139 protein-coding genes, 11 tRNA genes and 1 pseudogene (1 of these 151 cut by a window edge) are annotated in these 172,101 nt (G+C 62.8%); 105 read left to right on the forward strand and 46 right to left on the reverse strand.

Annotated features, from left to right (window positions below):
• On the reverse strand, window positions 1-367 hold the 5' portion of the coding sequence (locus tag ACNQPL_RS08855; RefSeq protein ID WP_346616225.1) for a hypothetical protein. The gene continues 164 nt to the left of window position 1, outside the view; 367 of the gene's 531 nt are visible here — the first part of the coding sequence; its start codon is at window positions 365-367; its stop codon lies off the left edge, out of view.
• A gap of 221 nt (window positions 368-588) precedes the next feature.
• On the opposite strand from ACNQPL_RS08855, the gene ACNQPL_RS08860 reads away from it, so the two are divergent.
• The 7 genes from ACNQPL_RS08860 (at window position 589) to ACNQPL_RS08890 (ending at window position 17,872) form a co-directional block, all read left to right on the forward strand.
• Window positions 589-2,394, forward strand: coding sequence for a hypothetical protein (locus ACNQPL_RS08860; RefSeq protein WP_416466471.1), 1,806 nt, complete (start codon window positions 589-591; stop codon window positions 2,392-2,394).
• Window positions 2,395-2,435: 41 nt separating this feature from the next.
• The gene (locus ACNQPL_RS08865) at window positions 2,436-4,943 is read left to right on the forward strand and encodes a hypothetical protein (RefSeq protein WP_416466472.1); all 2,508 of its coding nucleotides are present in this window, start codon (window positions 2,436-2,438) and stop codon (window positions 4,941-4,943) included.
• On the forward strand, window positions 4,940-7,807 hold the full coding sequence (locus ACNQPL_RS08870) for a hypothetical protein (RefSeq protein WP_416466473.1): 2,868 nt from the start codon (window positions 4,940-4,942) through the stop codon (window positions 7,805-7,807). The genes ACNQPL_RS08865 and ACNQPL_RS08870 overlap by 4 nt, the downstream gene beginning before the upstream one ends.
• Window positions 7,808-7,859: 52 nt before the next feature.
• On the forward strand, window positions 7,860-11,909 hold the full coding sequence (locus ACNQPL_RS08875) for an RHS repeat domain-containing protein (protein ID WP_416466474.1): 4,050 nt from the start codon (window positions 7,860-7,862) through the stop codon (window positions 11,907-11,909).
• A 174-nt stretch (window positions 11,910-12,083) separates the two neighbouring features.
• Window positions 12,084-14,036, forward strand: coding sequence for a hypothetical protein (locus tag ACNQPL_RS08880; RefSeq protein WP_416466475.1), 1,953 nt, complete (start codon window positions 12,084-12,086; stop codon window positions 14,034-14,036).
• Window positions 14,037-14,173: 137 nt separating this feature from the next.
• Window positions 14,174-16,357 (forward strand): autotransporter outer membrane beta-barrel domain-containing protein, encoded by a 2,184-nt coding sequence (locus ACNQPL_RS08885; RefSeq protein WP_416466477.1) that lies wholly within the window; start codon window positions 14,174-14,176, stop codon window positions 16,355-16,357.
• A gap of 63 nt (window positions 16,358-16,420) precedes the next feature.
• On the forward strand, window positions 16,421-17,872 hold the full coding sequence (locus ACNQPL_RS08890; RefSeq protein ID WP_416466479.1) for a hypothetical protein: 1,452 nt from the start codon (window positions 16,421-16,423) through the stop codon (window positions 17,870-17,872).
• 8 nt (window positions 17,873-17,880) lie between these two features.
• Here the strand turns inward: ACNQPL_RS08890 and ACNQPL_RS08895 are convergent, their stop codons facing one another.
• The 4 genes from ACNQPL_RS08895 to ACNQPL_RS08910 form a co-directional block, all read right to left on the reverse strand.
• Window positions 17,881-18,621 (reverse strand): molecular chaperone, encoded by a 741-nt coding sequence (locus ACNQPL_RS08895; RefSeq protein WP_346613702.1) that lies wholly within the window; start codon window positions 18,619-18,621, stop codon window positions 17,881-17,883.
• A gap of 59 nt (window positions 18,622-18,680) precedes the next feature.
• On the reverse strand, window positions 18,681-19,229 hold the full coding sequence (locus ACNQPL_RS08900) for a fimbrial protein (RefSeq protein WP_346613703.1): 549 nt from the start codon (window positions 19,227-19,229) through the stop codon (window positions 18,681-18,683).
• Window positions 19,230-19,397: 168 nt separating this feature from the next.
• The gene (locus tag ACNQPL_RS08905) at window positions 19,398-19,808 is read right to left on the reverse strand and encodes a PA2817 family protein (protein ID WP_346613704.1); all 411 of its coding nucleotides are present in this window, start codon (window positions 19,806-19,808) and stop codon (window positions 19,398-19,400) included.
• A 78-nt stretch (window positions 19,809-19,886) separates the two neighbouring features.
• Complete coding sequence (locus ACNQPL_RS08910) at window positions 19,887-22,334, reverse strand: acyl-CoA dehydrogenase (RefSeq protein WP_346613705.1); 2,448 nt, start codon at window positions 22,332-22,334, stop codon at window positions 19,887-19,889.
• 263 nt (window positions 22,335-22,597) lie between these two features.
• On the opposite strand from ACNQPL_RS08910, the gene ACNQPL_RS08915 reads away from it, so the two are divergent.
• From ACNQPL_RS08915 to ACNQPL_RS08925, 3 genes are all read left to right on the forward strand, one after another.
• The gene (locus ACNQPL_RS08915; protein WP_416466480.1) at window positions 22,598-23,221 is read left to right on the forward strand and encodes a glutathione S-transferase; all 624 of its coding nucleotides are present in this window, start codon (window positions 22,598-22,600) and stop codon (window positions 23,219-23,221) included.
• Between the two features lie 134 nt (window positions 23,222-23,355).
• Window positions 23,356-24,288, forward strand: coding sequence for an ABC transporter ATP-binding protein (locus ACNQPL_RS08920; protein ID WP_019473812.1), 933 nt, complete (start codon window positions 23,356-23,358; stop codon window positions 24,286-24,288).
• Window positions 24,285-25,064 (forward strand): ABC transporter permease, encoded by a 780-nt coding sequence (locus ACNQPL_RS08925; RefSeq protein ID WP_110744551.1) that lies wholly within the window; start codon window positions 24,285-24,287, stop codon window positions 25,062-25,064. The genes ACNQPL_RS08920 and ACNQPL_RS08925 overlap by 4 nt, the downstream gene beginning before the upstream one ends.
• Here ACNQPL_RS08925 and ACNQPL_RS08930 read toward each other — a convergent pair.
• Window positions 24,948-25,586, reverse strand: coding sequence for a DUF2062 domain-containing protein (locus ACNQPL_RS08930; RefSeq protein WP_416466481.1), 639 nt, complete (start codon window positions 25,584-25,586; stop codon window positions 24,948-24,950). The genes ACNQPL_RS08925 and ACNQPL_RS08930 overlap by 117 nt on opposite strands.
• A 142-nt stretch (window positions 25,587-25,728) precedes the next feature.
• Between ACNQPL_RS08930 and ACNQPL_RS08935 the strand changes: the two genes are divergently transcribed.
• The 8 genes from ACNQPL_RS08935 to murB all read left to right on the forward strand — a co-directional run bounded on the left by ACNQPL_RS08935 (window position 25,729) and on the right by murB (window position 32,603).
• On the forward strand, window positions 25,729-27,942 hold the full coding sequence (locus tag ACNQPL_RS08935; protein ID WP_346613708.1) for a DNA internalization-related competence protein ComEC/Rec2: 2,214 nt from the start codon (window positions 25,729-25,731) through the stop codon (window positions 27,940-27,942).
• A gap of 115 nt (window positions 27,943-28,057) precedes the next feature.
• Entirely contained in the window at window positions 28,058-28,693 is a 636-nt protein-coding gene (locus ACNQPL_RS08940; RefSeq protein WP_028614013.1) for a MotA/TolQ/ExbB proton channel family protein, read from the forward strand.
• Window positions 28,690-29,124, forward strand: coding sequence for an ExbD/TolR family protein (locus ACNQPL_RS08945; RefSeq protein ID WP_346613709.1), 435 nt, complete (start codon window positions 28,690-28,692; stop codon window positions 29,122-29,124). The genes ACNQPL_RS08940 and ACNQPL_RS08945 overlap by 4 nt, the downstream gene beginning before the upstream one ends.
• Window positions 29,124-30,134, forward strand: a complete 1,011-nt coding sequence (gene lpxK / locus ACNQPL_RS08950) for a tetraacyldisaccharide 4'-kinase (RefSeq protein ID WP_416466482.1) — start codon at window positions 29,124-29,126, stop codon at window positions 30,132-30,134. The genes ACNQPL_RS08945 and lpxK overlap by 1 nt, the downstream gene beginning before the upstream one ends.
• A gap of 42 nt (window positions 30,135-30,176) precedes the next feature.
• Window positions 30,177-30,362: a Trm112 family protein gene (locus tag ACNQPL_RS08955; protein WP_003247142.1), complete on the forward strand. Its 186-nt coding sequence runs from the start codon at window positions 30,177-30,179 to the stop codon at window positions 30,360-30,362.
• The gene (gene kdsB, locus ACNQPL_RS08960) at window positions 30,359-31,123 is read left to right on the forward strand and encodes a 3-deoxy-manno-octulosonate cytidylyltransferase (RefSeq protein ID WP_416466483.1); all 765 of its coding nucleotides are present in this window, start codon (window positions 30,359-30,361) and stop codon (window positions 31,121-31,123) included. Before ACNQPL_RS08955 ends, kdsB begins: the two co-directional genes overlap by 4 nt.
• Window positions 31,123-31,587 (forward strand): low molecular weight protein-tyrosine-phosphatase, encoded by a 465-nt coding sequence (locus ACNQPL_RS08965; protein WP_416466484.1) that lies wholly within the window; start codon window positions 31,123-31,125, stop codon window positions 31,585-31,587. Before kdsB ends, ACNQPL_RS08965 begins: the two co-directional genes overlap by 1 nt.
• Window positions 31,584-32,603: a UDP-N-acetylmuramate dehydrogenase gene (murB, locus tag ACNQPL_RS08970; protein WP_346613713.1), complete on the forward strand. Its 1,020-nt coding sequence runs from the start codon at window positions 31,584-31,586 to the stop codon at window positions 32,601-32,603. The genes ACNQPL_RS08965 and murB overlap by 4 nt, the downstream gene beginning before the upstream one ends.
• A 99-nt stretch (window positions 32,604-32,702) precedes the next feature.
• On the opposite strand, the gene rne is transcribed toward murB, so the two are convergent.
• Complete coding sequence (gene rne / locus ACNQPL_RS08975) at window positions 32,703-35,993, reverse strand: ribonuclease E (RefSeq protein WP_416466485.1); 3,291 nt, start codon at window positions 35,991-35,993, stop codon at window positions 32,703-32,705.
• An 811-nt stretch (window positions 35,994-36,804) separates the two neighbouring features.
• Between rne and rluC the strand changes: the two genes are divergently transcribed.
• Genes rluC through ACNQPL_RS08990 form a run of 3 tightly spaced genes read left to right on the forward strand, consistent with a single transcriptional unit; the run spans window position 36,805 to window position 39,437 of the window.
• Complete coding sequence (rluC, locus tag ACNQPL_RS08980) at window positions 36,805-37,761, forward strand: 23S rRNA pseudouridine(955/2504/2580) synthase RluC (protein WP_346613715.1); 957 nt, start codon at window positions 36,805-36,807, stop codon at window positions 37,759-37,761.
• Between the two features lie 3 nt (window positions 37,762-37,764).
• Window positions 37,765-38,445 carry an HAD family hydrolase gene (locus tag ACNQPL_RS08985; protein ID WP_416466486.1) on the forward strand — a complete coding sequence of 227 codons (681 nt, stop codon included), beginning with the start codon at window positions 37,765-37,767 and terminating at the stop codon, window positions 38,443-38,445.
• A 2-nt stretch (window positions 38,446-38,447) separates the two neighbouring features.
• A complete protein-coding gene (locus tag ACNQPL_RS08990) occupies window positions 38,448-39,437 on the forward strand; it encodes a S49 family peptidase (protein ID WP_346613717.1) in 990 nt (329 codons plus the stop codon).
• 38 nt (window positions 39,438-39,475) lie between these two features.
• On the opposite strand, the gene ACNQPL_RS08995 is transcribed toward ACNQPL_RS08990, so the two are convergent.
• Entirely contained in the window at window positions 39,476-40,054 is a 579-nt protein-coding gene (locus tag ACNQPL_RS08995; RefSeq protein ID WP_346613718.1) for a nucleoside triphosphate pyrophosphatase, read from the reverse strand.
• A 96-nt stretch (window positions 40,055-40,150) separates the two neighbouring features.
• Between ACNQPL_RS08995 and ACNQPL_RS09000 the strand changes: the two genes are divergently transcribed.
• The 12 genes from ACNQPL_RS09000 to ACNQPL_RS09055 all read left to right on the forward strand — a co-directional run bounded on the left by ACNQPL_RS09000 (window position 40,151) and on the right by ACNQPL_RS09055 (window position 49,987).
• Complete coding sequence (locus tag ACNQPL_RS09000) at window positions 40,151-40,678, forward strand: YceD family protein (RefSeq protein WP_346613719.1); 528 nt, start codon at window positions 40,151-40,153, stop codon at window positions 40,676-40,678.
• A 13-nt stretch (window positions 40,679-40,691) separates the two neighbouring features.
• The gene (gene rpmF / locus ACNQPL_RS09005) at window positions 40,692-40,874 is read left to right on the forward strand and encodes a 50S ribosomal protein L32 (protein ID WP_346613720.1); all 183 of its coding nucleotides are present in this window, start codon (window positions 40,692-40,694) and stop codon (window positions 40,872-40,874) included.
• A gap of 3 nt (window positions 40,875-40,877) precedes the next feature.
• Window positions 40,878-41,888 carry a phosphate acyltransferase PlsX gene (gene plsX / locus ACNQPL_RS09010; RefSeq protein ID WP_346613721.1) on the forward strand — a complete coding sequence of 337 codons (1,011 nt, stop codon included), beginning with the start codon at window positions 40,878-40,880 and terminating at the stop codon, window positions 41,886-41,888.
• 127 nt (window positions 41,889-42,015) lie between these two features.
• The gene (gene fabD, locus ACNQPL_RS09015) at window positions 42,016-42,954 is read left to right on the forward strand and encodes an ACP S-malonyltransferase (RefSeq protein ID WP_346613722.1); all 939 of its coding nucleotides are present in this window, start codon (window positions 42,016-42,018) and stop codon (window positions 42,952-42,954) included.
• Window positions 42,955-42,970: 16 nt separating this feature from the next.
• Window positions 42,971-43,711 carry a 3-oxoacyl-ACP reductase FabG gene (gene fabG, locus ACNQPL_RS09020; RefSeq protein ID WP_387527323.1) on the forward strand — a complete coding sequence of 247 codons (741 nt, stop codon included), beginning with the start codon at window positions 42,971-42,973 and terminating at the stop codon, window positions 43,709-43,711.
• Between the two features lie 203 nt (window positions 43,712-43,914).
• Window positions 43,915-44,151: an acyl carrier protein gene (acpP, locus tag ACNQPL_RS09025; RefSeq protein ID WP_346613724.1), complete on the forward strand. Its 237-nt coding sequence runs from the start codon at window positions 43,915-43,917 to the stop codon at window positions 44,149-44,151.
• Between the two features lie 173 nt (window positions 44,152-44,324).
• Window positions 44,325-45,569, forward strand: coding sequence for a beta-ketoacyl-ACP synthase II (fabF, locus tag ACNQPL_RS09030; RefSeq protein ID WP_346613725.1), 1,245 nt, complete (start codon window positions 44,325-44,327; stop codon window positions 45,567-45,569).
• A complete protein-coding gene (gene pabC / locus ACNQPL_RS09035; RefSeq protein ID WP_416466487.1) occupies window positions 45,569-46,384 on the forward strand; it encodes an aminodeoxychorismate lyase in 816 nt (271 codons plus the stop codon). The genes fabF and pabC overlap by 1 nt, the downstream gene beginning before the upstream one ends.
• Window positions 46,385-46,388: 4 nt before the next feature.
• Window positions 46,389-47,552 carry an endolytic transglycosylase MltG gene (gene mltG, locus ACNQPL_RS09040; protein WP_416466488.1) on the forward strand — a complete coding sequence of 388 codons (1,164 nt, stop codon included), beginning with the start codon at window positions 46,389-46,391 and terminating at the stop codon, window positions 47,550-47,552.
• Between the two features lie 9 nt (window positions 47,553-47,561).
• Entirely contained in the window at window positions 47,562-48,194 is a 633-nt protein-coding gene (gene tmk / locus ACNQPL_RS09045) for a dTMP kinase (protein ID WP_416466489.1), read from the forward strand.
• A complete protein-coding gene (locus tag ACNQPL_RS09050; protein ID WP_416466490.1) occupies window positions 48,187-49,173 on the forward strand; it encodes a DNA polymerase III subunit delta' in 987 nt (328 codons plus the stop codon). The genes tmk and ACNQPL_RS09050 overlap by 8 nt, the downstream gene beginning before the upstream one ends.
• A 31-nt stretch (window positions 49,174-49,204) precedes the next feature.
• Window positions 49,205-49,987 carry a TatD family hydrolase gene (locus ACNQPL_RS09055; RefSeq protein WP_387527305.1) on the forward strand — a complete coding sequence of 261 codons (783 nt, stop codon included), beginning with the start codon at window positions 49,205-49,207 and terminating at the stop codon, window positions 49,985-49,987.
• Between the two features lie 237 nt (window positions 49,988-50,224).
• On the opposite strand, the gene ACNQPL_RS09060 is transcribed toward ACNQPL_RS09055, so the two are convergent.
• Entirely contained in the window at window positions 50,225-51,358 is a 1,134-nt protein-coding gene (locus tag ACNQPL_RS09060) for an aminotransferase class V-fold PLP-dependent enzyme (RefSeq protein ID WP_416466491.1), read from the reverse strand.
• Between the two features lie 71 nt (window positions 51,359-51,429).
• On the opposite strand from ACNQPL_RS09060, the gene ACNQPL_RS09065 reads away from it, so the two are divergent.
• The 5 genes from ACNQPL_RS09065 (at window position 51,430) to ACNQPL_RS09085 (ending at window position 54,907) form a co-directional block, all read left to right on the forward strand.
• Window positions 51,430-52,065, forward strand: coding sequence for a TetR/AcrR family transcriptional regulator (locus ACNQPL_RS09065; protein WP_387527300.1), 636 nt, complete (start codon window positions 51,430-51,432; stop codon window positions 52,063-52,065).
• A 106-nt stretch (window positions 52,066-52,171) separates the two neighbouring features.
• On the forward strand, window positions 52,172-53,140 hold the full coding sequence (locus ACNQPL_RS09070) for a GTP 3',8-cyclase MoaA (protein ID WP_416466492.1): 969 nt from the start codon (window positions 52,172-52,174) through the stop codon (window positions 53,138-53,140).
• 65 nt (window positions 53,141-53,205) lie between these two features.
• Entirely contained in the window at window positions 53,206-53,811 is a 606-nt protein-coding gene (locus tag ACNQPL_RS09075) for a DUF4823 domain-containing protein (RefSeq protein ID WP_346613734.1), read from the forward strand.
• A gap of 10 nt (window positions 53,812-53,821) precedes the next feature.
• Window positions 53,822-54,382, forward strand: coding sequence for a DUF1285 domain-containing protein (locus tag ACNQPL_RS09080; protein WP_346613735.1), 561 nt, complete (start codon window positions 53,822-53,824; stop codon window positions 54,380-54,382).
• A gap of 108 nt (window positions 54,383-54,490) precedes the next feature.
• Window positions 54,491-54,907: a cupin domain-containing protein gene (locus ACNQPL_RS09085; RefSeq protein WP_346613736.1), complete on the forward strand. Its 417-nt coding sequence runs from the start codon at window positions 54,491-54,493 to the stop codon at window positions 54,905-54,907.
• Between the two features lie 57 nt (window positions 54,908-54,964).
• On the opposite strand, the gene ACNQPL_RS09090 is transcribed toward ACNQPL_RS09085, so the two are convergent.
• A tRNA-Asn gene (locus tag ACNQPL_RS09090) sits at window positions 54,965-55,040 on the reverse strand.
• Window positions 55,041-55,115: 75 nt separating this feature from the next.
• Window positions 55,116-56,312 (reverse strand): amino acid aminotransferase, encoded by a 1,197-nt coding sequence (locus tag ACNQPL_RS09095; protein ID WP_346613737.1) that lies wholly within the window; start codon window positions 56,310-56,312, stop codon window positions 55,116-55,118.
• A 287-nt stretch (window positions 56,313-56,599) separates the two neighbouring features.
• Here ACNQPL_RS09095 and uvrB point away from each other — a divergent pair, with 287 nt between their 5' ends.
• The gene (uvrB, locus tag ACNQPL_RS09100; RefSeq protein ID WP_416466493.1) at window positions 56,600-58,615 is read left to right on the forward strand and encodes an excinuclease ABC subunit UvrB; all 2,016 of its coding nucleotides are present in this window, start codon (window positions 56,600-56,602) and stop codon (window positions 58,613-58,615) included.
• Between the two features lie 125 nt (window positions 58,616-58,740).
• Here uvrB and ACNQPL_RS09105 read toward each other — a convergent pair whose 3' ends face one another.
• Together ACNQPL_RS09105 and ACNQPL_RS09110 are read right to left on the reverse strand one after the other, a co-directional pair.
• On the reverse strand, window positions 58,741-60,231 hold the full coding sequence (locus tag ACNQPL_RS09105; protein WP_346613866.1) for an MDR family MFS transporter: 1,491 nt from the start codon (window positions 60,229-60,231) through the stop codon (window positions 58,741-58,743).
• Between the two features lie 49 nt (window positions 60,232-60,280).
• Window positions 60,281-61,336: an HlyD family secretion protein gene (locus ACNQPL_RS09110; protein ID WP_416466494.1), complete on the reverse strand. Its 1,056-nt coding sequence runs from the start codon at window positions 61,334-61,336 to the stop codon at window positions 60,281-60,283.
• A 143-nt stretch (window positions 61,337-61,479) separates the two neighbouring features.
• Here ACNQPL_RS09110 and gltX point away from each other — a divergent pair, with 143 nt between their 5' ends.
• The 12 genes from gltX to ACNQPL_RS09170 all read left to right on the forward strand — a co-directional run bounded on the left by gltX (window position 61,480) and on the right by ACNQPL_RS09170 (window position 67,656).
• Window positions 61,480-62,961 (forward strand): glutamate--tRNA ligase, encoded by a 1,482-nt coding sequence (gene gltX, locus ACNQPL_RS09115; RefSeq protein ID WP_346613740.1) that lies wholly within the window; start codon window positions 61,480-61,482, stop codon window positions 62,959-62,961.
• Between the two features lie 236 nt (window positions 62,962-63,197).
• Window positions 63,198-63,273, forward strand: a tRNA-Ala gene (locus ACNQPL_RS09120).
• 72 nt (window positions 63,274-63,345) lie between these two features.
• Window positions 63,346-63,421: transfer RNA gene (locus tag ACNQPL_RS09125), tRNA-Glu, on the forward strand.
• 53 nt (window positions 63,422-63,474) lie between these two features.
• Window positions 63,475-63,550, forward strand: a tRNA-Ala gene (locus ACNQPL_RS09130).
• A 42-nt stretch (window positions 63,551-63,592) separates the two neighbouring features.
• A tRNA-Glu gene (locus tag ACNQPL_RS09135) sits at window positions 63,593-63,668 on the forward strand.
• A 65-nt stretch (window positions 63,669-63,733) separates the two neighbouring features.
• Window positions 63,734-63,809, forward strand: a tRNA-Ala gene (locus ACNQPL_RS09140).
• Window positions 63,810-63,851: 42 nt separating this feature from the next.
• Window positions 63,852-63,927 (forward strand) — tRNA-Glu (locus ACNQPL_RS09145).
• A gap of 171 nt (window positions 63,928-64,098) precedes the next feature.
• Window positions 64,099-64,638, forward strand: coding sequence for a TetR/AcrR family transcriptional regulator (locus ACNQPL_RS09150; protein WP_346613741.1), 540 nt, complete (start codon window positions 64,099-64,101; stop codon window positions 64,636-64,638).
• A 23-nt stretch (window positions 64,639-64,661) separates the two neighbouring features.
• Entirely contained in the window at window positions 64,662-65,495 is an 834-nt protein-coding gene (locus ACNQPL_RS09155) for an alpha/beta fold hydrolase (RefSeq protein WP_416466495.1), read from the forward strand.
• A gap of 43 nt (window positions 65,496-65,538) precedes the next feature.
• Window positions 65,539-65,973, forward strand: coding sequence for an acyl-CoA thioesterase (locus tag ACNQPL_RS09160; RefSeq protein ID WP_346613743.1), 435 nt, complete (start codon window positions 65,539-65,541; stop codon window positions 65,971-65,973).
• Between the two features lie 51 nt (window positions 65,974-66,024).
• Window positions 66,025-66,996 carry a tRNA dihydrouridine synthase gene (locus tag ACNQPL_RS09165; protein WP_346613744.1) on the forward strand — a complete coding sequence of 324 codons (972 nt, stop codon included), beginning with the start codon at window positions 66,025-66,027 and terminating at the stop codon, window positions 66,994-66,996.
• 216 nt (window positions 66,997-67,212) lie between these two features.
• Window positions 67,213-67,656 (forward strand): Hsp20 family protein, encoded by a 444-nt coding sequence (locus ACNQPL_RS09170; protein ID WP_346613745.1) that lies wholly within the window; start codon window positions 67,213-67,215, stop codon window positions 67,654-67,656.
• A 48-nt stretch (window positions 67,657-67,704) separates the two neighbouring features.
• Here ACNQPL_RS09170 and ACNQPL_RS09175 read toward each other — a convergent pair whose 3' ends face one another.
• Both ACNQPL_RS09175 and ACNQPL_RS09180 read right to left on the reverse strand, forming a co-directional pair.
• Entirely contained in the window at window positions 67,705-71,001 is a 3,297-nt protein-coding gene (locus ACNQPL_RS09175) for a PAS domain S-box protein (protein ID WP_416466496.1), read from the reverse strand.
• A gap of 61 nt (window positions 71,002-71,062) precedes the next feature.
• Entirely contained in the window at window positions 71,063-71,941 is an 879-nt protein-coding gene (locus ACNQPL_RS09180) for a LysR family transcriptional regulator (protein ID WP_387527268.1), read from the reverse strand.
• A 130-nt stretch (window positions 71,942-72,071) separates the two neighbouring features.
• Between ACNQPL_RS09180 and leuC the strand changes: the two genes are divergently transcribed.
• The 21 genes from leuC (at window position 72,072) to ACNQPL_RS09285 (ending at window position 92,062) form a co-directional block, all read left to right on the forward strand.
• A complete protein-coding gene (leuC, locus tag ACNQPL_RS09185) occupies window positions 72,072-73,505 on the forward strand; it encodes a 3-isopropylmalate dehydratase large subunit (RefSeq protein WP_346613748.1) in 1,434 nt (477 codons plus the stop codon).
• Complete coding sequence (leuD, locus tag ACNQPL_RS09190) at window positions 73,502-74,146, forward strand: 3-isopropylmalate dehydratase small subunit (RefSeq protein ID WP_346613749.1); 645 nt, start codon at window positions 73,502-73,504, stop codon at window positions 74,144-74,146. Before leuC ends, leuD begins: the two co-directional genes overlap by 4 nt.
• 149 nt (window positions 74,147-74,295) lie before the next feature.
• Window positions 74,296-75,060, forward strand: coding sequence for a class I SAM-dependent methyltransferase (locus ACNQPL_RS09195; RefSeq protein ID WP_346613750.1), 765 nt, complete (start codon window positions 74,296-74,298; stop codon window positions 75,058-75,060).
• 54 nt (window positions 75,061-75,114) lie between these two features.
• Entirely contained in the window at window positions 75,115-76,197 is a 1,083-nt protein-coding gene (gene leuB, locus ACNQPL_RS09200; RefSeq protein ID WP_346613751.1) for a 3-isopropylmalate dehydrogenase, read from the forward strand.
• A gap of 63 nt (window positions 76,198-76,260) precedes the next feature.
• Window positions 76,261-77,373, forward strand: coding sequence for an aspartate-semialdehyde dehydrogenase (asd, locus tag ACNQPL_RS09205; RefSeq protein WP_346613752.1), 1,113 nt, complete (start codon window positions 76,261-76,263; stop codon window positions 77,371-77,373).
• Window positions 77,374-77,514: 141 nt separating this feature from the next.
• Window positions 77,515-78,519 carry an aspartate-semialdehyde dehydrogenase gene (locus tag ACNQPL_RS09210; RefSeq protein ID WP_346613753.1) on the forward strand — a complete coding sequence of 335 codons (1,005 nt, stop codon included), beginning with the start codon at window positions 77,515-77,517 and terminating at the stop codon, window positions 78,517-78,519.
• Between the two features lie 73 nt (window positions 78,520-78,592).
• Window positions 78,593-81,286 (forward strand): FimV/HubP family polar landmark protein, encoded by a 2,694-nt coding sequence (locus ACNQPL_RS09215; protein ID WP_416466497.1) that lies wholly within the window; start codon window positions 78,593-78,595, stop codon window positions 81,284-81,286.
• A gap of 86 nt (window positions 81,287-81,372) precedes the next feature.
• A complete protein-coding gene (gene truA, locus ACNQPL_RS09220; protein WP_416466498.1) occupies window positions 81,373-82,233 on the forward strand; it encodes a tRNA pseudouridine(38-40) synthase TruA in 861 nt (286 codons plus the stop codon).
• Window positions 82,234-82,293: 60 nt separating this feature from the next.
• On the forward strand, window positions 82,294-82,914 hold the full coding sequence (locus tag ACNQPL_RS09225) for a phosphoribosylanthranilate isomerase (protein WP_346613756.1): 621 nt from the start codon (window positions 82,294-82,296) through the stop codon (window positions 82,912-82,914).
• A gap of 223 nt (window positions 82,915-83,137) precedes the next feature.
• Window positions 83,138-84,031 carry an acetyl-CoA carboxylase, carboxyltransferase subunit beta gene (gene accD / locus ACNQPL_RS09230; RefSeq protein WP_346613757.1) on the forward strand — a complete coding sequence of 298 codons (894 nt, stop codon included), beginning with the start codon at window positions 83,138-83,140 and terminating at the stop codon, window positions 84,029-84,031.
• Entirely contained in the window at window positions 84,031-85,317 is a 1,287-nt protein-coding gene (folC, locus tag ACNQPL_RS09235; protein WP_416466499.1) for a bifunctional tetrahydrofolate synthase/dihydrofolate synthase, read from the forward strand. Before accD ends, folC begins: the two co-directional genes overlap by 1 nt.
• A 4-nt stretch (window positions 85,318-85,321) precedes the next feature.
• On the forward strand, window positions 85,322-85,990 hold the full coding sequence (locus ACNQPL_RS09240) for an SPOR domain-containing protein (protein ID WP_416466500.1): 669 nt from the start codon (window positions 85,322-85,324) through the stop codon (window positions 85,988-85,990).
• 182 nt (window positions 85,991-86,172) lie between these two features.
• A complete protein-coding gene (locus ACNQPL_RS09245) occupies window positions 86,173-86,730 on the forward strand; it encodes a CvpA family protein (RefSeq protein ID WP_346613760.1) in 558 nt (185 codons plus the stop codon).
• 42 nt (window positions 86,731-86,772) lie between these two features.
• Entirely contained in the window at window positions 86,773-88,278 is a 1,506-nt protein-coding gene (gene purF, locus ACNQPL_RS09250; RefSeq protein WP_346613761.1) for an amidophosphoribosyltransferase, read from the forward strand.
• A gap of 16 nt (window positions 88,279-88,294) precedes the next feature.
• Window positions 88,295-89,506 carry an O-succinylhomoserine sulfhydrylase gene (locus ACNQPL_RS09255; protein ID WP_346613762.1) on the forward strand — a complete coding sequence of 404 codons (1,212 nt, stop codon included), beginning with the start codon at window positions 88,295-88,297 and terminating at the stop codon, window positions 89,504-89,506.
• Window positions 89,503-90,276, forward strand: coding sequence for an SDR family oxidoreductase (locus ACNQPL_RS09260; protein ID WP_346613763.1), 774 nt, complete (start codon window positions 89,503-89,505; stop codon window positions 90,274-90,276). The genes ACNQPL_RS09255 and ACNQPL_RS09260 overlap by 4 nt, the downstream gene beginning before the upstream one ends.
• Window positions 90,277-90,424: 148 nt before the next feature.
• Window positions 90,425-90,500 (forward strand) — tRNA-Val (locus tag ACNQPL_RS09265).
• Between the two features lie 80 nt (window positions 90,501-90,580).
• Window positions 90,581-90,657 (forward strand) — tRNA-Asp (locus ACNQPL_RS09270).
• 99 nt (window positions 90,658-90,756) lie between these two features.
• Window positions 90,757-90,833 (forward strand) — tRNA-Asp (locus ACNQPL_RS09275).
• 138 nt (window positions 90,834-90,971) lie between these two features.
• Window positions 90,972-91,048, forward strand: a tRNA-Asp gene (locus ACNQPL_RS09280).
• Between the two features lie 189 nt (window positions 91,049-91,237).
• Window positions 91,238-92,062 carry a DUF2242 domain-containing protein gene (locus tag ACNQPL_RS09285; protein ID WP_346613764.1) on the forward strand — a complete coding sequence of 275 codons (825 nt, stop codon included), beginning with the start codon at window positions 91,238-91,240 and terminating at the stop codon, window positions 92,060-92,062.
• A gap of 244 nt (window positions 92,063-92,306) precedes the next feature.
• On the opposite strand, the gene ACNQPL_RS09290 is transcribed toward ACNQPL_RS09285, so the two are convergent.
• Both ACNQPL_RS09290 and ACNQPL_RS09295 read right to left on the reverse strand, forming a co-directional pair.
• A complete protein-coding gene (locus tag ACNQPL_RS09290; RefSeq protein WP_416466501.1) occupies window positions 92,307-93,347 on the reverse strand; it encodes an AraC family transcriptional regulator in 1,041 nt (346 codons plus the stop codon).
• A 4-nt stretch (window positions 93,348-93,351) separates the two neighbouring features.
• The gene (locus ACNQPL_RS09295; protein ID WP_346613766.1) at window positions 93,352-94,470 is read right to left on the reverse strand and encodes a nitrilase-related carbon-nitrogen hydrolase; all 1,119 of its coding nucleotides are present in this window, start codon (window positions 94,468-94,470) and stop codon (window positions 93,352-93,354) included.
• A 185-nt stretch (window positions 94,471-94,655) separates the two neighbouring features.
• On the opposite strand from ACNQPL_RS09295, the gene ACNQPL_RS09300 reads away from it, so the two are divergent.
• Window positions 94,656-96,692 carry an FAD-dependent oxidoreductase gene (locus ACNQPL_RS09300; protein ID WP_416466502.1) on the forward strand — a complete coding sequence of 679 codons (2,037 nt, stop codon included), beginning with the start codon at window positions 94,656-94,658 and terminating at the stop codon, window positions 96,690-96,692.
• Window positions 96,693-96,767: 75 nt separating this feature from the next.
• Complete coding sequence (locus ACNQPL_RS09305) at window positions 96,768-97,667, forward strand: 1-aminocyclopropane-1-carboxylate deaminase/D-cysteine desulfhydrase (protein WP_416466504.1); 900 nt, start codon at window positions 96,768-96,770, stop codon at window positions 97,665-97,667.
• Here the strand turns inward: ACNQPL_RS09305 and cybB are convergent.
• A complete protein-coding gene (gene cybB / locus ACNQPL_RS09310) occupies window positions 97,658-98,203 on the reverse strand; it encodes a cytochrome b561 (RefSeq protein WP_346613769.1) in 546 nt (181 codons plus the stop codon). The genes ACNQPL_RS09305 and cybB overlap by 10 nt on opposite strands.
• Before the next feature lie 86 nt (window positions 98,204-98,289).
• Window positions 98,290-99,219 carry a DUF1853 family protein gene (locus ACNQPL_RS09315; RefSeq protein WP_346613770.1) on the reverse strand — a complete coding sequence of 310 codons (930 nt, stop codon included), beginning with the start codon at window positions 99,217-99,219 and terminating at the stop codon, window positions 98,290-98,292.
• A gap of 87 nt (window positions 99,220-99,306) precedes the next feature.
• Here ACNQPL_RS09315 and ACNQPL_RS09320 point away from each other — a divergent pair, with 87 nt between their 5' ends.
• The 11 genes from ACNQPL_RS09320 to ACNQPL_RS09370 all read left to right on the forward strand — a co-directional run bounded on the left by ACNQPL_RS09320 (window position 99,307) and on the right by ACNQPL_RS09370 (window position 111,360).
• Entirely contained in the window at window positions 99,307-100,197 is an 891-nt protein-coding gene (locus ACNQPL_RS09320; protein WP_023632574.1) for an NAD(+) kinase, read from the forward strand.
• Entirely contained in the window at window positions 100,197-101,168 is a 972-nt protein-coding gene (locus ACNQPL_RS09325) for a metallophosphoesterase (RefSeq protein WP_416466505.1), read from the forward strand. Before ACNQPL_RS09320 ends, ACNQPL_RS09325 begins: the two co-directional genes overlap by 1 nt.
• Window positions 101,165-102,043, forward strand: a complete 879-nt coding sequence (locus tag ACNQPL_RS09330; RefSeq protein WP_416466506.1) for a rhomboid family intramembrane serine protease — start codon at window positions 101,165-101,167, stop codon at window positions 102,041-102,043. The genes ACNQPL_RS09325 and ACNQPL_RS09330 overlap by 4 nt, the downstream gene beginning before the upstream one ends.
• A gap of 13 nt (window positions 102,044-102,056) precedes the next feature.
• Entirely contained in the window at window positions 102,057-102,317 is a 261-nt protein-coding gene (locus ACNQPL_RS09335; protein ID WP_016393000.1) for a YeaC family protein, read from the forward strand.
• Window positions 102,314-103,144, forward strand: a complete 831-nt coding sequence (locus ACNQPL_RS09340) for a DUF2797 domain-containing protein (RefSeq protein WP_416466507.1) — start codon at window positions 102,314-102,316, stop codon at window positions 103,142-103,144. The genes ACNQPL_RS09335 and ACNQPL_RS09340 overlap by 4 nt, the downstream gene beginning before the upstream one ends.
• A gap of 13 nt (window positions 103,145-103,157) precedes the next feature.
• Entirely contained in the window at window positions 103,158-105,815 is a 2,658-nt protein-coding gene (gene pepN / locus ACNQPL_RS09345) for an aminopeptidase N (RefSeq protein ID WP_416466508.1), read from the forward strand.
• Window positions 105,816-106,083: 268 nt separating this feature from the next.
• The gene (locus ACNQPL_RS09350; protein ID WP_416466509.1) at window positions 106,084-107,124 is read left to right on the forward strand and encodes a WD40/YVTN/BNR-like repeat-containing protein; all 1,041 of its coding nucleotides are present in this window, start codon (window positions 106,084-106,086) and stop codon (window positions 107,122-107,124) included.
• A gap of 20 nt (window positions 107,125-107,144) precedes the next feature.
• Entirely contained in the window at window positions 107,145-109,520 is a 2,376-nt protein-coding gene (locus ACNQPL_RS09355) for an efflux RND transporter permease subunit (RefSeq protein WP_346613867.1), read from the forward strand.
• 150 nt (window positions 109,521-109,670) lie between these two features.
• Complete coding sequence (locus tag ACNQPL_RS09360; protein WP_416466510.1) at window positions 109,671-109,961, forward strand: DUF5629 family protein; 291 nt, start codon at window positions 109,671-109,673, stop codon at window positions 109,959-109,961.
• Window positions 109,927-111,057 (forward strand): lactonase family protein, encoded by a 1,131-nt coding sequence (locus ACNQPL_RS09365; RefSeq protein ID WP_416466512.1) that lies wholly within the window; start codon window positions 109,927-109,929, stop codon window positions 111,055-111,057. Before ACNQPL_RS09360 ends, ACNQPL_RS09365 begins: the two co-directional genes overlap by 35 nt.
• Before the next feature lie 123 nt (window positions 111,058-111,180).
• Entirely contained in the window at window positions 111,181-111,360 is a 180-nt protein-coding gene (locus ACNQPL_RS09370; protein WP_346613778.1) for a hypothetical protein, read from the forward strand.
• Window positions 111,361-111,446: 86 nt separating this feature from the next.
• Here the strand turns inward: ACNQPL_RS09370 and ACNQPL_RS09375 are convergent, their stop codons facing one another.
• Genes ACNQPL_RS09375 through ACNQPL_RS09385 form a run of 3 tightly spaced genes read right to left on the reverse strand, consistent with a single transcriptional unit; the run spans window position 111,447 to window position 116,916 of the window.
• Window positions 111,447-112,040: a glutathione S-transferase gene (locus ACNQPL_RS09375; RefSeq protein ID WP_416466513.1), complete on the reverse strand. Its 594-nt coding sequence runs from the start codon at window positions 112,038-112,040 to the stop codon at window positions 111,447-111,449.
• Window positions 112,037-115,681 carry an AAA family ATPase gene (locus ACNQPL_RS09380; RefSeq protein WP_416466514.1) on the reverse strand — a complete coding sequence of 1,215 codons (3,645 nt, stop codon included), beginning with the start codon at window positions 115,679-115,681 and terminating at the stop codon, window positions 112,037-112,039. The genes ACNQPL_RS09375 and ACNQPL_RS09380 overlap by 4 nt, the downstream gene beginning before the upstream one ends.
• Complete coding sequence (locus ACNQPL_RS09385; protein WP_346613781.1) at window positions 115,678-116,916, reverse strand: exonuclease SbcCD subunit D C-terminal domain-containing protein; 1,239 nt, start codon at window positions 116,914-116,916, stop codon at window positions 115,678-115,680. The genes ACNQPL_RS09380 and ACNQPL_RS09385 overlap by 4 nt, the downstream gene beginning before the upstream one ends.
• 320 nt (window positions 116,917-117,236) lie before the next feature.
• Here ACNQPL_RS09385 and ACNQPL_RS09390 point away from each other — a divergent pair, with 320 nt between their 5' ends.
• Entirely contained in the window at window positions 117,237-117,668 is a 432-nt protein-coding gene (locus ACNQPL_RS09390; RefSeq protein ID WP_346613782.1) for a DUF2628 domain-containing protein, read from the forward strand.
• A 432-nt stretch (window positions 117,669-118,100) separates the two neighbouring features.
• On the opposite strand, the gene ACNQPL_RS09395 is transcribed toward ACNQPL_RS09390, so the two are convergent.
• The 8 genes and pseudogenes from ACNQPL_RS09395 to ACNQPL_RS09430 form a co-directional block, all read right to left on the reverse strand.
• Window positions 118,101-119,726, reverse strand: coding sequence for a BatD family protein (locus tag ACNQPL_RS09395; RefSeq protein WP_416466515.1), 1,626 nt, complete (start codon window positions 119,724-119,726; stop codon window positions 118,101-118,103).
• A complete protein-coding gene (locus ACNQPL_RS09400) occupies window positions 119,723-121,444 on the reverse strand; it encodes a tetratricopeptide repeat protein (RefSeq protein ID WP_416466517.1) in 1,722 nt (573 codons plus the stop codon). The genes ACNQPL_RS09395 and ACNQPL_RS09400 overlap by 4 nt, the downstream gene beginning before the upstream one ends.
• Window positions 121,441-122,517 (reverse strand): vWA domain-containing protein, encoded by a 1,077-nt coding sequence (locus tag ACNQPL_RS09405; protein WP_416466518.1) that lies wholly within the window; start codon window positions 122,515-122,517, stop codon window positions 121,441-121,443. The genes ACNQPL_RS09400 and ACNQPL_RS09405 overlap by 4 nt, the downstream gene beginning before the upstream one ends.
• Window positions 122,510-123,004 carry a DUF4381 domain-containing protein gene (locus ACNQPL_RS09410; RefSeq protein WP_387529939.1) on the reverse strand — a complete coding sequence of 165 codons (495 nt, stop codon included), beginning with the start codon at window positions 123,002-123,004 and terminating at the stop codon, window positions 122,510-122,512. The genes ACNQPL_RS09405 and ACNQPL_RS09410 overlap by 8 nt, the downstream gene beginning before the upstream one ends.
• Window positions 123,001-123,945: a DUF58 domain-containing protein gene (locus ACNQPL_RS09415; protein ID WP_416466519.1), complete on the reverse strand. Its 945-nt coding sequence runs from the start codon at window positions 123,943-123,945 to the stop codon at window positions 123,001-123,003. Before ACNQPL_RS09415 ends, ACNQPL_RS09410 begins: the two co-directional genes overlap by 4 nt.
• A 4-nt stretch (window positions 123,946-123,949) precedes the next feature.
• On the reverse strand, window positions 123,950-124,909 hold the full coding sequence (locus tag ACNQPL_RS09420; RefSeq protein WP_039601915.1) for an AAA family ATPase: 960 nt from the start codon (window positions 124,907-124,909) through the stop codon (window positions 123,950-123,952).
• A 146-nt stretch (window positions 124,910-125,055) separates the two neighbouring features.
• Window positions 125,056-125,685: pseudogene (locus ACNQPL_RS09425) on the reverse strand (MFS transporter); the annotation flags it as partial.
• Between the two features lie 194 nt (window positions 125,686-125,879).
• Window positions 125,880-126,233, reverse strand: a complete 354-nt coding sequence (locus ACNQPL_RS09430) for a hypothetical protein (RefSeq protein ID WP_416466520.1) — start codon at window positions 126,231-126,233, stop codon at window positions 125,880-125,882.
• 249 nt (window positions 126,234-126,482) lie between these two features.
• Here ACNQPL_RS09430 and ACNQPL_RS09435 point away from each other — a divergent pair, with 249 nt between their 5' ends.
• Window positions 126,483-131,348, forward strand: coding sequence for an NAD-glutamate dehydrogenase (locus tag ACNQPL_RS09435; protein ID WP_416466521.1), 4,866 nt, complete (start codon window positions 126,483-126,485; stop codon window positions 131,346-131,348).
• Between the two features lie 167 nt (window positions 131,349-131,515).
• On the opposite strand, the gene ACNQPL_RS09440 is transcribed toward ACNQPL_RS09435, so the two are convergent.
• Window positions 131,516-132,334, reverse strand: a complete 819-nt coding sequence (locus ACNQPL_RS09440) for a pyruvate, water dikinase regulatory protein (protein ID WP_012313507.1) — start codon at window positions 132,332-132,334, stop codon at window positions 131,516-131,518.
• 176 nt (window positions 132,335-132,510) lie between these two features.
• On the opposite strand from ACNQPL_RS09440, the gene ppsA reads away from it, so the two are divergent.
• The 8 genes from ppsA (at window position 132,511) to ACNQPL_RS09480 (ending at window position 140,654) form a co-directional block, all read left to right on the forward strand.
• A complete protein-coding gene (gene ppsA, locus ACNQPL_RS09445; RefSeq protein ID WP_346613790.1) occupies window positions 132,511-134,886 on the forward strand; it encodes a phosphoenolpyruvate synthase in 2,376 nt (791 codons plus the stop codon).
• A gap of 66 nt (window positions 134,887-134,952) precedes the next feature.
• The gene (locus ACNQPL_RS09450; protein WP_416466522.1) at window positions 134,953-135,981 is read left to right on the forward strand and encodes an alpha/beta fold hydrolase; all 1,029 of its coding nucleotides are present in this window, start codon (window positions 134,953-134,955) and stop codon (window positions 135,979-135,981) included.
• Between the two features lie 145 nt (window positions 135,982-136,126).
• On the forward strand, window positions 136,127-136,618 hold the full coding sequence (gene rraA, locus ACNQPL_RS09455) for a ribonuclease E activity regulator RraA (protein ID WP_416466523.1): 492 nt from the start codon (window positions 136,127-136,129) through the stop codon (window positions 136,616-136,618).
• 27 nt (window positions 136,619-136,645) lie between these two features.
• A complete protein-coding gene (locus ACNQPL_RS09460) occupies window positions 136,646-137,641 on the forward strand; it encodes a zinc transporter ZntB (RefSeq protein WP_387529920.1) in 996 nt (331 codons plus the stop codon).
• Between the two features lie 93 nt (window positions 137,642-137,734).
• Window positions 137,735-137,998, forward strand: a complete 264-nt coding sequence (locus ACNQPL_RS09465; RefSeq protein WP_387529917.1) for a CrfX protein — start codon at window positions 137,735-137,737, stop codon at window positions 137,996-137,998.
• A gap of 2 nt (window positions 137,999-138,000) precedes the next feature.
• Window positions 138,001-138,825 carry a mechanosensitive ion channel family protein gene (locus ACNQPL_RS09470; RefSeq protein ID WP_416466524.1) on the forward strand — a complete coding sequence of 275 codons (825 nt, stop codon included), beginning with the start codon at window positions 138,001-138,003 and terminating at the stop codon, window positions 138,823-138,825.
• Window positions 138,826-138,938: 113 nt separating this feature from the next.
• Window positions 138,939-139,505 carry an RNA polymerase sigma factor SigX gene (gene sigX, locus ACNQPL_RS09475; RefSeq protein WP_346613796.1) on the forward strand — a complete coding sequence of 189 codons (567 nt, stop codon included), beginning with the start codon at window positions 138,939-138,941 and terminating at the stop codon, window positions 139,503-139,505.
• Window positions 139,506-139,616: 111 nt separating this feature from the next.
• On the forward strand, window positions 139,617-140,654 hold the full coding sequence (locus ACNQPL_RS09480; RefSeq protein WP_346613797.1) for an OmpA family protein: 1,038 nt from the start codon (window positions 139,617-139,619) through the stop codon (window positions 140,652-140,654).
• 79 nt (window positions 140,655-140,733) lie between these two features.
• Here the strand turns inward: ACNQPL_RS09480 and cobA are convergent, their stop codons facing one another.
• The 5 genes from cobA to ACNQPL_RS09505 form a co-directional block, all read right to left on the reverse strand.
• The gene (gene cobA, locus ACNQPL_RS09485; RefSeq protein ID WP_416466525.1) at window positions 140,734-141,474 is read right to left on the reverse strand and encodes a uroporphyrinogen-III C-methyltransferase; all 741 of its coding nucleotides are present in this window, start codon (window positions 141,472-141,474) and stop codon (window positions 140,734-140,736) included.
• A gap of 26 nt (window positions 141,475-141,500) precedes the next feature.
• Window positions 141,501-143,168, reverse strand: a complete 1,668-nt coding sequence (locus ACNQPL_RS09490) for a protein kinase domain-containing protein (protein WP_416466526.1) — start codon at window positions 143,166-143,168, stop codon at window positions 141,501-141,503.
• Window positions 143,169-143,177: 9 nt separating this feature from the next.
• Complete coding sequence (locus ACNQPL_RS09495; protein WP_346613800.1) at window positions 143,178-144,389, reverse strand: nitrate/nitrite transporter; 1,212 nt, start codon at window positions 144,387-144,389, stop codon at window positions 143,178-143,180.
• 152 nt (window positions 144,390-144,541) lie between these two features.
• Window positions 144,542-145,117, reverse strand: a complete 576-nt coding sequence (locus ACNQPL_RS09500) for an ANTAR domain-containing response regulator (RefSeq protein WP_387529900.1) — start codon at window positions 145,115-145,117, stop codon at window positions 144,542-144,544.
• Between the two features lie 11 nt (window positions 145,118-145,128).
• Window positions 145,129-146,331 carry a CmpA/NrtA family ABC transporter substrate-binding protein gene (locus ACNQPL_RS09505; RefSeq protein WP_416466528.1) on the reverse strand — a complete coding sequence of 401 codons (1,203 nt, stop codon included), beginning with the start codon at window positions 146,329-146,331 and terminating at the stop codon, window positions 145,129-145,131.
• Window positions 146,332-146,460: 129 nt separating this feature from the next.
• Between ACNQPL_RS09505 and ACNQPL_RS09510 the strand changes: the two genes are divergently transcribed.
• Window positions 146,461-147,486: a quinone-dependent dihydroorotate dehydrogenase gene (locus ACNQPL_RS09510; protein ID WP_387529894.1), complete on the forward strand. Its 1,026-nt coding sequence runs from the start codon at window positions 146,461-146,463 to the stop codon at window positions 147,484-147,486.
• A gap of 97 nt (window positions 147,487-147,583) precedes the next feature.
• On the opposite strand, the gene rmf is transcribed toward ACNQPL_RS09510, so the two are convergent.
• Window positions 147,584-147,799, reverse strand: a complete 216-nt coding sequence (gene rmf, locus ACNQPL_RS09515) for a ribosome modulation factor (protein ID WP_003248687.1) — start codon at window positions 147,797-147,799, stop codon at window positions 147,584-147,586.
• A gap of 561 nt (window positions 147,800-148,360) precedes the next feature.
• On the opposite strand from rmf, the gene rlmKL reads away from it, so the two are divergent.
• Together rlmKL and ACNQPL_RS09525 are read left to right on the forward strand one after the other, a co-directional pair.
• Complete coding sequence (gene rlmKL / locus ACNQPL_RS09520) at window positions 148,361-150,553, forward strand: bifunctional 23S rRNA (guanine(2069)-N(7))-methyltransferase RlmK/23S rRNA (guanine(2445)-N(2))-methyltransferase RlmL (RefSeq protein ID WP_346613804.1); 2,193 nt, start codon at window positions 148,361-148,363, stop codon at window positions 150,551-150,553.
• A 95-nt stretch (window positions 150,554-150,648) separates the two neighbouring features.
• A complete protein-coding gene (locus tag ACNQPL_RS09525; RefSeq protein ID WP_416466529.1) occupies window positions 150,649-153,042 on the forward strand; it encodes a diguanylate cyclase in 2,394 nt (797 codons plus the stop codon).
• Between the two features lie 63 nt (window positions 153,043-153,105).
• On the opposite strand, the gene dacB is transcribed toward ACNQPL_RS09525, so the two are convergent.
• Window positions 153,106-154,569, reverse strand: coding sequence for a D-alanyl-D-alanine carboxypeptidase/D-alanyl-D-alanine-endopeptidase (gene dacB / locus ACNQPL_RS09530; protein WP_416466531.1), 1,464 nt, complete (start codon window positions 154,567-154,569; stop codon window positions 153,106-153,108).
• 187 nt (window positions 154,570-154,756) lie between these two features.
• Here dacB and ACNQPL_RS09535 point away from each other — a divergent pair, with 187 nt between their 5' ends.
• Complete coding sequence (locus tag ACNQPL_RS09535) at window positions 154,757-155,101, forward strand: YggL family protein (RefSeq protein WP_346613807.1); 345 nt, start codon at window positions 154,757-154,759, stop codon at window positions 155,099-155,101.
• Between the two features lie 39 nt (window positions 155,102-155,140).
• On the opposite strand, the gene ACNQPL_RS09540 is transcribed toward ACNQPL_RS09535, so the two are convergent.
• The 6 genes from ACNQPL_RS09540 to ACNQPL_RS09565 form a co-directional block, all read right to left on the reverse strand.
• Complete coding sequence (locus tag ACNQPL_RS09540; protein ID WP_416466533.1) at window positions 155,141-158,740, reverse strand: transporter substrate-binding domain-containing protein; 3,600 nt, start codon at window positions 158,738-158,740, stop codon at window positions 155,141-155,143.
• Between the two features lie 9 nt (window positions 158,741-158,749).
• On the reverse strand, window positions 158,750-159,370 hold the full coding sequence (locus ACNQPL_RS09545) for a response regulator (RefSeq protein WP_416466534.1): 621 nt from the start codon (window positions 159,368-159,370) through the stop codon (window positions 158,750-158,752).
• A 275-nt stretch (window positions 159,371-159,645) separates the two neighbouring features.
• Entirely contained in the window at window positions 159,646-160,977 is a 1,332-nt protein-coding gene (locus ACNQPL_RS09550; protein ID WP_346613810.1) for a deoxyguanosinetriphosphate triphosphohydrolase, read from the reverse strand.
• Window positions 160,978-161,076: 99 nt separating this feature from the next.
• Window positions 161,077-161,406, reverse strand: a complete 330-nt coding sequence (locus ACNQPL_RS09555; RefSeq protein WP_416466535.1) for a hypothetical protein — start codon at window positions 161,404-161,406, stop codon at window positions 161,077-161,079.
• Entirely contained in the window at window positions 161,403-161,777 is a 375-nt protein-coding gene (locus ACNQPL_RS09560) for a phage holin family protein (RefSeq protein WP_346613812.1), read from the reverse strand. Before ACNQPL_RS09560 ends, ACNQPL_RS09555 begins: the two co-directional genes overlap by 4 nt.
• 9 nt (window positions 161,778-161,786) lie before the next feature.
• Window positions 161,787-162,101 carry a DUF883 family protein gene (locus ACNQPL_RS09565; RefSeq protein WP_346613813.1) on the reverse strand — a complete coding sequence of 105 codons (315 nt, stop codon included), beginning with the start codon at window positions 162,099-162,101 and terminating at the stop codon, window positions 161,787-161,789.
• Between the two features lie 311 nt (window positions 162,102-162,412).
• On the opposite strand from ACNQPL_RS09565, the gene ACNQPL_RS09570 reads away from it, so the two are divergent.
• From ACNQPL_RS09570 to ACNQPL_RS09590, 5 genes are all read left to right on the forward strand, one after another.
• Window positions 162,413-163,621, forward strand: coding sequence for an ammonium transporter (locus ACNQPL_RS09570; RefSeq protein WP_416466536.1), 1,209 nt, complete (start codon window positions 162,413-162,415; stop codon window positions 163,619-163,621).
• Between the two features lie 74 nt (window positions 163,622-163,695).
• Window positions 163,696-163,935 (forward strand): glutaredoxin family protein, encoded by a 240-nt coding sequence (locus ACNQPL_RS09575; protein WP_346613815.1) that lies wholly within the window; start codon window positions 163,696-163,698, stop codon window positions 163,933-163,935.
• Between the two features lie 109 nt (window positions 163,936-164,044).
• Window positions 164,045-164,479, forward strand: a complete 435-nt coding sequence (locus tag ACNQPL_RS09580; protein WP_416466540.1) for a D-Ala-D-Ala carboxypeptidase family metallohydrolase — start codon at window positions 164,045-164,047, stop codon at window positions 164,477-164,479.
• A gap of 65 nt (window positions 164,480-164,544) precedes the next feature.
• The gene (locus ACNQPL_RS09585) at window positions 164,545-164,853 is read left to right on the forward strand and encodes a transcriptional regulator (RefSeq protein ID WP_387529824.1); all 309 of its coding nucleotides are present in this window, start codon (window positions 164,545-164,547) and stop codon (window positions 164,851-164,853) included.
• Window positions 164,854-164,904: 51 nt separating this feature from the next.
• The gene (locus ACNQPL_RS09590) at window positions 164,905-165,789 is read left to right on the forward strand and encodes a pseudouridine synthase (protein ID WP_416466537.1); all 885 of its coding nucleotides are present in this window, start codon (window positions 164,905-164,907) and stop codon (window positions 165,787-165,789) included.
• 96 nt (window positions 165,790-165,885) lie between these two features.
• Here the strand turns inward: ACNQPL_RS09590 and ACNQPL_RS09595 are convergent, their stop codons facing one another.
• Both ACNQPL_RS09595 and acnA read right to left on the reverse strand, forming a co-directional pair.
• The gene (locus ACNQPL_RS09595; protein WP_346613818.1) at window positions 165,886-167,451 is read right to left on the reverse strand and encodes a methyl-accepting chemotaxis protein; all 1,566 of its coding nucleotides are present in this window, start codon (window positions 167,449-167,451) and stop codon (window positions 165,886-165,888) included.
• Between the two features lie 257 nt (window positions 167,452-167,708).
• Entirely contained in the window at window positions 167,709-170,456 is a 2,748-nt protein-coding gene (acnA, locus tag ACNQPL_RS09600) for an aconitate hydratase AcnA (RefSeq protein WP_346613819.1), read from the reverse strand.
• A 223-nt stretch (window positions 170,457-170,679) separates the two neighbouring features.
• Between acnA and rlmM the strand changes: the two genes are divergently transcribed.
• A complete protein-coding gene (gene rlmM / locus ACNQPL_RS09605; RefSeq protein ID WP_416466538.1) occupies window positions 170,680-171,744 on the forward strand; it encodes a 23S rRNA (cytidine(2498)-2'-O)-methyltransferase RlmM in 1,065 nt (354 codons plus the stop codon).
• Window positions 171,745-172,101: the final 357 nt, after the last annotated feature.

A 172,101-nucleotide genomic window follows, 5' to 3' on the forward strand; every position in this document is an offset into this window, starting at 1 on the left:
GGACTTCCGCGCAGTACAGCCAGTAGTCCGAGTTCTCATCCCCCTTTCTACCTCGGCCAGTCATGACTTTGGGGAAAGGACATGCGCCGCCACCGTAAGGAATGATAATCTTTTCCTCATTAAACGTTTGGAGTTGACTGCCTTGGGTCACGGTTCCGCATAAATACCCTGTAGCGCCATTTTCGTCCTTATAGTGTTTGCGCCCTACCAAAACTTTGTTGCTCGGGCATCTGTAATCGTGATCTGATTCCTTTTGCGAATTGGACCACTGAGCGTCCGGTTGTACGGTTGCAAGCGCAGCATGCGCTGTGTTGGACAGCAGGAATAGAAAGGCTGCAGCGGGTAGTAAGTGCCGTTGAGTGTTCATCAAGCTTCCTCGTTGGTGCAGTAATAAGTTCACCAGCCGAGTCTAGCGAAAGGCTCAATCTGCGGCAGCTAGCAAAAATGCTAGGTACCTGGGGTGAAAACCGGAGTCGCGAAGTATCACAACCTCGCGATCGATGCCTACCTGTTATTTTTGTCAGTAGGCAGCGCCTGGGGCAAGCGATAGCGTGTGGGCATCACTCACCGAGATGCCGAGCTGCATACATGAATACGCACCCAGCCGCTAAGCGGATCAACCTGGATCCACACCCGCGCCCAATAATTGAAGGCCTCACGCCGTACGATGAGGTTGATCTCGATAAGCTGGGGTCTGACGATCTAGTTCTGTATATAACGTACGACACTATCGCCGAAGGTCAGACCGTCCGAGTGGATTGGGTTGGCGCGGATGAACACGGTAATGCAGTCAATTTTTCCGGGCCTGTGGATATTGACGGAAGCAATTTCGATCCCACGACCCGACTGGCACGTATTGCGGTGTCCAATGCATTCGTCGTGGCGGCTACCAATGGCTATGCATTTGCGGGTTTCCAGCCCACGCAACCGCCCTTGGAACAGTCAATGCGCGCCTTTTGCTTCGTGGGGGTTCGTCCGCGTCGGCTTGAACATATGCCGGTGGCCCAGGCACCGCAGTCACACAATCTGTACCTTGACCCCGATTCGCTGGGCAGTACCGGTGCGACTTTCCTGGTGCCGGCGTATCAGGCCATGCGAGAAAACGACAGGGTGACGCTGACATTCGTCGGCTTTGAAAGTGACGGCACTGAAGATGAGACCTGGTCAAGGCCGACGAACGTGACGGCGGAACAGGTAGGGCAGGTATTGCGTTGGCAAGTGCCTGCCGGTCAGTTCGACTTCATCGCGGGGGGGTACGCTGAAGTCCATTATGAGATCGCGTTTGCCGATCTGCCGGCAACATTGACGTCACCTACGCAGACCTTCCGGATCGGTCCGGTACCCGTTAACCCGCCACGGCTCCCACAGCTTGAAATAGAAGGTTATTCAAGCGGTCCGCTCGACCCGGCACTGTTTCCCAATGGCTTGGTATTGCGCGTGCCTGCCAATGCAGAACTGATGGTGAGTGACTGGTTGTTGCTGCATTTCAATGATGTGTTTGGCGAACAGCAACTGCGCATTGACTTGAGTGGCCTTGAAAGTGGCGTGATTACTTTCAGCCTGGCCGCAGAAAAACTGCAGGGCCTGGATCGCATTACGCTGGGCTATCAAGTCGCGCGGGAAGGGGTTGCGTACAGCGCGACAGTGCGGCAGGTCGACTTGGTCGTTCGTCGCGAAGATGCGCCGTTGAACGTGTTGTTCGCGGTAGCTGAAGGGGGCGACGAGGCGTTCAATGCAAAGCTACCGGCGATCTCGGCAAGTGCAGGGGCGTATATCGACCTGTCCGGCATCGAGTTGAAAGATTCGGAGACGCTGGAAGTTTACTGGGAGGGTCGCTCCGAACTGGGTAGCAAAAAATACGTGTTCGACGAAGTGCCCACAGACCCCTTGAATATACCGCCAGTGGCCGTTGCCGCCAACATGGAGATAGGCGATACCAGTGTAAAACGATTCCCGGTCTACTACAGGATATTGCCCGTGGGGCATGAATCCAAGAAGTTGCATTTGCGCATTCTTCCTCTGCCCACGGCCAACTATTCCACACTGCAGTGCAGTCCGCGCAGGGGTACCGAATTACACCTGACCGATATCGTGGGTGCGCACGCTGATCTAACGCTGGCCAACTGGCCATTCATGAGTGAAGGGCAGCACCTGGTAATTGTCATGGTGGGTAGTGTCGGCGGTAGTTCCAGACCTTATCTCATCCGCGACTCGGCTATCACCCAGGCTGAAGTGGATGCGCGTGTTGTCACGGCGGAGTTGTTGAAATCGATACTAGGCGGCTTGGATAATAACACGCAACTCGAGTTCAACGTAAGTGTTGATTTCGAGGGAGAAGGGGGTGAGGGCAATTGGACACAATTTCCACGGATGTCATTGACGTTGCGCAAATAAGTAGGCGCGCACATCGGTAACTCAATATTAAAGGTGCCATCATGAAGAAAAAGGAAACGCTGGAAGAGTTCGTGGACTATCTAAAGGAAAAACCGCGGACGCTTGGGTATGATGCCATTCTCGCCTATGATCGTTTTAGGGCCAATAGATTATTGCTCCAGGAATATATCGACCGTTTCGACAGTGGCCGCTATTTCGAGCCCCTGACGTTTAGCACCACCATCACACCGGGTGCGCAGTGGGAAAAGGTAATTGACCATTTGCTGGATAAACCTCGGCTGTCGTTCGAGAACTCCAGCATTGCGCATTCACGCGCAGACTTGACCATGCGAATCAGTGGCGGGAAACAACTGACCCTAAGCAGGGGGGCAGGCGATAAAGTCAAGAAACTTATCCGAGTTAAAGAGGCCGATGCGCTCGATGGCCCCGCCTTGCACATGCGGATTGCGTTGGACGCTAGCCCGGGAACAGTGTCCAAGGCCGGTACGGTGTCGATCGACTTGAAGAAGGCTGATTACTTCTACCTGAGCTTTGCCGATACTGACGAAGAGAACCTGATTGGAGGCGCGCGCTATAAGAGAATTTTCGATAGCTGGCCGGATGAGAAGAAGATTTTTGTCTTGAATGAGATGCCGCTTAAAGAGAGCGACTTCCTGCAGCCGGAAACATTTTCGGTTCGAACCCATCCTGCACCGCTTGGCCGTTTAAGGAGCTCAGACCAATACGGCGAAGGTGAGGTTTTGCTTTTCGTTACAATGAAAGGTAGCGACAACTCGGATGCTGGTATACCCGGCGATGATGAGAGCATGCATTATCTACTGCCCGATGCGGCAGAGCCTTACACGATGAACCTGTTGCTAGGTAACAAATTCCTGATCAAGCGACTGGTGACACGTGGTATCGAAAAGCTTGAACACCAGAAAGTTCCGTTTGCGGCCAGGTATATTGGCGATGGAAAGGAGGCTTTTGTCACCGGTATCCAGGCGACAGCGGGGCAGCTGAACATTCCTGTGACAGGGGCAACGCCGAATCTCAGTGAAGTTTCGTTCACGCAAGGGCTGGCGCTGAATTTTGTAGGGGGCGGTGGGGACGGATATACACGATTCGATGTCAGGGCCGTTGATGGAAAGCTCAAATTTGAATGGTTTGGCAAAACTGAAGTGCCCGTCGTCCTCACCCCAAAAATTGGTGAGTTCCCAAGGCGTGGGAATGCGGTCTACCGTTGGGAATACGAGGCAGACTACCAGTTCGTTGTCGAAACGAGTGGTGAAGACATGGGTGAATTGAGGCTCGAGCGGGTCGGGACGCCTAGGCTTCGTCAAAAAATGGCGCCCGATCAATGGTTGGCGATGGGACAAGGTCACCCTCTCATAATGGAAGAATTCGTCGACTTTGGTGAGGCGCAGGTAGCCCGTTACCTCAACGAAACGATCGAAACCATCGTCACTGTGGCCGCGGATATCGACGCATTCCGCCTTAACGGCTTGCTGTTCCGCAGTGGCAAGGAGGCTGCGCAACCATCGGCTGTGCGTTTCCCTGGCGATTTGACACTGCCTGGGTACCTTTCACCGGCACGCACGCAGTTCGAGGTCGTGCCGATCGAACCCGTGGTGATGGCTGGAGGTAAGCAGCAGTTCAGTACTACGTCCGGTTCGGGCGCTTCAATGACATGGACCGTGGAGAATCTGCCAGGTGAGGCAGGCGAGGATCCCGGTTCGATCAATGCGGCAACGGGTGAGTACACGGCCCCGGCATCCAGCGCCGTGGTGCGTGGCAACAAAAAGGTCATTGTCACCGCCACCAGTGGCACGAACTACAGCAAGGCGCTGGTCAGCATCACCCCTCGCAGCATCGCGGTATCACCAATGGTCATGCAAGCCGCTGCGGGTGGCAAGTTCAAACTATCGGCGGCCACATTGAATGCAGAAAGGGTGACCTTCAGCCTGTCAGCCGGTGCCAAAGGCACGTTGCAAGAAGACCCTGCTCCTGATCCGTCGGTACAGCAAAGCATGCTCTATGTCGCCCCTGTGGGAGATCGCAGGCATGGGGTTGTTCCGCGCAAGAGTGAAACGTGGCGAGGTCATCGTGCGACAGCGGCGTGGCGCAGTGAAGACGATCTGGCGCAACTACTGGCAGTCGAGACCGTTGATGTTTCCAGTGCATCGGGCAGTGGCCAGGAGCAGATTCCGATATTGCTGCCATTGCAGAATGAAACCAACTGGTTCACCCACCACGTTGAAGGGAATGGTGTGCGGCTTAAGTTCTGGGGTACCGGCAAGAGTGGTGATTATGAAGTACCTGCCGAGGACACCACCTGGTACTTGGTGCTTGGCAACGGTACGTTAACGGATGGCCTGTATACCCCGACCGCAACGGATGGCAAACCCTTGAGCCGTTATGCCGTAGTGGCGGCGATTGAAGACGATAACAGGTACTGGCTGTGGACGTACACCATTTTGCCTATCCCTTTGATCACGCCTGAGTTGTTGGTTGAAAAACTGACGGAAGCGGAACAAGACGCAGCGCCTACCCAGAGGAACGGGCAATGAAAACCAACTCCAAGACTGAATTACTGGAGCGTTTGGCTCAGGGCAATGTCATGTTCGGCTGGGGCGCCATCCTGGCGTTCGACCGCGACCAGGTCAACCGCATGTTGCGGGAACAGTACTTGGCAGCGTTCAACGACCTGAGCTTCCTATTGCCATTCAGCAATGAAGTCGCCATTGGCGAGGTCGAACGCGCAAGCTTGAGCGATATCGTGCTCGGTGCGCCGCAGGTCTCGTTCGAGCATGCCACCTTTACCAACGCCAAGGCCACGGTCAGGCTCGGTATCCTTGCGGGTACTTATTCCACGACCATTCACCAGCCAGGTAGTCCGCCCTACCTGGCGCGCAGTGAGACGCTGCGTGAAGACATGGGCCTGGTGCTCGAAATGTCTGTTGAACTGGGTGTGCGAGTGGGCAGCGTGGACGACCGGGGCAAACTGATGCTGGACCTGTCGGTGGGTGATCGATTCAGCTGCAACCTGGGGTTGAGCGACGATGCGAGGCTGGCGATCGGCGCCAAGCTGGGGGAGCAGATCAAGGCGCACCCAGCCTACAAGCAGCTCTATAGCTTCGCGATGCTGGATTTCAGCGACTATGGGCCACTGAGCCCGCGCAGCTTTCAGGTGCGAACCCAGCAGGCGCCTGAGGGTAGCCGCCCGCATTCGGCCCAATATGGCAATGGGGCGATTGTGGTGTTCAGCCAGCTGCGCATCAACAAGGAGCCCGGCATCATGCCGGGGAACCCCGATACCTATCCCTACCTGATACCTGATGACCTGACTGTGCAAGGCACTTCTGCCTATAGCGCGACGGCATTGATCGCTGCACCGTTGCGCCATTTCGTCGATGACCAGCAAGCGCCAGGCATCTTGCGTCAGCTCAGGTTGCCCAATGCACACCAGGTCAGCATGGCGGATCGTCATGACCCGCTGGACCATGTGATTTTCGGCGGCATCGAGCCCACTGCCCTGTCATTTTTCGTTGAGCCGATGCAAAGCGCCGTGTTACCGGACGGCCGCCAGCCTTTCATCCTCGATAACCAGGGGCAAGCGGTAGCAGCAAGATGGGAGGCTGTCGATCTCACTCTGCCGCTGTCGACCGGGAGCATGGTCAATGGAACCTACCAGGCATTGCCGGCTGAGAAGTTCAGGCGCGACCAGCAACTGGTACTGGTATCCGGGCGTTTCTCTTCTGCGGCCGGGGAGCAGATACGCACCGGGTTGCTGGTCGAATCTCGGCAAGCGGTGAACGTGCTCCCTCGCGTGACTACCTGGGCAGCTGGCATGGGGGACATCAAGTTGCGTGCCGGCTCGGTAAACGGCGGCGATTTGACTTGGGAACTGATCCAGGACGATGGGCATGTTCACGGTGAGCTGGTGCCTGACCCCGAGCAACCCACCTGGCGGATATTCAAACCGTTCGAACCGGATGGGTACGTGCCTGAAGTGCGCCTGCAGCGCATCCTCGTCACTGATAAGGCGACGAACACCAGCGACACGGCAACGGTGGTCATTTTTGCCTATAAGCAAACCCTTAACGTGACGCCTTATCATGTACCCGTGTTCAAGGGGCACGAGCCGATTGCATTCAAGTTGCCAGCAGATGATCACGCCGATGCGACCTGGAAGGTCTTTGGCGAGGGCGAGGTTGACGACAACGGTGTGTATTACCCGCCCAGCCAGGCCAAAGCGCCTGTCAGCGTGGTCATGGCCGATATCAATGACAGGTTCACCGGTTATGCGATTGTCCAGCACACTTATCAGCAACCACCCATCAGTTGGACCGAGCTGGAAAAATTTGAGATTAACGTGCTGGGTGAGCCCGTCTGCCTGGCCAATGGCATGCAGCAAATCAGGGTGGAAATCGTGGTAGAAACCGCGGAGGTCGAGATTGGTGGTGTCAAATATCCGATACCGCTGACACCGACCGAGCTCTCCAGCCTGAGGCTGGTCTACCGTACCGGCAATGCCGAGGTGGAGTTTATCGATGCGGACCAGGAAGGCCTGCAACCTGAAGAGGCGAAATGGGCCACCCACGTCAGACCAAACCGTTTCGATCCGTACGGTAGTGCAACATCCAGCGAGTCGCCGGACGTGCGCTCCGAAGGGTCACGCGCCGTCAGGCACCTCTGGGTTCAGAGCGGCATAGTGGGTACGGAAGAGTTCTACGCCAAGTTCCAGTCTGACAACGACCTGTCGTGGGATTCGCGTGAAAAACAAGGCTTTCTCAAGGTCACTGCCCTACAACCCCCGAGACCTGGGCCAAACGATTACACGCTTACCCGTGAGCGCGTGTTCAATGGCCGGGGCAGGATTCTCGACCCGGGAAATGGGGCACCCAAGGATGAGTTCAGCTACATGCTGGACTCCATCGATTACTGGACCCTGGCTTATCAGGACAGACTGCAAACCATCAAGTTCGCCACACTCAAGTTGGAGGGTGGCGCAGCATCCGTGCGTTGGGAAAGCGAGCAGGTGGATGAGGTGTTTTTCAGTTATCTGTCCTGTGGCTTCAAGGAGTTGCCGGTTCCGGGGCAATCGGAGAAGCCTGCCGAACTCAAGGAGGAGGCGATGCTTACTGCCATGGCCAATGCGCTCAAATACACCGGCATCAAGACGGGGTTGATCCCAGGCAAGGAACCAGGGCCGGGAGAATTGTTGATCATGCTGCATCGCCTGGACAGCATGCCTTTCTGGAATGACGCCCAGGCAGGCGAGGATGAAACGAAGAAGTTCAGAGAGGTGCTAGACAAGCCCTTGATGCTCGTACTCTACGATCAGCGAGGAACACGGCATCGGTTGCGTATCGGCTTCCCGGAACCCACCGTTGAAGACAGTCGCAACAGCCTGGTGCTGTCCGTTCAATAAATTGCACCCGCCTCGTCAAGCGGGGCGGGGCCTTCTCTTCAGAGGTCTGCTTATGACCACTAAATCATTAGTGCACTCCAACGCCTTCAACTTCCTGAGCTTCCTCAACAACAGCGTCGACCCCCGCACCGGCCAGTACACCCTGGCCATCGAGCTGCCGGAGCTGGTCGCCAACAACCTCAGCGGCCCGTCCCTGCCCCTGCGCATCGGCTTCAACCCGATGAACACCCAGGATTCGGGCTTTGGCATGGGCTGGACGCTCAACCTCAGCCAATACGACCCCGCCACCAATCTGCTGCACCTGCACACCGGTGAAAGCTTCAAGGTCACCGGCGGCGACGCCAGCGACGGCACCGGTAAGGTGTTCAAGGAGCGCAAGCTCAGAAGCTTCCACTTCCATGACCACGGCACTGGCTATCGCGTCGAGCACAAGGCCGGCCTGGTCGAACTGCTCGAACTGCAAGGCCCCAGCGACAATCGCGTGGCCTTGCCCACCCGGGTCGAGGCGCCCTCGGGCCATGGCATCACCCTCAGCTACAGCAATTTCCAGGGTGCCCCGTGCCTGGTCGGCATCAAGGACGACACCGGGCTCGCGCTGCTGGCCATCGACTATACCAGCGCTGAAATCACCCTCAAGCTGCACCCCGACTCCGGCCCCGGCGGCGCCCCGCTGGCCAGTTACACGATCAAACTCGACCAGCGCTTCACCCCTGCGGTACGCCTGCCCCATACCATCGTCCTGCCCAGCGACGACAAGGCCAGCTGGAGGCTCGGCTACGACAAGGTACGTGGTGTGGTGTGCTTGACCGACGTGCATACGCCGGTGGGCGGCGTCGAGACCATCGATTACGACGATGCCGGCCACCCCTTCCCCGGCAACGCTCGTGACCCGCTGCCCCGGGTTACCAAGCACACCATCAAGCCCGGCTTCGACCAGCCCGACATGGTCACCACCTACGCCTACACCAGCAACAATTTCCTCGGCATGGGCAGCGGCATCACCTGGCGCGACAACGGTGAAGACAACCTCTACCAGTTCACCGGCACCCAGTTCAGCTATGGCTCGACCGCCACTTACCTCGCTGGCGATACGCCGCTGCGCAGCATCACCCGCCGCTTCAACCGCTTCCACCTGCTGACCCTGCAAACGACCGAGCAGGCCCATGAGGTCTACGACGAACACGCCGCGCAGCCACGGCGCGAAACCTGCGTCGAAGAGGTCGAGACCGTCTACCACGAAACCAGCGCCAGCTTCGACCTGCAGCCGGCCGCCTTCCAGCTGCCCAAGCACCAGCTCAAGCGCTGGAAGATCAAGGAAGATGCCAGCCGGCTACGGGAAGAAGTGCTCATCACCCAGTACGACGAGCATGGCAACCTGGCCCTGGAGTCCCAGGCCGCAGCGCCGGTGTACCAGGGCGATGCGATCGACGAGGCCGCCACCCTGGCAACCACGATCCACACCCGGCACACCTACTACCCGCATACTGGCGAGGGCAGCGATTGCCCGCCCGACCCGCAGCTGTTCACCCGCAGCCGCAAGACCAGCACCGTGCACCCGGCCGCCAATGGCGAAGGCCAGGCGGCCACCCTGCAGACTCATTACCGTTACCAGTACCTGCAAGCCCTGAAAGAAGCAAGTGTGGGCAAGGGCTGGCTCGAGGCCCATGAGGAAGACGTGCTGGCGGTAGCAGGCGGGCAAGATGCTCCAGGCCAATACACGCTGCGTGAATATCAGGACTTACCTGAAGATGCGCTCCAGCACGGCCGCATGACCTTGCAGACGCAGATTCTGAATGGCCACCAAACGAAAACCGAGTACCGTTACGACAAGCGCCCCGAATTGGGTGCCGATGTGCTGAATGAAGTGCGCACCTTGACCGGTTTCGACCATGGTGAAAGCCTTGGTAATGGCGCGGTTCGCCATGCGCAGAAGGTCAATACCTTGCGCCATAGTGTGCTGATCAACCAGCCACTACTCAACTTCGACGAAAACGATGTGCAAATAGCTTACGCATACGATGCCTTGCGCCGCGTGACCAAGGAGACGGTCTCGCCAGATGACCCGGAGTTGAAAGCTGCACGCGAGTACACCTATACCTTGGTGAGCCAGGGCGGCGGGCAAGCTGCGCAAACGACCAAGGATGTCAAAGGCGTGACTACCCGCACACTGGTCGACGGGCTCAACCGCGTGGTCGAACAGTCACGTCAGGATGCCGACAGCCCTGATACGAACAAGCGTGCCGGCTGGCGGCCGACCTACGCTGCCCGCTACGACGAACTGGGCAACCTGGTAGCTGAAACCGATTTCGACTGGCTGGATTACCCAGGGCAGCAGCCCCGCGAGTTGGCGTTGCAGCGACAGATGGCGTTCGATGGCTGGGGCCAGCAATATTGCCAAATTGCAGTTGACCATGTACGTCATTATGACCGGTACGACCCGATCGGCACCTCGGCCTCGCAAGGGCCCACCCGAACTCATTGGCGCGAGTCCCCTGATGGCGAGCAGGCCACTGGCAAGACCGTCACCTGGCTTACGCTCTTCGATGAGCCGGCGCGTGTCGAAAGGTTCGACGCCGATGGCAAGTCGTACAGCATTAACCTGACGCTGTATGACGGTTTGCAACGCAAGGCGCGTGAGGTCAACGCTCGCGATGAAGTGAAGCGCTATGCCTATGATGTGTTCGACCGTCTGGTGGATGAAACCCTGGCCGATGATAGCGTGGTGCATCGCGACTATGCCCAGCATAGCCACGAGGACGTGCCTGTATTGATCAGCGTGAACGGCGTAGTGCTAGGGGAGCAGCGTTTCGATGGCCTGGACCGCATGGTCGAGTCGATCACCGGCGGGCGCGTGCGCGAATTCGGTTTCGAGCCAGGACAGATGAAGCCCAGCACGGTTCTGACCCCAAGCAAGCAGCTGATCGAATACCGCTATTTGCCTCAGCTGAGTGAAGAGCCGCAGCTGCGGCAGATTGCCGAGAAGGGTATCAAGGCCGACTACCAGTACGATACCCAGAATGCGCGCCTGCAGCGCTGCGAGGAGCAAGGGCTGGTAATCGCGCGCGAATATTTCAGCCACGGGGAGGTCAAAAGCGAAACCCGTGAGTATGAGGGTAAAACCTACACCATGCACTACCAGACCAGCTTGCTGGGGCGCCAGTTGGGCTACACCGACGTACTCGATGGCCAGCAATCGTACGAGTACGACCTTTACGGCAGGTTGAAGCAAACGGCCCTGGGCACAACGGTTGCCACGTTCGAATACGATGGCCTGGGGCGAATGTACAAGACCCTGACCCGGGAGGGGAGCCAATATCTGGAAACAGTACTGGCGTTCGATGAGTTCGACAGGGAAGTAAAACGTGAGTTCGATATTGGCGGTACGCTGCAGTCGCTGACGCAGGGCTACGATGTTGAAGATGCGATCGTCTGGAAGACATTGAGCGAAGGCGAGCAGGAGCTACGCCATGAAGTGTATCTATACGACCTGCGCGGCCGGCTGCGCCAGTATAACTGCAAGGGTGACCTGTGCCCTGAAGACCCATACGGTAAAGCCATACAGCAGCAGGTCTTCAGGTTTGACGCCCTGGATAATATAACCCGAGTCAGTACGGTATTTGCCGGAGGCAGCAACCAGGCCAGGTATTACTTCGAGGAGGAGGACCCCGCGCAACTGAGCCGCATCGAAAACAACCATCCGGATTACCCGAATTTAATCGAGCTCAAGTATGACCGTGATGGCAACCTCACGCTCGACGATGCCGGCCGCCAGTTGGCGTACGACGGGCTGGGGCGACTGATCAGTGTCGAGCCCCCCGCGCCGATTGGCGAGGCGTTCGACCAGCAGGGCAATCGTGTCTGGGATCAGGGCGGACGACGGTTCACTGCAGACGAGCAAGGCAAGGTGATCAGGGTCGATGTGCCGTCTGCAACGCGCTCGGTCAGTGACGTTGGGCCCATGCGTGGCCCTGGAGGAGAAGCATTGTCAGCCGTGCGTGAGACAGGTGGCAGGCTGTTGTGGTGCGTCACTTTGCACAACGCTGAAACTGCCAAGTATGGTTATGACCCCCTGGACAGATTGACCAGCCAGGAAACTGATTAGATCAATCGGGTTACTTGAGGCCCGCCGATAAAGGCGGGCTTTTTTTATGCCTGACGTTATTGTCAACCTGATAAAAATGCCAGTTGCTTGAGCGGGGAGGGGGTAGGAAGATGGACGAAGGATCCTGTTGGTTTTCGTACCTTAAAGCGGAATACTCCCTCCACGAGGTTACCTATGAATACGGTAGGCAAGTCAGGTTTCGATGGCGGCATGCGCAATGGCGGTTCACAGCCCAAGGCAATATTGGATGCCATGACTGTAAAAGATGAAGTGCTGGCGGACAAGGCCGATAATACGGTGCTTGTCAAATATCTCAGGGATGCCAACTTCCCACTGATTATCACCATTCAGAGTCCCTGGCAGCTGCCCACCTTTGCTGACGATGTCGATACATTGAAGGTTTATCATGCGGTAACAAGAACGGTGATCATGACTCAAGAAATCGTTATGGGGGATGAGGGCAAATTCCCATTTGATATTGAGGTGCCAAAAAGTCTTATTGATGTGTTGGGGGAGGGTCCTAATACTTTTATCTTTGAGGTTGATCACTACAATTTAGATTTCAGTTATTCACTTGACTTGACGCTTATTTTCGATCGTGTGGCACCCTACAACCAGACTCCACCAGTCAAAATGCCTGACATTACTCTCGTCACGGATGCCAATAAAAATACGGTCGAACTCGAGTTGCCCGAGTATTCGGACTTTCGACCTGGCGATCGAGTAGCCTACTGGTGGCAGGCGTCGATTCCGGAAGACCCGTGGAGTGTCCCGTACGTAGGTTTTGGGGAGATCACAGCACTACCCCAGAAGCTGATTGTTCCAGCTCCGGTTATTGACGGCGTTGGCGATGGTGGTGTCATGGCTGTCTACGTCTTGCTGGACAAGGCAGGCAACAACAGTCCCATGTCGGACATCACCCATATCGCAGTTGCCTTGGGCGCTCTGCCTGACAACCTCAAGGATCCTGTTGTGCCAATGGCTGCGGATGGGCTAATCAATCAGCAGGATGCTCATGATGGGGTCGTTGTGCAGGTCTTGGAGTTCGATAACTGGAAGCCCACTGACCAGCTGCGCGTCACTTGGGGTAATTACACCTCGCAATGGCGCCCGATCAGTGATACGGGCCGGTTTCCTCAGGAGTTCTCTATCCAGGCATCCATTCTGTTTGCTGAGTATGGTGCCGCCACTGCGGGAGATAAACCTACTCAGGTGACGTACGAGGTCCGGCGCGGCACCGCGCTGGTAGGTGACAAGAGCATCTCTGTGGTGGTTAACCTGGAGCGCATCGGCCCGGTAGATCCGGGTCCGGACCCGGAATGGCCAGACCCGGTAAACCCGCGACTGGAGAAAGTAACGATCACGGGTGATTCTGGTGAGGAAAACCACCTGAAAGACCCCGATGACGAATTCGAGGATGCAACGCTTGCGCTTGTCGTCAATAGTACCCTCAAAGAGAACGATGAGCTCACATTCTATTGGGGTGATGAGCATATTCAAGACATCGACCATACGGTCGCAGATGGGGAGCCCGGGGTCGAAATCACCAAGACGGTTAGCTGGGACGTTATCGAGGCGCGAGGCAATGACACCGTGCCCGTTCATTACCGGGTGCAACGCCCAGGTAATCCAAACCCGATTCGTTCGGTCAATACTGATGTGTTGGTAGAAGCTGTGGGTATTCATCCAGCTAAACCTGAATTCCTTGGGCTTGCTGCAAACGGTTGGTTGAACTGCTCATCGATTTATGAAGATGCCGCCGACCGGGAGCCAGCCGTGCGTGTGCAAATGGAAGACCTGACCCAGTATGGTCTGACGGCGGGAGACAGCGTGACCCTGCACTGGTCCGCAGTTCATGGGCGTACCGGTGAGGACCCCGTTGATGGAGCTGACCTGGATGAACCCATTGTGTTGGATGACACCACGAAAACGGGTTTTGTCTGGAAAGTGCCATTTGAAACCAATGTGAAGCAGATTTATGACCCGGTGAACGGCAAGCCTGATGGCCGCGGGCGAGTGAAGTATTCCTTTACTTTGAATAGCAGGACTTACGAGTCCGAAGTTCAGGAAACCGTCGTTTCCATGCACGATGGTTTGAACAGCTGCCCGTTGAGACCTAAGCCATGAGGTGGAATGGGACGAGATGCATAGGCAGCGTGAAGGATAAACCCTGTATAAATCAGAAATTTCCTACAGGTATTTCAGGGTTAGCCTTGTAGCCTGCTGACTTCGTCGTAACTGTTTATTTCTACGAAGGTAAATCAATGATTCTTGGATATTCAGGAATGCATCCGCTCGCCCAGGCTTTACTCTTGGCCTCGGCATTCACGGTGCCACAAGCCGCCCTGGCCCTGACGCAAGTCGATGGCGAACTGAGCATCGGTCAGGGTACGCCGGTTGACAGCTACCTGGTCAACCCAGGGGCGAAACTGATCGCCGAAAGTGCCACGACCGAAAGTATCGATGTGCGTGCCGGTGCGAGCCTGCAAATGACAGGCAGCACCGTAACGGGTAATGGTGCCGATGGCGTGGCGTTGGTCGCTGCCAATGCCAACATCTCGGGTAATTCGAGAATTGTCAGTGATCGCGCCGGCTTGCGTTTGCAGCGTAGCGACCTGGTGGGGTCCACGGCGACAGTGATCAACAGCCATGTGGAAGGCGCTCGAGGCGGGGCGCTGTTGTCGGGGAACTCGACCTTGAACCTGCAAGGCAGCACATTGGTAGGAGGGGGTACGTCCAGCGCCGCCTCGTTGTTCGGCAACGCCGTGCTGAACGCTCAGGGCAGTACCCTGACGGGGGCAGGCGCTGGCTTGCAGGTAACCGGTGACAGCGCATTCACTGACGCGGCCAAGATTACTTTGGTCGGCAGTACGGTGGAGGGCAAGGACGGGTCGGCAATCGTCGTTGGCGACTTTCCTGGCAGGCCGGCCAAGGCAGACATCCAGGTAGGGCCGGGTTCCAGCCTGATCGGCGCCAACGGCATCCTGCTGGAAGTGCTTGGCAACTCGGCCGCGACCATGGCCGTCGATGGCAGTGCTCTGGTGGGCGATGTGAAGGTGGAGGCCGGGTCCAGTGCGAGCATCAGCCTCGACAACCGGGCAAGCCTGACCGGGCGTCTGGAAAACGTCGAGGCCTTGTCCCTGGCCAACCAGGCGCGCTGGAACATGGTCGAAGACAGCAGCGTGGGCAGCCTGGCCATGAATGCGGGCTCGGTACGTTTTGGCGAGGCCGGAGAGTACCAGCGCCTGACGGTCGGAGAGCTGAGTGGCCAGGGCACCTTCATAATGGATGCCGATTTCAGCACCGGGCAAACCGACTTCCTTGAAGTGACGGGCTCTGCCACGGGCGAGCACAGCCTGCTGGTCGGCAGTAGCGGCGCGGACCCGGTGACGGAAAACCAGTTGCACCTGGTCCACACCGCCAGCGGCGATGCGCAGTTTTCGTTGCTCAACGGCCCGGTCGATCTCGGCGCGTTCTCCTATGAGCTGGTACAACGAGGCAATGACTGGTTCCTCGACGGTTCGAGAAAGATCATCAGCCCGGGCACGGCTTCGGTGTTGGCCTTGTTCAACACCGCCCCGACAGTCTGGTATGGCGAACTCACCACGCTGCGCAGCCGCATGGGTGAAGTGCGCCGGGACCAAGGGAAGTCGGGCGCCTGGGCCAGGGCCTATGGCAACAAGTTCAACGCCTCGCCTGCAGCCGGCAGTGACTACCAGCAGGTTCAGCAAGGTTTCTCTATCGGGGCCGATACGCCGTTGCCTGTCGGTGACGGGCAATGGCTTGCAGGGATCATGGCAGGCCATAGCAGTTCAGACCTGAACCTTGAGCGAGGCGCTTCGGCCGATGTGAAAAGCTACTACCTGGGCCTTTACGGTACGTGGCTCGATGCAGCGAGCGGTTATTACTTCGACGGCGTCGTCAAGCTCAACCGATTTGACAACTCATCCAATGTGACCCTCAGCGATGGCAAGCGCGCCAAGGGTGATTACGACAACCTCGGGCTGGGCGTATCTGCCGAATTTGGTCGCCATATCGAACTGGGCGATGGCTATTTCGTCGAGCCCTATACCCAGTGGTCCGCCGTCACCATCGAGGGTAAGGACTACCGTCTGGACAACGGCCTGCAGGCACGCGGTGACGATACCCGTTCGCTGCTGGGCAAGGTCGGCGCCACCGTGGGTCGTACGTATGACTTGGGTCAGGGGCGCTTCGCGCAGCCTTATGTACGCCTGGCTTACGCCCATGAGTTCGCCAGCGCCAACGACGTCAAGGTCAATGACAACCGTTTCGACAACGACCTGTCCGGTTCGCGCGGCGAGCTGGGTGCAGGGCTGGCAGTATCGCTGAACGATCGGTTGCAACTGCACGCCGATTTCGACTACAGCAATGGCGAACACATCGAGCAGCCCTGGGGGGCGAATGTCGGGGTGCGCTACAGCTGGTAGGACCTGAACATAGGGTAGGCATTGGGCCTACCCTTTTTTTTGCCCTTGGGCCGGGAGACGGTCATGCATGACACAAACGATTTTGGTGCAGGTATCACCGCCGAGTTACCCGCCCCCATCGCACCGGCTGCCTTGCCGGATATACCTGGCGGTGAGCCTAACCTGATGCCCATCAACGCATTGGCTAACCCTGTGCGAATCGAGTTCACCTTATGGGCTCATTCCCAGCCGACCCCGACTGAACCGGAGTCGGTAGATATCTACTGCAATGGCAACAAGGTAGGCGAAAAGGTATGGACGCAACCCCTGCCGGAAAGCGAGCGCTTTGTGGATATCCCAGCCACCCACTTCACCGAGGGCACATTGCAGTTCGACTATGTGGGGCATGTATACAACGCAAGCGAACTTCGCTCGGAGGAACTGACACTGACAGTCGACAAGACGCCTCCGACGCTAGGTGCCAGCAATGGGCGTTTGCAGTTTCCCGAGCTGGGCGAGGATGACCTGACGGAATATTTCCTGCTCACCCACGATGATCGCCTGCAGGCCCTGATACCCGACTATGTGGGCGCCGCGCCGGGGGATGTGATCATCTATTACTGGGACAGCAAGCTGTTCGAAAACAACGAGGTTGACCGATGGGTGCTCACCCGCGAGGACATTGGCAAACCCCTGCAGTTTCCCTATCTGGGCGATTTGATCCGTGAACGGGGGGATGGTGTGCGTTATGCGCAGTATGCCATCGAGGATCGCGCTGGCAATGCCAGCCAGGTCGCTGCACCGTTGGACCTGATGGTGGCTGCGCAACCGGCGCCACGTGTACTGCCGGCCTTGGAAATCCCTTCGCTGGGCACGCAACCGTCGGTCGACCTGAAGCTGCTGAACTTCAACGCAGCGCTTGATGTGATCGTTCCGCAGGCGGCAGTCATAAACCCTGGAGAAAGCTTCGAGCTAGTCTGGGGCGAGGAAGGCAGCTTCGCAAGCTGGCGCGAGCCTGGCCGGGATGGGCAGCGAGACTACGCGGTTCCGATGCGCAACGTTATAGCCATGAGCGGCAAGGTGGTGCAGTTGTACTACCGGGTTGTGTCACTAGGCACCACTCTGACCTCTGAGGTGCGTGAAGTGAGAGTACTGCCTATCCCTTTGGAGAATATGCAGACGCCACAGGTCAACGGGCGGACCGGAGGTGACCTCGAAGTAGCGAAATTGACGTCGGATGCTGTAGTCACCTTGGAAAAGTGGAGGCATATCGGTGTCGATCAGCGGGTATCGATACAGGCACTGGGCACATCTGATAACCAGCCAAGCCATCCCGTGCTGACCGATTACAAGTTGACCGATACAGATGTTGCCTCAGGTATCGGCAGCCAAGGGAATGTGACCATTCCTCTGTCATACCTGCGCCAGCTGTCGGTCAACCACACTCTGGAGGTCAGCGCCATGGTCAGCTATGACGACGGTGCAACCTGGCCACCTATCCCCAATTTCGGCAGGCTCACATTGACTATCAGATGAATGGCCCCTCAAGGTGTAGCGCTAAGCAGTGGTTGAGTGACCGCTGGCGTGACGCCGCCGTAATCATTGAGGGTGGTGAATGTTACTGTGAGGTTGGCCAACGCTGCGGTGCTCGCAAGCGCGTAAGTTTGACGCCCGAACGGACGCACCATTTCGCGGCCTTTCAACTGTTCTGTCTTACCGTTGCCGGTAACTTCGAGCAGGCCGAACGTGAAGTAAAACGGCGAGGGGTTGTCGACCACCAGCTGCTGTTTGCCCTCGATCCATTGCACTGACCACTTCAGGTCTTTGAGGTGGATTTGCGGGTTGCCCTTGAGCTGGCTTGGCCGGAAGAACAGTTTGATGCGTGTGCGCAACGCAATGTTCAGGGTGTTGCGCTCATTATCAGCGTCGGCCTGGGGAATTTCCTGCAGGTTGAAGAAGAACAGCGATTCGCGGTCTTGCGGCAGGTCGTTGGGCAGGCGGTTGATCTGCACCGATTGTTCATCGCCTGGCGCTAGGCGGAACAGGGCGGGCGCGGCGATCAAGGGTACGGCTGTGGTGGTGTCGTCCGCTTCGGTGTTGACCCAGGCCTGAGCCGCATAGGTTTTCTTGCTGGGATTGCCGACAGTGACTGAACTGCTGTTCTTGTCGCTTTCGTGGACGATGCGGTTGTTGCTCAGGGTAAGGGCTGCGTAGGCGGTGTTCAGGCAGCCGAGCAAGGCGAGTAGGCATGCGCCCGAGCGCATGCAGGTTGAAATGAAGGGCATGGTGTGGGCCTGGCAATGAACGGAGATGGCCCGGGTGCCTGGACACCCGGGATGCAACGTCAAGGAAGGTTGACGGTGAAATTCACGTTGGCCAGCGCAGATCCTTCGGCGACCGGTACTGCGATTGCCTCGTAATGCGCGGAAAACAGCATTCGAGTGGGGGCCAGTTCGTCCACCTGGTACTTCACCGAGTCGTCGCCTGGAGCAAGCCGAGTGTTGTCCTTGTCGAGAATCGAGACGGCCAGGTTCGCGGTAGAGCCCGGCAGTAGCTTGTATAGGTCGTTTGCCGGGCCAGTGGGCCCACCCAAGGATTCAAACGAGACATCCACTTCTGTGCCTGAAGGGATATCGCAAACGCCGGGGACAGGTGTAATTTGGAGGGCGAAAGTCCTGGCCGGAGTTTTGTCGCCTACGGTCTTGAATTGCGCTGCATACGGGAAGCCGAGCTCGACGCGGGTTGGGGCGCCCGTGGTCGGGTCGACTACCTCGATGGGGCATGGACCGGCAGCATTCACCGCACCATAGAAGTTGATGGTGCCGGTTTCCGGCGCGGCCAGGGCAGCAGTGCTGGCAAACGCCAGGGCCAGGGGGATGAAGGCTATCTTCATTGAATTACTTCCTACGCTGTTGGTTGGCGTGCGCCCTGCGCACGACACTGGACGTTTCCAGTGCGCCGCTCAGAGTAGGGATTGCAACTGCGTGTGGCTGTAAGCCGAGTCGCGCAAGTTGATGGGCATTTACCACAGTCCTCTGTCATTAAAAGAGGGCTGCCGAAGTCAGTGATTCTGGCTGTTGCCCGGCAGGCTCAGCAGCTGCTTCTGTTTGTGCCAGTCGAAAGGCTCGCCCTGCTCGCTGGCTTCAAAGCGTAGCTCTTCCAGTTGCTGGTACAGCTCGAGCTCTTCGTCGGGCATGTAGTGCAGGCAGTCGCCAGCGAAGAACCAAAGCAGGTCACGGGGTACCAGGTGTGCGATTTGTGGGTAGCGCTGGATGACCTGGCAGATCAGGTCCTGGCCCAGGTACTGGCTTTCCAGCGGGTCCTGCGGCAGCAGGGTCAGCAGTTCATCGAAGCGTTCGAGGAACAGAGCATGGCTTTCCTCCGGTACCTGCTCGGCATCACCCAAGGCCACCAGGATGGTGCGCAGGTGGTTCAGCAGTTGCAGGTGGTATTCCAGGTGGGGGGTGGCCATGGGATGGTCCTCGAGGTGGCTAAAACGGGGGCGGAGTATACGCCGGTGGGCAGGGGGCCGCAAAACGGCCCCCTGCCTTCAGCGCACCTTGCCTTGCTCAGGCAGTAATTGCTCCTTGTCGAATGCATCCACATCGATCACGGCCCTGCGTGCGTTTTCGGCTGCATGCAGCCGTTGCCCCTCTTCGACTTGCAGTGCACCACTCTGAACTGCCGCATCGATAGCCGATTGACCAGGTGCTGGTTGTACCTTGCCCTCCTTGATCGCCTGATGCAGCACTTTGTGCAGTGGCGCAGTCTCGTCCAGCAGGTTGCTAGCTCGTTGCAATGCCGCCACCGGGTCACCCTCGGCCTGTGGCCGGAAGCAGCCGGCGAGCAACTCCTCCAGCGCCGGGTCGCCCTCGCTGCGGCCGATCAGCGCCGCCACTTCGGCATCCAGTTCATCGCTCGGCCCGGTATGGCGGCGGCCGAAGGGGAATACCAGCACGCGTAGTGCGCAACCGACAAAGCGGTTGGGAAAGTTGTCGAGTAGCCGGTCCAGGGCTTTTTCCGCCTGACCCAGGCTTTCTTCCATGGCCCAGCGCAGCAGTGGCTGCATGTGCTCGGGTGACCCCAGGTCGTGGTAGCGCTTGAGTGCGGCGCTGGACAGGTACAGGTAGCTGAGCACATCGCCCAGGCGCGCGCTCAGGCGTTCGCGGCGCTTGAGCGCGCCGCCCAGCAGCATCATCGACAGGTCGGCCAGCAGGGCGAAGGCGGCGGCCTGGCGATTGAGGGCGCGGAAATAACCTTGGCTCAAGGCATCACCGGGTACTGGCTCGAAACGGCCTAGCCCCAGGTTGAAGACCAACGTGCTGGCGGCGTTGCCGGCGGCGAACATGATGTGCTTCATTAGCAGGTCGTCGAACTCCTTCAGCGCCTGGTCACGGTCCTCACGCCCGGCCAGGGCCATTTCCCTGAGCACGAACGGGTGGCAGCGGATGGCGCCCTGGCCGAAGATCATCAGGTTGCGCGAAAGGATGTTGGCGCCCTCGACCGTGATGAAGATCGGCGCCCCTTGCCAGTTGCGCCCCAGGTAGTTGTTCGGGCCCATGATGATGCCCTTGCCACCATGCACGTCCATGGCGTGCTGGATGCACTCGCGGCCGCGCTCGGTCAGGTGGTACTTGAGGATCGCCGATAGCACCGAAGGCTTCTCGCCCAGGTCCACGGCTTTGGCCGTCAACAGACGGGCGCTGTCCATCAGCCAGGCATTGCCGCCGATGCGCGCGAGCGACTCCTGGATACCCTCGAATGCCGCCAGCGGTACGTTGAATTGCTCGCGAATGTTCGCGTACTGGCCGGTCACCAGGCTGGTGTACTTGGCGGCGCCCGTGCCGACTGCCGGCAGGGAAATGGAGCGCCCCACCGACAGGCAGTTCATCAGCATCATCCAGCCCTTGCCAAGCATGGCCTGCCCGCCGATGAGGAAGTCCAGCGGCACGAACACGTCCTTGCCGCTGTTGGGGCCGTTCATGAAGGCGGCGCCCAACGGCAGGTGACGTTTGCCGATTTCAACACCGGGCGTGTCGGTGGGGATCAGGGCCAGGCTGATGCCGAGCTCCTCCTGTTCGCCCAACAGATGGTCGGGGTCGTAGGCTTTGAAGGCCAGGCCCAGCAGGGTGGCGACAGGGCCGAGGGTGATGTAGCGCTTCTCCCAGTTCAGGCGCAGGCCGACCACTTCCTCGCCGTTCCATTGGCCCCTGCAGACCACGCCGGTGTCGGGCATGGCACCGGCGTCGGAACCGGCCAGCGGGCCGGTGAGGGCGAAGCAGGGGATTTCCTCGCCACGGGCCAGGCGGGGCAGGTAATGCTTGCGTTGTTCGTCGGTGCCGTAGTGCAGCAGCAATTCGGCTGGGCCGAGGGAGTTGGGCACCATTACCGTGGAGGCCAAGTCACCGCTGCGGGTGGCGAGTTTCATCGCGACTTGGGAGTGGGCGTAGGCGGAGAAGCCCTTGCCGCCGTATTCCTTGGGAATGATCAGGGCGAAGAAGCCGTGTTCCTTGATGTGCTGCCAGGCTTCGGGCGGCAGGTCCAGGTCCTGGCCGATCTTCCAGTCGCTGACCATGGCGCACAGATCTTCGGTAGGGCCATCGATGAACGCCTGTTCTTCTTCAGTCAATTTAGGTGCCGGGTAAGCCAGCAAAGTGCGCCAGTCGGGGCGCCCGCTGAATAGTTCGCCGTCCCACCATACGGTGCCGGCGTCGATGGCTTCGCGCTCGGTTTGCGACATGGGCGGTAGGGTGCGCTGGAACCATTTGAACACCGGGCCCGTGAACACCTTGCGGCGCCACTCCGGCAGCGCGACCAGGGCGATTTTCAACGCCAGTACGATCCAGATCAGGGCCAGCAACCAGCCGGGCGCACTGCTGAAAATGCCCATCAGCAGCACATAGACCGCCATGGTGCCGAGAATCTGTAAGGGCGCCAGGCGCCGGTGCGTGAGGTACGCCGCGCCGATCACCAGCACTACCAACCACAACAGCAACATAATCGGTCCTCCTTGGAACCAGGGGGCTTGAGCCGTCCCAGACAGCTTAGACGCAATGCTGTGAACGGCAGCTTCAGAACAGTGACAGGGTGTGGCGGCGGGAGTTTCAGTTCATTGTTCGCCTGTACCGGCCTCTTCGCGGGTAAACCCGCTCCTACAGGTCGGTGGTGATCCCTGTAGGAGCGGGTTTACCCGCGAAGAGGCCGGTACAGGCGGCGAATGTCTGGAGTAGACTGGACCACCGCATTCATAAGGACGTTGTCATGCTGAAGATCTGGGGCCGCAAGAACTCAAGCAATGTGCGCAAGGCGCTTTGGATTGCCCAGGAGCTGGGCCTGGACTTCGAGTCCATCGACGCCGGGGGGGCCTTCGGCGTGGTCAACGAGCCGCACTACCGCGCCCGCAACCCCAACGGCCTGGTCCCCATGCTCGAAGACGGCGACTTGACCCTGTGGGAGTCCAACACCATCGTCCGCTACCTGTGCGCCGAGTACGGCGCCGAGCAGTGCTGGTACCTGGAAGACCCGCGCCAGCGCGCCCTGGCCGACAAATGGATGGACTGGACCACCTCGTCCTTCGCCGCACCGTTCCGTCCGCTGTTCTGGGGCCTGCTGCGCACGCCGGAAGACCAGCGCGACTGGGTGGCGATCAACGCCGCGCACAAGCAGTGCGCTCAGCTGCTGGCCATTGCCGATGAAACGCTGGCCAAACAGCCGTACTTGTCCGGTGACCAGATCGGCATGGGCGACATCCCACTGGGTAGCTTCATCTATGCCTGGTTCGAAATGCCCATCGAGCGCCCGGCCATGTACCATCTGGAAGCCTGGTATGAACGCCTGAAACAACGCCCGGCCTATCAGGCTGCGGTGATGACCGCGCTCACTTGAACCTGCTTCGATAGTCATTATCAATAGATGTGACTGTACTTGTGCGGCCTGGCCTTGCACCATTGGCCGCACTCACTGCGCCAGTGACTTTACCTGGCGTGTCCTGCACCTTTTTCCTCGGTAAGTGACCCGCTATGAGTTCCGCCCTGTCCATCCGACAGCTCACCAAGACCTACGGCAACGGCTTCCAGGCCCTCAAAGGCATCGACCTCGATGTTGCCGAAGGCGACTTCTTCGCCTTGCTCGGCCCCAACGGCGCCGGCAAGTCCACCACCATCGGCATCCTCTCGACCCTGGTGAACAAGACCAGCGGCACGGTGAATGTATTCGGCCACGACCTCGACCGCGAGCCTTCAGCGCTCAAGCGCTGCCTGGGCGTGGTGCCGCAGGAATTCAACTTCAACCAGTTCGAGAAAACCTTCGACATCGTCGTCACCCAGGCCGGCTACTACGGCATCCCGCCGAAGCTTGCCAAGGAGCGCGCCGAGCAGTACCTGACCCAGCTGGGCCTGTGGGACAAGCGTGATGTGCAGTCTCGTTCGTTGTCTGGCGGCATGAAGCGCCGCTTGATGATTGCCCGCGCGCTGATTCACGAGCCGCGCCTGCTGATCCTCGACGAACCCACCGCAGGTGTGGACATCGAACTGCGCCGCTCGATGTGGAGCTTTCTCACCGAGCTGAACCAGAAGGGCATCACCATCATCCTCACCACCCACTACCTGGAAGAGGCTGAGCAGCTGTGCCGCAACATCGGCATCATCGACCACGGCACCATCGTCGAGAACACCAGCATGCGCCAGTTGCTGGGCAAGCTGCATGTCGAAACCTTCGTGCTTGACATCAAGCAGGACCTGGCCAGCGCGCCGGTGCTGCAAGGCTACCCATGCCGGCTGCTGACCCCGCACACCCTTGAGGTGCAAGTGGAAAAGGACATCGGCATTACCGCGCTGTTCGGCCAGTTGGCGTTGCAGAACATCGAAGTGCAAAGCCTGCGCAACAAGACCAACCGACTCGAGGAGCTGTTTGTGTCCCTGGTGGAAAAAAACCTGTCGAAGGTGGCTGTATGAGTGTGGAACTGCGCACCAACTGGGTCGCCCTGAACACCATCGTCTACCGTGAAGTGCGGCGCTTCTTGCGCATCTGGCCGCAAACCTTGCTGCCGCCGGCGATCACCATGGTGCTGTACTTCGTGATCTTCGGTAACCTGATTGGCCGGCAGATCGGCGACATGGGTGGCTTCACCTACATGCAGTACATCGTGCCGGGGCTGATCATGATGTCAGTGATCACCAACTCCTACGGCAACGTGGTGTCGAGCTTCTTCGGCAGCAAATTCCAGCGCTCGATCGAAGAGTTGATGGTGTCACCGGTATCGCCGCACACCATTCTTGTCGGCTATGTGCTGGGTGGCGTGCTGCGCGGTCTGGCGGTCGGGGTGATCGTGACCATCCTGTCGATGTTCTTTACCGATCTGCAAGTGCACCACCTGGGCGTGACCGTGGTCGTGGTGCTGCTGACGGCCACCATCTTCTCGCTGCTGGGCTTCGTCAACGCCGTGTTTGCACGCAATTTCGACGATATCTCGATTATCCCGACCTTTGTGCTGACGCCGCTGACTTACCTGGGCGGGGTGTTCTACTCGATCAACCTGCTGCCGCCCTTCTGGCAGACTGTGTCGTTGGCCAACCCGGTGCTGCACATGGTCAACTCGTTCCGCTACGGTATTCTAGGGGTGTCGGATATCAGCATTGGTACGGCGATCACCTTTATGCTGGTCGCCACTGCCGTGCTCTACATGCTGTGCGTCCGCCTGCTGGTCAGCGGCCGCGGCATGCGTGCCTGAGCTTTTCGGCGAGCACTTGAGTTTGCGCCGGCGCCACTGCCGGCCAATCCACCAGCGCCAGTACAGCAGGGTGGTGAAGTAGGCGGCAATGCCCAGCACCACCCCGCACACCACCGAGCCCAGCAGGAAGGGCTGCCATACCGTCGACAGCTGGTCGGTGATCCATTCGAACGTGAGGTTGTCGGGCAACGTGCGCGGGGGTGTCTGCAATAGCCAGGCGCCGGTCATGTAGGTGACGAAGAATACCGGCGGCATGGTCAGCGGGTTGGTCAGCCAGACCAGGCTGACAGCGATTGGCAGGTTACCGCGTACCGGGATTGCCAGTGCTGCCGCCAACAGCATCTGCATGGGGATGGGGATCAACGCTGCGAACAGGCCCACACCCATGGCCCTGGCCACCGAGTGGCGGTTGAGGTGCCAGAGGTTCGGGTCGTGCAGCAGCTTGCCGAAAAAGCGTAAGGACTTGTGTTCCCGAATGCTGGTCGGGTCCGGCATGTAGCGTTTGAACAGACGGCGCGGCATGTAGGCTCCCGGAGCGTTGATCGGGGAAGTATGCCTTGATTCCAGCTCAGCCTCTTTCAGAGTTTGTGACAATTGTTGAGCGAGCCAGGCCCGGTTTTAGGCTATGCCTCTCTAAGCGATTGTGCTTCGGGAGCTCTACCTCATGCGCACAGGGATGTTTGCGCTCGCGCTCGGGCTGCTGTGCCTAGGCTTTCTCCCCGTATTGCCATCGGTCGGATGGTTGCTAGCGCTGGCGGCCTTCGCTGTCGTTAGCCTGTTTTCCCGCGCTTGGCCGTTGGGCTGCTTTCTGCTGGGCCTGTGTTGGGCCTGCTGGTCTGCTCAGAACGCCCTGGATGATCGCCTGGCTGCCGGCCTGGATGGCCGCACCTTGTGGCTGGAGGGGCGGGTGGTTGGCTTGCCAGCCCGAACGGCGCAAGGCGTGCGTTTCGAGCTGGAGGCAGCACACTCGCGGCGGGCCGAGCTGCCGCAAAGGTTGCAACTGAGTTGGTTCGACGGGCCGCCGCTGCGCGCGGGTGAGCATTGGCGGCTGGCCGTGACCTTGCAGCGCCCGGCCGGGCTGCTCAACCCACATGGGCCCGATCGGGAGGCGCAACTGCTGGCACGGCGGGTGGGCGCCACCGGTACGGTAAAAACCGGGCAGCTACTGGCGCCGGTGACCGGTGGTTGGCGCGATGCGCTGCGCCAGCGCTTGCTGGCGATCAAAGCCAATGGCCGGGAGGCCGCATTGGTGGCACTGGTGCTTGGTGACGGCGCCGGCCTGGCCCGCGAGGACTGGCAGACGCTGCAGGCCACCGGCACGGTGCACCTGCTGGTGATTTCTGGCCAGCACATTGGCCTGGTGGCCGGTTTGCTGTACGGCTTGGTCGCCGGACTGGCACGTTGGGGGCTGTGGCCTGCAAGGTTGCCGTGGCTGCCGTGGGCGTGTGGCCTGGCCATGGTGGCGGCGCTGGCTTACGGCTGGCTGGCCGGTGCTGGTGTGCCGGTGCAGCGTGCCTGCCTGATGTTGGCGGTCGTGTTGCTGTGGCGCCTGCGCTTTCGCCACCTCGGCGCAATGTTGCCGCTATTGCTGGCGCTGGTCGCGGTGCTGCTGGTCGAACCGCTGGCGGCGCTGCTGCCTGGGTTCTGGCTGTCGTTTGCCGCCGTGGCCACGCTCCTCTATTGCTTCAGTGGCCGCTTGGGTGGTTGGCGACCCTGGCAGGCCTGGACGCGTGCGCAGTGGGTCATTGCCATTGGTTTGCTACCGGTGCTGCTGGCTACAGGCTTGCCGGTGAGCCTGAGTGCGCCGCTGGCGAATCTTGTAGCGGTGCCATGGGTCAGCCTGGCGGTGTTGCCGTTAGCGTTGCTGGGCACGCTGTTGCTGCCGCTGGGCGGGATAGGGGAGGCGCTGCTGTGGCTGGCGGGCGGCCTTCTGGATGGGCTGTTCCGGCTGCTGGCGCTGGTGGCCCAGCAGCGCCCGGCTTGGGTGCCGCCGGCTCTGCCGTTGTGGGCCTGGCTGCTGGTGTGTCTGGGCGCTCTGTTGGTTTTGCTGCCCCGTGGTGTGCCGTTGCGCGGGTCGGGAGGGCTGATGCTGCTGGCCCTGTGGGTGCCCAGGGAGCCGGTGCCGCTCGGGCAGGTCGAGGTCTGGCAGCTGGACGTTGGCCAGGGCCTGGCGGTGTTGGTGCGTACCCGGCATCACAACCTGCTGTACGACGCCGGGCCAGCCAGAGGCGAAAGCGACCTGGGCGAGCGGGTGGTGCTGCCGACCCTGCGTAAGCTGGGGGTGGGCAGCCTGGACCTGATGGTGATCAGCCATGCGCATGCCGACCATGCGGGTGGTGCTGCGGCCATAGAGCGTGGTCTGCCGGTCAGGCGGCTGATCGGCGGGGAAGCGCTGGAGCATGTGCCATTGCAGCCTTGCGCCAGTGGCGAACAATGGGACTGGGATGGGGTGCGCTTTTCGCTGTGGCGCTGGGCGCAGGGACAAAGCAGCAATGATCGCTCCTGTGTGCTGTTGGTAGAGGCGCAGGGCGAGCGCTTGCTGCTGGCGGGGGATATGGAAGCTGCTGCCGAACGGGCCTGGCTGGCGGACACCGAAGCGCCGCGTATCGACTGGTTGCAGGCACCGCACCATGGCAGCCGCAGTTCGTCCACCGAAGCGTTCATCCGGGCTACCGCTGCGCGTGGGGTATTGATCTCGCGAGGGCGCAACAACAGCTTCGGGCACCCGCATGTTCAGGTGATGGAGCGTTATCAGCGGCATGGGCTGGCGGTGCATGACACGGCGGTGGAGGGGGCGTTGCGGGTGGTGCTGGGGCGGTATGGGGAGGTTGAAGGTATGAGGGGGCAGCGGCGGTTTTGGCGGGTTCGAGCTGAGTGAGGGGGATGCTGGCATGCACCTCCCAGCTCTGCACGCCAATTCCCTGACCTTCGGCAGATGAGGCCCCTGCGCGCGTATGGTAGAGTGGCGGCCTTTTTCCAAAGGGGCGTTTACTGTGTGGGAATTGGTCAAGTCCGGTGGTTGGATGATGCTGCCGATCATTCTGAGTTCCATCGCTGCCATGGCTATCGTCGTCGAGCGCCTGTGGACCCTGCGCGCCAGTCGCGTTACCCCGCCGCACCTGCTGGGCCAGGTATGGATGTGGATCAAGGACAAGCAACTTACCAGTGACAAGCTCAAGGCCTTGCGCGCCGATTCGCCGTTGGGTGAGATCCTTGCGGCGGGCCTGGCCAACTCGCGCCATGGCCGCGAAATCATGAAAGAGTGCATCGAGGAGGCCGCCTCGCGTGTCATCCACGAGCTCGAGCGCTACATCAGCACCCTCGGCACCATTGCCGCCATGGCTCCGCTGCTTGGCCTGCTGGGCACCGTGCTGGGCATGATCGACATCTTCAGTGCCTTCATGGGCTCGCAGATGACTGCCAACGCCTCGGTACTGGCCGGCGGTATCTCCAAGGCGCTGGTGACCACTGCAGCCGGCCTGATGGTGGGTATTCCGGCGGTGTTCTTCCACCGCTTCCTGCTGCGCCGCATCGATGAGCTGGTGGTGGGCATGGAGCAAGAGGCGATCAAGCTGGTGGAAGTCATCCAGGGCGACCGCGAAGTCGAAGTGGCCGGAGGCAAGGCGTGAAGTTTCGGCGCAATCGCCAGCGGGAGAACGTCGATATCAACCTCGCGTCGCTGATCGACGTGGTGTTCGTCCTGCTGCTGTTCTTCGTGGTCACCACCACCTTTACCCGCGAAACCCAGCTGCGCGTCGAGCTGCCCGAGGCCGCCAGTGCCGAGCAGCCGTCAGCCGACCAGGACAAGCTGGTGGAAGTCACCATCAGCGCCGACGGGGTGTATTCGGTGAACAACCACCTGCTGCCCAAGAGCGACCTGGCTACCCTGACCGAGGCGATCGAGCGTGAGTCCGGTGGCGACAACAAGCTGCCGCTGGCGATCAGTGCCGACGGCAAAACCCCGCACCAGGCCGTGATCACTGCAATGGATGCCGCCGGCAAGCTCGGTTTCAGCCACTTGCGCATGACCACCGTCGAGGCAGCCCAGGGGACACCTTGATGGCGCTTGCCGACCGTCTGCTTGCCGCCTGGTACGCCGGGCACCCGGCCCTGGCCCTGCTGCGCCCGCTCGAGGCGCTGTATCGCCGCGTGGTGCTGCGCAAACGCGCGCGTTTTCTCAGTGGTGAAAGTGCCAGCTACCGTGCCCCGGTGCCGGTCATCGTGGTGGGGAACATCACTGTCGGGGGTACCGGCAAGACACCGATGATCCTCTGGCTGATCGAGCATTGCCGCCGTCAGGGGCTGAAGGTCGGTGTGGTCAGCCGTGGTTATGGCGCCAAACCACCGCAGTTCCCCTGGCGCGTCGAGGCGCAGCAGGGTGCCGAACAGGCCGGCGATGAACCCTTGCTGATCGTCCAGCGCACGGGCGTGCCGCTGATGATCGACCCGGACCGTTCCCGCGCCGTGCAAGCCCTGCTGGCCAGTGAACCGCTGGACCTGATCCTGTGCGATGACGGCATGCAGCACTACCGCCTGGCGCGTGACCTTGAGTTGGTGCTGATCGACGCCGCCCGCGGCCTGGGCAACGGCCGTTGCCTGCCAGCCGGGCCGCTGCGCGAGCCGGCCGAGCGCCTGCAGGCGGCTGATGCGGTGCTGTTCAACGGTGCCAGCGGCGACCGCCCCGATGGGTTTGCCTTGCGCCTGCAGCCCAGTGCCTTGGTCAACCTGCGCAGCGGTGAGCGCCGCGCGCTCGACCATTTCCCCGCAGGCCAGCGCCTGCACGCGGTTGCCGGCATCGGCAACCCGCAACGTTTCTTCAATACCCTGCTGGGGCTAAACTGGCAGCCGGTGCCGCACCCGTTTGCCGACCATGCGCAGTTCAGCGCGCAAAGCCTTGCGTTCAGCCCGCCGCTGCCGCTGGTGATGACCGAGAAGGATGCGGTGAAATGCCGGGCCTTCGCCGCCGATGACTGGTGGTACCTGGCCGTTGAAGCACAGCCTGGGCCAGCCTTCAGCGCCTGGTTCGACAGCCAGCTGCAACGCTTGCTGCCAGGGCACCGAACGCCCTGAGCCCTATTCAATTTCCGGCCATCTGGCCTCAAGGAAGCTTTCATGGACACCAAACTGCTCGATATCCTCGCCTGCCCGATCACCAAGGGCCCGCTCAAGCTCAGCGCTGACAAGACCGAGCTGATCAGCAAGGGCGCAGGCCTGGCCTACCCGATCCGCGACGGCATCCCGGTGATGCTGGAAAGCGAGGCGCGTACCCTGACCGACGACGAGCGTCTGGACAAATGAGCCTGAATTTCACCGTGGTCATTCCTGCCCGGCTGCGTTCCACGCGCCTGCCAGGCAAACCGTTGCTGCTGATCGCTGGCAAGCCGATGGTCCAGCACGTCTGGGAGCAGGCGCGCAAAAGCGGCGCCAGCCGTGTGGTCATCGCCACCGACGATGCCAGTATTTTCAAGGCCTGCCAGGCCTTTGGCGGTGAAGTGCTGATGACCCGCGTCGACCATGAGTCGGGCACCGACCGCCTGGCCGAAGTGGCCGCGCAGCTCGGTTTGAGCGCCGATGAGATCGTGGTCAACGTGCAAGGTGACGAGCCGTTGATTCCGCCGGTAATCATCGACCAGGTCGCCGCCAACCTGGCCGCGCACCCGAATGCCGGTATCGCCACTCTGGCCGAGCCGATCCATGACCCGGAAACCGTGTTCAACCCCAACGCGGTCAAGGTTGTCAGCGACAAGAACGGCCTGGCCTTGACCTTCAGCCGTGCGCCACTGCCGTGGGCGCGCGATGCCTTCGCCAACAAGCGTGATCAACTGCCCGAGGGTGTGCCATATCGTCGCCACATCGGCATGTACGCTTACCGTGTCGGCTTCCTCCAGGACTTCGTCAGCTGGGGGCCGTGCGGGCTCGAGCAGACCGAGGCACTGGAGCAGTTGCGGGCGCTGTGGCACGGCGTGCGTATCCATGTAGAAGACGCCATCGAGGCCCCGGCCGTGGGTGTCGACACACAGGAAGACCTGGAGCGCGTCCGGCGCTTGCTGGAGGCCTGATGCGCGTCCTGTTCGTTTGCCTGGGCAATATCTGCCGTTCGCCCACCGCCGAGGGTGTGCTGCGCCATCAGCTGCAGGCTGCTGGCCTGGGCGATCAGGTTCACGTGGCCTCCGCCGGTACCGGTGACTGGCACGTGGGCAAGGCGCCCGACAGCCGTACCTGCAAGGCCGCGCTGGCGCGGGGTTATGACCTTTCGCAGCAGCGCGCCCAGCAGGTAAAGGCGGCGCATTTTGCCGAGTACGACCTGATTCTGGCCATGGATGAAAGCAACCTGGACCACCTGCGCGCCATGCGCCCGCACACTGCGCAGGGCGAACTCGACCTGTTCCTGCGTCGTTATGGCGCTGCCCTCGATGAGGTCCCAGACCCGTACTACGGGGGGGCTGACGGCTTCGAGCAGGTACTCGACCTGGTCGAGGCGGCCTGCCGTGAGCTGGTCGTGGAAATCAAGGGGCGGTTATGACGGCGCGCTGGCAGGAGCAGGTTTCGCTCAAGCCTTACAACACCTTCGGCATCGATGTGAAAGCCCGCTATTTCACCCAGGCACACAACGACGATGAGCTGCGTGAGGCATTGTCGCAGGCGCGCCAGCGTGGGGTTGCGGTGCTGGTGATGGGGGGTGGCAGCAACCTGCTGCTGACCCGTGATGTCGATGCACTGGTGCTGCACGTGGCCAGCCGCGGTCGCCGGGTGCTCAGCGATGATGCGGGCCGGGTGGTGGTCGAGGCTGAAGCCGGTGAGCCTTGGCACCCGTTCGTGCAGTGGTCGCTGCAGCAAGGCTTCTGCGGCCTGGAGAACCTCAGCCTGATCCCTGGAACCGTGGGTGCTGCGCCGATGCAGAACGTGGGCGCCTACGGGGTCGAGATCAAGGATGTATTTGCCGGGCTGACGGCGCTTGATCGGGAGACCGGCGAGCTGCGTGATTTCAGCCTGGAGGATTGCGCTTTCGGTTACCGCGACAGCCTGTTCAAGCGTAACCCTGGGCGCTGGTTGATTCTGCGTGTGCGGTTTGCCTTGAGCCATAGCCTGCAGGCCCATCTGGACTACGGCCCGGTGCGTCAACGCCTGGCCGAACAGGGCGTGCAGGCACCGACTGCGCAGGCCATCAGCGATGCCATTTGCAGTATTCGCCGTGAGAAGCTGCCAGACCCCGCCGAGCTGGGTAATGCCGGCAGCTTTTTCAAGAACCCGGTGGTGCCCGCTGATCAGGTGGTGCGCATTCGCGCGGCGTATCCAGGGGTGGTGGCGTATCCCCAGGGTGATGGCTGGGAGAAGCTGGCGGCAGGCTGGCTGATCGAGCAGGCGGGGTGGAAGGGCTATCGTGATGGCGATGCCGGGGTGCACCGTTTGCAGTCGTTGGTGCTGGTCAACCATGGCCAGGCGAGCGGGGCGCAGTTGCATGCCCTGGCGCAGCGCATCCAGGCGGATATCCTGGCGAAGTTCGGGGTTGAGCTGGAGATGGAGCCCAACCTGTACTGAGCCTCCTGCAGGAGCAGGCGCCGACACTGATAAAAAAGCCCGCCAAGAAAAAGCCCCGCCAGTTCGCACTGGCGGGGCTTTTTCATTCAGCCGTGGCTATCAACCGTGATGAGGCTTGTGCTCATCGGCGGTTTCCAGCGCTGGCTCGGCGGCGGCAGCTTCCTGCGCAGCCTTGGCGGCAGCTTCGGCTTCACGCTTGCGGCGACGCACTTCACGTGGGTCGTTAGGCGCGCGGCCGTTTGCCAGCATCACGGTAGCGGCTTCGACCACGGCCGGTGTTTCGACCGGGGCGGGCTCGGCAACCACAGGTGCTACCTCGGCAGCGACAGGTGCTGGTTCGACAGCGGCGTCAGGCTGAGCTTCGACGACCGGAGCAGGTTGCTCGGCAGCCGGCGCTTGTTCGACGACAACTGGAGCTTTCTCGGCTTCACCGGCCTCGACGGCTGGCGCTTCGACCGCGGCCTCGACAGGTACCTGGGTAGCGACAACTGGCTCAGCTGCTGGGGCTTCTTCGACCACAGGCTGCGGCGCTACTTCGACCACAGGCTCGGCAGTCACTTCAACCGCGGCGACTGGCTCGCTGACCGGCTGCTCAACCACGGGCGCGATGGCAACGTCTTCAGCCTGGGCAACAGGTTCAACCTGCTCGGCAACTTGCGCAACTTCGCTGTTGTCGGTGGCAGCCGTTTCGGCGCTGGCGCGTTCGGCTTGCTGGTTGGCTTCGGCTTCGGCACCGGCACTGATGTTGCTGGTGGCGACTGCGGCGGTGACGGCCAGGCCGGCGGCCAGTTCGGCACCCAGCTCGGTAGCCTGGTGCTGTTGTGGTTGCTCCTCGCTGCCTTCTTCGTCGCTGCCGTCGATCAGGTCACCATTGGCATTGCGCTGGCGCTCACGACGGTTGCTGCGACGACGCTGGCCACGGGAGCGGCGGCGTGGACGTTCGTCATCCGAACCTTCCTGCTCGTCCTGCTGCAGCTCTTCGTTTGGCAGTTGCTCTTCGGCAAGCTCGGCAGCTTTTTCTGCGGCCTGTTCGGCTTCGAGCGGCTGACGTTCTTCGCGGGCAGGGCGTGGCTGGCGTTCTTCACGTGGGGCGCGCTCTTCGCGAGGTGCGCGTTCTTCACGTGGCGCGCGCTCTTCGCGAGGTACGCGTTCTTCACGTGGCGCGCGCTCTTCGCGAGGTGCGCGTTCTTCACGTGGAGCACGCTCTTCGCGAGGTGCACGCTCTTCGCGTGGGGCACGTTCTTCACGCGGTGCACGCTCTTCGCGAGGTGCGCGTTCTTCCCGTGGCGCGCGCTCTTCGCGGGCTACCGGTGCTGCGTCCAGAGGTTCGCGCAGTTCGCGGACGCGTTCCTCGCGGTTGCCGCGGCGGTCTTCGCGTGGCTGGCGTGGTGCGCGTTCCTCGCGAGGTGCGCGCTCTTCACGGGGTGCGCGTTCTTCGCGTGGGGCACGTTCTTCACGAGGGGCGCGCTCTTCGCGTGGCGCACGTTCTTCGCGTGGCGCACGTTCTTCGCGCGGGGCGCGTTCTTCACGTGGCTTGCGCTCTTCGTCACGACGGCCGTTGCGGTTGCGGCTCTGCTGGCGGCCGTTGCGACGCTCTTCGTTGCGTTGAGTGCGCTCGGCAGCTGGCTTCTCGGCAGCGACGACAGGCGCGGCGGCAGGCTCTTCCTTGCCTGCGAACAGGCTGACCAGCGACTTCACCAGGCCTTTGAACAGGCTTGGCTCCGGCACGCTTGGTGCTGGCGCTGCAGGCGCAGCAGGCTGTTGCTCTTCTACGGCGCTCGGTACCGGCGCATTGGTGCGCGGCGGGGCAGTCTTGACGGCAGCTTCCTGGCGAACCAGGGTGCGCGTGGCCGCCTGCTGCGGCACTTCTTCGGTTTCGGTGGCGGCGATTTCGTAGCTGGACTGGTTGTTCAGCACTTCGGGGTTGTCGTCGCGCAGGCGCTGGACTTCGAAGTGCGGGGTTTCCAGGTGATCGTTCGGCAGAATGATGATGCGCGCACGGGTGCGCAGCTCGATCTTGGTGATCGAGTTGCGCTTCTCGTTGAGCAGGAACGCGGCCACCGGGATCGGCACCTGGGCACGCACCTCGGCGGTACGGTCCTTCAGGGCTTCTTCTTCGATCAGGCGCAGGATTGCCAGCGACAGCGACTCGACGTCACGGATGATGCCGGTGCCCGAGCAGCGTGGGCAGACGATACCGCTGCTTTCGCCCAGCGATGGGCGCAGGCGCTGGCGGGACATTTCCAGCAGGCCGAAGCGCGAGATGCGGCCAACCTGGACGCGGGCGCGGTCTGCCTCGAGGCACTCGCGCACACGCTCTTCGACGGCGCGCTGGTTCTTCGCCGGGGTCATGTCGATGAAGTCGATGACGATCAGGCCGCCGATGTCACGCAGGCGCAGCTGGCGGGCGATTTCTTCGGCCGCTTCCAGGTTGGTCTGCAGGGCGGTTTCCTCGATGTCGCTGCCTTTGGTGGCGCGCGCCGAGTTGATGTCGATGGATACCAGGGCTTCGGTCGGGTCGATCACGATCGAGCCGCCGGACGGCAGGTCGACGACGCGCTGGAAGGCGGTTTCGATCTGGCTTTCGATCTGGAAGCGGTTGAACAGCGGCACGCTGTCTTCGTACAGCTTGACCTTGCTGGCGTACTGCGGCATCACCTGGCGGATGAAGGTCAGGGCTTCTTCCTGGGCATCGATGCTGTCGATGAGCACTTCGCCGATGTCCTGGCGCAGGTAATCGCGGATGGCGCGGATGATGACGTTGCTTTCCTGGTAGATCAGGAACGGCGCGGCACGGTCCAGGGACGCTTCCTTGATGGCGGTCCACAGCTGCAGCAGGTAGTCGAGGTCCCACTGCATTTCTTCGCTGCTGCGGCCAAGGCCGGCAGTGCGCACGATCAGGCCCATGTCGCCCGGCACGGTCAGGCCGTTGAGGGCTTCACGCAGCTCGTTGCGCTCTTCGCCTTCGATGCGGCGGGAGATGCCGCCTGCGCGCGGGTTGTTCGGCATCAGCACCAGGTAGCGGCCAGCCAGGCTGATGAAGGTGGTCAGGGCGGCGCCTTTGTTGCCGCGCTCTTCCTTCTCGACCTGGACGATGACTTCCTGGCCTTCGCTCAGGACTTCCTTGATGTTGACGCGGCCTTCAGGGGTTTTCTTGAAGTATTCGCGGGAGATTTCCTTCAGCGGCAGGAAGCCGTGACGTTCGGAGCCGAAGTCGACGAAGGCGGCTTCGAGGCTGGGCTCGATCCGGGTGATCTTGCCTTTGTAGATGTTGGCCTTTTTCTGCTCACGCGCACCGGACTCGATGTCCAGGTCGTAGAGACGTTGGCCGTCCACCAGGGCTACACGCAACTCTTCGGGTTGAGTTGCGTTAATCAGCATTCTTTTCATGTTGTACCGTCGGTTTCCGGGCTGCCGGAAACGGCGTTCGGCACACACGACTTCTCATGGTCGGTGCCAAGGTGCGCAAAGGGTGGCCGGGCCACCCCCGTGTCGAGCAACGTTCGGCACCAGCCGGTTGCCCAGCCTGCCGTTGTCGCGACGACGCGTCCTGTTTGCTGCGGTGCCAAGAGGCCCCTGCGGTATCTGCAGAGATATCCGAATCGATATCCGAATCAACCCAGCAGGCCTCGTGCACTCAGTCAGGAGGAGGAATCAACCGTCAGCCGTGGACGCCCGAGGGGCATCTGTTCAGGACCTTATCCGCTCGCCGGCCATTCACTGGGCCGGTGGCCGGACGCGGTGCTACACGGTCCGAGGGCTGTGCATCTCCACCCTGCACGTATCCCTGATAATTCGGGTGCTGCCGCGCGCTGAATCCGCAACGGGTTGCATTTTTCGCCAGCGCTGGTTTGGCGCTGACGCCATTCATGTCCAAGGCAGGTATTTCCGAAGTATTCGCCGTGCGTTGCGTGGAAGCGACGGGCGGGCAGAGGTACAGCGAAAAGAATCGGGTAAGCAGGTGAAACACCGCACTTGTCGTTTTTTTTCGGTCTTCTCTACACAGCGCTGGTGGCGATTCCAGGCAATTCGGTAAACTGGCGAAAACCCCGTAGGACGGCCTCGCGTCCTGCAGAATTGCGTAGGTCAGGGACCGGCTAAGGGCCTGGTGCCGCTGGCCTGCCGCTTTTGGCGGCGTTCGCGACTATAGCAGCAATGATTAAGTGCTTCAATTCCATAAAAAATTGTTATCATTCCCGCCATGACGACCAATACCCCTCCGACTTCCGGCGTGCAGCTGATCGAAGTCGCGCCGGAGCTTGCCGGCCAACGCATCGACAATTTCCTTATCACGGCGCTCAAAGGCGTGCCCAAGACGCTGGTCTACCGCATCCTGCGCAAAGGCGAGGTGCGGGTCAACAAGGGCCGCGTCAAACCTGAGTACAAGATCCAGGCCGGCGACATCGTGCGCGTGCCGCCGGTGCGCTTGCCTGAGCGCGACGAGCCGGCGCCGGTGGCCCAAGGGCTGCTGCAGCGCCTGGAAGCCGCCATTGTCTACGAAGACAAGGCGCTGATCGTGATGAACAAACCTTCTGGCATTGCCGTGCATGGCGGCAGCGGCCTGAGCTTTGGTGTGATCGAGGCGCTGCGCCAGCTGCGCCCGGACGCCAAGGAGCTGGAGCTGGTGCACCGCCTGGACCGTGACACGTCGGGCCTGCTGATGATCGCCAAAAAGCGCAGCATGCTGCGCCACCTGCACGCCGCCTTGCGCGGCGATGGCGTTGACAAGCGCTACATGGCGTTGGTGCGCGGCCATTGGCCTACCGCCAAAAAGCAGGTCAATGCGCCGCTGCTCAAGAGCAACCTGCGCTCAGGCGAGCGCATGGTCGAGGTGAATGACGAAGGCAAGGAAGCGCTGACCCTGTTCCGCGTGCTGCGCCGTTTCGGTGAGTTCGCCACTATTGTCGAGGCGCGGCCGATCACTGGGCGTACCCACCAGATCCGCGTGCACGCGCTGCACGCCGGCCACATGATCGCCGGCGACAGCAAATACGGCGATGAAGACTTCAGTCGCGAGATTCGCGAGCTGGGTGGCAAGCGCTTGTTCCTGCATGCCTATGCCCTGACCGTGCCGCTGCCCGATGGGGGTGAGCTCAAGCTGGAAGCGCCGGTGGATGAGGTGTGGGCAAAAACCGTGGAACGTCTGAGTGCGACCTGATTCATGAAAAAGCCTTATGAGCTGCTGATCTTCGACTGGGACGGCACGCTGGCCGACTCGATTGGCCGTATCGTCGAAGCGATGAATGCCGCCGCCGAGCGGGCAGGCGAGGCGCCAAGCCCTGAAGCAGCGGTCAAGGGCATCATCGGCCTGGCCCTCGGTGAAGCTATCTCGACCCTGTATCCTCACCTCGATACCGTGCAGGTCGAAGCCTTCCGTCAGCACTATGCCAACATCTATATGGCGCTCGATCAGCAGCCTTCGCCGCTGTTCGAGGGTGTGGTCGAATCGCTGGATGCCTTCCGGGCCGAGGGCTATCGCCTGGCGGTGGCGACCGGCAAGGCGCGCCGCGGGCTCGACCGGGTGCTCAAGGCTAATGGGTGGGAGCAATTCTTCGACATCACTCGGGCTGCCGACGAAACCCGTGGCAAGCCGCACCCGCTGATGCTCGAGGAGATCCTCACGCACTGTGGCGTCGAACCTGGCCGAGCGGTGATGGTCGGAGATTCGGCGTTCGATCTGCAGATGGCCAGCAATGCCGGTATGCATTCGGTGGCGGTGGGTTATGGGGCCATGTCGCTTCAGGCATTGTGCGAATTCGGTCCGCAAGTGTGCATCGATCATTTTTCCCAGCTGCGCGAGTGGCTGGGTGGTTCTGCGCAAATCCAAATCCAAGGTAGGTGAGCATGGCTGAAGAGTGGAAGGCACCTGAGTCTGAACCCGAAGAGCGCGAAGAGCGCAAAAGCTGGAAGCTGCTGGAGAAGACCCTGCTGGCCGGTGTCCAGGAGCAGCGCCGGGCGCGGCGCTGGGGGATTTTCTTCAAGCTGCTGACCTTCGTCTACCTGTTCGGCATGTTGGCGCTGTTCCTGCCGTTCACGGACATGGACAAGGCCGCCTCGCGCAGTACCAACCATACGGCGCTGGTAGAGGTGCGCGGGGTTATCGCCGACCAGGAGGCCGCCAGTGCCGACAACCTGGTCAAGAGCCTGCGCGAAGCGTTCAAGGACCCCAAGACCAAAGCGGTGATCATGCGTATCAACAGTCCGGGCGGCAGCCCGGTGCAGGCGGGTTACGTGTATGACGAAATCCGCCGGCTGCGCGCCGAGTATCCGGCTATCAAGCTGTATGCGGTGATTGCCGACCTGGGTGCGTCTGGCGCTTATTACATTGCCAGTGCGGCCGACGAGATCTATGCCGACAAGGCCAGCCTGGTGGGCTCCATTGGTGTGACCGCGGCCGGTTACGGTTTTGTTGGGTCGATGGAGAAGCTGGGTGTCGAGCGGCGTACCTACACCGCGGGTGAGCACAAGGCGTTCCTGGATCCGTTCTCGCCGGAGAAGCCGGAAGAGCGTGCGTTCTGGCAGGGTGTGCTGAATACCACGCATCAGCAGTTCATTGCCATGGTCAAGCAGGGCAGGGGTGATCGCCTGAAGGATAAGGAGCATCCCGAGTTGTTCAGCGGCCTGGTGTGGTCTGGCGAGCAGGCCAAGGCGCTTGGCCTGGTGGATGGGCTGGGCAGTGCCAGCTACGTGGCGCGTGAGGTTGTGGGGGAGAAGGAGCTGGTCGATTTCACCGTTCAGGAATCGCCGTTCGATCGCTTCTCCAAGCGCATTGGTGCCAGTGTGGCGGAGCATCTGGCCCTGTACATGGGGCTTCAGGGCCCCACTCTGCGCTGATATGCGTTATGGGGCCGCCAGTCGGCCCCATCTTTATATCAAGGGATCACCACGCCCTCTGCGGTCAGCATATCCACCAGCCGAATCAGCGGCAGGCCGATCAGGCTGGTGGCATCGCACCCGTGGGTGCTCTTGAACAAGCTCACGCCGAGCCCTTCGGCCTTGAAGCTACCTGCGCAATCGAGCGGCTGTTCTGCGGTCACGTAGCGCTCCACCCGCTCCCGGTCCAGTTCCCGCATCGTCACGGTAAACGGCACGCAATCGACCTGGCATTGCCCTGTGGCGCTGTTTAGCAGCGCCAGGCCGGTCAGAAAGGTAACTTGCTGCCCGCTGGCCTCGAGCAACTGCTCGCAGGCGCGCTCAAAGCTATGGGGCTTACCGAGGATCTGTTCACCCAGTACCGCGACTTGGTCGGAGCCGATGATCAAGTGCCCTGGATGGCTGCTGGCCAGTGCTTCGGCCTTTTGCTGTGCCAGGCGCCGCACCAGTGCCGTGGCGGGCTCGTTATCCAGGCGCCGCTCGTCTAGATCGGGGCTTGCGCAGGTAAAAGGCAGGCGCAGGCGTGCGAGCAGTTCGCGCCGATAAGGTGAGCTGGAAGCCAGCAGCAAAGGCAGCATGGTAGACTCCTGTTGAAGTAACCCAAATTCTAACATGCAAGATGCCGCCTAATTTCCTTTGACAGAGGCGGGGGGCATCCCTAGAATGCTGCGCCTATGTTGAATGACCCGATTCCACCTCACGTTGACCCGCGCAAATTAGCCGATCGTGGCGTAACCCTTAATGGTTCGCTGCAACTCGCTGATTTGGAAAGACTCTGCGACCCGCTTTCCGACAATGTCGGTACGGTGCAGGCGAAGTTCGATTTTGAACGAGACGAACAGCACGTTGTGGTTATCCACAGCGAACTGGATGTCGAAGTCAAAATGGTTTGCCAGCGTTGTCTTGAGCTGGTCACCCTGCCGATTCACAGCGAATGTTCATACGCTGTGGTGAAGGAGGGTGCGAATACCCAGTCGTTGCCGAAAGGCTATGACGTGCTGGAACTGGGCGAAGATCCATTGGATCTGCAGGCCTTGATCGAGGAGGAGCTTCTGCTCGCCTTGCCCATTGTGCCTGCTCATCATCCGGAAGAATGCCAGCAGCCGGCGGGCGCAGACGAGCCCGATTCGAGCAAGGACGAGGTATCGCGGTCCAACCCGTTCAGTGTTTTGGCGCAGTTAAAGCGTGACCCAAACGTTTAGGAGTTAATCAATTATGGCTGTTCAGCAGAACAAAAAATCCCGCTCTGCCCGTGACATGCGTCGTTCGCACGACGCCCTGTCGGAAAACGCACTGTCGGTAGAAAAAACCACCGGTGAAATGCACCTGCGTCACCACGTTTCGCCAGAAGGCGTATACCGTGGTCGCAAAGTGATCGACAAGGGCGCTGACGAGTAATCCTTGTCCGCTCAGATCATCGCGATCGACGCAATGGGCGGGGACTTCGGTCCCCGCAGCATTGTCCAGGCTAGCATTGCCTGCCTTTCGGCTACCCCCTCGCTGCACCTGACCCTCGTCGGTCAACCCTCCCTTCTGGAAGATCTTGTCAGTGGCCTTGCGGCTACGGATCGCGCACGTCTGCAGATTGTTGCGGCGAGTGAGGTGATCGGTATGGACGAGCGGCCATCCCAGGCGTTGCGCGGCAAGCCGGACTCGTCGATGCGCATTGCCCTCGAGCTGGTGCGTGATGGCAAGGCTCAGGCCTGCGTCAGTGCCGGCAATACCGGTGCACTGATGGCGCTGTCGCGCTTTGTGCTCAAGACCCTGCCGGGCATCGATCGGCCGGCCATGGTGGCGGCTATCCCGACCCAGGCGGGTTACTGTCAGTTGCTCGACTTGGGTGCCAATGTCGACTGCAGCGCCGAGAATCTCTACCAGTTCGCCGTGATGGGCTCGGTGGCCGCCCAGGCCCTGGGTATTCATCGGCCGCGGGTGGCGTTGTTGAATATCGGTACCGAGGACATCAAGGGTAACCAGCAGGTCAAGCTGGCCGCCACACTGCTGCAGAATGCACGCGGCCTCAACTATGTCGGCTTCGTCGAAGGTGATGGCCTGTACCGCGGTGAAGCGGACGTGGTGGTGTGCGACGGCTTTGTCGGCAATATCCTGCTCAAATCCAGCGAAGGGCTGGCGACCATGATCGGCGCCCGCATCGAGAAGCTGTTCAAGGGTGGTGTGCTGGCGCGTGCTGCCGGGGCCATGGCCATGCCGTTGCTCAAGCGCCTGCAGGCCGACCTGGCGCCGGCGCGGCACAATGGTGCAAGTTTTCTCGGGTTGCAGGGTATCGTCATCAAGAGCCATGGCTCGGCCGGCGTGCAGGGGTTCCAGAGCGCCATTCAGCGCGCGCTGATCGAGATCCAGGAAAACCTGCCGCAGCGCCTGCATGGGCGCCTTGAAGACCTGTTGCCTTAGGCATTTCGCCGATGAAGTGCTTAAATGTGACCGCTTGGTCTGTGTTTCCATCCAAGTTTTCAGATTCTGCGTCCAGCCTCGGGCTCGGCGCACCCTATCCGACGACAAGATCATAAGGGCTTGTTCAATGTCTGCATCCCTCGCATTTGTCTTTCCCGGTCAAGGTTCCCAGTCGCTGGGCATGCTCAATGAACTCGGCGCCGAGAAGCCGGTAATCGTCGAGACCTTCAAGGAAGCGTCCGAAGCTCTGGGCTACGACCTGTGGAAGCTGGTCCAGGAAGGGCCGGAAGAGCAACTCAATCAAACCGACAAGACCCAGCCGGCGATCCTCACTGCCTCCATCGCGCTGTGGCGCCTGTGGCTGGAGGAGGGCGGCGCGAAGCCGGCCTTCGTTTCCGGCCACAGCCTGGGTGAGTACAGTGCGTTGGTCGCGGCTGGCAGCCTGTCGCTCAAAGATGCAGTGAAGCTGGTCAAGCGCCGCGGCGAACTGATGCAGGAAGCCGTGCCTGCCGGTCACGGTGCGATGGCCGCGATTCTTGGGCTGGACGACGCTGTCGTTGTCGATATCTGTGCCAAGGCTGCCGAAGACGAAGTGGTCAGCGCAGTGAATTTCAACTCGCCAGGCCAGGTCGTGATCGCCGGTAACAAGGCGGCGGTAGACCGCGCCATGGCGCTGTGCAAAGAGGCCGGTGCCAAGCGCGCGCTGCCTCTGGCGGTCAGCGTGCCGTCGCACTGCGCACTGATGAAGCCGGCTGCCGAGCGTTTTGCCGAATCGGTCAACGCCATCGAATGGAAGGCCCCACAGATTCCGGTGGTGCAGAACGTCACCGCCGCCATCGCCGCCGACCTCGATGCGCTCAAGCATGACTTGCTAGCGCAGCTGTACCAGCCGGTACGCTGGGTCGAATGCGTGCAGACGCTCGCCGCAAATGGCGCGGTCAACCTGGTCGAGTGCGGCCCGGGCAAGGTGCTGGCTGGCCTGAACAAGCGTTGCGCCGACGGCGTGACCACCTACAACCTCAATACCCCTGACGCCGTCGCCGCCACCCGCGCGGCGCTGGCCTGAATTTGGAGAAGCTTGCATGAGCCTGCAAGGTAAAGTTGCACTGGTTACCGGCGCCAGCCGTGGTATCGGCCAGGCCATCGCCCTTGAGCTGGGCCGCCAGGGCGCGACCGTGATCGGCACCGCCACCTCGGCCTCCGGTGCCGAGCGTATCGCCGCCACCCTCAAAGAGCACGGCATCACCGGTACCGGCATGGAGCTGAACGTGACCAGCGCCGAGTCCGTCGAAGCGGTGCTGGGCGCCATTGGCGAACAGTTCGGTGCGCCGACCATTCTGGTCAACAACGCCGGCATCACCCGCGACAACCTGATGCTGCGCATGAAGGACGACGAGTGGTTCGACGTGATCGACACCAACCTGAACAGCCTCTACCGTTTGTCCAAGGGCGTGCTGCGTGGCATGACCAAGGCGCGTTGGGGTCGTATCATCAGCATCGGCTCGGTCGTTGGTGCAATGGGTAACGCTGGCCAGGCCAACTACGCGGCCGCCAAGGCGGGCCTCGAAGGCTTCAGCCGCGCGCTGGCGCGTGAAGTGGGCTCGCGCGGTATCACCGTCAACTCGGTAACCCCGGGCTTCATCGACACCGACATGACCCGCGAACTGCCAGAAGCTCAGCGCGAAGCGCTGCAGACCCAGATTCCGCTGGGCCGCCTGGGCCAGGCTGACGAAATCGCCAAGGTGGTTTCCTTCCTGGCGTCCGACGGCGCAGCCTATGTCACCGGCGCTACTGTGCCGGTGAACGGCGGGATGTACATGTAATACTGCAACTCAATGTGACGGATTGCTTAAAAAAAGAGTCATACTCCGAGCCTAAAATCCGTTATAAAGCTGCAACCAGATTCCGGACAGAGGGTCGGGTGACTGAACTGAAGGTGTGTTCCGCTTGAAAAGCGAACGTCTTTCTATAAACTTGGTCACCGGCCAGCTGCCTGACATATGTCCATTAGGAGTGAAAACTAGGTATGAGCACCATCGAAGAACGCGTCAAGAAAATCGTCGCCGAGCAACTGGGCGTCAAGGAAGAGGAAGTGACCACCGAGAAGTCCTTCGTCGATGACCTGGGTGCCGATTCGCTTGACACCGTTGAGCTGGTGATGGCTCTGGAAGAGGAATTCGAGACCGAAATCCCTGACGAAGAAGCCGAGAAGATCACTACCGTTCAAGCTGCAATCGACTACGTCAACAGCCACAAGGCCTAAGACGCTGTAGTCGTCGCTTCTTGACGAGAAAAACCGCACTGCCTTTACCGGCGTGCGGTTTTTTCTTTGCGAACGCCCTGCGTCGATCTGCGGGCTTCGAGAGCCTGTTGCCATTTCATTCCATTGCCTGAATGCAATGGCAAGAGACTCTGTTATTAGAAAAGGAGAGTACTGTGTCGCGTAGACGCGTCGTGGTCACCGGTATGGGTATGCTGTCGCCACTGGGTACCGATGTACCGAGCACCTGGCAGGGCATTCTGGCTGGCCGCAGTGGCATTGGTCCGATCGAGCACACGGATCTGTCTGCCTACTCCACCCGTTTTGGCGGCTCGGTGAAGGGCTTCGAGGTTGAGCAGTACCTGTCGGCCAAGGAAGCTCGCAAGCTCGACCTGTTCATACAGTACGGCTTGGCGGCCGGCTTCCAGGCAGTGCGCAATGCTGGCCTGGAAGTCACTGACGCCAACCGTGAGCGCATCGGCGTGGCCATGGGTTCGGGCATTGGTGGCCTGACCAACATCGAAGAAACCAGCCGTACCTTGCACGAGCAGGGCCCGCGGCGTATTTCGCCGTTCTTCGTGCCGGGTTCGATCATCAATATGATTTCCGGTTTCCTGTCGATCCACCTGGGGCTGCAGGGGCCGAATTACGCCATTGCCACGGCCTGCACCACCGGTACGCACTGCATCGGTATGGCCGCGCGCAACATCGCCTACGGTGAAGCGGACGTGATGATCGCCGGTGGCGCCGAAATGGCGGCCTGCGGTCTCGGCATGGGCGGCTTCGGAGCTTCGCGCGCGTTGTCGACCCGCAACGATGAGCCAATGCGTGCCAGCCGTCCGTGGGACAAGGGCCGTGATGGCTTCGTGCTGTCTGACGGCGCCGGTGCCCTGGTGCTCGAAGAGCTGGAGCACGCCCAGGCTCGCGGTGCGACCATCTACGCCGAGCTGGTCGGCTTCGGCATGAGCGGTGATGCCTATCACATGACTTCGCCACCCGACAGCGGTGAAGGCGCTGCCCGCTGCATGGCCAACGCCCTGCGTGACGCCGGCGTTCAGCCAAATGAAGTCAGTTACATCAATGCCCACGGTACCTCGACCCCGGCTGGTGATATCGCCGAAGTCGCTGCGATCAAGCGTGTGTTCGGTGACCACGCCTACAAGCTGGCAGTCAGCTCGACCAAGTCGATGACCGGCCACCTGCTGGGCGCCGCTGGCGCGGTAGAGGCGATCTTCAGCGTGCTGGCAATCAACAGCCAGATGGCGCCACCGACCATCAACCTCGATGAGCCGGATGAAGGGTGCGACCTCGACTTCGTGCCGCATCAGGCGCGCAGCATGCCGATCGACGTGGTGCTGTCCAACTCGTTCGGCTTTGGTGGCACCAACGGCTCGCTGGTGTTCCGCCGGTTCGCCGGTTGATGCACAGCTGGATCGACGGCCAGCCTGCGACTGCAGTCAACCTGCAGAACCGCGGCCTGGCCTATGGCGATGGCCTGTTCGAGACCATCGCTGTGCGCAATGGCCAGCCCAGCTTGCTGGATGGCCACTTGGCGCGCCTGGCGCTGGGTTGTCAGCGCCTGGCAATCGACGCCGACCTGGCATTGGTGCGTGACGAAATTCTGCGCTATGCCAGCCAGCTCGGCGACGGTGTCGCCAAACTGATCCTTACCCGCGGCGACAGCCAGCGTGGCTACGCCCCGGTTGCCGGTGCCGCGCCGCGCCGTATCCTTCAGGGCAGCCCACTGCCCAGCTATCCTGCCGAACACGCAGAACACGGCGTGCGCCTGTTCCCTTGCCAGACCCGGCTTGGGGAACAACCCCTGCTGGCAGGCCTCAAACACCTCAACCGCCTGGAGCAAGTGCTGGCCCGTGCCGAATGGCAGGACAGCGAACATGCCGAGGGCCTGATGTGTGACGGGCAGGGCAGGGTGGTCGAAGGCGTGTACAGCAATCTTTTCCTCGTGCGCGACGGCGTTCTGCTGACCGCCGAGCTCAGCCGCTGCGGCGTTGCCGGTGTGATGCGCGGCGCCTTGTTGCAGCAAGCTTACGCACTGGAAATCCCGGTGCAGGTGTGTGACTTGCCATTTGCAGCACTGGAGCAGGCAGACGAAGTGTTTCTCTGCAACAGTGTCTATGGCGTTTGGCCTGTGCGGGCATTTGCTGCGCTGAACTGGTCGCCGGGCCCGCTCACCCGTAAACTGCAGGCCGTTGCCCGTACGTTACTGGATACCTGAATTCGTGAGACGCAAATTCCTGCTGCTGCTGGAAATGGGGTTGATCCTGGCCGGCCTGGCTTTGGGCTGGTCGGCCTGGAAGGTCAACTCGGTGCTGGAGCAGCCGCTGCACGTGACGCAGGAGCGCCTGCTTGACGTGCCCAACGGCACCAACCCCAACCGCATGTTCTACCGCATGCAGAACGAGGGGTTGCTCGATGACGCCTTCTGGCTGCGCTTGTACTGGCGCTTCAACATGGCTGGCACGCCGCTGAAAACCGGCGAATACCGCATCACGCCTGGCATGACCGTGGAAGACCTGCTCGATGCCTGGCGCCGCGCTGACGTGGTGCAGTACAACTTGACCCTGGTCGAGGGCTGGACTTTCCGTCAGGTCCGTTCGGCGATCGCCAAGCACGAAAAGATCAAGCATACCCTCGACGGCCTTTCCGATTCGGAGGTCATGGACAAGCTCGGCCATACCGGGGTGTTCCCGGAGGGGCGCTTCTTCCCTGATACCTACCGCTTCGTGCGGGGCATGACGGATGCCGAGCTGCTGCAGCAGGCCTACATGCGCCTGGATGAAGTGCTGGCCAAGGAATGGGCCGAGCGCACCACCGACCTGCCTTACCGTGACCCTTACCAGGCGCTGATCATGGCGTCGTTGGTGGAGAAAGAGACCGGTATCCCCCAGGAGCGCGGCCAGATTGCCGGCGTATTCGTTCGTCGCCTGCGGCTGGGCATGATGCTGCAGACTGACCCTACGGTGATCTACGGCATGGGTGAGCGCTACAACGGCAGGATCACCCGCGCCGACCTGCGTGAGCCGACCCCGTACAACACCTACACCATCAGTGGTCTTCCGCCAACGCCGATCGCCATGGTCGGGCGCGAGGCTATCCACGCTGCGCTCAACCCGTCCGATGGCACCAGCCTGTATTTCGTCGCCCGTGGCGATGGCAGCCATGTGTTCTCCGACGACCTTGACGATCACAACTCGGCGGTGCGCGAGTTTCAGCTCAAGCGGCGGGCCGACTACCGCTCCAGCCCGGCACCCCAGGTGCAAGAGGGGGCCGAGGAGGCGCCGGCTGAAGCGCCCCCCGCGCCGAGCGAACCTTCTACAGACGACCCGGCACCGGCCAGCGAACCCGCCCCGGCCGAAACGCCGGCGCCTGACGAACAACATTAAGGACTGCCTGTGAGCGGCTTGTTTATTACCCTTGAGGGCCCCGAAGGCGCGGGCAAGAGCACCAACCGCGACTACCTGGCCGCACGCTTGCGTGAGCAAGGGCTGGACGTGGTGTTGACCCGCGAGCCCGGCGGTACGCCGCTGGCCGAGAAGGTCCGTGAACTGCTGTTGGCACCGAGCGATGAAGTGATGGCGGCCGATACCGAGCTGCTGTTGGTGTTCGCCGCCCGTTCCCAGCACCTGGCGCAGGTGATTCGCCCGGCGCTGGCCCGGGGTGCCGTGGTGCTGTGCGATCGCTTTACCGATGCCACCTACGCTTATCAGGGCGGTGGCCGTGGCTTGTCGGTCGAGCGTATCGCCACCCTTGAGCAATTCGTTCAGGGCGACCTGCGCCCAGACCTGACCCTGGTGTTCGACCTGCCGGTAGAGATCGGGTTGGCCCGTGCCGCCGCACGTGGCCGCCTGGACCGTTTCGAGCAGGAAGGCCAGGCCTTCTTCGAGGCCGTGCGCCAGGCCTACCTCCAGCGCGCCCAGCGCGAGCCGCAGCGCTACCAACTGCTGGATGCCGCGCAATCGCTGGAAGCCGTACAGCGCGCCATTGATGCACTGCTGCCTGGCATCCTGGAGCGTTGCCGTGGCTGAGGCCTACCCCTGGCAGCAGGCGCTTTGGCAGCAGTTGGCGGGGCGTGCCCAGCATGCTCACGCCTATTTGCTGCACGGGCCGCAGGGTATCGGCAAGCGCGCCTTGGCCGAGCGCCTGATGGCAAGCCTGCTGTGCCAGCAGCCGCAAGGGCTGGATGCCTGCGGGCAGTGCAAGTCGTGTTTGCTGCTCAAGGCAGGCAGCCACCCGGATAACTTCGTGCTCGAGCCTGAAGAGGCAGACAAGCCGATCAAGGTCGACCAGGTGCGTGAGCTGGTGTCCTTCGTGGTGCAGACTGCTCAGCTTGGCGGGCGCAAGGTGATCCTCATCGAGCCGGTGGAGGCGATGAACGTCAACGCCTCCAACGCCTTGCTCAAAAGCCTGGAAGAGCCCTCCGGCAATACGGTGCTGCTGCTGGTGAGCCACCAGCCCAGCCGGCTGCTGCCGACCATCAAGAGCCGATGCCAGCAGGTCGTGTGCCCGCAGCCTAGCCTGGCCCAAAGCCAAGCCTGGCTGGCGACGGCGCTTGCCGACAACGACGAGGCCGAACGCGACGAGCTGCTGACGCTTGCCGCCGGCTCACCGTTGATGGCAGTGAAGCTGCAGGCTCAGGGCGTGCGCGAGCAGCGTACGCTCGTCACCGATGGGGTAAAGAAGCTGCTCAAGCAGCAGCAATCGCCCACGCAACTGGCAGAAGCCTGGAACAGCGTGCCATTGTTGTTGCTGTTCGACTGGTTCTGCGATTGGTCGCACCTGATCCTGCGGTATCAATTGACCCAGGACGAGGAGGGGCTAGGCTTGGCCGATATGCGCAAGGTGGTGCAATACCTTGCACAGAAGAGCCGGCAAGCCAAGGTGCTCGAGATTCAGGCGTGGATCCTCGAGCAGCGCCAGAAGGTGCTGGGCAAGGCCAACCTCAACCGCGTCCTGCTGCTGGAAGCCTTGCTCGCCCATTGGGTGCAGCTGCCGGGTTCCCGCTGATTTTTCCATTTCTTCACGTGTGCCGTCTCCCATGCTCGTAGATTCCCATTGCCACCTCGACCGTCTTGACCTCAGTGCCCACCAGGGCTCCCTCGATGCCGCCCTGCAGGCGGCGCGCGAGCGAGGGGTGGGGCATTTTCTGTGTATTGGCGTGAGCGCCGAAAATGCCGGTGCGGTGAAGGCGCTGAGCGAGCAGTACACGGATGTCGATTGTTCGGTGGGTATACACCCGCTCGACCTGGCGCCGGGCGAAACCCCGGCGCTGGAGTGGTTGCTGCGCGAACTGGCGCACCCGCATGTGGTGGCGATCGGTGAAACCGGGCTGGACTACCACTACGAGCCAGAGGCTGCCGAGCTGCAACAGGCGTCGTTTCGCTTGCACCTGGAAGCGTCGCGGCAGACGGGCAAGCCGGTGATCGTGCATACCCGCGCGGCCCGGGCGGACACCCTGGCGCTGCTGCGCGAGGCCAGCCTGCCCCAGGCCGGCGTGCTGCACTGCTTCACAGAAGACTGGGAGATGGCCAAGGCGGCGCTGGACCTGGGCTACTACATCTCGCTGTCCGGCATCGTCACCTTCCGCAATGCCGACGCGTTGCGCGAGGTGGCGCGGCAGGTGCCGGCAGACCGCCTGCTGGTTGAAACCGACTCGCCCTACCTGGCGCCCATTCCCTACCGTGGCAAGCCGAACCTGCCGCAGTATGTGCGGGAGGTGGCGGAGTATGTGGCGTCGCTACGTGGCGTGAGTTACGCGCAGCTGGCCGAGCAGACCACCGCCAACTTCAAGCGCCTGTTCCCCTTGGCTCGGGTTGCCTGAGCACCCGCCGGGGCATTCGACCAGGCAAAAAAAACCCGGGTTCTGGGGGAGGAATCCGGGTTAAGACCATTAGGAGTAAAACAAAGGTACGCGGTCCCTGAGCACCTTTATCGGCGCGCCACTTGGGGGGGATGCGCCGCGCCAACACTTCAAGTATTGGTCAGGTTTGGCACAGTGCCAGTGCGTGCTGGTCGTTTTTTAAACAGATTTGGAATACGCCCGGTGTTCCTTCCTTCCTCAATGCATGGCAAGCCGCCTCACTTGCTGTACAGCTTCATCGATAAGCCGCTCATTGGTATAGAAATGTGGCGAAAAACGCACACCGGGGCCCCTCAGTGCGCAAATCGTGCTTTCAGCCGTCAAGCTGCGATGGATAGCGGCGCTGTCTTGCCCTGAAATGCTGAAAGTGACAATGCCCGCCCGCCGTTGCGCAGCCCCTGGGCTATGCAGTTGCACGCCATGAATATTGGCCAAGCCTTGGTACAACTGCTCGACCCGCTGTTGCAAAAGCCGGGCAACCTCATCCATGCCGATTTCCTCCAGCAATGACAGGCTTGCCTCCAGCGCACAGGCGCCGAGCATGTTCGGGCTGCCGCACTCGAAGCGCCGTGCGCTGCGCGCCGGTTGCCACTGGCGGCGCTCGAAGTCGCCCAAATGCTCCAGCATGTGCCAGCCATAGGCATTGAGCCTCAGTTGCGGGCGCACTGCGGCGCGGCAGTAGAAAAGGCCGAGGCCCTCGGGGCCAAGCATCCACTTGTGGCCGTCGGCCATGGCGAAATCGCACTGATAGTGCTGCACGTCGAAGGGCAGGGCGCCGATCTGCTGGATGGCATCGACGCAGAACAACACCTGGCGCACCCTGCAGCCCTCGCCGAGGCGCGCAAGGTCCAGGCGCAGGCCACTACCGAACTGTACGGCGCTGACTGCCAACAGGCGTGTGCGCGGGCCGCAGGCCGCCAGCAGCGAAGCTTCGGGGGCGGCGCCGGCCAGGCTCGCCTGAACCACCTCGACACCTCGATGGGCCAGCGCCTCCCACACGACCCGGTTGGAGGGGAATTCCTCGTCACTGATCACCACTTGGTCGCCGGCTTGCCAGTCGAGGCCGAATGCGACCAGAGAGAGCGCTTCGGATGTGTTCTTGACCAGTGCGATATCGCCGCGTGAAGGTGCATTGATCAGCCGCGCCAGGCGATCGCGCAGGCGCCGCTCGGTGGCCAGCCATGCCGGATAGTCGCTGGCACCCTGTTTGACGTTGTCTCGCGCAAAGCGCGCCACCGCGTCGCTGGCCCGCCGTGGCCAAGGGGCGATGGCCGCATGGTTCAGGTAACGCAGCCCCGGCGCCTGGTCGAACTCATCATGAAACATAGACATGGTTGGATGATCCGTGCAATTTGCTGCAAGTTAGGCATAATAAACCGCTTCAATGTCATCCAGTCCTTCCCATGCAGAAAGAACCTCGTAAGGTCCGTGAGTTTCGCCGTCGCGAACAGGAAATCCTCGATACTGCGCTCAAGCTGTTTCTCGAACAGGGTGAAGATAGCGTCACCGTCGAGATGATCGCTGACGCCGTAGGTATCGGCAAAGGGACGATCTACAAGCACTTCAAGTCCAAGGCGGAGATCTACCTGCGCCTGATGCTCGACTACGAGCGTGACTTGAACGCGCTGTTGCACTCGGCCGATGTCGACCGCGACAAGGAGGCGCTCTCGCGCGCCTATTTCGAGTTCCGCATGCGCGACCCGCAGCGTTACCGCTTGTTCGATCGCCTGGAAGAAAAGGTGGTCAAGGGCAACCAGGTGCCGGAGATGGTCGAGGAGCTGCACAGCATTCGTGCCTCCAACTTCGATCGGCTGACTCAGCTGATCAAGGGCCGCATCAGCGAAGGCAAGCTCGAAGACGTACCGCCGTACTTCCATTACTGCGCTGCCTGGGCGCTGGTGCACGGTGCCGTGGCGCTGTACCACTCGCCGTTCTGGAGCAATGTGCTGGAGGATCAGGAAGGCTTCTTCCAGTTCCTCATGGACATCGGCGTGCGCATGGGCAACAAGCGCAAGCGCGACCCGGAACCCGCGACCTAAGCGTCTCGTATCGCTTGACTGAAACCGGTGTGGTGGCGGGGCTTGCAAAAACCTGAATTTTGAGTCAGGTTTTGCCAGCCCTGATTCACCCATGCCGGAGTCATTCATGATTGTCGATCGTCAAGGCAGGCGTTTTCGCAACCTGCGCGTCAGCCTGACGGCTGCCTGTAACTATGCCTGCAGCTACTGCGTGCCCAATGGCAAACGGCTGGTTGCGGCGCAGGATGAGCTGTCGGGTGAGGCGTTGGCGCGTGGCGTGGCATACCTCATCGAGGCCGCCGGCATCGAGCGCCTGCGCATCACCGGTGGCGAGCCACTGATCAGCCCCCGGCTGGACGGGTTTCTGGCCGCAGTGGCCAGGCTCGGCCTGCAAGACATCACCCTCACCACCAATGGCCAGCTGCTCTCACGCAAGTTGGCGCTACTGCAGGCGGCAGGCATTCGACGTTTGAATGTATCCCTCGATACCCTCGACCCCGAGGCCTTCCGGCGCATCGCCCGCGGAGGTGACCTGGCCAGCGTCCTGGCCGGCATGCAACAGGCCAGTGCCATGGGCATGCAGATCAAGGTGAACATGGTGCCTATGCGCGGGCAGAACCTGGATCAGGTGCTGCCATTGCTGGACTACTGCCTGGCCCGTGGTTTCGAGTTGCGTTTCATCGAGCTGATGCGCATGGGGCATCTCGCCCGTGACCCTAATGCGTTCCTGCAGCAGTTCGTCGGGCTCGATCAGCTGCTGGCCCTCATCGGCCGCGAGTACGGCTATCAGCAGGTCGATGCGCCGCTGGACGCCACCGCACTGCGCTACCAGGTTCCAGGGAAAGGCCATTTCGGCGTGATCGCCAACGAGACTGTGCCGTTCTGCCGGACGTGCTCGCGGCTTAGGCTGTCCTCCACCGGTTGGCTGCATGGCTGCCTGTCGTCGAGCAATCGTCACTTTGTCGGCGACCTGCTGGAACAGCCGCGTCATCAGGCGTTGCCTGCCTTGCAGCGGCTACTGGTCAGCGCCTTGGCAGACAAGCAGGAGGTGGCGTTTTCCGGGGATGTGATGGTGATGAAGGTGATTGGCGGCTGATCTGGCGCAAAAGCTGCATCCGCCGGCTATTCGCCGGTTTTTCGTCACCGGCCACTGGAGGAAAGATGCGTAGCCTGGTCTTGCCCCTGGCGCTGTTGGCGCTGGGCGGCTGCATGAATGTCAGCGATATGGGCGAAGGCGTCCGTTACCACATGAGCGATGCTGGCCTGCTGGACCACAGCGACACCCGCCGCACGCTGTCGATCCGCCTGCAGCCCGATTCGTTCATCTTCATTGGCCAAGGCGCATTCATGCCACCGGGCAAAGGCCCTGTGCCGAAGCAGAACGTGGTGGCCGAAGAGGCATTCAAGAGCTTCGTCGAGTATTTCCCGCTGGTGCGCCGCGCCCAAGGCCCGTTGGGGCTCGAGGAAGCGATCGCACAAGCGCGTTCGGTCGGCGCCGACTATGTGTTGTATACCCGTTTCGCCCGCACCGACGACCGTATCGGCAATGGCGATGAGTGGTATGACGAACAGGCAGTCGACCGGCTGGGTTGGGACACCGGTGTGGTGCAGATGATGCTGATCGAAACCAGTACCCGTTACTTGATCGACACCGCCAGGATCAAAAGCCGTGGCGGTTTGTTGACGTTCCACGACAACACCCCTCAGGATTTGCTCGCAGCACCGATGCGCGAGTACGCTCGTAGCCTTCTGGGCATGAGTCAGTGAGGGCAGGGTGATGACGGATTCCGGCAAGGCCAACGATATTCTGGCGCAGATCCCCAAGCACAAAGGGTTGCCGCCGGTGCATCTGTGGAACCCGGATTTTTGCGGTGATATCGACATGCGCATTGCGCGCGATGGCACCTGGTACTACCTGGGCACGCCGATCGGGCGCAAGCCCATGGTACGCCTGTTCTCAACGATCATCCGCCGCGATGGTGATGACTACTTCCTGATCACGCCGGTGGAAAAGGTCGGCATCCGTGTCGATGATGCGCCGTTCGTTGCCGTGACGCTGGACGTGCAGGGCAGTGGTGAGCAGCAGGTGTTGAGCTTTACCAGCAATGTCGAGGATCAGGTGGAGGCGGGCCCTGAAAATCCGTTAAGGGTTGAGACAGACCCCGTGACCCAGGAGCCATCGCCCTACGTGCTGATGCGCAACAATCTCGAAGCGTTGATCCATCGTAATGTGTTCTACCAGCTGGTCGAACTGGCGGTGCCGCGTGAGATCGATGGCGAAGAATGGCTTGGCGTCTGGAGCCATGGCGCGTTCTACCCAATCGGCCGTAGCAGCTGAATCACCGGGGCGCGGCGACGCGGCCCCCTGCTTTTTCCCTGAATTGGCCATTTGTCTGCGGTGCCCTAGGGCCTAACCTGCTGGCAGATGCCAATCAGGAGAAGCCCCATGAAACCCTCGATTCTTTCCCTTGCCTTGCTTGTCGGTGCCGGTCTGCTCGCAGGGCAGTCCTGCGCTTGGGCGCATGGCGATGCCGCGGACCAGGTCAAGGTCCTGCAACAGCAGCAACCCAGCAACGCGCCCGGCAAGAGCGCCGTCATGCTTACCGTCAGCTATGCGCCTGGCCAGGCATCGCCTGCTCACCAGCATCCAGGCGCGGTGATGGCCTATGTGCTTGAGGGTGCAGTGGTGTCGAAGCTCAATGATGAGCAGGAAAAGACCTACAAGGCCGGTGAGTACTGGTACGAAGCACCGGGCACGGTGCACAGCGTGTCGCGCAATGCCAGCCAGTCGAAGCCAGCCAAATTGCTGGTCTGGAGCCTTGTGGATGAAGGCAAGCCGGTGACCGAGCCGCTGCAGAAATAGCGGGTGCGGAAATAAAAAAACCTCCAGTGCTTGCGCAGCTGGAGGTTTTTCAGAATTTGGCTCCGCGACCTGGACTCGAACCAGGGACCCAATGATTAACAGTCATTTGCTCTACCGACTGAGCTATCGCGGAATCTGCGCATATCTTACTGATTGCCGAGGGCAAGTCAACCCCGCCCTTGGCAATTCAGCGAGCCAAATCAAGCAGTTACAGCACTTCGACGATGGCCTTGGTGACCACGTGGATGTTGCTCTGGTTCAGCGCGGCGACAGCGATACGGCCGGTGTCCAGCGCGTAGATGCCGAACTCGTTCTTCAGGCGCGCCACTTGCTCGACGGTCAGGCCCGAGTAGGAGAACATGCCCGCCTGGCGGCCGACGAAGCTGAAGTCGCGCTTGGCGCCGTATTCGGCCAGCAGGCTGACCATCTGCTGGCGCATGCCGTGAATGCGCTGGCGCATCTCGCCCAGCTCCGCTTCCCACATGCTGCGCAGCTCGGCGCTGTTGAGCACGGTGGCGACGATGGTCGCGCCGTGGGTCGGCGGGTTGGAGTAAGTGGTGCGGATGACGCGCTTGACCTGCGACAGTACGCGGGTGCTTTCGTCCTTGCTGCCGGTGACGATCGACAGCGCGCCTACGCGCTCGCCGTACAGCGAGAACGACTTGGAGAAGGAGCTGGAAACAAAGAAGTCCAGGCCAGACTCGGCGAACAGGCGCACAGCGAAGGCATCTTCGGCGATACCGTCACCAAAGCCCTGGTAGGCCATGTCGAGGAATGGCACGTGGCCTTTGGCCTTGACCACTTCCAGGACGTTTTTCCAGTCATCCAGGCCCAGGTCGACGCCGGTCGGGTTGTGGCAGCAGGCGTGCAGCACGACGATCGAGCCGGACGGCAGGGCGTTCAGGTCTTCGAGCATGCCGGTGCGGTTGACGTCGTTGCTCGGGGCGTCGTAATAGCGGTAGTTCTGTACCGGGAAGCCGGCGGTTTCGAACAGCGCGCGGTGGTTTTCCCAGCTCGGGTCGCTGATGGCAACGACGGCGTTCGGCGACAGGCGCTTGAGGAAGTCGGCGCCGATCTTCAGAGCGCCGGTGCCGCCAACGGCTTGCACGGTAACCACGCGGCCAGCGGCCAGCAGTGGCGACTCGGCGCCGAAAATGAGTTTTTGCACGGCCTGGTCGTAGGTGGCGATGCCGTCGATCGGCAGGTAGCCGCGCGAGGCGTGCTGTGCGGCACGCTGGGTTTCGGCTTCGATCACGGCGCGCAGCAGCGGAATGCGGCCTTCCTCATTGCAGTACACACCCACGCCCAGGTTGACCTTGTCGGTACGTGGGTCGGCGTTGAATGCTTCGTTGAGGCCCAGGATAGGGTCGCGGGGTGCCAGCTCGACAGCGGAAAACAGGCTCATTGTTACCTTGGCTCTGAATGGAGAGTGATAGGGCGTACACGCTCCAGCCGAATGCACTGAAGCGGTGCACAAACGGGGAGTCAGTATAGTGATACCGACCGGTCACTGCGACAGTGTGGCGCAGCTTTTCCGGTGTTTTGCGTAAATTTTTTTCAACCATTGGTCGATTTGCCGTGTCCATCGCAATGAGCGCTCACACCTGGGGCTTGAATCCGGCACCAGGCGGGCGCATTTGGGTATAGACTACTGGCTAAATTTACAGTTACGGCGTTACCGCGAGGTCCGACATGTCCGAGTTCCAGCTCGTCACCCGTTTTCAGCCGGCCGGCGATCAGCCCGAGGCCATCCGCCAGATGGTCGAGGGTATCGAGGCGGGCCTGTCGCACCAGACCTTGCTGGGTGTAACCGGTTCGGGCAAGACCTTCAGCATTGCCAACGTCATTCAGCAGGTGCAGCGCCCCACGCTGGTGCTGGCGCCGAACAAGACCCTGGCCGCGCAGCTGTACGGCGAATTCAAGGCATTTTTCCCGAACAACGCGGTGGAGTATTTCGTTTCCTACTACGACTACTACCAGCCCGAGGCCTACGTGCCATCGTCGGACACCTTCATCGAGAAGGACGCGTCGATCAACGACCACATCGAGCAGATGCGCCTGTCTGCGACCAAGGCGCTGCTGGAGCGGCGCGATGCGATCATCGTCACCACCGTGTCGTGCATCTATGGCCTGGGCAGCCCCGAGACCTACCTGAAAATGGTCCTGCACGTCGACCGCGGCGACAAGCTCGACCAGCGCGCACTGCTGCGCCGCCTGGCCGACTTGCAGTACACCCGCAACGAGATGGACTTCGCCCGCGCCACCTTCCGAGTGCGCGGTGACGTGATCGATGTGTTCCCCGCCGAATCCGACCTCGAAGCCATCCGCATCGAGTTGTTTGATGATGAGGTAGAGAACATTGCCGCGTTCGACCCGCTGACTGGCGAAGTCTTCCGCAAGTTGCCGCGTTTTACCTTCTATCCCAAGAGCCACTACGTCACCCCGCGGGAAACGCTGATGCAGGCCGTGGAGGGCATCAAGGAGGAACTCAAGGACCGCCTCGAATACTTGCACAAGGCCAACAAGCTGGTAGAGGCCCAGCGTCTGGAGCAGCGCACCCGCTTCGACCTGGAGATGATTCTGGAGCTTGGGTATTGCAACGGCATCGAAAACTACTCGCGCTACCTTTCCGGGCGCCCGGCCGGCGCGCCGCCACCCACCCTCTACGATTACCTGCCGGACGATGCGCTGCTGGTGATCGACGAATCCCACGTCAGCGTTCCCCAGGTCGGAGCCATGTACAAGGGCGACCGCTCGCGCAAGGAAACCCTGGTCGAGTACGGCTTCCGCATGCCGTCGGCGCTGGACAACCGGCCAATGCGTTTCGACGAATGGGAAGCGGTGAGCCCGCAAACCATTTTCGTTTCCGCCACCCCGGGGCCCTACGAAGCCGAGCATGCTGGCCGTGTGGTCGAGCAGGTAGTGCGCCCGACCGGCCTGGTCGACCCGCAGGTCGAGGTACGCCCGGCGCTGACCCAGGTCGACGACCTGCTGTCGGAGATCCGCAAGCGCGTTGAGGTGGGCGAGCGGGTGTTGGCCACCACGCTTACCAAGCGCATGGCCGAAGACCTCTCCGATTACCTGGCCGATCATGACGTGCGGGTGCGTTACCTGCACTCGGACATCGACACCGTGGAGCGGGTCGAAATCATCCGCGACCTGCGCCTGGGTACCTTTGACGTGCTGGTGGGCATCAACCTGCTGCGCGAGGGCCTGGACATGCCAGAGGTGTCGCTGGTAGCAATCCTCGATGCCGACAAGGAAGGTTTCCTGCGCTCCGAGCGCTCGCTTATCCAGACCATCGGCCGCGCTGCGCGAAACCTCAATGGCCGGGCGATCCTCTACGCCGACCAGGTGACCGGCTCCATGCAGCGTGCCATCGACGAGACCGAGCGGCGCCGCGAGAAGCAGGTCGCGTTCAACCAGGCCAACGGCATCGTGCCCAAGGGCGTGGTCAAGGACATTACCGACATCATGGAAGGCGCAAACGTGCCGGGGTCGCGCAGCAAGAAGCGCAAAGGCATGGCCAAGGCCGCGGAGGAGAGCGCCCGCTACGAGGCCGAACTGCGTACGCCGGGCGAGATCACCAAGCGCATCAAGCAGTTGGAAGAGAAGATGATGCAGTTTGCCCGCGACCTGGAGTTCGAGGCGGCGGCGCAGTTGCGCGACGAGATCACCCAGCTTCGGGAGCGGTTGATCACCAGCTGAGTGTTCTTCAGTTGTGGCCCTATCGCCGGCAAGCCGGCTCCCACAGGTACCTCACGGTTCTCAGGCCATGTGCAGCCCTGTAGGAGCTGGCTTGCCGGCGATAGGGTTGCACAGGCAGCATTGATTCAATGTGCTTCACCCGCCTTGAGCCCTTCCGGCAGCTTGCGGGTGAGCAACACCGCCACCATGCTCACCGCCAAGCCGATCCCCACAAAATGGAAGGCATCGTTATAGGCCATGATCAGCGCCTGCTGGTGGGTGATCTCGCTCAACTTGCCCAACGCCGCATTGTCGTTGCCCAGCCGCTCCGCCAGTTGCGCCAGGCGTTCGGCCACCTGTGGATTGCTCGGCACCACTGCCTCACGCAGGTAGTCGAAATACACCTTGGTCCGCGCATCCAGCAGGGTGGCGAGCAAGGCGATGCCGATGGCGCCCCCCAGGTTGCGCAGGATATTGAACAGGCTCGACGCCGACCCGGCATCCTGCTGCTGGATATACGCCGTGGCAATCAGTGAAATGGTCACCATGATCATGGGTTGGCCAAGGGCGCGGATGATCTGGATGTGGTTGAACTGCTCGCCGGCAAAGTCGGGGTTCAACACGCCGGAACCGAAACTGGCGACGCCGAACAGGCAAAAGCCCAGCGCGCAGAGTAATTTTGGTGGGATCACCTTCATCAACTGCGGCACCAGCGGGATCAGGAACAGCTGCGGCACGCCCATCCACATGATCACCTCGCCGATCTGCAGCGCGTTGTAGCCCTGGATTTGCGCAAGGTATAGCGGTAGCAGATAGATCGACCCGTACAGCCCAACGCCCATGCCCAGGCTGGCGATGCTCGACAGGCCGAAGTTGCGGTTGCCGAGAATGCGCAGGTTTATCAGCGGGTGCGCCTTGGAAAACTGCAGGATGACAAAGGTGATCAGGCTGACCAGGGCAATACTGCCCAAGGCGACGATCAGGTTCGACTCCAGCCAGTCCTTGCGGTGGCCTTCTTCAAGGAACACCTGCAGGCACCCCAGGCCGACCCCAAGGGTTACGATGCCCGCGTAATCGGTGCTTTTCAGCAATTCCCAGTGCGCTGCTTTCTTCTCCAGGCCGTACATCAGCCCAGCGATCATCACCAGGCCAGGTGGGATGTTGATGTAGAAGATATATTCCCAGCCCCAGTTCTCAGTCAGCCAGCCGCCCAGTGTGGGGCCGATGGAAGGGGCGAACGTGGCGGTCATGGCGAACATGGCCATGCCCTTGGCGCGATGATGCTCGGGCAGCTTGATCAGGGTCAGGGTGAAGGCCAGCGGGATCAGCGCGCCGCCGGTAAAGCCCTGCAGGGCGCGGAAAAGGATCATGCTCTCCAGGTTCCAGGCCATCGAGCAGAGCAGCGACGACACCAGAAAACCTGCCGATACCCACACCGCCAGGCGCCGGGCGGACAGCAGCTGCACCAGCCAGGCGGTCAGCGGAATCATGATGATCTCCGCCACCAGGTAAGACGTGGAAATCCACGAGCCTTCCTCCAGGGTTGCCGACAGCGCTCCCTGGATGTCCTTGAGCGAAGAGTTGGTGATCTGGATGTCCAGCACTGCCATGAAGGCGCCGAGCATGACGCTCATCACTGCAATCCAGTCGCGCCGGGTAGGCTCCGCAGTTGGCCGGAGCAGCTGATCACCGGCCATCCTGGCCATCATCCTCGGTGCGCAGGTCGACAGTGGCGGTCACCGACATGCCCGGGCGGATGCGGCCATGCAGCGGGTTGTCGGCAGCGAACGTCAGTTTGACGGGGATGCGCTGCACCACCTTGGTGAAGTTGCCGGTGGCGTTGTCCGGTGGCAACAGGCTGAACTGCGCTCCCGAGGCAGCGAACAGGCTGTCGACGCGGGCCTCGATCGGGGTGTCGGGGTAGCTGTCGAACAGCAGCTCGGCGCGCTGGCCGGGTTGCATGTGGCCAATCTGGGTCTCCTTGAAGTTGGCCTGCACCCAGATGTCCGCGTCGGGCACGATCGACAGCAAGTAGGCGCCAGCCTGCACCACTTGGCCATTGCGGGCATTACGCTGGCCGATCATGCCGCTGATGGGCGCGCGGATTTCGCAGCGGGTCAGGTTCAGCTCGGCCTGGGCAAGCTCGGCACGGGCGTTGGCGATTTGTGCATCCAGGCGCTTGAGGTCGGCGCTGAGGGCGTTGACCTGCTGGCGCTGGCTTTGCAGGTCTGCACGTGCCTTGTCGACCTGGGAGCCGGCAACGTGGCTCTCAGCCGACAACGTGGTGACTTGCTGTTCAGAGACGAAGCCTGGCTTGCGCAGCTTTTCTACCCGGTTGAGGTCGAGCCGCGAGCGGTCGAATGTTGCCTGGTTGGCGGCCACCTGCGCCTGGCCTGCGGCAATCAGGCTGCCTTGCTGGGTCAGGCGGCTTTCAGCCTGGGCGTGCTCGGCTTCGCGGGTGGCCAGGGCGGCGCGGGCACGCTCCACGGCCAGTGCAAAGTCGGCGACCTCAAGGCGCACCAGCAGGTCGCCTTTGCGCACATGCTGGTTGTCTTCCACGCGCACGTCGTCGATACGTGCGCCGAGCTGGCTGGAGATCCGCGTGATCTCGCCTTGCACGTAGGCATTGTCAGTGCTCTCGTAGAAGCGGCCCTTGAAATACCAGTGGGCCAGGAAGGCGAGGGCGATGAGCGCGACCAAGGTGAAGAAGATCAGCAGGCGGCGTTTGAGTTGAGCAGGCATGGGGACTATCGTTCCAGAAATGTAAGCAAATTTAACAGCGATACACCGCCCGCCCACAAGTGACGTTAGCGCCATTGCTGGAGCCCGATGCCCGCTCCCTGCTAACATCCCGCCTTTGTTTCATCTTTCGTTCGAGACTCTCCATGACCACCGTACGCACGCGTATCGCGCCATCGCCTACCGGCGACCCCCATGTCGGCACTGCCTACATCGCCCTGTTCAACTACTGCTTCGCCAAGCAGCATGGCGGTGAGTTCATCTTGCGCATCGAAGACACCGACCAGTTGCGCTCGACCCGCGAGTCGGAGCAGCAGATCTTCGACGCCCTGCGCTGGCTTGGCATCGAATGGAACGAAGGCCCGGATGTCGGCGGCCCGCATGGCCCTTACCGGCAGAGCGAGCGCGGCGAGATCTACGCCGAGTACGCCAAGCAACTGGTCGATGCCGGCCATGCGTTCTACTGCTTCTGCACCGCCGAAGAGCTGGAGCAGATGCGCGCCGAGCAGATGGCCCGTGGTGAAACCCCGCGCTACGACGGCCGTGCGCTGCTGCTGAGCGACGAGGAAGTGCAGCGCCGCCTGGCTGCTGGTGAGCCCCACGTGATCCGCATGAAGGTGCCCAGCGAAGGTATCTGCGTGGTTCCGGACATGCTCCGTGGCGACGTCGAGATCCCATGGGACCGCATGGACATGCAGGTGCTGATGAAGAACGACGGCCTGCCGACGTACTTCCTGGCCAACGTGGTTGACGACCACTTGATGGGCATCACCCACGTGCTGCGCGGCGAAGAGTGGCTGCCGTCGGCACCGAAACTGATCAAGCTGTACGAATACTTCGGTTGGGAGCAGCCCAAGCTGTGCTACATGCCGCTGCTGCGCAACCCCGACAAGAGCAAGCTGTCCAAGCGCAAGAACCCGACGTCGGTGACCTTCTACGAGCGCATGGGCTTCATGCCCGAGGCGATGCTCAATTACCTCGGCCGCATGGGCTGGTCGATGCCGGATGAGCGCGAGAAGTTCTCCCTGGCCGAAATGGTCGAGCATTTCGACCTGTCGCGTATCTCGCTGGGCGGCCCGATCTTCGACATCGAGAAGCTGTCGTGGCTCAACGGCCAGTGGCTGCGCGAACTGCCGGTGGAAGAGTTCGCCGCACGCGTGCAGAAGTGGGCGTTCAACAGCGACTACATGATGAAAATCGCCCCGCACGTGCAGGGCCGGGTCGAGACCTTCAGCCAGGTCGCTCCGCTGGGTGGTTTCTTCTTCGAAGGTGCGCTCAAGCTCGACGCCAAGTTGTTCGAAAGCAAGAAGCTGTCCGCCGACCAGGTGCGCCAGGTCATGCAGTTGATCCTGTGGAAGCTCGAGAGCCTGCGCCAGTGGGAAAAAGAGCGGATCACCGGTTGCATCCAGGCCGTTGTCGAAGCGCTGGAACTCAAACTGCGTGATGCCATGCCGCTGATGTTCGCTGCCATCACTGGCCAGGCCAGTTCGGTCTCGGTACTGGACGCCATGGAAATCCTTGGCCCGGACCTGACCCGCTACCGCCTGCGCCAGGCACTCGACCTGCTGGGCGGCGTGTCGAAGAAAGAAAACAAAGAGTGGGAAAAGCTGCTGGCGAACATCGCCTGATTCAGCTTTACACCTGACCTGCGGGGGCGGGCTAGCCCGCTCCCACAGGCACAGCTAACCCTGAAGAACCGGGGCAGGGCGGTAAGTGATTGTTATCTGTGAAAAAACTTTTGAATAATTTCAAAATTTCGTTTGACAGCTTTGCAATCCGATCTTAATATGCGCCCCGTCCACAGCGATGAACGAAAACGAAACGCCAGGCACCCAGCCGGTGATTCGGTTCAAAGCGACATAGTGGGGCTATAGCTCAGCTGGGAGAGCGCCTGCATGGCATGCAGGAGGTCAGCGGTTCGATCCCGCTTAGCTCCACCAAATTCCGCTTGGCAGCCAAGGCTGTCGAGCAAGACCGGGTCCAGCAACCGGGTCTTGAAGGTAAGAAGGTTCGTCCCCTTCGTCTAGTGGCCTAGGACACCGCCCTTTCACGGCGGTAACAGGGGTTCGAGTCCCCTAGGGGACGCCAGTTTTGCACAAGCGATGTTTCACTATGTCGCTGGGCCGAGAGGCTAGAAATCCGGGGCTATAGCTCAGCTGGGAGAGCGCCTGCATGGCATGCAGGAGGTCAGCGGTTCGATCCCGCTTAGCTCCACCAATTTAGCCAGGGTTCGCATCAGCGAATCTTCGCGAAGGTTACGTCCCCTTCGTCTAGTGGCCTAGGACACCGCCCTTTCACGGCGGTAACAGGGGTTCGAGTCCCCTAGGGGACGCCACTTTTACCCGCGCTTTGCGGGACTTAAAGAGGCTCATTCGCATATTGGATGAGCCTTTTGTTTTCGGGGCTATAGCTCAGCTGGGAGAGCGCCTGCATGGCATGCAGGAGGTCAGCGGTTCGATCCCGCTTAGCTCCACCAATTTAGCCAGGGTTCACATCAGTGAATCTTCGCGAAGGTTACGTCCCCTTCGTCTAGTGGCCTAGGACACCGCCCTTTCACGGCGGTAACAGGGGTTCGAGTCCCCTAGGGGACGCCACGTTTACCCGCGTTTTGCGGGACTTTAAAGGCTCATTCGCTTATTGAATGGGCCTTTTGTTTTTCTATCCCTCCGAAAAGTGCACGCCGATAAACGGTCTCAATTTCTGCTTGCCAAAAAATATGATGAGTATCATATTTCAATCATCATATTTTGCACGTTGAGCTGGCCATGAGTGACAAGAAAACCAGAACCCGCGAACGCATCCTCGAAGCCGCCCGTAGCGCGCTGATCCAGCACGGTCCGGCCGAGCCGAGTGTCAGCCAGGTGATGGGCGCGGCAGGCCTGACCGTTGGAGGCTTCTACGCGCACTTCGACAGCAAGGACGAGCTCATGCTCGAAGCGTTCCGCCAGTTGCTCAGCGAGCGCCGGGCCTTGTTGGCCCAGGTTGACCCAAGCCTGGACGGCGAGGGGCGCCGGGCGCTGGCAAGCGCCTTTTACCTGTCGCGCAAGCACCGTGATGCCGAAGTGCATGCCTGCCCGCTACCCAATTCGATTGGCGAGATGCAGCGCCTGCCAGAGGTGTTTCGCGAGGTGCTGGCCGAGCACATCGAGCTGATGACCGCAGCCATGGTTGATCGCCCCGAAGATGCCGACAAGGCATTGGCCGACCTGGCCCTGATGATTGGTGGTCTGGCGCTGGCCCGTGCCCTGGGCACCGGCGAGTTGTCCGACCGTATTCTGCGCGCCGCCAAGTCGGCGGTTATCTGAGCATCAGACCCTGGAGCAAGGCGATGACTACCCTGAGCTGGATTCGTGGTGTGAATGGCACCCTCGGCCGACTGGCCCCCGAACATGTCGCCGGCAAGATGCGCCGCGCCTTCATGACCCCGCGTAACCTGCCGCCCAGGCAATGGGAGCTGCCGCTGCTGGCGAACGCCGAGCGCATTACCTTGCGTTTTGGGTTGTCTGCCTTGCGTTGGGGTAAAGGCCCGACCGTGCTGCTGATGCACGGTTGGGAAGGGCGCCCCACCCAATTTGCCGCGTTGATCGAAACCCTGGTGAAGGCCGGGCACACCGTGGTCTCCCTGGAAGGCCCGGCGCACGGTCGCTCCCCCGGGCAGCAGGCGCATGTGGTGCTGTTTGCCCGGGCGCTGCTGGAGGCTGCTGCCGAACTGCCGCCATTGCGTGCGGTGATTGGTCATTCCATGGGCGGTGCCAGTGTCATGCTGGCCCTGCAGATGGGGCTGCGCGCCGAGGCGGCAGTGAGTATCGCCGCGCCCGCCCAGCTGCTCGGTGTGCTGCGTGGTTTCGCCCGGCGGCTGGGCTTGCCGGCCCGGGCCAGGGCGGCCTTCATTCGCCAGGTCGAACGAGATGTCGGCATGCAAATCAGTCACCTGGATGTCAGCGGTTATCAGCTGGAGCTGCCGGGTTTGATCGTGCATGCCGCTGACGACGCGTTGGTGCCCGCCAGCGAGGCCGAGGTCATTCACAAGGCATGGTTCGACAGCCGCCTGCTGCAGCTGGAGGACGGCGGCCACCAGCGCGTGCTGGCAGACCCGCGCCTGGGCGAGGCGGTGCTCGAATTGCTCAGCCGTGCCAGTGCCCCCGCGCGGCAAAGCGCCTGAACATCCGATACACTCTGCCCGTTCATACACATTGGGAGCGGGCATGAGCTGGGACCTGGCAACGCCATTCATCATCGACCTGCGCGTCGGCAGCGAGGACATCGACGGCCTCGGTCACGCCAACAACGCGGTCTACGTCACCTGGCTGGAGCGTTGTGCCTGGCGCCACTCCCAGCGCCTGGGCCTGGACCTTGCCGAGTACCGGCGTCTGGACCGCGCCATGGCGGTGGTACGCCACGAAATCGACTACCTGGCTGCCGGCTATGAGGATGACGAGCTGCAGCTGGCCACCTGGATCGTCGACTGGGACCAGCGCTTGCGCATGACCCGGCGTTTCCAGCTCAAGCGCCCGCGTGACGGCGTGACCTTGCTGCGCGCGCAAACCACCTTCGCCTGCATCGAGTTGTCCAGCGGCAAGCCCAAGCGCATGCCGGCGGAATTCGTCGAAGGTTACGGCCCGGCGCTGATCGGTGCCTGAGCGGGCGGCATTTTTTGTTAGACTGCCGCCTTTTCCCGCCGAGACCCCAACATGCAAATTGCCCTGGCCCCCATGGAGGGGCTGGTCGACAACATCCTGCGCGACGTCCTGACCCGAGTGGGCGGCATCGATTGGTGCGTCACCGAGTTCATCCGCGTGTGCGATCGCCTGCTGCCAGCCTCCTCGTTCGACAAGCTCGCACCAGAGCTGCGTCAGGGTGCGCGCACGGCTGCCGGCGTGCCCATGCGTGTGCAGTTGCTGGGGTCCGATCCGGTGTGCCTGGCTGAAAACGCGGCGTTGGCCTGCGAGCTGGGCGCGCCGGTGATCGACCTGAATTTCGGTTGCCCGGCCAAGACCGTGAACAAGTCGCGCGGCGGCGCGGTGCTGCTCAAGGAGCCGGAACTGCTGCATGCCATTGTGCGTGAAGTGCGCCGCGCGGTGCCGGCGCACATCCCGGTCACCTCCAAGATGCGCCTGGGCTTCGACAGCCCGGACGGGGCGCTGGACTGCGCAACGGCCCTGGCCGAAGGTGGCTCGGCGCACCTTGTGGTGCACGCCCGCACCAAGGTCGAAGGGTACAAGCCTCCGGCCCACTGGGAATGGGTGGCGCGGGTGCAGGATGTGGTCAAGGTGCCGGTGTTCGCCAATGGCGAGATCTGGACCGTGGACGATTGGCGGCGTTGCCGCGAAGTCAGTGGTGCTGAAGACATCATGCTCGGGCGCGGGCTGGTGTCGCGGCCGGACCTGGCCTTGCAGATCGCTGCTGCGCGTGATGGCCGTGACTACCAGCCGATGAGCTGGGAGGCCCTGTTGCCGCTGCTGCGTGAATTCTGGCGCCAGGCCCAGGCCAAACTGTCGCCGCGCTACGCGCCGGGGCGGATGAAGCAGTGGCTGGCGATGCTGACGCGCAGTTATCCCGAGGCGGTGGTGCTGTTTGCCGAGTTGCGCAGGGAAGATGACTGCCAGCGGATCAGCCGGTTATTGGGTGTTGAGGTGCAAGCATTCGAGGAATGTGTTGCCTGACCCGGCCCTATCGCCGGCAAGCCGGCTCCCACAAGGCCATGCGTTGCCTCGGTGGGAGCCGGCTTGCCGGCGATAGGGCCATCGACGCCACAGCAGAAATCAAATTTTTTACACCTGCCCCTTGAAAGCCATCTCCTGAACCCTATTTATTCAGTACGCGATGCCGAAGTCGGGTCGCGTAATGACTTACTTGCTGAATTTCAGGAGTTCATGACCATGACCAGCGCATTCTCTCTCGCACCTCTGTTCCGCCATTCCGTTGGCTTCGACCGTTTCAACGAACTGTTCGAATCGGCGGCACGCAATGAGGCGGGTAGCAGCTACCCTCCCTACAACGTGGAAAAACATGGCGATGACCACTATCGCATCGTGGTTGCCGCAGCCGGTTTCCAGGAGCAGGACCTCGACCTTCAAGTCGAAAAGGGCGTCCTGACCGTAACCGGTGGCAAGCGCGAAAATGGCGCCGCTGAAGTGACCTATCTGCACCAGGGCATTGCCCAGCGCGCCTTCAAGCTGTCGTTCCGCCTGGATGACCATATCGTGGTCAAATCCGCAGGCCTGGCCAACGGCCTGCTCAGCATCGACCTGCAGCGCATCGTGCCAGAAGAAGCCAAGGCCAAGCGCATCCCGATCAATGGGGAAAAACCTGCGCTGAACTAAGTTCGGCGACATGCCAAAAGGGCACCTTCGGGTGCCCTTTTTCGTTGCTCAAAAATCCGCAGGCGCCTCCAGCAACATTTGCCTGAACTCCTGCAACGGCAGCGGCCGGCTGTGCAGGTAGCCCTGATACAAATGGCAGCCCAGCCGTTCGAGAAATTCCAGCTGCTCGGTCAGTTCAACGCCCTCGGCGATCACGGCCAGGTCCAGGCTGCGTGCCATGGCGACGATGGCACGGACAATCTCGGCGTCGTTGGGGTCTACCGGGGCGTCGCGGACGAAGGTCTGGTCGATCTTCAAGGCGTCCACCGGCAAGCGCTTGAGGTAGGTCAGTGAGGAATAGCCGGTGCCGAAATCGTCCATGGCGAAACTCACCCCATAGCGCTTGAGCTCACGCATCTTGCTGATGGTGTCTTCCAGGTTCTGGATCACGATGCCCTCGGTGATCTCCAGCTTGAGCATGTGATGGGGCAGGCGGTAGTCGTTCAGGCTGCGCAGCACCCGTTCGACGAAGTCGTTCTGGCGGAATTGGCGCGGGCTGATATTCACGCACAGGCTGAAATCATCGGCATCGATCAGCCCGTCCTCGAGCATGTGCGCGCAGGCATCACAAGCTTCGTCGAGTATCCAGCTGCCAACTTCGAGGATCAGGCCGCTTTCTTCCAATACCTGGATAAACTGCGCAGGCGGCTGCTGGCCCAGTTGTGGGTGGTGCCAGCGCAGCAACACTTCGGCACCGACAATGTGGTTGTCGCGGGCATCCACCTGGGGCTGGAAGTGCAACGCCAGTTCGCCTCGCGCCAGTGCCAGGCGCAGGTCGCTTTCCATGCGCAGGCGCTCGCTGGCGGCCTTTTGCATGGTGGTGTGGAACAGTTGGGTGGTGTTGCGGCCCGAGTCCTTGGCCCGGTACAGGGCGATGTCGGCGCGCTTGAGCAGGTCGGCCGGGGTGGCGCCGTGGTCGGGGATCAGCGCTACCCCGATACTTGGCGTAACCTGCAGGCGCTGGCCGTCCAGCGACATGGGCTCGGCCAACAGTTCACGCAGGGTGTCGGCCAGTTCGCGGACCTTGGTTTCCACCGCCTCGCGGCTGCCTTCCAGGCCGCTGAGCAGGACCACGAACTCATCGCCGCCCAGGCGCGCCACGGTGTCTTCCAGGCGCACGCTGGCTTCCAATCGCGCCGTGATGATTTTCAGCACCGTGTCGCCCACCGGGTGGCCCAGCGAGTCGTTGATGTGCTTGAAGTGGTCGAGGTCGAGGAACAGCAGGGCGCCACGCAGGTTATGCCGGCGCAACAGGGCGATCTGCTGGCTCAGGCGGTCCATCAGCAGGGCACGGTTGGGCAGGTTGGTCAGCGGGTCGTGGTAGGCCAGGTGGCGGATCTGCGCCTGGGCATTCTTCAGTTGGCTGACATCGCGCGCGGTAAGCAGCAGGCAATCGACTTCGTTGAGGCTGATCGGCTCGACCGACACTTCCACGGTGAGAATGTCGCCACGCTTGTTGCGCCCGAGCATTTCACGGTGGTGCACCCGGCCGCGCTCCTTGAGCTCGGCGAGCAGGGCGTTGCGCTGTTTGTCGTCGGCCCAGATGCCCAGGTCATAGACGCTGCGGCCGATCACATCGGCATTGCTGTAGCCGGTCAGCCGGCAGAAACCATCGTTGACCTCCACGTAACGGCCGCTACGGCGTTCGGTAATGGTGATGGCGTCGGGGCTGGAGTGGAACGCCTTGGCAAACTTCTCCTCACTGGACTTCAGCGCCGCCTCGGCCCGTTGCTGCTGGGTGATGTCACGCAGCGTGGTGACGCTGCAAGGCTGGTTGTCGACGGTGATCAGCCGGCTGGCGATCACGCAGGTCAGCGGTGAACCGTTGCGGTGGTTGACCACCACGGCGACGTTGCTCAGCGCCTGCTCGCGGATGACCCGCTCGATGCGCTGCGCACGCGCGATCGATTCGGCCCACAGGCCAATCTCTTCGGCGGTGCGGCCAATCACTTGCTCGGCGCTCCAGCCAAAGGTCTGGGTGAAGGCCGGGTTGATCTCGATGAATTGGCCGGTGTCCTGGCGGGTTACGCAGATCGGGTCGGGGCTGACCTGGAACAGGCTGGCGAACTTCTCTTCCGAGGCGCTCAGGCGCTGCTCGCGTTCTACCTGTTCGGTGATGTCCAGCAACGTGCCGGCCATGCGCAAGGGGTTGCCGTGGTCGTCGCGGTACAGGCGGGCACGGCTTTCAATGTAGCGTGAGGCGCCGTTTTCGAGCTGCACGCGGTAGGTGATCTGGTAGTTGCCGGCCGGGCCTTCGCGCAGGCTGCGGTAGGCCTGGCGCATGACGTCGCGCTCTTCCTGGGGCACGCCTTCGAAGAACGCATCGAACGACTCGTGGAAGGGGATCGGGTCGAGCCCATGCAGTTGCGCGGCGCGGGCTGAGCCATAGAGCATGCCGCTGGGGATGTGCCAGTCCCAGGTGCCCAGCTGCGCCGAGTCCAGGGCCAGGTCAAGGCGCTCCTGGCTGTCCTTGAGCGCCTGTTCCGCGCGCTTGCGCTCGGAGGTGTCGACAAAGGTGCTGAGCAGGAACGTCACACCCTCCAGTTCAATGCCTTGGGCGCACAGGATGCCATCGTGAACTTTGCCGCTGCTGGCGCGAAACTGCACCTCCATGATTGCCGGGCCGCCGCTGGCGCGGATCGCTTCCAGCACCTGGTGGCGTTGCTCGGGGTTCACCCACAGGCCCAGCTCCAGGCTGGTCTTGCCGATCACCTGTTCGCCAGGCCAGCCGAACATGTCCTCAAAGTGCTGGTTCACCTCGAAAATCATGCCGTCGTTACGGCGCGTGAGCAGGATGGCGTTGGGGCTCAGGTGAAACAGCGTGGCGAAGCGTTTTTCCGAGTTGATCAGCGCGCTTTCCCGTTCGCGCTGGCGGGTGATCTCACGGATCACCCCGATCATCTGCGGCCGGCCCTGGCGGTCGTGGGTCAGGCTGCCGTTGATTTCCAGCCAGTGCAGGCTGCCATCCGGCCAGCGGATACGATGGCGCATGGCCCGCTCGGCGGGCTCGCCATTGACCACAGCCTGGAACAGCTGACGGGTGCGGGCGCGGTCCTCTTCGGGCAGCAGGTCGAGGTAATCGATGTCCTTGGGCAGGGGGCGCTGCGGATCGAAGCCGAACAGCGCCTGGGTGCCGCGTGACCAACTGACCCGGCCACTGTCGATGTCCCATAGCCAGGCGCCAAGGCGTGCACCATTGAGCGCGGCCAGCAGCTGCGGGGCGTTCTGCCAGGCCTGCTCCGACTCCTGAGGGTCGGCCGCAGGGATACGCGGCAGGCGCGGAAAGCGGTTTGCTGATTTGGGCATTGGTACCAGACCTTTGGCGTTTGACGCGTCCTTGAGTTGGAAATGCCGGGCTGACGACCGGTCAGGCGGACCCTGCGTGACTGTCGAGCAGGGCCATGAACGCCCTGGCGGCGTTCGATAGCGTTCGCTCGGTATGCAGTATGTAGCCTAGCTGGCGTGACAGCTGTATGCCGGGTAATGCGATGGGTGCAACCTGATCATCGAGCATGGTGCGCGGCAGCACGCTCCAGGCCAGGCCGATCGAGACCATCATCTTGATGGTTTCCAGGTAGTTGGTGCTCATGGCGATGTTCGGCGTCAGGCCCTGGCTTTCGAACAGCCGCTGGACAATGTGGTGGGTGAATGTGTTGCCACCGGGGAATACCGCCGGGTGGCGAGCGACGTCGGCCAGGCTGACCTGGGTGTTGCTGGCCAGCGGGTGCTCCGGGGCGGCCACGAAATCCAGCGCGTCATCCCATACCGGGAACGCTTTGATCAGGTGATGAGGCTCGGGTGCCAGGGTGATCACGGCAATTTCGGCACGGCCATGGAGTATTTCGTCGTAGGCCGCTTCTGAGTCGAGGAACTGAATATCCAACGCCACCGCCGGGTACTGACGGGTGAATGCCCGCAACAGCGGGGGCAGGCGGTGCAGGCCGATGTGGTGGCTGGTGGCGAGGGTCAGGCGACCACTCACCTCGCCGGTCAAATTGGTCAGCGCACGTCGGGTATCATCGAGCACATTGAGTATTTGGTAGGCACGCGGCAGCAGGGCCCGTCCGGCTTCAGTCAAGGTCACCTCGCGGCCCAGGCGGTCGAACAGGCGCACATCCAGTTGCTGTTCGAGCCCGGCAATACGCTTGCTGATGGCGGGTTGGGTGAGGTGCAGGCGTTCGCCGGCCCCGGAAAAGCTGCCGGTCTCGGCAATGGCAATGAAGGCGCTGAGGTTGGCCATGTCCATTGTTCGAATTCCTGATGGTTATGCAAAGCATGAAAATTATGAATTTGAGTTATTCAATCTATCGCCATAGCATCGTCCATACAAGCCAAGGGGTTTTTGGCATAGAAAGACGCTGATGAGGAACAGTCTGATGGCTGGTAAAACGCTCTACGACAAACTCTGGGAAGCCCATGAGGTCAAGCGCCGCGATGACGGCTCGTCCTTGATCTACATCGACCGCCATATCATCCATGAAGTGACGTCGCCCCAGGCCTTCGAAGGCCTGCGCCTGGCCAGCCGCAAGCCATGGCGCATCGATGCCAACATCGCCACCCCCGACCACAACGTGCCGACCACGCCAGAGCGCAAGGGCGGTATCGAAGCCATCGTCGACCAGGTGTCGCGCCTTCAGGTGCAGACCCTCGATGAGAACTGTGACGAATATGGCATCGTCGAATTCAAGATGAACGACGTGCGCCAGGGCATCGTCCACGTCATCAGCCCGGAGCAGGGTGCCACCTTGCCGGGCATGACCGTGGTCTGCGGCGACTCGCACACCTCCACCCACGGCGCATTCGGGGCCCTGGCCCATGGCATCGGCACCTCCGAGGTCGAGCACGTGCTTGCCACCCAGTGCCTGGTCGCCAAGAAGATGAAGAACATGCTGGTGCGCGTCGAAGGCACATTGCCTGCTGGCGTTACGGCCAAGGACATCGTGCTGGCGGTGATCGGCAAGATCGGTACCGCAGGTGGCAACGGCCACGCCATGGAATTCGCCGGCAGCGCCATCCGCGAGCTTTCCATGGAAGGCCGCATGACCATCTGCAACATGTCCATCGAAGCAGGCGCGCGGGTTGGCCTGGTCGCCACCGATGCCACTACGGTCGCTTATGTCGAAGGCCGCCCTTACGCGCCGAAAGGCGAGCAGTGGGAGCGTGCGGTCGAGTCCTGGAAAGACCTGGTTTCCGATGACGATGCGGTGTTCGACACCGTGGTCGAGCTCGACGCGGCCGACATCAAGCCGCAGGTCAGCTGGGGCACTTCGCCCGAGATGGTGCTGGCCGTCGATCAGCGCGTGCCGGACCCGGCTGCAGAAGCCGACCTGGTCAAGCGCGGCTCCATCGAGCGCGCCTTGAAGTACATGGGTTTGAGCGCCAACCAGGCGATCACCGATATCCACCTGGACCGCGTGTTCATCGGTTCCTGCACCAACTCGCGCATCGAAGATTTGCGCGCCGCGGCAGAAATCGCCAAGGGCCGCAAGGTGGCTGCCACCGTCAAGCAGGCGATCGTCGTGCCCGGCTCCGGCCTGGTCAAGGCGCAGGCCGAGCGTGAAGGCCTGGACAAGATCTTCCTCGAGGCGGGTTTCGAATGGCGTGAGCCGGGCTGCTCGATGTGCCTGGCGATGAACCCGGACCGCCTGGAAAGCGGCGAGCACTGCGCGTCCACCTCCAACCGCAACTTCGAAGGCCGTCAGGGCGCCGGTGGCCGTACCCACCTGGTCAGCCCGGCCATGGCCGCCGCTGCCGCGGTGACCGGCCACTTCATCGATGTCCGCGAGTTGATCCAAGGGAGCGCAGCATGAAAGCCTTTACCCAGCACACTGGCCTCGTCGCACCGTTGGACCGTGCCAACGTCGACACCGACCAGATCATCCCCAAGCAGTTTCTCAAGTCGATCAAGCGCACCGGCTTCGGCCCTAATTTGTTCGACGAGTGGCGTTACCTGGATGTGGGCCAGCCCTATCAGGACAACAGCAAGCGCCCGCTGAACCAGGAATTCGTGCTCAACCACGAACGCTACCAGGGTGCCAGCGTGTTGCTGGCGCGGGAGAACTTCGGTTGCGGCTCGAGCCGTGAGCACGCCCCGTGGGCGTTGGACGAGTACGGCTTTCGCAGCGTGATCGCGCCAAGCTTTGCCGACATCTTCTTCAACAACAGCTTCAAGAACGGCCTGCTGCCGATCATCTTGAGCGACGAGGAAGTCGATGAGTTGTTCAAGCAGGTTGAAGCCAACCCAGGCTACCAGTTGACCATCGACCTGCAGGCACAGGCGGTGACCCGGCCGGACGGCAAGGTGCTGCACTTCGAAATCGATGCCTTCCGCAAGCACTGCCTGCTCAACGGCCTCGACGACATCGGCCTGACGCTGCAGGACGCCGATGCGATCAAAGCATTCGAGGGCAAGCACCGCGCGTCGCAGCCTTGGCTGTTCCGTGATGCCTGAATGATGTAACCGGGTTTGCTGGCCTCATCGCCGGCAAGCCGGCTCCCAAAAGAACTGCACAGGTCCTGGCGCTTGTGGGGTCTCTGTAGGAGCCGGCTTGCCGGCGATAGCGGCCGTAGAGACAACCCAAAATCAAAAGGAATGCGCCCATGACCAGCACCACCCACACCGATGTGGTCCAACGCCAGTTCGGCGAACAGGCCAGCGCCTACCTCAGCAGCGCCGTGCACGCCCAGGGCAGTGAGTTTGCCCTGCTGCAGGCCGAGTTGGCGGGGCAGGGGGCCGCTCGGGTGCTGGACCTGGGGTGCGGAGCCGGCCATGTGAGTTTTCACATCGCGCCGCTGGTGGCAGAAGTGGTGGCCTACGACCTGTCGCAGTCGATGCTCGACGTGGTCGCCAGCGCCGCTGCCGAGCGTGGCATGGGCAACATCACCACCGCGCGCGGTGCCGCCGAGCGCTTGCCGTTCGCCGACGCTTCGTTCGACTTCGTCTTCAGCCGTTATTCGGCGCACCACTGGAGCGACCTGGGCGTGGCCCTGCGCGAAGTGCGTCGGGTGCTGAAGCCGGGTGGGGTGGCGGCGTTCATCGACGTGATGTCGCCGGGCAGCCCGCTGCTCGATACCTATCTGCAAACGGTAGAAGTGCTGCGCGACACCAGCCACGTGCGCGATTATTCTGCTGGCGAGTGGCAGCGCCAGGTCAGCGAAGCAGGCCTGCATACCCGCAGCCATACCCGTCAGCGCCTGCGCCTGGAGTGGCACTCGTGGGTCGAGCGCATGCGCACGCCTGAGCCGCTGCGTGTAGCCATACGCCAGTTGCAGCAAGCCATGAGTGAAGAAGTGCGGCAGTATTACCAGATTGAAGCCGATGGCTCGTTCAGCACCGATGTCATCGTGCTGTGGGCTGAGCGCTGAGTTTTTTACGGTGCGGCCGAGCTGGCCGCACCGCTTGAATGGATAGAGGAAAGCATGAGCAAGCAGATTCTGATTCTCCCAGGTGATGGCATCGGTCCGGAAATCATGGCCGAAGCGGTCAAGGTGCTGGAGCTGGCCAACGACAAGTTTCAGCTCGGCTTCAGCCTTGAGCACGACGTGATCGGCGGCGCTGCCATCGACAAGCACGGCGTGCCACTGGCCGACGAAACCCTGGAGCGCGCGCGCCAGGCCGATGCCGTGCTGCTGGGCGCCGTAGGCGGCCCGAAGTGGGACAAGATCGAGCGTGACATCCGCCCTGAGCGCGGCCTGCTTAAAATCCGTTCGCAATTGGGCCTGTTCGCCAACCTGCGCCCGGCCATCCTCTACCCGCAGCTGGCCGATGCTTCGTCGCTCAAGCCGGAAATCGTCTCGGGCCTGGATATCCTCATCGTCCGTGAGCTGACGGGGGGCATCTACTTCGGCGCGCCGCGTGGCCAGCGCGAGCTGGAAGGCGGCGAGCGCCAGGCTTACGACACCCTGCCGTACAGCGAAAGCGAAGTGCGCCGCATTGCCCGCGTCGGCTTCGACATGGCCCGCGTGCGTGGCAAGAAACTGTGCTCGGTGGACAAGGCCAACGTCTTGGCCTCCAGCCAGCTGTGGCGTGAAGTGGTCGAGGAGGTCGCCAAGGACTACCCGGACGTCGAACTGAGCCACATGTACGTCGACAACGCGGCCATGCAGCTGGTGCGCGCGCCGAAGCAGTTCGACGTGGTGGTGACCGACAACATGTTCGGTGACATCCTGTCGGATGAAGCTTCCATGCTGACCGGGTCCATCGGCATGCTGCCTTCGGCATCGCTGGATGCTGACAACAAGGGCATGTACGAGCCTTGCCACGGCTCGGCGCCGGACATCGCAGGGCAGGGCATTGCCAACCCGCTGGCAACCATCCTGTCGGTGTCGATGATGCTGCGTTACAGCTTCAGCCAGCAGGCTGCAGCCGAGGCCATCGAGCAAGCGGTCAGCCTGGTGCTGGACCAGGGCCTGCGTACCGGGGACATCTGGTCGGCCGGTTGCACCAAGGTAGGCACGCAGGAAATGGGCGACGCAGTAGTCGCAGCGCTGCGGAATCTGTAATCTCTCTGGCCCGCCACCGTTTTTGGTCGGTGGCGGCCCACTTTTAGCAAAGGTGTAGTTGCGATGAAACGTGTAGGTCTGATCGGTTGGCGCGGCATGGTCGGTTCCGTGCTCATGCAGCGGATGCTGGAGGAGCAGGATTTCGACCTTATCGAGCCGGTGTTCTTCACCACCTCGAATGTCGGTGGCCAGGGGCCGAGTGTGGGCAAGGATATTGCTCCGCTCAAGGACGCTTATTCGATTGAAGAACTCAAGACCCTCGACGTGATCCTGACCTGTCAGGGCGGCGACTACACCAACGAGGTCTTCCCCAAGCTGCGTGAAGCCGGCTGGCAGGGTTACTGGATCGATGCTGCCTCGTCGCTGCGCATGCAGGACGATGCAGTGATCGTGCTCGACCCGGTCAACCGCAAGGTGATCGACCAGCAGCTCGATGCCGGTACCAAGAACTACATCGGCGGCAACTGCACCGTCAGCCTGATGCTGATGGGCCTGGGTGGCTTGTTCGAAGCCGGCCTGGTCGAGTGGATGAGCGCCATGACCTATCAGGCAGCCTCCGGTGCCGGCGCGCAGAACATGCGCGAGCTGATCAAGCAGATGGGTGCCACCCACGCGGCCGTGGCCGATGACCTGGCCAACCCGGCCGCCGCCATCCTCGACATCGACCGCAAGGTCGCCGAGGCCATGCGCAGCGAAGCCTACCCGACCGAGAACTTCGGTGTGCCGCTGGCGGGCAGCCTGATCCCGTGGATCGACAAGGAACTGCCGAACGGGCAGAGCCGTGAAGAGTGGAAGGCCCAGGCCGAAACCAACAAGATCCTCGGCCGCTTCAAGAGCCCGATCCCGGTCGATGGCATCTGCGTGCGCATCGGCGCCATGCGCTGCCATAGCCAGGCGCTGACCATCAAGCTGAACAAGGATGTGCCGCTGGCCGACATCGAAGGCATGATCAGCCAGCACAACCCATGGGTGAAGCTGGTGCCGAACCAGCGCGAAATCAGCATGCAGGAGCTGAGCCCGACCAATGTCACCGGCACTCTGAACATTCCGGTCGGCCGCCTGCGCAAGCTGAACATGGGTTCCCAGTACCTGGGCGCGTTCACCGTCGGCGACCAGCTGCTGTGGGGCGCTGCCGAACCGCTGCGTCGCATGCTGCGGATTCTGCTGGAGCGTTGATCGTCTTGCGTTGATCCACAAACCCGCGCTGGAGACAGCGCGGGTTTTTTTATGCCAGCTCGCCAACAGGCCAGCACAGACAAACCTCTACAATCCGAGTAAAGTGCCGCCCCCCGCCGTTTCAGCAAAAGGATCCCCTCCATGACCCAACCCCTGGACATCGCCGTCGTTGGCGCCACCGGTAGCGTCGGTGAAACCCTCGTACAGATCCTCGAAGAGCTGGATTTTCCGGTTGCGACCCTGCACCTGCTGGCCAGCATGGAGTCGGCGGGCAGCAGCGTGATGTTCGCTGGCAAGAAGATCAAGGTGCGTGAAGTCGACAGTTTCGATTTCGCCCAGGTCAAACTCGCCTTCTTCGCCGCCAGCCCTGCCGTCAGCCGCAGCTTCGCCAGCAAGGCCCAGCAGGCAGGCTGCACGGTCATCGACCTGTCCGGCGGCCTCGATGACGCCATTGCCGTGGTGCCCGAAGCCAATGCCGAGCGTATCGCCAACCTGAAACTGCCTGCACGCCTTGCCAGCCCTGGCTCTGCAGCCGTCGCCCTGGCGGTTGCGCTGGCACCGCTGAAGGGGCTGCTGGACATCGAGCGGGTGCAGGTCATGGCCGCCCTGGCGGTATCTGCTCAGGGCCGCGAAGCGGTCAGCGAACTGGCCCGGCAAACTGCCGAGCTGCTCAATGCCCGTCCGTTGGAGCCGCGCTTCTTCGACCGCCAGGTGGCGTTCAACCTGCTGGCTCAGGTCGGTGCGGTGGACGAGCAGGGGCATGCCGGGCTTGAGCGGCGCCTGGTCAGCGAGCTGCGCGAGCTGCTGGGGCAGCCAGAACTGAAGATTTCCGTGACCTGCATTCAAGTCCCGGTGTTTTTCGGCGATAGCTTCAGTGTGGCGGTGCAAAGCCGTAAACCGGTAGATCTGGCGGCCGTCAATGCTGCGCTGGAGCGTGCCGGCAGCATCGAACTGGTGGCGTGCGACGATTATCCGACGCCGGTAGGTGACGCAGTAGGGCAAGACGTGGTCTATGTTGGTCGTGTACGCCATGGTGTTGATGAAGACCAGCAGCTCAACCTGTGGCTGACCACCGACAACCTGCGCAAGGGCGCCGCACTCAACGCCGTGCAGGTGGCGCAATTGTTGATTAAACACATGGCGTAAAAGATACTGCCAGGCACTTTTTGTCCTACACCGCATGCGGGTTTTCAGGACGATTCATACAAGGGAAGAGGTCATGCTTCGAATTCGCAAACTGGTTCTGGCCATGGCGGCAGCGTCGGCGCTGTCGTCTGGCATGGCGAATGCCCTGGGGTTGGGTGAGCTGACGCTCAAGTCGGCGCAGAACCAGCCACTGGACGCCGAGATCGAATTGCTCGATGTGCGCGACCTCACCGCTGCCGAAGTGGCGCCAAGCCTGGCGCCGCCGGAAGAGTTCAGCAAGGCCGGGGTGGATTATCCAACCTACCTCGAGGACCTCACCTTCACACCTGTGATCAACCCCAACGGCAAGAGCGTGCTGCGGGTTACCTCCAGCCAGCCGCTGCCTGGTTCGGTGGTCAAGTTTCTGGTCCAGGTGATGTGGCCCCAGGGCCGCCTGCTGCGCGATTACAACGTCCTGCTCGACCAGGCCAAGGCCCAGGGCGAGCAGCCTGCCGCAGCCAATGTAAACCCTGCGACCAGCAGTGCTGGCAGTTACACCACCAAACGCCGCGATACCTTGTGGCAGATTGCCGCGCGCAACACCCAGGGTGGCGGCTCGGTGCAGCAGACCATGATCGCCATCCAGGCGCTGAACCCTGATGCCTTCATCGGCAACAACATCAACCAGTTGAAGGTTGGCCAGGTGCTGCGCCTGCCCGATCAGCAGCAGGTACAGAACATTCCCCAGGGCGAGGCGAATCGCGAAGTGGCCGAGCAGTACGCGGCCTGGCGTGAAGGTCGGCGCCTGGGCCCGCGTGCCCGTCAGCTCGATGCTACCCGCCGCGGCGCCGCCGATGCGGCGCCCGAGCGTATCGCCCAGGGCGACAACCTGCGCCTGGTCAGCCCGGGCAACCAGGCCGGCGCGGATGCCAAGGCGATCAACGACAAGCTGGCCGTGGCCCAGGAAAGCCTCGACACCAGCCGTCGTGACAATGATGAACTCAAAAGCCGGATGACCGACCTGCAGAGCCAGCTGGACAAGCTGCAGAAGTTGATCCAGCTGAAGAATGACCAGCTGGCTCGCCTGCAAGCACAGGGTGCCACTGACCCCGTAGCGCCTGCCGCAACTGCCGCAACTGCCGCAACTGCCCCGGATGCCCAGCCCAGCGCAGCCGAACCCGTCGTGCAGCCAGCCCCCGCGGCCGTGGATACCGCGCCTGCTCCTGCGCCCGCCACCGAGCCTGCACCTGCCGCCGAGCAGCAGGGTGCCTTCGACGAGATGCTGGGCAACCCGGTGGTGCTTGGCCTGATCGCAGGCTCCGCATTCCTCGTGCTGTTGCTGCTGCTGTTGCTGCTGGCACGCAAGCGCAAAGCCCAGCAGGAAGCCGAAAAGCACCTGCGCATGGCGCGAGCGCTGGCCGAGGAGGAGCGCAACCCCGACCTCGACCTACCTGCGGGCAGCTTCGACGAACTGGATACGCCGGCGCCTGGCGACACGTTGTCGCCGGCCGTGGTAGCCGCTTCGGCTGCAGCAGCGGTTGCCGCCGAAAAATCGGCCACGCCAGACGCCGCGGATGCAGTGCCAGTCGTTGCCCAGGACCCGAATGCTGAGCTGCTGGCTGAAGTCGATCACTGCCTGGCCAATGGCCGGCTGAACCACGCCGCCGACCTGCTGGAAACTGCAGTCGCGGCGCAGCCTGAGCAGGACAGCCTGCGCCTTAAACTGATGGAAGTTTATGCGCGCCAGGGTGATCACAGCGCGTTCGTGGAGCAGGAGCGCAAGCTCCCCGGCAACGAAGCGAACACCGCGCAGGTCGACGGGCTCAAGGCGCGTTACCCAGCCATGCTTGGCGTCGCTGCGGCGGGCCTTGGGGCTGCTGCGCTGGCCGCCGAACTGGACGAGCAGTACGTACAGGATTTGCTGGACGATCAGCCTGAAGCGTCGGCGCAGCTCGCAGCTGAGCCCGAGCCTGAGGCTGAGCCACAGCCAGAGGAGGCCGTCACCGAGGCCGAGCCTGTCATGGCACCTGAGCCTGGCCAAGTGCCTGCCGAGGCCGTCGTGGAAACGCCGGCCCTCGACGACAGCGACCTGGACAGTGCCTTCGACCTGAGCCTTGGCGACGAGGAGCCGGTGAACGCTACCGAGCCGCCTGTGCTGGATGACGCCGATCTGATGGAGCTGCAGGCGGGTATCGAGCCGGTTGCCCCGGCAAGCGCCGTGGAGTCCGACGCCGATGCCGATTTCGAGGCCTTACTGGCGCAGGCTCAGGCCGAGCCGCAGAGCGTGGGCGACCTGGCAGACTTCGATCTGGACATCGGCGAGCCCAGCGTCACCGAGGCTGTTGACGACACGCCAGTAGATGTTGCCGCCGAATTGGCAGCATTCGATTCCATTCCGGAGTTCGATCCGATTTCCGAACTGGAAATGCCGGAAGACTTCGACCTGTCGTTGTCGCTGGATGACCAGTCGCCGGCCGCCCAGAACTTTGCTTCGGAACTGAACGACGTCAACGCCGAGCTGGACAAGCTGTCGCAGAGCCTGGAATCGCCGTCGCTGGAGCCGCACTTCACCGCCGAAGACGCAGCGCAGGAGCCAGAACCTCTGGACGACCTGGACTTCGACTTTTTCTCCGGTAGCGATGAAGTGGCCACCAAGCTCGACCTGGCGCGTGCCTACATCGACATGGGTGACCACCAGGGTGCACGCGATATCCTCGACGAAGTGGTCAAGGATGGCGACGACACCCAGCGCCAGGAAGCCGAGGACATCCTCTCGCGGCTGGTCTGAGGCTGACAGCGCAACAACCAACGGCAGCCCAACAAGGCTGCCGTTGTCGTTATAATCCCCGCCATTCCGTATTCCCCACAGGTTTCATGCTCTTGGACATCATCGACACCGCTGCCTCCGAATCGGCCGCCGCAGGCTTCACCCGCATTGCCCTGGGGGTGGAATATAAGGGCTCGCGCTACCGCGGCTGGCAACGTCAGGCCAGTGGCGTGCCGAGTGTCCAGCAGGCGCTGGAGCAGGCCCTGTCGAAAGTCGCCAACGAGCCGATCTCCGTACTCTGCGCGGGGCGTACCGATGCGGGCGTGCACGGCTGCGGGCAGGTGGTGCATTTCGATACCCGCGCCGTTCGCGACGAGCGTGCCTGGACCCTCGGTACCAATTTCAACCTGCCCCACGACATCAGTGTGGTCTGGTCGCGGCCGATGCCGGCGGACTTCCATGCCCGCTTCAAGGCCACCGCCCGGCGCTACCGCTATGTCATCTACAACGACCCGATCCGCCCGGCGCACCTGGCCGAGGAGGTGACCTGGAACCACCGCCCGCTGGATGTCGAGCGCATGGCGCAGGCTGCGCAGTACCTGCTCGGTACCCATGACTTCAGTGCCTTCCGCGCCAGCCAGTGCCAGGCCAAGTCGCCGATCAAGCATATCCATCACCTGCGCGTTACCCGCCACGGCCAGATGATCGTACTGGACGTGCGCGCCACGGCGTTCCTGCACCATATGGTGCGCAACATTGCCGGGGTGTTGATGACCATCGGTGCCGGCGAACGCCCAGCGTCCTGGGCCCGTGAGGTGCTGGAGGGGCGCAACCGCCGCGAAGGCGGTGTGACGGCGCACCCGTACGGCCTGTACCTGGTGCAGGTGGAATACCCGGAGGAGTTCCAACTGCCCCGGCGTTATATCGGGCCACACTTTCTGACCGGCTATGAGGCGTTGGCCGACTGACGGGCCAAAAGGCTTTTGCTACCATCGGGCACTTTCACGGTCTCTCAAGGTTTGCAGTCCATGAGCAACGTTCGCAGCAAGATCTGCGGGATTACCCGCATCGAAGACGCACTGGCCGCCGCCGAGGCGGGTGCCGATGCCATCGGCTTCGTTTTCTATGCCAAGAGCCCGCGTGCCGTTGACGTGCGCCAGGCGCGGGCGATCATCGCCGAGCTGCCACCGTTCGTGACCACTGTAGGCCTGTTCGTCAACGCCTCGCGTTGCGAGCTCAACGAGATCCTCGAGGTGGTGCCGCTGGACCTGCTACAGTTCCACGGCGACGAAACCCCGGCCGACTGCGAGGGCTATCACCGGCCCTGGATCAAAGCGTTGCGGGTGCGCCCGGGCGACGACCTGGAGGCCGCTTGCCAGCTTTATTCCGGTGCCCGTGGGATCCTGCTCGACACCTATGTCGCCGGCGTGCCTGGTGGTACCGGCGAGGCGTTCGACTGGTCGCTGGTGCCGGCACGGCTGAGCAAGCCGATCATTCTTGCCGGCGGGTTGTCGGCTGACAACGTCGGCCAGGCCATCGCCCAGGTGCGGCCGTACGCGGTGGATGTCAGCGGTGGTGTCGAGCAGGCAAAAGGCATCAAGAGCGCTGCGAAGATCGAAGCGTTCATGCAAGCGGTAAAACAGGCGTGATGCCAGATGTGACGGCTGGCTGCGCGCCATCGTCCATAGCTATCGCAGCCCTGCGGGGTGGCTGCCGGCATGCCGGGCAGCCGACGCACACATTGAAGGCGGCGCGGTACACAGGCAGCCCCTGTGGCCGAGCCGTCATCGTTTCATAGAAGAATTTGAGCTCAAAGGGCAGGGCATGGCCGGCCAGACCGGTCCCCGCCCGTCAATACTGGAGAAATAGAGCATGAGCAACTGGTTAGTCGACAAACTGATCCCTTCGATCATGCGTTCCGAGGTGAAGAAGAGCTCGGTGCCAGAAGGCCTGTGGCACAAGTGCCCAGCCTGCGAGGCCGTGCTGTATCGTCCGGAGCTGGAAAAGACCCTGGATGTCTGCCCCAAGTGCAACCACCACATGCGCATTGGCGCACGTGCGCGTATCGACATCTTCCTCGACGCCGAAGGCCGTGCCGAACTGGGCGCCGAGCTTGAGCCGGTCGACCGCCTGAAGTTCCGTGACGGCAAGAAGTACAAGGACCGCCTGACCGGCGCCCAGAAGCAGACCGGCGAAAAAGACGCCCTGATTTCCATGAGCGGCACCCTGATGGGCATGCCGATCGTGGTCAGCGCCTTCGAATTCTCCTTCATGGGTGGCTCGATGGGCGCCATCGTCGGTGAGCGTTTCGTTCGCGCCGCCAACTACGCCTTGGAAAACCGCTGCCCGATGATCTGCTTCTCGGCTTCCGGTGGTGCGCGTATGCAGGAAGCACTGATCTCGCTGATGCAGATGGCCAAGACTTCGGCGGTGCTGGCGCGCCTGCGTGAAGAAGGCATCCCGTTCATCTCCGTGCTGACCGACCCGGTCTACGGTGGTGTTTCTGCCAGCCTGGCCATGCTCGGCGACGTGATCGTGGGTGAACCGAAGGCGCTGATCGGCTTTGCCGGCCCGCGTGTGATCGAGCAAACCGTTCGCGAAAAACTGCCGGAAGGTTTCCAGCGCAGCGAATTCCTGCTGGAGCACGGTGCCATCGACCTGATCATCTCGCGTGGTGAACTGCGTCCGCGTCTGGCCCGCCTGCTGGCGCAGATGACTGGCCAGGAAACGCCAGAGCAGGCACGCGAGGCCGCTGCGGTCGCGTGATGAAAGAAAGAACCCTGGGCGAATGGCTCGCCTACCTCGAACAACTGCACCCGTCGGCCATCGACATGGGGCTGGAACGTTCGCAAAAGGTGCTTGCCCGGCTGGCGCTGGGCAAGCTGGCGCCGCGCGTGGTGACGGTTACTGGCACCAACGGTAAAGGTTCGACCTGCGCCTTCGTGGCGTCGATGCTGCGCGCCCAGGGCCTGAAGGTTGGCGTCTACAGCTCGCCACACCTGCTGCGCTATAACGAACGGGTGCTGATCGACGGCCAAGAGGCCAGTGATGCGCAGCTGTGCGAAGCCTTCGCCGCAGTCGAGGCGGCGCGGGGCGACATTTCCCTGACCTACTTCGAAATGGGCACCCTGGCGGCCTTCTGGCTGTTCCATCGCTCCGGGCTCGATGCCGTGGTGCTTGAAGTGGGTCTCGGTGGCCGTCTGGACACCGTGAACGTGGTCGATGCCGACCTGGCGCTGGTCACCAGCATCGGCGTCGACCATGTCGATTACCTGGGTGATACCCGTGAGTTGGTGGCTTTCGAGAAGGCCGGCATCTTCCGCCAGGGCAAACCGGCGCTGTGCGGTGACCTGGATCCGCCGCAACCGCTGCTGGACAAGGCGCTCGAGCTGGCGGCGCCGCTGTTTTTGCGGGGCCGCGATTTCGACTTGGCCAGCGCCGAAAGCGGCTGGCACTGGCGTGGAACCACGGCCGACGGTGTGCAGGTAGAGCTTCGCGATCTGCCGTTGCTCGACCTGCCGATGGAAAACGCCACCCTGGCCCTGCAGGCTTACCTGTTGATGGGCCTGCCTTGGGATGCCGGGCAGATTCGCCAGGCGTTGCTCGATACCCGCATCACCGGGCGTCTGGACCGCCGTATGGTCAACTGGCAAGGCAAACGCATAGAGCTGCTGCTGGATGTCGGGCATAACCCCCACGCCGCAGAATACCTTGCCCGTCGCCTGTCGGCGCGGCCGCTCAAAGGGCGCCGCCTGGCGGTGTTCGGCCTGCTCGCCGACAAGGACCTGAGTGGCGTTCTTGAGCCCCTGCAGGGGCTGGTCGATGTGTGGGCGGTAGCGCCTCTGCAAACGCCTCGCAGCCGTCCGGCCGCCGAGCTTGCCGGCGCCTTGACGAACCTCGGCGTTGCGGTGAAGTCTTATGCCAGTGTCGACGCAGCCCTTGAGGGGCAATGCGCGCAGGCAACGGCAGATGACCAGATCTTGCTGTTCGGTTCGTTTTTCTGTGTCGCCGAGGCCCTGGAATGGCTGGGGCGGCAGGCCCTGGAGGGGTGAGTAGATGGCAGTGCTGGATAAAGGGATGAAACAGCGCATGGTGGGTGCGTTGGTGCTGGTGGCGCTGGCGGTGATCTTCCTGCCCATGCTGTTCACCCGCGAGGACGAGATGCGCCAGGTGCGCGTCGAAGCCCCGCAGGCGCCGGCAATGCCGACGCTGCCTGAGGTCAAGGTGGACCCGGTTGCCGTGCCCGACCCGCAAACCCTGCCGCAAGAGCCGCAGCAGCCCGAACAGCCGCCCGTGGTAGTCAACGAGTCCACCGCGCCGGTCACCACGCCAAGCCAGCCAATCGCGCCTTCCCCGCAGACCCAGGCGCAGGTTCAGCCCAAGCCGCAAACGCCTGTGCCAACCCCGGCGCCGAAGGTCGAAACCCCGCCGGCTGCGAAGCCCGCGGCTACAGCAGGTACGCCGTCGAAGATCGACGCCAACGGCTTGCCGGTCAGCTGGTCGATCCAGCTGGCCAGCCTGTCCAACCGTGCCGGTGCCGAAAGTCTGCAGAATACGCTGCGTAGCCAGGGCTACAACGCTTACATCCGTTCGGCCGGTGGCATGAATCGGGTCTACGTCGGGCCGTTGATCGAGCGCGCCGAGGCTGAGCGCGTGCGCGATGCGATCAACCGCAAGCAGAACCTCAAGGGGTTCGTGGTGCGCTTTCAGCCGGAGCGCGGCTGAGGCTTGAGGCGGGTCGCCGCCGCGTTGCTGTCACGGGTTTTCCTGACTTCAGAGTCCATGAAAAGCCCGTGGGAGTGGGCTTGCGGCGCAAACAAGGCACTGCCAAACGACCTGACATTCTGCTTACCCACAGCCTTGCGCTCTGGTAAAATGCGCCGCCTCAAACGTCTGCAGGCAGCACCGTGGCATTTACCTGGGTTGATTGGGCGATCATCGCGATCATCGCCGTTTCCACACTGATCAGTCTCAAGCGCGGCTTCGTCAAGGAAGCCTTGTCTCTGCTCATCTGGATCATTGCCGGCGCAGTCGCCTGGATGTTCGGCGGGTCGCTCTCGGTGTACCTTGAAAGCTATATCCAGACCCCGTCGATGCGCATCATCGCCGGCTGCACCATTCTTTTCGTCGCCACCCTGCTGGTGGGGGCAATGGTCAACTTCCTCGTCGGCGAGCTGATCCGTGTGACCGGGCTGTCTGGTACCGACCGTTTTCTCGGCATGGCCTTCGGCGCTGCGCGCGGGGCCATGCTGGTAGTGGTGGCCATCGGCCTGCTCAGCCTGGGGCCGGTGCAACAGGATACCTGGTGGCAGGAATCTCGCCTGATACCACAATTTCTATTGGTCGCTGACTGGTCCAAAAACCTGATTCTGGGTTTCTCCAGCCAGTGGATGTCCAGTGGGATGATCAGCACTCCGGCTGATCTTCCGTTCAAGGAACAGTTGCTCGGGCCTGCAAAGCCTTGAGCGCTATTCACTCAAGTTTCATCAAAGTAGGGGTTGCGTCGCATGTGTGGCATCGTCGGTATCGTCGGTAAGTCGAACGTCAATCAGGCGCTGTATGACGCGCTTACGGTCCTCCAGCACCGCGGCCAGGACGCTGCCGGTATCGTGACCAGCCACGACGGCCGGTTGTTCCTGCGCAAGGATAATGGCCTGGTGCGCGATGTCTTCCAGCAGCGCCACATGCAGCGCCTGGTAGGCCACATGGGTATCGGCCACGTCCGCTACCCGACTGCAGGCAGCTCGACCTCGGCCGAAGCCCAGCCGTTCTACGTCAACTCGCCGTATGGCATCACCCTGGCGCACAACGGCAACCTGACCAACGTCGAGCAGCTGGCCAAGGAGATCTACGAATCCGACCTGCGTCACGTCAACACCAATTCCGACTCGGAAGTGCTGCTGAACGTGTTCGCCCATGAACTGGCAGTGCGCGGCAAACTGCAGCCGACCGAAGAAGACGTGTTCGCCGCGGTTTCCCACGTGCACAGCCGCTGCGTCGGCGGCTACGCGGTGGTCGCGATGGTCACCGGCTACGGCATCGTCGGTTTCCGCGACCCCAACGGCATTCGCCCGGTGGTGTTCGGCCAGCGTCACACCGACGAAGGCGTCGAGTACATGATCGCCTCGGAAAGCGTTGCCCTGGACGTGCTCGGTTTCACCCTGATTCGCGACCTGGCGCCGGGCGAAGCGGTGTACATCACCGAAGAAGGCCAGCTGTACACCAAGCAGTGCGCGCAGAGCCCGAAACTGCAGCCGTGCATCTTCGAGCATGTCTACCTGGCCCGCCCGGACTCGATCATCGACGGTATCTCGGTGTACAAGGCACGTCTGCGCATGGGTGAGAAGCTCGCCGACAAGATCATGCGCGAGCGCCCGGAGCACGACATCGACGTGGTCATCCCGATCCCGGACACCAGCCGTACCGCTGCGCTGGAGCTGGCCAACCGCCTGGGCGTCAAGTTCCGCGAAGGTTTCGTCAAGAACCGCTACATCGGCCGTACCTTCATCATGCCGGGCCAGGCTGCACGCAAGAAATCGGTCCGCCAGAAGCTCAACGCCATCGAGCTGGAATTCCGCGGCAAGAACGTGATGCTGGTGGACGACTCGATCGTGCGCGGCACCACCTGCAAACAGATCATCCAGATGGCCCGCGAAGCCGGCGCGAAAAACGTCTACTTCTGCTCCGCGGCCCCTGCGGTGCGTTACCCCAACGTCTACGGCATCGACATGCCGAGCGCTCACGAACTGATCGCCCACAACCGTACCACCGAACAGGTGGCCGAGTTGATCGGTGCCGACTGGCTGATCTATCAGGACCTGCCGGACCTGATCGACTCGGTCGGTGGCGGCAAGATCAAGATCGAGCACTTCGATTGCGCGGTGTTCAATGGTGAGTATGTCACCGGTGACATCGACGAAGCCTACCTCGACCGTATCGAGCAGGCCCGTAATGACCTGGCCAAGGTGAAGACCCAGGCGGTCAGCGCGATCATCGACCTTTACAACAACTGATTCAGGGAGTGACGGCATGACGGATCAATGGGATGCCGGGCGACTGGACAGTGACCTCGAGGGTGTCGGTTTCGACACCCTGGCGGTGCGCGCCGGTCAGAACCGTACACCGGAAGCAGAGCACAGCGAAGCGCTGTTTCTGACCTCCAGCTATGTCTTCCGCACGGCCGCCGATGCGGCCGCGCGTTTTGCTGGCGAAACCCCGGGCAACGTCTACTCGCGTTACACCAACCCGACCGTGCGCGCCTTCGAAGAGCGCCTGGCGGCCATGGAAGGTGCCGAGCAGGCTGTGGCCACCTCCACCGGCATGGCGGCGATTCTCGCCGTGGTCATGTCGCTGTGCAGCGCCGGTGACCATGTGCTGGTATCGCAGAGCGTGTTCGGTTCGACCATCAGCCTGTTCGAGAAGTATTTCAAGCGCTTTGGTGTCGAGGTGGATTACGTGCCGCTGGTCGACCTGGCGGGTTGGGAGAAGGCCATCAAGGCCAATACCAAGCTGCTGATCGTCGAGTCGCCATCCAACCCGCTGGCCGAACTGGTCGACATCACCGCCCTCAGCGAAGTGGCCCACGCCCGTGGCGCCATGCTGGTGGTGGACAACTGCTTCAGCACCCCGGCGCTGCAGCAGCCGCTCAAGCTGGGTGCCGACATCGTGTTCCATTCGGCAACCAAGTTCATCGACGGCCAGGGCCGTTGCATGGGCGGCGTGGTGGCCGGGCGCAGTGAGCAGATGAAAGAAGTGGTGGGTTTCCTGCGTACCGCTGGCCCCACCCTCAGCCCGTTCAATGCGTGGATCTTCACCAAGGGCCTGGAGACGCTCAAGCTGCGCATGCGTGCGCATTGCGAAAGCGCGCAGCAGCTGGCTGCGTGGCTGGAACAGCAGGACGGCATCGAGAAGGTGCATTACGCCGGCTTGCCAAGCCACCCGCAGCACGAGCTGGCCAAGCGCCAGATGAGTGGTTTCGGGGCGGTGGTCAGCTTCGAGGTCAAGGGTGGCAAGGAGGGCGCCTGGCGCTTTATCGATGCCACGCGCGTGATCTCGATCACCACCAACCTGGGTGACAGCAAGACCACCATCGCGCACCCGGCGACCACCTCCCACGGCCGTCTGTCGCCGCAGGAGCGTGAAGCTGCGGGTATTCGCGACAGCCTGGTCCGCGTTGCCGTTGGCCTGGAAGACGTGGCCGACCTGCAGGCTGACCTTGCGCGTGGGCTGGCTGCATTGTGATCGACTGGAAAGGTGGCGGGCCGGGCCATAACGGCCGGGTAGCCCTGGTAACCGGTGCCGCGCGCGGCATTGGCCTGGGTATCGCTGCCTGGTTGATCTGCGAAGGCTGGCAGGTGGTGCTCAGCGACCTCGACCGCCCGCGCGGCGCCAAGGTCGCCAAGGCACTGGGCGACAACGCCTGGTTCATCACCATGGACGTCGCTGACGAAGCCCAGGTCAGCGCCGGGGTTTCCGAAGTGCTTGGGCAGTTCGGGCGGTTGGATGCGCTGGTGTGCAATGCGGCCATCGCCAACCCGCACAACCAGACCCTCGAGAGCCTGAGCCTGGCGCAATGGAACCGGGTGCTGGCAGTCAATCTCAACGGCCCGATGTTATTGGCCAAGCACTGTGCGCCATACCTACGGGCGCACAATGGCGCGATCGTCAACCTGACCTCGACCCGTGCCCGCCAGTCCGAGCCAGACACCGAAGCCTACGCGGCCAGCAAGGGTGGCCTGGTGGCGTTGACCCATGCCCTGGCCATGAGCCTGGGCCCGGAGATCCGCGTCAATGCGGTAAGCCCAGGCTGGATCGATGCGCGTGACCCTTCCCAGCGCCGTGCCGAACCGTTGACCGAAGCCGACCATGCCCAGCATCCGACGGGCAGGGTAGGGACCGTGGAAGACGTTGCGGCCATGGTGTCATGGTTGCTGTCGCGCCAGGCAGCGTTCGTCACCGGCCAGGAGTTTGTGGTCGATGGCGGCATGACCCGCAAGATGATCTACACCTGAGCATGATGCTGGAAGGGAAAGGGGCCGAAAGGTCCCTTTTCTGTTTTTGCTTTTTTTGAAAAAAATTCAATGGGGCTATTGACTTAGCATCGGTACCTGCGTAAATTTCGCGGCCTCAGCGAAGCAAACGCAACAAGCAACATCGCGGGGGTGATTAGCTCAGCCGGGAGAGCATCTGCCTTACAAGCAGAGGGTCGGCGGTTCGATCCCGTCATCACCCACCACTTCCTGAGCGTTCCTGGTGCAGCAAGCTTCGCAAGAAGCTGACAGCCAGAGAGGAACAAGGCCTGATAAGCCACACTGCGCAGCGGTAGTTCAGTCGGTTAGAATACCGGCCTGTCACGCCGGGGGTCGCGGGTTCGAGTCCCGTCCGCTGCGCCATTTTTCAGTAACAGAGGGGTGCTTTGCACCAATCTGCAGCCAAAGGCAAACATGCCTGAGGCGATCCCAGTTTCAATCGGGCGCAAGCCTGAACGATACGCAGCGGTAGTTCAGTCGGTTAGAATACCGGCCTGTCACGCCGGGGGTCGCGGGTTCGAGTCCCGTCCGCTGCGCCATCTTCGTTTCGAGGCCCCTTGAACGCCTCGAAGCAACAAAAACAGCGATCATCGTGTCGCTTTTTTTGTGCCTGCCCTGAGGCTCCCATGCCGGAAGGGAAGGTCCCAGTTTCAACCGGGCGCAAGCCCGAGCGATACGCAGCGGTAGTTCAGTCGGTTAGAATACCGGCCTGTCACGCCGGGGGTCGCGGGTTCGAGTCCCGTCCGCTGCGCCATCTTCGCCTCGAGGCCCCATGAACGCCTCGAAGCAAAACGAGAAAGCGACCTTCGGGTCGCTTTTTTCGTTTCTGCGCCTGCGCATCCAGGCTTTACACGATGCTGACAGACTCTTCACTGATGAACGGTTCCAGTGCAAGGGCGCTGTGATGCACAATAGACGCCTCTCGACTTACCCGGAATTCGCAATGACCAGATCATCCGTCTTTGGTGCGCTCGGGCTGGCCCTGGTGCTGGCGGGCGTGTCCGGTTGCTCCTCGAAAAAAGCCGCCATCTATGAGCATGAGAATTTCGACGATTCGGGCACTTATTCGCGCAGCTTCCCGGTCAGCGAGGCAGGTTCGTGTGAGGCCGCCCGGCGCGCGCTGCTGAGCCAGGGTTACATCATTACCAGCAGCGGCTCTAGCCAGGTCGCGGGTAACAAAAGCTTCCAGCAGAACAGCGATAACCACCTGCAGATCAGCTTCAGCGTGACCTGCGCACCCGACAGCGGCGACGAGCAGCGCTCGACCATGTTCGCCAACGCGCTGCAGGACCGCTACGCACTCAAGAAGTCCAACACGTCCGCCAGCCTTGGCGTCGGCATATTGGGGTCGGTGTCGATGCCGATCGGCTCCAGCGACGATTCGATGGTCAAAGTTGCCAGCGAAACGGTCACCGCGCCGCAGTTCTATGAACGCTATTTTGCCTTGGTCGAAAGCTACCTGCCCAAGCCGAAGAAGGTCAGCAAGGCCAAGGTCGAGGCACCTGCACCCAAGGCGGAAAAACCGGCGCCTGACCTTGGGCTGCCGGAGCAGGTATCGGCGGCGCCTGTGAGCGCACCTGTAGCGCAAACGGCACCCGCTGCACCGGCACCTGCCCCCGCAGCGATAGCCCCGGCCAGTGAAGCCGCAGCTGCGCCGGTGGTGGATGACAGCCAGGGTTCACAGCCTGTGGCGCCGCCTTCGGAATCGGCACCGATCGAGGTGCGACAGGATGCGCAGCCAACCGAGGCAGCACCTGCGCCGCTCTGAGGGGCGTCAGCGTGTACAGACACTGTTACAGATAAGCGGGGATAACTTCCAACGCACCTGCTACGTTTATCACTCATGAGCTTGTCATCATTTCTTCATCCAGCCTGCTTAGGTTGAAGGCATGACCAACGAAGATAAATGAGTGAAGAGGACGCAGGGCGATGGATGACTATCAGGAAGAGCTGCTCGAGTTTCAGGCCTACGAGCTGGACCCGCCGGAACCGGCCGACGACGCCACCGAGCTTTAACCCACCTGCCGCTGGCTGCGGCGGAACTCCCCCGGTGTGAGGCCCGTCCAGCGTTTGAATGCGCGCTGGAAGGCCTCGGCCGAAGCAAATCCCAACAAGTAGGCTATTTCGCCAAAGGCCAATTCCGTGTCGCGGATGTAGGCCTCGGCCAGGTCGCGCCGTGTGTCATTGAGCAAGTCTCGAAACCGGGTACCTTCTTCTGCCAGTTTGCGCCGCAGGGTCCAGGTGGGCAGTTGCAGGCATAGCGCCACTTCTTCGAGGTCTGGGTCCCGGCCACCATTGAGCAGCGGGCCAAGCAGGTGGGTGATGCGCTCACCCAGGCTACGTACCCGTGTACGTTGCAACATTTCCGCTTCACACAGCTGCAGCAGGTGCTGCCACGTGCTTGGGCAATGCTGCGGGTTGGCCTGGTCCAGCGTGGCGCGGCTCAGGCGCAGGCGGTTGCTGTTTGCGCCAAACTGTACTGGGCTGCTGCACAAGGGCTGGTATCGGGCGGCGTAGTCGGGGGCTTCGAATTCGATTTCCAGGCGTTCGGCCTGTAAAGGTGCGGTGGACAGGGCTGCAAGCTGGGCGAGCCAGCCGGCCAGCAGTGAGTCGACGACGAAGCGGTTGTACGCGTTGTAAGGGCTGATCGAATAGAAGCGCAGCCATGCCCCGTGGGCATCTTCCTCAAAGCGTGAATGGCCACGGTAGTTGGCGGCATACAGCGGCTCGAAGCGCAGCAATGTACGTGCGGCTTCGCCAAGCGTTGGGGCCTGGGCCGCCGTGACGCCTGCCAGGCCGGCCTGGGCCAGCCGGCTGAGGCGCCCCATGTGCAGGCCCAGCGCGGGCTCGCCACATTGTGCGATGGCGGCATGCCCAAGGTGCATGTAGCGGGGGATCGACAAGCGCGCGCCAGCTTCGGCCAGGCGCGTGGCGTCAAGCCCGTAGCGGTGCAGCAGTGGCTGTGGGTCGTGGCCCAGGCCGAGCAAGGCCTCGGCCAAGGGCTGGACGAAGCCTACCGACAGGTCGCCCAAGCGCACACGTGGGCGTGGCATACGCTTATAGCCACACATTCAGCAAGCGGGCGCCGGGGCTGGGCGGCCCCGCAAGCAGTTCGCCTGCCTGATGGGCGAAACCCTGGCCGTCGCTGGCCTGCTCCCAGAACTGCCCACGCATGAATACGCTCATGCTGCTGACGCCGTTGCCAGCAGCTTGGGTCAGGCGTTGCCAGGCGGTTTGTTCGCTGACTTCGCCGCGCTGCAGGGCCAACTCGGCGGCGGCGTCCTGGTGCCGGTTGCCGCGCCAGGGAGCTTCCCAGCTGCCTTTGCCGCTGAGAAACACCGGGTTGGCGATCAGTTGTACCTGTTGTTGTTCCAGTTGGCGTTGGTTTTCCGGGTACCAGCTGTCGCTGCCGATCAGCACGCCAAGGCGGCCGGCTGGGGTCTGCAGGACCTGAAGCGGGAAATGCCGACCGTGGTGGATGTAACGCCGCACCTCGCTGTCGGGATACTGCTGGCGCTGGGGTTGGCCGAGCAGTGAGCCATCGCTGGCAAATACCATGCTGCTGTTGAACAGCGGGCCGCTGCCTGCGTGCAGCACACCTTTTTCCACATACGGGGCAGGCAGCACGATCGAGCCGGCCACCAGCGTCACGCCGAACTCTTTGGCCAGGCCGCCGAACAGCTGCTGGTAATCGCTGGCCATCTGCTGGGCCTTCATGCGCAGGTGCGCGTCGGCCCGGCGGTCATCGCCGCTGGCCCGCAACATGGCCAGGCCATAGCGCAGCGGGTTGCTCAGCTCCAGCCATTGCTCGGCCTCCCGGCTGTGGGTGACCTGATACAGCTCGTTCTTCTCGCCACGCGCCCACAGCCAGGTGCCGATGTGTTCGGGCAACACCACCACCGTGCGCGGGCCGACCAGGCCCTGGGCACGGGCTTGTTGCAGGTATGCCGAGAGCTTGCGATGCAGGTGCTGCAGGTTCTGGTAGTCATTGGGGTAGAGCAGTGGCTCGACGCCCAGCAGATTGCCCCGTTCGCCGGGCACGCCATGGTTGAGCGCCAGTTCCACACGTAGATCGGACAGGTAATGGCCTTCCGGGCGCTGTTGTGTCCAGAAGCCGTAGCCGCACAGGGCGGCAATCATCACCAGCGCCAGGGCGCCTGCCAGTAGTTTTCGCATGTAGCGGTACAGCGCCTTGGGGAACGAAGGCTTCTAGGGTAGTCCCGCTGTGCGAGAGGATCAATAAGTTGTCAGTTTCGATCATTGAGCGCGTTCAAACGGCTGTTTAATGTCGGTGGCAGATAAACGACGGGGCCCGTTGAGGCACCCGCATTCCGTGATCACGCCACATGGGGAACCGTTCCATGGCTGCCGACCGCTATCCACACTTGCTGGCCCCGCTCGACCTGGGCTTCACCACCCTGCGCAATCGCACCTTGATGGGTTCGATGCACACCGGCCTCGAGGAGCGCCCCGGCGGTTTCGAGCGCATGGCGGCGTACTTTGCCGAGCGGGCCCGGGGTGGCGTCGGCCTGATGGTCACAGGGGGTATCGCGCCTAACGACGAAGGCGGCGTGTATTCCGGTGCGGCCAAGCTGAGCACCGAGGAGGAGGCCGATAAGCACCGCATCGTCACCGAAGCCGTGCATGCTGCCGGCGGCAAGATCTGCCTGCAGATCCTCCATGCCGGGCGCTACGCCTACAGCCCGCGCCAAGTGGCGCCCAGCGCGATCCAGGCGCCGATCAACCCGTTCAAACCCAAGGAACTGGACGAAGCGGGCATCGAGAAGCAGATCGCCGATTTCGTCAATTGCGCCGTGCTGGCTCAGCGCGCCGGCTATGACGGCGTCGAGATCATGGGTTCGGAAGGCTACTTCATCAACCAGTTCCTCGCCGCCCACACCAACCACCGTACCGACCGCTGGGGCGGCAGCTACGAAAACCGCATGCGCCTGGCCGTGGACATTGTCAGCCGGGTGCGCGACGCCGTAGGCCCGAATTTCATCATCATCTTCCGCCTGTCGATGCTCGACCTGGTCGAGGGCGGCAGCAGCTGGGCCGAAATCGAACAGCTGGCCAAGGCCATCGAGCGGGCGGGAGCCACGCTCATCAACACCGGCATCGGCTGGCACGAGGCGCGCATCCCGACCATCGCCACCAAGGTGCCGCGCGCGGCGTTCAGCAAGGTCACCGCCAAGCTGCGGGGTGCGGTGAGCATTCCGCTGATCACCACCAACCGCATCAACACCCCGGAAGTGGCCGAAGCGGTGCTGGCCGAGGGCGATGCCGACATGGTCTCGATGGCCCGGCCGTTCCTGGCCGACCCGGACTTCGTCAACAAGGCGGCTGAAGGGCGCAGTGACCAGATCAATACCTGCATTGGCTGCAACCAGGCCTGCCTGGACCATACCTTCGGCGGCAAGCTGACCAGCTGCCTGGTCAACCCGCGCGCCTGTCACGAGACCGAACTCAATTACTTGCCAGTGCGCACGGTGAAGCGCATTGCGGTAGTCGGTGCCGGCCCGGCCGGCCTGGCGGCGGCCACAGTGGCTGCCGAGCGTGGCCACGCGGTAACCCTGTTCGACAGTGCGAGCGAGATCGGCGGGCAGTTCAACGTGGCCAAACGGGTACCGGGCAAGGAGGAATTCTTCGAGACCCTGCGTTACTTCGGCAACAAGGTGAAGAGCACCGGCGTCGACCTGCGCCTGAACACCCGTGTGGACGTACAGGCCTTGTTGGCAGGTGCTTTCGACGAGATCATCCTGGCCACCGGCATCGCGCCGCGCACCCCGGCGATTCCGGGTGTGGAACACGCCAAGGTGCTCAGCTACCTGGACGTGCTGCTGCAGCGCAAAGCGGTCGGTGAAGCGGTTGCAGTGATCGGCGCGGGCGGGATCGGCTTCGATGTCTGCGAATACCTGGTGCATCAAGGCGTGGCCAGCAGCCAGGACCGCGAGGCGTTCTGGAAGGAGTGGGGCATCGATACCGATCTTGAAGCGCGTGGCGGTGTGGCGGGCATCAAGGCCGCACCGCATGCGCCGGCCCGGCAGGTGTACCTGCTGCAGCGCAAGGCGTCCAAGGTCGGTGACGGCCTGGGCAAGACCACCGGCTGGATCCACCGCACCGGGTTGAAGAACAAACAGGTGCAGATGCTCAACAGCGTCGAATATCTGGGGATCGATGATGCTGGCTTGCACATCCGTGTAGGCGACGGCGAGCCGCACGTGCTGGCGGTGGACAATGTGGTGATCTGCGCTGGGCAGGAGCCGCTGCGTGAGCTGCACGACGGCCTGGTGGCGGCGGGGCAGTCGGTGCACCTGGTCGGCGGTGCCGATGTGGCGGCGGAGCTGGATGCCAAGCGGGCGATCAACCAGGGCTCGCGGTTGGCTGCCGAGCTTTGAAATAGAAGACCCGGGCCGCTCTGCGGCCCCGGGTGTTCACTGATAGACTGATGCCCTCGCATCAGGCACCGATCCATGTCCAGCTGTTTCCTCGACCTTCCCCATGCCCCACTTCAGCCATTGCGCCTGCCATGGCTGGAAAGCGCCAACATTGAAGTTGCCATCCTGCGCCTGGACCTGATCGACCCACTCATCAGTGGCAACAAGTGGTTCAAGCTGCGCCACCACCTGCTGCAGGCCCATGAAGCACGCGCGCCGGGGCTGATCAGCCTGGGGGGCAACCACTCCAACCACCTGCATGCCCTGGCCGCCGCCGGCAAGCGCTTCGGTTTCGCTACCGCAGGCCTGTTGCGTGGCCATGCCCAGGACACCCCCACCGTGCGTGATTTGCATGCGCTGGGCATGGAGCTGCACTGGCTCGGCCATGGCGGCTACCGTGCCCGTCACCAGCCTGGTTTCTGGGCGCCTTGGCAGGCGCGGTACCCCGGCTGGCACTGCATCCCCGAAGGCGGGGGTGGGCTGAAGGGGGCACTGGGCTGCGCGCTGATCGTCGAGCAGGCCAGGTTGCAACTCGCCGCGCTGGGTTGGCCGGATTATCACGCCTGGTGGCTGGCCGCCGGTACCGGTACGACCTTGGCTGGCCTGGTGCTGGCCGAAGCGGGGCGGCATGCGGTGCATGGCGCCCTGGCCGTGCCATTGGGTCATGGTGTGCCGCAAGCGGTGGCGGAACTGGCCGGTACGCGCGGTTACCAACTCCATGAAGCCTGCCGCAGCGGTTTTGCCAGGGTCGATGATGAGTTGCTGGCGTTCATCGATGAAACCGAGCACCACACAGGCATTCCCCTGGAGGCGCTTTACACCGGCAAGGCCCTGCTGGCCCTGCGTGAGCAGGCCCAGGCCGGGCTGTTCGCTGCTGGCACCCGGCTGATCTTCCTTCACACCGGCGGGCTGCAGGGCCGCCGCGGTTATTTGTAGGGCAGCATGCGCAGCAGCGTGTTGTCACGTTGCACGTAGTGGTGGTAGAGCCCTGCCAGCGCATGCAGGCCGATCAGCCAGTAACCCCAGGTGGCCACCCGCTCATGCCAGCCCTTGATGAACTTCGCGAGGTCCGGGTCCGCGCCGATCAGGTGCGGCAGTTCCAGGCCATAGAAGGGCACCGGCTTGTCGGCGGCACTGAGGATCAGCCAGCCGGCCAGCGGCAACCCGATCATCAGCAGGTACAGCGCCAGGTGCATCAGGTGCGCGAGGCCGGTCTGCCAGGCCGGTGGCTTGGGCAGGATGGGTGGGGTGGGGCGGCTCAGGCGCACCGCCAGGCGCAGCCAGACCAGCACGAATACCGTCAGGCCGAGCATGAAGTGCAGGTCTTTCATCAGGTTGCGTTCGGCGCTGTCCTTGGGGAACAGGCCACGAAATTCGATGCAGGCGTACACGGCCGCCAGCAGCACCAGCATCAGCCAGTGCAGGGCGATGGAAAGGCGCGCGTAATGGGGCGCGGGGGTAGTTGAAACCATGGTGGGTCCTCGTCATCAGGTCGATGGTAGCGCTCTTGGCGGCGCTCACGGCTAACTCTAACGGCTTGTTGAGCAGATGCATTGCGCTAGGTAGGTATCGGCCACTGATCGGCGACCAGAAACACTCGCTCCGCTTCGTGCCAGGCGCCGTCATCTTCGGCTTCCAGCCTGACCAGCATCTGCGCCGGTGCTTGTGGCTCCAGCGCTTGTAACCACGTGGCGAACTGCGGTGGCGCCCAGCACACATCCGCTTCAACCCGTGCCGGTGCCAGCCAGGCGTGACGGGGCAGCGGCTGCCAGCGTTCGCCGGCGGCCATCGGCCAATCCCGCCGCCGGACCCAGCGCCCGCGCAGGTGCAGCGGATTTGCCCCTATGGGCGGGTCGGCGTGCCCTGGCGACGGGTAGAACAGGTAACCCCCCAACCACACGTGTGCCTGAAGCTCATGAATGCCAAGCCCGGCCAGCGCCTCGCGGCTCTGCGCATCACTCGACATGGGCAACTGATGCCCAGCCAAGTGCGCAAGCTTGGTGCCCAGCCGGTCATGGCAACCCGGCCCGAGCCATTGGCCGGGGTCATGGCCTTGACCGTTGACTGGCCCCAGGTACAGCTTGATGGCAAGCTCCAGGTGATGGGTGCCGTCGGCATCGCGCAGCAGGATGTCCAACTCGCCCAGCGTTCGCCCGCCCGTGCGGATTGCCAGGTTGGCCGACAGCAGCTCGACACCGGGCGCCTGGCCCAGGGCGAACTGCCACAGACCTTCGTAGTACAGCCCCAGGCGTCGGCTGGTGAGGGTTGCCAGCCGCTCACGCAGCGGTCGGTCATCGTTATCAAGGTGCAGCAACCAAGCCTTCAACCGTTGCGGATCCGCCGCCCAGGCGCTCCCCGCCAGCGGATGGCGCTGGGGGCAGGGCGGTGTGCTGAGCAGCGGTGGCGACAGCAGGGTCCAGGCCAGGTCGCGCACGGCAGGGCGGCGCAACTGGCGGGGCAGGTCGTGGAGTTCGGCAAAAGGCATCATGCTGCGAGCATAGCCGGTTTGCCGCTGCCCGGTCGTTTCGCCATAATCGGCGCATAGTCACCCGCCGCAGAGCCTCGCAGGAGCCCCATGGAGCAATTTCGCAATATCGGTATCATCGGCCGCCTTGGCAGCTCGCAGGTGCTCGACACCATTCGCCGACTGAAAAAATTCCTCCTCGAGCGCCACCTGCACGTGATCCTCGAGGACACCATCGCCGAAGTCCTGCCTGGCCACGGCTTGCAGACCTCCACCCGCAAGCTGCTGGGCGAAGTCTGCGACCTGGTCATCGTCGTCGGCGGTGACGGCAGCCTGCTCGGCGCCGCCCGCGCCCTGGCCCGGCACAACATCCCGGTGCTGGGGATCAACCGCGGCAACCTGGGCTTCCTCACCGATATCCGCCCCGACGAGCTGGAAGAGAAGGTCGCCGAAGTGCTCGACGGCCACTACCTGGTGGAAAACCGCTTCCTGCTGCAGGCTGAGGTGCGTCGCCATCACGAGGCCATCGGCCAGGGTGATGCGCTCAACGATGTGGTGCTGCACCCGGGCAAGTCGACGCGGATGATCGAGTTCGAGATCTACATCGATGGTCAGTTCGTCTGCAGCCAGAAGGCCGACGGCCTGATCGTCGCCACCCCGACCGGTTCGACCGCCTACGCGCTGTCGGCCGGTGGCCCGATCATGCACCCCAAGCTCGACGCCATCGTCATCGTGCCGATGTACCCGCATACCTTGTCGGGCCGGCCGATCGTGGTGGACGGCAACAGTGAGCTGAAGATCGTGGTGTCCAAGGACCTGCAGATCTACCCGCAGGTGTCCTGTGACGGCCAGAACCACTTCACCTGCGCGCCCGGCGACACCATTACCGTGAGCAAAAAACCGCAAAAACTGCGCCTGATCCACCCGCTGGACCACAATTACTACGAGGTCTGCCGCACCAAGCTCGGCTGGGGCAGCCGCCTGGGAGGCAGGGACGACTGATGCTCGATCCGGCGCGAAGTTTCGACATCATCGGTGACGTGCACGGCTGTGCATTGACCCTGGAACGCCTGCTCGACGCCCTCGGTTACACGCGTATCGGCGGCGTCTGGCGCCACCCACGGCGCCAAGCCCTGTTCCTCGGCGACATCGTCGACCGCGGCCCGCGCATCCGTGAGGCGCTGCACATCGTCCACGACATGGTCGAGGCCGGCCAGGCGTTCTGCATCATGGGCAACCACGAGTACAACGCGCTCGGTTGGGTAACCCCGGCGCTGCCCGGCAGTGGCAAGGCCTACGTGCGCGAGCACACGCCGCGCCATGCCCGCCTGATCGACGAAACCCTGACCCAGTTCGCCCACCACCCTGGCGACTGGCACGATTTCCTGCAGTGGTTCTACGACATGCCACTGTTTGTAGACGCCGGGCGGTTCCGCCTGGTGCACGCTTGCTGGGACCCGCGGCTGATCGACCCGCTGCGCCAGCAATACCCCGACGGCCGCATCGATGAACATTTCATCCAGGCATCGGCCGTGCCCGGCAGCTTTGCCTCCACGGTCTGCAACCGCCTGTTGCGCGGCACCGACATGCGCCTGCCGGACGGCCTGACGCTGACCGGTGGCGATGGCCTGACCCGCGCCTTCTTCCGCACCAAGTTTTGGGAAGAAGACCCGAAAACCTACGGCGACATCGTCTTCCAGCCCGACGCGCTGCCTGACGAGGTGGCCCGCACGCCGCTCAGCCACACCGAAAAGAACGCCTTGCTACGCTACGCCGAGGATGAGCCACTGCTGTTCGTTGGCCATTACTGGCGCAGCGGCCGCCCGGCGCCAATCCGCGGCAACCTGGCCTGCCTGGACTACAGCGCGGTGCTGTACGGCAAGATGGTGGCCTATCGGCTGGATGATGAAACCCGGATAGACCCGCACAAGTTCGTGTGGGTCGACGTCGACCGACCGCAGGGCAATCAATGAATATCGTCGAAGTGATGCGCTTGCCGCTTGCGGTCGATCTCAGTGGCTTCGTGCACCTGCTGCAGCGCCTGCAGGTGCCGCACCGGGTCAGCGAGGAGGGCGAAGTCCAGGTGCTGTGGGCCCCGGAAACCATGGCCGCGGATGTCCTTCAACTCTACCAGCGCTACCCCGACGGCAACGCCGACATCGAAGCGGTCAGCGACCCTGTGGCAGAGGGCTTGCCTGCGAAAGGGCCGACGTTGGGCGAGCAGGCCCGCGCCTGCAAGGTTACCGCCGCCATCCTGTTCCTCTGTTTGATCGTCGCCGGCCTCACCCGCCTGGGCGACAACCTCACCACCATCAGCTGGTTCACCTTCCTCGACTACCGCGTGCAGGGCGAATACCTGTACTTCGTCCCGCTGGCCCAGGGCCTTGCCGAAGGCCAGTGGTGGCGCCTGGTGTCGCCCATGCTGCTGCACTTCGGCGTGCTGCACCTGGCCATGAACGGCATGTGGTACTGGGAGCTGGGCAAGCGCATCGAACTGCGCCAGGGCCCGTGGCTGCTGGCCGGCCTGACACTGCTGTTCAGCCTGGTGTCCAACCTCGCCCAGCACTACACCAGCGGCCCGAGCCTGTTCGGCGGCTTGTCCGGTGTGCTGTACGGCCTGCTCGGCCATGTGTGGCTGTACCAGTGGCTGGCGCCCAACCCGCACTTCAACCTGCCCAAGGGTGTGCTGGTCATGATGCTCATCTGGCTGGTCATCTGCCTGACCGGCGTGGTCGGCCAGCTCGGTTTCGGCCAGATCGCCAATGCCGCCCATGTCGGCGGGCTGCTCATCGGATGCCTGACGGGCCTCTTGGGTGGAATGGTGGCCCGGCGTAAACTGTCCGCTTGATTTAGGAGACGCTATGTCCACGTTCGCGCAAATGATCGAAAACATCACCCCGGAAATCTACCAAAGCCTGAAAACGGCCGTGGAAATCGGCAAATGGTCCGATGGCCGCAAGCTCACCCCCGAGCAGAAGGAGCTGTCGTTGCAGGCGGTGATCGCCTGGGAGATGCAGAACCTGCCCGAAGACCAGCGCACCGGTTACATGGGCCCGCAGGAATGCGCGTCGAAGTCTGCGCCGATCGCCAACATCCTGTTCAAGTCGGACTCGGTACATTGATCGAACTCGCTCGTGGCTCTTTGAGCAAAATGGCGGTAAGCCTGGAAGCACCGCTGGTGCAGTACAGCTTCCGCCTGGATGACACGCAGGTGCCGGTCAACCCGTTGATCGGCCAGCGCCTGCGCCTTGAGTACCTCGGTGCCATCCACTGCAGCCATTGCGGCAAGCGCACCAAGACCAGCTTCAGCCAGGGCTACTGCTACCCATGCATGACCAAGCTGGCCCAGTGCGACGTGTGCATCATGGCCCCCGAACGCTGCCACTACGAGGCCGGCACCTGCCGCGAGCCGTCGTGGGGCGAGCAGTTCTGCATGACCGACCATGTGGTGTACCTGGCCAACTCGTCGGGCGTCAAGGTCGGCATCACCCGCGCCACCCAGCTGCCCACCCGCTGGCTCGACCAGGGCGCCAGCCAGGCGCTGCCGATCATGCGCGTGGCCACCCGGCAGCAGTCCGGCCTGGTCGAAGACCTGCTGCGCAGCCAGGTGCCAGACCGCACCAACTGGCGTGCGCTGCTCAAGGGCGACGCCGAGGTGCTCGACCTGGTTGCCATTCGCGAACAGATCTTCGACGCCTGCGCCGACGGCCTGCGTGAACTGCAGGCGCGTTTCGGCCTGCAGGCGATCCAGCCGCTGCCCGACGCTGAAGTGGTGCAGATGAAGTACCCGGTCGAGGCCTACCCGACCAAGATCGTCAGCTTCAACCTCGACAAGAACCCGGTGGTTGAAGGCACGCTGCTGGGCATCAAGGGCCAGTACCTGATCTTCGACACCGGCGTGATCAATATTCGCAAGTACACGGCCTACCAGTTGGCCGTGCTCCAGTAAAAAGGACCTGCACATGCGTACCGAACAACCGCAAGTGATCTACCTCAAGGACTACCAGGCGCCCGAGTACCTGATCGACGAAACGCACCTGACCTTCGAGCTGTTCGAGGACCACACGCTGGTTCATGCGCAACTGATCATGCGCCGCAACCCGGCACGCGGTGCCGGCCTGCCGCCACTGGTGCTCGACGGCCAGCAGCTTGAACTGCTGCGCGCCTCGCTGGACGACGAAGACCTGCAGGCGAGCGACTATCAGCTCGAAGCCGACAGCCTGACCCTGCACCCCAAGGCCGAGCGCTTCACCCTCGACACCAGCGTCAGGATCCACCCCGAGAGCAACACCGCGCTGGAAGGCCTGTACAAGTCCGGCAAGATGTTCTGCACCCAGTGCGAAGCCGAGGGCTTTCGCAAGATCACCTATTACCTCGACCGCCCGGACGTGATGAGCACCTTCACCACCACGGTGATCGCCGAGCAGCATCGCTACCCGGTGCTGCTGTCCAACGGCAACCCGACCGGCAGCGGGCCGGCCGAGGATGGCCGCCACTGGGCAACCTGGGAAGACCCGTTCAAGAAGCCGGCTTACCTGTTCGCGCTGGTAGCAGGTGACTTGTGGTGCGTGGAAGACAACTTCACGCGCCAGTCCGGCCGCGATGTGATGCTGCGCATCTATGTCGAGCCCGAGAACCTCGACAAGTGCGACCACGCCATGGTCAGCCTGAAAAAGTCCATGCGCTGGGACGAAGAAGTCTACGGCCGTGAGTACGACCTCGACATCTTCATGATCGTCGCGGTCAACGACTTCAACATGGGCGCCATGGAAAACAAAGGCCTCAACATCTTCAACTCCAGCTGCGTGCTGGCCCGCGCTGAAACCGCTACCGACGCCGCCCACCAGCGCGTCGAAGGCGTGGTCGCCCACGAATACTTCCACAACTGGTCGGGCAACCGCGTGACCTGCCGCGACTGGTTCCAGCTGTCGCTCAAGGAGGGCTTCACGGTGTTCCGCGACGCCGAGTTCAGCGCCGACATGAACTCGCGCACGGTCAAGCGCATCGAGGACGTCGCCTACCTGCGTACCCACCAGTTCGCCGAGGACGCTGGCCCCATGGCCCACCCGGTGCGCCCGGACAGCTTCATCGAGATCTCCAACTTCTACACCCTGACCGTGTACGAAAAGGGTGCCGAGGTGGTGCGCATGGTCCGCACCCTGCTGGGCGCCGAGGGCTTCCGCAAGGGCAGCGACCTGTACTTTGAGCGCCACGATGGCCAGGCGGTGACCACCGACGACTTCATCAAGGCCATGGAAGACGCCAACGGTGTAGACCTGACCCAGTTCAAGCGCTGGTACAGCCAGGCCGGCACGCCGCGCCTGGACGTCAGCGAAACCTACGACGCCGGCGCCCAGACTTACAGCCTGACCTTCCGCCAGCACTGCCCGCAGACCCCGGACAAAGCCGAGAAGCTGCCGTTCGTGATCCCGGTCGAACTGGGCCTGCTGGATGCCAACGGCAACGACCTGCCGCTGCACCTGGCCGGTGAGGCCGCTGCTGGCGGCAGCAGCCGCGTACTGTCGGTGACCGAGGCCGAGCAGACCTTCACCTTCGAAGGTGTCCAGGCCAAGCCGCTGCCCTCGCTGCTGCGCGGCTTCAGCGCGCCGGTGAAGCTCAGCTTCCCGTACGACCGCGACCAGCTGATGTTCCTCATGCAGCACGACAGCGACGGCTTCAACCGCTGGGAAGCCGGCCAGCAGCTGTCGGTGCAAGTGCTGCAGGAACTGATCGGCCAGCACCAGCGTGGCGAAGCGCTGCAACTCGATCAGCGCCTGATCACCGCCCTGGGCACCGTTCTGGCCAACGAGTCACTGGACGCCGCCATGGTTGCCGAGATGCTGTCGCTGCCGGGCGAGGCTTACCTCACCGAGATCAGCCAGGTGGCCGATGTCGACGCCATCCACGCCGCCCGCGAGTTCGCCCGCCAGCAGATCGCCGCGCAGCTGTTCGAGGGCCTGTGGGCGCGCTACCAGGCGCACCGCGAGGTGTCGCGCAACACCCCCTACGTCGCCGCGGCAGAGCACTTCGCCCGTCGCAGCCTGCAGAACATTGCCCTGTCGTACCTGATGCAGAGCGGCAAGCCGCAGGTGCTGGAAGCAACCCTGGAGCAGTTCGACCAGTGCGACAACATGACCGAACGCCTGACCGCCCTGGCGGTGCTGGTCAATTCGCCGTTCGAGGCCGAACGCGCCAAGGCCCTGGAAACCTTCGCCGAGCACTTCAAGGATAACCCGCTGGTCATGGACCAGTGGTTCAGCGTGCAGGCGGCCAGCGCCTTGCCGGGCGGGCTGGCGCGGGTCAAGGCACTGATGCAGCACCCGGCCTTCACCCTGAAGAACCCGAACAAGGTGCGGGCGCTGATCGGTGCCTTCGCCGGGCAGAACCTGGTCAACTTCCATGCGGCCGATGGCTCCGGCTATCGCTTCCTGGCGGACCTGGTGATCGAGCTGAATGCGCTGAACCCGCAGATTGCCTCGCGCCAGTTGGCGCCGCTGACCCGCTGGCGCAAGTATGACGACGCGCGCCAGGCGCTGATGAAGGGTGAGCTGGAGCGGATTCTCGCTTCCGGGGCGCTGTCCAGTGATGTGTATGAGGTGGTGAGCAAGAGCCTGATGTAAGCCTGGCAAATCCCGGGGCCGCTTTGCGGCCCATCGCCGACAGGCCAGCCCCCACAGGTAAAGCGCACAGTTCAAGGGCGGCGCTGTACCTGTAGGAGCTGGCTTGCCGGCGATGGGCCGCAAAGCGGCCCCAGCTTTTTGGCGTTAACAAAACATAACGTCCCATTCGTTGTAATGTTTAATCCTTCCCCGATACGATCCCACCAAGCCTCTAACACAGGCTTTTCAACGCACAGACCCACCAAGAAGAACACAACAGGGGATGGTCATGAGGGAGCGGGTGATGACGCAGGCCAGGCGTGGTGCCTGGCCGTTGGCGGCTGGCGCGGTGCTGGCGCTGGCATTGGGCATGTGGGCAGACAGCGCGCAAGCCGCTGCAGCCGACGAATACTCGACCGAATCGGCCAAGGCCAGCCAAAGCCTGCTGATCGATGCCACCCATGCCGGCAAACGCCTGGTGGTGGTAGGCGATCGCGGCCACATTCTGTTCTCCGATGACCAGGGCAACACCTGGACCCAGGCCCGGGTGCCCACCCGGCAACTGCTCACGGCGGTGTTCTTCCTCGACGAAAAACGCGGCTGGGCGGTCGGCCACGATGCACAGATCCTCGCCAGCAACGATGGCGGCGCGACCTGGAGCAAGCAGTTCGAAGACCTTTCCCGCGAAGCTCCGCTGCTCGACGTCACCTTCCTCGATGCCCAGCACGGTTTTGCCGTGGGTGCCTATGGCGCTCTGCTGGAAACCCGTGATGGCGGTCAGCACTGGCAGAACATCGCCGAACGCCTGGACAACGCCGACCAGTTGCACCTCAACGGCATTGCCGTGATCAAGGAGGCGGGCCTGTTCATTGTCGGCGAGCAGGGCAGCATGTTCCGCTCCAGCGACAACGGCCAGACCTGGGCCAAGGTCGAAGGCCCCTACGAGGGCTCGCTGTTCGGCGTGATCGGCACCGCCAAGCCACACACGTTGTTGGCCTATGGCCTGCGCGGCAACCTGTTCCGTTCCACCGACTTCGGTGACAGCTGGCAACCGATCGAGCTCAAGGCGGCGCGCGGCAACCTCGAATTCGGCCTGGCAAGCGCTACGCTTCTCGATGATGGCAGCCTGGCATTGGTCGGCAATGGCGGCAGTGTGCTGCGCAGCGTCGATGACGGGCAGACGTTCAGCGTCTACAACCGTGCCGACCGCATTGCCCTGGCCGGTGTCAGTGGCCTGGCCAACGGTGGCCTGCTGCTGGTGGGGCAGGGTGGTGTGCACCTGGCCACCGCCGAGGGTGCTGACCAGACTGCCGAAGGGGCGCGCCCATGACCAGCCGAGAGAGCATTACCATGCACCCGCATCACCAGGACAAGGCCACGCTGCTGGAACGCCTGATCTTCAACAATCGCCCGGTGGTCATCGCCATCTGCGTGCTGGTGAGCATCTTCCTGTTCTGGCAGGCCACGCAGATCCGCCCCTCGACCAGTTTCGAGAAGATGATCCCGCTGGAGCATCCGTTCATCGAGCAGATGATGGAGCACCGCAACGACCTGGCCAACCTCGGCAACACCGTGCGCATTTCGGTCGAGGCGGTCAACGGCGACATCTTCGACAAGGACTACATGGAGACCTTGCGGCAGGTGCATGACGAGGTGTTCTACATCCCCGGCGTCGACCGCGCTGGCCTCAAGTCGCTGTGGAGCCCCAGCGTGCGCTGGAGCGAGGTTACCGAGGAGGGCTTCTCTGGCGGCGAGGTGATCCCCAACACCTACAACGGCTCGCAGGACAGCCTCGACACCCTGCGCGACAACGTGCTCAAGTCCGGCCAGGTCGGGCGCCTGGTGGGCAACAACTTCAAGTCCAGCATCGTCGATGTTCCACTGCTGGAAAGCTACCCCGACCCGAACGACCCCGGCAAACAGGTCAAACTCGACTACCAGCAGTTCTCGCACCTGCTGGAAGAAAAGATCCGCGACAAGTTCCAGGCACAGAACCCCAATGTGAAGGTGCACATCGTCGGCTTCGCCAAGAAGGTCGGTGACCTGATCGACGGCCTGGTAATGGTGGCGATGTTCTTCGGCGTGGCGCTGGTCATCACCTGGATCCTCTTGTACTGGTTCACCTGGTGCATCCGCAGCACCATCGCCGTGCTCATCACCACCCTGGTGGCGGTGGTCTGGCAGCTGGGCCTGATGCACGCGGTAGGCTTCGGGCTGGACCCGTACTCGATGCTGGTGCCGTTCCTGATCTTCGCCATCGGTATTTCCCATGGGGTGCAGAAGATCAACGGTATCGCCCTGCAGTCGAGCGACGCCGACAACGCCCTGACCGCTGCCCGGCGCACCTTCCGTCAGCTGTTCCTGCCGGGGATGATCGCCATCCTGGCCGATGCGGTGGGGTTTATCACCCTACTGATCATCGACATCGGTGTGATTCGCGAACTGGCCATCGGGGCCTCGATCGGCGTGGCGGTGATCGTCTTCACCAACCTGATTCTGCTACCGGTGGCGATTTCCTACGTGGGGATCAGCAAGAAGGCCATCGAGCGCAGCAAGAAGGACGCAACGCGCGAGCACCCGTTCTGGCGCCTGCTGTCCAACTTCGCCAGCGCCAAGGTGGCGCCGGTTTCCATTGCCTTGGCGCTGATCGCCTTCGCCGGTGGCTTGTGGTACAGCCAGAACCTGAAGATCGGCGACCTTGACCAGGGCGCGCCGGAGCTGCGCCCGGACTCGCGCTACAACCAGGACAACAACTTCATCATCAGCAACTACTCCACCAGCTCGGACGTGCTGGTGATCATGGTCAAGACGCCGGCCGAGAGCTGCTCGATCCACTCGACCATGGCGCCGATCGACGAGCTGATGTGGACCATGCAGAACACCCCGGGCGTGCAGTCGGCGATCTCTCTGGTGACGGTGTCCAAGCAGGTGATCAAGGGCATGAACGAGGGGAGCCTGAAATGGGAAACCCTGTCGCGCAACCCGGACATCCTCAACAACTCCATCGCCCGTGCCGACGGGCTGTACAACGCCGACTGCTCGCTGGCGCCGGTGCTGGTGTTCCTCAACGACCACAAGGCCGAAACCCTGGAGCGCGTCACCAGCGCCGCCAAGGCGTTTGCCGACAGCCACAACAAGGAGGGCCTGCAGTTTTTGCTGGCGGCGGGTAACGCCGGGATCGAGGCGGCCACCAACGAGGTGATCAAGTCGGCCGAACTGACCATCCTGGTGCTGGTGTACTTGTGCGTGGCGGTGATGTGCATGATCACCTTCCGCTCGTTTGCCGCCACCCTGTGTATCGTCCTGCCGCTGGTGCTGACATCGGTGCTGGGCAATGCGCTGATGGCGTTCATGGGTATCGGCGTCAAGGTCGCCACCTTGCCGGTGGTGGCGCTGGGCGTGGGCATCGGCGTGGATTACGGCATCTACATCTACAGCCGCCTGGAAAGCTTCCTGCGCGCCGGCCTGCCGTTGCAGGAGGCCTATTACCAGACCCTGCGCTCGACCGGTAAAGCAGTGCTGTTCACCGGCCTGTGCCTGGCGATTGGTGTGTGCACCTGGATCTTCTCGGCAATCAAGTTCCAGGCCGACATGGGCCTGATGCTGACCTTCATGCTGTTGTGGAACATGTTCGGGGCGCTGTGGTTGCTGCCGGCGCTGGCGCGGTTCCTGATCAAACCCGAGAAGATGGTGGGCAAGGAGGGTGGGTCGATTTTTGCCCATTGATGGGTTGGGGCCGCTTTGCGGCCCATCGCTGGCAAGCCAGCGCCTACAGGTACGGCGCAAGCATTCGGATTTGTAGGGGTGGCTTGCCGGTGATGGGCTGCAAAGCAGCCCCAGGGCTATAATGCCGGCTCATTTCCAATTGGTACCCCCATGTCCCCCCTCGCCACTGCCCTCGCATCCTGCGACATGCTGCTGATCGATGGCCTGCACGCCTTCGATTTCACCTTCGACGACACCGGCCTCACGGTCGAATGCATGGACGGCCGCCAGCTGCGCCGCTGGGCCTTCACCACCGACCAGGTTGCCGCCGCCACCGCAGCAGGTGATGAATGGCAACTGGACGATGCCCAGGGCCAGCATCGTCTAGTCTGTATGAGTGCCTTTCGCGCCCCGGATGAAGAGAACGATGAACCGGACCTGGACGAGCCTGCTGACCGCTAGCCTCATGACGCTAACCCTCGATACCCAGGCTGCCACCCTTTTGGTGGGCAGCTACACCGATGGCGCGAGCCAAGGCATCTACCGCTACACGTTCGACAGCAAGGCCGGCCGTATCAACCCTGCGCCGCAGCAGGTGGTCAAGAACGTCAGCCCGTCGTGGCTGGTGCTCTCGGCCGATCAGCGGCAGTTGTTCGTGGTCAACGAAACGCCGCAGGGCCATGCCAGCAGTTTCAGCGTGAGCAGCAAAGGCGAGATCACCCCGCTCAACCAGGTGGCCACCCGCGGCGACGAGCCGACCCACGCCAGCCTGAGCCGCGACCAGCGTTACCTGTTCGTCGCCAACTACGCCGTCGCCCCCGACCCGGGCGGCAGCCTGGTGGTGCTTCCGGTGGGCAAGGACGGCAAGCTCAAGGATGCGGTGCAGCAAGTGCGGCACAAGCCCAGTGGCGTCAACCCCGAGCGCCAGGGCGGTGCGCATGTGCATTCAGTGGTGCTGTCGCCCGATGGCAGCCACCTGTATGCCAGCGATCTGGGCGCCGACAAGGTGTTCATCTACCGCTACGACGGCGCCAGCGTCGACCGCCCCCTCAGCGCGGCGATACCAGCGTCCGTCGAGCTGCCGCCGGGCAGCGGCCCGCGTCACCTGTTGTTCGATGCCAAGGGGCGGCATGCCTACCTGACGCTGGAAATGAGCGCCGAAGTAGTCATGTTCGATGTCAAGGACGATGCGTTGCACGAACGCCAGCGCCTGCCGCTGACCGAGCAGAACGACGCCGCAGCCAAGGCGGCGGGCGCCCTGCACTTGTCGGCGGACGGGCGCTTCCTGTATGCCAGCAACCGTGGCACGGCCAACGAGATCGTGGTGTTCAGCGTGGGCAAGGACGACGGCCAGCTGACGTTCCTGCAGCGGCGTTCGGTGGAGGGTGACCATCCACGGGAGTTCGCCCTCGACCCCAGCGACAACTTCCTGCTGGTGGCCAACCAGAAGAGCAACCAGATCGTGGTCATGCGCCGTGACCCGCGCACGGGCAAGCTGGGTGAAACCGTGCAGACCTTGCCGCAGGACGCGCCTTCGGACCTGAAGTTTATCGAGTGACTATCGATAGCCGTGATAATCCCTACCACCGCAATGAATTTCTGTGGCTGACCTCAGCGGCGTAAGTTTGACCCAAGGCCCACTCGGGCCACCGTCAAACCACCGCAGTCGAGGTCAGCCCACATGAACTTCAATCTCTTCCCGGTCATCGCCGCATCCGCCATTTCCGCCTCGGTCGTGCTGCCGACGCATGCCCATGCCGACACCGGCAGCAAGGCATCCGCCACCCACAGCTATACCGAGCAGTACCTGCGCCAGAGTGCTCATTTTCATGCCGCGTTGAGTGGCAAGAACAGCCACTGATCCAGATGTGAGCACTGAACCTGTGGGGTCGCCGCACCGCCGCTCTTACAGGTTCCGGGCCACAGTTACCGCGCCGAAGTTGATAGCTATTTTGCCATGACGGCTTTGAACAGCTCAGACGCCAGCCACCCCTCCAGCCAGCTCCGCACTCGCGGATAAGCCGCCTCGGCAAACCACTGCGGTTCGACCCCGGCAAACTGGCGCATCAGAGGCAGCAGCGCGGCGTCTGTCAGGCTCGGGTGATTGGCCAGCAGGTACGGCCGGCCCTCAAGCAGCTGCTCGAGCTCCGCCAGCCAGGTTTCTGCCTGCTGGCGGTAATGCTCGCGCGAATAGTCAGGGTAACGCTCGGCATACTTGTACAGGTTGACCTGCGCCTTGAACTCGCTGTCGTTGCGGGCAATCAACTGCTCGGCCTGTTGCGCGGCAGCGGGGTCCGCCTGTAGGCGCCAGTCCTGTGGGTCGTTGCGCGTCAGGGCCCAGCGCATGATGTCCAGGCTTTCTTCCAGCACACCGTTACCGGTATCCAGCACCGGTACCGTGCCCTTGGGCGACAAGGCCAGCAACTCGGCCGGCTTGTGCTTCATCGCCACCTCGCACACCTGCACTTCGCACCCGGCATAACGCAGGGCCAGGCGCGCGCGCATGGCCCAAGGGCAACGGCGGAACGAGTAAAGGATCACCCGCACACCTCCACATCACTCAGGCCATTGCCCTGGCGCCGTACCTGGATCTGCACCGGAATGCGCTCGTGCATCTCCTGCACGTGGGAAATCACCGCCACCTTGCGGCCCTGCGCCTGAAGCCCGTCGAGCGCATCCATGGCCAGCTGCAGCGACTCGGGGTCGAGGCTGCCGAAGCCTTCATCGATGAACAGCGACTCGATGCGCAGGGTGCTCGACGCCATCGACGCCAAGCCCAGGGCCAGGGCCAGCGACACCAGGAAGGTTTCACCGCCCGACAGCGAGTGCACCGAGCGCAGTTCGTCGCCCATTTCGGTGTCCAGCACCAGCAGCCCCAACGCGCTGCCACCGCGCTTGAGGCGGTAACGCCGCGCCAGTTGGCGCAGCTGGGCGTTGGCGTGGTGCAGCAGCAGGTCGAGGTTGTAGCCCTGGGCGATCTTGCGGAACACGTCGCCGGAGGCCGAGCCGATCAGCGTGCTCAGGCGCGCCCAGCGCTGCCACTGCTCGCGGGCCTGTTCGATTTCGGCGGCCAGGGCCTGGTGCGCCTGCTGGCGGCGTTGGTCATCGGCCTGTTGCGCGCGCAGTTCGGCGCACTGTTGTTCCTGAACGTTGAGGTGCTGCTGGAGTTCGGCCAGGGTCTGCTCCAGGTCGTCGGCGGGCAGCTCGCCCTGTGCCTGGGCGTTATGCTGCTGAAGACGCTGTTCACGCTCCTGCAGCAGCACGCGGCCTTGCTCGATGGCTTTCTCTGCGTGCTGCAGCTGCTGGCGCAGGGCGCCAAGTTGCGCATCGTCGATGGCCAGCAGGCGGTCGAGGCCGCTGTCATCCAGCTCGGGGTGCTCGCCGCGCCACTGAGCGATCGCGCCCTGCAACTGCTGACACTCCTGCTCCAGTGCCTGCTGCCGTTGGACATTGGCGTCAAGCTCGGCGGCCAGTTTCACGCCCTGGGTGCGCAAGTCCTGCAGGCGCTGCGTGGTGTCGGCGTCGGCCGCACGGGCTTGCTCCAGTTGTGCCTCCAGGTGGTGTTGCCAGGCTTCTGCACTGGCATGTTCGCCTAGCAGTTCGGCGAGTTTTGCCTGCGCCTGCTGACGCTGCTCGTCCAGGCTGGCCAGTGTCTGCTGCCACTGCTGCTGCGCCTGCAGGCGTGTCTGCTGCTGGTCGCGCAGCTTGTCCAGCTGTACCTGGCGGGCTTGCTGTTCTTCCTGCTCGTCCTTGCGCTGCTCCAGCTGTTGCAACCGCTGGGCGATCTGCTGATCGAGGCCGAGAAAAGCATTGGCCGGGTCGTCGCTCAAGGCCTTCAGGACATCATCCGGCAGCACACTGGCCAGGTCATTCAGGCCTTGCTGCAACTGCTGTTCGTCGTTGGCCAGCGCCTGGTGCTGGTGGTCCAGGTGGCGCTGGGCCTGCTGCTGCGCTTCTTGCGCTGCCTGCAGTTGCTGGTTGAGGCGGGCAGCATCCTTTTGCAAGGCGAGCAGGGCGCTCTGGCGTTTCTCGTCCTTGCCGATTTCATCGTCCAGGCGCTGCAGCTGGTTGGCCAGCCAGGCTGTGCGGGCCTTGTCATCCTGGGGGGCGAGGGCGGGCCACAGGCTGTGTGCCTGCACCTGCGCAACCAATGGCTGCAGTTGCTCGCCCAGTTGCACCTGTTGCTGCTGGTAGTCCTTGAGCTGGGCGTTGACCACGCCAAGCTGGGTGCGCAGCTCCACCAGCTTGCCGTTGAGGGTTTCGACCTGCTTCTGCGCGGTGTCCTCTTCGGCCTGGTCATGCCGGCCCAGGCTTTGCAGCAGCGCCTCAGGCTGATGGAATGGGTGTTCGGCGCTGCCGCACACCGGGCAGGGCTCGCCGTCGCGCAACTGGCCGCGCAGCTCTTCGACACTGGTGTGGCGCGCCAGGCGTTGGCGTTCCAGTAGCTGGCGGGTGAGGGTGAGCGCCTGCTCGGCGGCCTCAAGCTCGGCCTTGGCTGCAGTGCCTTCGCTGATCAGTTGCTGGCGTTGCTGCATGGCCTGCTGCTGGCGCTCACGGATGGCTTCAAGGTGCTGACGCACTTCCAGCTCGCGGCCATGCAGGCGCGACAGTGCTTCGACGGCGCGCTGCTGTTTGCGATTGTCCTGAAGCATGCCGCCGAGCAGGTCGATCTGTTCGGCCAGCGCGTGCGGCTCGGCCTTGGCTTCACGGAACAGCAGCTCGTAATGCTCGCGCTGGGCCTGCAGCTGCGCATTGGCCTGGCTGGCCTGGGCCTGCAGGCCCGGTAGCTCTTCGCGGCCCTTGCTCAGCCGCCCGCCGATCAGCATCACTTGCTTGAGTTGCGGCAGGTAGGCCTGCCAGGCGTTGGCCAACCCGGCGAGGTGTTGGCTACCGGCCAGTGCCTCATCGATCTGCGCCAGTTGTTGCACGCTGCGCTGCTGGTTTTCTTCCAGCTGCTGCAGTTGCTGCTGCCCTTCGGCGACGTGCTGGTCGGCCTGCTGGCTGGCCGTGCGTTGCGCTGTCAGCTCATTGTCCAGCCGTGCCAGGCTGTCCTGCGCGGCAAACGCCTGGCGTAGGCGAGGGGTATTTTCGCTGTGTCGGGCCTGGTTGTCGGCGAGTGACTGTCGGGCTGCGACCAGCGCCTGTTGCAGTTCTGCTGTACGCGTCTGCAGCTCACCCTGCTGGCGCTGTTGCTCGGCGGTCTGCGCAGCCAGGGGCGCCAGTTGCGCGGTCAGGACCTGCTGGCGGTGAAACTGATGACGCTGGGGCGCCAGGCGCTCCAGGCGTTGCAGGTCGAGGCGTTGCTCGGCCAGCGCTTGCCAGCCGTGCTCGGCAGCCTGCAAGGCCGCGCCGGCTTCGCTGTGCTGGGCCTGCAGTTGCCGTTGTTCGTCGAGCCAGGTGCGCTGCTGCTCCAATTGGCGCAGGCGCGCCTGGTCGGCCTTGAACTGTTGCTGCGCCTGCTCCAGGCGCTGGTCGAGTTCGGCGCGGGCCTCGGCGACCATCGGCAGCAGGTGGCTGGCACGGTCTTTCAGGGCGTTGTGCGCTTCGCCGGTTTCCCGTGCCTTGCTGAACGCGCGCTGGCCGAGGCGGGTGTAGATGGCGGTGTTGGTGAGCTTTTCCAGTAACTCGCTGCGTTCTCTGTCGTCGGCCTTGAGGAAGGCACTGAACTCGCTCTGGGCCAGCATCACCGCGCGGGTAAACTGCTCGAAATTCAGGCCCAGGCGGGCTTCGATCAGCTGCTTGTATTCGTTCTTGCCGCTGCCCAGCACCTGCTCGCTGTCCAGGTCGTAGAGGCTCTGGCGGCTGAGCTGCAACTTGCCGTTTGCTTTGTCGCGGGCACGGTTGGCTTCCCAACGCGCGCGGTAGCGGTGGCCGTCGATGCCGATGAAGTCGACCTCGGCAAAGCCACTGCCGGTACCGCGGCGCAGCAGGTTGCGCGGGTCGGATGTGGGGATGTCGCCATCGGCGTCCGGCACCTTGGCTTCGCGGCCGATGGCGTTGAGCCGCGGCACGGTGCCGAACAGGGCCAGGCACAGCGCATCGAGCAGGGTGCTCTTGCCGGCACCGGTCGGCCCGGTGATGGCGAACAGCCCGGCACTGGCCAGGGGTTCGGTGGTGAAGTCGATGTCGACCGGGCCGGCCAGGGATGCCAGGTTCTTCAGGCGAATGGCGAGAATTTTCATGGCTGCTCCTCTTCCAGCTGAACGTCCTGCAGCAACAGGGCGAAGTCGGCCAGGGCCTGCTCGTCGACGGGGTTGCCGTAGGCCTGTTCCCAGGCGCGGCTGAACAGGTCCTGCGGGGTCATCTGCGACAGTTCGACGAACGCCAGCTCGCTTTCTTCGTCGTTACCACGGCCAGCATATTCGGCGCCGATGCGGATCAGCCGCACCGCTTTGCCGTCCAAGGCGCTTTCGATTTGCTGGCGCAGGTCGGGCTGCGGCTCGTCCAACAGCACGCGCACTTCAAGCCAGGGCTGGCGGTTGGGGTCTTCGAGCAGGTCGATTACCGGCAGCTCGGCAAGTTGCTCCAGCAGCTCGCCCAACGGCGCCGGGCCGATGCGCTGCAGGGCCACGGCGCGCGGCACCGGGCGCGCTTCGACGCTGACCAGCTCGGCGCCGTCCAGCTCGACTTCCAGCACCTGATGCGGGTAGTTGATTTCGGCGAACGACAGCGGGATCGGCGAGCCGCTGTAACGGATGCGGGTTTCGCGGTTGACCTTTTGCGGCTTGTGCAGGTGGCCCAGGGCCACGTAGCTGATGGCCTTGTCGAACAGCTTGGCCGGCAGCGCTTCGGCATTACCGATGATCAGGCTGCGCTCGGAGTCTTCGGACACCGAACCACCGGCCATGTGCGCGTGGCTGATGGCGACCAGGGCCTGGTCCTTCTTGCGCTTGTTCTGCGCGGCGGCGATCAGTTGCTGGTGCACCTGGGTGATGCCCTGCAAGTAGTCGTCCCCCAACTGCGGGCCGGTCACCTCGGCCGGGCGCAGGAAGGGCAGGGCCAGGCACCAGGCCGCAACCTTGCCGCGGCCGTTGGTCAGCGGTATCAGCAGGCGCTCGGCGTCCAGCTGGCCCTCATCCAGCCAATGCACGCGCCCTAGCGCATGGGTGCGCAGGCGGCGCATCAGCGCCGCGGGCAGCTCGATGCGCGAGCCGGAGTCGTGGTTGCCGGCAATCATCACGATGTCCAGTTTCGGCTGTTGCTCGTGGGCCTTCACGATGAAGTCGTAGAGCCGCTCCTGGGCTTTGACCGGCGGGTTGACCGTGTCGAAGATATCGCCAGCGATCAGCAACGCGTCGGGCTGGCGAAGCTGCAGCTGGCCGAGCAGCCACTCAAGGAAGCAGGCATGTTCGAAGTCGCGTTCCTGGCCGTGCAGGCTTTGGCCCAGGTGCCAGTCGGAGGTGTGAAACAGACGCATGGATGACCTGTTGGTGTCGAGTCGGCAAGCCGGGGCTTGGCGTGGATGATGGGTGTTGCGCAGCCGGGTATGTTAACCCAAGCCAGGGCGCTAGGGCAGGTAAGCGCATGCGCCGGTAATTGGCATTACTGGGCTCGAACGGCGTTGGGACGTTGTGGTTGGGTCTTGCAAATGTGCCTTCGCATTGAATCCACTTTGTGAGCTGATTCACATTCGACCTGGCTGCAAGACTTGCTCCCTGACCAACTGTGACCTACCCTTCCGAACCGGCCACGATCATGGCTATTCGACATCCACGGACGATATTTACGGAGCTCCCCATGGAAGGTATCCCACAAACCCAATCCACCTATGGCAACCTCAAGCCGAAATGGCAGGAGCGTTTTGCCTTCTTCGATCAGCACGGCGCGCCGACCTCCGAGTCTTACAAGGCCGCTTTCCGTGCCTTGCCTTTTCGCAAGAAGCTGCTGATCAACAATAACTTCATCGGCTTTTTCTTCGGCCCGATCTACTGGTTCGTGCTGGGCCTGTGGAAGAAGAACCTGGTCATGCTGGCGATCATGATTGCGCTTGGGTTGCTGCTGGGCGTTGTCGAGGCGGTGACGGGGAGCGAAATTCCACGGCCGGTGGATAACGGGCTCAGTATGGCGTTTGCGTTTCTCTACAGCTTTTTGAGCAATCGGGCTTATTACCTGAAGCAGACCAAAGGGCTCAATGGTTGGAACCCGTTTGAGGGGCAGCGGTTTATTTGAGCGTTTGATGAGGGCGGGCAGGGCCAGGCGGGAGGTTTATAGCGTCTGCGAGATCGAGCGTCGAAAGGGCGGCGCATCGCGAAGCGCTTGCCTTGGGTTTTTTAGTGCTCTTGAGATCGAGCGCCGCCCGCGCGGCGCATCGCGGGCAAGCCCGCTCCTACATTTGTTGCAACGCGCCGTTCCAGCCAGGCCATGGTTGTTCGCCTTGGTGAATGGCTGAAGACAGGTGGGGCGGCGGCAGCGCCAGCCGAAAAATCGCGTCTTAAAAACAAGGCTGACAACTATGGCCTATCAGGCCATGGCACGTTGCAACAAATGTAGGAGCGGGCTTGCCCGCGATGCGCCGCGCGGGCGGCGCTCGATCTCACAGGCGCTTAAAGCCCCAAGCCATGCCCATCCCAACCCCAACCCCAAACCCCGACCCCCAAACCCTCACTTCGGATAAAGCGGCGGCAAGCTCCCCGGCTCACCCGAAGGCAACAACACCTGCTCCGCCGGTGGAATCGTGCCAATCGCCCGCCACAAATCCTCCCCCTGCCAATACTGCCCACTCTCGCTGTAAAGCGCCCCGTTCAACCCATCCAGCGCATCCGACAGCGGCACGAACCGGGCCGCCATCTCCGCCAGGGTCTCCGGCTGTTGCCGCGCCCAAGCGTCGAGCGCCTGGCGGGTGGCCTGTGGGTCGTTGGCCTGGCAGGCACGCTTGAGGTCGTCCAGCAGGGTGCGTGGGCTTGGGCCAGCCTGCGCGGCACGCAGCACGGCCGGTTGCGAGCGGGCGCGCCACCACAGGGCGAAGCCGAGCAGGGTGGTCAGGGCGAACACCAGCGTGGCGAGTTGCCAAGGCCAGAGCAGGCTGCTGCCGGTGCTGGTATCACCCACCGGGCTTTCGGCGCTCAAGGCCGGGTTGTCCTGCACGTCCAGGGTGCGTGCAGGCAGGCTTGAGTGCTCCAGGTGGTCTTCGCGGGTGTTCCACCAGGTCACTTCCAGTGCCGGCAGCGCCAGTTCGCCGCTGTGGGTCGGCACCAGCGCTTCGCGCTCCTCGCGGTTGGCGGTCATGCCGCGTTCGTTTATTTCGTTGCGCAGCAGCGGCTGGTCCGGGTAGCGGCGCAGGCCGACGATTTCAGTCGCCGGCAATTGCGGCAGCTGGGTACTCGACAGCCCCTCGGCGCGCAGGGTGATGCTGCGGGTCAGGGAGTCGCCAATCTGTGTCTGCTGGCTGCCAGGGTCGGGGTTCCAGTGTTCCTCCAGGCTCAGGCCCCGTGCGGGTAACCACGGCGCATTGGCAGGCCAGGCGGCGGGGATCGGGCGGACGGTCAGGCGCAGCGGCAGCGAGCTGACCTGCACCTGGCGGCCTGCCCGCGCGCTGGCGGCGGGCTGCTGGGCATTGTCGGCGGCGGTGGCGGTAAACGTGAGCGGTGGAATGTCCAGGTTGCCACTCTGTTGCGGGTAAAGTGCGTAACGGGTCTCGATCACGCCGTGACGTACGCCGTTGATTTCCTTTTCATAAGTGCGCGACTCACCCAGCGGCTCGACCTTGGCGTTTTCCAGCTGCAGCGGGCTGAGGCTGCTGTCGTCGTACAGCGATACCGAATGGTAGATGCGCAGGGTCAGCACGGCCTGGGCCTGAACGTACACCTCGTTGCTGTCCAGCGTGGCCTCGACGAACACCTGGGACGCCGTCTCCGGGCGGCTGGCGTCGGCCTGTAGCACCTGCAGGTCGATGGCCTGGCTGTGTGACTGGCCCAGTTGCAGTTCAGGGATACGCAGGCTGCCGCTGCGCCGAGGCAGCAGGGTGATGATCCAGCGGGTGCTGGCGCGGGTCTCGCCGTCGAGGGTGTGCAGGCTGTTCAGCTGGCGCGTGCCGCGTACTTCGAAGTCGCCATCGAGGGCGCGCAGGTCGGGCTTGCCGAATTGCGTCACATCCTGGCTTTCGAGGGTCAGCTCGAGGGTTTCGCCGGCCTCCAGGCGAGTGCGGTCGACGCTGGCCTGCAGGGTCGGGTCGGCCTGGGCGAGGAGGGCCCATAACAGGCAGAGCAGAAAGACGCCGAGGCGACTCATCGTGGGGTTTCCTGATGCAATTGCTGTTCATACCAGAATTTACGGCGCAGCAGCTCTGCCGGGTTGTCCGGGATCTCCCGCAGCCATTGTTCAAGCGCCTGGCGTTGTTCGGCGTCCAGGCTGGTCGAGACGGGCCTTTGTGGGGGCTGGGTGACGCCGTCGTCGTCACCGCCCTGGTTACCGGGGGTGGCCGGGCTCTGGGTGTTGCTGCCTTCGCCGGGTTGTTCGGCGTTGGCCTGTTCTTCGCTGCCAGGTGTGCCCTGCGCCGGGCTGCTGGCCGAGCTGCTGTTGCCTTCGGTTTCGCTGCCGGGCGAGCCTTGGGCATCGTCTTTGGCCGGTTGTTCCTCGGCCTGGCCTTCGCGTTGCTGCAACAGTTGCTGGATCAGCGCCTGGTTGTCCAGCGCCGGCTTGAAATCGGGTTGGCGCTCCAGGGCTTGTTCATAGGCGTCCAGCGCGGCTTCCAGCTCGCCGCTGCGGGCCAGGGCGTTGCCACGATTGTAGTGGGCTGCCGGCGTATTGCCCTGGGCGAAGGCCTTGGCGGCCGCGGCGTAGTCACCAGCTTGGTACAGGGCCATGCCGCGCCATTGCGGGTCCTGGAAGTGGCGGGCGGCATCCGCCGGCCGGTTTTGCTCCAGCAGGCGCTGGCCCTGCTGGTCGGGGCGCAACCACAGGTCGTTGAACTCGAAGGCCTGGCTCGGTTGTGGCAGGGCAAGCAGCAGCGGCAGGCAGAACAGCCAGCCGCGGCGGCCGGCACAGGCCGCCAACAGCAGCAAGGGAATCAGCAACCAATAGCCTTGGTCGGCCCAGCTGTCGAGCTGCACGTTCTGGCCGTCGTTGCGCAGGATGCGCGGGTTGTCGAACAGGCCGAGGCCGCGCAGGTCGAGGTCGTCGATGCGCGCATGGCGGTAACGCCCACCCGTGCCGTTGATGAAGGCCTTGAGCCCGGGGCTGTCCAGGTGCGGCACCAGGATGCCGCCCTGGTCGTCCTTGAGGAACTCGCCATTGGCCTGGCGCACCGGCGCCCCGTCCCGGGTGCCAATGCCCAGCATCAGCAGGCTGGGGCCTTGGCGGCCAAGGGCCTGGACGATGCCCTGGCGTTCCGGCGCACTCAGCGCCGAGCCAATCAGCAGCAAACGGCCCTGGCCCAGGCCGCTTTGCGCCAGCAAGGCCAGGCCTTTCTGTACGGCAAGGTCGGCGCGCTGGCCGGGTTGCGGCATGATCGACGGGTCGATCGCCTCGAGCAGGTTGCGTGTGGTGCCCAGGTCATCCGACAGCGGCACCAGGGTGTGTGCACTACCCGCGTAGACGATCAGTGCTGTCTGGCTTTCGCGGCGGTGTTCGAGCAGGTCGAGGACTTTGCGCCGGGCCTGCTGCAGGCGGTTGGGCGGGGTGTCCTCGGCAAGCATCTGCGGGGTCAGTTCGAGCAGGATCACCAGCGGGTCGGCCGGCCGCTGGCGGGTTTCCTCCAGGCGCTGCCAGCTTGGTCCGAGCAGGGCCAGCACTACCAACAGCCAGGCGAGGCCCAGGGCGACCCAGGGCAGTTTACTGTTGCTGCCGCTGCCGCCACCCAGCAGCACCGGGTGGAAGGCTTTCGGCAGGATCATCTGCCAGCGCCCGGCGCGCTTGCGCCGGTGCCACAGCTTGAACAGCAGCCAGCCAAGCAGCGGCACGACCAGCAGCCACAGGGGGCGTAACCATTGCGGCCACAGGTCGATCATCGCCGCTTCCTCAGGCGCAGCCGTTTCAGGCGCTCACGCCATTCCGGGTGGGGCTGCAGGAAGCGCGGTTTGCGCATCACCCGTTGCAGCAGGTTGTCTGGCCATTGCACCGCTACCACCAGCAGCACGCTGAGCAGCAAGGCCAGGGCCAAGGGCCAGGCATACAAGGCCTTGGCCGTACGCGCCTGGGTCGGTTGCTGGGCGACGGGCTCCAGCTCGTCGAGGGTATCGCCGATGGCGTCCAGTTCAGCCCCGTCATGGGCGCGGAAATAGGCCCCGCGGGTCAGCTCGGCGATTTCCTTGAGCGAGGCTTCGTCGAGGTCCAGGCTCGGGTTCAGGCCCAGCAGCCCGGGCGTGCCGGTGGCCTCGGGGTTGGCACCGATGCCGATGGTGTAGATGCGCACGCCTTCCTGGGCGGCCAGGCGGGCGGCGGTCGAGGGGTGGATCTGCCCGCCATTGTTGGCGCCATCGGTGATCAGCACCAGCACCCGGCTTTGCGCGGGGCGCTGGCGCAAGCGCTTGACCGCCAGGCCGATGGCGTCGCCGATGGCGGTGTTCTTGCCGGCGATGCCGATCTGCGCCTCGTCGAGGAAGGTGCGCACGGTGCGCCGGTCGAAGGTCAGCGGTGCCTGCAGGTAGGCCTGGCTGCCGAACAGGATCAGGCCGACGCGGTCGCCCTCGCGGTCCTGCAGGAAGTCGCCCATCAACGCCTTGACCAGGTCGAGGCGGCTTATTTCGTCGTTTTTCCACTGCATGTCGGGGAAGTCCATGGAGCCGGACACATCCACTGCCACCAGCAGGTCGCGGCCACTGGCAGCCACCGGTACCGGGTCGCCCAGCCATTGCGGGCGGGCGGCGGCGAGCAGCAGCAACAGCCAGATCACCACAAAGGGCGCCTGCTGGCGCCAGGTCGGCAGGTTCAGGCGCGCGCGTCGGCCGGCCAGGCCCTCCAGCTCGTCGAGGAAGCCCACCTTGAGCACCGGCTCGCCGCTGTCGGCGGCGGGCAGCACCAGGCGTGCCAGCCACGGCAGCGGCAGCAGCACGAAGATCCACGGCCAGGCCAGCTCAAACATGTTTGCGGATCCAGGTTTCGACGGCTTGGCTGAGCCCGACGATGGCTTTGTCGTCGAGTTTGCACTCAGGCTTGTAGGCGCCTTCGACCAGCACCATCCAGCGGGTCAGGCCGGCGGCCGGGCAGCGGTTGTCGAGAAACGCCAGCCACTGGCGGCCGTTGAGGGTATGGCTATTGGCGCCGGGGTAGTGGTTGCGGCACAGGCGTTTGAGCAAGGCGTTTATCTGCTGCAACCAGGCGCCGGCTGGCGCGCCGTCGTAGGGGCGCGGCAGGCGTGCGAGTTCGGCCAGGGCCTCTACGCGTACTGGGTCGAGCGGCTGCTCGGCACGTACCACCCGGCGCTTGCCCGGGCGCCAGCGCCGCAGCCGCCACAGGCCCCAGGCCAGCAGCGGCAGCAGGGCGAGCAGCAGCCACCAGCCCGGTGCCGGTGGCCACAGGCCGATCGCTGGCGGGGCGATCAGCGGTTGCAGCTGATCCAGCGGATTCATTTGCTGCTCCCAGGGCGCTGGGCGTTCAGGTATTCGCGCAGCTGTTCGACCATTTCGCTTTGGGTGCTCAGCGGCATTAGCACCACGCGCAGCTTTTGCGCCATCAGGTCCCAACGCTCGATACGCGCTTCGGCCTGCTGACGGTAAGCCCGGCGCAGGTTGGCGTCCAGCGTGTCGAGCTGCAGCTGCGCGCCGCGCTGGGCGAAACGCAGCAGGCCGGCAGCGGGCAGCGCATGGTCGAGCGGGTCGGAGACCGGCATCAGCAGCAGGTCGCAATGGCGCGAGAGCATGGCCAGGTGCTGTTCGGCCTGGGGGCTGAGCGAGCGTTCGTCACAAATGACGATGGCCAGGCTGCCGGGGCGCAGCACTTCACGGGCGCGGCGCAGGGCCAGACCGAGGCTGTCGGCCTGGGGCACCGCTTCGGTGTGCAGCGCCTGATTGACCTTGGCCAAGCGGTTGAGCAACTGCAGCAGGCTCTGCTTGCTGCGGCGCGGCTTGATTTCGTGGTGTTCGTTGTCGCCAAACACCAGCCCGCCGATGCGGTCGTTGTGGCCCAGGGCCGCCCAGCCGAACAGCGCGGCGGCCTGCGCCGCGAGCACCGACTTGAACATCAGCCCCGAGCCGAAAAACAGGCGCTGGCTTTGCTCGACGAGGATGAAGATCGGCCGTTCACGCTCTTCATGGAACAGCTTGGTATGCGGCTCCTGGGTGCGGGCGGTGACGCGCCAGTCGATGTTGCGCACATCGTCGCCGGCCTGGTAGACGCGCACCTGGTCGAAGTCCACACCGCGGCCGCGCAGCTTGGAATGGTGCAGGCCGACCAGCGGGCTGCGCTGGCCGGGCCGGGAGAACAGCTGGATTTCGCGCACGCGGTGGCGCATGTCGATCAGCTCGGCGAGGCCGATGCGGATGCCGGGTTCGGCCTGCAGCGCAGTGGGCATGGGCTCAGGCAACGGCGACGACGTCGAGGATGCGCTGAACCACGCGGTCCTGGTCGACCCCCGCCGCCTCCGCTTCGAACGACAGGATGATGCGGTGGCGCAACACGTCGAACAGCACTGCCTGGATATCCTCGGGGCTGACGAAGTCGCGCCCGGCCAGCCAGGCATGGGCCCGGGCGCAGCGGTCCAGGGCAATGGAGCCTCGTGGGCTGGCACCGTAGGCGATCCAGTCGGCCAGTTCGGTATCGAACTTGGCCGGGGTGCGGGTGGCCATGACCAGTTGCACCAGGTATTCCTCTACAGCGTCGGCCATGTACAGGCCGAGGATTTCCTTGCGCGCGGCAAAGATCGCTTGCTGGCTGACCCGCCGTTCGGGCTTGACCTCACCGCCCAGGGCTTCGCCGCGGGCCTGGGCAAGAATGCGCCGCTCCACGGCGGCATCGGGGAAGCCGATTTTCACGTGCATGAGAAAGCGGTCGAGCTGGGCTTCGGGCAGCGGGTAGGTGCCTTCCTGCTCGATCGGGTTCTGCGTGGCCATGACCAGAAACAGGGGCGACAGGTCATAGGTGCTGCGGCCCACGCTGACCTGGCGCTCGGCCATGGCCTCGAGCAGGGCAGACTGCACCTTGGCGGGCGCGCGGTTGATTTCGTCGGCCAGCACCAGGTTATGGAAGATCGGCCCCTGCTGGAACACGAAGCTGCCGGTTTCCGGGCGATAGATTTCAGTGCCGGTGATGTCGGCCGGCAGCAGGTCGGGGGTGAACTGGATGCGATGGAACTGCGCCTCCACCCCCTCGGCAAGCTCTTTGATGGCCTTGGTCTTGGCCAGGCCCGGCGCGCCCTCGACCAGCATGTGGCCGTCAGCCAGAAGCACGATCAGCAGACGCTCGACCAGCTTCTCCTGGCCTAGGATCTGGGAGGAAAGAAAGGTGCGTAGCGCGATCAGCGCTTCACGGTGTTCCATCGGCGACGGTTCCTGGAAGAGCGCCAGGGCGGGCGTAGTGGGCAACCGACCTGGCAGGGGGGGATACTTTAATCTATCCGCGGTGCCGCGTCGAAATCTGCGCTTGGGTGCAACGCCGTTGCAGATCTCGCGCGATGCTCATAGGGTCAGTTTTTCGAACTGGAATGTTTGCGCCCCTGGTCGCACAGGGCAAACACTACAACCAGCACCCCGGCTATCGCCAGGATCAACGCCACGCCATCGGTGGAGTGCGTCGCCGAACCCGCCACCAGCGCCAGCCCGCCCAATGGCGCAAGGCCACCGGCGACTGCCGTACCAATCTCGCGCCCGGTACCAAAGCCCGACGAGCGTGTCTGGGTCGGGAACTGGCGGCTGAGGAACGAGCCCTGCGGGGCGAACATCATCGGCGCAAGGATGCCGGTGCCGATGGCGATGGCCACGTAGATCAGCATTGGCTCACCGGTGCTCAGCAATTGCAGGAATGGGTAGGCGAACAGCACCGACAATGCGCCGCCGAGCATCAGCACGGTCTTGCTGCTCCAGCGGTCGCACAGCCAGCCGAAAAACGGCACGGCGAAAATCGCTACCAGGCTGGCGATGGTCACTGACAGCGAAGTGACATGCGCTTCGACGCCCTTGAACTGGGTCAGGTAGGCCAGCGAGAACGTCTTGAAGATGTAGCTCAGGGCGTTGTAGCCGATGGCCGCGAAAAACACCACGGCCAGGCCTTTCAGGTCATTGCGCAGCAACAGCTTCAGCGGCGACACCTGCGGTTTGTCACCCGGTGCCATCCACCGCGGCGCCTGCTTCGCGGCTGAAGCCGCTCCCACAGGGTATGCGGCGCGCTCGCGGGCTTTGTTCTCTGCGCGACAGCGCAGCCCGAACGGCTGGGTAATCTCCCACAGGGCTGAGCAGCGCCGCAGTCATTGTGGGAGCCGGCTTGCCGGCGATGAGGCCGGAACTGAACACCTCAAAGTTCTTTGACGAAGGTGCCGGTGCCTTTGAGGATGTTCTCCAGGGTCAGCGCAACCTCTTCCAGGTCAGTCCCCGCCGAAGTCAGCACGATCTCCAGCGCCTCATCCCCCTTCAACGCATCGCGGTCGCCCGCCGCCACTTCTATCAGCAAACGCTGGGCACTGAGGGTTACCTTCAACCCATCCAGTGTCGACGGCTCATCGTCCAGGGTCAGGTCGACGGTGTCTTCATCCGGGTAGCGGGTCAGCAAGAACATCTGCCCCTTGTCGCTGTGGCAGCACAGGGTCGCCATGTTGTCTTCCTCGTCATCGCAAGGGGTGGCGAACAGCAGGGCAGTGGTGATTTGCATGGAAGCGACTCGGGTCAATGGAAACGAAAGTGAATTCTGACAGCCTTGCGTGCATCCATAAACGTAAAGTTACCCCCCCTTGACCGAAATTGTCGCAGCGCTGCAAGCGGCGATGACCGATCAGTCGTTAAGCTTCCGCGAGCCCTGAACATATGCGTCCGGCTTGCCACGGGTTGGCTATCGTTGATCCGTAACCGTCGGACGCACGCGACGCTTCAATTATTACAAAGCCCAAGCGGAGTACCACAGATGGCGTTCTTCACCGCAGCCAGCAAAGCCGACTTTCAGCATCAACTGCAAGCGGCCCTGGCGCAGCACATCAGCGAGCAGTCACTGCCACAAGTGGCGCTGTTCGCCGAGCAGTTCTTCGGCATCATTTCCATGGACGAACTCACCCAGCGCAGGCTGTCGGACCTGGCCGGCTGCACCCTTTCTGCCTGGCGCATCATCGAGCGTTTCGACTCCGAGCAACCGCAAGTGCGGGTGTACAACCCCGATTACGAACGCAACGGCTGGCAATCGACCCACACCGTGGTCGAAGTGCTGCACCACGACCTGCCATTCCTGGTCGATTCGGTACGTACCGAACTCAACCGCCGTGGCTACAGCATCCATACCCTGCAGACCACGGTGCTCAGCGTGCGCCGTGACGCCAAGGGCGAGCTGCTCGAGCTGCTGCCCAAGGGCAGCCAGGGCGAGGGTGTACGCCATGAATCGCTGATGTACCTGGAAATCGACCGCTGCGCCAATGCCGCAGAGCTGAACGTGCTTACCCGCGAAATCGAGCAGGTACTGGCCGAAGTGCGCGTGGCGGTGGCCGACTTCGAGCCGATGAAGGCCAAGCTGCGTGAAGTCGTGGCAGAGGTGGAGCAAACCGCGTACGCCCCGGCGCAGCATGAAAAGGGTGAGGTCAAAGCGTTCCTCGAATGGCTGCTGGACAACCATTTCACCTTCCTCGGCTACGAGGAATTCACCGTGCAGGCCGACAGTGCCGGCGGCCAGATGGTCTACGACGAGCAGTCGTTCCTCGGCCTGCCGCGCCGCCTGCGCGTGGGCCTGACGGCCGAAGAGCTGCGCATCGAAGACTACGCCGTGGCTTACCTGGCCGAGCCGCTGCTGCTGTCGTTCGCCAAGGCCGCGCTGCCTAGCCGCGTGCACCGCCCGGCCTACCCGGACTACGTGTCGATCCGCCAGCTGGACGCCGACGGCAAGGTGGTCAAGGAGCACCGCTTCATGGGGCTGTACACCTCCTCGGTGTACGGCGAGAGCGTGCATGCCATCCCCTACATCCGGGTCAAGGTTGCCGAAGTGGAGCGCCGCTCGGGCTTCGACCCCAAGGCGCACCTGGGCAAGGAGCTGGCGCAGGTGCTTGAAGTGCTGCCGCGCGACGACCTGTTCCAGACCCCGATCGACGAGCTGTTCAGCACCGTGATGTCGATCGTGCAGATCCAGGAACGCAACAAGATCCGCGTGTTCCTGCGCAAGGATCCCTACGGGCGCTTCTGCTACTGCCTGGCCTATGTGCCGCGGGAAATCTACTCCACCGAAGTACGGCAGAAGATCCAGCAGGTGCTGATGGAGCGCCTCAAGGCCAGCGACTGCGAGTTCTGGACCTTCTTCTCCGAGTCGGTGCTGGCCCGTGTGCAACTGATTCTGCGGGTGGACCCGAAGAACCGCATCGACATCGACCCGCAGCAGCTGGAAAACGAAGTGATCCAGGCCTGCCGCTCGTGGCATGACGATTACTCGGCGCTGGTGGTCGAGAACTTCGGCGAAGCCCAGGGCACCAATATCCTCGCCGATTTCCCCAAAGGCTTCCCGGCCGGCTACCGCGAGCGCTTTGCCGCGCACTCGGCGGTGGTCGACCTGCAGCATGTGCTGGCGCTGTCCGAGAGCAAGCCGCTGGCGATGAGCTTCTACCAGCCGCTGACGCGCCTGGGCGACCGCCTGCTGCACTGCAAGCTGTACCACGCCGACACCCCGCTGGCGCTGTCGGACGTGCTGCCGATCCTCGAGAACCTCGGCCTGCGCGTGCTCGGTGAATTCCCCTATCGCCTGCGCCACGCCAGTGGCCGTGAGTACTGGATCCACGACTTTGCCTTCACCTACAGCGAAGGCTTGAGCCTGGACATCCAGCAGCTCAACGACGTGCTCCAGGACGCGTTCATCCATATCGTCCAGGGCGATGCCGAAAACGACGCCTTCAACCGCCTGGTACTCACCGCCGGCCTGCCATGGCGCGACGTGGCGCTGCTGCGCGCCTATGCCCGCTACCTCAAGCAGATCCGCCTGGGCTTCGACCTCGGTTACATCGCCAGCACCCTGAACAACCACACCGACATCGCCCGCGAGCTGACGCGGCTGTTCAAGACCCGCTTCTACCTGGCGCGCAAGCTCACCCTTGATGACCTTGACGACAAGCAGCAGCGCCTTGAGCAGGCCATCCTCACCGCCCTGGACGACGTGCAGGTGCTCAACGAAGACCGCATCCTGCGCCGCTACCTGGACCTGATCAAGGCCACCCTGCGCACCAACTTCTACCAGCCGGATGCCAACGGCCAGAGCAAGCCGTACTTCAGCTTCAAGTTCAACCCCAAGCTCATCCCCGAACTGCCCAAGCCCGTGCCGAAGTTCGAGATTTTCGTCTATTCGCCTCGGGTCGAGGGCGTGCACCTGCGCTTTGGCAACGTCGCCCGCGGCGGGCTGCGCTGGTCGGACCGCGAGGAAGACTACCGCACCGAGGTGCTGGGCCTGGTCAAGGCCCAGCAGGTGAAGAACTCGGTGATCGTGCCGGTCGGCGCCAAGGGCGGCTTCCTGCCCCGGCGCCTGCCGTTGGGCGGCACCCGCGATGAAATCGCGGCTGAAGGCGTGGCCTGCTACCGCATCTTCATCTCGGGCCTGCTCGACATCACCGACAACCTCAAGGACGGCGGCGTGCTGCCACCGGCCAACGTTGTGCGCCACGATGACGATGACCCGTACCTGGTCGTGGCGGCCGACAAAGGCACCGCAACCTTCTCCGACATTGCCAACGGCATCGCCATCGACTACGGCTTCTGGCTGGGCGACGCCTTCGCCTCGGGCGGCTCGGCCGGCTACGACCACAAGAAGATGGGCATTACGGCCCGTGGCGCCTGGGTGGGCGTGCAGCGCCACTTCCGCGAGCGCGGCATCAACGTGCAGCAGGACCCGATCACCGTGATCGGCGTCGGCGACATGGCCGGCGACGTGTTCGGCAACGGCCTGCTGATGTCCGACAAGCTGCAGCTGGTGGCAGCGTTCAACCACCTGCACATCTTCATCGACCCGAACCCGGACCCAGCCACCAGCTTCGTTGAGCGCCAACGGCTGTTCGACTTGCCGCGTTCGGCCTGGAGCGACTACAACACCAGCATCATGTCCGAAGGCGGCGGGATCTTCCCGCGCAGTGCCAAGAGCATCGCCATCAGCCCGCAGATGAAAGCACGCTTCGCCATCGAAGCCGACCGCCTGACCCCGACCGAGTTGCTGCATGCGCTGCTGAAGGCACCGGTAGACCTGCTGTGGAACGGCGGTATCGGCACCTATGTCAAGGCCAGCACTGAAAGCCACGCCGATGTCGGCGACAAGGCCAACGACGCGCTGCGGGTCAACGGCAATGAGCTGCGCTGCAAGGTGGTGGGTGAGGGCGGCAACCTCGGTATGACCCAGCTCGGCCGCGTCGAATTCGGCCTGCATGGCGGCGCCACCAACACCGACTTCATCGACAACGCTGGCGGCGTGGACTGCTCCGACCACGAGGTCAACATCAAGATCCTGCTCAACGAAGTGGTGCAGGGTGGCGACATGACCGAGAAGCAGCGCAACCAGCTGCTCGGCAGCATGACCGATGAAGTTGCCGGCCTGGTGCTCGGCAACAACTACAAGCAAACCCAGGCGCTGTCGCTGGCGGCCCGTCGCGCCCGCGAACGCATCGCCGAATACAAGCGCCTGATGGCCGACCTGGAAGGCCGCGGCAAGCTGGACCGGGCCATCGAGTTCCTGCCGTCCGAGGAGCAACTGGCCGAGCGCCTGGCGGCCGGCCAGGGCCTGACCCGTGCCGAGCTGTCGGTGCTGATCTCGTACAGCAAGATCGACCTCAAGGAGCAGTTGCTCAAGTCGCTGGTGCCGGACGACGACTACCTGACCCGCGACATGGAAACCGCCTTCCCGCCGTCGTTGGTCAGCAAGTTCGCCGAAGCCATGCGTCGCCACCGCCTGAAGCGCGAAATCGTCAGCACCCAGATCGCCAACGACCTGGTCAACAACATGGGCATCACCTTCGTGCAGCGGCTCAAAGAGTCCACTGGCATGAGCCCGGCCAACGTCGCCGGGGCCTATGTGATCGTGCGCGATATCTTCCACCTGCCGCACTGGTTCCGCCAGATCGAGGCGCTCGACTACCAGGTGCCGGCGGAAATCCAGCTGACGCTGATGGACGAGTTGATGCGCCTGGGCCGCCGCGCTACGCGCTGGTTCCTGCGCAGCCGGCGCAACGAGCAGGATGCCGGGCGTGACACCGCGCACTTCGGGCCGAAGATCGCGCAACTGGGCCTGAAGCTCGACGAGCTGCTGGAAGGCCCGACCCGCGAGCGCTGGATGGTCCGCTACCAGAGTTTCGTCGACGCCGGTGTGCCGGAGTTGCTGGCGCGTATGGTGGCGGGTACCAGCCACTTGTACACGCTGCTGCCGATCATCGAGGCGGCCGACGTTACCGGGCATGATCCTGCCCAGGTGGCCAAGGCGTTCTTCGCCGTCGGCAGCTCGCTGGACCTCACCTGGTACCTGCAGGAAATCAGCAACCTGCCGGTGGAAAACAACTGGCAGGCCCTGGCCCGCGAGGCGTTCCGCGACGACATCGACCTGCAGCAGCGGGCGATCACCATTTCCGTGTTGCAGATGGCCGATGCGCCGGAAGACATGGACGCCCGGGTGGCGCTGTGGGCAGAGCAGCACCGGGTGATGGTCGAGCGCTGGCGCGCGATGCTGGACGACTTGCGCAATGCCACGGGGACTGACTATGCGATGTACGCGGTGGCCAACCGCGAGCTGGTCGACCTGGCGATGAGTGGGCAGGCGGCGGTGGTGCCGTCCTGATCCTTCAGGTGAAATGAAAAAGCCCCGGCAGTGATGCCGGGGCTTTTTTGTGTGTCAGTGACGGCCTCTTCGCGGGGCAAGCCCGCTCCCACAGGTTTCCCACCGCCCTCAAGCTCGCTGGGGCATCTGTGGGAGCGGGCTTGCCCTGCGAAAGGGCCGGAACAGGCTTACTTGAACCGCCGCTCCACCCCTTTCTCCACCAGGATCTTCGCCGAAATCTCTTCCACCGAAAAATGCGTGGAATTGATGTTGGGAATGTTCTCCCGGCGGAACAGGCTCTCCACCTCACGTACCTCGAACTCGCACTGGGCAAAGCTCGAATAGCGGCTGTTGGGCTTGCGCTCATGGCGGATGGCGGTGAGGCGGTCGGGGTCGATGGTCAGGCCGAACAGCTTGTTGTGGTGCTTTTTCAGCACCGCTGGCAACTGCAGGCGCTCCATGTCGTCTTCGGTCAGCGGGTAGTTGGCGGCGCGGATGCCGAACTGCATCGCCATGTACAGGCAGGTTGGGGTCTTGCCACAACGCGACACGCCGACCAGGATCAGGTCGGCCTTGTCGTAGTAATGGGTGCGCGCACCATCGTCATTGTCGAGGGCGAAATTGACCGCCTCGATGCGTTCCATGTAGTTGGAATTGCCGCCGATCGAGTGGGATTTGCCCACGGAATACGACGAATGGGCAGTCAATTCCTGCTCGAGCGGGGATAAAAACGTCGAAAAGATGTCGATCATGAAGCCGTTCGACGTGGCCAGGATCTCTCGGATGTCCTGGTTGACGATGGTGTCGAAGATGATCGGGCGCATCCCGTCACGCTCGGCCGCAGCGTTTATCTGCTGCACCATGGTCCGCGCCTTGTCCGGCGTATCGATGTACGGGCGGGTGAATTTGTTGAACGGAATGCTATCGAATTGCGCGAGCAGGCTTTGGCCCAGGGTTTCGGCAGTGATGCCGGTGCCATCGGAGATGAAGAACGCGGTTCGTTTCATTTGCGATCTGGGCCTTAAGCTGATGACGTTTCTTGGATATGATAAGTTCGGTTTGCCGAATGCGGCTGTCGGCATTCTCACTTATTTTCCAGGTACAGGCCACAAGCGCCCGGCCAAGTCACAAAGACAGGCGGGCGCCCTTGAGCTTTTCCAATACAGTTAGTGGAGAGATCACCTTGGTAGAGTACGTAGTTTCCCTCGATAAGCTCGGCGTCCATGATGTGGAGCATGTGGGGGGCAAGAACGCATCCCTGGGCGAGATGATCAGTAACCTCGCCGGTGCCGGCGTGTCGGTGCCGGGCGGCTTTGCCACTACGGCTCAGGCGTACCGTGATTTTCTCGAGCAGAGCGGGCTGAACGACCGCATTCACGCCGCGCTCGACGCGCTGGACGTCGATGACATCAATGCCCTGACCAAGACCGGCGCGCAAATCCGCCAGTGGGTGATGGAAGCCGAATTCCCGGCGCGCCTTGATTCGGAAATCCGTACGGCCTTCGCCGAAATGGCCGCCGGCAACGACAACATGGCCGTCGCCGTGCGTTCCTCGGCCACCGCCGAAGATTTGCCAGACGCTTCGTTCGCCGGCCAGCAGGAAACCTTCCTCAACATCCGTGGCGTCGACAACGTGATCCGCGCGGCCAAGGAAGTGTTCGCCTCGCTGTTCAACGACCGTGCCATCGCCTACCGCGTGCACCAGGGCTTCGACCATAAGCTGGTGGCCCTGTCTGCCGGCGTGCAGCGCATGGTCCGCTCGGAAACCGGCACTGCCGGCGTGATGTTCACCCTCGACACCGAGTCGGGCTTCCGCGACGTGGTGTTCATCACCGGCGCCTACGGCCTGGGCGAAACCGTGGTGCAGGGTGCGGTCAACCCTGACGAATTCTACGTACACAAGAACACCCTGCAGGCCGGCCGGCCGGCCATCCTGCGCCGTAACCTGGGCAGCAAGGCGATCAAGATGATCTACGGCGACGAGGCCAAGGCCGGTCGTTCGGTCAAGACCGTCGAAGTCGACCGTGCCGAGCGTGCGCGCTTCTGCCTGACCGACGCCGAGGTCAGCGAGCTGGCCAAGCAGGCCATGATCATCGAGCAGCACTACCAGCGCCCAATGGACATCGAGTGGGCCAAGGACGGTGACGACGGCAAGCTGTACATCGTCCAGGCGCGCCCCGAGACCGTGAAGAGCCGCGCCAGCGCCAATGTCATGGAGCGCTATCTGCTCAAGGAGAAGGGCACCGTTCTGGTTGAAGGCCGTGCCATTGGCCAGCGCATCGGCGCCGGCAAGGTCCGTGTGATCAAGGACGTGTCCGAGATGGACAAGGTGCAGCCAGGCGACGTGCTGGTTTCGGACATGACCGACCCGGACTGGGAACCGGTCATGAAGCGCGCCAGCGCCATTGTCACCAACCGCGGCGGCCGTACCTGCCACGCGGCCATCATCGCCCGTGAGCTGGGTATCCCGGCCGTGGTCGGTTGCGGCAACGCCACCCAGCTGCTCAAGGATGGCCAGGGCGTGACCGTCTCCTGCGCCGAGGGTGACACCGGCTTCATCTTCGAAGGCGAGCTGGGCTTCGACGTCAAGCAGAACTCGGTCGATGCCATGCCGGACCTGCCGTTCAAGATCATGATGAACGTCGGCAACCCGGACCGCGCCTTCGACTTCGCCCAGCTGCCCAACGCCGGTGTCGGCCTGGCGCGCCTGGAGTTCATCATCAACCGCATGATCGGCGTGCACCCCAAGGCACTGCTGAACTACGCCGGCCTGCCGCCGGAGCTCAAAGAGAGCGTCGACAAGCGCATCGCCGGCTACAACGACCCTGTCGGCTTCTACGTCGAGAAGCTGGTCGAGGGCATCAGCACCCTGGCGGCGGCCTTCTACCCGAAAAAGGTCATCGTGCGCCTGTCGGACTTCAAGTCCAACGAATACGCCAACCTGATCGGCGGCAAGCTGTACGAGCCGGAAGAAGAAAACCCGATGCTGGGCTTCCGCGGTGCATCGCGCTACATCAGCGAGTCGTTCCGTGACTGCTTCGAACTCGAATGCCGTGCGCTCAAGCGTGTTCGCAACGAGATGGGCCTGACCAACGTCGAGATCATGGTGCCGTTCGTGCGTACCCTGGGCGAAGCCAGCCAGGTCATCGACCTGTTGGCCGAAAACGGCCTGGCCCGCGGTGACAACGGCCTGCGCGTGATCATGATGTGCGAACTGCCGTCCAACGCCATTCTGGCCGAAGAGTTCCTCGAGTATTTCGACGGCTTCTCCATCGGCTCCAATGACTTGACCCAGCTGACCCTGGGCCTGGACCGCGATTCGGGGATCATCGCCCACCTGTTCGATGAACGTAACCCGGCCGTGAAGAAGCTGCTGGCCAACGCCATTGCTGCGTGCAACAAGGCTGGCAAGTACATCGGCATCTGCGGCCAGGGCCCGTCGGACCACCCGGACCTGGCCAAGTGGCTGATGGAGCAGGGCATCGAGAGCGTGTCGCTGAACCCGGACTCGGTACTCGAAACCTGGTTCTTCCTGGCCGAGGGCCAGGGCGCAGCCTGATGCAGTAAAACGCGGGGGTGCGTCTGGCGCGCCCCCGCCTGGTTTTTTCCAGGGCGAGCTCCAGCAATGGATCCCGCCCTTTTTTGTGCAACAAGCAACCCTATGCATAGCAGCAGCAGTTTATTTCCCGTGGCTTTGCTCAGTGCCGAGCGCCGTGGCGACCTCAGCGAAGACGTGTACCGGATCAAGGCTGGCAATAGCCCTGACCCGAGCGTTGAATTGGCCGTGACTCGCCTGGGGCTCGCCGACCATGGCAGTGCCCAGGGCGTGCCGGTCATTCTTTTGCACGGCAGTTTCTCCAACCGGCGTTTCTGGTATTCGCCCAAAGGCATTGGCCTGGGCGCCTACCTGGCACGGGTGGGCTTCGATGTGTGGATCCCGGAGATGCGCGGCCACGGCCTGTCGCCGCGCAACCTTCAGTGGCGGCACAACCGGGTGGCCGACTATGCCCGCGATGACCTGCCGCTGATCGCAGCGTTCGTGCAGGAGCAGTCTGGCAAGGCGCCGCACTGGATTGGCCATTCCCTGGGCGGTACCACCCTGGCAGCCGCGCTGGGGGGCGGGTTTCTGCCTGCGGCGCAGGTCGCCAGCGCCGCGTTCTTTGGCACGCAGATCAGCCGAGTGTACTGGCCGCTCAAGGTGCCACCTGTGACTTGGGGGGCAAAGCTGTTGCTCAAACGTTGGGGGCAGATTTCCGGGCCGCGTTTCAAACGCGGGCCCGAGGATGAGCCGATGGGTCTGGCCCTGGAAAGCATGCGCTGGCATGGCCTGTTCGGGCGCTTCGGTGACAAGGACAACGACTGGTGGGCGGGGCTGGCCGAGGTGGATGTGCCGGTGCTGGCGGTGGCGGGGGCGGGCGACTTCCAGGACCCGGTCTGGGCCTGTCGCAAGCTGTTCGATCAACTGGGCGGCGAGCGTAAGCAGTTTCTCAGGCTGGGCCGCGAAGAAGGCTTCGACGCGTTTGGGCATGTCGACATGCTGGTGAGCAAGGCGGCGCAGCAGCAGGTGTGGCCGTTGGTGGAGCGCTGGCTGCGTGACCCGATGGTGGCGGTGCATGCGTCAACGCTGGGCGCGGAGCCTGTGCCGGCCAGTTGATCCTGGGTTGGCTTTACGCGCTTGCCCGCGAACAGGCCGCAATAGACGAAACGCAGATGACCACCCAGTCCCGGATGACTGCGACAGCCTCCCCGGTGTAGCCTTGGCGGATACCCGCTTTCGTTGTGACTGACAGGAGCTTCCCATGCAGCATTACGTAACGCCCGACCTGTGCGACGCCTACCCGGAACTGGTCCAGGTGCTGGAACCGATGTTCAGCAACTTCGGTGGCCGCGATTCGTTCGGTGGCCAGATCGTCACCCTCAAGTGCTTTGAAGACAACTCGCTGGTCAAGGAGCAGGTAGAACTCGACGGCAAGGGCAAGGTGCTGGTGGTCGATGGTGGCGGCTCCCTGCGCTGTGCGTTGCTGGGCGACATGCTGGCCGAGAAGGCCGCCAGAAACGGCTGGGAAGGCCTGGTGATCTACGGCTGTGTACGTGACGTGGATATCCTGATCCAGACCGGCGTCGGCGTGCAGGCGCTGGCCAGTCACCCGAAAAAGAGCAACAAGCGTGGCGTTGGCGAACGCGACGTACCGGTGACCTTCGCCGGCGTCACCTTCCGCCCGGGCGAGTATGTGTATGCCGACAACAATGGCGTGATCGTCTCGCCAAGCCCGCTGAAAATGCCGGAGTGATGCGCCGCACGCGCTGATGGAGCTTTGATGTTCGAGGAAGACAACGCGCAGTGGGGGCTGGTGCATGCCCTGGTGCTCGATGGTAAAGGCGGCGCGCGCTCGATCGCCCGGACCGAGCTGGACGACCTGCAGCTGCAGCCACAGGAAAGCCTGTGGCTGCACTGGGATCGCAGCCATCCACAAACCCGTACCTGGTTGCTGCAGGCAAGCGGCCTGAGCGCGTTCGCCTGCGACCTGCTGCTGGAGGAGAACACGCGTCCGCGCCTGCTGCCGCTGGCCGATGAGCAGCTGTTGCTGTTTTTGCGCGGGGTCAACCTCAACCCGGGTGCCGAACCTGAAGACATGGTATCGGTACGAATCTTCGCCCAGGCGCGGCGGGTGATTTCCCTGCGCTTGCGGCCACTGCGCGCCAGTGACGAAATGCTCCAGCTGCTGGACGAGGGCAGGGGGCCGAAATCGGCGTCCGAACTGTTGCTGCTGATGGGCGAATTGCTGACGGAAAAGGTTCAAGGGTTGGTCAGCGACCTGTCGGAGCTGGTCGATCTGGAGGAAGAAAAGGTCGAAGCCGACGAACGGTACACGCCGGAGCAGGGCAGCCTGCAGCAAATTCGCCGGCGCGCCGCCGGTTTGCGGCGTTTTCTCGCCCCGCAGCGAGAAATCTACGCTCAGCTGTCGCGCAGCAAATGGAGCTGGTTCGCCGACGCCGACGCCGATTACTGGAACGAGCTCAACAACAGCCTGATCCGTTATCTGGAAGAGCTGGAACTGGCCCGCGAGCGCGCGGCGCTGGTGCTGGAAAGCGAGGACCGGCGGCGCAGCGAGCGCATGAACCGGACCATGTACCGCTTCGGCATCATCACCTGCATCTTCCTGCCCATGAGCTTTATCACCGGCCTGCTGGGGATCAACGTCGGCGGCATTCCGGGGGCGGATAACCCCTATGGCTTCCTGTTTGCCTGCATCGTCGTGCTGGGGCTGGCGGTAGGGCAGTGGTGGATGTTCCGCAAGCTGCGCTGGGTGTGAAAATGTCGAGTCATATTGAAACATTCGTGCCAGTGGGATGTGTGACCCATCGAACGGTGCCCTCGTCTCTGACTGACACTGCGCGAGGTGCACATGCACGATCCGTTTGAAGAATCCCTGCGTGACCTGCTCAAGGCGTCGCCGTCCGGTGAGGACAGAGACGACGCTGCGTGCCTGGGGCGCGTGCTGAAAACCGCTAACCGCCAGGTTGGCGCGGGTGATCTGTTCAGCCTGCTTGGCCGCTGGAGCCAGGCGCTGCTGATCGCTGTGAACAACGGCTCGGCGCATGTTGCGCCGGTGCGCCGCCATTCTGCCCGTAACGCTGCCCCTGGCAGCAAAGCTGATAAGGCCGATTGAATATGGAACTCGATCTCTGGACCCAGAGCCTGGTCACTGCCATGACCGCCCTATGGACCAAGGTAGCGAACTTCATCCCCAACCTGTTCGGCGCGCTAGTCGTGGTGCTGCTCGGTTTCGTGGTGGCCAAGCTGCTCGATACATTGCTGTCCAAACTGTTGGCCAAGTTCGGCCTGGACCGCCTGATGGCCGGTACAGGGCTGACCAAGATGCTCAGCCGGGGCGGCATCCAGGTGCCGATCTCGACCCTGATCGGCAAGATCGTCTACTGGTTCGTGCTGCTGATTTTCCTCGTCTCTGCCGCTGAATCGCTCGGCCTTGAGCGGGTTTCGGGTACCCTCGACATGCTCGCCCTGTACCTGCCCAAGGTGTTTGGCGCAGCCTTGATACTGCTGGCGGGCGTATTGTTGGCCCAGGTGGCAAACGGCCTGGTGCGGGGCGCCGCCGAGGGCATCGGCCTGGAGTATTCCGCAGGGCTCGGGCGCATTACCCAGGGGCTGGTGATCATCATCAGCATCTCGGTTGCCATCAGCCAGCTGGAGGTGAAAACCGACCTGCTGAACCATGTCATCGTCATTGGATTGATAACCGTTGGTCTGGCCGTTGCGCTTGCGATGGGCCTGGGCAGCCGCGAACTTGCCGGGCAGATTCTGGCTGGCATTTACGTTCGCGAACTCTTTCAGGTGGGCCAGCAGGTGCGGATTGGAGAGGTCGAAGGGCAGATCGAGGAAATTGGCACGGTCAAGACGACGCTGTTGACCGATGATGGCGAATTAGTGTCGCTGTCTAACCGCGTGCTGCTTGAGCAACGTGTCATTAGCCGCTAACCGCACAAAAGCTGTTAATGTATGCCGCCGCAAAAATCAGCCTGCGTGGCTGTGCGGCGACATTGACCTGACTGTCGGCCAGATCCGTTTTGAATAAAGTTCATTCGCCGCCCATGCGTTACGACCCCCGCGAGCTCACCGACGAGGAGTTGGTGGCGCGTTCGCATGAGGAGCTGTATCACGTTACCCGCGCCTATGAGGAACTCATGCGGCGCTACCAGCGGACCCTGTTCAACGTCTGTGCGCGTTATCTAGGGAACGACCGGGACGCGGACGATGTCTGTCAGGAAGTGATGCTGAAGGTGCTGTACGGTCTGAAGAACTTCGAGGGCAAATCCAAGTTCAAGACCTGGCTCTACAGCATCACGTACAACGAGTGCATTACCCAGTACCGCAAGGAGCGACGTAAACGTCGGTTGATGGATGCCCTGAGTCTTGACCCTGTTGAAGAGGCGTCTGAAGACAAGGCACCCAAACCCGAAGAGAAAGGCGGGCTGGACAAATGGCTTGTGCATGTCAACCCGATCGACCGTGAAATTTTGGTGCTGCGCTTTGTCGCAGAACTGGAATTCCAGGAGATTGCTGACATCATGCACATGGGTTTGAGCGCAACGAAAATGCGTTACAAGCGTGCGCTAGACAAGCTTCGGGAGAAATTTGCAGGCCTTGAGGAAACTTAATCACCTGCAAATATCTCTAACCAACCGGCGAGTTCTGCTAGACTTGCCGTCGAGTTGTCCCCCGTGTTGTTGGTGGGACTGCTTAACTATCACCAGATGGGGATTTAACGGATGAAATTGAAAAACACCTTGGGCTTGGCCATTGGCTCGCTCGTTGCCGCTACTTCGTTCGGCGTTCTGGCTCAAGGCCAAGGCGCAGTCGAAATCGAAGGTAACGTAACCAAGCAGTACTACGACAGCGAACGTAACTTCAAAAACGACGGCACCAACCCTGGTGTGCGCCTCGGTTACTTCCTGACCGACGACGTCTCCCTGGACCTGGGCTACAACGAGACTCACAACGCTCGTGGCGAAGTCTTCAACAAAGACATCAAAGGTTCCAAGGCCAAGCTCGATGCTACCTACCACTTCGGTACCGTAGGCGATGCTCTGCGTCCGTACGTTTCCGCTGGTTTCGCTCACGAGAGCCTGGGCCAGGCTACCCGTAGCGGCCGTGACCACTCCACCTTCGCCAACGTTGGCGCTGGCGCCAAGTGGTACATCACCGACATGTTCTTCGCCCGTGCTGGCGTTGAAGCCATGTACAACATCGACAACGGCAACACCGAGTGGGGCCCAACCGTTGGTGTGGGTCTGAACTTCGGCGGTAGCGGTGGCAAGGTTGCTCCTGCTCCGGCTCCAGTTGCTGAAGTCTGCTCCGACAGCGACAACGATGGCGTTTGCGACAACGTCGACAAGTGCCCTGACACCCCAGCCAACGTTACCGTTGACGCTGATGGCTGCCCGGCTGTTGCCGAAGTCGTTCGCGTTGAGCTGGACGTCAAGTTCGACTTCGACAAGTCGGTCGTCAAGCCTAACAGCTACGGCGACATCAAAAACCTGGCTGACTTCATGAAGCAGTACCCACAAACCACCACCGTGGTTGAAGGTCACACTGACTCCGTGGGCCCAGACGCTTACAACCAGAAGCTGTCCGAGCGTCGCGCCAATGCTGTCAAGCAGGTCCTGACCCAGCAGTACGGCGTGGAATCCACCCGTGTTGATTCGGTTGGCTACGGCGAAACCCGCCCAGTTGCTGACAACGCCACCGAAGAAGGCCGTGCTGTCAACCGTCGCGTTGAAGCTCAGGTAGAAGCTCAGTCCAAGTAATTGGCCTTAGGCTTCAATGAAAAACCCGGCCTAGGCCGGGTTTTTCTTTGCCCGCGATAAGGGCAGCACCGGCGCAGCATCAACCGGCAGCAGCCACCAGTGCCTGCATCACCTGCGCCCCAACCACCTCGCCAATCACCAGAATCGCCGGGCTGCGCAAGCCGAACGCCCGCGCATCCTCGAGCATCCCCTGCACATCGCTGCGGCATTCGCGCTGCTCAGGCAGTGATGCATTCTCGATCATCGCCACCGGTATCGTCGGCGCCATGCCACCGTCCAGCAAGCCCTGACGAATCTGCCCCAGCCGCGCCACACCCATATACACCACCAGGGTGGTGCCGCCCTGCGCCAAGGCTGCCCAATTCAGCTCGCTGTCATCCTGGGTATGTGCTGTCACCAGCGTCACCCCACGGCTGACGCCGCGCGAGGTGAGCGAAATGCCGCACTGCGTCGCGCCCGCCAGGCCTGCGGTAATACCGTTGACCACTTCCACCTCGATGCCATGGCCTTGCAGCCACAGTGCCTCTTCGCCGCCACGCCCGAAGATGCACGGGTCGCCGCCTTTGAGCCGCACCACGCAGCGCCCTTGCCGCGCATGGCGCAGCATTAGGCGCTGAATAAAGGCCTGTGGCGTGGAGCGGCAACCGCCACGCTTGCCCACGGCAATTACGCGTGCCTGCGGGCAGTGTTCCAGCACGGTCGGGTTGACCAGGTCGTCGATCATCACGACCTGCGCCTGCTGCAAGGCGCGTACGGCCTTCAGGGTGAGCAGTTCGGGGTCGCCAGGGCCGGCACCGACCAGCCAGACTTTTGCATTCATCAACGGTTCCTCATTGGCAGGTGTGTTCAGCCCTTGAGCAGGCTGAGCAGCAGTATCAAGTTGAGTAGCAGGGACAGCAGGGCCAAGGTGCGCCATACCTTCAGCGGCTCGCGTTCGAGCAGCGGGCGAGGCTGGCTGTTGAGGGCCTGACGGTCGCCCCGTTCGAGCAGCAACAGCCAATGTTCGGCGGTTTCGAAGCGTTGCGCCGGGTCTGCGGCCACCGCCTGTTGCAGGTTGTGCTGCAGCCACTCCGGCAAGTCGGGGCGATAGCGCGATGCATTGACCGGCTGGCCGAAGCGCGGGCGTTGGAAGGCCTCGACTTCGCCGTAGGGGTAGTGCCCGGTCAGCAGGTAATAAAGCGTGACACCTGCGGCATAGAGGTCCTGGCGCGGGCTGGGTGGCTGGCCTTCGAAGGCTTCCGGGGCGATGAACGAAGGCGTACCTGGCAGTTCGTGCAGGGAGGCTTGCGACAACCCGGGGCAGTACGCCAGGCCGAAGTCCAGCAGGCGCAGTTGGCCGTCTTCGCCCAGGTGCAGGTTGTCGGGCTTGATGTCGCGGTGCAGCAGGTTGCGCCGGTGCAACACGCCGACGGCCTGCAGCAGCTGGCGCGCCACCTCCAGCCACTGCGGCAGCGGTAGCGGGCCTTGCTCGGCAAGTTGCGCGGCCAGGGTGCGGCCGCTGTGCTCACGCATCACGTAGTAAAGGTGCTGGCGCTGGCTGGCGGTGTGCAGCTCGGGGAAGTGGCGGCCGGCAACCCGGCGCAGGAACCATTCTTCGAGCAACAGCGCCTGCGCAGCACCAGGCTCCTGTTCGCGTTCGGCGGGCAGGGTTTTCAGCAGCCACGGCTGGCCTTGCCCGTCGCGTACACGGTAGAGCAGGGACTGGCGGCTGTGCGCCAGGCGCGTCTCGACCCGCCAGCCATCAATCGCCTGGCCGTCGCGCAGCGCCCCTGGCAGCGGCCATTGCTGCAGTTGCACCAGGGTGTCTCCAAGGTTGCTGGCGCCCAATTGCTCTACCCGCACCAGCAAGGCGCTGGCGTTGTCCTGGCTGCCATTGTGATGGGCGCTGGCAACCAGGGTGTCGGCGGCTATTTGCAAGTCGGGCTGCTCGCGCAGTACGGCCTGGATGTGCTGGTCGCCCAGGCTGGCCCACACCCCGTCGCTGACCAGCAGGTAGCATTCGCCGGGCTGCAGGTCGCCGTCCAGGTAATCCACCAGCAGGTGCTGGTCCAGGCCCAGCGCGCGTTTGAGCACATGTTGCATGCCGGGCTGGTCCCAGACATGGTCTTCGCTCAGGCACTGCAGGCGACCGGCGTGCCAGCGGTAGGCGCGGCAGTCACCGACATGTGCCAAGGTGAAGCGGCGCCCACGCAGCACCAGGGCGCTGAGGGTGGTCAGCAGCGGCTGGCTGCCCTGGGCGCGCAGCCAGCGGTTCTGCGCCAGCAGCAGGCGGTCCAGGGCCTGGGCCACGCCCCAGGTGGCGGGCGTGGCGTAGTAGTCCATGGCCAGCGCCTGCAGGCTGGCCCGTGCTGCCAGGGCTCCGTCGGCACATTGGCTGACGCCGTCGGCAAGGGCGAACAGGTAGCCCTTGCTGGCGGCAAGTTCAGGCGCCGGGGTGACCAGGCGCAGGGCATCCTGGTTCTCTGCGCGCGGCCCGGTGGCGCTGGCCTGGGCGAAGCTCAGTTGCAGGCTCATCGATGTGCCTCAGACCCGCGCCGCGGTAACCGCCGCCGAGCCCCAGGTGGTGCGCCAGCGCTGCTTGACCCCATGCAGGCCGAACCAGGCCAGCACGCCCAGGCTGGCAAACAGCCAAAGGCCCATCTGGTAGTCGCCTGTGTGCTGCTTGATGGTGCCGAGCCCGGCTGCCAGCAGGAAGCCGCCGATGCCGCCAGCCATGCCGATCAGGCCGGTCATCACGCCGATCTCCTGGCGGAAGCGTTGCGGCACCAGCTGGAACACCGCGCCGTTGCCGGCGCCCAGGCCCAGCATGGCGCTGACGAACAGGGCCAGGGCCGCAGCGGCGCTAGGCAGGTTGAAACCGACTGCGGCGATGCAGATGGCCGCCACGCTGTACATCCCGAGCAGGGTGCGGATACCGCCGAAGCGGTCGGCCAAGGCGCCGCCCAGCGGGCGCATCAGGCTACCGGCGAAGACGCAGGCGGCAGTGTAGTAGCCGGCGGTGATCGGGCTCAGGCCGTACTGATCGCTGAAATACCCGGGCAGGGCGCTGGCCAGGCCAATGAAGCCGCCGAAGGTGACGCTGTAGAAGAACATGAACCACCAGCTGTCGCGATCGCCCAGCGCCTTGAGGTAGTCGGCCATGGCCTTGGGTTTGGGCCGTTGGGGTGCGTTGCGCGCGAGCAGGGCGAACAGCACCAGGGTGAGCACCAGCGGAATCACCGCGAAACCGAACACGTTGTTCCAGCCAAAGGCTGCGGCCAGCAGCGGCGCCAGCAGGGCGGCGAACACGGTGCCGGAATTGCCCGCGCCGGCGATGCCCATGGCCTTGCCCTGATGCTGGGGCGGGTACCATTGCGACGCGAGCGGCAGCGACACGGCGAACGACGCACCGGCAACCCCTAGAAACACGCCCAGCAGCAGTGCTTGCTCATAGGTGTGCACGCCCATGTACCAGGCGCTTGCGAGGGCGACGATGACGATGACCTGGCCGATCAACCCAGCGGTCTTCGGCGAAAGCCGGTCCACCAGCAGCCCCATGACGAAGCGCAGCACCGCGCCGGCGAGGATGGGCGTGGCGACCATCAGGCCGCGCTGCTGCGTACTCAATTGCAGGTCGGCGGCGATCTGCACCGCCAGCGGGCCCAGCAGGTACCAGACCATGAAACTCAGGTCGAAATACAGGAACGCGGCGAACAGCGTGGGCACATGCCCGGATTTCCAGAAGCTGGTACTCATCGAACACCTCACTCGGCAATGCAACGGAAACGAAAAGACGCCGCTACCCGGCCCACTGGCGTGGAGGGGAGAGCGACGTCTTTGTCGGGGTTTGTGGGCAACCGCCGTTGGCTACCGGTGCGATATCTTCAGCAAGAGCTGGGCCAACATCGCTAGCCAAGCATCTCGTGCATGGCAATGATCTGCTCGGCCACCTGTATCAGCTTCTGTTGCCGGCTCATGGCCTGGCGGCGCATCAGGGTGTAGGCCTGTTCTTCATTGCAGTCCTTCATCTTCATCAGCAAGCCTTTTGCCTGCTCGATGCGCTTGCGCTCGGCCAATTGCTGGTCGCGCGCCAGCAGTTGCGCCCTGAGCGCCTGGTCGCTTTCGAAGCGGGCCATTGCGACATCGAGGATCGGTTGCAGCCGGGCGGCGTGGATGCCTTCGACGATGTAGGCGCTGACGCCGGCCTGGATCGCCTGGCGCATCACGGCGGGGTCATGCTCGTCGGTGAACAGTACGATGGGCCGCGGCTGGTCGCGGCTGACCATCACTACTTGCTCCATCACATCCCGGTCGGGTGAGTCGGTATCGATCAACACCACGTCCGGGCGCACCGTTTCGACGCAGGCGGGCAGGTCGATGGTCAGGCCTGGCGCTTCGATCACCTCGAAACCGGCTTCGCGCAGCGCCGCCTTGAGCCGGCCAAGCTTGTTCTGGGTATCGTCGATCAGCAGGATGCGCAGCATGGTGGTGACCCTCACAGACCAATACGGGCATCGGGCGCATCGCCCAAGGCATGCAGGGGGAAGCTTCGGGCATAACCGAGTGGGTCGCTGCCGTCCCAGCGCTTGCCGTCGATCAGCAGGCTGCTGCGCATGGGCAGCGCCGGGCAAGGCACACCCAGTGCTTCGGCGGCCTCGTGGTAAAGCGACAGTTGCTGGACCTGGCGGGCCACGCCGAGGTAATCGGGGTCGTCGCGCAGCAGGCCCCAACGGCGGAACTGGGTCATGAACCACATGCCGTCGGACAGGTACGGCAGGTTGGCGCGGCCCTGATCGAACAGGTGCAAGGCATGCGGGTCCTGCCAGTGGTTGCCCAGGCCGTCCTGATACGCGCCAAGCAGGCGCGGTTCGACGGTTTCGATCGGCGTGTCCAGGTAGGCGCTGCCGCTGAGCAATTGCGCGGTGCTGCGGCGGTTTTCCTGGCTTTGTTCGATGAAGCGGCTGGCGGCGAGGATCGACTTGATCAGCGCGCGCGCGCTGTTGGGATAGTGTTCGGCAAAGGTGCGGGCGCAGGCCAGGACCTTTTCGGGGTGGTCGGGCCAGATCGACTGGCTGGTAGCCAGGGTAAAACCTTGGCCCTGGGCCACGGCAGCGGCAGCCCAGGGTTCGCCCACGCAGAAGCCGTCGATGCGGCCAGCCTGGATGTGCGCGGCCATCTGGGCCGGCGGCACCACCACGCTGTTGACGTCATGCAGCGGGTGGATGCCCTGGCTTGCCAGCCAGTAATACAGCCACATGGCATGGGTGCCGGTGGGGAAGGTCTGGGCGAAGGTCAGCTTTGCACCGTGCTGGTGCACCAGGCGCGCCAGTGCCTCAGGGCTGGTCACCCCCTTGCGCTGCAGGGCAGGCGACAGGTTGATGGCCTGGGCGTTCTGGTTCAGCCCCATGAGCACGGCCATATCGCTGGCCGGCACCCCGCCGATGCCCAGGTGCACGGCGTAGACCAGGCCGTACAGGCAATGCGCGGCATCCAGTTCGCCGCTGGCCAGTTTGTCGCGCAGGCTGGCCCATGAGCCCTGGCGCTTCAGGTTAAGTGTCAGGCCGTGCTGCTGTGCAAAGCCTTGGGTGGCGGCAACCACCACCGAGGCGCAATCGGTCAGGGCCATGAAGCCGATATCGAGGCTGGGCTTTTCTGGCGCGTCGCTGCCGTTTACCCAGGCCAGGGCTGATGTATTCACGTAGATCCTCGCCGGTACGGATTAGGCCGTTATGCAGGCGATGTAGCAACGCATGTGCCAAGGCGCTGTCATGCTGCGCGCGCGCTGGCTATAATCGCACCCTCACTCAACCCTGAGCCTTGCCCGCCCATGTATACCCTGGCCCGCCAGCTGCTGTTCAAGCTTTCCCCGGAAACCTCCCATGACCTTTCCCTGGACCTGATCGGTGCCGGTGGGCGCCTCGGGCTCAATGGCGTGCTGTGCAAGCAGCCGGCGGCGTTGCCAGTGAGCGTGATGGGCTTGAACTTCGCCAACCCGGTTGGCCTGGCCGCTGGCCTGGACAAGAACGGCGCGGCCATCGACGGTTTTGCCCAGCTGGGCTTTGGCTTCGTCGAAATCGGCACCGTGACGCCGCGCCCGCAGCCGGGCAACCCGAAGCCGCGGCTGTTCCGCCTGCCAGAGGCCACGGCGATCATCAACCGCATGGGCTTCAACAACCTGGGTGTCGATCACCTGCTGGAGCGGGTAAGGGCTTCGCGCTACGACGGCGTGCTGGGCATCAACATCGGCAAGAACTTCGATACCCCGGTCGAGCGTGCGGTCGACGACTACCTGATCTGCCTGAACAAGGTCTACACCGAAGCCAGCTACATCACCGTCAACATCAGCTCGCCGAATACGCCAGGCCTGCGCAGCCTGCAGTTCGGCGATTCGCTCAAGCAACTGCTCGATGCGTTGGCCGAGCGCCGCGAGCAGCTGGCCGGCGAGCATGGCAAGCGGGTACCGTTGGCGATCAAGATCGCGCCGGACATGAGCGATGAAGAGACCGCGCTGGTGGCGGCAACGCTGATGGAATCGGGTATGGATGCGGTGATCGCCACCAACACCACCATGGGCCGTGAAGGCGTCGAGCGCCTGCCGCATGGCGGCGAAGCCGGTGGCTTGTCGGGTGCGCCGGTGCTGGAGAAAAGCACCCATATCGTCAAGGTGCTGGCCGCCGAGCTGGCTGGCAAGATGCCTATCATTGCTGCCGGTGGTATTACCGAGGGCCGTCATGCCGCAGAGAAGATCGCTGCCGGGGCGAGCCTGGTGCAAATCTACTCGGGCTTCATCTACAAAGGGCCGGCACTGATCCGTGAAGCGGTGGATGCCATTGCTGCAATGCCGCGGGCATAACACGCAGGCATAAAAAAGGGCCCCATCTAGGGGCCCCTGGGCCTTAGCCCGCCGCCCGGATGGGGCGTGCATGGTAATTCGAATTCAGTGTCCTCGATCAGCCAACGGCGTGATTTTCGTTGAGTCTATGGATGCCAGCGGTGCCAGTCATACCGTCCCAGTTATCACCGCGACCTTCACGCCAGCCGTTGATCCAGGCTTGGCGAACTGAAGGTAGATTGAAAGGGCAAAGTTCGCGGGATTTGCCGGTGACCCCATATTGGTAGCCACGTGAATATGCTCTTTCCAACGGATCACGCTTAAGTCTTCTCATAGGGTGTTGCCCTCACTTGTTGACTGTAATGTCCCGTCGGCCTCTCCGAGGCCGGGCAGAGTCTTTCTGCCGGTTTGCGCCCGCTGCCGGCGTGGCGGGCTGAAGGTGCCGCCTCGTTGCGAAGCGGCCTGAGACCAGTTCTAACGAATGCGGGTGACGGTGTGAATGATCGATTTGTCATAAGCACGTAACCTTTCCAAGGGTGAGGGGATAAGTAAATAAATGCGACTCAACCTTATTTGGGGTTGGGCCCGCTATGATCGGGGTTTGCGGAACATTGACGTCATTTCGCCAGCGTTGCAGCGTGGTGTCAGAAATATTCAGCAATGCGACGAAGGGTCACATCTACCCCGTTATCGTTAGAAATTATTCGTACTGCCTGATGATCTAAGCTGTTTCTGCCACCGGCGAGAGCAGCTCGATCAGGCGGCCCGGCCAGCCCGCTGCAGCATGATGCGCAGGGGAGGCCACTCGGACGCTTGCTGGAAGGGCGTTCGGGCAAACATCGGCGGGGCGATGCGTCGCCTCGTCACTCAAATAGCCAAAGGCTCTGGAATTTACATGTCGGACCGTTTCGAACTCTATCTCACCTGCCCCAAAGGCCTGGAAGGCCTGCTTGCCGAAGAGGCCAAGGGCCTCGGCCTTGACGAAGTGCGTGAGCACACCTCGGCCATCCGCGGCGCCGCCGACATGGAAACCGCCTACCGCCTGTGCCTCTGGTCGCGCCTGGCCAACCGCGTGCTGCTGGTGCTCAAGCGCTTCAACATGAAGAACGCTGATGACCTGTACGACGGCGTCAACGCAGTCGACTGGGCTGACCACCTGGCCGCCGACGGCACGCTGGCCGTCGAATTCAGCGGCCATGGTTCGGGTATCGACAACACCCACTTTGGTGCGCTCAAGGTCAAGGATGCGATCGTCGACAAGCTGCGCAACCGTGAGGGCCTGCGCCCATCGGTGGAGAAAATCGACCCGGACGTGCGCGTGCACCTGCGCCTGGATCGTGGCGAGGCCATCCTTTCGCTCGACCTCTCCGGCCACAGCCTGCACCAGCGCGGCTACCGCCTGCAGCAAGGTGCTGCGCCGCTCAAGGAAAACCTGGCAGCGGCCGTGCTGATCCGCGCCGGCTGGCCACGCATCGCCGCCGAGGGCGGCGCCCTGGCCGACCCGATGTGCGGTGTGGGTACCTTCCTGGTCGAAGCGGCCATGATCGCAGCCGACATGGCGCCCAACCTCAAGCGTGAGCGCTGGGGCTTCAGTGCCTGGCTGGGCCATGTGCCGGCCACCTGGCGCAAGGTTCACGAAGAGGCCCAGGCCCGCGCGCAAGCGGGCCTGGCCAAGCCACCCCTGTGGATACGTGGCTACGAGGCCGACCCGCGGCTGATCCAGCCGGGCCGCAACAACGTCGAGCGTGCAGGCCTGAGCGACTGGATCAAGATCTACCAGGGTGAGGTGGCCAGCTTCGAGCCGCGCCCGGACCAGAACCAGAAAGGCCTGGTCATCAGCAACCCGCCGTATGGCGAGCGCCTGGGTGATGAAGCCAGCTTGCTGTACCTCTACCAGAACCTCGGCGAGCGCCTGCGCCAGGCGTGCATGGGCTGGGAAGCGGCGGTGTTTACCGGTGCCCCCGAGCTGGGCAAGCGCATGGGCATCCGCAGCCACAAACAGTACGCGTTCTGGAACGGTGCGCTGCCGTGCAAGCTGCTGCTGTTCAAGGTGCAGCCTGACCAGTTCGTCACCGGCGAACGCCGCGAGGCCCAGGCCGACAACGCTGATACCGCTCGCCAGGCGCCGGTGGCCAATGAGCCGGCACGCCTGTCGGAAGGCGCGCAGATGTTCGCCAACCGCCTGCAGAAAAACCTCAAGCAACTGGGCAAATGGGCGCGCAAGGAGCAGGTCGACTGCTACCGCGTGTACGATGCCGACATGCCTGAGTACGCCGTGGCGGTCGACCTTTATCAGGATTGGGTACACGTGCAGGAATACGCCGCGCCGCGCTCCATCGACCCGGAAAAGGCCCAGTCGCGCCTGCTCGATGCCTTGGCAGCGATCCCCCAGGCACTGGGCATCGACCCGCAGCGCGTGGTGCTCAAGCGCCGTGAGCGTCAGAGCGGCACCCGCCAGTATGAGCGCCAGGCTACCGAAGGGCGCTTCCAGGAGGTGAACGAAGGCGGCGTCAAGCTGCTGGTGAACCTGACCGACTACCTCGATACCGGGTTGTTCCTCGACCACCGCCCGATGCGCATGCGCATTCAGCGCGAGGCTGCCGGCAAGCGCTTCCTCAACCTGTTCTGCTATACCGCCACGGCCAGCGTGCATGCCGCCAAGGGCGGTGCACGCAGCACCACCAGCGTCGACCTGTCGAAGACTTACCTGGACTGGGCGCGGCGCAACCTGTCGCTGAACGGTTTTTCCGAGCGCAACCGCCTGGAACAAGGTGATGTGATGGCCTGGCTGGAAGCCAACCGCGACAGCTATGACCTGATCTTCATCGACCCGCCAACCTTCTCCAACTCCAAGCGGATGGAAGGCGTGTTCGACGTTCAGCGTGACCATGTGCAACTGCTCGACCTGGCCATGGCACGCCTGGCGCCCGGCGGCGTGCTGTATTTCTCCAACAACTTCCGCAAGTTCCAGCTCGACGAGCACCTGGATGCGCGGTACGTGGTGGAAGAAATCACTGCCCAGACCCTGGACCCGGACTTCGCCCGTAACAACCGCATCCATCGCGCCTGGCGCCTGCAATTGCGTTAATTGAGACGAGCTACATTGCGTGGCTAATGGCCAATAGCTATAACTCTGCTCAGGGCCAGAATTTTCGCAGGACGCTGACGTGATGAGAGTTGTCTATGTCGAAGCATGGCGTGCGTGCGAAGGTACTGGGCGTGTGCAGCGAGGCAATGGCTGCCTGGGCCTTGGCGTTGGCGGCGCTGGTAGCCGGCGGCTTGCTGTCGGTTGCTTTGGCGCTGGCCACGCAGGCGTTCTACAAGCAGCAGCTGCGCCAGCGCTTCGAGCTGCTGGCCAGCGAGCGTTATAGCCGTATTGCCGAGCGTTTCGAGGATCAGGAGCAGCGCCTTGACGCGTTGCGGCGCTTCTTCGATTTCTCCCACGAAGTCACCCCTCACGAATTCGACGGCTACGCGCGGCCCTTGCTGCGCCGCACCTTGGCCTATTCCTGGGCCCCCCGGGTCGAGGCCGCGCAGCGGGCCGAGTTCGAGCGTCGGGCCAGTGACGCACTGGGGCAGGCGTATGGCATCCGCGACCTCGATAGCCAAGGCAACTGGCAGCCGGCACCGCCCCGCGATCACTACTACCCGGTGCTGTACACCCAGGCCACCCTCCAGCATGGCCAACCCTACGGCCTGGACCTGCGCGGGCAGGTGACCCGTCAGCAGACCCTGCTGCGTGCCTTGCAGCCCGGCAGCATGGCGGTGTCTGCGCCGCTGGACATGATCAATGTGGTACCGGGCTACAGCCGCGGGCTGTTGATGGTGGCGCCTGTCTTTGCCGGGACCCAACCCGAGGTGCCTCCCGCAGGCTATGTGATGGCGTTGTTGAACCTGCGCCAGCTGATTACCGAAGGCTTGCCGGCCGCCGCCGAGGACAACCTGGTGGTGCGCATTTTCGACCCCAGCGGGCGCGACGGGCATGAGGTGTTGTTCGACTCCCAGAACTCGCCTGCGCCATTGGCTTTGGCCAGCACGCAGTCGCTGCACTTGGCCGATCACTTCTTTGAGCTCGATATCCGCCCAAGCCAGGTGTTCATGCAGGGCAATCGTTCTACGGCAGCGCTGGCGGTGGGCTTGCTCGGTGGCCTGTTGAGCCTGCTGCTCAGTGCCTTGCTCTATAACCTGTTCAGCCAGCGGCAGCGGGCGCTGACGCTGGTCGAGCAGCGTACGGCAGAACTGCGGGTCAGCGAGCAGTCGCTGCGCGAGACCCATAATCAGCTGCGCAGCGTGCTCGATGCCGCCACCCAGGTCGCTATCATCGCCACCAGCCTGAAGGGCGTGGTCAGCACCTTCAATGCCGGTGCCGAGCGCATGCTGGGCTATTCAGCCAGTGAAGCGATCGGCCATCTGCAGCTCGAGGACCTGGTCTTGCCAGAGGAGCTCAGCCAGCGCGCCCACGCCTTGAGCCAGCGCTATGGTCGGCACATTGCCGGGGGGCAGGCGATGTTCGCCGAAACCATCCAGGAGGGTGGTGCGCAGCCCGGGGAGTGGACCCTGGTGCGCAAGGACGGCAGCCAATTGCTGGCCAACATGCTGGTGACCGCGGTGCTGGACGAGCAGGGGCTGTGGGTCGGCCATCTGGCGATCTGCATCGACGTCACCGAGCGGCGTCGGGTACACGAGGCGCTGGCGCTGCGGGACCGGCTGCTGGAAAAGCTCAGTGCAGAGGTGCCCGGCGGCATCTATCAGTATCGCCTCGACCCGGATGGGCACTCGTGTTTCCCGTACGCCAGCCAGGGGCTGTTCGATATTTACGAGGTCGACTTGCAGCTGCTGCGCGAGGACGCCTCGGCGGTATTCGAGCGTATTCACCCCGATGACCTGGAGCGCGTCCGGCGCTCGGTGCGTGACTCCGCCGAACACCTGTCACCCTGGCGTGAAGAATACCGGGTCTGTTTGCCCCGGGCCGGCTTGCGCTGGGTGCGCGGCGAGGCTACGCCGGAGGTGGGGGAAGAGGGCTGCACCCTGTGGCATGGCTACCTCACTGATATCTCTGACCTCAAGGGCGTGGAGGAGGACTTGCGGGCGCTGTCGGTGACCGATGCCCTCACCGGTATCCATAACCGGCGTTATTTCCAGGAGCGCCTCAAGGTCGAATTGGACCGCGCACAGCGTGATGAGTTGGATCTTGCAGTGATCATGCTCGATATCGACCACTTCAAACGGATCAACGACCAGTTTGGCCATGCGGTCGGGGACCATGTGTTGCGCAGCTTGTGCCAGCGCATTGGCCAGCGCTTGCGGCGCACTGATGTGTTCTGCCGATTGGGCGGGGAGGAGTTCATGGTGCTGTGCCCGGGCAGCGATGCCGAACAGGCACGGCTGCTGGCCATGGAGCTGTGGCAGGGCGTGCGCAATGTGCCGGTCGAGGGGGTAGGCATGGTGACCGCGAGCTTTGGCGTGGCAGGCTGGCGGCCAGGGGAGGGGGCTGATGCACTGTTGTTGCGGGCAGATGCCGGGGTGTATGCGGCGAAGCAGGCGGGCAGGGACCGGGTCGAAGGCGAGCTGAACTGATGCTTGAAAGGCCAGGCCTGCCGCACCCGCTACAGGAGCGGCATGGCCGCTCCTGTACAAGCCTCAAGGGTTGATAGCGGCTGTGCTATTGGCTGCCTTGGGCTGGCGATACAGGTCCAGCAGCACCTGGTCCAGCACCTGCGAGGCGCCCCATGGCTTCGGATCGTTGAGGATCGCCGACACCGCCCAGGTATTGCCATTGCTGTCACGGCTGAAGCCGGCAATGGCACGTACGGTGTTCAGGGTACCGGTCTTGATGTGCCCTTCGCCGGTCATCGCCGTACGCTTGAGGCGCTTGCGCATGGTGCCGTCCATGCCCACCAGTGGCATCGAGCTGATGAATTCGGCCGCGTAGGGGCTGTTCCACGCCGCCTGCAGCAGTGCTGCCATCTCGCGGGTGCTTACCCGTTCGGCACGTGACAGGCCCGAACCATTCTCCATCACCAGGTGCGGCGCGGTGATGCCTTTTTTCGCCAGCCACTGGCGCACAACGCGCTGGGCAGCACGGGCATCGTCGCCATCGGCATCGGTGCGGAACTGCGCGCCAAGGCTCAGGAAAAGTTGCTGAGCCATGGTGTTGTTGCTGTATTTGTTGATGTCGCGGATCACTTCCACCAGGTCTGGCGAGAACGCGCGAGCCAGCAGGCGGGCGCTCTTGGGCACGTTCTCGATGCGGTCACGGCCCTGGATGCTGCCACCCAGTTCGCCCCAGATCGCGCGTACGGCGCCGGCGGCGTAGGTTGGGTGGTCGAGCAGCGACAGGTAAGTTTGCGAGTTGCAGCCATCGCCAAGCTGCCCGCTCACCACCACGTTGATACCGTCTGGCTGGGGCACCGGGTTGTAGCGTACGTCGCCGCTGCATTGCTTGGAGGCGACGGCCTTGACCTGGTTGTCGATGCGGATGTTGGCAATCGGCGGCTCGACCGCGATAGTCACCTTGCCGCCATCGTTGCGGGCGACGAAGCGCAGGGCCTTGAGGTTGACCAGCAAGGAATCGGGCTTGACCAGGAACGGCTTGTTGACGTCGCCGCCGTCATCGTTGAACTGCGGCAGGTTGGGCTGCACGAAGTGGCTGCGGTCCAGCACCAGGTCGCCGGTGATGGTGCGTACGCCGTTGGCGCGCAGGTCACGCATCAGCAGCCACAGTTTCTCCATGTTCAACTTTGGGTCGCCGCCGCCCTTGAGGTACAGGTTACCGTTGAGCACGCCATTGCTCAGGGTGCCATCGGTGTAGAACTCGGTTTTCCATTGGAAGGTCGGGCCGAGCAGCTCGAGGGCCGCATAGGTGGTGACCAGCTTCATGGTCGAGGCCGGGTTGACCGACACATCGGCGTTGAACACGGTAGCGGTGCCAGGGCCGTTGAGCGGCAGCATCACTAACGACAGCGCCGTGTCCTGCAGTTTGTTGGCTTTGAGCGCCTGCTGCACCTTGGGTGGCAGTGTGGTGTTAACGGCAGCGGCCTGGCTGGACAGTGCGAATGGCAGAAGCAGGCCGGCGAGAACGAGGGGACGGAGCGTTTTGATCATATGAAATTGATACCCTGCGCACGAGGGAAAAGGACATTGGGGCTGTAAGAGATGGTGACCCCACGACGAAATATAGTGCGCATTATGCCCCAAGCGCAGCGCTCATGCGCCACGTTCGACGGAAAAGCGCCGTTGCACCGCGGAAACTGTTAAAGTGCCGCGCGTAATTACTCAAGAGGATTGTTTCATGGCTACCAACCGTTCCCGTCGTCTGCGCAAGAAGCTGTGCGTTGATGAATTCCAGGAGCTGGGTTTCGAACTGAACCTGGGTTTCAAGGAAGACCTGTCTGACGAAGCCATCGATGCCTTCCTCGACGCTTTCCTGGCAGAAGCCATGGATGCCAACGGCCTGGACTACGTCGGTGGTGATGATTTCGGCCTGGTCTGCAAAGCCGAGCGTGGTTCGGTCACCGAAGAGCAGCGCGCCGCTGTCGAAGCCTGGCTCAAGGGCCGTAGCGAACTGACCACCATCGAAGTCAGCCCGCTGCTGGACGCCTGGTATCCGGAAAAACCGGTCAACCCGGCTTCCTGATGCAGGCTTGAAGCGGCCGCCTGATCGGGCGCCGCTTCATCAAGCTGTGGCCAGTAGCCTGGCCAGGGCTTTCTCGACGCGGCGCATGTGCCGCGCTAGTACCTGCCGCCGCAGCTTCAGCTGTGATACCGGCATAGCGCTTTCTTCCAGGGCCTCGCAGGCCGCCATCATGTCACGTGCATCCAGCATTCGTGCTGCGCTGAGGATCTTGTGTGCCTGCTCGCTGATTGCCGTTGCCTCGGTCTCGGGGTCCAGGGCCAGCAGCTCGGCGAAATCCTCTTGCAGGCTCAGGTGCACGGCGGTCAGAAACCGTTCGCGATCTTTGCGGTTGCCGCTAACGATGCTGTCTAGCCCGCTCAGGTTGAACGATTGGCCCGTGTGGACCTGTTGCCCAGGAACGATGCCGGCGAGGCGCTGGCTGAGGGCCCGCAGGCTGATCGGCTTGAGCAGGCAGTCGTCCATGCCGACACTGAGGCATTTCTGCCTGACCTCGGGTTGGGCGTTGGCGGTATAACCCAGGATGACGCAGCGCCGTTGCCCGGCTTGGCGCTCCTCAGTGCGCACTGCGGCGGCGAGCTGATAACCATTCATGTGCGGCATGTTGCAATCGAGTACCACCACGTCGAAAGCGCCCTCGCGCCATTTTTCCAGGCCCTCGGGGCCGCTGCTGGCACTGGAGTGGCTTAGACCCAGGTAGCCCAGTTGTTGCGACATCAGTAACAAGTTGGCCGGGTGGTCGTCGATCACCAGCACTCTCAGCCGTGGGTCGGGGGGCTCGATCTCGGCGGTGTCCAGCCCTTGTGCAGACGTTGCGCCAACGCGCTGCAGCGGCATCATCAAGCGCACCTGGGTGCCGAAATCGGGCAGGCTCTTGATGCTCAGGGTTCCACCCATCATTTCACACAGGCTGCGGCAGATGGCCAGGCCCAGCCCGGTGCCCGCGCGGGCGCCCTGGCTATGGGGGTTGGCCTGGACGAAAGGGTTGAACAGGCGCTGCAGGTCATCGTCGTGAATGCCGATGCCACTGTCCCGTACTTCCACCTCCAGGCACGGCGCCGTATCGAGGCTATCGTCAGTCAGGCCAAGGCTGATGCGCACCTGGCCGTGATCGGTGAACTTGATGGCATTGCTGACCAAGTTGGACAAGATCTGTTTGAAGCGCAGCGGATCGAGCAGAGCATGGCATCGGGCACTGGGGTGGATGGTCACTTCAAAGGCCAGGCCTTTCTGCCGCGCCTGGCCATCGAATACGCGACCCACCGATTCCACCAGCGCCGCCAGGTCGACCGGCTCCGGCGCGAGCGACAGGTGTCCGGATTCGATGCGCACGATGTCCAGGATATCCCCGATCAGGCCCAGCAGGTCTTTGGCCGAGTGGTGGGCGACTTCCAGGGAGGTGCTGTCTATCTGCCCTTCGTGGGCGCGTTTGACGGCCAGTTCGAGCATGCCGATGACTGCGTTCATCGGCGTGCGGATCTCGTGGCTGATGGTCGCCAGAAAGGTGCTCTTGGCGCGGTTGGCATCATCAGCCAATTGCTTGGCCTCGCGCAGTTCCTGGACAAGCTTGCGGCGCTCGCTGATGTCGATCCAGCCACCGATGATACCTTGCACTTCACCCAGCGAGTCGCGGTAAGGCAGGATCCAGTGGTAGATGGTGAGCTCGCAATCCTTGACCTTCAGGGGGCGATCGATGATCAGGGGTACGCCGGCTGCCATCACCTGCAGGTAGTCGGCTTGAATCTGACGGGTATTTTCGGCACCCGCGAACAGGCTGTCTTCCAAGCGCTTGCCGATTACCTCATCAAGGGTTGCCTGCACCGCCTCAAGGTAACTGGCATTGCAACTTTGCAGGCGCCCGCCCCGGTCTCGGACGTACATGGGGTGCGGGGTGCCATTGAGCAGCGCACCCATGAACTCCAGCTGGTCATTCAAGGCCCGTTCGGCACGCTGGCGCTGTTTGATCTGGCGCCGCAGGCGGGCGTTCCAGACCAGTGCCAGCAATAGCAGCAGCCCGGTCCCGAGCAGCACTTGCAGTACGATGCGTCGAAACTCTTGCAAACTGCTGTCGTCATGCTGGCTATAGCCTCGCCAGCGGTTATTGATAACCCCCAGTTCTTCCGGCGAAATGCTTACCAGTGCCTTGTCGAGGATGGAGGCCAACACGGCGTCTTTCTCGGTAGTGGCCATGGCGAAGCTGGCGGGCTCGGTGCCCACCGTGCTGCGCAGGACCAGATTGGCGTCGCCGGCCAGGGCGTGATGGGCATCGATCAGCGTGGTGATCACTGCATCGACTGCGCCACTGCTCAGCAGAGCCATGGAATAGAAGGGGCTTTCCGTTTCTATCCAGCCTGTTTCCGGGTAGCGGCTACCCAGCAGTTCGGCCATGGCACTGTAGCGGGTGATGGCGATACGGCGCCCGCGCAGTTTATCCAGTGAGCTGTACTCGGTATTTTCGGCGCGGGTTACCAGCACGTAGGTGCTTTCGAGGTAAGGGCGGCTGAGCTGCAGCCGTTCGCCGTTCATCTTGTCGACGGCAAGGGCGGCGATCATGTTCACGCGCCCGTCTTCAAGGCGGGCGATCATTTCGGCGATGCCGTTGGCCCGCTGTACATCGAAGCGCAGGCCGGTGCGCAAGCGAATCAGGTCCAGCAGGTCTGCGGTTATTCCTCGAAATTGGCCATTGGCGTCGAAATACGACAGTGGCGCTGCGGTCTCGTCGATGGCCACCTGCATGACTGGATGGTGGCGCAACCACTGCTTTTCCTCTGCTGTCAGCGGAAGTTGTCGGTTGCTCAGAAGGATGTCGCCACCCGCGCTCCAGCGTTTGGAAATGCTGGCACGCACGCCACTGGGCTGGTGGTCGAGCGTGGTGTTGACCAACTCCATGAGGTAGGTGTCCTGTGCCCGCATGGCGAAACTGAAGCCGATGCTTGCGTGCTTGCCGAAGCTTGCCATGCGCAGGCGTGGCAGGTGGCCGCGATTGAGCTGGTAGTGGGTCGAGAGGGTGTCGCCGATAAACACGTCGGCCTGGCCGAACGCCACGGCATTGAGGGCCTGGGTGGAGGAGCCAAATGCCAGGAGTTGCGCGTTGGGGTAGACGTTGCTGACATCTTGACTGGGCAGGTAGTGGTAAAGCATCCCCAGGCGCATGCCGTCCAGGCCGTGGTCAAGTGCACGGTTTTCATCCTCACGGGTGACCAGCACGGGCTGGTCGACGGCGTAGGGGTGCGACAGCGCCAGGCCTTGGGTCGCAGCCTCGTAACCGTTGGCGCTGCCGAGCAGGTCGATCTCACCGTTTTTCAGCGCCTCCACGGCAGCCTGCCGGTTGGGGTAGCGCAGCACGCGAACCGGCAGTTGCAGTGCCTTGCCGATCAAGCTCGCGTATTCGGCGGTGAGGCCTTGATAGTCGCGCCCGCCGCTGCTGATGTCGAAGGGGGCATAGTCGGGCGCCGATGTGCCCAGCATCAGGTATTTGCGGCCCATCAGCCATTCCCGCTGTTCTGCGGTCAGTTTCAGCTTTATCGGCGTGGGCATCGAGCGGGCGAGCAGGGAGTAGGGCACTGCCTCCTGCTCGGAAGCCTGCACGCTACCCCCGGCCAATGCCAGCAGGAAGGCCAGGCAGGCAATCAATTGAGCCATGCGCACGCCTCAGACCAGTGCGTTGCGCTTGGCCATATCGATAAGGTCGACCAACGTGTCGACCTGAAGTTTTTGCATCAATCGTTTTTTGTACGTGCTGACGGTCTTGTTGCTCAGGAACATACCTTGAGCAATTTCCTTGTTATTGCGACCCTGGGCGAAAAGTTGCAGGACCATCAATTCACGATCATTCACCTGTCGGAAAAGCCTGAGGTCGGCGTCCGCTGTTTCGTGGCTGGTGTGAATAACCTGACTGGGGAAGTAGTTGTATCCGGAGAGCACCGCCTTGATGGCACTGAGCAATTCCCCCAGGTCTTCCTGTTTGCACACATAGCCCGCCGCGCCTGATTGCATGCAGCGCACTGCAAACAGCGCCGGCGACTGCGCAGTGAGGATCAGCACTTTCAGTGGCAGCGCCATGGCCTGGAGGCGAGAGAGCACCTCAAGGCCGTCCAGCTTGGGGATGCTGATGTCCAGAATCACAAGGTCCGGGAGGGTTTCACGGACCATCTGCATGGCGTCCACGCCATTGTCCGTCTCACCGACGACTTTGTAATTCTGGTTCTCGAGCAACATTCGGACAGCCAGGCGAATGACCGGATGGTCATCGACAATGAATACGGTGTGCATGTTCAACTTTCCTGGGCAAGTGCAGTCAAGCGCACCTTAACCCAGTTGCAACTCACGCGGGTTGCGAGGAGTGGCGATTAAACGTATATGGGAAATGCCCTACAGAAGAAATCTATTAGAGCTACGAAGTGTAAGCGCCTGAAATGAAATTGCGGCAGTTTGTGTGATTTTGTAAGTGCGTTTAACTTAAGTGTTCAAGTGTGGGCGCCCTGTGTAGGAAACTTCCTTCAATAACCACTGCCGCGTGGTGGGGGGAGGCGCGGCAGGGTGCTATTTCATGTCGGGCTTGAGCGCCCGGTCATTTCCCGTGCCATCTCGCTGGCGTAGCTGTCGGTCATGCCGGCGATGAAGTCGATCATGCGCAGGAAGGCTGTATGCAGGGAATCGTGCGGGTGTGGGGCGTTGTTGCCGATCAGGTCAAGTACCCGGCGGCTTTTGAAGGAGGGGGTGCGCCCGCCATGCTGTTCGAGCGCGGCGCCACAGAACGTATTGAGGAGAATCTCGAGCGTGGTGTAGGCACCGATCTCATGCAGGGTCTTGCGTTTGTCCTGGAAGATCTTGTGGCGGGCCATGTCTTTGGCCTGGAGCACGCAGCGTTTGGCCGGGCCGTGCATGTGCTCGACCAGGTCGCCCGTCAACTGCCCGGCCAGCAACGCTTGCTGCTGCTCGACGAAGGCGCGGGCGGCGGCGTTGGTCAGGTGTTCGATGGCTTTGCCTCGCAAGATCGCCAGCTTGCGCCGTCGGGAGTCTGCGGGGCCGAGCTGGCGATAGGTTTCGGGCAGGTCATCGCCAACCAGGTCCAGCAGTAACGCCTCGACCTCGGCGTAATGCAGCAACTCCATTTCCAGGCCGTCTTCCAGGTCGATCAGGCCGTAGCAGATGTCATCGGCGGCCTCCATCAGGTACACCAGCGGGTGGCGTGCCCAGCGCTGTTCTTCCAGCAGCGGCAGCTCAAGCTTGTGGGCGATCTGTTCGAGTAACGGCAGTTCGCTCTGGTAGCAACCGAACTTGTGTTTTTTGTAGCCCAGCGCGTCGGCATGCCGTGCTGTCCACGGGTATTTGAGGTAGGTGCCGAGGGTGGCGTAGGTCAGCCGGGTGCCGCCATCGAACTGGTGGTACTCAAGCTGTGTGAGCACGCGAAACCCTTGGGCATTGCCTTCGAAGTTGAGGAAGTCGCCGCGTTCTTCATCACTCATGTCATCCAGCCAGCCGCGCCCTGCAGCCTGCTGAAACCAGTGGCGGATGGCATCTTCGCCGGAGTGGCCGAACGGCGGGTTGCCGATGTCGTGGGCCAGGCAGGCCGACTGCACGATCATGCCCAGGTCACTGGGTTCGCACCAGTCGGGCAGGCTGTCGCGCAACGTTTCGCCAACCCGCATACCCAGCGAGCGGCCCACGCAACTGACCTCGAGGGAGTGGGTCAGGCGGGTGTGGATATGATCGTTGCTGGAGACAGGGTGAACCTGGGTCTTGCGCCCCAGGCGGCGAAATGCCCCTGAGAATATGATCCGGTCGTGGTCTTTGTGGAAAGGGCTGCGCCCGAGTTCCTCGGGGCTATACAGGGCTTTGCCCAGGCGTTCGCGGGTGAGCAGGGTGTGCCAGTCCAAGGCTCGGTCTCCTGTCGGTCGAAGGACGTAGCTTCACGTGTCGTCGAGCGCCATGCAAGTGGCAAATCAGCACCGCCCCTGTAAGCGCGGTGCGGGCCTTCAAGGGCGACGGCCACCTTGCAGGTAAAGTTTTACCAGCGGCAGCAGGCTGGCACCCAGGCGTACCAGGCGCGACAGGTTGCCGCTGCGCACACCCTTGCCGGTCAGGAAACCCATCGCCACCACGGCGCCAATCCCCCAGAGCGGCGCATGCTTGATGCCCAGCCCGTCGTGCAACGAACCGCCAACGCCACGCAGGCGCTGCAGCGGTTCGAGCATCTGCCCCGATTCGACGCGGATCTGCTGGCGGTGCATCTCCATTCGCAGGCGCAGCAGCGCCTTGCGCAGCTCACGCGGGTTACGTGTATTCGGCAGTTCAGGCAGGCTCATGGCAACAGGCGCTCCCGGTCCTTGGCAAGTTCTTCGAGGGTGGAACCGAACGGCGACGACTCGTCGAACACTGCGGCCTTGAGCCGCAGCCCGCAGTACAGTGCGGCCAGGCCATAGAATATGCACAGGCCAATGATGCCGGCCAGGCGATAGCTGTCCCACAGCAGTACCAGCAGCAGCCCCGACAAGGCCGTCAGCAGCAACAGCGCAAACACCAGTGCAAGGCCTGCGAACAGCAGCAGGCTCAAAGTGCGCCCTTTCTGCTCCTGCAACTCGATGCCGAACAGTTCGATATGGCTGTGCAACAGCCCCAATATCGCAGCACCCAGGCGCCTGCCCGAGGCGCCGGTGCCGATGGCGTCATTCTCCATGTAAGCCTCTCAGCGCCGATTGGCCAGCAGGCCGATCAACAGGCCGACACCTGCCGCGATCCCGATGGCGTGCCAAGGGTTTTCCTGTACGTACTGTTCGGCGCTGCCCAGGGCAGCTTGACCCCGTTCGCGGACCGATTCCTGCGTCAGTTGCAAGCTTTCGCGGGCCTGGGTCAGGCGGTCGTGAATCTGCTCACGCAGCTCATCGGCCTGGTCACCCGCCAGGTTGGCGGTATCGGCCAGGAGTTTCTCGGTGTCACGGACCAAGGCCTGGAAGTCAGCCATCAATATCTCTTGTGCAGTCTTTGCCGATTTGCTGGCCATGGTGCTCTCCCTGTGTAGGTGTGTAGGTAGTTCGAGTTACCCGACGTGCGGAAGGTTCACTGCGGTTGCTGGTATGGGGCTTGCTAACAAGCATGCCACAACGCGGGGCGTAGACCGCAGCGATGCGCCGATGCAGGGCGCCGACGCCGGCGAGTACCGATAAACCTTAACCCAATCCACGACAAACCCAAGAAAAAACCACGCAGGCTTCGCCCGGTTGCTCGCAACGGGCGGTAGGTTGGCACCGATTCGGTGCAGGGATGCAGGTTCTTGAACTGTCATGGTGCCTTTTCTGAAGGTCTGCCAATTCAATGCAAAACATGCACAGCGCGATGGACTCCCTGGTCCACGGTTCCAATACCCTGTTCATCCTCATGGGCGCCATTCTGGTGCTGGCGATGCACGCCGGCTTCGCATTTCTCGAAGTTGGGACTGTGCGGCACAAGAACCAGGTCAACGCCTTGTCGAAGATCCTCAGTGATTTCGCCATCTCGGCCCTGGTGTACTTTTTCATCGGCTACTGGATAGCCTACGGTGTGAGCTTTCTGCAGCCGGCCGCTCAGCTGGCTGCCGACCACGGCTATGCACTGGTCAAGTGCTTTTTCCTGCTGACCTTCGCTGCGGCGATCCCGGCGATCATCTCGGGTGGCATTGCCGAACGTGCACGGTTCGTGCCTCAGCTGTGTGCAACAGCGTTGATCGTGGCGTTCATCTACCCCTTCTTCGAAGGCATGGTGTGGAACGGAAACTTCGGTGTCCAGGATTGGCTGAATGTCCACTTCGGCGCACCGTTCCATGACTTTGCTGGCTCTGTGGTGGTGCATGCCATGGGCGGCTGGCTGGCACTGGCGGCAGTGCTGCTGCTGGGCGCCCGGCGTGGGCGCTATCGGGACGGCCGGCTGGTGGCCTTCGCACCGTCGAGCATTCCATTTCTGGCGCTGGGGTCGTGGATTCTGATCATCGGCTGGTTCGGCTTCAACGTGATGAGCGCCCAGACCTTGCAAGGTGTCAGCGGGCTGGTGGCGATCAATTCGCTGATGGCCATGGTCGGCGGCACCCTGGCGGCCTTGCTGGCCGGGCGCAATGACCCGGGCTTCCTGCACAACGGCCCCTTGGCGGGCCTGGTGGCGGTCTGCGCCGGCTCCGACCTGATGCACCCGATTGGCGCGCTGGCTACCGGCCTGGTGGCCGGGGTGTTGTTCGTGTGGAGTTTCACCGCTGCACAGAACCGCTGGAAAATCGATGACGTGCTCGGCGTCTGGCCGCTGCACGGCCTGTGCGGCGTATGGGGCGGGATTGCGTGCGGCATCTTTGGCCAGGCAGCCCTTGGCGGTATGGGCGGCGTCAGCTTGGCCAGCCAGTTGATCGGTAGCCTGGCCGGTGTGCTGGTCGCGCTGCTCGGTGGGTTTGCGGTGTATGGCGTGATCCGCAAGGTGCATGGCCTGCGCTTGAGCCACGAGCAGGAGTTCCAGGGGGCCGACTTGTCGCTGCACCGTATCGGTGCCACCAGCCAGGATTGAGCGAGGCCAGGTGCACAGGGGGCGGTAGCGACCTAGAATAGGTGTCTCATCCAAGCCAAACCGGGTCCCGCTCCATGTTGCCTGAATGCCAACTCTTCGGCACCGTCGGGTGCCACCTGTGCGAAGTGGCCGAAGCCGTCCTGATGCCTTTTGTCGACCACGGCTTGTTGGTCGAACTGATCGATATCGCCGACAGCGAAGCGCTGTTCGAACGCTACGGCCTGATCATTCCGGTACTGCGCCGCTGTGATACCTCTGCGGAATTGCATTGGCCGTTCGATGGCGAGCAGGTGGTGGCGTTTCTGGCCCAGTGAGGGCGGCCTGTGGAAACGATACCTGCCTGCATGTACGGCATGGCGAGTTGATGATGCTGCGCCGGCGACATTGTTGCCGCCCATCATCAACCCCGTCGAGAACCATGCCATGCGCCTCACGCCACATTTCACGCTTGAAGAAATGACCGCCTCACAAATCGCCGCCAGAGAAGGGGTGGACAATACGCCATCGGCAGAGGCCGCCAGCAACCTGCTGCTGTTATGTCAGGCACTCGAACAGGTGCGAGCCCTTTTTGGCCAACCTGTACTCATCAGCAGTGGCTACCGTTGCGCTGCCTTGAACGCACGTGTCGGTGGGGCATCGCGCAGCCAGCACGTGAGCGGGCTGGCTGCGGACTTCACGTTATCTGACTACAGCCCCCGGGAAGTCGCCCGCCGCATCAGTGAAAGTGATGTGGTTTTCGACCAGTTGATCCTCGAGTTTGACAGCTGGGTTCACTTGTCGGTGACAACGGGCACACCGAGGCGCGAGCTGCTGACCATTCGCAAGGGCACCGGCTATTTGCCCGGCTTGCGAGGATGAACAGCATTGACGCAAAGGCAGGCATGTTCGTATGCTGTATATAAATACAGTATCGAGGTAAGCCCATGCTCAACGTCGAGCAATTGAAATACACCGTTAACCGAATGCCGGTCGAACGGGTGTACGACGCCGTGCTGGAACTGCGCCTCGAAGGCCTGGTTACCGATGACCGTACGCCGTTCGGCAAAGTGCATTTCAATACCTGTTTCGCCGAGATCGAAGCACTGTTCCAGCGGGCCGGTTACCACCGTGGGCTGGATGTGGTGGGTTACCAGGGGTTGCTCTACGCACTCTATGACCCCGGCCGCTGGGAGCCTGTACAGGTGCTGCGCTGGCTGAAAGAACGGAGCGAGGCTGCGGTGCAGGCTGGTTGAGCTGCCGGCCATGGGGGATAATACCCGGCCCTGCCTGTTCCGAGCCTTGCCATGACCACGCCTTTCGACCCCGCCCGCCAGCAAGCCAGTACGGTCTGCCTGCCACCCGGCAACTGGCCAACGGTACTCGATTGCCTGTGCGACCATTTCAAGGCCATCGAGCGTGCGCAGTGGCTTGATCGCTTTGCCCGTGGTCGAGTGCTCGACGCGCAGGGCCAGGCGATTGCCGCCGACCTGCCTTATCGCCGTGGCATGCGCCTGCACTATTTTCGTGAAGTGCCCAACGAGCGACCGATACCGGTACAGGAAACCATACTGCATGCGGATGAGCACCTGGTGGTGGCCGACAAACCTCATTTCCTGCCGGTGACGCCGACCGGCGAGTATGTCGAGCAAACGTTGCTGCGCCGCTTGATCCGTCGTCTGGGCAACCCTCACCTGGTGCCGCTGCACCGCATCGACCGGCATACCGCGGGGTTGGTGCTGTTTTCCGCCAACCCGCAGACCCGCAGCGCCTATCAGCGGCTGTTTCCCGAGCGGCGCATCGACAAACGCTACCAGGCCATTGCCGCTGCCTTGACGCAGCGTGAATTCCCGTTGGTACACAAAAGCCGCCTGGTGCACGGCGAGCCGTTTTTCCGCATGCATGAGGTGGAAGGGGCGCACAACAGCGAAACCCTGGCCGAGGTGCTGGAGAAGAACGGTGAGCAGTGGCGCTATGGGCTGTCGCCAGTCACCGGAAAGACCCATCAGCTGCGGGTACATATGGCAGCGTTGGGGGCTGGGATCTGTAATGACCCGTTCTACCCTGAGTTGCTCAAGGTAGAAGATGATTATCAGCGGCCATTGAAGCTGCTGGCGCACAGCTTGCGGTTTGCCGACCCGTTGACGGGGGAAGAGCGCTACTTTGAAAGCCGGTTGACGCTGGATTGGTAAGGGCCGCTTTGCGGCCCATTCGCGGGTCAAGCCCGCTCCCACAGGTTCTGCCGAATCCTCGGAATTCGCAGACTGGTTGCGGGAGCGGGCTTGCCCTTAGCGGTTGAACCGCTCCACCAGCGAATACTGGCCACCGGCGGTAGTGGTCAGCGCTTCGCTGAGCAACGCCGAGTGCTGCGCCTGTTCGGCGGTCTGGTCGGCCAGTTGGGCGATGGTGCTGATGTTGCGGCTGATCTCGTCGGCCACCGCTGTCTGCTCTTCGGTGGCCGCGGCAATCTGGGTCGCCATGTCAGTAATATTGCCCACGGCTTCGCTGATACCGACCAGCGCCTGGTCGGCCTGCATCACACGCTCGACACCTTCCTGAGCCTGGCGGTGGCCGGTTTCCATGGTCAGCACGGCGTTGTTGGCAGTCTGCTGCAGCTTGGCAATCAGGCCATGGATTTGCCCGGTGGACTCCGCGGTGCGTTGGGCCAGCTGGCGCACTTCGTCGGCGACCACCGCGAAACCGCGGCCCATCTCGCCGGCACGAGCCGCTTCGATGGCGGCGTTGAGTGCCAGCAGGTTGGTCTGGTCGGCGATGCCCTTGATCACATCGACCACGCCACCGATCTCGTCACTGTCCTTGGCCAGTTGCGTCACGGTCTCGCCGGTTTCGCCCACCGCAGCCGACAGGCGTGCAATGGCATCGCGGGTTTCCCCGGCGATCTGTCGGCCCTGGCTGGTCAGGCGATTGGCTTCCTGGGTGGCATCGGCGGTGCGCTGAACGTGGTTGGCCACTTCCTGAGTGGTAGCGGCCATCTGGTTGACGGCAGCGGCGACCTGTTCGGTCTCGACCCGCTGGCGCTCCAACCCCGTAGAGCTCTTGTGGGCCAGTGCGTCGGACTGGCGTGCCTGTTCGCTGAGGTGCTCGGCGCTGTCCTGCAGGCGGGTCAGGCAAGTCTTCATGCGCGCGTCCTGGCTGAGCATGGCCATCTCCAGCCGCGCCTGCACACCGCGGCTGTCGGTGAACATCTGCGCGATCAGCGGGTCGGAAGTGGTCTGTTCGGCCAGGCGCAACAGGCGCTTGAGGCCGCGTTGCTGCCAGCTCAGGCCGAGCAGCCCCAGCGGCACCGACAGGCCGGCGGCCAGGGCAAAGCCCCAGGAGTGGCCGAGCCAGTTGCCGATCAGGAAGCCCACCTGGCTGATCAGGATGAACGGCAGCCAGTCCTGCAGCACCGGCAGCCATGTGTCCCGGCGCGGCACAGCGCTCTTGCCCTGGTTGAGGCGCTGGTACAGGGCTTCGGCGCGGCGGATCTGCTCGGCGGTCGGCTTGACCCGCACCGATTCGAAGCCGGTGACCTGGTTGTTGTCGAAGATCGGCGTCACGTAGGCGTTGACCCAGTAATGGTCGCCCGACTTGCAGCGGTTCTTGACGATGCCCATCCAAGGCTGGCCTTGCTTGAGGGTTTGCCACATATGGGCGAACACCGCCGACGGCACATCAGGGTGGCGTACCAGGTTGTGCGGCGCGCCGATCAGCTCCTCGCGCGAGAAACCGCTGATCTCGACGAATGCATCGTTGCAGTAGGTGATCACGCCTTTGGCGTTGGTGGTCGAGATCAACCGTTGTTGGGCTGGGAAAGTCCGTTCCCGTTGAGTGATCGGCTGGTTGTTACGCATGGGCTGAGTAATCCGCAAGGCTTTCGACAGGTATCGGCAAGCCCTTGCTTTAATTGAATGGATATTTAAGTTTGTTGATCTGACGCAACTGCACGCCGTTGCAGTTGCGCTAGCGCAACTGCCCCGTTCGCGAAAGATGGCGTCACTATTACAGTTGTTTTGCTGAAATAGTGACGTATAAGTCGGATGATGACTGATTGGCTGGCCAAGGGCCAGCCCCCCAGGGCAGGAAGGGGCGCGTAGCGCCCCGGTGTGTGTCAGGCCGAAGGTGCGATCATCTGCCGCAACACATAATGCAGAATGCCGCCCGACTTGAAGTATTCCACTTCATTGACCGTGTCGATGCGGCACAGCACTTCGATGTCTTGCACTTGACCGTCCTCTCGGGTGATCCGCAGCGGCAGGGTCATGCCGGGCTTGAGTTCAACGCCAGCCAGCCCTTTGATGTCAATGCGCTCCTTGCCGGTCAAGCCCAGTTGCTTGCGATCCTGGCCCGCCTTGAACTGCAAGGGCAGCACACCCATGCCCACCAGGTTGGAGCGGTGGATACGTTCGAAGCTCTCCGCCAGCACCGCCTTGACCCCCAGCAGGTTGGTGCCTTTGGCTGCCCAGTCGCGGCTGGAGCCGGTGCCGTATTCCTGGCCGGCTATCACCACCAGCGGCGTACCATCGGCCTGGTAACGCATGGCCGCGTCGTAGATCGACAGTTTTTCGCCCGTGGGCGCGTAGAGCGTATTGCCGCCTTCTTCGCCGCCCAGCATCTCGTTGCGGATGCGGATGTTGGCGAAGGTGCCGCGCATCATCACTTCATGGTTGCCCCGCCGAGAACCGTAAGAGTTGAAGTCCCGCGGCTCTACACCTTTCTCACGCAGGTAGCGGCCAGCTGGGCTGTCGGCCTTGATGTTGCCAGCAGGGGAAATGTGGTCGGTGGTGACCGAGTCGCCGAGCAGGGCGAGAATATGTGCGCCCTGAATGTTCTCGATGACCGGCAGCGGCCCGCCGATGTCGTCGAAGAACGGTGGGTGCTGGATATAGGTGGAGTCTTCCTGCCACACATAAGTGGCTGCCTGCGGCACTTCGATCGCTTGCCACTGGGCGTCACCGGCGAACACTTCGGCATATTCCTTGTGGAACATCGCTGTATCGACCTTGGCCACTGCGTCGGCGATTTCCTGTTGGGTGGGCCAGATATCGCGCAGGTACACCGGTTGCCCATCCTTGCCCGTGCCCAGTGAATCGCGTGTCAGGTCTACCCGCACGCTGCCCGCCAGGGCGTAGGCCACCACCAGCGGTGGCGAGGCCAGCCAGTTGGTCTTGACCAGCGGGTGCACACGGCCTTCGAAGTTGCGGTTGCCCGACAGCACCGAGGCCACTGTCAGGTCGGCACTGCCGATGGCTTTTTCGATGGCTTCGTCCAGCGGGCCCGAGTTGCCGATGCAGGTGGTGCAGCCATAGCCGACCAGGTCGAAGCCAAGTGCGTCCAGGTAAGGGGTAAGCCCGGCGGCGTTGTAGTAGTCGGTCACCACCTTGGAGCCGGGCGCCAGCGAGCTCTTGACCCAAGGCTTGCGCTGCAGGCCCTTTTCCAACGCTTTTTTCGCCACCAGCCCGGCGGCCATCATCACGCTGGGGTTGGAGGTGTTGGTGCAGGAGGTGATCGCGGCAATCACCACGGCGCCATGGCGCAGTGTGTGGGTTTGGCCTTCATGGCTGTAGTCGATTTCACCGGCCTGGTCGGCATTGCCAACCGCCACGCCACCGCCGCCCTCGCTTTCCAGGCGGCCGACTTCTTTTGCCAGCACCTTGGGCTGCTGTTCGACGAAGTGGTTGAACGCCTGGCTGACCTCGCCGAGGGCGACCCTGTCCTGAGGGCGCTTTGGCCCGGCGAGGCTGGCCTCGACCTCGCCCATGTCCAGCGCCAGGGTATCGCTGAACAGCGGCTCCTGCCCTGGCAGGCGCCACAGGCCCTGGGCTTTGCAGTACTGTTCGACCAGTTGTACCGTCTGCTGCGGGCGGCCTGACAGGCGCAAGTAGTCGAGGGTAACCTCATCGACCGGGAAGAAGCCGCAGGTTGCGCCATATTCCGGCGCCATGTTGGCGATGGTGGCACGGTCAGCCAGGGGCAGGTCGGCCAGGCCGTCACCGTAGAACTCGACGAACTTGCCGACCACGCCTTTCTTGCGCAGCATCTGCGTCACGGTCAGCACCAGGTCGGTGGCGGTGATGCCTTCGCGCAGCTTGCCGGTGAGCTTGAAGCCGATCACTTCGGGGATCAGCATCGACACTGGCTGGCCGAGCATGGCGGCTTCCGCTTCGATGCCGCCCACACCCCAGCCGAGTACGCCCAGGCCATTGATCATGGTGGTGTGCGAGTCGGTGCCGACCAATGTGTCGGGGAACGCGTAGGTGCGCCCGTCGGCTTCGCGGGTCCAGACGGTGCGGCCGAGGTATTCGAGGTTGACCTGGTGGCAGATGCCGGTGCCGGGCGGTACCACGCGGAAGTTGTCGAACGCGCTCTGGCCCCAGCGCAGGAAGGCGTAGCGTTCGCCATTGCGCTGCATCTCGATGTCGACGTTCTGGCCAAACGCCTGAGGGGTGGCGTAGCGGTCGACCATCACCGAGTGGTCGATGACCAGGTCCACGGGTGACAGCGGGTTGATCCGCTGTGGATCGCCGCCGGCCTTGGCCATCGCGGCACGCATGGCCGCCAGGTCGACCACGGCGGGTACACCGGTGAAGTCCTGCATCAATACCCGCGCCGGGCGATACTGGATTTCGCGATCGGAGCGGCGTTCCTGCAGCCAGCCGGCGAGGGCGCGCAGGTCGTCGCTGCTGACGGTCTTGCCGTCCTCCCAGCGCAGCAGGTTTTCCAGCAGTACCTTGAGCGACATGGGCAGGCGCTGCAGGTCGCCGAGCTGCCGGGCAGCCTCGGGGAGGCTGTAATAGTGATAGGTGCTATCGTCCACCTTCAAGGTCTTGAGGGTATTCAGGCTATCGAGCGAGGGCATTGCCAACTCCTTATGCACCGGTGCCCGGCATTTGCTGGCGCATGCCGGTGTCACCGCTCTGTTTCGGCCCGCACGGTACGGACCTGGCTGAGTGGTCAGGTTAGACCTGTTTGCCACCCCTGACCCTTTTCTGGACCGGCGGGGCATGTCGCAGGTTCCGAACTTCCTTTATCATCGCCGCCCTGCCGGCGCCTGTGGTGCGCCAGCCGTAGTGGAGTGAGAGATGAATACCCTGTTCATGCATTGCCGGCCCGGTTTCGAGGGCGAGGTCTGCGCCGAGATCAGCGAACACGCGGCCCTGTTGGGTGTTGCTGGCTATGCCAAAGGCAAGCCGCAGAGCGCCTGCGCCGAGTTTGTCTGTGCCGAGGCCGAAGGTGCCGAACGGTTGATGACGCAACTGCGCTTCGCGCAACTGATCTTCCCGCGTCAGTGGGCGCGTGGCTGCTATATCGAATTGCCGGAAAGCGATCGTATCAGCGTGCTGCTCGAGCACCTGGCTGACCAGCCGGTATTTGGCAGCCTGTGGCTGGAAGTGCTCGACAGCAACGATGGCAAAGAGCTGTCGACCTTCTGCCGCAAGTTCGAAGTGCCGCTGCGCAAAGCGATGGAAAAGGCTGGGTGCCTGGCCGACAACGCCAGTTTGCCGCGCTTGCTGCTGACCTTCATCAGCGGCCGTCGGGTGTTCGTTGGCGTTGCCGAGGCCAATAACAGCGCGCTGTGGCCTATGGGTATTCCGCGCCTGAAGTTCCCGCGCGAGGCGCCGAGCCGTTCGACGCTCAAGCTCGAGGAAGCCTGGCATCAGTTCATCCCGCGGGAGCAGTGGGATCAGCGCCTGGGCGATGACATGACGGGTGTCGACCTGGGTGCATCGCCGGGTGGCTGGACTTACCAGCTGGTACGTCGCGGCATGCTGGTGACTGCAATCGACAATGGGCCGATGGCCGAGAGCCTGATGGACACTGGTTTGGTTCAGCACCTGATGGCGGACGGTTTTACCTGGCAGCCGAAGCAGCCGGTGGATTGGATGGTGTGCGATATCGTCGAGAAGCCGGCGCGGTCCACTTCGTTGATCGAGACTTGGCTGGGTGAGGGGTTGTGCCGTGAGGCGGTGGTGAACCTGAAGTTGCCGATGAAGCAGCGTTATGCGGAGGTGCGGCGGTTGCTGGACCGCATGGAGGCGACGTTCAAGGCGCGTAAGGTCAAGGTGTCGATTGCGTGCAAGCAGCTTTATCACGATCGTGAGGAAGTGACTTGCCATTTGCGTAGGCTGGACTTGAAGCCGCGATAGCAAACGGCGGGGTTTGGTGCCGGTATCGCAGACGGATAGGTCCCCTTTTCAAAAGCCCGAAAGCTTCACGAGACGGTTCTGATGTGTTTGAGATCCATTGGCTGTGGCGACGCTCACCCACCTTTCCGCCCTTAGGGCGGGTCACTTTTTGGCAGACGCCCCAAAAAGTAACCAAAAAAGGCTGGCGGTATGACTCACCCACATGGGTTACAAATCAGTTCACGCACATAGGTAACAGTCTTTAACTGGCTTTGGCTTTGGCTTTGGCTTTGGCTTTGGCTTCTAAGCGCGCAATGGTCCAGACGACACAGATTGCGACTTCAGGAGGCCGAGCGGAGGTCTTGCGGAGGGAGGTGA

The organism is Pseudomonas sp. LFS044, from assembly GCF_047978245.1.
GTDB lineage: Bacteria > Pseudomonadota > Gammaproteobacteria > Pseudomonadales > Pseudomonadaceae > Aquipseudomonas.

Bases quoted from the DNA above. Each gene is read 5' to 3' on its own strand.
- pepN (WP_416466508.1), top strand. From the start codon at position 103,158: ATGCGTACCGAACAACCGCAAGTGATCTACCTCAAGGACTACCAGGCG.
- accD (WP_346613757.1), top strand. From the start codon at position 83,138: ATGAGCAACTGGTTAGTCGACAAACTGATCCCTTCGATCATGCGTTCC.
- ACNQPL_RS08995 (WP_346613718.1), bottom strand. From the start codon at position 40,054: ATGCTGCCTTTGCTGCTGGCTTCCAGCTCACCTTATCGGCGCGAACTG.
- ACNQPL_RS09315 (WP_346613770.1), bottom strand. From the start codon at position 99,219: ATGATGCCTTTTGCCGAACTCCACGACCTGCCCCGCCAGTTGCGCCGC.
- ACNQPL_RS08900 (WP_346613703.1), bottom strand. From the start codon at position 19,229: ATGAAGATAGCCTTCATCCCCCTGGCCCTGGCGTTTGCCAGCACTGCT.
- ACNQPL_RS09450 (WP_416466522.1), top strand. From the start codon at position 134,953: ATGGATCCCGCCCTTTTTTGTGCAACAAGCAACCCTATGCATAGCAGC.
- ACNQPL_RS09495 (WP_346613800.1), bottom strand. From the start codon at position 144,389: ATGAGTACCAGCTTCTGGAAATCCGGGCATGTGCCCACGCTGTTCGCC.
- ACNQPL_RS09525 (WP_416466529.1), top strand. From the start codon at position 150,649: ATGTCGAAGCATGGCGTGCGTGCGAAGGTACTGGGCGTGTGCAGCGAG.
- fabG (WP_387527323.1), top strand. From the start codon at position 42,971: ATGAGCCTGCAAGGTAAAGTTGCACTGGTTACCGGCGCCAGCCGTGGT.
- ACNQPL_RS09240 (WP_416466500.1), top strand. From the start codon at position 85,322: ATGGCAGTGCTGGATAAAGGGATGAAACAGCGCATGGTGGGTGCGTTG.
- ACNQPL_RS08930 (WP_416466481.1), bottom strand. From the start codon at position 25,586: ATGCCGCGCCGTCTGTTCAAACGCTACATGCCGGACCCGACCAGCATT.
- ACNQPL_RS09080 (WP_346613735.1), top strand. From the start codon at position 53,822: ATGACGGATTCCGGCAAGGCCAACGATATTCTGGCGCAGATCCCCAAG.
- ACNQPL_RS09110 (WP_416466494.1), bottom strand. From the start codon at position 61,336: ATGCCTGCTCAACTCAAACGCCGCCTGCTGATCTTCTTCACCTTGGTC.
- kdsB (WP_416466483.1), top strand. From the start codon at position 30,359: ATGAGCCTGAATTTCACCGTGGTCATTCCTGCCCGGCTGCGTTCCACG.
- ACNQPL_RS09195 (WP_346613750.1), top strand. From the start codon at position 74,296: ATGACCAGCACCACCCACACCGATGTGGTCCAACGCCAGTTCGGCGAA.
- ACNQPL_RS09390 (WP_346613782.1), top strand. From the start codon at position 117,237: ATGGAAGGTATCCCACAAACCCAATCCACCTATGGCAACCTCAAGCCG.
- ACNQPL_RS08910 (WP_346613705.1), bottom strand. From the start codon at position 22,334: ATGTTGCTGTTGTGGTTGGTAGTGCTGGTGATCGGCGCGGCGTACCTC.
- pabC (WP_416466487.1), top strand. From the start codon at position 45,569: ATGCACAGCTGGATCGACGGCCAGCCTGCGACTGCAGTCAACCTGCAG.
- ACNQPL_RS09385 (WP_346613781.1), bottom strand. From the start codon at position 116,916: ATGCGTCTGTTTCACACCTCCGACTGGCACCTGGGCCAAAGCCTGCAC.
- rpmF (WP_346613720.1), top strand. From the start codon at position 40,692: ATGGCTGTTCAGCAGAACAAAAAATCCCGCTCTGCCCGTGACATGCGT.
- ACNQPL_RS08860 (WP_416466471.1), top strand. From the start codon at position 589: ATGAATACGCACCCAGCCGCTAAGCGGATCAACCTGGATCCACACCCG.
- murB (WP_346613713.1), top strand. From the start codon at position 31,584: ATGACGGCGCGCTGGCAGGAGCAGGTTTCGCTCAAGCCTTACAACACC.
- rlmKL (WP_346613804.1), top strand. From the start codon at position 148,361: ATGTCGGACCGTTTCGAACTCTATCTCACCTGCCCCAAAGGCCTGGAA.
- leuB (WP_346613751.1), top strand. From the start codon at position 75,115: ATGAGCAAGCAGATTCTGATTCTCCCAGGTGATGGCATCGGTCCGGAA.
- ACNQPL_RS09575 (WP_346613815.1), top strand. From the start codon at position 163,696: ATGTTGCCTGAATGCCAACTCTTCGGCACCGTCGGGTGCCACCTGTGC.
- ACNQPL_RS09380 (WP_416466514.1), bottom strand. From the start codon at position 115,681: ATGAAAATTCTCGCCATTCGCCTGAAGAACCTGGCATCCCTGGCCGGC.
- ACNQPL_RS09055 (WP_387527305.1), top strand. From the start codon at position 49,205: ATGCTCGTAGATTCCCATTGCCACCTCGACCGTCTTGACCTCAGTGCC.
- purF (WP_346613761.1), top strand. From the start codon at position 86,773: ATGTGTGGCATCGTCGGTATCGTCGGTAAGTCGAACGTCAATCAGGCG.
- ACNQPL_RS09295 (WP_346613766.1), bottom strand. From the start codon at position 94,470: ATGCGAAAACTACTGGCAGGCGCCCTGGCGCTGGTGATGATTGCCGCC.
- ACNQPL_RS09580 (WP_416466540.1), top strand. From the start codon at position 164,045: ATGCGCCTCACGCCACATTTCACGCTTGAAGAAATGACCGCCTCACAA.
- ACNQPL_RS09360 (WP_416466510.1), top strand. From the start codon at position 109,671: ATGTCCCCCCTCGCCACTGCCCTCGCATCCTGCGACATGCTGCTGATC.
- ACNQPL_RS09065 (WP_387527300.1), top strand. From the start codon at position 51,430: ATGCAGAAAGAACCTCGTAAGGTCCGTGAGTTTCGCCGTCGCGAACAG.
- ACNQPL_RS08955 (WP_003247142.1), top strand. From the start codon at position 30,177: ATGGACACCAAACTGCTCGATATCCTCGCCTGCCCGATCACCAAGGGC.
- ACNQPL_RS09215 (WP_416466497.1), top strand. From the start codon at position 78,593: ATGCTTCGAATTCGCAAACTGGTTCTGGCCATGGCGGCAGCGTCGGCG.
- rlmM (WP_416466538.1), top strand. From the start codon at position 170,680: ATGAATACCCTGTTCATGCATTGCCGGCCCGGTTTCGAGGGCGAGGTC.
- ACNQPL_RS09590 (WP_416466537.1), top strand. From the start codon at position 164,905: ATGACCACGCCTTTCGACCCCGCCCGCCAGCAAGCCAGTACGGTCTGC.
- ACNQPL_RS09510 (WP_387529894.1), top strand. From the start codon at position 146,461: ATGTATACCCTGGCCCGCCAGCTGCTGTTCAAGCTTTCCCCGGAAACC.
- leuD (WP_346613749.1), top strand. From the start codon at position 73,502: ATGAAAGCCTTTACCCAGCACACTGGCCTCGTCGCACCGTTGGACCGT.
- ACNQPL_RS09555 (WP_416466535.1), bottom strand. From the start codon at position 161,406: ATGAGCCTGCCTGAACTGCCGAATACACGTAACCCGCGTGAGCTGCGC.
- ACNQPL_RS08925 (WP_110744551.1), top strand. From the start codon at position 24,285: ATGAGTGTGGAACTGCGCACCAACTGGGTCGCCCTGAACACCATCGTC.
- ACNQPL_RS09535 (WP_346613807.1), top strand. From the start codon at position 154,757: ATGGCTACCAACCGTTCCCGTCGTCTGCGCAAGAAGCTGTGCGTTGAT.
- ACNQPL_RS09320 (WP_023632574.1), top strand. From the start codon at position 99,307: ATGGAGCAATTTCGCAATATCGGTATCATCGGCCGCCTTGGCAGCTCG.
- ACNQPL_RS09175 (WP_416466496.1), bottom strand. From the start codon at position 71,001: ATGCCCAAATCAGCAAACCGCTTTCCGCGCCTGCCGCGTATCCCTGCG.
- rraA (WP_416466523.1), top strand. From the start codon at position 136,127: ATGCAGCATTACGTAACGCCCGACCTGTGCGACGCCTACCCGGAACTG.
- fabD (WP_346613722.1), top strand. From the start codon at position 42,016: ATGTCTGCATCCCTCGCATTTGTCTTTCCCGGTCAAGGTTCCCAGTCG.
- ACNQPL_RS09075 (WP_346613734.1), top strand. From the start codon at position 53,206: ATGCGTAGCCTGGTCTTGCCCCTGGCGCTGTTGGCGCTGGGCGGCTGC.
- ACNQPL_RS09400 (WP_416466517.1), bottom strand. From the start codon at position 121,444: ATGATCGACCTGTGGCCGCAATGGTTACGCCCCCTGTGGCTGCTGGTC.
- ACNQPL_RS09225 (WP_346613756.1), top strand. From the start codon at position 82,294: ATGAGCAACGTTCGCAGCAAGATCTGCGGGATTACCCGCATCGAAGAC.
- ACNQPL_RS09570 (WP_416466536.1), top strand. From the start codon at position 162,413: ATGCAAAACATGCACAGCGCGATGGACTCCCTGGTCCACGGTTCCAAT.
- dacB (WP_416466531.1), bottom strand. From the start codon at position 154,569: ATGATCAAAACGCTCCGTCCCCTCGTTCTCGCCGGCCTGCTTCTGCCA.
- ACNQPL_RS08915 (WP_416466480.1), top strand. From the start codon at position 22,598: ATGCTGAAGATCTGGGGCCGCAAGAACTCAAGCAATGTGCGCAAGGCG.
- ACNQPL_RS09325 (WP_416466505.1), top strand. From the start codon at position 100,197: ATGCTCGATCCGGCGCGAAGTTTCGACATCATCGGTGACGTGCACGGC.
- ACNQPL_RS09300 (WP_416466502.1), top strand. From the start codon at position 94,656: ATGGCTGCCGACCGCTATCCACACTTGCTGGCCCCGCTCGACCTGGGC.
- ACNQPL_RS09060 (WP_416466491.1), bottom strand. From the start codon at position 51,358: ATGTCTATGTTTCATGATGAGTTCGACCAGGCGCCGGGGCTGCGTTAC.
- ACNQPL_RS09470 (WP_416466524.1), top strand. From the start codon at position 138,001: ATGGAACTCGATCTCTGGACCCAGAGCCTGGTCACTGCCATGACCGCC.
- acpP (WP_346613724.1), top strand. From the start codon at position 43,915: ATGAGCACCATCGAAGAACGCGTCAAGAAAATCGTCGCCGAGCAACTG.
- ACNQPL_RS08890 (WP_416466479.1), top strand. From the start codon at position 16,421: ATGCATGACACAAACGATTTTGGTGCAGGTATCACCGCCGAGTTACCC.
- cybB (WP_346613769.1), bottom strand. From the start codon at position 98,203: ATGGTTTCAACTACCCCCGCGCCCCATTACGCGCGCCTTTCCATCGCC.
- ACNQPL_RS09595 (WP_346613818.1), bottom strand. From the start codon at position 167,451: ATGCGTAACAACCAGCCGATCACTCAACGGGAACGGACTTTCCCAGCC.
- ACNQPL_RS09465 (WP_387529917.1), top strand. From the start codon at position 137,735: ATGCACGATCCGTTTGAAGAATCCCTGCGTGACCTGCTCAAGGCGTCG.
- ACNQPL_RS09415 (WP_416466519.1), bottom strand. From the start codon at position 123,945: ATGCCCACTGCGCTGCAGGCCGAACCCGGCATCCGCATCGGCCTCGCC.
- ACNQPL_RS09490 (WP_416466526.1), bottom strand. From the start codon at position 143,168: ATGAGCCTGCAACTGAGCTTCGCCCAGGCCAGCGCCACCGGGCCGCGC.
- ACNQPL_RS09355 (WP_346613867.1), top strand. From the start codon at position 107,145: ATGCACCCGCATCACCAGGACAAGGCCACGCTGCTGGAACGCCTGATC.
- ACNQPL_RS08875 (WP_416466474.1), top strand. From the start codon at position 7,860: ATGACCACTAAATCATTAGTGCACTCCAACGCCTTCAACTTCCTGAGC.
- ACNQPL_RS09155 (WP_416466495.1), top strand. From the start codon at position 64,662: ATGACTACCCTGAGCTGGATTCGTGGTGTGAATGGCACCCTCGGCCGA.
- ACNQPL_RS09210 (WP_346613753.1), top strand. From the start codon at position 77,515: ATGACCCAACCCCTGGACATCGCCGTCGTTGGCGCCACCGGTAGCGTC.
- ACNQPL_RS09365 (WP_416466512.1), top strand. From the start codon at position 109,927: ATGAACCGGACCTGGACGAGCCTGCTGACCGCTAGCCTCATGACGCTA.
- folC (WP_416466499.1), top strand. From the start codon at position 84,031: ATGAAAGAAAGAACCCTGGGCGAATGGCTCGCCTACCTCGAACAACTG.
- asd (WP_346613752.1), top strand. From the start codon at position 76,261: ATGAAACGTGTAGGTCTGATCGGTTGGCGCGGCATGGTCGGTTCCGTG.
- ACNQPL_RS09370 (WP_346613778.1), top strand. From the start codon at position 111,181: ATGAACTTCAATCTCTTCCCGGTCATCGCCGCATCCGCCATTTCCGCC.
- ACNQPL_RS09290 (WP_416466501.1), bottom strand. From the start codon at position 93,347: ATGCCACGCCCACGTGTGCGCTTGGGCGACCTGTCGGTAGGCTTCGTC.
- ACNQPL_RS08965 (WP_416466484.1), top strand. From the start codon at position 31,123: ATGCGCGTCCTGTTCGTTTGCCTGGGCAATATCTGCCGTTCGCCCACC.
- leuC (WP_346613748.1), top strand. From the start codon at position 72,072: ATGGCTGGTAAAACGCTCTACGACAAACTCTGGGAAGCCCATGAGGTC.
- ACNQPL_RS09560 (WP_346613812.1), bottom strand. From the start codon at position 161,777: ATGGAGAATGACGCCATCGGCACCGGCGCCTCGGGCAGGCGCCTGGGT.
- uvrB (WP_416466493.1), top strand. From the start codon at position 56,600: ATGTCCGAGTTCCAGCTCGTCACCCGTTTTCAGCCGGCCGGCGATCAG.
- ACNQPL_RS09405 (WP_416466518.1), bottom strand. From the start codon at position 122,517: ATGTTTGAGCTGGCCTGGCCGTGGATCTTCGTGCTGCTGCCGCTGCCG.
- acnA (WP_346613819.1), bottom strand. From the start codon at position 170,456: ATGCCCTCGCTCGATAGCCTGAATACCCTCAAGACCTTGAAGGTGGAC.
- ACNQPL_RS09430 (WP_416466520.1), bottom strand. From the start codon at position 126,233: ATGCAAATCACCACTGCCCTGCTGTTCGCCACCCCTTGCGATGACGAG.
- ACNQPL_RS09395 (WP_416466515.1), bottom strand. From the start codon at position 119,726: ATGAGTCGCCTCGGCGTCTTTCTGCTCTGCCTGTTATGGGCCCTCCTC.
- ACNQPL_RS08990 (WP_346613717.1), top strand. From the start codon at position 38,448: ATGGCTGAAGAGTGGAAGGCACCTGAGTCTGAACCCGAAGAGCGCGAA.
- ACNQPL_RS09460 (WP_387529920.1), top strand. From the start codon at position 136,646: ATGTTCGAGGAAGACAACGCGCAGTGGGGGCTGGTGCATGCCCTGGTG.
- ACNQPL_RS09330 (WP_416466506.1), top strand. From the start codon at position 101,165: ATGAATATCGTCGAAGTGATGCGCTTGCCGCTTGCGGTCGATCTCAGT.
- ACNQPL_RS09070 (WP_416466492.1), top strand. From the start codon at position 52,172: ATGATTGTCGATCGTCAAGGCAGGCGTTTTCGCAACCTGCGCGTCAGC.
- ACNQPL_RS08865 (WP_416466472.1), top strand. From the start codon at position 2,436: ATGAAGAAAAAGGAAACGCTGGAAGAGTTCGTGGACTATCTAAAGGAA.
- ACNQPL_RS08870 (WP_416466473.1), top strand. From the start codon at position 4,940: ATGAAAACCAACTCCAAGACTGAATTACTGGAGCGTTTGGCTCAGGGC.
- ACNQPL_RS09150 (WP_346613741.1), top strand. From the start codon at position 64,099: ATGAGTGACAAGAAAACCAGAACCCGCGAACGCATCCTCGAAGCCGCC.
- ACNQPL_RS09410 (WP_387529939.1), bottom strand. From the start codon at position 123,004: ATGAATCCGCTGGATCAGCTGCAACCGCTGATCGCCCCGCCAGCGATC.
- ACNQPL_RS09585 (WP_387529824.1), top strand. From the start codon at position 164,545: ATGCTCAACGTCGAGCAATTGAAATACACCGTTAACCGAATGCCGGTC.
- ACNQPL_RS08885 (WP_416466477.1), top strand. From the start codon at position 14,174: ATGATTCTTGGATATTCAGGAATGCATCCGCTCGCCCAGGCTTTACTC.
- ACNQPL_RS09350 (WP_416466509.1), top strand. From the start codon at position 106,084: ATGAGGGAGCGGGTGATGACGCAGGCCAGGCGTGGTGCCTGGCCGTTG.
- ACNQPL_RS08985 (WP_416466486.1), top strand. From the start codon at position 37,765: ATGAAAAAGCCTTATGAGCTGCTGATCTTCGACTGGGACGGCACGCTG.
- lpxK (WP_416466482.1), top strand. From the start codon at position 29,124: ATGGCGCTTGCCGACCGTCTGCTTGCCGCCTGGTACGCCGGGCACCCG.
- ACNQPL_RS09435 (WP_416466521.1), top strand. From the start codon at position 126,483: ATGGCGTTCTTCACCGCAGCCAGCAAAGCCGACTTTCAGCATCAACTG.
- ACNQPL_RS09420 (WP_039601915.1), bottom strand. From the start codon at position 124,909: ATGGAACACCGTGAAGCGCTGATCGCGCTACGCACCTTTCTTTCCTCC.
- ACNQPL_RS09500 (WP_387529900.1), bottom strand. From the start codon at position 145,117: ATGCTGCGCATCCTGCTGATCGACGATACCCAGAACAAGCTTGGCCGG.
- ACNQPL_RS09160 (WP_346613743.1), top strand. From the start codon at position 65,539: ATGAGCTGGGACCTGGCAACGCCATTCATCATCGACCTGCGCGTCGGC.
- ACNQPL_RS09165 (WP_346613744.1), top strand. From the start codon at position 66,025: ATGCAAATTGCCCTGGCCCCCATGGAGGGGCTGGTCGACAACATCCTG.
- ACNQPL_RS09480 (WP_346613797.1), top strand. From the start codon at position 139,617: ATGAAATTGAAAAACACCTTGGGCTTGGCCATTGGCTCGCTCGTTGCC.
- rmf (WP_003248687.1), bottom strand. From the start codon at position 147,799: ATGAGAAGACTTAAGCGTGATCCGTTGGAAAGAGCATATTCACGTGGC.
- ACNQPL_RS08895 (WP_346613702.1), bottom strand. From the start codon at position 18,621: ATGCCCTTCATTTCAACCTGCATGCGCTCGGGCGCATGCCTACTCGCC.
- ACNQPL_RS09540 (WP_416466533.1), bottom strand. From the start codon at position 158,740: ATGGCTCAATTGATTGCCTGCCTGGCCTTCCTGCTGGCATTGGCCGGG.
- sigX (WP_346613796.1), top strand. From the start codon at position 138,939: ATGCGTTACGACCCCCGCGAGCTCACCGACGAGGAGTTGGTGGCGCGT.
- ACNQPL_RS09000 (WP_346613719.1), top strand. From the start codon at position 40,151: ATGTTGAATGACCCGATTCCACCTCACGTTGACCCGCGCAAATTAGCC.
- rne (WP_416466485.1), bottom strand. From the start codon at position 35,993: ATGAAAAGAATGCTGATTAACGCAACTCAACCCGAAGAGTTGCGTGTA.
- ACNQPL_RS09545 (WP_416466534.1), bottom strand. From the start codon at position 159,370: ATGCACACCGTATTCATTGTCGATGACCATCCGGTCATTCGCCTGGCT.
- ACNQPL_RS08905 (WP_346613704.1), bottom strand. From the start codon at position 19,808: ATGGCCACCCCCCACCTGGAATACCACCTGCAACTGCTGAACCACCTG.
- ACNQPL_RS09305 (WP_416466504.1), top strand. From the start codon at position 96,768: ATGTCCAGCTGTTTCCTCGACCTTCCCCATGCCCCACTTCAGCCATTG.
- ACNQPL_RS08935 (WP_346613708.1), top strand. From the start codon at position 25,729: ATGCGCACAGGGATGTTTGCGCTCGCGCTCGGGCTGCTGTGCCTAGGC.
- rluC (WP_346613715.1), top strand. From the start codon at position 36,805: ATGACGACCAATACCCCTCCGACTTCCGGCGTGCAGCTGATCGAAGTC.
- ACNQPL_RS09180 (WP_387527268.1), bottom strand. From the start codon at position 71,941: ATGGACATGGCCAACCTCAGCGCCTTCATTGCCATTGCCGAGACCGGC.
- ACNQPL_RS08880 (WP_416466475.1), top strand. From the start codon at position 12,084: ATGAATACGGTAGGCAAGTCAGGTTTCGATGGCGGCATGCGCAATGGC.
- ACNQPL_RS08920 (WP_019473812.1), top strand. From the start codon at position 23,356: ATGAGTTCCGCCCTGTCCATCCGACAGCTCACCAAGACCTACGGCAAC.
- ACNQPL_RS09095 (WP_346613737.1), bottom strand. From the start codon at position 56,312: ATGAGCCTGTTTTCCGCTGTCGAGCTGGCACCCCGCGACCCTATCCTG.
- ACNQPL_RS09285 (WP_346613764.1), top strand. From the start codon at position 91,238: ATGACCAGATCATCCGTCTTTGGTGCGCTCGGGCTGGCCCTGGTGCTG.
- ACNQPL_RS09255 (WP_346613762.1), top strand. From the start codon at position 88,295: ATGACGGATCAATGGGATGCCGGGCGACTGGACAGTGACCTCGAGGGT.
- ACNQPL_RS09085 (WP_346613736.1), top strand. From the start codon at position 54,491: ATGAAACCCTCGATTCTTTCCCTTGCCTTGCTTGTCGGTGCCGGTCTG.
- ACNQPL_RS09440 (WP_012313507.1), bottom strand. From the start codon at position 132,334: ATGAAACGAACCGCGTTCTTCATCTCCGATGGCACCGGCATCACTGCC.
- ACNQPL_RS09565 (WP_346613813.1), bottom strand. From the start codon at position 162,101: ATGGCCAGCAAATCGGCAAAGACTGCACAAGAGATATTGATGGCTGAC.
- cobA (WP_416466525.1), bottom strand. From the start codon at position 141,474: ATGAATGCAAAAGTCTGGCTGGTCGGTGCCGGCCCTGGCGACCCCGAA.
- ACNQPL_RS09335 (WP_016393000.1), top strand. From the start codon at position 102,057: ATGTCCACGTTCGCGCAAATGATCGAAAACATCACCCCGGAAATCTAC.
- gltX (WP_346613740.1), top strand. From the start codon at position 61,480: ATGACCACCGTACGCACGCGTATCGCGCCATCGCCTACCGGCGACCCC.
- truA (WP_416466498.1), top strand. From the start codon at position 81,373: ATGCTCTTGGACATCATCGACACCGCTGCCTCCGAATCGGCCGCCGCA.
- ACNQPL_RS09170 (WP_346613745.1), top strand. From the start codon at position 67,213: ATGACCAGCGCATTCTCTCTCGCACCTCTGTTCCGCCATTCCGTTGGC.